The organism is Klebsiella sp. CSG-1 (assembly GCF_056521145.1).
On the sequence record NZ_JBWNLD010000005.1, the window covers coordinates 115,344 to 346,029 of the forward strand.

General features: G+C 56.7%; 194 protein-coding genes, 2 tRNA genes, 1 other RNA gene, 5 pseudogenes and 1 riboswitch (2 of these 203 only partly in view). Of the genes and pseudogenes, 97 read left to right on the forward strand and 105 right to left on the reverse strand.

The genetic code is table 11. From position 1 onward, the window contains the following. From murP to AC007G_RS13880, 7 genes are all read right to left on the reverse strand, one after another. Positions 1 to 1,054 carry the 5' portion of a PTS N-acetylmuramic acid transporter subunit IIBC gene (gene murP / locus AC007G_RS13850; protein WP_032690218.1) on the reverse strand. It extends 380 nt beyond the left edge of the window, so 1,054 of the gene's 1,434 nt are visible here — the first part of the coding sequence; its start codon is at positions 1,052 to 1,054; the stop codon falls past the left edge of the window. 24 nt (positions 1,055 to 1,078) lie between these two features. Further along, positions 1,079 to 1,981, reverse strand: coding sequence for an N-acetylmuramic acid 6-phosphate etherase (gene murQ, locus AC007G_RS13855; protein WP_032697033.1), 903 nt, complete (start codon positions 1,979 to 1,981; stop codon positions 1,079 to 1,081). 164 nt (positions 1,982 to 2,145) lie between these two features. Continuing rightward, positions 2,146 to 3,309, reverse strand: a complete 1,164-nt coding sequence (locus AC007G_RS13860; RefSeq protein WP_032690220.1) for a multidrug effflux MFS transporter — start codon at positions 3,307 to 3,309, stop codon at positions 2,146 to 2,148. A gap of 47 nt (positions 3,310 to 3,356) precedes the next feature. Next, complete coding sequence (locus tag AC007G_RS13865; RefSeq protein WP_142630240.1) at positions 3,357 to 4,721, reverse strand: efflux transporter outer membrane subunit; 1,365 nt, start codon at positions 4,719 to 4,721, stop codon at positions 3,357 to 3,359. 3 nt (positions 4,722 to 4,724) lie between these two features. Next, on the reverse strand, positions 4,725 to 7,832 hold the full coding sequence (locus AC007G_RS13870; RefSeq protein WP_142630242.1) for an efflux RND transporter permease subunit: 3,108 nt from the start codon (positions 7,830 to 7,832) through the stop codon (positions 4,725 to 4,727). Further along, positions 7,832 to 8,956, reverse strand: a complete 1,125-nt coding sequence (locus AC007G_RS13875; protein ID WP_032698520.1) for an efflux RND transporter periplasmic adaptor subunit — start codon at positions 8,954 to 8,956, stop codon at positions 7,832 to 7,834. The genes AC007G_RS13870 and AC007G_RS13875 overlap by 1 nt, the downstream gene beginning before the upstream one ends. Before the next feature lie 135 nt (positions 8,957 to 9,091). Continuing rightward, positions 9,092 to 9,661, reverse strand: coding sequence for a TetR/AcrR family transcriptional regulator (locus AC007G_RS13880; RefSeq protein ID WP_047663604.1), 570 nt, complete (start codon positions 9,659 to 9,661; stop codon positions 9,092 to 9,094). Positions 9,662 to 9,861: 200 nt separating this feature from the next. On the opposite strand from AC007G_RS13880, the gene AC007G_RS13885 reads away from it, so the two are divergent. Continuing rightward, complete coding sequence (locus tag AC007G_RS13885; protein ID WP_032690224.1) at positions 9,862 to 10,278, forward strand: GNAT family N-acetyltransferase; 417 nt, start codon at positions 9,862 to 9,864, stop codon at positions 10,276 to 10,278. A gap of 28 nt (positions 10,279 to 10,306) precedes the next feature. On the opposite strand, the gene AC007G_RS13890 is transcribed toward AC007G_RS13885, so the two are convergent. Then, positions 10,307 to 10,954, reverse strand: a complete 648-nt coding sequence (locus AC007G_RS13890; protein ID WP_032690225.1) for a TetR/AcrR family transcriptional regulator — start codon at positions 10,952 to 10,954, stop codon at positions 10,307 to 10,309. A gap of 80 nt (positions 10,955 to 11,034) precedes the next feature. Here AC007G_RS13890 and AC007G_RS13895 point away from each other — a divergent pair, with 80 nt between their 5' ends. Further along, the gene (locus tag AC007G_RS13895) at positions 11,035 to 12,528 is read left to right on the forward strand and encodes an MDR family MFS transporter (RefSeq protein ID WP_032690226.1); all 1,494 of its coding nucleotides are present in this window, start codon (positions 11,035 to 11,037) and stop codon (positions 12,526 to 12,528) included. Here the strand turns inward: AC007G_RS13895 and AC007G_RS13900 are convergent. Beyond that, positions 12,525 to 13,439 carry a LysR family transcriptional regulator gene (locus tag AC007G_RS13900; RefSeq protein ID WP_142630244.1) on the reverse strand — a complete coding sequence of 305 codons (915 nt, stop codon included), beginning with the start codon at positions 13,437 to 13,439 and terminating at the stop codon, positions 12,525 to 12,527. The genes AC007G_RS13895 and AC007G_RS13900 overlap by 4 nt on opposite strands. A gap of 102 nt (positions 13,440 to 13,541) precedes the next feature. On the opposite strand from AC007G_RS13900, the gene AC007G_RS13905 reads away from it, so the two are divergent. Together AC007G_RS13905 and AC007G_RS13910 are read left to right on the forward strand one after the other, a co-directional pair. After that, on the forward strand, positions 13,542 to 14,174 hold the full coding sequence (locus AC007G_RS13905) for a pyridoxamine 5'-phosphate oxidase family protein (protein WP_032697029.1): 633 nt from the start codon (positions 13,542 to 13,544) through the stop codon (positions 14,172 to 14,174). Beyond that, positions 14,171 to 14,641 (forward strand): nuclear transport factor 2 family protein, encoded by a 471-nt coding sequence (locus tag AC007G_RS13910; protein WP_032690229.1) that lies wholly within the window; start codon positions 14,171 to 14,173, stop codon positions 14,639 to 14,641. The genes AC007G_RS13905 and AC007G_RS13910 overlap by 4 nt, the downstream gene beginning before the upstream one ends. A gap of 17 nt (positions 14,642 to 14,658) precedes the next feature. Here the strand turns inward: AC007G_RS13910 and AC007G_RS13915 are convergent, their stop codons facing one another. Next, positions 14,659 to 15,195 carry a carboxymuconolactone decarboxylase family protein gene (locus AC007G_RS13915; protein ID WP_032697028.1) on the reverse strand — a complete coding sequence of 179 codons (537 nt, stop codon included), beginning with the start codon at positions 15,193 to 15,195 and terminating at the stop codon, positions 14,659 to 14,661. A gap of 117 nt (positions 15,196 to 15,312) precedes the next feature. Between AC007G_RS13915 and AC007G_RS13920 the strand changes: the two genes are divergently transcribed. From AC007G_RS13920 to AC007G_RS13930, 3 genes are all read left to right on the forward strand, one after another. Beyond that, the gene (locus tag AC007G_RS13920; protein ID WP_142630246.1) at positions 15,313 to 16,218 is read left to right on the forward strand and encodes an AraC family transcriptional regulator; all 906 of its coding nucleotides are present in this window, start codon (positions 15,313 to 15,315) and stop codon (positions 16,216 to 16,218) included. A gap of 307 nt (positions 16,219 to 16,525) precedes the next feature. Further along, the gene (gene nlpA, locus AC007G_RS13925; protein WP_032690232.1) at positions 16,526 to 17,335 is read left to right on the forward strand and encodes a lipoprotein NlpA; all 810 of its coding nucleotides are present in this window, start codon (positions 16,526 to 16,528) and stop codon (positions 17,333 to 17,335) included. 24 nt (positions 17,336 to 17,359) lie between these two features. After that, positions 17,360 to 18,220, forward strand: a complete 861-nt coding sequence (locus AC007G_RS13930; protein ID WP_032690233.1) for a DMT family transporter — start codon at positions 17,360 to 17,362, stop codon at positions 18,218 to 18,220. Here AC007G_RS13930 and AC007G_RS13935 read toward each other — a convergent pair. Then, positions 18,212 to 18,766, reverse strand: coding sequence for an NUDIX domain-containing protein (locus tag AC007G_RS13935; protein WP_032697025.1), 555 nt, complete (start codon positions 18,764 to 18,766; stop codon positions 18,212 to 18,214). The genes AC007G_RS13930 and AC007G_RS13935 overlap by 9 nt on opposite strands. Before the next feature lie 168 nt (positions 18,767 to 18,934). Here AC007G_RS13935 and AC007G_RS13940 point away from each other — a divergent pair, with 168 nt between their 5' ends. Together AC007G_RS13940 and AC007G_RS13945 are read left to right on the forward strand one after the other, a co-directional pair. Further along, positions 18,935 to 19,714, forward strand: coding sequence for an MBL fold metallo-hydrolase (locus AC007G_RS13940; RefSeq protein WP_032698524.1), 780 nt, complete (start codon positions 18,935 to 18,937; stop codon positions 19,712 to 19,714). A 26-nt stretch (positions 19,715 to 19,740) separates the two neighbouring features. Next, positions 19,741 to 20,694: a GlxA family transcriptional regulator gene (locus AC007G_RS13945; protein WP_142630318.1), complete on the forward strand. Its 954-nt coding sequence runs from the start codon at positions 19,741 to 19,743 to the stop codon at positions 20,692 to 20,694. Here the strand turns inward: AC007G_RS13945 and AC007G_RS13950 are convergent. From AC007G_RS13950 to AC007G_RS13960, 3 genes are all read right to left on the reverse strand, one after another. Beyond that, positions 20,691 to 21,740 carry an NAD(P)-dependent alcohol dehydrogenase gene (locus AC007G_RS13950; protein ID WP_032690237.1) on the reverse strand — a complete coding sequence of 350 codons (1,050 nt, stop codon included), beginning with the start codon at positions 21,738 to 21,740 and terminating at the stop codon, positions 20,691 to 20,693. The two genes, AC007G_RS13945 and AC007G_RS13950, sit on opposite strands and share 4 nt — an antisense overlap. Positions 21,741 to 21,953: 213 nt before the next feature. Next, positions 21,954 to 22,253, reverse strand: coding sequence for a putative quinol monooxygenase (locus AC007G_RS13955; RefSeq protein WP_032690238.1), 300 nt, complete (start codon positions 22,251 to 22,253; stop codon positions 21,954 to 21,956). A 1-nt stretch (position 22,254) separates the two neighbouring features. Then, complete coding sequence (locus AC007G_RS13960; protein ID WP_032697022.1) at positions 22,255 to 23,262, reverse strand: zinc-binding alcohol dehydrogenase family protein; 1,008 nt, start codon at positions 23,260 to 23,262, stop codon at positions 22,255 to 22,257. Between the two features lie 552 nt (positions 23,263 to 23,814). Here AC007G_RS13960 and AC007G_RS13965 point away from each other — a divergent pair. Continuing rightward, a complete protein-coding gene (locus AC007G_RS13965) occupies positions 23,815 to 25,011 on the forward strand; it encodes a hypothetical protein (protein WP_142630248.1) in 1,197 nt (398 codons plus the stop codon). Between the two features lie 201 nt (positions 25,012 to 25,212). Here AC007G_RS13965 and AC007G_RS13970 read toward each other — a convergent pair. Beyond that, positions 25,213 to 25,307 (reverse strand) — tRNA-Sec (locus AC007G_RS13970). Positions 25,308 to 25,644: 337 nt separating this feature from the next. On the opposite strand from AC007G_RS13970, the gene AC007G_RS13975 reads away from it, so the two are divergent. Beyond that, entirely contained in the window at positions 25,645 to 26,376 is a 732-nt protein-coding gene (locus AC007G_RS13975) for a MurR/RpiR family transcriptional regulator (protein WP_032697020.1), read from the forward strand. 148 nt (positions 26,377 to 26,524) lie between these two features. Here the strand turns inward: AC007G_RS13975 and AC007G_RS13980 are convergent, their stop codons facing one another. From AC007G_RS13980 to AC007G_RS13995, 4 genes and pseudogenes are all read right to left on the reverse strand, one after another. Then, positions 26,525 to 27,904: a family 4 glycosyl hydrolase gene (locus AC007G_RS13980; protein WP_032690242.1), complete on the reverse strand. Its 1,380-nt coding sequence runs from the start codon at positions 27,902 to 27,904 to the stop codon at positions 26,525 to 26,527. A gap of 13 nt (positions 27,905 to 27,917) precedes the next feature. Beyond that, positions 27,918 to 29,477 carry a PTS transporter subunit EIIC gene (locus AC007G_RS13985; RefSeq protein ID WP_046853325.1) on the reverse strand — a complete coding sequence of 520 codons (1,560 nt, stop codon included), beginning with the start codon at positions 29,475 to 29,477 and terminating at the stop codon, positions 27,918 to 27,920. Positions 29,478 to 29,717: 240 nt separating this feature from the next. Next, positions 29,718 to 31,433, reverse strand: a pseudogene (locus AC007G_RS13990) (AsmA family protein). Positions 31,434 to 31,632: 199 nt separating this feature from the next. After that, a complete protein-coding gene (locus tag AC007G_RS13995; RefSeq protein WP_032690245.1) occupies positions 31,633 to 33,024 on the reverse strand; it encodes a nucleobase:cation symporter-2 family protein in 1,392 nt (463 codons plus the stop codon). A 286-nt stretch (positions 33,025 to 33,310) separates the two neighbouring features. Between AC007G_RS13995 and gltS the strand changes: the two genes are divergently transcribed. Continuing rightward, positions 33,311 to 34,513 (forward strand): sodium/glutamate symporter, encoded by a 1,203-nt coding sequence (gltS, locus tag AC007G_RS14000; RefSeq protein ID WP_032690246.1) that lies wholly within the window; start codon positions 33,311 to 33,313, stop codon positions 34,511 to 34,513. A gap of 100 nt (positions 34,514 to 34,613) precedes the next feature. Here the strand turns inward: gltS and glpK are convergent, their stop codons facing one another. Beyond that, positions 34,614 to 36,119, reverse strand: coding sequence for a glycerol kinase GlpK (gene glpK, locus AC007G_RS14005; protein WP_004868997.1), 1,506 nt, complete (start codon positions 36,117 to 36,119; stop codon positions 34,614 to 34,616). A gap of 21 nt (positions 36,120 to 36,140) precedes the next feature. Then, a complete protein-coding gene (locus AC007G_RS14010; protein ID WP_004868993.1) occupies positions 36,141 to 36,986 on the reverse strand; it encodes an MIP/aquaporin family protein in 846 nt (281 codons plus the stop codon). 557 nt (positions 36,987 to 37,543) lie between these two features. Between AC007G_RS14010 and zapB the strand changes: the two genes are divergently transcribed. From zapB to AC007G_RS14030, 4 genes are all read left to right on the forward strand, one after another. Further along, positions 37,544 to 37,789, forward strand: a complete 246-nt coding sequence (gene zapB, locus AC007G_RS14015) for a septal ring assembly protein ZapB (RefSeq protein ID WP_086815662.1) — start codon at positions 37,544 to 37,546, stop codon at positions 37,787 to 37,789. Between the two features lie 160 nt (positions 37,790 to 37,949). Next, a complete protein-coding gene (locus AC007G_RS14020; protein WP_004868989.1) occupies positions 37,950 to 38,939 on the forward strand; it encodes a sulfate ABC transporter substrate-binding protein in 990 nt (329 codons plus the stop codon). A gap of 91 nt (positions 38,940 to 39,030) precedes the next feature. Further along, positions 39,031 to 39,786: a CDP-diacylglycerol diphosphatase gene (locus AC007G_RS14025; RefSeq protein WP_142630251.1), complete on the forward strand. Its 756-nt coding sequence runs from the start codon at positions 39,031 to 39,033 to the stop codon at positions 39,784 to 39,786. A 108-nt stretch (positions 39,787 to 39,894) separates the two neighbouring features. Then, a complete protein-coding gene (locus AC007G_RS14030; protein WP_032697017.1) occupies positions 39,895 to 41,199 on the forward strand; it encodes an SLC13 family permease in 1,305 nt (434 codons plus the stop codon). Positions 41,200 to 41,311: 112 nt separating this feature from the next. Here the strand turns inward: AC007G_RS14030 and tpiA are convergent, their stop codons facing one another. Beyond that, entirely contained in the window at positions 41,312 to 42,079 is a 768-nt protein-coding gene (gene tpiA, locus AC007G_RS14035; RefSeq protein WP_015585511.1) for a triose-phosphate isomerase, read from the reverse strand. Between the two features lie 110 nt (positions 42,080 to 42,189). Next, a complete protein-coding gene (locus tag AC007G_RS14040) occupies positions 42,190 to 42,789 on the reverse strand; it encodes a DUF1454 family protein (protein WP_032690250.1) in 600 nt (199 codons plus the stop codon). A gap of 112 nt (positions 42,790 to 42,901) precedes the next feature. On the opposite strand from AC007G_RS14040, the gene AC007G_RS14045 reads away from it, so the two are divergent. Next, complete coding sequence (locus AC007G_RS14045) at positions 42,902 to 43,330, forward strand: DUF805 domain-containing protein (RefSeq protein ID WP_032690251.1); 429 nt, start codon at positions 42,902 to 42,904, stop codon at positions 43,328 to 43,330. Here AC007G_RS14045 and fpr read toward each other — a convergent pair whose 3' ends face one another. The 7 genes from fpr to gmk form a co-directional block, all read right to left on the reverse strand. After that, positions 43,331 to 44,077, reverse strand: coding sequence for a ferredoxin--NADP(+) reductase (gene fpr, locus AC007G_RS14050; protein WP_032690252.1), 747 nt, complete (start codon positions 44,075 to 44,077; stop codon positions 43,331 to 43,333). A gap of 194 nt (positions 44,078 to 44,271) precedes the next feature. Further along, entirely contained in the window at positions 44,272 to 45,282 is a 1,011-nt protein-coding gene (glpX, locus tag AC007G_RS14055; RefSeq protein WP_004868975.1) for a class II fructose-bisphosphatase, read from the reverse strand. A 67-nt stretch (positions 45,283 to 45,349) separates the two neighbouring features. Beyond that, on the reverse strand, positions 45,350 to 47,431 hold the full coding sequence (gene recG, locus AC007G_RS14060) for an ATP-dependent DNA helicase RecG (protein ID WP_004868972.1): 2,082 nt from the start codon (positions 47,429 to 47,431) through the stop codon (positions 45,350 to 45,352). Next, a complete protein-coding gene (gene trmH, locus AC007G_RS14065) occupies positions 47,432 to 48,193 on the reverse strand; it encodes a tRNA (guanosine(18)-2'-O)-methyltransferase TrmH (RefSeq protein ID WP_032690254.1) in 762 nt (253 codons plus the stop codon). It lies immediately after the preceding gene. Positions 48,194 to 48,358: 165 nt separating this feature from the next. Next, entirely contained in the window at positions 48,359 to 50,479 is a 2,121-nt protein-coding gene (gene spoT, locus AC007G_RS14070) for a bifunctional GTP diphosphokinase/guanosine-3',5'-bis pyrophosphate 3'-pyrophosphohydrolase (RefSeq protein ID WP_032690255.1), read from the reverse strand. 18 nt (positions 50,480 to 50,497) lie between these two features. Then, positions 50,498 to 50,773, reverse strand: a complete 276-nt coding sequence (rpoZ, locus tag AC007G_RS14075; protein ID WP_004868966.1) for a DNA-directed RNA polymerase subunit omega — start codon at positions 50,771 to 50,773, stop codon at positions 50,498 to 50,500. 54 nt (positions 50,774 to 50,827) lie between these two features. Then, positions 50,828 to 51,451, reverse strand: coding sequence for a guanylate kinase (gene gmk, locus AC007G_RS14080; RefSeq protein ID WP_032690256.1), 624 nt, complete (start codon positions 51,449 to 51,451; stop codon positions 50,828 to 50,830). A 256-nt stretch (positions 51,452 to 51,707) separates the two neighbouring features. Between gmk and ligB the strand changes: the two genes are divergently transcribed. Continuing rightward, complete coding sequence (gene ligB / locus AC007G_RS14085) at positions 51,708 to 53,387, forward strand: NAD-dependent DNA ligase LigB (protein WP_142630253.1); 1,680 nt, start codon at positions 51,708 to 51,710, stop codon at positions 53,385 to 53,387. A gap of 5 nt (positions 53,388 to 53,392) precedes the next feature. Here ligB and AC007G_RS14090 read toward each other — a convergent pair whose 3' ends face one another. Together AC007G_RS14090 and AC007G_RS14095 are read right to left on the reverse strand one after the other, a co-directional pair. Continuing rightward, positions 53,393 to 54,010, reverse strand: a complete 618-nt coding sequence (locus tag AC007G_RS14090; RefSeq protein ID WP_004868959.1) for a trimeric intracellular cation channel family protein — start codon at positions 54,008 to 54,010, stop codon at positions 53,393 to 53,395. Positions 54,011 to 54,217: 207 nt separating this feature from the next. Beyond that, positions 54,218 to 55,081 carry a YicC/YloC family endoribonuclease gene (locus AC007G_RS14095; RefSeq protein ID WP_142630255.1) on the reverse strand — a complete coding sequence of 288 codons (864 nt, stop codon included), beginning with the start codon at positions 55,079 to 55,081 and terminating at the stop codon, positions 54,218 to 54,220. Positions 55,082 to 55,320: 239 nt separating this feature from the next. On the opposite strand from AC007G_RS14095, the gene rph reads away from it, so the two are divergent. Both rph and pyrE read left to right on the forward strand, forming a co-directional pair. Further along, a complete protein-coding gene (rph, locus tag AC007G_RS14100; RefSeq protein WP_032690259.1) occupies positions 55,321 to 56,037 on the forward strand; it encodes a ribonuclease PH in 717 nt (238 codons plus the stop codon). A 175-nt stretch (positions 56,038 to 56,212) separates the two neighbouring features. Then, positions 56,213 to 56,854 (forward strand): orotate phosphoribosyltransferase, encoded by a 642-nt coding sequence (pyrE, locus tag AC007G_RS14105; protein ID WP_004868953.1) that lies wholly within the window; start codon positions 56,213 to 56,215, stop codon positions 56,852 to 56,854. Between the two features lie 39 nt (positions 56,855 to 56,893). Here pyrE and slmA read toward each other — a convergent pair whose 3' ends face one another. From slmA to coaBC, 3 genes are all read right to left on the reverse strand, one after another. Then, on the reverse strand, positions 56,894 to 57,490 hold the full coding sequence (slmA, locus tag AC007G_RS14110; RefSeq protein ID WP_032690260.1) for a nucleoid occlusion factor SlmA: 597 nt from the start codon (positions 57,488 to 57,490) through the stop codon (positions 56,894 to 56,896). A gap of 125 nt (positions 57,491 to 57,615) precedes the next feature. Then, complete coding sequence (dut, locus tag AC007G_RS14115) at positions 57,616 to 58,074, reverse strand: dUTP diphosphatase (protein WP_004868951.1); 459 nt, start codon at positions 58,072 to 58,074, stop codon at positions 57,616 to 57,618. After that, the gene (coaBC, locus tag AC007G_RS14120) at positions 58,052 to 59,263 is read right to left on the reverse strand and encodes a bifunctional phosphopantothenoylcysteine decarboxylase/phosphopantothenate--cysteine ligase CoaBC (RefSeq protein WP_142630319.1); all 1,212 of its coding nucleotides are present in this window, start codon (positions 59,261 to 59,263) and stop codon (positions 58,052 to 58,054) included. Before coaBC ends, dut begins: the two co-directional genes overlap by 23 nt. A gap of 174 nt (positions 59,264 to 59,437) precedes the next feature. Here coaBC and radC point away from each other — a divergent pair, with 174 nt between their 5' ends. The 4 genes from radC (at position 59,438) to mutM (ending at position 61,700) form a co-directional block, all read left to right on the forward strand. After that, positions 59,438 to 60,103: a RadC family protein gene (radC, locus tag AC007G_RS14125; RefSeq protein WP_032690262.1), complete on the forward strand. Its 666-nt coding sequence runs from the start codon at positions 59,438 to 59,440 to the stop codon at positions 60,101 to 60,103. A gap of 216 nt (positions 60,104 to 60,319) precedes the next feature. Next, a complete protein-coding gene (gene rpmB / locus AC007G_RS14130) occupies positions 60,320 to 60,556 on the forward strand; it encodes a 50S ribosomal protein L28 (protein WP_002436699.1) in 237 nt (78 codons plus the stop codon). Between the two features lie 20 nt (positions 60,557 to 60,576). Further along, positions 60,577 to 60,744 carry a 50S ribosomal protein L33 gene (rpmG, locus tag AC007G_RS14135; protein WP_003024094.1) on the forward strand — a complete coding sequence of 56 codons (168 nt, stop codon included), beginning with the start codon at positions 60,577 to 60,579 and terminating at the stop codon, positions 60,742 to 60,744. Positions 60,745 to 60,890: 146 nt separating this feature from the next. Further along, the gene (mutM, locus tag AC007G_RS14140) at positions 60,891 to 61,700 is read left to right on the forward strand and encodes a bifunctional DNA-formamidopyrimidine glycosylase/DNA-(apurinic or apyrimidinic site) lyase (protein ID WP_046853331.1); all 810 of its coding nucleotides are present in this window, start codon (positions 60,891 to 60,893) and stop codon (positions 61,698 to 61,700) included. A 93-nt stretch (positions 61,701 to 61,793) separates the two neighbouring features. Here mutM and coaD read toward each other — a convergent pair whose 3' ends face one another. From coaD to rfaQ, 7 genes are all read right to left on the reverse strand, one after another. After that, positions 61,794 to 62,288 (reverse strand): pantetheine-phosphate adenylyltransferase, encoded by a 495-nt coding sequence (coaD, locus tag AC007G_RS14145; RefSeq protein WP_032690264.1) that lies wholly within the window; start codon positions 62,286 to 62,288, stop codon positions 61,794 to 61,796. A 2-nt stretch (positions 62,289 to 62,290) separates the two neighbouring features. Continuing rightward, positions 62,291 to 63,061 (reverse strand): glycosyltransferase family 2 protein, encoded by a 771-nt coding sequence (locus tag AC007G_RS14150; protein WP_032690265.1) that lies wholly within the window; start codon positions 63,059 to 63,061, stop codon positions 62,291 to 62,293. Next, on the reverse strand, positions 63,061 to 64,335 hold the full coding sequence (gene waaA / locus AC007G_RS14155) for a lipid IV(A) 3-deoxy-D-manno-octulosonic acid transferase (RefSeq protein WP_142630257.1): 1,275 nt from the start codon (positions 64,333 to 64,335) through the stop codon (positions 63,061 to 63,063). The genes AC007G_RS14150 and waaA overlap by 1 nt, the downstream gene beginning before the upstream one ends. A gap of 91 nt (positions 64,336 to 64,426) precedes the next feature. Continuing rightward, positions 64,427 to 65,416, reverse strand: a complete 990-nt coding sequence (locus tag AC007G_RS14160; protein WP_032690267.1) for a glycosyltransferase — start codon at positions 65,414 to 65,416, stop codon at positions 64,427 to 64,429. A 30-nt stretch (positions 65,417 to 65,446) separates the two neighbouring features. Further along, complete coding sequence (locus tag AC007G_RS14165) at positions 65,447 to 66,541, reverse strand: glycosyltransferase (protein ID WP_032697010.1); 1,095 nt, start codon at positions 66,539 to 66,541, stop codon at positions 65,447 to 65,449. 2 nt (positions 66,542 to 66,543) lie between these two features. Continuing rightward, positions 66,544 to 67,671 carry a glycosyltransferase family 4 protein gene (locus tag AC007G_RS14170; protein ID WP_032690269.1) on the reverse strand — a complete coding sequence of 376 codons (1,128 nt, stop codon included), beginning with the start codon at positions 67,669 to 67,671 and terminating at the stop codon, positions 66,544 to 66,546. After that, the gene (gene rfaQ, locus AC007G_RS14175; RefSeq protein ID WP_032698551.1) at positions 67,668 to 68,744 is read right to left on the reverse strand and encodes a putative lipopolysaccharide heptosyltransferase III; all 1,077 of its coding nucleotides are present in this window, start codon (positions 68,742 to 68,744) and stop codon (positions 67,668 to 67,670) included. Before rfaQ ends, AC007G_RS14170 begins: the two co-directional genes overlap by 4 nt. Before the next feature lie 111 nt (positions 68,745 to 68,855). On the opposite strand from rfaQ, the gene AC007G_RS14180 reads away from it, so the two are divergent. Together AC007G_RS14180 and AC007G_RS14185 are read left to right on the forward strand one after the other, a co-directional pair. Further along, entirely contained in the window at positions 68,856 to 69,818 is a 963-nt protein-coding gene (locus AC007G_RS14180) for a polysaccharide deacetylase family protein (protein WP_032690271.1), read from the forward strand. A 20-nt stretch (positions 69,819 to 69,838) separates the two neighbouring features. Then, a complete protein-coding gene (locus AC007G_RS14185; RefSeq protein WP_032690272.1) occupies positions 69,839 to 70,921 on the forward strand; it encodes a glycosyltransferase family 9 protein in 1,083 nt (360 codons plus the stop codon). A gap of 46 nt (positions 70,922 to 70,967) precedes the next feature. On the opposite strand, the gene AC007G_RS14190 is transcribed toward AC007G_RS14185, so the two are convergent. From AC007G_RS14190 to rfaD, 5 genes are read right to left on the reverse strand one after another with little or no spacing between them, the layout of a single operon-like run. Beyond that, entirely contained in the window at positions 70,968 to 72,140 is a 1,173-nt protein-coding gene (locus AC007G_RS14190; protein ID WP_046853333.1) for an O-antigen ligase family protein, read from the reverse strand. Continuing rightward, positions 72,118 to 73,026 (reverse strand): sugar glycosyltransferase, encoded by a 909-nt coding sequence (locus AC007G_RS14195; RefSeq protein ID WP_032690274.1) that lies wholly within the window; start codon positions 73,024 to 73,026, stop codon positions 72,118 to 72,120. Before AC007G_RS14195 ends, AC007G_RS14190 begins: the two co-directional genes overlap by 23 nt. After that, positions 73,026 to 73,997: a lipopolysaccharide heptosyltransferase RfaC gene (gene rfaC / locus AC007G_RS14200; RefSeq protein WP_064384825.1), complete on the reverse strand. Its 972-nt coding sequence runs from the start codon at positions 73,995 to 73,997 to the stop codon at positions 73,026 to 73,028. Before rfaC ends, AC007G_RS14195 begins: the two co-directional genes overlap by 1 nt. Before the next feature lie 3 nt (positions 73,998 to 74,000). Beyond that, on the reverse strand, positions 74,001 to 75,059 hold the full coding sequence (gene rfaF, locus AC007G_RS14205; RefSeq protein WP_032690276.1) for an ADP-heptose--LPS heptosyltransferase RfaF: 1,059 nt from the start codon (positions 75,057 to 75,059) through the stop codon (positions 74,001 to 74,003). An 8-nt stretch (positions 75,060 to 75,067) separates the two neighbouring features. Further along, the gene (gene rfaD, locus AC007G_RS14210) at positions 75,068 to 76,000 is read right to left on the reverse strand and encodes an ADP-glyceromanno-heptose 6-epimerase (protein ID WP_032690277.1); all 933 of its coding nucleotides are present in this window, start codon (positions 75,998 to 76,000) and stop codon (positions 75,068 to 75,070) included. Between the two features lie 213 nt (positions 76,001 to 76,213). On the opposite strand from rfaD, the gene kbl reads away from it, so the two are divergent. The 3 genes from kbl to AC007G_RS14225 all read left to right on the forward strand — a co-directional run bounded on the left by kbl (position 76,214) and on the right by AC007G_RS14225 (position 79,422). Continuing rightward, complete coding sequence (kbl, locus tag AC007G_RS14215) at positions 76,214 to 77,407, forward strand: glycine C-acetyltransferase (RefSeq protein WP_032690278.1); 1,194 nt, start codon at positions 76,214 to 76,216, stop codon at positions 77,405 to 77,407. Between the two features lie 9 nt (positions 77,408 to 77,416). Continuing rightward, positions 77,417 to 78,442: an L-threonine 3-dehydrogenase gene (gene tdh / locus AC007G_RS14220; protein ID WP_004868917.1), complete on the forward strand. Its 1,026-nt coding sequence runs from the start codon at positions 77,417 to 77,419 to the stop codon at positions 78,440 to 78,442. Positions 78,443 to 78,624: 182 nt separating this feature from the next. Next, a complete protein-coding gene (locus AC007G_RS14225) occupies positions 78,625 to 79,422 on the forward strand; it encodes a glycosyltransferase family 2 protein (RefSeq protein ID WP_032697000.1) in 798 nt (265 codons plus the stop codon). Here the strand turns inward: AC007G_RS14225 and AC007G_RS14230 are convergent. From AC007G_RS14230 to gpmM, 3 genes are read right to left on the reverse strand one after another with little or no spacing between them, the layout of a single operon-like run. Further along, positions 79,419 to 80,369 (reverse strand): divergent polysaccharide deacetylase family protein, encoded by a 951-nt coding sequence (locus tag AC007G_RS14230; RefSeq protein ID WP_032698555.1) that lies wholly within the window; start codon positions 80,367 to 80,369, stop codon positions 79,419 to 79,421. The genes AC007G_RS14225 and AC007G_RS14230 overlap by 4 nt on opposite strands. A gap of 3 nt (positions 80,370 to 80,372) precedes the next feature. After that, positions 80,373 to 81,644 carry a murein hydrolase activator EnvC gene (gene envC / locus AC007G_RS14235; RefSeq protein ID WP_015585524.1) on the reverse strand — a complete coding sequence of 424 codons (1,272 nt, stop codon included), beginning with the start codon at positions 81,642 to 81,644 and terminating at the stop codon, positions 80,373 to 80,375. Between the two features lie 9 nt (positions 81,645 to 81,653). Then, positions 81,654 to 83,198, reverse strand: coding sequence for a 2,3-bisphosphoglycerate-independent phosphoglycerate mutase (gene gpmM / locus AC007G_RS14240; protein ID WP_032690281.1), 1,545 nt, complete (start codon positions 83,196 to 83,198; stop codon positions 81,654 to 81,656). Between the two features lie 245 nt (positions 83,199 to 83,443). On the opposite strand from gpmM, the gene AC007G_RS14245 reads away from it, so the two are divergent. From AC007G_RS14245 to cysE, 5 genes are all read left to right on the forward strand, one after another. Continuing rightward, positions 83,444 to 83,875: a rhodanese-like domain-containing protein gene (locus tag AC007G_RS14245; protein ID WP_004868909.1), complete on the forward strand. Its 432-nt coding sequence runs from the start codon at positions 83,444 to 83,446 to the stop codon at positions 83,873 to 83,875. Positions 83,876 to 83,985: 110 nt separating this feature from the next. Then, positions 83,986 to 84,237 (forward strand): glutaredoxin 3, encoded by a 252-nt coding sequence (grxC, locus tag AC007G_RS14250; RefSeq protein ID WP_004868906.1) that lies wholly within the window; start codon positions 83,986 to 83,988, stop codon positions 84,235 to 84,237. Positions 84,238 to 84,295: 58 nt separating this feature from the next. After that, positions 84,296 to 84,763 (forward strand): protein-export chaperone SecB, encoded by a 468-nt coding sequence (gene secB / locus AC007G_RS14255; protein ID WP_004868904.1) that lies wholly within the window; start codon positions 84,296 to 84,298, stop codon positions 84,761 to 84,763. Continuing rightward, on the forward strand, positions 84,763 to 85,779 hold the full coding sequence (gene gpsA, locus AC007G_RS14260; RefSeq protein WP_032690282.1) for an NAD(P)H-dependent glycerol-3-phosphate dehydrogenase: 1,017 nt from the start codon (positions 84,763 to 84,765) through the stop codon (positions 85,777 to 85,779). Before secB ends, gpsA begins: the two co-directional genes overlap by 1 nt. An 80-nt stretch (positions 85,780 to 85,859) precedes the next feature. Continuing rightward, on the forward strand, positions 85,860 to 86,681 hold the full coding sequence (gene cysE, locus AC007G_RS14265; RefSeq protein WP_004106845.1) for a serine O-acetyltransferase: 822 nt from the start codon (positions 85,860 to 85,862) through the stop codon (positions 86,679 to 86,681). Between the two features lie 182 nt (positions 86,682 to 86,863). Here the strand turns inward: cysE and trmL are convergent, their stop codons facing one another. The 5 genes from trmL to AC007G_RS14290 form a co-directional block, all read right to left on the reverse strand. Further along, complete coding sequence (gene trmL / locus AC007G_RS14270; protein ID WP_032690283.1) at positions 86,864 to 87,337, reverse strand: tRNA (uridine(34)/cytosine(34)/5-carboxymethylaminomethyluridine(34)-2'-O)-methyltransferase TrmL; 474 nt, start codon at positions 87,335 to 87,337, stop codon at positions 86,864 to 86,866. A 93-nt stretch (positions 87,338 to 87,430) separates the two neighbouring features. After that, a complete protein-coding gene (gene lldD, locus AC007G_RS14275) occupies positions 87,431 to 88,615 on the reverse strand; it encodes an FMN-dependent L-lactate dehydrogenase LldD (protein WP_032690284.1) in 1,185 nt (394 codons plus the stop codon). Next, positions 88,615 to 89,388, reverse strand: a complete 774-nt coding sequence (lldR, locus tag AC007G_RS14280) for a transcriptional regulator LldR (RefSeq protein ID WP_032690285.1) — start codon at positions 89,386 to 89,388, stop codon at positions 88,615 to 88,617. The genes lldD and lldR overlap by 1 nt, the downstream gene beginning before the upstream one ends. Next, positions 89,385 to 91,040 (reverse strand): L-lactate permease, encoded by a 1,656-nt coding sequence (gene lldP / locus AC007G_RS14285; RefSeq protein ID WP_032690286.1) that lies wholly within the window; start codon positions 91,038 to 91,040, stop codon positions 89,385 to 89,387. Before lldP ends, lldR begins: the two co-directional genes overlap by 4 nt. Positions 91,041 to 91,580: 540 nt before the next feature. Further along, positions 91,581 to 91,943 carry a YibL family ribosome-associated protein gene (locus tag AC007G_RS14290; RefSeq protein WP_032690287.1) on the reverse strand — a complete coding sequence of 121 codons (363 nt, stop codon included), beginning with the start codon at positions 91,941 to 91,943 and terminating at the stop codon, positions 91,581 to 91,583. A gap of 275 nt (positions 91,944 to 92,218) precedes the next feature. Here AC007G_RS14290 and AC007G_RS14295 point away from each other — a divergent pair, with 275 nt between their 5' ends. Next, positions 92,219 to 92,443 carry a hypothetical protein gene (locus AC007G_RS14295; protein WP_032690288.1) on the forward strand — a complete coding sequence of 75 codons (225 nt, stop codon included), beginning with the start codon at positions 92,219 to 92,221 and terminating at the stop codon, positions 92,441 to 92,443. On the opposite strand, the gene mtlR is transcribed toward AC007G_RS14295, so the two are convergent. The 3 genes from mtlR to mtlA all read right to left on the reverse strand — a co-directional run bounded on the left by mtlR (position 92,432) and on the right by mtlA (position 96,216). Beyond that, the gene (mtlR, locus tag AC007G_RS14300; RefSeq protein WP_032690289.1) at positions 92,432 to 93,031 is read right to left on the reverse strand and encodes a mannitol operon repressor MtlR; all 600 of its coding nucleotides are present in this window, start codon (positions 93,029 to 93,031) and stop codon (positions 92,432 to 92,434) included. The two genes, AC007G_RS14295 and mtlR, sit on opposite strands and share 12 nt — an antisense overlap. Then, positions 93,028 to 94,176, reverse strand: coding sequence for a mannitol-1-phosphate 5-dehydrogenase (gene mtlD / locus AC007G_RS14305; RefSeq protein ID WP_049268357.1), 1,149 nt, complete (start codon positions 94,174 to 94,176; stop codon positions 93,028 to 93,030). The genes mtlR and mtlD overlap by 4 nt, the downstream gene beginning before the upstream one ends. A 120-nt stretch (positions 94,177 to 94,296) precedes the next feature. Next, the gene (gene mtlA / locus AC007G_RS14310; protein WP_032690291.1) at positions 94,297 to 96,216 is read right to left on the reverse strand and encodes a PTS mannitol transporter subunit IICBA; all 1,920 of its coding nucleotides are present in this window, start codon (positions 96,214 to 96,216) and stop codon (positions 94,297 to 94,299) included. Positions 96,217 to 96,880: 664 nt separating this feature from the next. On the opposite strand from mtlA, the gene AC007G_RS14315 reads away from it, so the two are divergent. The 5 genes from AC007G_RS14315 to selB all read left to right on the forward strand — a co-directional run bounded on the left by AC007G_RS14315 (position 96,881) and on the right by selB (position 102,406). Continuing rightward, on the forward strand, positions 96,881 to 97,237 hold the full coding sequence (locus AC007G_RS14315; protein ID WP_032696998.1) for a DUF3302 domain-containing protein: 357 nt from the start codon (positions 96,881 to 96,883) through the stop codon (positions 97,235 to 97,237). Between the two features lie 2 nt (positions 97,238 to 97,239). Beyond that, positions 97,240 to 98,376, forward strand: coding sequence for an HlyD family secretion protein (locus AC007G_RS14320; RefSeq protein ID WP_032690292.1), 1,137 nt, complete (start codon positions 97,240 to 97,242; stop codon positions 98,374 to 98,376). Positions 98,377 to 98,467: 91 nt separating this feature from the next. Further along, complete coding sequence (locus AC007G_RS14325) at positions 98,468 to 99,076, forward strand: glutathione S-transferase (protein WP_032696996.1); 609 nt, start codon at positions 98,468 to 98,470, stop codon at positions 99,074 to 99,076. A gap of 106 nt (positions 99,077 to 99,182) precedes the next feature. Further along, positions 99,183 to 100,571, forward strand: coding sequence for an L-seryl-tRNA(Sec) selenium transferase (selA, locus tag AC007G_RS14330; RefSeq protein WP_047663589.1), 1,389 nt, complete (start codon positions 99,183 to 99,185; stop codon positions 100,569 to 100,571). Next, on the forward strand, positions 100,568 to 102,406 hold the full coding sequence (gene selB, locus AC007G_RS14335) for a selenocysteine-specific translation elongation factor (protein WP_142630261.1): 1,839 nt from the start codon (positions 100,568 to 100,570) through the stop codon (positions 102,404 to 102,406). Before selA ends, selB begins: the two co-directional genes overlap by 4 nt. Positions 102,407 to 102,508: 102 nt before the next feature. Here selB and AC007G_RS14340 read toward each other — a convergent pair whose 3' ends face one another. Both AC007G_RS14340 and AC007G_RS14345 read right to left on the reverse strand, forming a co-directional pair. Beyond that, on the reverse strand, positions 102,509 to 104,470 hold the full coding sequence (locus AC007G_RS14340) for a glycoside hydrolase family 127 protein (protein ID WP_142630262.1): 1,962 nt from the start codon (positions 104,468 to 104,470) through the stop codon (positions 102,509 to 102,511). Positions 104,471 to 104,480: 10 nt separating this feature from the next. Next, entirely contained in the window at positions 104,481 to 105,881 is a 1,401-nt protein-coding gene (locus tag AC007G_RS14345) for an MFS transporter (RefSeq protein WP_142630264.1), read from the reverse strand. Between the two features lie 251 nt (positions 105,882 to 106,132). Between AC007G_RS14345 and AC007G_RS14350 the strand changes: the two genes are divergently transcribed. Next, on the forward strand, positions 106,133 to 106,948 hold the full coding sequence (locus tag AC007G_RS14350) for an AraC family transcriptional regulator (RefSeq protein WP_032696991.1): 816 nt from the start codon (positions 106,133 to 106,135) through the stop codon (positions 106,946 to 106,948). A 199-nt stretch (positions 106,949 to 107,147) separates the two neighbouring features. After that, positions 107,148 to 107,636 (forward strand): 4Fe-4S binding protein, encoded by a 489-nt coding sequence (locus tag AC007G_RS14355; RefSeq protein WP_032690299.1) that lies wholly within the window; start codon positions 107,148 to 107,150, stop codon positions 107,634 to 107,636. 105 nt (positions 107,637 to 107,741) lie between these two features. Here the strand turns inward: AC007G_RS14355 and avtA are convergent, their stop codons facing one another. After that, positions 107,742 to 108,998 (reverse strand): valine--pyruvate transaminase, encoded by a 1,257-nt coding sequence (avtA, locus tag AC007G_RS14360; RefSeq protein ID WP_032696989.1) that lies wholly within the window; start codon positions 108,996 to 108,998, stop codon positions 107,742 to 107,744. A 174-nt stretch (positions 108,999 to 109,172) separates the two neighbouring features. Beyond that, the gene (locus tag AC007G_RS14365; protein WP_032690301.1) at positions 109,173 to 111,206 is read right to left on the reverse strand and encodes an alpha-amylase; all 2,034 of its coding nucleotides are present in this window, start codon (positions 111,204 to 111,206) and stop codon (positions 109,173 to 109,175) included. 315 nt (positions 111,207 to 111,521) lie between these two features. Between AC007G_RS14365 and AC007G_RS14370 the strand changes: the two genes are divergently transcribed. Then, positions 111,522 to 112,340 (forward strand): protein bax, encoded by an 819-nt coding sequence (locus tag AC007G_RS14370; RefSeq protein ID WP_072000061.1) that lies wholly within the window; start codon positions 111,522 to 111,524, stop codon positions 112,338 to 112,340. Between the two features lie 55 nt (positions 112,341 to 112,395). Here the strand turns inward: AC007G_RS14370 and xylR are convergent, their stop codons facing one another. The 4 genes from xylR to xylF form a co-directional block, all read right to left on the reverse strand. Further along, a complete protein-coding gene (xylR, locus tag AC007G_RS14375; RefSeq protein ID WP_004868824.1) occupies positions 112,396 to 113,574 on the reverse strand; it encodes a D-xylose utilization transcriptional activator XylR in 1,179 nt (392 codons plus the stop codon). Positions 113,575 to 113,699: 125 nt separating this feature from the next. Next, positions 113,700 to 114,881 (reverse strand): xylose ABC transporter permease XylH, encoded by a 1,182-nt coding sequence (gene xylH / locus AC007G_RS14380; RefSeq protein WP_032696988.1) that lies wholly within the window; start codon positions 114,879 to 114,881, stop codon positions 113,700 to 113,702. After that, a complete protein-coding gene (locus AC007G_RS14385) occupies positions 114,859 to 116,400 on the reverse strand; it encodes a xylose ABC transporter ATP-binding protein (RefSeq protein ID WP_032690304.1) in 1,542 nt (513 codons plus the stop codon). Before AC007G_RS14385 ends, xylH begins: the two co-directional genes overlap by 23 nt. 64 nt (positions 116,401 to 116,464) lie before the next feature. Beyond that, a complete protein-coding gene (gene xylF / locus AC007G_RS14390) occupies positions 116,465 to 117,457 on the reverse strand; it encodes a D-xylose ABC transporter substrate-binding protein (RefSeq protein ID WP_032696987.1) in 993 nt (330 codons plus the stop codon). A gap of 374 nt (positions 117,458 to 117,831) precedes the next feature. Between xylF and xylA the strand changes: the two genes are divergently transcribed. Together xylA and xylB are read left to right on the forward strand one after the other, a co-directional pair. After that, a complete protein-coding gene (xylA, locus tag AC007G_RS14395; RefSeq protein ID WP_142630321.1) occupies positions 117,832 to 119,154 on the forward strand; it encodes a xylose isomerase in 1,323 nt (440 codons plus the stop codon). Positions 119,155 to 119,241: 87 nt separating this feature from the next. Then, positions 119,242 to 120,699, forward strand: coding sequence for a xylulokinase (gene xylB, locus AC007G_RS14400; protein ID WP_180888824.1), 1,458 nt, complete (start codon positions 119,242 to 119,244; stop codon positions 120,697 to 120,699). A 40-nt stretch (positions 120,700 to 120,739) separates the two neighbouring features. Here xylB and AC007G_RS14405 read toward each other — a convergent pair whose 3' ends face one another. After that, entirely contained in the window at positions 120,740 to 121,735 is a 996-nt protein-coding gene (locus tag AC007G_RS14405) for an acyltransferase (protein WP_479466616.1), read from the reverse strand. Positions 121,736 to 121,920: 185 nt separating this feature from the next. Between AC007G_RS14405 and AC007G_RS14410 the strand changes: the two genes are divergently transcribed. From AC007G_RS14410 to glyS, 3 genes are all read left to right on the forward strand, one after another. Next, complete coding sequence (locus AC007G_RS14410; RefSeq protein ID WP_260612538.1) at positions 121,921 to 122,220, forward strand: YsaB family lipoprotein; 300 nt, start codon at positions 121,921 to 121,923, stop codon at positions 122,218 to 122,220. 137 nt (positions 122,221 to 122,357) lie between these two features. Then, on the forward strand, positions 122,358 to 123,269 hold the full coding sequence (gene glyQ, locus AC007G_RS14415) for a glycine--tRNA ligase subunit alpha (protein WP_004126458.1): 912 nt from the start codon (positions 122,358 to 122,360) through the stop codon (positions 123,267 to 123,269). A 9-nt stretch (positions 123,270 to 123,278) separates the two neighbouring features. Next, positions 123,279 to 125,348 carry a glycine--tRNA ligase subunit beta gene (gene glyS / locus AC007G_RS14420; RefSeq protein ID WP_032696985.1) on the forward strand — a complete coding sequence of 690 codons (2,070 nt, stop codon included), beginning with the start codon at positions 123,279 to 123,281 and terminating at the stop codon, positions 125,346 to 125,348. A gap of 97 nt (positions 125,349 to 125,445) precedes the next feature. Here the strand turns inward: glyS and AC007G_RS14425 are convergent, their stop codons facing one another. After that, a complete protein-coding gene (locus AC007G_RS14425; RefSeq protein ID WP_046853345.1) occupies positions 125,446 to 125,634 on the reverse strand; it encodes a hypothetical protein in 189 nt (62 codons plus the stop codon). Positions 125,635 to 125,710: 76 nt separating this feature from the next. Then, positions 125,711 to 125,920 carry a YdgH/BhsA/McbA-like domain containing protein gene (locus AC007G_RS14430; protein WP_032690311.1) on the reverse strand — a complete coding sequence of 70 codons (210 nt, stop codon included), beginning with the start codon at positions 125,918 to 125,920 and terminating at the stop codon, positions 125,711 to 125,713. A 378-nt stretch (positions 125,921 to 126,298) separates the two neighbouring features. Here AC007G_RS14430 and AC007G_RS14435 point away from each other — a divergent pair, with 378 nt between their 5' ends. After that, positions 126,299 to 127,918, forward strand: coding sequence for an ABC-F family ATP-binding cassette domain-containing protein (locus AC007G_RS14435; protein ID WP_142630270.1), 1,620 nt, complete (start codon positions 126,299 to 126,301; stop codon positions 127,916 to 127,918). Between the two features lie 101 nt (positions 127,919 to 128,019). Here the strand turns inward: AC007G_RS14435 and cspE are convergent, their stop codons facing one another. From cspE to AC007G_RS14450, 3 genes are all read right to left on the reverse strand, one after another. Then, a complete protein-coding gene (gene cspE / locus AC007G_RS14440) occupies positions 128,020 to 128,232 on the reverse strand; it encodes a transcription antiterminator/RNA stability regulator CspE (protein ID WP_004868803.1) in 213 nt (70 codons plus the stop codon). Positions 128,233 to 128,492: 260 nt separating this feature from the next. Beyond that, positions 128,493 to 128,783 carry an HTH-type transcriptional regulator gene (locus tag AC007G_RS14445; protein ID WP_032690313.1) on the reverse strand — a complete coding sequence of 97 codons (291 nt, stop codon included), beginning with the start codon at positions 128,781 to 128,783 and terminating at the stop codon, positions 128,493 to 128,495. Positions 128,784 to 129,025: 242 nt separating this feature from the next. Further along, on the reverse strand, positions 129,026 to 130,384 hold the full coding sequence (locus tag AC007G_RS14450) for an MFS transporter (RefSeq protein ID WP_032696980.1): 1,359 nt from the start codon (positions 130,382 to 130,384) through the stop codon (positions 129,026 to 129,028). A gap of 440 nt (positions 130,385 to 130,824) precedes the next feature. On the opposite strand from AC007G_RS14450, the gene AC007G_RS14455 reads away from it, so the two are divergent. Beyond that, on the forward strand, positions 130,825 to 131,535 hold the full coding sequence (locus AC007G_RS14455; protein WP_004868792.1) for a DUF3053 domain-containing protein: 711 nt from the start codon (positions 130,825 to 130,827) through the stop codon (positions 131,533 to 131,535). 57 nt (positions 131,536 to 131,592) lie between these two features. Here the strand turns inward: AC007G_RS14455 and ghrB are convergent, their stop codons facing one another. The 6 genes from ghrB to AC007G_RS14485 form a co-directional block, all read right to left on the reverse strand. After that, positions 131,593 to 132,564 carry a glyoxylate/hydroxypyruvate reductase GhrB gene (ghrB, locus tag AC007G_RS14460; RefSeq protein ID WP_004868790.1) on the reverse strand — a complete coding sequence of 324 codons (972 nt, stop codon included), beginning with the start codon at positions 132,562 to 132,564 and terminating at the stop codon, positions 131,593 to 131,595. 24 nt (positions 132,565 to 132,588) lie between these two features. Next, complete coding sequence (locus tag AC007G_RS14465; RefSeq protein WP_004868788.1) at positions 132,589 to 133,869, reverse strand: MFS transporter; 1,281 nt, start codon at positions 133,867 to 133,869, stop codon at positions 132,589 to 132,591. 84 nt (positions 133,870 to 133,953) lie between these two features. Next, positions 133,954 to 134,892, reverse strand: coding sequence for a sugar kinase (locus AC007G_RS14470; protein WP_032698576.1), 939 nt, complete (start codon positions 134,890 to 134,892; stop codon positions 133,954 to 133,956). 3 nt (positions 134,893 to 134,895) lie between these two features. Beyond that, entirely contained in the window at positions 134,896 to 135,645 is a 750-nt protein-coding gene (locus AC007G_RS14475; protein ID WP_032696978.1) for a sugar phosphate isomerase/epimerase family protein, read from the reverse strand. A gap of 110 nt (positions 135,646 to 135,755) precedes the next feature. Then, on the reverse strand, positions 135,756 to 136,772 hold the full coding sequence (locus AC007G_RS14480) for a LacI family DNA-binding transcriptional regulator (RefSeq protein ID WP_004868782.1): 1,017 nt from the start codon (positions 136,770 to 136,772) through the stop codon (positions 135,756 to 135,758). 123 nt (positions 136,773 to 136,895) lie between these two features. Then, a complete protein-coding gene (locus AC007G_RS14485) occupies positions 136,896 to 137,558 on the reverse strand; it encodes an OmpA family lipoprotein (protein ID WP_032696977.1) in 663 nt (220 codons plus the stop codon). Between the two features lie 168 nt (positions 137,559 to 137,726). On the opposite strand from AC007G_RS14485, the gene AC007G_RS14490 reads away from it, so the two are divergent. Continuing rightward, on the forward strand, positions 137,727 to 140,057 hold the full coding sequence (locus AC007G_RS14490; RefSeq protein WP_142630274.1) for a molybdopterin guanine dinucleotide-containing S/N-oxide reductase: 2,331 nt from the start codon (positions 137,727 to 137,729) through the stop codon (positions 140,055 to 140,057). On the opposite strand, the gene AC007G_RS14495 is transcribed toward AC007G_RS14490, so the two are convergent. Together AC007G_RS14495 and tag are read right to left on the reverse strand one after the other, a co-directional pair. After that, positions 140,026 to 140,466 (reverse strand): N-acetyltransferase, encoded by a 441-nt coding sequence (locus AC007G_RS14495; protein ID WP_032698579.1) that lies wholly within the window; start codon positions 140,464 to 140,466, stop codon positions 140,026 to 140,028. The two genes, AC007G_RS14490 and AC007G_RS14495, sit on opposite strands and share 32 nt — an antisense overlap. Next, on the reverse strand, positions 140,444 to 141,025 hold the full coding sequence (gene tag, locus AC007G_RS14500) for a DNA-3-methyladenine glycosylase I (RefSeq protein ID WP_032690319.1): 582 nt from the start codon (positions 141,023 to 141,025) through the stop codon (positions 140,444 to 140,446). The genes AC007G_RS14495 and tag overlap by 23 nt, the downstream gene beginning before the upstream one ends. A gap of 264 nt (positions 141,026 to 141,289) precedes the next feature. Here tag and AC007G_RS14505 point away from each other — a divergent pair, with 264 nt between their 5' ends. The 17 genes and pseudogenes from AC007G_RS14505 to AC007G_RS14585 all read left to right on the forward strand — a co-directional run bounded on the left by AC007G_RS14505 (position 141,290) and on the right by AC007G_RS14585 (position 164,077). Beyond that, positions 141,290 to 141,898 (forward strand): autotransporter outer membrane beta-barrel domain-containing protein, encoded by a 609-nt coding sequence (locus tag AC007G_RS14505; protein WP_162180060.1) that lies wholly within the window; start codon positions 141,290 to 141,292, stop codon positions 141,896 to 141,898. A 239-nt stretch (positions 141,899 to 142,137) separates the two neighbouring features. Further along, entirely contained in the window at positions 142,138 to 143,340 is a 1,203-nt protein-coding gene (locus tag AC007G_RS14510) for an L-lactate MFS transporter (RefSeq protein ID WP_142630276.1), read from the forward strand. A gap of 363 nt (positions 143,341 to 143,703) precedes the next feature. Beyond that, positions 143,704 to 145,395: a kdo(2)-lipid A phosphoethanolamine 7''-transferase gene (eptB, locus tag AC007G_RS14515; protein WP_032690322.1), complete on the forward strand. Its 1,692-nt coding sequence runs from the start codon at positions 143,704 to 143,706 to the stop codon at positions 145,393 to 145,395. Positions 145,396 to 145,485: 90 nt separating this feature from the next. After that, positions 145,486 to 145,562 (forward strand) — tRNA-Pro (locus AC007G_RS14520). A gap of 33 nt (positions 145,563 to 145,595) precedes the next feature. Continuing rightward, positions 145,596 to 145,727, forward strand: a non-coding RNA gene (locus AC007G_RS14525) — RtT sRNA. 837 nt (positions 145,728 to 146,564) lie between these two features. After that, positions 146,565 to 148,172: a dipeptide ABC transporter periplasmic-binding protein DppA gene (gene dppA, locus AC007G_RS14530; RefSeq protein ID WP_032696973.1), complete on the forward strand. Its 1,608-nt coding sequence runs from the start codon at positions 146,565 to 146,567 to the stop codon at positions 148,170 to 148,172. Between the two features lie 108 nt (positions 148,173 to 148,280). Then, complete coding sequence (dppB, locus tag AC007G_RS14535) at positions 148,281 to 149,300, forward strand: dipeptide ABC transporter permease DppB (RefSeq protein ID WP_032690324.1); 1,020 nt, start codon at positions 148,281 to 148,283, stop codon at positions 149,298 to 149,300. Positions 149,301 to 149,309: 9 nt separating this feature from the next. Further along, entirely contained in the window at positions 149,310 to 150,212 is a 903-nt protein-coding gene (gene dppC, locus AC007G_RS14540) for a dipeptide ABC transporter permease DppC (RefSeq protein ID WP_032690325.1), read from the forward strand. A 10-nt stretch (positions 150,213 to 150,222) separates the two neighbouring features. Further along, complete coding sequence (gene dppD, locus AC007G_RS14545; RefSeq protein WP_015585548.1) at positions 150,223 to 151,206, forward strand: dipeptide ABC transporter ATP-binding protein; 984 nt, start codon at positions 150,223 to 150,225, stop codon at positions 151,204 to 151,206. Continuing rightward, positions 151,203 to 152,216: a dipeptide ABC transporter ATP-binding subunit DppF gene (gene dppF / locus AC007G_RS14550; protein ID WP_032690326.1), complete on the forward strand. Its 1,014-nt coding sequence runs from the start codon at positions 151,203 to 151,205 to the stop codon at positions 152,214 to 152,216. The genes dppD and dppF overlap by 4 nt, the downstream gene beginning before the upstream one ends. Positions 152,217 to 152,712: 496 nt before the next feature. After that, entirely contained in the window at positions 152,713 to 153,267 is a 555-nt protein-coding gene (bcsO, locus tag AC007G_RS14555) for a cellulose biosynthesis protein BcsO (RefSeq protein ID WP_142630278.1), read from the forward strand. Between the two features lies 1 nt (position 153,268). Continuing rightward, positions 153,269 to 154,061 (forward strand): annotated as a pseudogene (locus tag AC007G_RS14560) (cellulose synthase operon protein YhjQ/BcsQ). A 19-nt stretch (positions 154,062 to 154,080) separates the two neighbouring features. Continuing rightward, positions 154,081 to 156,192: a UDP-forming cellulose synthase catalytic subunit gene (gene bcsA / locus AC007G_RS14565; protein ID WP_052135774.1), complete on the forward strand. Its 2,112-nt coding sequence runs from the start codon at positions 154,081 to 154,083 to the stop codon at positions 156,190 to 156,192. Next, positions 156,189 to 158,672, forward strand: coding sequence for a cellulose biosynthesis cyclic di-GMP-binding regulatory protein BcsB (gene bcsB / locus AC007G_RS14570; protein ID WP_479466617.1), 2,484 nt, complete (start codon positions 156,189 to 156,191; stop codon positions 158,670 to 158,672). Before bcsA (AC007G_RS14565) ends, bcsB (AC007G_RS14570) begins: the two co-directional genes overlap by 4 nt. Further along, positions 158,669 to 162,597: pseudogene (locus AC007G_RS14575) on the forward strand (cellulose biosynthesis protein BcsC). The gene bcsB (AC007G_RS14570) and the pseudogene AC007G_RS14575 overlap by 4 nt, the downstream one beginning before the upstream one ends. Then, positions 162,597 to 163,073, forward strand: a complete 477-nt coding sequence (gene bcsD / locus AC007G_RS14580) for a cellulose biosynthesis protein BcsD (RefSeq protein WP_162180061.1) — start codon at positions 162,597 to 162,599, stop codon at positions 163,071 to 163,073. The pseudogene AC007G_RS14575 and the gene bcsD overlap by 1 nt, the downstream one beginning before the upstream one ends. Before the next feature lie 11 nt (positions 163,074 to 163,084). Next, the gene (locus AC007G_RS14585; protein ID WP_142630282.1) at positions 163,085 to 164,077 is read left to right on the forward strand and encodes a family 8 glycosyl hydrolase; all 993 of its coding nucleotides are present in this window, start codon (positions 163,085 to 163,087) and stop codon (positions 164,075 to 164,077) included. 62 nt (positions 164,078 to 164,139) lie between these two features. Here the strand turns inward: AC007G_RS14585 and map are convergent, their stop codons facing one another. The 5 genes from map to bcsE all read right to left on the reverse strand — a co-directional run bounded on the left by map (position 164,140) and on the right by bcsE (position 168,754). Continuing rightward, positions 164,140 to 164,919, reverse strand: a complete 780-nt coding sequence (gene map / locus AC007G_RS14590; RefSeq protein ID WP_032696968.1) for a type I methionyl aminopeptidase — start codon at positions 164,917 to 164,919, stop codon at positions 164,140 to 164,142. Beyond that, the gene (locus AC007G_RS14595) at positions 164,900 to 165,118 is read right to left on the reverse strand and encodes a ParD-like family protein (RefSeq protein ID WP_004868736.1); all 219 of its coding nucleotides are present in this window, start codon (positions 165,116 to 165,118) and stop codon (positions 164,900 to 164,902) included. Before AC007G_RS14595 ends, map begins: the two co-directional genes overlap by 20 nt. A 218-nt stretch (positions 165,119 to 165,336) precedes the next feature. Then, the gene (gene bcsG, locus AC007G_RS14600) at positions 165,337 to 167,007 is read right to left on the reverse strand and encodes a cellulose biosynthesis protein BcsG (RefSeq protein WP_032690334.1); all 1,671 of its coding nucleotides are present in this window, start codon (positions 167,005 to 167,007) and stop codon (positions 165,337 to 165,339) included. After that, positions 167,004 to 167,201, reverse strand: a complete 198-nt coding sequence (gene bcsF, locus AC007G_RS14605) for a cellulose biosynthesis protein BcsF (RefSeq protein WP_032690335.1) — start codon at positions 167,199 to 167,201, stop codon at positions 167,004 to 167,006. The genes bcsG and bcsF overlap by 4 nt, the downstream gene beginning before the upstream one ends. Beyond that, the gene (gene bcsE, locus AC007G_RS14610) at positions 167,198 to 168,754 is read right to left on the reverse strand and encodes a cellulose biosynthesis protein BcsE (RefSeq protein WP_046853355.1); all 1,557 of its coding nucleotides are present in this window, start codon (positions 168,752 to 168,754) and stop codon (positions 167,198 to 167,200) included. Before bcsE ends, bcsF begins: the two co-directional genes overlap by 4 nt. Before the next feature lie 169 nt (positions 168,755 to 168,923). Here bcsE and bcsR point away from each other — a divergent pair, with 169 nt between their 5' ends. The 9 genes and pseudogenes from bcsR to AC007G_RS14655 all read left to right on the forward strand — a co-directional run bounded on the left by bcsR (position 168,924) and on the right by AC007G_RS14655 (position 184,894). Further along, the gene (gene bcsR / locus AC007G_RS14615) at positions 168,924 to 169,112 is read left to right on the forward strand and encodes a cellulose biosynthesis protein BcsR (protein ID WP_004868728.1); all 189 of its coding nucleotides are present in this window, start codon (positions 168,924 to 168,926) and stop codon (positions 169,110 to 169,112) included. Positions 169,113 to 169,123: 11 nt separating this feature from the next. Further along, on the forward strand, positions 169,124 to 169,861 hold the full coding sequence (bcsQ, locus tag AC007G_RS14620; protein WP_032690337.1) for a cellulose biosynthesis protein BcsQ: 738 nt from the start codon (positions 169,124 to 169,126) through the stop codon (positions 169,859 to 169,861). After that, the gene (gene bcsA, locus AC007G_RS14625) at positions 169,858 to 172,476 is read left to right on the forward strand and encodes a UDP-forming cellulose synthase catalytic subunit (RefSeq protein ID WP_047663564.1); all 2,619 of its coding nucleotides are present in this window, start codon (positions 169,858 to 169,860) and stop codon (positions 172,474 to 172,476) included. The genes bcsQ and bcsA (AC007G_RS14625) overlap by 4 nt, the downstream gene beginning before the upstream one ends. A 10-nt stretch (positions 172,477 to 172,486) precedes the next feature. Further along, a complete protein-coding gene (gene bcsB, locus AC007G_RS14630) occupies positions 172,487 to 174,844 on the forward strand; it encodes a cellulose biosynthesis cyclic di-GMP-binding regulatory protein BcsB (RefSeq protein WP_142630284.1) in 2,358 nt (785 codons plus the stop codon). 3 nt (positions 174,845 to 174,847) lie between these two features. After that, positions 174,848 to 175,957, forward strand: coding sequence for a cellulose synthase complex periplasmic endoglucanase BcsZ (gene bcsZ / locus AC007G_RS14635; RefSeq protein ID WP_047663562.1), 1,110 nt, complete (start codon positions 174,848 to 174,850; stop codon positions 175,955 to 175,957). Further along, the gene (gene bcsC / locus AC007G_RS14640) at positions 175,939 to 179,418 is read left to right on the forward strand and encodes a cellulose synthase complex outer membrane protein BcsC (protein WP_142630286.1); all 3,480 of its coding nucleotides are present in this window, start codon (positions 175,939 to 175,941) and stop codon (positions 179,416 to 179,418) included. Before bcsZ ends, bcsC begins: the two co-directional genes overlap by 19 nt. Before the next feature lie 308 nt (positions 179,419 to 179,726). Beyond that, positions 179,727 to 181,736: a biofilm formation regulator HmsP gene (gene hmsP / locus AC007G_RS14645; RefSeq protein WP_047663560.1), complete on the forward strand. Its 2,010-nt coding sequence runs from the start codon at positions 179,727 to 179,729 to the stop codon at positions 181,734 to 181,736. Positions 181,737 to 181,893: 157 nt separating this feature from the next. Beyond that, positions 181,894 to 183,180, forward strand: a pseudogene (locus AC007G_RS14650) (dicarboxylate/amino acid:cation symporter). A gap of 220 nt (positions 183,181 to 183,400) precedes the next feature. Beyond that, a complete protein-coding gene (locus AC007G_RS14655) occupies positions 183,401 to 184,894 on the forward strand; it encodes a M16 family metallopeptidase (RefSeq protein WP_064385336.1) in 1,494 nt (497 codons plus the stop codon). 167 nt (positions 184,895 to 185,061) lie between these two features. Here AC007G_RS14655 and kdgK read toward each other — a convergent pair whose 3' ends face one another. Further along, positions 185,062 to 185,991 carry a 2-dehydro-3-deoxygluconokinase gene (gene kdgK / locus AC007G_RS14660; RefSeq protein WP_032697076.1) on the reverse strand — a complete coding sequence of 310 codons (930 nt, stop codon included), beginning with the start codon at positions 185,989 to 185,991 and terminating at the stop codon, positions 185,062 to 185,064. Between the two features lie 194 nt (positions 185,992 to 186,185). Here kdgK and AC007G_RS14665 point away from each other — a divergent pair, with 194 nt between their 5' ends. Further along, on the forward strand, positions 186,186 to 188,237 hold the full coding sequence (locus AC007G_RS14665) for an AsmA family protein (protein WP_032698593.1): 2,052 nt from the start codon (positions 186,186 to 186,188) through the stop codon (positions 188,235 to 188,237). Between the two features lie 47 nt (positions 188,238 to 188,284). Here the strand turns inward: AC007G_RS14665 and AC007G_RS14670 are convergent, their stop codons facing one another. From AC007G_RS14670 to AC007G_RS14680, 3 genes are all read right to left on the reverse strand, one after another. Further along, positions 188,285 to 189,607, reverse strand: a complete 1,323-nt coding sequence (locus AC007G_RS14670; RefSeq protein WP_032690344.1) for an MFS transporter — start codon at positions 189,605 to 189,607, stop codon at positions 188,285 to 188,287. 269 nt (positions 189,608 to 189,876) lie between these two features. Then, positions 189,877 to 190,908 carry an inner membrane protein YhjD gene (gene yhjD / locus AC007G_RS14675; RefSeq protein WP_032690345.1) on the reverse strand — a complete coding sequence of 344 codons (1,032 nt, stop codon included), beginning with the start codon at positions 190,906 to 190,908 and terminating at the stop codon, positions 189,877 to 189,879. 109 nt (positions 190,909 to 191,017) lie between these two features. Further along, positions 191,018 to 191,917, reverse strand: a complete 900-nt coding sequence (locus tag AC007G_RS14680; RefSeq protein ID WP_047663559.1) for a LysR family transcriptional regulator — start codon at positions 191,915 to 191,917, stop codon at positions 191,018 to 191,020. A 119-nt stretch (positions 191,918 to 192,036) separates the two neighbouring features. Here AC007G_RS14680 and AC007G_RS14685 point away from each other — a divergent pair, with 119 nt between their 5' ends. Further along, positions 192,037 to 192,795, forward strand: coding sequence for an SDR family NAD(P)-dependent oxidoreductase (locus AC007G_RS14685; RefSeq protein ID WP_032690347.1), 759 nt, complete (start codon positions 192,037 to 192,039; stop codon positions 192,793 to 192,795). Between the two features lie 42 nt (positions 192,796 to 192,837). Here AC007G_RS14685 and AC007G_RS14690 read toward each other — a convergent pair whose 3' ends face one another. The 3 genes from AC007G_RS14690 to AC007G_RS14700 form a co-directional block, all read right to left on the reverse strand. Beyond that, positions 192,838 to 193,377, reverse strand: coding sequence for a GNAT family N-acetyltransferase (locus AC007G_RS14690; RefSeq protein WP_032690348.1), 540 nt, complete (start codon positions 193,375 to 193,377; stop codon positions 192,838 to 192,840). 68 nt (positions 193,378 to 193,445) lie between these two features. Continuing rightward, positions 193,446 to 195,098: an alpha,alpha-trehalase gene (locus AC007G_RS14695; RefSeq protein ID WP_032690349.1), complete on the reverse strand. Its 1,653-nt coding sequence runs from the start codon at positions 195,096 to 195,098 to the stop codon at positions 193,446 to 193,448. A gap of 250 nt (positions 195,099 to 195,348) precedes the next feature. Next, positions 195,349 to 196,497: an iron-containing alcohol dehydrogenase gene (locus AC007G_RS14700; RefSeq protein ID WP_099001497.1), complete on the reverse strand. Its 1,149-nt coding sequence runs from the start codon at positions 196,495 to 196,497 to the stop codon at positions 195,349 to 195,351. A 122-nt stretch (positions 196,498 to 196,619) separates the two neighbouring features. Here AC007G_RS14700 and AC007G_RS14705 point away from each other — a divergent pair, with 122 nt between their 5' ends. Beyond that, positions 196,620 to 197,243, forward strand: coding sequence for a glutathione S-transferase family protein (locus tag AC007G_RS14705; RefSeq protein ID WP_032698598.1), 624 nt, complete (start codon positions 196,620 to 196,622; stop codon positions 197,241 to 197,243). A gap of 16 nt (positions 197,244 to 197,259) precedes the next feature. Here the strand turns inward: AC007G_RS14705 and AC007G_RS14710 are convergent, their stop codons facing one another. After that, complete coding sequence (locus AC007G_RS14710; protein ID WP_132467663.1) at positions 197,260 to 198,276, reverse strand: LacI family DNA-binding transcriptional regulator; 1,017 nt, start codon at positions 198,274 to 198,276, stop codon at positions 197,260 to 197,262. A gap of 180 nt (positions 198,277 to 198,456) precedes the next feature. On the opposite strand from AC007G_RS14710, the gene hisD reads away from it, so the two are divergent. From hisD to AC007G_RS14770, 12 genes and pseudogenes are all read left to right on the forward strand, one after another. Then, positions 198,457 to 199,764 carry a histidinol dehydrogenase gene (hisD, locus tag AC007G_RS14715; protein ID WP_142630288.1) on the forward strand — a complete coding sequence of 436 codons (1,308 nt, stop codon included), beginning with the start codon at positions 198,457 to 198,459 and terminating at the stop codon, positions 199,762 to 199,764. A gap of 100 nt (positions 199,765 to 199,864) precedes the next feature. Beyond that, positions 199,865 to 200,230: pseudogene (locus tag AC007G_RS14720) on the forward strand (GntP family permease); the annotation flags it as partial. Positions 200,231 to 201,478: 1,248 nt separating this feature from the next. Beyond that, a complete protein-coding gene (locus tag AC007G_RS14725; RefSeq protein ID WP_080718622.1) occupies positions 201,479 to 202,672 on the forward strand; it encodes a serine hydrolase domain-containing protein in 1,194 nt (397 codons plus the stop codon). Between the two features lie 251 nt (positions 202,673 to 202,923). Beyond that, positions 202,924 to 203,388 carry a PTS sugar transporter subunit IIA gene (locus AC007G_RS14730; RefSeq protein WP_032690355.1) on the forward strand — a complete coding sequence of 155 codons (465 nt, stop codon included), beginning with the start codon at positions 202,924 to 202,926 and terminating at the stop codon, positions 203,386 to 203,388. Positions 203,389 to 203,427: 39 nt separating this feature from the next. Then, entirely contained in the window at positions 203,428 to 203,709 is a 282-nt protein-coding gene (locus AC007G_RS14735; protein ID WP_032690356.1) for a PTS sugar transporter subunit IIB, read from the forward strand. Between the two features lie 8 nt (positions 203,710 to 203,717). Then, positions 203,718 to 205,115 (forward strand): PTS galactitol transporter subunit IIC, encoded by a 1,398-nt coding sequence (locus tag AC007G_RS14740; RefSeq protein ID WP_049267930.1) that lies wholly within the window; start codon positions 203,718 to 203,720, stop codon positions 205,113 to 205,115. A 79-nt stretch (positions 205,116 to 205,194) separates the two neighbouring features. Next, the gene (locus AC007G_RS14745) at positions 205,195 to 206,709 is read left to right on the forward strand and encodes an FGGY-family carbohydrate kinase (protein ID WP_047663557.1); all 1,515 of its coding nucleotides are present in this window, start codon (positions 205,195 to 205,197) and stop codon (positions 206,707 to 206,709) included. Further along, positions 206,706 to 207,740 (forward strand): zinc-binding dehydrogenase, encoded by a 1,035-nt coding sequence (locus AC007G_RS14750; RefSeq protein WP_032696953.1) that lies wholly within the window; start codon positions 206,706 to 206,708, stop codon positions 207,738 to 207,740. Before AC007G_RS14745 ends, AC007G_RS14750 begins: the two co-directional genes overlap by 4 nt. Positions 207,741 to 207,929: 189 nt before the next feature. Beyond that, positions 207,930 to 208,667 (forward strand): GntR family transcriptional regulator, encoded by a 738-nt coding sequence (locus AC007G_RS14755; protein ID WP_032690359.1) that lies wholly within the window; start codon positions 207,930 to 207,932, stop codon positions 208,665 to 208,667. Positions 208,668 to 208,678: 11 nt separating this feature from the next. Then, entirely contained in the window at positions 208,679 to 209,539 is an 861-nt protein-coding gene (locus AC007G_RS14760) for a class II aldolase (protein WP_032690360.1), read from the forward strand. 23 nt (positions 209,540 to 209,562) lie between these two features. Further along, entirely contained in the window at positions 209,563 to 209,832 is a 270-nt protein-coding gene (locus AC007G_RS14765) for an HPr family phosphocarrier protein (RefSeq protein ID WP_032696952.1), read from the forward strand. A 155-nt stretch (positions 209,833 to 209,987) separates the two neighbouring features. Continuing rightward, a complete protein-coding gene (locus AC007G_RS14770; RefSeq protein ID WP_073554349.1) occupies positions 209,988 to 211,043 on the forward strand; it encodes a galactitol-1-phosphate 5-dehydrogenase in 1,056 nt (351 codons plus the stop codon). Positions 211,044 to 211,096: 53 nt separating this feature from the next. Here the strand turns inward: AC007G_RS14770 and gorA are convergent, their stop codons facing one another. Continuing rightward, the gene (gorA, locus tag AC007G_RS14775) at positions 211,097 to 212,449 is read right to left on the reverse strand and encodes a glutathione-disulfide reductase (protein WP_032690363.1); all 1,353 of its coding nucleotides are present in this window, start codon (positions 212,447 to 212,449) and stop codon (positions 211,097 to 211,099) included. 97 nt (positions 212,450 to 212,546) lie between these two features. Then, positions 212,547 to 213,389 (reverse strand): 23S rRNA (adenine(2030)-N(6))-methyltransferase RlmJ, encoded by an 843-nt coding sequence (locus tag AC007G_RS14780; RefSeq protein ID WP_032690364.1) that lies wholly within the window; start codon positions 213,387 to 213,389, stop codon positions 212,547 to 212,549. 193 nt (positions 213,390 to 213,582) lie between these two features. Between AC007G_RS14780 and AC007G_RS14785 the strand changes: the two genes are divergently transcribed. From AC007G_RS14785 to rsmJ, 3 genes are all read left to right on the forward strand, one after another. Continuing rightward, positions 213,583 to 214,854, forward strand: a complete 1,272-nt coding sequence (locus AC007G_RS14785; protein WP_142630292.1) for an acid phosphatase — start codon at positions 213,583 to 213,585, stop codon at positions 214,852 to 214,854. A gap of 388 nt (positions 214,855 to 215,242) precedes the next feature. After that, positions 215,243 to 217,285: an oligopeptidase A gene (gene prlC / locus AC007G_RS14790; protein WP_032690366.1), complete on the forward strand. Its 2,043-nt coding sequence runs from the start codon at positions 215,243 to 215,245 to the stop codon at positions 217,283 to 217,285. Between the two features lie 133 nt (positions 217,286 to 217,418). After that, positions 217,419 to 218,171: a 16S rRNA (guanine(1516)-N(2))-methyltransferase RsmJ gene (gene rsmJ / locus AC007G_RS14795; RefSeq protein ID WP_032690367.1), complete on the forward strand. Its 753-nt coding sequence runs from the start codon at positions 217,419 to 217,421 to the stop codon at positions 218,169 to 218,171. A 165-nt stretch (positions 218,172 to 218,336) separates the two neighbouring features. On the opposite strand, the gene dtpB is transcribed toward rsmJ, so the two are convergent. After that, positions 218,337 to 219,809: a dipeptide/tripeptide permease DtpB gene (dtpB, locus tag AC007G_RS14800; protein WP_142630294.1), complete on the reverse strand. Its 1,473-nt coding sequence runs from the start codon at positions 219,807 to 219,809 to the stop codon at positions 218,337 to 218,339. 320 nt (positions 219,810 to 220,129) lie between these two features. Further along, positions 220,130 to 220,567, reverse strand: coding sequence for a universal stress protein UspA (gene uspA / locus AC007G_RS14805; RefSeq protein ID WP_004126268.1), 438 nt, complete (start codon positions 220,565 to 220,567; stop codon positions 220,130 to 220,132). Between the two features lie 379 nt (positions 220,568 to 220,946). Here uspA and uspB point away from each other — a divergent pair, with 379 nt between their 5' ends. Next, the gene (gene uspB, locus AC007G_RS14810) at positions 220,947 to 221,282 is read left to right on the forward strand and encodes a universal stress protein UspB (RefSeq protein WP_032696946.1); all 336 of its coding nucleotides are present in this window, start codon (positions 220,947 to 220,949) and stop codon (positions 221,280 to 221,282) included. Between the two features lie 75 nt (positions 221,283 to 221,357). Here the strand turns inward: uspB and pitA are convergent, their stop codons facing one another. After that, positions 221,358 to 222,857 carry an inorganic phosphate transporter PitA gene (gene pitA / locus AC007G_RS14815; protein ID WP_032696945.1) on the reverse strand — a complete coding sequence of 500 codons (1,500 nt, stop codon included), beginning with the start codon at positions 222,855 to 222,857 and terminating at the stop codon, positions 221,358 to 221,360. A 230-nt stretch (positions 222,858 to 223,087) separates the two neighbouring features. On the opposite strand from pitA, the gene AC007G_RS14820 reads away from it, so the two are divergent. Then, positions 223,088 to 224,281 carry a BaiN/RdsA family NAD(P)/FAD-dependent oxidoreductase gene (locus tag AC007G_RS14820; protein ID WP_049267939.1) on the forward strand — a complete coding sequence of 398 codons (1,194 nt, stop codon included), beginning with the start codon at positions 223,088 to 223,090 and terminating at the stop codon, positions 224,279 to 224,281. Between the two features lie 42 nt (positions 224,282 to 224,323). Here AC007G_RS14820 and AC007G_RS14825 read toward each other — a convergent pair whose 3' ends face one another. The 7 genes from AC007G_RS14825 to nikA all read right to left on the reverse strand — a co-directional run. Beyond that, a complete protein-coding gene (locus AC007G_RS14825) occupies positions 224,324 to 225,337 on the reverse strand; it encodes a magnesium transporter (RefSeq protein ID WP_032690372.1) in 1,014 nt (337 codons plus the stop codon). 56 nt (positions 225,338 to 225,393) lie between these two features. Further along, positions 225,394 to 225,577: riboswitch (M-box (ykoK) riboswitch) on the reverse strand. A gap of 139 nt (positions 225,578 to 225,716) precedes the next feature. Beyond that, positions 225,717 to 226,133: a nickel-responsive transcriptional regulator NikR gene (gene nikR, locus AC007G_RS14830; protein ID WP_032690373.1), complete on the reverse strand. Its 417-nt coding sequence runs from the start codon at positions 226,131 to 226,133 to the stop codon at positions 225,717 to 225,719. Continuing rightward, positions 226,121 to 226,912 (reverse strand): nickel import ATP-binding protein NikE, encoded by a 792-nt coding sequence (gene nikE, locus AC007G_RS14835; protein ID WP_142630296.1) that lies wholly within the window; start codon positions 226,910 to 226,912, stop codon positions 226,121 to 226,123. Before nikE ends, nikR begins: the two co-directional genes overlap by 13 nt. After that, complete coding sequence (gene nikD / locus AC007G_RS14840; protein WP_479466618.1) at positions 226,909 to 227,673, reverse strand: nickel import ATP-binding protein NikD; 765 nt, start codon at positions 227,671 to 227,673, stop codon at positions 226,909 to 226,911. Before nikD ends, nikE begins: the two co-directional genes overlap by 4 nt. After that, entirely contained in the window at positions 227,673 to 228,506 is an 834-nt protein-coding gene (gene nikC / locus AC007G_RS14845; RefSeq protein ID WP_136895219.1) for a nickel ABC transporter permease subunit NikC, read from the reverse strand. Before nikC ends, nikD begins: the two co-directional genes overlap by 1 nt. After that, positions 228,503 to 229,447, reverse strand: coding sequence for a nickel ABC transporter permease subunit NikB (gene nikB, locus AC007G_RS14850; protein ID WP_046853369.1), 945 nt, complete (start codon positions 229,445 to 229,447; stop codon positions 228,503 to 228,505). The genes nikC and nikB overlap by 4 nt, the downstream gene beginning before the upstream one ends. After that, positions 229,447 to 230,686, reverse strand: partial view of a nickel ABC transporter substrate-binding protein gene (gene nikA, locus AC007G_RS14855; RefSeq protein ID WP_142630298.1) — the 3' portion only. The gene runs 329 nt beyond the window's last position; 1,240 of the gene's 1,569 nt are visible here — the last part of the coding sequence; its start codon lies beyond the right edge, outside the window; its stop codon occupies positions 229,447 to 229,449. The genes nikB and nikA overlap by 1 nt, the downstream gene beginning before the upstream one ends.

Here is a 230,686-nt window from a genome sequence, read left to right on the forward strand (position 1 = left end):
CACCAACCTGCCCGGCTCCCGCCATCGCCAGGATCGGGAACAGTGAGTTAAATCCTTGCGCATCGACCAGCGCAAAATAGACCGGCACGAAGCCCTGATGGACGCCGAACATCACCGCCAGCAGGAACAGACCGGCGAGCACCGCGGAGCCAAACGGGTTGCCGTTGAGATGGAGGAACAGCCACGACATCCCGGTAAACAACCAGCCGCCGATGGGCATAATCACCGTAAAGGTCACCGCGCCCATAATCAGCAGGGTGACTGCCGAGGTCAGGATCATATCGAGGTTGGCCGGCATCACGCGGCGTACCTGCTTTTCCACCCACGCACCGAGAATCGAGGCAATCAGCACGCCGATAATGTTGCCGCGCGGGTCAATGCCGTGGCCGAAGAAGGTGGTGATCCCGGAGAAGAACCCGCTGGTGGCTTCGGGGTTGTAGCCGAGGACAAACAGCGAAGCGATAATGGCGCCGTTGACTCCGGAACCGCCAAACGCCTTCTGCGCGTTATAGCCGATCAGGATACTCAGGAAGGTGAACATCCCCTTGCTGAAGACTTTCATGTAGCCAATTAGCGCCACCAGGGAGGCGTTGGGATGGGCGTTCTCCAGCACAAACATCTGTTCTGCCAGCGTCGCGAAGCCGAGCAGCAGACCGACGGCGATAAAACCGGGAATCAGCGGGGTAAAAATAGTGGCGAATTTGGCGAGAAACTTCTGCACGCCGCTGGTTTGCTTACTTTTCAGCGCCTGTTTTTTCTCTGCCGCCACCTCCGCCAGAGACGGCGCGTCGGCCGGCGCCTCTTCCAGCAGTCCGTTCATCATTTCCGCTGCGGTTTGCGCTTTACCGGGGCCGAGCACCACCTGAAACTGCTCATCGCTGACGATAACCCCCATCACCCCTTCAATCTGGCGGATGGCGGCGCTATCGGCGAGCTGCTCATCACGTAGGGTTAAACGCAGGCGGGTCATACAGTTCCCCGCCTGGGCGACGTTTGCGGCCCCGCCAACATGGGTCAGGATCCGCGCTATCATCTCTTTATTTATTTTTGCCATTGCACGTTACCGGGTTGTCGGCGCTTAGGTGTTGCTCAGCGCCTGGCGGATAAAACCGTTATTTTGCGCCAGCAGGGACTGGGCTTCCGCAGCGTTCAGATTCGCCAGCACCATGACAATGGCGGTTTTACAGTGGCGATCGCAGGCGTCCAGCGCGGCCTGCGCGGTGGCGCGATCGCAGTCGGTTGCTTCCATAACGATCGAGACCTGGCGCTCAATCAGCTTCGCGTTGGTCGCTTCAACGTCAACCATCAGGTTGCTGTAAATCTTACCAATACGGATCATGGCACCGGTGGAGATCATGTTCAGCACCAGCTTTTGCGCGGTTCCCGCTTTCAGACGGGTAGACCCGGTGACCACTTCCGGACCCACGACCGGGGTAATGGCCACATCGGCCAGACGGGCCATTTCACCGTGCGGGTTGCAGCTGACGATGGCCACAAAGGCGTTCTGGCTGTGGGCATACTCCATGGCGCCAATGACGTACGGCGTACGTCCGCTGGCGGCCAGGCCAACCAGCACATCGCGGTTGCTGAAGTTAAGATTTTGCAGGTCCATGGCGCCCTGCGCTTTGTTATCTTCCACATTTTCCACGGCGCTGAGAATGGCTTTATGGCCGCCGGCAATCACCCCGACCACCTGCTCCGGACGGGTACCGAAAGTCGGCGGACATTCGCTGGCATCCAGGATCCCCAGGCGCCCGGAGGTCCCGGCGCCAATGTAAATCAGGCGTCCACCGGCTTGTAACGCCGCGGCCACTTTATCTACGACCTGAGCGATTTGCGGTAAATAGGGGGCGATCGCGTGGGGCACCTGCTGGTCTTCCTGGTTAATAACCGTCAGCATCTCGACGGTGGACAGGGTGTCTATATTGGCGCTATTGGCATTGCGGCGCTCGGTCAGCAGCGCGCTCAGGTCGATACTCATACACAAACCTCTTCAATCACAGTTAAGCCAGATTCTAAGGAATTAATTATTCCAATCATGTGAAGGTTATCACGATTAATACTCAACGGATAATAAGAGATTTGTAGGCAGGTCGGGAAGTGATGCAGTAACAAAATTGGAATATTTTATTACTGCATTAGCGCTTAACGGGTCGAGTGGTTTTTTTGCAGGCCGAAGAACAGGGCGATCAGATAGCTGATGGTCATGGCGAGGCTCATTTTCAACATCGTTTCACCGCCGAGTCCGGCCAGCGGCGCCGCGATGCCGCCGCAGACAAACATCAGGGTCCCCATCAGCGCCGAGGCGGTACCCGATTGCGTACTGCTGACCTCGCTCATCGCTTTTGAGCCGGCAACGGTGCTGATACCGCTCATGAACGACACGGTGAAGAACAGGCCGATTAGCGCCGGTAGCGGCAGGTGTTGCCAGGCGAGAAACAGGGTGATGACTGCGCACAGGACCGCCAGGCTCAGGCCACCGCGCAGCAGCGTATCGGCGCTATAGCGGCGCGAGAGGCGGGAGAAGATCTGCGCGGCGATAATCAGTCCAATGCCGTTTACGCCAAACAGCAGGCTGAACTGCAGGGCCGTCATGCCGTATTCGCTCTGAATCACGAACGACGACGAGCCGATGTATGAGAACAGTCCGGCCATCATAAAAGCCTGAATCAGGCAGTAGCGCATAAAGGGGCGGTTTTTCAGCACCGGGATGTCGCTCTGCTGATGCGTCGTGGCCGGATCTTTACCCGGTAGCGTTTCGCGTAGCACCGTCAGGCTCAGGAGCAGCAGTACGCCGCCGATCCCGGCCATCGTCCAGAACAAAATTCGCCAGTCGAACGCGGTAATGATGTAGCCGCCAATCACCGGCGACACCACCGGGGCGATGCCGTTGACTGTCATCAACAGGGCGAAAAACTGGGTCAGTCGGGCGCCCTGATATTTATCGCGGGCAATCGAACGGGAGAGCACTGACCCCCCCGCACCGGCGAAGCCCTGCAGAAAACGCCAGCCGATCAACAGATGAATATCGTCGGTCGCGGCGCACATCGCCGATGAGAAAATAAACAGCAGCAGCGAGAGCACCAGCGGTTTTTTACGCCCGATGCGGTCGCTGAGCGGACCAAAAAACAGCTGGCCGAGACCAAGACCAATCAGCGCTGCGGTTAGCGAGAACTGGGTCTGCGTGCCGGTGGCATTCAGCTGCCGGGTAATATCCGGCAACGCGGGCAGATAGAAATCGGTGCACAGCGGACCGATGGCGGTTAACAGGCCGAGAATTAACGCCCAGGAGAGGGAGATGCGCGGCATAAAAACTCCTTTAGCATACCGGGCGTTGTCGCCCGGTTGATATTGATTTAGCTGGCGCCGCCTCCCAGCGACTGCCAGAGCGTGATGCGGTTTTCCAGATCGGTTTGTTGCAGCGATATCAGCGTCGCCTGCGCCGACCACAGCGTGCGCTGGGCGGTCAGGACCGACAGATAATCGCCGACGCCGGTCTGATAGCGTTTCATGGCGATATCCAGCGACGTCTGCTCGGCGGCGACGTACTGGCGCTGGGCATCCAGCTGCTCGCTCAGCGTTTCCCGGCGCGCCAGCGCATCGGCCACGTCTTTAAAGGCGCTCTGGATACTCTTCTCGTAGGTGGCGATCAATCCCTTTTTCTCCGCTTCCGCGTAGCGCAGCTGGGCCAGATTGCTGCCGCCGGTAAACAGCGGCAGGCTGATCGACGGGGCGAACGACCACACCTGCATTCCGTGACTGAACAGGGAAGATAGCGCATCGCTGCCCACGCCAGCGCTGGCGGTCAGGGAGATGGTCGGGAAGAAATTGGCCCGCGCCGCGCCGATATCCGCATTGGCGCTCTTCAGGTTATGTTCCGCTTCCTGGATATCCGGGCGGCGGAGCAGCACCGACGAGGATACGCCGGCCGGTACCAGGCTAATGCTGTGGTCGCCGAGGCTTTCCAGGGTACCGGGCAGCAGGCTGTCGGGCACGGTTTCACCGGCCAGTAAATTGAGCGCGTTTTTGTCCTGCGCCACCTGGGTGCGATAGCTGGCGACGCTGGCACGCGCCTGCTGGTAAACGCTTTCGGCATCGCTGAGGTCGCCTGCGGAAGCGGTGCCTACCGCCATCTGGCGGGCAACAATTTTGCGTGAGTTCTCTGCGCTGGCCAGGGTCTGCTGGGCCAGCGCCAGATTGCTGTTATCCGCCGCGAGCGTGACCCATGCGGTGGTCAGATCGGCAATCATCGTCAGGCGCGTATTCTGCGCGGTGTATTCGCTGGCAAGCCAGGTCTCCCGTGCCGCCCGCGATAAACTCTGATTCTTACCAAACAGATCCAGCTCGAAGCTGGAGACCGCGCCGTCGGCCTCTGAGGATGAGGTGAGGCCGCTGGCGACAGTTTTACTGCGGGTATGGCTCAGTTCGGCGTCAACGGTGGGGAACAGCGATGCGCGGGTTTCGCCATACTGCGCCCGAGCGGCCTCAATGTCGGCAATCGCTTTCTGCAGATCGCGGTTGCTGGTCAGCGCCATGCTGACCACTTTTTTCAGCCGCGCATCGTTGACAACCTGCTGCCAGCTGCCGACCACCGCAGTGGCTTCACCGTGAGCGCCAGGGAGCGTCGCGGGAACCGGCGCCGCCGGGCGGCTATAGTCCGGATCGAGGGAAACACAGCCTGCGGTCAGGAGCGCAACAAAAACCAGGGTCAAACGAAACATAACTTACTCCTGAGTAGGGCGTTGGCGGGTGAACAGACGCTTCACCAGCACAAAGAACAGGGGAACGAAGAACACTGCCAGCAGCGTTGCGGTCAGGGTGCCGCCGATAATACCGGTCCCGATCGCCACGCGGCTGTTGGCCCCGGCGCCGGTCGCTACCGCCAGCGGCAGGACCCCGGCGATAAACGCCAGCGAGGTCATCACGATAGGACGCAGACGCGTTTGCGCCGCACGTAGCGCCGCGCGCGACAAGGAATAGCCCTCATCGACCGCCGCTTCGGCAAATTCAACAATCAGGATGGCGTTCTTCGACGACAGACCGATGGTGGTCAACAGTGCGACCTGGAAGTAGACATCGTTGCTCAGATCGCGCATCCACGCCGCCAGCGCCGCGCCGAGCAGGCCCAGCGGGATCACCATGATCACCGAGAAGGGGACCGACCAGCTTTCATACAGCGCGGCGAGACACAGGAACACCACCAGAATCGAGATGGCATACAGGCTCATGGCCTGCCCGCTGGCCAGCTTTTCCTGAAGCGACATGCCGCTCCATGCCCAGGTGGTGCCTGCCGGCAGGATGTTGGCCAGCGCCTCCATTTTTTCCATTGCCGCACCCGAGCTGAAGCCGGAGGCATTCTCACCCTGGATTTCGAAGGCCGTGGCGCCGTTGTAGCGCACCAGGCTTTCCGGGCCATATTGCCAATGGGTGGTGGCAAAGGCGGAGAACGGCGTCATGCTGTCATTGCTGCTGCGTACGAACCATTTACCGAGATCGGACGGCACGGCGCGGGCGTCGCTTTCTCCCTGGATGTAAACCTTCTTCACGCGTCCGCGATCGATAAAATCGTTGACGTAGGTGCCGCCCCATGCGCTGGAGAGCGTGTCGGTGACATCGCTCAGCGACAGTCCCAGGGAAACGGCTTTGTCATTGTCGATATCGACCTGCAGCTGCGGCATTTGCGGCAGGTCGTTGGCGCGGACCGACTGGAGTTCCGGACTTTGGTTGGCGGCAGCCAGCAGCTGGCTGCGCATTTTCATCAGGCTATCGCGATCGGTGCCGCCGCTGGCCATCAGTTCAAAGGTAAAGCCGTTGCTCTGCCCCAGACCGTCCACCGACGGCGGGGTCATGGCAAACAGCGAGGCGTCGCGAATACTGCTCAGATCCCGGGTGGCGCGCAGGGCAATGGCCTGGGCGGTGTTCTCGGCGCCTTTACGCTCGGACCAGTTTTTCAGCGACACGAAGGCCATCCCGGCGTTTTGTCCGCTGCCGCTGAAGTTAAAGCCATCGACGGTGAAAATAACGTTGGTATTGGCTTTTTCTTTGCTGAGGAACCAGTCGGTCACCTGGCGACGTACCTCGGCGGTACGCACGGCGGTGGCGCCCGCCGGGAGGGTGTACTGGACCATAATTTCACCCTGATCCTCTACCGGCAGGAAGCTTCCCGGCAGCTTCCACATCGCCAGCGCCATGGTGCCGCAGATCAGCACAAAGGCGCCCATCATCATGGCAGAGCGGCGTAGCCCGCCGAGCACGCGATGCTGATAGCCCTGTTCGGTACGGCCCCACAGGCGGTTAAACGCCCCGAAGAACCCTTTGGTATGCGGCTTAGAGTGGGAGAGCAGCGCGCCACACAGCGCCGGCGTTAGGGTGAGAGCCACCACCACCGACAGCATCATCGCCGAGATAATGGTCACCGAGAACTGGCGATAAATCACGCCGGTCGAGCCGCCAAAGAAGGCCATCGGTAAGAATACCGCCGACAGCACCAGCGCAATCGCGATCAGCGCCCCGGAGATTTCGCCCATCGATTTTTCGGTAGCTTCACGGGCGGGCAGGCCCTCGTCGCGCATAATACGCTCGACGTTTTCCACCACCACGATGGCGTCATCCACCAACAGGCCGATGGCCAGTACCATCGCAAACAGGGTCAGGGTGTTGATGGAGTAGCCGAACAGCGCCAGCACGCCAAAGGTCCCCAGCAGCACGACCGGCACCGCCACCGCCGGAATCAGCGTGGCGCGGAAGTTTTGCAGGAACAGGTACATCACGCAAACCACCAGAATGATGGCTTCAAACAGCGTTTGAATAACATCTTCAACCGAGATTTTGATGAACTCGGTGCTGTCTTTCGGATAGGCGATATCGTAGCCCTGCGGCATCTGCCGCTGATATTCAGCAATTTTACTTTTCACGCGCGTGGCGGTATCCAGCGCGTTGGCGCCCGGGGCCATCATCACCGCGATACCGGCGGCCGGGTGGCCGTTGAGGTTTGAGGTGGCGGTGTAATCTTCGCTGCCCATCTCAACGCGAGCGACGTCGCCCAGACGCACCACCGAACCATCTGACTTGCTCTTGACGATAATGTTTTTGAACTGATCGACGGTTTGCAGCCGCGACTGGGCGCGGACGGTGGCGGTCAGCTGCTGCGCGCTGGATGACGGCAGCGCGCCGATTTTGCCCGCGGAAATTTGCACGTTCTGCGCTTCAATCGCCGTTTGTACATCGGAAGGCATCAGCGCGTAGGAGGCCAGTTTGGTTGGATCCATCCAGATACGCATCGCGTATTCTGCGCCGAAAACGCGCAGGCTACCGACGCCCTCAACGCGCGCCAGCGGGTCCTGCATGTTACTGACCAGCCAGTCGGAGATATCGGAGCTGGTGGCTTTGTTATTTTTATCGTACACCGCGAGGATCAGCAGGAAGTTACTTTGCGATTTCACTACCGTGACGCCGGACTGCTGCACCTCGCTCGGCAGGCGTGATTCCGCCTGCTGGACTTTGTTCTGCACCTGCACCTGGGCGGTATCCGGGTCGGTCCCCTGCTCGAAGGTGACGGTAATATCTACCGAGCCGTCAGAGCTGCTGGTGGAGGTGAAATAGAGCAGGTTATCCAGCCCGGTCAGCTGCTGTTCAATGACCTGAGTGACGCTGTTTTCCAGGGTTTCCGCAGAGGCCCCGGTATAGGTGGCCGAGATTTTTACCGCCGGAGGGGCGACGTCAGGATATTGCGCCACCGGCAGCGTCTGGATGGCGAGCACCCCGGCGAGCATGATCAGAATGGCGATAACCCAGGCGAAAACCGGGCGACGCACAAAGAAGCGGGAAAACATCAGGCGTTGCCTCCGTCATTGTTGACTTCGACGGCTTTGACCTGTTGGCCAGCAGCGACTTTGCTGGTGCCTTCAACGATCAGCTTATCGCCGCTTTTCAGGCCGTTCACCACCAGCCATTTGTCGCCGTATGCGTCACCGGTTTCGACTTCCCTTTGCTCTACTTTGCTGTTGCTATCGACGACGAGCGCGGTGGCATTGCCTTTGGCATCACGGGTGATGCCTTGCTGTGGCGCCAGGATCGCATCGTCCATCACTCCTTCATCGACGTGGGCGCGCACGAACATTCCCGGTAACAAGACATGCTGCGGGTTGGGGAAGACTGCGCGCAGCGTGACCGAACCGGTGGATTCGTCCACCGCCACTTCGGTCAACGCCAGATGCCCTTTTTCGCTGTAGGTGCTGCCATCTTCCAGGGTCAGCGACACGCTAAGCGTATTGTCGTTGGTCGCCAGCGCTTGTTTGCGCAGGCGCAGCAGATCGACGCTGGAGCGGGTGAGATCGACATACATGGTGTCCAGCCCACGGATCGTCGCCAGGGCGGTATCCTGGTCGGCGGAAACCAGTGCGCCGGGGGTGACGGAAGAGATGCCGATCCGTCCGGCAATCGGCGCGGTAACGGTGGTCCAGTTCAGGTTAATCCGCGCGCTCTCCAGCGCCGCCTTTTTCGACTCCACGCTGGCTTTGTCCTGATTGCAGGTGGAGATAGCATCGTCGGCATCCTGACGGGAAACGCCGTTGTCCTTGACCAACGCCGCGTAGCGCTGGGCTTTCTGACAGTCGGATGTCACCAGCGACTGGGCCTGCTTGAGCGCGGCGGCGGCTTCGTTATAGGCTGCGCGATAGCTGGCGGGGTCGATTTGATACAGCGCCTGGCCGGCTTTTACCCTATCGCCCTCGGTGAACAGGCGTTTTTGAATGATGCCGCCCACCTGCGGACGCACTTCGGCGCTGAGTGAGGCCGTGGTACGACCGGTCAGTTCGCTGATCACGGAAACGGGCTGGCTTTTCAGCGTGACGACGCCCACTTCCGGCGTCATCTGTGGTGGGGCTGATGTTTGGGCATTATCGCATCCGCTCAGGATGAATAAGGCCGCTGCGATGGGGATTATGGTATATTTCATTATATTTTTCTCAGGATGAACGACGTCCTCCCCGCTAATTAAATAGCAGGGTTCAGGCCAGCGGGTGACGCATTTCCGATAAACGGAAACGACAAAAAGGGAATTTAAAATTCCCTGTTTATTAATTGCAGTTAATTATTTATCCATTAGCAACATAGCGGTTATTTCCCGATAAAGTTTCTCGAGGACTTCTGGTGCCACCGTTTGTGGAACAAGACGCCGGTAAATCGTCCCTTCCATCATCACCGCGGTGATCTCAACGCAGCAGCGGATGCGTTCGTCGCTCAGATGCGGGTGCGCTTTGCGTATATGCGCGCAGGCGTTGGCAAACATGCGCTTGTCGGCTTCCACCATCATGGCCGCGATTTGCGGATTGCGGGTCGCTTCGGCGGCCATTTCCAGCATCAGCGCGTCATCATCTTCATCCAGGGTCTGTCGCCAGGCGAGCAGCCGCGGAATTTGGTCCGTCTGCGTTTTTCCGTCCATCTCGGCAATACGATAATCGATGATGCGGCGGATCATTTCCGCAATAATGGCGTCTTTATTGGCGAAGTAGCGGTAGATTTGCCCGACGCTCAGCTTCGCCTCGCTGGCGATCTGCGCCATGCTGGCTCCGTGAAAACCATGACGGCGAAAGCAGTGACGTGCGGCAGCGATGATTTCATCCTGCCGGATCTTTTGCCGGGCGGCCAGGGCGTTGCTCATGGTTTTCTCCGTGGTGACATAAAGTGAGAATGATCATTCTCATTTTTCCTTCATTATACGTTTCCAGCGGATGATGGAAAGGTTTTTTTAATTAAAAATAAGCCCGGAAAATTTAGACAGGAAATAATGGAGAAAATAAGTATTTTTTGTGAAAGTAAGCGCAGAGATATCTTCATAATATTGAATTAAGGAGAATACCGATGGCATTGATTATAACGAAAAGTATTAATCCAGCGGATCAGGAGGAGTTGCTGGCAGGATTACGTGAATACAACCTGCGCTATCTGGATGCGACGCAGTTTGCTGACCTGGGCGTCTACTTCCGTGATGAGGCCGGGGTCATGTTGGGCGGTTTGATTGCCAAAAGAAAGGCCAACTGGCTCTGTATTGAGTATTTGTGGGTCAGTGAAGCTTCGCGCGGCAGCGGGCTGGGCGGCGAATTGATGCGCGCGGCGGAAAAGCAGGCGCGCGAGGAGGGCTGTCGCCATGTTCTGGTCGATACCTTCAGCTTCCAGGCCCTGCCGTTTTATCAAAAGCAGGGCTATCAGCTGCAGATGTCGCTTCCTGATTTTCCGCACGTCGGGATGGCGCGCCACTACCTGTCGAAAGCGCTGTAGCTCCGGCGGGCAGCCGATAGCGCGTGGCTTAACCGGCAATTCCCTGGCGGATCAGCGTCAGCGCGTGGCTGACAATGGTCTGTCGGGAGACGGAGGCTAAGCGTGTGTCGGTACGCAGGCGGGAGAAAGGCACCAGAACCAGGCTAATCAGGGTGGTGAACAGCAGCTCTGGCGACAGGGCCGGGTTGAGTTTACCCTCTTCCTGCCAGCGCTTCACCGTTGCCAGCATCCGGTGGTATTTATCATCGCCAAAGCGCGCGTGCATATGCTGGCGAAGTATCGGCATCTCGCCAATCACCTCCTGCATCCACAGCGGCGCAAACCAGTTGTGCTTCTCCGCCAGCGTCCCCAGTGCCTCGATCAGCAAGGTGAAAGCGGTCACCGGATCTTCCGGATGTTCGATAAAAATCTGGCCTATCTCACTGCGCAAAGGCATGAAGCGCTCTTCCAGCAACTGGTCTACTAACGCTTCCCGCGAGCTGAAATAGTAGTGCAGCATCGCCGGCGTCACGCCGGCTTCTTTGGCAATGGCATTGAGCGAAGTATGGGCGATCCCCTGACGGGCAAACAGCATCAGCGCAATATCCATAAGCTGCTCGCGACTGGCTGTGCCGGGTTTTTTACCCCGCGGGCGGCCCGGGCGGCGAGGGACATCATTGTCTTTTTGTGCGGCCATTTCTTGATCCTCTCTTGACGGGATTCATCATTTCCCTAAATATTAATTATACATTTAATTAATTTCAAGCGAGTGATGTGATGACGTCTCAAGTCGCGACCCAACCGGCACCGTCGATCCGTCTGCTGTTTAGCGCGCTGATGCTGGTTATGCTGTTGTCGGCCCTGGATCAGACCATTGTGTCGACGGCGCTACCCACGATTGTTGGTGAGCTTGGGGGGCTGGATAAGCTCTCCTGGGTGGTCACCGCCTATATTCTCAGCTCGACGATTGTCGTACCGCTGTACGGTAAATTTGGCGATCTGTTTGGCCGCAAAATTGTGCTCCAGGTTGCGATCGTGCTGTTCCTGGTCGGTTCCGCGCTGTGCGGCGTCGCGCAGAATATGACGCAGCTGGTGCTGATGCGTGGGCTACAGGGGCTGGGCGGCGGCGGCCTGATGGTGATCAGCATGGCGGCGGTGGCCGACGTGATCCCACCGGCCAACCGCGGCCGCTATCAGGGGCTGTTCGGCGGAGTATTCGGCCTGGCGACGGTGATCGGGCCGCTCATCGGTGGCTTCCTGGTCCAGCACGCTTCATGGCGCTGGATTTTCTATATCAACCTGCCGCTGGGGCTGTTTGCGCTGCTGGTGATCGGCGCGGTTTTCCACAGCAGCAATAAACGTAGCCAGCATCAGGTTGACTGGCTGGGCGCGATTTACCTGAGTATGGCGCTGCTGTGTATCATTCTCTTCACCTCTGAAGGCGGCAGCGTGCGCGCGTGGAACGACCCGCAGCTGTGGTGCATTCTCGCCTTCGGCGTGGTGGGGGTTATCGGCTTTATTTATGAAGAACGGATCGCCGCAGAACCGATTATCCCGCTCTCCCTCTTTCGCAATCGCAGCTTTCTGCTGTGCAGCCTGATTGGCTTTGTCATCGGGATGTCATTGTTTGGCTCGGTCACCTTCCTGCCGCTCTATCTGCAGGTGGTGAAGGCGGCGACGCCGACCGAAGCCGGGATGCAGCTCATTCCGTTGATGGGCGGGCTGTTGATGACGTCGATCGTCAGCGGGCGCATTATCAGCCGCACTGGCCGGTACCGCATATTCCCGATTCTTGGCACGTTGTCAGGTATGGTGGGGATGGTGCTGCTGACGCGTATTACCATTTACTCGCCGATGTGGCAGCTGTATCTGTTTACCGCCGTGCTGGGGATGGGCCTGGGACTGGTGATGCAGGTGCTGGTGCTGGCGGTACAGAACGCCATGCCGGCGCAGATGTACGGCGTGGCGACCTCTGGCGTGACGCTGTTCCGTTCGATAGGCGGTTCCATCGGGGTGGCGCTGTTCGGCGCGGTGTTCACCCACGTTCTGCAAAACAACCTGCAGCGTCTGCTGCCGGAAGGGACGGCGCTGCCGCGGGCGCTGAATCCGGCCGCGGTGCAGAACCTGCCGTCAGAGATCCGCCTCGATTATCTCGATGCCTTTGGCTCGGCGATTCATGCCGCATTCCTGATGGCAGCCTGCATCATGGCGGTCGCTTTCCTGCTCTCATGGCTGCTGAAAGAGGCGCCGCTGAAAACGGTGGCGAGCTAGCGGGTTGCCGCGATGCGCGCCAGCGCCTGGCGCAGCATCGGGGTGGCGAAATCGATAAACTTCCGCAACTTAAGAGGTGCCAGCCCGCGGGCGGTATACAGCAGGTGTACCGGCGCAGGCTCCGGTTCCATCGCTTCCAGTATCAGCGTCAGTTCACCGCACGCCAGACCATCGATGGCCTGGTAGTGCAGCAGGCGCGCCGCGCCGGCCCCCAGTCGCGCGGCGTCGGCGGCGCTTTCCGGAGTGGTCACGCAGAGCACCGGCTGGAGCACTACGTGCCGGTCTTCCGCCATCGGCGCCTTAAACCGCCAGCCGCGATAGGGCATCGGTGATTCAATGCCAATGGCCGGCAGTGTGCTCAGCTCACGCGGGCGCTGCGGGTATCCGTGCTTCTCCAGCAGCGCCGGGTGGGCGCAGGTGACAATACGCATCTCGCCCAGGCGGGTGGCAACCATTCCGCTATCAGGTAGCGTACCGATACGCACCGCGAGATCGATATGGTCGTCGACCAGGTCGGCATTACGATCGCTGAGCAGCAAACGGACGCGAATTTGCGGGTAACGGGCGAGAAAAGCGGTGACAACCGGCAAAACATGCTGTCGGCCAAACATCGTCGGTGCCGCGATCGTCAGCTCACCCTTCGGCTGCTGATATTCCCCCGCCGCCTGGCGCTCGGCCTGGTCAACCTCTTCGAGAATCCGCCGTGCTGCGGCGACATAATCGATACCGGCATCGGTCAGCGTCAGCTTGCGGGTGGTGCGGAGCAGCAGGCGCACGCCGAGCGTGGTTTCCAGCTCGGCAATATGGCGGCTGATGGTGGTCAACGGCGTATTCAGCGCCCGCGCCGCCGCCGACATGCTGCCCAGTTCAGTGACTTTTATCAGCAGCGCCATGGCGCTCAAGCGATCCATAATTATCCCGTTTTCCGGAAAGATGATTGTCAGTATCGCAGTATTATCATTTATGGCGGCAGAGTCCATGATGAGCGCAGTCACAGCGCGTTCGGAGGATCTATGCCGGGGGACTTTCTCGATATTGCCATCACGCCTGATGTGATGGACGTTCAACATGAAATGGGAAGCGATGGTCTGTGGCAGTCGCCGTATCGCCAGCGCAGGGGAGAACGTTTCGGCGCCAGCGAAGAGGAGATGATCGCCACCCGCGACAGTTTTTATCTGGCAACGCTATCGCAAACCGGCTGGCCCTACATCCAGCATCGCGGCGGGCCGCCGGGTTTTCTCCATCTGCTGGATGACGCCACCCTGGCGATGGCGGATTTTGGCGGCAACCGGCAGTACATCACCACCGGCAACCTGCGCGGCAGCGACCGGGCCTGCCTGTTTTTGATGGATTACCCGCGCCGCGCCAGGCTGAAAATCTATGCCACCGTCGAGGTGCTGGCGAAGGACGATGATCCCGGGCTGTTGGCTCGGGTCACGCCGGACAATTACCGCGCCCGGGTGGAGCGCCTGTTTCGCTTTCATCTGCAGGCGTTTGACTGGAACTGTCCGCAGCACATAACGCCGCGCTACAGCGCCCGACAGGTGGCGGAGTACAGCCAGACGCTGCAGCAGCGTATCCAGGCGCTGGAGCAGGAAAATCTGAAGCTACAACAACAGTTAACGTTAAAAGGAGAACGACCATGACCGAAGTTCGCCCGCCGCTACCGCCGTTTACCCGGGAAAGCGCGCTGCAAAAGGTTCGCGCCGCCGAAGATGGCTGGAACAGCCGCGACGCGCAAAAAGTGGCGCTGGCCTATACGGCCGACAGCCAGTGGCGCAACCGCAGTGAGTTTGTCCATGGGCGTGCGGAAATCATCGGCTTCCTGACGCGAAAATGGCAAAAGGAGCAGCAGTACCGGCTGATTAAGGAGCTGTGGGCGTGGAACGATAACCGTATTGCCGTGCGTTTCGCCTATGAATGGTGTGATGACAGCGGCAGCTGGTTCCGCTCATATGGCAATGAAAACTGGGAGTTTGATGAGCATGGCCTGATGCATACCCGCTACGCCTGCATTAACGATCTGCCGATTGCCGCGCGGGATCGCCTGTTCCATTGGCCCCAGGGGCGCCGCCCCGATGACCATCCGGGGCTGAGCGAGCTGGGGCTATAAACAGGCGATGTGACGGGTTAATCGGCTTTCGGGAAGTCGACGACCGTATCATTCACCCGGTTCACCATATTGGTGAACAGAATGGCGCTCACCGCGCTGATAATCTCAATCACCTGCTGGTCGCCGAAGCCAGCGTTACGCAGTGCGCTGACGTCGGCTTCCGGGAGCGTACCGCGAGTGCGCACCAGGGTCTGGACAAACTTGACCAGCGCATCGAGACGGGCATCATCAGTAAACTCGCCGCGGCGCAGGGCATGGATTTGCTCGCCGCTGTAACCCGCTTTTTTCGCCATTAAGGTATGCGCCGCCAGGCAGTAATCGCAGCCGGTGGCCTCGCTCACGGCCAGGTTAATCGCTTCCAGCTGTTTGGCATTCAGGCTGCTTTTACTCAGCATCGCGTTATGCGCCAACGCCTGCTGCAATGCCGCCGGTGAATGACCGCCAATGGTCAGATAGGCATTGGGCACTTTACCCATCGCTTTTTTGATCGCACCGAAAATTTCTGCGGCTTTACCGGTGACGTCTTGTTCACGAATATCAGCTAAACGGCTCATGGTGTGCTCCTGTGTTTGTGAGGGTGTGATGTGGCAATGGCGACATGTTAGGGACAGGCGGCGTGCTAGACTGAGGCTCTTCGTCTCATTTTTTTGTCTTATCGTCTCAGGAGTGGCATGGACAGTCTCAGTCATCTGTTGGCGCTGCTGGCGCCGCGCTGCGAAGTGAATCTGCACTGCCGGTTTGGCGGTCGCTGGCAGGCCGGGCATGAGCAGATGCGCAGCGGCGTGGTGCCCTGGCATTTTGTGTTGCGTGGCGAGGGGCGGCTGACGGTCGGCAGGCAAACCCGGCAGATGCGGGCGGGCGATGTCATCTTGCTCCCGCACGGCTCGCCGCATCTGATGGAAAGTCTGGTGGAGTGGGGGCAGATTCTGCCCGTCGCCCACCGCTTTAACGGGACCCTGACCGAGGTCCGAACCGCTACCGACCACGATGCGCTGGAGATGCTGTGCGGCGAATTTTACTTCGGCCCGCACGTCAGCTGGTTATTTGCGAAACCGGCTGACTTGATTCATCTGCACACCGATGAGCGGGCGGAGTGCCCGGAGCTGGAGCTGCTGCTTAACGTGCTGGTACGGGAGAGCCTGATGGCGCGCCCCGGCGGCGGGGCTATCGTGCGTAGCCTCGGCGACACGCTGCTGGTTTTGTTGCTGCGTACGCTACTGGGCAGCGAAGCGCCGCCGGAAGGGCTGCTGCGGCTGATGAGCGATGAACGGCTGATGCCCGCTGTTTTCGCGGTGCTGGAGACGCCGGAGCAGCCCTGGACGCTGGAGAGCATGGCCGCCCGCGCTTTTTTATCGCGCGCGACCTTCGCCCGGCACTTTGCCCGTGCTTATCACCTCACGCCGCAGGCCTGGCTTTCGCAGCTGCGGATGGCGATGGCTGCGCGCCTGCTGCGCGTGGAGCGGCAGACCAACCTTGATGTGATTGCCGGGCGCTGTGGGTTTCAGTCGCAGGCCTCGTTCTCGAAGGCGTTTAAAAAACTGTATGGCGTGACGCCTGGGGAGTGGCGGCGTCGGTAAGCGGCTGTGTCGTCGAGGCTGGTCGTGACGGCCGGTGCTGCAGCGGCGTAAACACAGCATTGTCGTCCGGTTTCCGGTTGTGACGCACGGGCCAGCATCCGCCGTATCATTACCAAACCGGAGGAATTATGGATTTCGCACAACAACAGCAACAGGCGACGCCTGGGCTGCTGGCGCATGAAGCCAAACACCGGTAGATGATTTTATTTCCGGTTGTTGTTTTTGCAGTTTAAAACCTGACCATAAAGTCGTTATAGTTTCGGACGAAAAATAATAACGACTTCTATGGACTGACAGGGTAAAAATGATGAAATTGCGTTTACGGACAGCCGCCGCCGTGGTGCTGGCGGGTCTGCTGCTGGCAGGCTGCGACCAGAAAGGCAGCGATGCGAAACACATTAAAGTCGGCGTCATCAACGGCGCGGAACAGGATGTAGCGGAAGTGGCTAAAAAGGTCGCCAAAGAGAAATATGGTCTGGATGTCGAGCTGGTGGGCTTTAGCGGTTCGCTTCTGCCTAACGAAGCGACGAACGCCGGCGATCTGGATGCTAACGTCTTCCAGCACCGGCCGTTCCTGGCGCAGGATAATAAAGCGCACGGCTACCATCTGGTGGCGGTCGGCAACACCTTCGTGTTTCCGATGGCGGGCTACTCACGCAAAATAAAATCAGTGGCCGATCTGCAAGACGGGGCGACTATCGCCATTCCGAACGATCCCACCAACCTGGGCCGCGCGTTACTGCTGTTGCAAAAAGAGCAGCTGATTACCCTGAAGGCAGGGACTGGCCTGCTGCCTACGGCGGTCGATATCACCGCCAACCCGCGTCACCTGAACATTATGGAGCTGGAAGGGGCGCAGCTGCCGCGCGTGCTGGACGACCCGAAAGTGGATGTGGCGATTATCAGCACCACTTATCTTCAGCAGACCGGTCTCTCGCCGGTGCATGACGGGATTTTTATTGAAGATAAAAACTCGCCGTACGTGAATATCATCGTGGCCCGCGAAGAGAATAAAGACGCGGAAAACGTGAAGGAATTTATGCAGTCCTATCAGTCGCCGGAAGTGGCAAAGGCGGCAGAGACTATCTTTAACGGTGGTGCGGTTCCCGGCTGGTAATCGTCAACACAAGGAGAGGTGAATATGGTCCGGCAGCGTCAGGCGGATTTACTGCTGGTAGCCGCTACGGTTATCGCCGCATGTGGGTGGATATTTTCTCGCGAAGCCATCGCCGGAATGCCGGTTTTCGCCTTTCTCGGGCTGCGTTTCTTTTTTGCGGCGCTGCTGCTGCTGCCGTTTTGTCGCGGCTTTCACGTTGAGAGGCGACACTGGCGGCAGATGACGATCGGCGGGCTGTGGTTTGCGCTGAACCTGTGTCTGTGGATCTACTCGGTCTCGACCACCGCCTCGCTGGGCGAGGGGGCGTTTATCATGAGCCTGTCGATGCTGTTTGTGCCGCTCACCGCATGGGTGATGATGAAAACACGCCCGGCCCGGGCATACTGGGAGTGCCTGCCGGTCGCGATCGTCGGCCTCGGGCTGCTCAGTCTGCATATGCCGATTGCCTTCCACCCTAGCCAGGGCTGGTTTCTGCTGACCGCGCTGGTGCAGTCGATCTGGTTTTGCTACACCAGCCGCTGCGCCCGCGATGTGCCCCTGATCCCGCTGACCACCGTGCAACTGGCGATTACCGGGGTCGTTGGGCTGGGGATCTCCGCCGCTGTCGAAACCTGGGACCAGCCGTTCACGCTGCCCACTTTCGGCTGGCTGCTGGCCAGTATTGTTATCGCCACCAGTCTGCGTTTCGGCCTGCAAATGAAGGGGCAGAAGTACGCGGCGGTGGCGAGCGCTGCGATTATCATGGTGCTGGAGCCGCTGTTGACGGTCATTGCCGCCGCGTTGTGGTACGGCGAACAGCTGCCGTTGCAAAAGATTATTGGCGGTATGCTGATCCTGGTGGCGCAGCTGTGGTTCCGCTGGCGGATGCTCAGACCGTTACGCTAAACCGTTATGCTGCTGCGCCATCAGATGCAGCAGCGGCACCAGCGACAGCCCGTCAGGCATCTCGCCGCGGGCGATCAGCTGGCTGATTTCGGCGAAGGTAAACCAGCCTGTTTCCATCACCTCATCCTGATCCTCATCCATTCCGACATACGTCAGATCGCGCGCAAGCCAGGTGATAAACAGCTGGTCGCTGCTGCCGTAAGAGGGGTTGTAGCGGATAATTTCGGTGGCCTGTTTCGCCTGATAGCCGGTCTCTTCCCGTAGCTCGCGCAGGGCCGCCGCGCGCGGCTCTTCCCCTTCATCAATACCGCCGGACGGAATAGCCCATACCACCTTATCGATCAGATACCGATAGTGGCGGATCAGCAGCACTTTGTCCTGCTGCATGGCGACAATCCCCACCGCCGGACGCGGGTAATGGACAGAGTAAAAATCGCGGCGCTCGGCGTCGGTGACATCGATGGCCACTTTACGCATGCTGAACCACGGAGTTTGCGCAATCACTTCGGCGTCGTGCATATCGGCGGCGCTTAGTCTCTTTTTCATCGTAGCCACTTCCTCAGAAAACCAGTGTTCAGGACACCATAGCCTGGGGCGGATGGCAACCGCAGAAAGTTGGCCCAATCTCATCGAACATTGCCCAAATGCCCATATTGCGCCAGGCTGGTGGGACGTACGATGTTCGCCAGATAACCGCGAAGAGGAGTGAACATCATGAAAATGACCCAGATCCGTAACTCAACTCAGCTTATTGAATATGCAGGGAAAAAGTTCCTGATTGACCCGATGCTGGCGGATCGTGGCGCCTGGCCGGGATTCCCGGGCACCGCCCGCGCAGCGCTGCGTAATCCGTTGGTCGGGCTACCTTTTTCCCTGAAAACTATCATTGATGTCGATGCGGCGATCGTCACCCATACGCATGATGATCATTGGGATGAGGCGGCGATCGCCGCGATCCCGAAAACGCTGCCGGTTTTTGTGCAGCATGACGGTGATGCCGGGCTGCTGCGTGGACAGGGATTTCAGGATGTCCGTCTGCTGTCGGAAGAGAGCGAGTTTGCCGGCGTCCGCTTACAGAAAACCACCTCCGGGCAGCATGGTAGCGACCGCACCTATGCCGTACCGGCTATGGCGGAGCGGCTGGGCGAAGCCTGCGGCGTGGTGTTTCGCCATCCGCAGGAGAAGACGCTGTGGCTGGTCGGCGATACCATCTGGCGTCCTGAAATTGCGGCCGACATGCTACGGCTACGTCCCGATGTCGTGGTACTGAATGCCGGGTACGCGCACGTGATTGGATTCGGGCCGATTATCATGGGCAAAGAAGATGTGCTGAAAACCCATTTCACCCTGCCAGAGGCGAAAATTGTCGCCATCCATCTTGAGGCGGTTAATCACTGCCTGCTGAGCCGCGAGGAGCTGCGCGAATACGTGGCGGATAATCAGATTGCCGATTCTGTCAGCATCCCGCAGGATGGGGAAAGTATGATCTTTTAAGCCCGCCGCGGGGAACGGAGAGGATGATGAAATTAACCGATGTCGCGATTGTTGCCGTGGACGGGTTCAGCCCTTTTCACTACTCGGTTCCCTGCATATTGTTTGGCGATAGCGTCTCGGAAACGAAACGCTTTAACCTGCAGATTTGCGCCGAACGGCCGGGATTGTTGACCGCGCGCGACGGTTTTGCGCTCAACGCCAGCGCAGATTTCACCGCCCTTGAGCAGGCCGATATCGTGGTGGTGCCTTACTGGGGAGCGGTGCATCAGCGTCCGCCCCAGTCGCTGCTGGATAGCCTGGTACGGGCAAGGGAGAACGGCGCTGAAATCGTCGGGCTGTGCCTCGGTGCCTTTGTTCTCGGCTATGCCGGGCTGCTGGACGGCAAACGGGCGGCGACCCACTGGGAGTTTGAGCAGGCATTTCAGCAGCAGTTTCCCGAGGTGCGGCTGGATATCAACGCGCTGTACGTTGATGACCAGCGGATCATTACTTCAGCGGGCACCGCGGCGGCGCTCGACTGCTGTCTGTATATCATTCGCCAGCGTTTCGGCAGCCTCGCGGCGAATCAGATCGCCCGGCGTATGATCGTGCCGCCCCATCGTGAAGGGGGCCAGGCGCAGTTTATCGCCCAGCCGGTACCGAAAAATACCCGCGACGCGCGGATTAACGGCCTGCTGGAGTATCTCCAGCAGCATATCGCCGAGCCGCACAACCTCGACTCGCTGGCGCAGGTGGTGGCGATGAGCCGCCGTACGCTGACTCGTCACTTTACCCGGGCTACCGGCATGAGCATTGCCGACTGGCTGACCATTGAACGTCTACGGCGCAGTCAGCTCCTGCTCGAGGAGGGGAATATGCCCGTCGAGCAGGTGGCGGAGAGCGTTGGATTCCGCTCCGCCGTGACCTGGCGCCAGCAGTTTAAATCCCGCTTTGGCGTCAGCCCGGCGGAGTGGCGGCGCACCTTTCGCCGCGGCATTTAGCCGGCGAGCGTCGCGCTGTCGATCACGAAGCGATATTTGACATCGCCTTTGACCATCCGCTCCCAGGCTTCGTTGATCTGATCGCCGCGAATCAGCTCAATATCGGCGACGATGCCGTGTTCGGCGCAGAAATCGAGCATCTCCTGGGTTTCCGGGATCCCGCCAATCATCGAACCGGCAATCGCACGACGGCGAAATATCAGATTAAACACTTCCGGCGAAGGATGCGGGCTGGCCGGCGCGCCGACCAGGGTCAGGGTGCCATCGCGTTTGAGCAAGGTGGTGAAGGCATCAAGGTTGTGCGGTGCCGCCACGGTGTTGAGGATGAAATCGAAGCTTTTCACGTGGGCGGCCATTTCGTCCTCGTTGCGTGAGACAACCACCTCATCCGCGCCCAGCGCTTTTGCCGCTTCCCGCTTCGATTCTGAGGTGGTAAAGGCCACCACGTGGGCGCCCATGGCGTGGGCCAACTTAATTCCCATATGTCCCAACCCGCCAATACCTACGATGCCGACTTTTTTTCCCGGCCCGACGTTCCAGTGGCGCAGCGGAGAGTACGTGGTGATCCCCGCGCAGAGCAGCGGCGCCACGGCGGCAAGTTGGGCTTTCGGATGGCGCACGTGCAGCACGTAGCGTTCGTGCACCACAATCTGCTGCGAATAACCGCCGAGAGTGTGTCCGGGCGCGTCTGCCGTGGGGCCGTTGTAGGTGAGAATCATATGGTCGCAGTAGTTTTCCAGCCCTGCTTCGCACTCTTCACACTGTTGACAGCTGTCGACCATACAACCGACGCCGACCAGATCTCCCACGTTGAATCCCGAGACCTGATTGCCGATGGCGGTCACCTGGCCGACGATTTCATGTCCCGGCACGCAAGGATAGAGCGTACCGGCCCATTCAGATCGCGCCTGATGAAGGTCGGAGTGGCAGACGCCGCAGTAATCGATGGCGATCTGTACATCGTGGGGGCCCGGGTCGCGGCGGGAGATAGCCATCGATTTCAGCGGTTGGGTGGCGGAGTACGTACCAATAGCATTGATCTGCATAGCGAAACCTCTTTCTGAATGAACGTGCTGGATGATTCGGAGGGGATGACTTGCTTTTTGGCGGCAACGGTAAGCGTAGCCTGGTCAGCGCGGGGCGTGGGGCGATTAGCTCAGAGTGTTAAACAGACAAAGGGAAAAAGACGGGATAAAAGCGGAAAGGGGCAAAAAGAGGCGGGTTCCCTGCCAGGCAGGGAACCCGCAGCGTTGAGGCGATTATTCAACCGGCGTCAGATAATCCAGGCGCAGCGGCTCAGCCAGCAGGCTGTCCATTTGCGCGATAAAGGCCTGAAAATGTGGCAGAGCGATGTGTGCCTCCAGCGCCGCCGGGTCACGCCACGACTCGCGCATGTAGAAGGTGTCCGGCGCATCGCGCAGTTGAAACAGGGCATAATCCAGATTACCCGCTTCCTGACGGGTCGGCTGTAACAGCGCTTTCAGCGCCTGCCGCAGAGCGGCCGTTTGCCCCGGTTTGGCCTTCAGAACCGCAATGACAGATACCGTGTCGTTCGTCATCCTAAAACCCTTCCAGCACGATTTTGCCAACCGCGCGTCCGGTTTCCAGCTGAGTGTGCGCTTTCTGCAGGTTGCTGGCGTTGATTGGACCGTAATGCTCGCCGAGGGTAGTTTTGAGGGTCTTATCGTCAATCAGGGCCGCCACCCGGGTCAGCAGCTGATGCTGGGCCAGCATATCCGGCGTTTCAAACATCGAACGGGTGAACATAAACTCCCAATGCAGCGAAAGGCTTTTGGCCTTCAGCGGGCGGGCGTCGAGGGTTTGCGGATCGTCAATCAACGCCAGCTTGCCTTGCGGGGCGAGAGCCGCAATCAGCTGCGCGTAATGTTGCTCAGTATTGTTGAGGCTGGCGACGTGCGTCACGGCGTTGACTCCAATCCGCGCCAGCTCTTCACTGAGCGGCTTGCTGTGATCGATAACGTGGTGCGCCCCGGCATCAAGCACCCATTTCTGGCTTTCCGGGCGCGAAGCGGTGCCGATGATCGTCATACGCGTCAGTTTGCGCGCCAGCTGCGTGAGAATGGAGCCGACGCCACCCGCCGCGCCGACAATCAGCAGCGCGTCCCCGGCGTTGCCGCCTTCCTGCACGCCAAGACGATCGAACAACAATTCCCATGCGGTGATGGCGGTCAGCGGCAGGGCGGCGGCAGAGGCGTTATCCAGCGAACGCGGCTTCAGGGCGACGATCCGTTCGTCGACGAGCTGAAACTCGCTATTACTTCCCGCGCGCCCCAGCGCACCGGCATACCAGACTTCATCGCCCGGCGCGAACAGGGTGACCGCCTCGCCGACCGATTTTACGACGCCAACCGCATCCCAGCCCAGCACGCGCGGGGTATCGCCGGTAAATCCGGCGCGCACTTTGGTATCCACCGGATTCACGGAAATCGCCTTCACTTCGATGAGCAGGTCATGCCCCGCAGCAACCGGAACCGGTAGCTCGATGGCGCTTAAAAATGGGATGTTACTGCCTTCAGTAGCGGCGCGGGTAATGGCAATCGCTTTCATACACTCTCCGGTTTTAAATGGGGTTTCTGTGGGAATCCATTAATGGTAGACCCCTGGCGGGGAGGGAAAAACGGGGCCCGGGCGATAAGAGTTATATTGAAAAGCTGAAAATCAGCTCCGGGGATAAGCGTCGCGCTATCCGACGCAGATCCCTCAGCGCGGATACGCTGACTTCGCCGGTGGCACGGCGCCAATGCAGAGACTCCCGGGAGGAATATCGCTAAACGATCGCTCCGGGGAATGTGGTTTGTACTTCGCTAATTATGTTTCATATTTGAGAATGTTTTTGTTCCTGTACCACAAATATGAATATCTTCCGCAGGGAATAATAATATTGCGTTATCGCTCAAGGTTTATGCCTTGACTCCTGGCATCCTGCGTGCGATTTTCCCTCTATCAAATAATAAACAGAGTTTCATATCTGGAACGAAAATATAAAAATCTTGCTATTTAATCGATAGTTTCACTGCTGAGACAAAAATAAATAAAAACGCCGATATTAAGCGGCGAGGCTTTTTATCGCTTATTAAAATATAAAGTGAGGGATGTGCTATGCGTAAATTAGTTCTTTCGCTGCTGCTGGTCGCCAGCGCCAACGGGCTGGCACAGGCGGACGACGGCAAGCCTTTTCCGCATATCGGCTGGCGCAGCGCGGACAATCTCGCTGGTCTGGATTTCGGCGGCGCGCTGCGGGCCAATTACCGCTATGAAGACTGGAAGGGCAGTAATTATCGTAACCCGCCGCATCTGCGTTTTGATACCTTTCGTATCGACAGCAGCGGTTTTTATAATCATTATTTCTTTGATGCCGGATTCTGGTTCCAGGATCATCGTAAATACGCCGTCGACCGCGCCTATGTAGGATATCGCGTTGATGGTAATAATAATATTCAGCTGGGCATTCCCGGCAAACCTTTCGGTTTGCAGCCCTATCCGCAATTTGGCTGGTCGTACGGCATACCGTTTTATTTAGGTTTTGGCGTCAGCGCCGGCAGCGGCATCAACTATCAATATCACGATAATAACTGGTCGCTGGATGTGGCTTATTTTCCGTGGATGGAGCCGGAGAATTTACGCTACGCGCCGGATGTCGGCGATTACGATCGTCTGAAAAACACGATTTATCCTACCCAGCATCAGCAGCATAATGAAAAGCGCGATCAGGTTAATGTGCGTATCGCGCGCAATTTTCACGGCGGCGGCTGGAGTAACGAGCTGGGCGGCTCGCTGGCGCTGGCGCGCCTGCACAACCGCGAGACTGACGACGACGGTACTTTCTGGGCGGCGGGAGTACACGGCATGCTGCATAACGGGCCGTGGCAGCTCACCTCGCAGCTGATTCGCTACCAGTACGATCCGAAGAACCCGGCGGGGGTCAGCGACGATACGATTCTGATGGGCGGCAACGGCCTGACTCCGGACTACCTGATCCCGGCTAAAGCGACCACCGCATCGCTCAACCTTGCCCGCGACGTCGATGTGAAGTGGGGGACAGTCTCGAAGCTGCGTTTCTACAATGACTACAGCGTACTGTGGAAAGACAAAAGCGGCTGGCAGGATTCGCAGATGAACACCCTCGGCGTGCAGGTCTTCGCGCTACCGGTGATGTTCTGGGTCGATCTCAGCTGGGCGAAGAACGTCAATCCGTGGGGCGGCGCGCTGAACTCTACCGGCTGGACCAGCACTCAGTCCGAGGGCAGCGGTAAATGGTATTTCCGCACTAACGTTAATATTGGTTATTACTTCTGATGAGGGGAACTGGCTTCTCAAAAGCCCCCGCTTCGCACAGCCATCCTGCTAAGAAGTCTGCCGGTTGCCAGAAGATGCAAGCAACATGAAGCCGGTTATTCCTGATGATATTCGGGGTCTGGATCAACATGAGTTGGCCTGAGGATGACACCGCGGATTGGTATGGTTTATTGCATATGGGGAAGTTCAGAGGTAGCAAACTGGCGGAAGATCACAGGAGTTGAACCTGCCCGGGACCGCTGGCGGCCCCAACTGGATTTGAAGTCCAGCCACCTCACCGGAGATGACGATCTTCCGCGCCTCGATTGCTACATGGAGGCGGGGCGCATTATAGCTACTTTCAGGCATTTACCACATACCTGAACGCACTTTTTTACTGTTAAAACTGGACTTTACAGAACAGTCTGACACAAACCCTCGTAAAATCCGCGGGTTACACTTTTATATTTTTTCTGCGAGGGCGATCTGGCAGGAAAAAACGACGCTAGAGAGATACGCGGCCGCCTCCATGCGTCTCAGTCAGCGTGGCGCATGCATGCTATGTCGCTATTCGCTCTTTCCTGCCAGTGAGTTCCCCCACAGACACCTTTGCCGTTTGGTGATAGCGTAATCTGCCGCTGAGAGGAGCCCGCAATGGACTTAGAAAATATCTTTCGTGACGTCAAGCTGAGCAAAACGGAAATGACCGTGCTGCGCTTTATCCAGAATGACCCTGAACAGTGTGTGCGGGAAGGCATCCGCAGCGTCGCTGAGCGCTGCTATAGCAACCCCTCCTCGCTGGTGCGGCTGGCGAAGAAACTGAAGTTCAGCGGCTGGCTGGAGCTGGTCTATTTTATTAAATTCAATATCACCATGCCGAAACTCGATGTCACCAACGACATCGACTATATGAGTATTCAGCCGACAGAGCGGCTGACGCCGCTGCTGGAAAGCCTGCAGCATCAGCGGATCCTGATCCACGGCAGCGGCTTTTCGCAGCTGATTGCGCAATATATTTATAATAAGTTCCTGGTGACCGGCGTGAACGCCAGCCTCGCGCTATGGCCGGATTACGAAATCCTGGAGCAAAAAAATGCGGCGAAATTCGACTCCATCTGGATCGTCTCAAAATCCGGGCGCAGCAGCTCGGCTCTGAACTGGGTGAAGGCGCTGGAAGGCAAGGCGATTAATCTGGTGTGCTTTACCGGCGATTATCAAAGTCCGCTGGCGCAGGCGGCGGATACCGCATTCATTATTCATGACCCGCAGAAGTTCGACGATGATATTTACTGGAGCAACCCGTTTTTCGGTTACTGCATACTCGGGTTTGAGCGGCTGCTGAAGATGTGGTTTATACAGACGGAGAACCCTGGAGGCGGCGTTTGACGCGCCTGTCAGGGCGATAAAATGACAACTTACGCGTTCCCGGGTTGTGGCTTAGACGCCTGACCCGGGCTACAAAACCGGCCAATCATGCCTTATCCGGTAGCCCGGATAAGGCGTTAGCCGCTATCCGGGGGATTGAGCCGGGCGTTTATTGCCAGTCGGCGAACTGCGCGTCGTCGAGATAGGCCTCGACCAGGGTTTTGGCCAGCGAAAAAGAGCCGATTAGCGGGTGTGCCATTAATGCGCGTATCGCCAGGGATTTATCGCGCTGCAAAATGGCCGCCACTGCCAGCCGCTCATACTCTTTCACGCTGGCAATCATGTTTCTCTGCGCCGTGGGCACGTGCGCTGGCGTCACCGGTTTTAAGCCATCTTTGCTCAGGTCGCAGCTGATCTCAATCACATCGTCAGGACGCAAGAAATCGAGAGTGCCGTTATTGGGTATGGAGACCACGATTCGTTTGGTGGTGCGGCTGTTGACCGCCTCCAGAATGTCCAGCGCCACCCCGGCGTAGCCGCCGGTATCCGGCTCCTCGATAAACTGGCGCAGGGTTAACGGTTCGCGGGTATGGAATTTCTCCTGCTGCGACTCGTTCTGCATATAGCTATTTTCCCGGCGCAGGTAGTGCGTCATCCACAGAGAAAATGCCGCCTGCGGATCGGCTTTCACATCAATGCCGCGCAGCGCGTCCCGCATATCGCGATTGATACGGGCAATCTGCTCGCCGCGCGTTTCGTCCGCCTCTTGAATCGCTTTTAAGGCTACCTCGCGATAATAGTAATAATAGAGGTACTCGTTGAGTAATTGCTTATCACACAGCTGAACCAGCTCCGGCGAGAAATACTGCATCGCCGTTTTACGGTATAAATCCGGGCTGGCGATCAGGCGTTCGGTCACCTCTTCCCCGCGTACGGTGATGTGGGTAAACCAGGAGAAATGGTTCAGCCCGTAGCACTCGACGCTGAGATCGCGCTCGTCGCAGCCGAGAATCTCGGGCAGTTCGCGAATCAGCTCCGACGGCGCATCGCAAATGCCATATACGCGACGTTTAAAGCCGGACTTGATGATCGCCTCGGTGACCAGCCCCGATGGGTTGGTAAAGTTAAACAGGATCGCATCCTCGGCGGCATGCTCTTCGATCAGGCGACAGTAGTTGAGGATTGCCGGGATCGAACGCATCGCCATGGCAAAGCCGCCCGCACCGGTGGTCTCCTGGCCTAAGGTATTATGCTCAAGCGCAATACGCTCATCGCGAATACGGCTCTCATCGCCGCCCACCCGCAGGGTAGTAATCACATAATTTGTGCCTTTCAGCGCGGCGACCGGATCGCTGGTCGTACTGAACGCAATATCCGGACGAATCGTATTAAACACGTAGCGGGCAATTTCACCAAACAGGGCCAGATTATCTTCCGAGCTGTCCAGAAATACCACTTCCGTTAAACCTATGCGGTGGGCGTTATAAGCCAGAGATTTCGCCAAAAATGCAGAGCGAACGCCGCCCCCGCCTAATACGGTTAATTTCATACATCACTCCCAATTAATTTTCTGCCAGCCAGCTATCAACCCGGGAACGTACCTGTCCCACTTTGACGCCATAAATAACCTGAACTTCGTTACGATTTCGTACGACGCCATTGGCACCGGTACTTTTCAATATGAGATCATCAACCAAATCCATATTTTTAATTACCACCCGCAGGCGAGTGAAACAGTTGTCGACCGAAATAATATTTTCTTTGCCGCCGAGGCCACTAATAATCTCATCGGTCACCGACTGCGGATTACCGACCTTTTTACGATAATCAGCTTTGCTGTAGAGCTTCACGTTATCGTCGTCTTCACGGCCCGGCGTTTTTAAATTCAGCTTCACTACCAGGGTGCGGAAAATAACGTAATAAACGGCGAACTGACCGATACCGATAAGAACATACCCAGGCCAGCGCGTTAATGAGACCGGCAGCGGCAGGTTATAAATCAGGAATTCGATAAGCCCGGATGCGCCCCACGGCCGAACGGTAAAGATGTCACAAATCGCCTGTGACGCGGCGGTCAGGGTGGCGTGAATCACCCAGAGCAGCGGCGACACGAACAGGAAGGTGAACTCAATCGGCTCCGTAATACCGGTGAGCATTGAGGTAATAATGGCGGGCAGCAGAATCGCTTTAGCCATCATTTTTTTCTCCGGTTTCGCCGTGTGATAAAAGGCCAGCGATGCGCCAGCGAGGCCGAAAATCGTGGTCATCCCCTGCTGTGAGAAACGGAGCGCATCGTTCATGACCGGGGTCAGATCCGGGTGGCGCATATAGGCGAGGAAAATCGCCTGGGTACCGGAAACCACCTGTCCGTCAACGTTTAGCGTACCGCCGATTTGCGTGAGCTGGAACGGCGACCAGACGAAATGGTGCAGGCCGGTGGGGATAAGGAATTTTTCAAAGAAGCCATAAACGAAAACCCCCGCCACGCCGGCGTTTTTCATAAATCCGGTTAACGCCCCGATACCGTGGGTCATAAACGGCCAGATCCAGGTGAAGGCGATGGCATAGAAAATCACCACCGGGGTCATGGCTACCAGGGTCAGCTTGGCGCCGCCGTACATGGACAGCGCGCCGGGCAGTTCGATGTTCGAGACTTTGTTATGCACCCAGGCGATGGTGCAGCCGAGGATAATGCCGAGGAACACCCCCATATCGACGACCACAAAACCGAGCAGTTGTGTCTGACCGGTGCCGTAGTATTCGCCATTAATTTTTTCGGCGATGCCGTGGATATGTTCCAGCCACGAATGGTTAGCGCCCAGAAACATAATAAAACACATCACTGAAACCAGGGCGACTTCTGTTTTTTTATCTTTCGCCAGCCCATAACTAATACCGACGCAAAAAAGTAATCCAAGATTGCCAAACAGCGGCCAGAACGTATCGCCGAGTAATTGTCCTGACTGATGTAAAAAACTGGTTTCAGAAATTAATGTAGGGTTGGTTAAGACAGAACTGAGTGCCAGAATCAGGCCAATGACGGGCAAGAACAGGACTGCACCGATCATTGCTCTGGAGAATTTTTGCATATTCTCCAGAATACGTTGACGTATTGCGGACATAGTCGTTCCTTTATTTTTATATTTACATAGGGTTTTTAATTTTTATCTCTACTTCCAGTATTTTGTTTATAGCAATTCCGATCTTTGAAAGAAACAGGTTGCGGGAAATAGGTACAGGTAGCCGCAAAATGCACACAGGTTTCGCTGACGAGAAAGGCGTGCCCGAGGGAGTGGAAGAGGGATCGATGGACGAAGACCAGAGCGGGACCCTCTCTCCGGCGGAGAGAGGGCGGAGGGCGATTACGGTGCTGGCGGGGGAGCGATCGGCTGAGCCGGCTCGCTGTTTAGCTGGCCGTTGCGCATCACTTGCGCAACCTGCTGTTTCTCCATATTCACCGCGCTGAGCTGGCCGTTAACCGTCGGTTTCAGCGGCGCATCGGCCTGCACGCTGCCGCTGGCGGTCAACTGGAAATTACCGTCGCCGGAAACCGGCAGGGCGGGCCAGCCCCAGGCCTGCAGAATATTCAGCGGTACGCCGCGACCGTTCAGACTGAGCGTGACCTGGCGCTGGGGAAGCTGCGAGACGGCCGCCGTGGCCTGCAGGATACCGCGCTCGGTAAAGGCGCTTAGCTCGGTGATGTTGAGCGTTGAGGCATTGGCGTTAAGCTTCAGCGATGGCCGGCGAACGTCGATGCGATTAAAGGTTGCGGCGGCGGCGTTCAGCGTTGCGCTGCCGCTCCACACGCCTCAGCGATGGTCTTTCACCAGCTGCAGTTCGCCGCCGTAGCCGTCAAGGGCGGTGATCTGCCATGGGAATGCGGGATCGATATCGATAACCAGATTGCGGCTGGCGCTGAATTTCTTCAGCGTCAGGTTTTCCAGCCACGTGGGCAGCGACTCCATCCACAGCTGTTTCCAGTTAGCGGGGAGGGTATATTCCAGCCCGGCAAAGGCGGTGTCGTCCAGCACCAGCGCGTTACCCGCGCGCAGCCAGTTGCCAGAAGTCCGTACCATCCCGCCTTCCCAGCGTGAGGTGAACTGGCGCAGCGCGATACCCTGTGGTGAAAATTCGGCATTGGCGATGGGATCAAGCAGATGCAGCGATCCGTTAATAAATTCGCTGGCGTTCATCGACAGGGTGCCGTCATCGCTTTGCCACCCGCCCTGGCTCAGGGTCAGGTTGCGTAGATTGAGGTCGAGATCGGTCACCGCCCAGTCTGGCCCCTGCAAACGGGCGTCGGTCATGTCGAGACGGCCAATGTGCAGTGAAGGGACGCTGGTCAGCGGGGTGAAGAATTCTGCCAGCGATTTATCGCTCTGCAGGCGAATTTCGTTGAGCTGCAGATTATCTACCAGCCAGCTGCCGTCGGCGTTGCGTTTGGCGTTGCCGGTCAGCGTCCCGCGCGCAATATCGGCGCCCAGCGTGGATAACGTTACTTCGCCATTATCAAGGCTTCCCTGGATCAGCACGTTACTGGCATCCACGCCGTTGAGGGTCAGCGAGCCTGCGCTCATCTGAATCTGTGCCTTTTTACCCAGCACATTGCCCGCTTCCGGCGCCCAGGGGCTGACGCCGCCGTCAACGCGCTGTGCGCTCAGCGCCCAGCCGGTTTCCGGGCTGTTAAACGCCATATTGCGCAACTGCAGACGGTCGGCGGCAAAGGGTAAAGAAGCGGAGGAGGGCGAGAGATTTAACGTCCCGTCGCTAAGCACAATCTCGTCGGCGTGCAGCGGATCGCTGAACTGGCGGGTGCTGAAGCCAATATCCACCGCTTTAGCGACCAGCGTCGGCGGTTTGCCGTCGCGTCCGAAAGTGACATTTTGCAGCTGCAGGTGAAGAGGGGAAGAGAAGCTGTGCTCCATCTCATCGAAGGAAACCTGCCAGCCGGTGCCATCGCTCAGCCAGGCGCTGGCCTGACGTGAACCCCAGTGGGTCTGGAGCAGGAAATAGAGGGCAATCGCCACCACCAGTAGGGCGATCGCGAGCCACAAAATCAGCTTTCCAATAAATTTCATGATCTTCCATCCTGAGAAGTGCACATAGGGCTGTTATGCACGATTTATGCGCAATCCTCAAGACAGGAGTTGTTTATTTGAATGACAGAGTGATGGGAGATACGTTTTATTCAGGCATACCCGGAGGGCGGTGTGAAGGCCTCATCCGGGATATTCCGCCGTTATCCCCGTCAGGCAATGCGCCATCGGGGATACGGGTTTAATTCTTCTCTGGCGGGAACACTAAATTCAGCACAATGGCGGTGATACCCCCGGCAGCGATGCCAGAGGAGAGCAGGTTCTTCAGCCAGTCAGGGGCGAACTGCAGAATCAGCGGCTGCTGGGAAACGCCGAGGCCCACTGCCAGCGACAGGGCGATAATCAGAATCGCGCGGCGGTTGAGCGGTTCGCGGGAGACGATGCGCACCCCGGAAGCGGCGATAGTACCGAACATCACCAGCGTTGCGCCGCCGAGTACCGGCTCCGGAATATGCTGGACAAAGCCGCTGACTGCCGGGAACAGGCCCAGTACGATCAGCATCAGCGCCACCACGAAGCCGACATAGCGGCTGGCGACGCCGGTCAACTGAATTACGCCGTTATTCTGGCCGAAGCAGGAGTTCGGGAAGGTATTAAAGACGGCGGAGACAAAGGAGTTCAGGCCGTTAGCCAGCACGCCGCCTTTCAGGCGCTTCATATACAGCGGACCGGAGACCGGCTGCTCCGACACGTCAGAGGTGGCGGTGATATCGCCGATGGTTTCCAGCGAGGTGATCATAAACACCAGCATCAGCGGCAGCAGCAGGCTCCAGTCGATGCCCAGGCCGTAGTAGAGCGGGGTCGGAACCGTAATCAGGCTATCGTTGGCAGGCGCGGTATTTGCCGGCAGCATATCCAGCAGCCAGGCCGCCAGGTAACCCGCCGCCATGGCGATAACCAGCGACGCGATGCGCAGATACGGGTTGCGCTGGCGGTTAAGAATAATGATCAGCGCCAGGACGATGCCTGCCAGCAGCAGGTTTTTCGGCGCGCCGAAGGTATGGTCGGCCATCGCCGCATAGCCGCCGCCGATGGAGGTCAGCCCGACCTGAATCAGCGACAGGCCGATAATCATCACCACCACCCCGGAGACCAGCGGGGTAATCACCCGCCGCGCCAGGTGCAGAACGCGCGAGATGACCATTTCCGTGCAGCTGGCCAGCATCAGGGTGCCGAACAGCGCGGCCATCATCGTCGGCACGTCGGCGCCGCCGGTTTTCAGCGCGGTGCCGCCCATAATCAGCGGGGCGACGAAGTTAAAGCTGGTGCCCTGAATAGAGAGCAGGCCGGAACCGACGGGTCCCCAGGCTTTAATCTGAATAATGGATGCCACGCCGGAAGCGAACAGCGACATGCTGATGATGTGCTGCGTGTCCTGAGCCGGGAGGCCCAGCGCCTGACAGATTAACAACGCCGGCGTGATGACCGCGACAAACATCGCCAGCAGATGCTGAAAGGCGGCGAACAGGGTTTGCGGCAGCGGCGGGCGGTCTTCGAGGCGGTAGATTAATTCGCTGGTTGTTTTATGCGCAACCGGTTGCGCAGCTTCTGACTCGGCGGTGTTAACGGACATCACAAACAATCCCAAGGTGGCAAAGCGGGAATTTTATCGGACTGTAGTACAAAAGCAAACGTTTGCCAGCGTTTGCTGAGAAATATTTATACAACTCAGCGGGGTCGGTTATTAATTAACATTTTGTATGCTTGATCGCATCAATATCAAAACAAAATATCTTTTCCTGTCATTTTTTGCGCGGTTCTGCTTAAAATCCCCCTCCGATTCCTCAAGATGAGAAGTAATCGACACCGGGAATACCGACGCGTGTGAATGGATCATGCGCCTTTAAGGAGCTCTTTTTATGTTTCATCTCGATACCTTATCGACGCTCGTTGCCGCAACATTGGTGCTGCTGTTGGGCAGACAACTCGTGCAGAATGTCCCCTTCCTGAAAAAATACACAATCCCTGAACCCGTCGCGGGCGGCCTGCTGGTGGCGCTGGCGCTGCTGGTGCTGAAAAAGAGCATGGGTTGGGAAATTGACTTTGATATGAGCCTGAAAGACCCGCTGATGATGGCGTTCTTTGCGACTATCGGTCTGAACGCTAACCTCTCCAGCCTGCGGGCCGGCGGCAAAGTGGTGGGCACCTTCCTGATTGTGGTGGTGGGACTGTTGCTGCTGCAAAACGCCCTCGGCATCGGGATGGCGAAGCTGTTAGGGCTGGACCCGCTGATGGGTCTGCTGGCAGGCTCAATTACCCTGTCTGGCGGCCATGGCACCGGCGCGGCGTGGAGTAAGCTGTTTGTTGAACGCTACGGCTTTGCCAACGCGACCGAAGTCGCAATGGCGTGCGCCACCTTTGGTCTGGTGCTGGGTGGTTTGATTGGCGGCCCGGTGGCGCGCTATCTGGTTAAACACTCTTCTTCACCTGACGGAACGCCGGATGATCAGCTGGCGCCTACCGCCTTCGAAAAACCGGATATGGGCCGCATGATCACCTCGCTGGTGCTGATTGAGAGCATCGCCTTAATTGCCATCTGCCTGACGGTAGGGAGGGTGGTTGCGCAACTGCTGACCGGCACCGTCTTTGAACTGCCCACTTTTGTCTGCGTACTGTTTATCGGGGTGATCCTCAGCAACGGTCTGTCGCTGTTAGGTTTCTATCGCGTGTTTGAGCGTGCGGTATCGGTGCTGGGCAACGTTAGTCTGTCGCTGTTCCTTGCCATGGCCCTGATGAGCCTGAAGCTGTGGGAACTGGCTTCGCTGGCGCTGCCGATGCTGGCGATCCTCGCGGTCCAGACGGTGGCGATGGCGCTGTATGCCGTCTTCGTGACCTATCGCATGATGGGGAAAAACTATGACGCCGCCGTGCTGGCGGCCGGGCACTGTGGTTTTGGTCTCGGGGCGACGCCGACGGCGATTGCCAATATGCAGGCAATCACCGACCGCTTTGGCCCGTCTCATATGGCGTTCCTGGTGGTGCCGATGGTCGGCGCGTTCTTTATTGATATCGTGAATGCGCTGGTGATTAAGCTGTATCTGCTGCTGCCGATATTTGGCTGATGAGTGGCCCGGTGGCGGCTTGCGCCTTACCGTGCCTACAAAATCCTGACTCTGTAGGCACGGTAAGCGTAGCGTCACCGGGACAGTCCTGTGGTCGCGGTTACTCGTGTTCTTCCCACGCCAGCGCGCGTTTCACCGCTTTTTTCCAGCCGTTGTAGCGGTAGTTACGCTCGGTGGTTTCGATACCCGGGCGGAACTCGCGCTCAATCACCGCTTTCTCCTGCAGCTCATCCAGATTTTGCCAGAAGCCAACGGCCAGACCTGCGAGGTAAGCGGCGCCCAGCGCCGTCACTTCACGCACTTCCGGGCGCTCTACGCGGGTACCCAGAATATCGGACTGGAACTGCATCAGGAAGTTGTTGGCCACGGCACCGCCGTCGACGCGCAGGGCGTGCAGACGAATCCCTGAATCTGCCTGCATCGCTTCCAGTACATCGCGTGTCTGATAGGCGATAGACTCCAGCGTGGCGCGAATAATATGGTTGGCGTTCACCCCGCGCGTCAGGCCAAAGATGGCGCCGCGCGCATACGGGTCCCAGTATGGCGCGCCGAGACCGGTAAAGGCCGGAACCACATACACGCCGTTGGTGTCTTTCACTTTAGTGGCGAAATATTCGGAATCGAAGGCGTCGTTGATAAGCTTCATTTCATCGCGCAGCCACTGAATGGAGGCGCCGGCCATGAAGACTGCGCCTTCCAGCGCATAGTTCACTTCCCCGCGTGGGCCGCAGCCGATCGTGGTCAGCAGGCCATGCGTGGAGGTTACCGCTTTTTCCCCGGTATTCATCAGCATAAAGCAGCCGGTGCCGTAGGTGTTTTTTGCCATCCCCTCTTTGACGCACAGCTGGCCGAACAGCGCCGCCTGCTGGTCACCGGCGATACCGGCGATAGGAATACGCGTGCCGCCTTTACCACCGATGTTGGTTTGACCGTATACCTCGGAAGACTTGCGCACTTCCGGCAGCATGGCGCGCGGAATATCCAGCGCCTCCAGCATCTTGTCATCCCAGTCCAGTTCGTGGATGTTGAACAGCATGGTACGCGAGGCGTTGGTGTAGTCGGTCACGTGGACGCGGCCCTGGGTCATTTTCCACACCAGCCAGGTATCCACGGTTCCGAACAGCAGTTCGCCGCGTTTTGCCCGCTCGCGGGCGCCTTCCACGTGATCGAGAATCCATTTTACTTTGGTGCCGGAGAAGTACGGGTCAACCACCAGGCCGGTGGCCTTGCGAATGTACTCTTCCATGCCGTCACGTTTGAGCTGTTCACAGATCTCTGCGGTACGACGGCACTGCCAGACGATAGCGTTATAGATCGGTTTACCGGTTTCGCGCTCCCACACAATGGCGGTTTCACGTTGGTTAGTGATCCCGATTGCGGCGATCTCGTCGGAGCTAATATCGGCTTTTGCCAGCACTTCAACCAGCGTGGAGCTTTGCGACGCCCAGATCTCCATCGGGTCATGCTCAACCCAGCCTGGATGCGGATAAATTTGTTCAAATTCTCGCTGAGAAACGCTGACGATATTGGCATCGTGATCCATCACAACGGCTCGGGAGCTGGTGGTGCCCTGGTCGAGCGCAACGATATATTTTTTGTCGGTCATAGTATGAGTCCCGTAGTCAGATTACAGCGAAGCGTTGTGTTGCGTAGTCGAGGTGCTCTCTTTCTCTTCCTCGACGCAGGTGTCGCAAGGCAGGTGGCGGCCGATCAACTTACGATAGCTGAACGCGCCCAGCGCGGCGCCCACCACCGGTGCGCACAGCGGCACCAGGAAATAAGGAATATCTTTACCGCCGGTGAAGGCGACGTCGCCCCAGCCGGCAAGCCAGGCAAACGTTTTTGGTCCGAGGTCGCGGGCCGGGTTCATGGCAAATCCGGTCAGCGGTCCCATGGATGCGCCGATAACCGCAATCAACAGGCCGATTAGTAGCGGCGCCAGCGGACCACGCGGAATCCCATTGCCGTCATCAGTCAGTGCCAGGATAACGCCCATCAGGATAGCGGTAATCACCATTTCTACCGCGAAAGCCTGCACAAAATTGATGTGTGGGTTCGGGTAAGTGGAGAAAATACCGGCCAGCTCAAGACTTTCGACGCTACCGCGCACCATATTGTGGCTGTGTTCGAAATCGAAGAAAAGATTGTAGTAAAGCCCGTAAACTAACGCCGCGGCGCAAAAGGCGCCTGCGAATTGAGAAATGATAAAAGGAACAACTTTACGCCCGTCGAAGCAGGCAAACAGCCACAATGCGATAGTGACCGCCGGGTTAAGGTGCGCACCGGATACGCCCGCGGTCAGGTAGATAGCCATGGCCACCCCCAGACCCCAGATGATGCTGATTTCCCACTGACCGAAGCTGGCTCCCGCAACTTTGAGCGCCGCGACGCACCCAACGCCGAAAAAGATCAACAACCCGGTACCGAGGAACTCTGCGATGCACTGGCCTTTTAATGTTGATGTTTGGCTCATATCGAATCCTGAAGCGAAGTGGTGATTATTGTATGTATGAAGGTCATAGACGACCACGCTGCCTTGTAGGCATAGTGTTAATTTATCGTTAACGAACAAAAACGAGAAATATCGAAATATAAATGTGTGTGCTGCGTCAAGAAAATGAGCGTTTTCGCGCCATAAACGCGTGTTGTGACACATTTGCCCCGCTTTTCCGGCGGATTTTGTTAACCCATTGATTAACAATTGCAGGATAACTTCCACAGAAACGCGCCGAATGCGCCAGGTAAAGACTGAAAAGTGTTGCAAACCGCAATCTGCGCGGGTTGTCGCTGGACAGGGAAGGCGGGGATTCATACAATCGACTGCATGACCACTGTAGTGCGCTTATTTTCGTTAAGGCGTCACCGCGTAGGTACACAACATCATTCGGGATGTGTCAAAACGGCAAGCGAATGAATCCTCGCCGCTTACTTCGGTAAGTGTTCGGGAAGCACCCGCTAACGCAGAAGCAGCTTGAAGGACGACGTGTACGGGATAGTACTCTATCAACGCCTTGCAAGTTCAGGAGAGGTATGACGATGTCATTAGAAGTGTTTGAGAAATTAGAATCAAAAGTACAGCAGGCGATTGATACCATCACTCTGTTGCAGATGGAAATCGAAGAGCTGAAAGAAAAAAACAACACGCTGGCGCAGGAAGTTCAGGGCGCACAGCACGGCCGTGAAGAGCTGGAGCGTGAAAACGGTCAGCTGAGAGAACAGCTGCAGGGCTGGCAGGATCGTCTGCAGGCGCTGCTGGGTCGCATGGAAGAAGTGTAACCCTCTCGCCCTCACCCTCTCCTCTCCTGGAGAGGGTAAGCATTCCCCTCCGCTTTACATATACTCGCAAGTTATAGCCAATCTTTTTTTATTCTTTAATCATTGTTTCGCTTTCTGGCACGCTTAACTCATCACAACACGACATAAAGAGAGCGGTGCGATGAACAAGTGGGGCGTTGGGTTAACTCTGTTGCTGGCATCCGCCAGCGTTCTGGCCAAAGACATTCAGTTATTAAACGTATCTTATGATCCAACGCGCGAGCTGTACGAACAGTACAACAAGGCATTCAGCGCGCACTGGAAACAAGAAACCGGCGACAATGTGGTGATTCGCCAGTCGCATGGCGGCTCCGGCAAACAGGCGACGTCGGTGATCAACGGTATCGAAGCCGATGTCGTGACGCTGGCGCTGGCCTACGATGTTGATGCGATCGCTGAACGCGGCCGTATCGATAAAAACTGGCTGAAACGTCTGCCGGATAACTCCGCGCCGTATACCTCCACCATCGTGTTCCTGGTGCGTAAAGGCAACCCAAAACAGATTCATGACTGGAACGACCTGATTAAACCGGGTGTGTCGGTGATTACGCCAAACCCGAAAAGCTCCGGCGGCGCACGCTGGAACTACCTGGCCGCCTGGGGCTATGCCCTGCACCAGAATCACGGCGACCAGGCAAAAGCCCAGGAGTTTGTGAAGGCGCTGTATAAGAACGTCGAAGTACTGGATTCCGGCGCGCGCGGTTCGACCAATACCTTTGTTGAACGCGGGATCGGCGATGTGCTGATTGCGTGGGAGAACGAAGCGCTGCTGGCGGCGAACGAGCTGGGCAAAGATAAGTTTGAAATTGTGACTCCGAGCGAATCGATTCTTGCTGAACCGACCGTCTCCGTGGTTGATAAAGTGGTCGATAAAAAAGGCACCCGCCAGGTGGCTGAAGCTTACCTGAAGTATCTCTACTCGCCGGAAGGCCAGGAGATTGCGGCGAAGAACTTCTACCGCCCACGTGACCCGGCAGTGGCGAAGAAATATGCCGATGAGTTCCCGAAACTGAAGCTGTTTACCATCGACCAGGAGTTTGGTGGCTGGACTAAGGCCCAGAAAGAGCACTTCTCAAACGGCGGCACTTTCGATCAAATCAGTCAGCGTTAATCGTTCCGAACGCCCGGTTAAATAGCCGGGCGTTTTTATTTAGTCATCAAACTACGCTACTCTTCCGTTTCTGGCTGGACAGGAAAAGATGATGAGAAGAGTACGATACCTTTTATGGCTGCTGCCGGTGCTTGTGCTGGCAGCGGCGGCCGGCGGCTGGTACTGGCTGCATTCCGGTAACCCTGACGCGCTGCGACAGATTGTTTTGCAGCAATGCGTTCCTAATCAACAGCAGCACCAAACTCCCTCGCCGTGTGCCGACGTTAATCTGCAGGGCGGCTACGTGCTGTTTAAAGATCGTAACGGACCCTTGCAGTATTTGCTGATGCCGACGTACCGAATTAACGGCACCGAGAGCCCGCTGCTGCTCGACCTGTTAACGCCGAACTTCTTCTGGCAGGCATGGCAGGGACGCGACATCATGAGTGAACGCCGCGGTTCGGCGATACCGGATAGCGCCGTGTCATTAGCCATTAACTCCCGTAGCGGACGCACGCAAAACCATTTCCATATTCATATCTCCTGCCTACGCGAAGATGTGCGTGCCCGGCTGGATAACGATACCGCCGCCATCAGCAGCCGATGGCTGCCGCTTCCCGGTGGTTTGCTCGGCCATGAATATCTCGCGCGGCGAGTGACTGAGTCCGAACTGGCGCAGCGTAGCCCGTTTCTGATGCTGGCGGAAGAGGTGCCGGAGGCGCGTGAACATATGGGGCGCTTTGCGCTGGCGCTGGCGAAACAGAGCGATGGCTCGCTGGTGCTGCTGGCGACCGAGCGCAACCTGCTGACCCTGAACCGTGCCTCTGCGGAAGAGATCCAGGATCATCGCTGCTCTATCCTGAAATAACCTTTATTGCTGAGCCATGCGGGTTCCCGCATGGCTGGCTATTTTTTGATAGGTTTACCTGCCTCGCCCCCGATCGTATTCTTGCTGAAAAAACGACAGGAGACAGGCATGTCGCTCTGGTTTTCTCACCCTCTGTTCCTTCCCTCGCTGATTATCGCGATAACCATTCTGCTGTGGGCGACCTCGCTGTTGCCGGAGTTTATGACCGCGCTGCTGTTTTTCGCGGCGGCGATGATCGCCAAAATTGCGCCGCCGGAAGCGATCTTTGGCGGGTTTGCCTCGTCAGCATTCTGGCTGGTATTCAGCGGCTTCGTCCTCGGGATTGCGATTCGTAAAACCGGACTGGCGGACAGAGCGGCGCGGGCGCTATCGGCGCGACTGACGGACTCCTGGCCGTTGATGGTGGGTAGCGTCGTGCTACTCAGCTATGCGCTGGCCTTCGTGATGCCGTCGAATATGGGGCGCATCGCGCTGCTGATGCCCATCGTGGCGGCGATGGCGAAGCGGGCCGGTATCGCAGACGGCACGCGGGCCTGGTATGGGCTGGCGCTGGCGGTGGGGTTTGGAACCTTTCAGCTGTCGGCGACCATTCTGCCCGCCAATGTCCCGAACCTGGTGATGAGCGGCGCCGCCGAAGGTTCGTACGGGATCCACCTTAATTACCTGCCGTACTTGCTGCTGCACACACCGGTGCTGGGCTGGCTGAAGGGGGGGATCTTAATTGCTCTGATTTGCTGGCTGTTCCCGGGCAAGCCGCATCCGCCGCGCGAACTGACGCCGCTTCCGCCGATGAGTCGGGACGAGAAGCGCCTGGCCTGGCTGCTGGCCGTAGTGCTGGTGCTGTGGGTGAGTGAAAGCTGGCACGGTATCGGGCCCGCCTGGACGGGACTGGCAGCCGCAGTCGTCACGCTGCTGCCGCGGGTTGGCTTTATCAGCGGGGAGGAGTTCTCCAGCGGGGTGAATATACGCACCTGCATTTACGTCGCCGGGATCCTCGGACTGGCGATTACCGTCACCCAAACGGGGATCGGCGAGGTGGTCGGCAATGCGCTGCTGCAGGTGATGCCGCTCGACAAAGAGAGTCCGTTCACCAGCTTCCTGGCATTAACCGGCATGACCAGCGCCCTGAACTTTATTATGACCGCTAACGGCGTCCCCGCGCTGTACACCACCTTTGCGCAGAGCTTTTCCGATGCCACCGGTTTCCCGCTGCTAAGCGTGATTATGATTCAGGTATTGGGCTATTCCACGCCGCTGCTGCCGTATCAGGCGTCGCCGATTGTCGTGGCGATGGGGCTAGGCAAAGTGCCAGCGCGGGCGGGAATGCTGCTGTGTATCGTGCTGGCGGCGGTGAGCTATTTGATTCTGCTGCCGCTGGACTATCTGTGGTATCACGCGTTGGGGAAATTGTAGCGGCATAAAAAAGCCCGGATGCGGCGCCTGCGCGCGTTGTCCGGGCTCCTCGTATTGCGCTATCCCTTCACCCCGGTAAGCGGTGCGCCGCCGGGGCCGGGATGAGTGCAGGTTACGCTTTTTTCGCTGCTTCAGCTGCTTTAACGATCACCGCGAAAGCGTCTGCTTTCAGGGAGGCGCCGCCAACCAGCGCGCCGTCGATGTCTGGCTGGGTGAACAGTTCTGCTGCGTTAGAAGCGTTAACGGAACCGCCGTACTGGATGATGACCTGCTCAGCCACTTTCGCGTCTGCTTTCGCAATGTGATCGCGAATGAATTTGTGCACGGCCTGAGCCTGTGCCGGAGTCGCTGATTTGCCGGTGCCGATTGCCCAGACAGGTTCGTAAGCGATAACCACGCCTTCGAATGCCGCAGCGCCCTGAGTTTTCAGAACGGCGTCGATCTGACGTGCGCACACTTCTTCCGTTTTGCCCGCTTCGTTTTCTGCTTCAGTTTCGCCGATGCACAGAACCGGAATCAGACCCTGTTCTTTCAGAACCGCGAATTTCTTAGCGATGAACTCGTCAGACTCGTTGTGGTAAGTACGACGCTCAGAGTGACCGATGATGATGTATTCAGCACCGACATCTTTCAGCATTTGAGCCGAGGTTTCACCGGTGAATGCGCCGGACAGGTTCAGGTCAACGTTCTGCGCGCCCAGGTGAATGTGGCTACCTTCTGCCGCATGCTTAGCCAGATCGATGTACATTTCTGGCGGAGCGATTGCAACGGCACAGCCAGAAACGCCAGCCAGTTCGGTACGCAGGTTAGCAACCAGTTCGTTTACCATATGGCGGCTGCCGTTCAGTTTCCAGTTACCCATCACTAAAGGATGTCGCATTTTAATTCTCCACGCTACGTTAAGCGAATTAAGGAATATAGCCACCCGTCAGGGCAGCATGGTCTGTCAAACAGTATAGAGATTCATCGTTGGAAAGGCTTTGCTTTTTGTCATTTATTATTGCTCTCCAGCGTTTCAGATAGCGCCAGCTTAATCGGTTCAACAGCGAAGGTCAGTCCTTTTTCACCGTTGTCTGCGACAACATAACGTATCGCGCCTTCCGTTTCAGCGAAGTAACGTTTTCCCTTGCCGGCGGCGAGCATTTTCTGCAGTTTTTGCTGGCTCTGAGCCACGCTTAAGGTGGGCGCGAATATGCGTAACACGGCGCTCATATACTCCTGCGCTTTGGCCTTCGCCGCTTTCTGCTCGGGCCCCTGAATAGGTAGCCAGGTCACCTGCATCGATTTTATTTTCAGAGTACCGCGCTCCAGCGCCGTGGAGGCGTAGAGATTTTCATTAATTTTGCTCGCCGCACGGGTCAGATTTTCCCTGTCGCGGCTGGAGGCAATGGCGCGAAATTCATTCAGCTGCAGCTTCGGATTCTGCGCATTGAATTTTTCCCGAAAGTCGCTGATAGACATATCAAAGGTAGGGGCGCCCGCCAGCAGATAAGGGGCGGTGGCGGAGGATTCGGGCACCGCGGACAACGCCTTCGGGCCGACGGATATAGCCGTCAGCCCAATAAAACATACAGTCATCCACGTCTTCATGCCGGTCTTTCCTTTTTTTGCCTGCAGACGATTAAAACGGGAACCGTCGCGCTTGTCAAAAAGTGACGGCTTCAGGGTAAACTACGCGAATGATGATGATAAGGAATGAAACATGACCCTACAGCAGTGGATGTTCTCAATTAAGGGGCGTATCGGGCGCCGTGATTTCTGGATCTGGATGGCCATCTGGGTTCTTGCCATGAGCGCGCTCTTTACCCTGGCCGGCACCCATTTGCTCAATGTGCAGACCGCCGCGTTTATCCTGGTGTGCCTGCTGTGGCCGACGGCGGCGGTGACGATCAAACGCCTGCACGATCGCGGTAAATCGGGGCTCTGGGCGCTGCTGATGATTCTGGCGTGGATGCTGCTGGCGGGGAACTGGTCGGTGCTGCCGGGCGTCTGGCAATGGGTTGTCGGGCGGTTTGTGCCGACGCTGATTATCGTCATGATGTTCATCGACCTGGGCGCATTTGTCGGCACCCAGGGCGAGAATAAATTTGGTAAAGATACGCAGGATGTTCGCTGGAAGGCGGAGCCCTGATTACCAGTATTGCTCGGCGGTCATGTGGCCCGGCCGGCGGCGCAAATGTTTGGTCATCTGCCGGGTTTCTTTCAACAGCTGCTGGGTATCACGCACCATCTGCGGGTTTCCACACAGCATCACGTGGCTGGTATCGACGTTCATCGGCAGGCCAACGGCCTCTTCCAGGGCGCCGGTGTCGATAAGAAACGGAATCCGTCCGGTCAGCGAACCGGCGGCGGTTTCACGGCTCACGACGGTCTGAATCCGCAGCTTTCCGCCATAGCGCTGTTCTAATTCGCGCATTAGCGGCAGGTAGCTTAAATCGGCCTCATAGCGCACGGCATGGACCAGCACCAGGTTTTTGAAGCGCTCAAGGTCTTTACCTTCCTGCAGAATTGACAGATACGGGCCGAGCGCGGTGCCGGTCGCCAGCATCCATAAGGTTTCGCAGTCAGGCACCTCTTCCAGAACGAAGAATCCCGCGGCTTCGCTGACCAGCTGAACGTCATCGCCCGGTTTGAGCGCCGCAAGGCGTGGACTGAGCTTACCGTCCGGGACGGTGACCAGATAGAATTCCAGATCGGGATTGCCCGGCGCGTTAACGTAGGAATAGGCGCGCTGAACGCGCTCACCGTCAATTTCCAGTCCGAGCTTGGTAAATTGCCCGGCGGTAAACGGGTGAACGGGCGCGTGGACGTACAAACTGAACAGCGTATCGGTCCAGAACTCTATTTTTTTTACTTTACCGCTAACCCAGTCCGCCATCATCTTCTCCCGTTGCGCAAAGCGTTGCCTTATCTTCGTTGCACGCGGCAAAGATTTCCAGCCTGACGGCGCCGAAAAGCTCTATTGATCAAATATTCCCGTCATACTTCAATTGCCTGTGCGTTGGCGGCATCCGTTTTCGGCCCGTCCCTGGGCCTGGCGCCAGCGTGCATTCCGCACGGGCGATCGGATGTTTACAGAATGTGCAGCTGGATATCCGGGTCTTTACGGTCGAGATAATGAATGGACTGAATACGGCGAATCGTACGGGATTTACCGCGAATCAGCAGCGTTTCGGTGGTGGCCATATTGCCCTTACGGGTAATGCCATCGAGCAGATCGCCTTTGGTAATACCGGTTGCGGAGAACACCACATTATCACTACGGGCCATTTCGTCCAGGCGCAGCACTTTGCCCGCTTCGATGCCCATCTCTTTGCAACGCGCCAGCTCGTTCTCGCCGATACGACGGTTTTCTGCGGTATCGCCTTTGACATCGTGACGAGCCAGCAGGCGACCCTGCATGTCGCCATCCAGAGCGCGGATCACCGCGGCGGAAACCACCCCTTCCGGGGCGCCGCCGATGCCATACAGGACGTCTACTTCGCTGTCCGGCATGCAGGTCAGAATCGACGCTGCCACATCGCCATCCGGAATGGCGAAGACGCGAACGCCCGACTGCTGGAGTTCGGCAATCACCGCATCATGACGCGGTTTGGCCAGAATGGTGACGGTCAGCTCGGCCAGCGGTTTATTCAGCGCCGCTGCGACATTACGCAGGTTCTCCGCCAGCGGCAGATTGAGGTCAATCGCCCCTTTTGCCCCTGGACCGACAATCAGTTTTTCCATGTACATGTCCGGTGCGTTCAGGAAGCAGCCTTTATCGCCGACCGCCATCACCGCCAGCGCATTGGCCTGGCCCATGGCCGTCATGCGCGTCCCTTCGATAGGGTCAACGGCGATATCCACCGCATCACCGTTGCCGGTGCCGACCTTCTCACCGATATACAGCATCGGCGCTTCATCGATTTCACCTTCGCCAATTACGATGGTGCCGTCGATATTAATCAGGTTGAGCATAATGCGCATGGCGTTGACGGCGGCGCCGTCGGCGGTATTTTTATCGCCGCGGCCCAGCCATTTATAGCCTGCCAGCGCGGCAGCCTCGGTGACACGCGAAAATTCGATGGCCAGTTCTCGTTTCATAATCCACTCGTTGTGAAGATAAATTGCGCGCAGCATCCTGCTCTGGCCCTGCGGGACAGAGCGGACGCTAGGCGTTGGAATAGCGTTCGGTTTCCGGCATCCAGCGTTCAATAAGCGCCTGGGCCTGCTGAGAATAACGTTCGTGAATATGACGAGCGATGCGCTGAACGTCCGGGATCATCGCCTGATCGCGCAGCAGATCGGCGACTTTAAACTCGGCGGTACCGGTTTGTCGGGTACCGAGTAGCTCGCCGGGGCCGCGGATTTCCAGGTCTTTCTGGGCAATAACGAAACCGTCGTTGCTGTCGCGCAGAACCTGCAGGCGTTTCTGCGCCGTTTTTGACAGCGGTGATTTATAGAGTAGCACGCAGTGGGAAGCGACCGCGCCGCGCCCGACGCGTCCTCTGAGCTGGTGCAACTGCGCCAGCCCCAGACGTTCCGGGTTCTCGATAATCATCAGGCTGGCATTCGGTACGTCGACCCCGACCTCAATGACCGTGGTGGCGATCAGCAGGTGCAGTTCGCCCTGCTTGAAGGCCTGCATAACCGCCTGTTTATCTGCCGGTTTCATCCGGCCATGCACGAGGCCGATATTCAGCTCCGGCAGCGCGAGCTTAAGCTCTTCCCATGTCGCTTCTGCCGCCTGCGCTTCCAGCAGATCGGACTCTTCGATCAGGGTGCAGACCCAGTAGGCCTGACGCCCTTCCTGAGTACAGGCGTTGCGAACCCTATCGATAATATCGTGGCGACGGGTATCGGGGATGGCCACCGTGGTGACCGGCGTTCGGCCCGGCGGCAATTCGTCGATAACTGAGGTATCAAGATCGGCGTAGGCGGTCATCGCCAGGGTTCGTGGAATCGGGGTGGCGGTCATGATCAGCTGATGGGGATGGAAGCCCTGCTGCTGGCCTTTTTCCCACAGCGCCAGACGCTGGTGGACGCCGAAGCGGTGCTGCTCATCAATAATCACCAGCGCCAGACCGTTGAACTGCACCTGTTCCTGAAAAATGGCGTGGGTGCCGACGATCATCTGTACCTGGCCGCTGGCGATGGCCTCCTGCTGTGCCTGGCGGGCTTTCCCTTTCTGTTTGCCGGCCAGCCAGCCCACTTCGATGCCCAGCGGCGCGAACCACTGGCGGAAGTTATTGGCGTGTTGTTCCGCCAGCAGTTCGGTTGGCGCCATCAGCGCTACCTGTTTGCCGTGAGCGATCGCCCGCAGCGCTGCGAGGGCGGCAACCAACGTTTTACCAGAGCCGACGTCGCCCTGTACCAGACGCATCATCGGCACATCGAGCGCCATATCGCGTTCAATTTCGGCGGTGACTCGCTGTTGTGCGCCGGTTGGCTTAAAGGGCAGGGAGGCCAGCAGCTGGTTTTTGAATGTGTCGTTTGCGCCGAGCGCCAGGGCATGATAACGCTGGGCGCCGGCGCGAAGCGCCAGCATGCTCAGGTTATGCGCCAGCAGTTCTTCCAGAATTAAGCGCTGTTGCGCCGGATGCTTACCGCTTTCCAGGTCACTGAGCTGCAGCGACGGCGGCGGACGGTGTAATGTGCGTAGCGCCTCCGGCAGGCTCATCATTCCCTGCGCCAGTTCGGGCGGCAACAGCTCGGCGATGGCGCAGGTATCCAGTAATTCCAGCGCCTGATCGGTGAGCTTGCGCAGCGTCGCCTGCTTGATGCCTTCGGTGGTGGGGTAAACCGGCGTCAGCGTTTCCTGTAGATCGGGTGTGCTCATGTCACCCTGCACGCGATATTCCGGGTGAATCATCTCCGCCCCGTATTTTCCCCGTTTGGCTTCTCCGTAGGCCAGCACGCGGCGGCCGGTCGCCAGGCTGTTTTTCATGGCGGCGTTGAAGTTGAAAAAGCGCATGGTGAGAATACCTGAACCGTCGCTGATCTGGCAGGTCATCATTCGGCGGCCGCCGAAGGTGATGTTGCTACTGAGAACTTCACCCTCAACGGTGGCGTAAACGCCCGGCAGCAGCTCGCCTATCTGGTAAAGATGGGTGCGGTCTTCATAGCGTAGCGGCAGGTGCAGAAGGAGATCCTGCACGGTATGCAGGCCGATTTTCGCCAGTTTGTTGCTTTGTGCCGCTCCAACGCCGGTGAGCGAATTGAGCGGGACAGCATCTAACAGGCGACCGGCCATTTACCCTTCATCCTTCAGACTGCGTCTTGTCTGGCCTGCTCCGGCACGGTTGTCCCGCGTGCTGCTGTGAGCGGAACCAGAAGCCTGCATGGTTGCCCACCACGCGTCATCGGCTTCGACTTCGCCCTGCGCATTCACGTAGGGGTAAGGCAGACCTTTTTGTTTTGCCACTCTGGCCAGTACCGGATACCCGCCTTCAAACAGCAGGCGCTGCTGTTCTTCTTCCGGCAGCATGCTGTTCTCACGCTTATACATCCCCGCATTTTGCCGTTGGCGCTGGGCTTCATACAGAATCAGAGCCGAGGCGACGGAGACATTCAACGACTGCACCATGCCAGTCATCGGAATGATGATGTCCCGATCGGCCAGCGCCAGGGCTTGCTGGGTAATTCCGGTTTTTTCCTGACCCATCAGGATGCAGGTTGGGCGGGTATAGTCGATTTCGCGGAAATCGACGGCTTTGTCAGAGAGGTGAGTGGCCAGGATCTGCATGCCCTGGCCCTTTAAATGGCTGACGGCATCGTCAATCGAGCGGTGGGTTTTAACCTGCACCCAGCTATTGCTGCCGGCGGCGGCAGAGGCCATCGTACGCATGCGGCTACTGGGCCAGATGGCGTGGACTTCATGCACGCCAACGGCGTCTGCGGTACGAATCACCGCAGAGACGTTATGAGGTTTATGGACCTGCTCCATGCAGACCGTCAGGTCAGGCTGGCGCCTGGCGAGCATCTCGCAGATACGCGCATAACGCTGTGGATTCATAAACACTTCATCCTTCAAATTGCCTCGGCGTTAGCCGTACTCATTACCCCGGCTACGTATTCCTGTACGGGCCGGGTAATTCATTCGCTCGCCGCGCGATCCGGCTGACTGCACGGCCCTTCGGGATCGGTACGGTGCAAAACGCAAATGATTTTGCGCACAAGGTTAGTTTCGGTTACGGGTGACTTTAATTACATCCGGCATAACGCGAATTTTGCGCATAATATTCGCCAGATGGACGCGATCGCGCGCCGTCAGGCGGATAAACGCGCTGTACACGCGACCATCTTTTTCTTCGGTATTCAGACTCTGAATATTGGAAGAGGCGGTGTTAATGGCCGCAGTGAGGTTCGCCAGTGCACCCTGGTGGTTAAACATATCCACCTTAATTTCGGTGATAAATTCCTGCGCGGTCTCTTTATCCCACTCGACGGCCATAAACTTCTCTGGCTCTTTCTGATAGCCACGAATGTTACGGCAGGACTCATGGTGAATGACCAGGCCTTTGCCGGGGCTGACGTGGGCGATAATCGGGTCGCCGGGAATCGGACGGCAGCACTTCGCAAAGGTAATCAGCACGCCGTCAGCGCCTTTAATCGGCAGATGACCGTGGCCTGAAGAGGCACCCTGCGCCGGTGCGGTGACGGTCTCGCCCTGTTGCAGGTTTTTGGCTACCACGACGCTCATCGCGTTGCCGAGGCCAATTTCCGCCAGCAGATCGTCAAGGCTGGCCAGCTTCATGCGTTCCAGTTCGCGCTGAATGCTCTCCTGCGGGATTTCAGCCAGTTTACGGCTGCCGCCCAGGGCATGGTTGAGCAGACGGCGGCCCAGGCTGACGGAGTCATCGCGCTTAAGGTTTTTCAACAGCTGGCGAATTTTGGCGCGCGCTTTTGAGCTGACGACAAAATTCAGCCACGCGGCATTCGGACGTGCGCCCGGTGCGGTGATAATTTCCACCGTCTGGCCGCTGGAGAGCGACTGGGACAATGGATACGGCTGGCGGTCGACGCGTGCGCCAACGCAGGCATGGCCGATATCGGTATGCACCGCGTAGGCGAAATCCACCGGCGTGGCGCCAGCGGGGAGTTCGACAATACGCCCTTCCGGGGTGAAAACGTAAATCTCATCCGGGAACAGATCGGATTTGACGCTCTCGATAAATTCAAACGAGCTGCCTGCGCTTTGCTGCAGCTCCAGCAGGCTCTGCATCCAGCGCTGCGCGCGGATTTGTGCGGTGGTGCTGCTTTCGCCGCCGTGCTCTTTATATGCCCAGTGCGCCGCAACCCCCATTTCTGCCATCTGATCCATGTCTTCGGTACGAATTTGTACTTCAACCGGGACGCCGTGAGGGCCGATCATCGAGGTGTGCAAAGATTGATAGCCGTTCGCCTTGGGAATGGCGATGTAATCTTTCATCCGGCCAGGACGAGGCTTGTAAAGGCTATGCATCTGGCCAAGCACGCGGTAGCAGGTGTCAGAATCATGCACAATCACGCGGAAGGCGTAGATATCCATAATCGAGTGAAAACGCTGCTCTTTCAGCACCATTTTGCAGTAGATGGAGTACAGATGCTTCTCGCGACCGCTGACGCGACAGGGGATTCCCGCTTCCTGTAAACGCCCTTCGATTTCAGAGAGGATCTTTTGAATCATCTCTTTACGGTTGCCGCGCGCCGCTTTGACGACTTCTTTGATGACGCGATAGCGGTTGGGATACAGCGCTTCAAAGCCCAGCTCTTCGAGCTCGGTTTTGATGTGGTGGATACCTAAACGGTGGGCCAGCGGGCTGTAGATCTCCAGCGTTTCGCGGGCAATGCGGCGGCGTTTATCCGGGCGGAGTGAGCCCAGGGTGCGCATGTTGTGCGTGCGGTCGGCAAGTTTGATCAGGATGACGCGGATGTCCTGCACCATCGCCATAATCATTTTGCGAAAGTTTTCGGCCTGCGCCTCTTTCTTATCGCGGAACTTGAGCTTATCAAGTTTCGATACCCCCTCTACCAGCTCAGCAACGCTTTTGCCAAAGAGCTGCTCCATATCCTGGTAGGTGGCAGGGGTATCTTCAATCACATCATGCAGTAGCGCAGCCATCAGCGTTTCATAGTCGAGCTTCATCTCGGCCAGAATGCAGGCTACCGCTACCGGGTGCGTGATATAGGGTTCACCGCTTGAACGTGTCTGGCCCTCGTGAGCGTCACGTGCAACGAGATATGCCTGCCGAAGACGCTTGATTTGCTCTTCCGGCAGGTAATTTTGAATCAGCTGATTCAGGCTTTCAAACAGATACAAGGGCTACCCACTGCGTGATTAACGACGACCTTCGGCAATAGCGGTAACGGCTTGTAATTCAGCGGCTTCCTGCTCTTGCTGTTCTTGACGATCGCGGACGTCGAGGATCTGGTTGTTGATCAGACCTTCTTCGATTTCGCGCAGCGCAATTACGGTAGTTTTATCGTTTTCTTCCGGTACCAGCGGATCTTTTCCGCCAACCTGCATCTGACGAGCGCGACGCGCGGCGACCAGTACCAGGTCAAAACGGTTACCAATTTTCTCTACAGCGTCCTGAACAGTTACGCGTGCCATACTTAAAATGCTCCACAGATGAAGAAATGACTGGGCATGATACTGAATGTGGGTTCAGTCTGCCAACAGTTTGGTGATTAAAGCGCCATGTCGCTGCTTTTGGCGGCTCATGCGCAGACGTTCGGCGCGAATAATGTTTTTCAGATCGCTCAGCGCGGTATCAAAATCATCATTCACAATAAGGTAATCATATTCCGCGTAATGACTCATTTCTGCAACAGCCTGAGCCATACGTTTTGCGATCACCTCTTCGCTGTCCTGGCCGCGACCACGCAGGCGACGGTCAAGCTCATCTTTTGACGGCGGCAGAATAAAGATGCTGCGCGCGCCAGGCATTTTTTGACGGATTTGCTGAGCACCCTGCCAGTCGATATCCAGGAAGACATCGACGCCGGTTGCCAGTACCTGCTCGATGGTTTCGCGCGAGGTGCCGTAATAGTTGCCAAAAACTTCCGCGTGCTCAAGAAATGCGTCTCTGCTAATCATCGCTCTGAAATCGTCGTGATTAACAAAGAAATAGTGTTCGCCGTGCACTTCACCCGGACGCGGCGCGCGCGTGGTATGTGAAACAGAGACCTGGGTGTCGTACAGCGGTTGGGTTTTCAATAAAGCCTGAATCAGGCTGGATTTACCCGCGCCACTTGGGGCGGAAACAATATAAAGCGTGCCTTGAGCCATGAGAGTCTTTTGTATGTGATTGTCGAAAGAGATACTACATACGAGCCTATTATACACGGCGCCGCACCGTGACGCAGTCCCTGTCACACTTTTTGCTTCTGTTTCTTTCATTTTGCCAGCCGTTTCCCTGATTTCGCCGTGTATTACACAGAAGACAAACAAAGTCTGGATGTCCGATCGCAGCGTGATAAATCCCTCGTCGCCGCATAAAACCGCTCTCCTGCAGAATGTTCGCCGGTAAACAGGAGGTGGAGTCATGCATAAATGGATCTGGATGATTGGCGCGTGGGCGGTGGCTGGATACGGGCAGACTGCCTGCCCTGAATGGCCGCAGGCGCAGGCCCGGCAGGAGGTACATCGTCTGAACCAGCAGGTGACGGCCTGGAACAATGCATACTGGCGACAGGGAAGCAGTGGGGTCAGTGATGAGATATACGACCAGCTTTCGGCGCGACTCATGCAGTGGCGGCGTTGTTTTTCGCTGGTGTCGCCCGCGGATAACGCTGATATGCCGCCCACAACCGGAGAGGTCGGGCATCCGGTTGCCCATACCGGCGTGCGTAAACTGGCCGATCAATCGGATGTCGCGCGGTGGATGCGCGATAAAACGGATCTCTGGGTGCAGCCGAAGGTGGACGGTGTCGCCGTGACGCTGGTGTATCGCCACGGGCGGCTGGCACAGGCCATTAGCCGTGGCGATGGTCGATCCGGGGAGGAGTGGACCGCCAGGGTGCGGCAGATTCCAGCCGTGCCGAAGGTGACGGAGGGCGAGCTGGCGAACAGCGTGCTGCAGGGAGAGCTTTTCCTGCAGCGCGACGGACATGTGCAGAAGCAGATGGGGGGAATGAATGCCCGGGCGAAAGTGGCCGGTACTCTGATGCGCCTTGATAGCTCGGCGCAGCTCGCGGAGCTGGGGATCTTTATCTGGGCATGGCCAGATGGTCCTCAGGACATGCGCCAGCGTCTGGCCCTGTTGCGCAAGAGCGGATTTCTCCATAGCGCATCTTTTACGCAGCCCGTTACGGATGCTCAGCAGGTGGCACGGTGGCGAGAGCGCTGGTTAACCTCGCCTCTGCCTTTTGCGACCGATGGCGTGGTCGTGCGTCGCGGCCACGAACCCGCCGGGCGATTGTGGTCGCCAGGGCAGGGTGAGTGGGTCGTTGCGTGGAAATATCCGCCGGCGTCGCGGTTAATGGAAGTACGCGGCATTCACTTTCGGGTCGGGCGCAGCGGCAAAATTTCCGTCGTCGCGCTGCTGGAGCCGCAGTACCTGGATGACAAACGGGTTAAGCAAGTCAGTATCGGGTCGCTTTCCCGTTGGAAGCGCCTGGATATTGGTCCCGGCGATCAGCTACAAATCAGTCTGGCGGGTCAGGGCATTCCGCGTCTCGACAGCGTCGTATGGCGATCGGCGCAGCGTACGAAACCGCAGCCACCCCCGGAACGGTTTACCCCATTAACCTGCTATTTCACCACGCCGGGGTGTGACGCGCAGTTTCTCGCAAGGCTTATCTGGCTGTCGTCAAAACCGATTCTGAATCTTGATGGCGTGGGTGAATCAGTGTGGCGCACGGTGCAACATGCGCGCCCGCTGGAGCATCTGTTCTCGTGGCTGACATTGACGCCAGCGCAGCTGCAGGGGATTCCAGGGATAACCGTCGGGCGCGGGCAGCGGCTTTGGCACCAGTTTAATCTGGCGCGCGAACAGCCCTTTCTGCGCTGGGTCCAGGCGATGGGCGTACCGATACCCCGGGTGGCGCTTGCCGGTCTGGCGAGGGAAAACTGGCAGCAGCTACGGGAACGTTCTGAAGAACAGTGGCAGCGTCTACCGGGCATGGGGGCAGAGAGAGCGAGACAGCTGGTTGCCTTTCTCCAGCACCCGGATGTTGCCGCGCTGGCGCAGTGGCTCAGCGGGCAACATATTCCCGGGTTTTGAGGAGATCAGTGGGCGTTATGGTTGTAGTGGAAGACGGGCAGCCCCAGCTTCCAGCGCAGCGCCAGCATGCGAGCGGTAAAGCCAAACAGCAAGGTGGAGATCACCACGACGTCGTGGCTGCTGACGTAATGCTGCAGGGCAATATAGAGGATAGCTGCCGCAAAAGAGATGCCGGCATACAGCTCTTTCTGGAAAACCAGCGGGATGCGCTTGCAGAACATGTCCCGCAGTACGCCGCCAAATACGCCGGTAATCACTGCGGCAATAGAGGCGATCACCGGTCCTTCTCCCATATCCAGCGCGATTTGCGCGCCGATAATCGAGAATACCACCAGGCCCAGGGCATCGAGGACCAGAAACAGGCGGCGCAGATGGGGCATGACCGGCGCAGCAATGGTCGTTAACACTGCCGCGACGGCGACGATAATGACGTATTCCGGATGTTTTACCCAGCCCAGCGGGTAGTGACCCAGCAGGATATCCCGGACTGAGCCGCCGCCCAGTGCGGTGGCGGTAGCAATGATGATGACGCCAAAAGTGTCCATCCGGCGGCGACCGGCGGCCAGAGCGCCGGTCATCGCTTCCGCGGTAATACCGATTAAATACAGAATATGAAGCAGCATAAATCCCCCACAATGATGTCGGGCAGATTAGCGATTTGTGCGTAAGATCACGATTGAGATTTTCTAAGGTGAAGCATTTACACCAGGAAAAACTAATGTGAGAGATATTTCATGAGCAGTATTGCAGGGGGATGTTGATCGAAGGATGAGAAAAAAAGATAAGTAAAAGTAATGCTGGCTCGCAACAAGACGAGCCAGCAAAAGAGATTACTCGATGTTCTGGATCTGCTCGCGCATTTGCTCGATCAGGACTTTCAGTTCGATGGCGGAATTGGTCACTTCGGCATTAATGGATTTTGATGCCAGCGTGTTCGACTCGCGGTTAAATTCCTGCATCATAAAGTCAAGACGGCGGCCAACGGCTTCTTTCTTCTTCAGGATGTTCCAGGTCTCTTTTACGTGCGCTTCCAGACGGTCCAGCTCTTCGGCGACGTCGATACGCTGTGCCATTAGCACCAGCTCTTGTTCGAGACGGTTGTTTTCCAGCTGCACTTCCGCATCTTCCAGTTTGGCCACCAGGCGTTCGCGCTGCCACTGTAAGATTTCCGGCATATGAGCGCGCACTTTGGCGACCTCAGCGGTGACGCCTTCCAGACGTTGCTCAATAAGCGCTTTCAGCGCCTTACCTTCGGTCTCGCGGGCAACGATAAAATCATCCAGCGCGCCGTTCAGGGCCGACAGAATATCAGCGGCAATCGCATCGAGATCTTGTTCCTGAGCGGCCATGACTCCAGGCCAGCGCAGAATATCAACCGGGTTGATTTCGCCTTCGTCGCTCTGCATCTTGACCCAGTTGGCGGCATTGACCAGCTGTTTTGCCAGGTTTTCGTTGAGAATCAGCTCGCCCTGGGCGCTGGGATCCTGCTCAAAACGCAAGGTACATTCAACTTTGCCACGGGTCAGGCGAGAACGAATACGCTCGCGCACGACAGGCTCCAGGCTACGGAACTGCTCCGGCAGACGGAAATAAGTTTCCAGATATCGTTGGTTTACCGAGCGCAGTTCCCATGCGGCGCTGCCCCATTCACCCTTGATTTCACGCCGGGCATAGGCGGTCATACTGCGGATCATAGACGTTCCTGTTTTTAAAGGAGAGTGAGGTGGATTATAGCTTTCAGGGCCTTATCAGGATAGGAATAAGCGAGCATTATCCGTATATACACGTTATCCTTCTGACAGCCCCTCTGTTGGCGGCATCGCTCCGCCCTGAGCGCCAGTTATCTATGCTGTCAGGGGCGCGTCACCTCATGCATCCCGCATGATTTTGTGTATAATGCGCGCCACATTCGTTTCAAGCCGGAGAGATCATTATGCGTCCAGCAGGTCGTAGCGCTAATCAGGTGCGTCCCGTCACCCTGACCCGTAACTATACAATACACGCAGAAGGCTCCGTGCTGGTCGAATTTGGTGACACTAAAGTGTTGTGCACCGCATCGATCGATGAAGGCGTGCCGCGCTTCCTGAAAGGTCAGGGCCAGGGTTGGATCACGGCGGAATATGGCATGCTGCCGCGTGCAACGCATACCCGTAACGCGCGTGAAGCCGCGAAAGGGAAACAGGGCGGCCGTACCATGGAAATCCAGCGTCTGATTGCCCGTGCCCTGCGCGCGGCGGTAGACCTGAAAGCGCTTGGCGAATTCACCATTACCCTTGATTGCGACGTTCTGCAGGCAGACGGCGGCACTCGTACCGCATCGATTACCGGCGCCTGTGTGGCACTGGCCGATGCGCTGAATAAGCTGGTCGCGGCGGGTAAACTGAAAACCAACCCGATGAAAGGGATGGTGGCGGCGGTTTCTGTCGGTATCGTCAATGGCGAAGCGCTTTGCGATCTGGAATATGTCGAGGATTCAGCGGCGGAAACCGATATGAACGTGGTGATGACCGAAGATGGTCGCATCATTGAGGTACAGGGCACCGCGGAAGGCGAGCCGTTTACCCACGAAGAGCTACTCACCTTGCTGGCGCTGGCCCGCGGGGGTATCGAATCCATTGTCGCGACGCAGAAAGCGGCGTTAGAAAATTAATTTTAAGGGCGGCTGATGAGCCGCCCTTTTTTTTACGTTTTATCCTTCATGCGGTCTTTCTCGGCTGCCACACGCGACCAGCTCACAGCGTTATCGACGTATCTGTGCCGCCTGATGACGCGTGAAGTATTTGGCGTAAACCTAAATGATGAAAAGTAAGATGAGGAGCGAATCCATGAAACCGTATCAGCGCCAGTTTATTGAGTTTGCGCTTAACAAGCAGGTACTTAAGTTTGGCGAATTTACGCTGAAATCCGGGCGTAAGAGCCCCTATTTCTTCAACGCCGGCCTGTTTAATACCGGGCGCGATCTGGCACTGTTAGGCCGTTTCTACGCCGAAGCGCTGGTCGATTCCGGAATTGATTTCGATCTGCTGTTTGGGCCGGCTTATAAAGGGATTCCTATCGCGACGACTACCGCGGTTGCGCTGGCGGAGCACCATGACCTGGATTTGCCTTACTGCTTTAACCGCAAAGAAGCAAAAACCCACGGTGAAGGGGGCAACCTGGTCGGCAGTCCCCTGCAGGGACGCGTCATGCTGGTTGACGATGTGATTACCGCAGGCACCGCGATTCGCGAGTCGATGGAAATTATCCAGGCGCACGGCGCGGAACTGGCCGGCGTGCTGATCTCTCTGGACCGTCAGGAACGCGGTCGCGGCGAAATCTCGGCGATTCAGGAGGTCGAGCGTGACTACGGCTGCAAAGTGATTTCTATCGTTACTCTGAAAGACCTGATTGCCTATCTGGAAGAGAAGCCGGAGATGGCTGAGCATCTGGCGACGGTACGTGCTTACCGCGAAGAGTTTGGCGTATAAGTCAAAAGCCCCGGAGGCGATATGCCTCCGGGATTTCCGCTACCGCAGCTGTGCGGCGACCAGCGGCCAGCGGGCGTCAAAATCATCCGTCGGACGATATTTAAACTCGCTGCGCACAAAACGCGACAGCATGCCTTCGCAAAATGCCAGTAGCTGGCTGGCCAGTAGCGCCTCATCGATGGTGTAGCCTTCACCTTCACGCATTTTCTTCTCACGCATGACCTGGCGTAGCTGAACCTCGATACGCTCAAACAGCTGGTTAATCCGCCCCTGGAGACGATCCTGTTCGAACATCAGCGCATGGCCGGTCAGAATGCGCGTCAGCCCAGGATTACGCTCACCAAACCCAAGAATCAGCAGTACAATCAGACGCAGGCGCGCTGATGTATCTTTTTCATCTTTTAAAATCAAATTGATGCGCGTAATCAGACTGTCTTCGATAAACTCGATCAGGCTATCGAACATGCGGGTTTTACTGGGGAAATGGCGGTACAACGCCGCTTCGGACACGCCGACAGACGCCGCCAGTTTCGCTGTGGTAATGCGTTGGCTACCATCGCTGGATTCAAGCATCAGGGCCAGAGACTGAAGTATTTCTTCGCGACGATTCCTTTTCGCAGTTTGTTTTTCTGCCATGTTTTAAAATACCCCTGAAAATAAGCACTTGTCAGGCAGGCATCCACAAAGTGACCGCAAACGGTCGTTTGCGGTGATGTTATTGCATTAGTGCACTTTGGGATGCGGATTCGATGTGGTCGGGCTTATGCGCGCCCTGAGTGACCAAAGCCACCTTCGCCACGTTCGGTGGCGTCAAAATCTTCCACCAGGTTAAATTCCGCCTGTACGACGGGTACAAAGACCATTTGAGCGATGCGCTCGCCAGGTTCAATCGTAAAGCTCTGCTGGCCGCGGTTCCAGACGGAAACCATCAGCTGCCCCTGGTAGTCGGAGTCGATAAGACCAACCAGGTTGCCCAGAACCACGCCGTGCTTATGACCCAGCCCGGAGCGCGGTAGAATCACCGCCGCCAGAGACGGATCGGCGATATGAATAGCCAGACCGGTCGGCAACAGCGTGGTTGCACCCGGCGCCAGCTCTACGGCGTCGTCGAGACAGGCTCGCAGGTCAAGTCCGGCGGAGCCGGAGGTGGCATAGGTCGGCAGCGGAAATTGCTGGCCAACGCGCGGGTCCAGAATCTTAACGTCGATTTTTTTCATCATAACGGGTCACGATCTCGTCGAGTAATAATTGGCCAAGGAGTTCTTTACGCTCAAGTGGTAAGCGCTTATCTCCATCCTGCCAGAAAAGGTGTAATGCGTTGCTGTCGCTGTTAAATCCTTGATCAGGCTGCGAAACATCGTTAGCGCAAATCAGGTCGAGATTTTTGCGCGCGCGTTTTTGCCTCGCGTATTCTTCCACATTATTCGTTTCGGCGGCAAACCCTACGACAAAAGGCCGATTAGCCGTGAGTGCTGCCACCCCGGCAACAATATCCGGATTTTTGACCATTTTGAGGGTGAGTTCATCACCTTGCTTTTTAATTTTTTCTTCAGCGATGGCGACGGCACGATAGTCGGCTACGGCGGCACAACCAATAAAAATCTGCTGCTGCTGAGCGCTTTGCTGGACCGCTGCTTCCATTTCCAGCGCGGTCGTTACATCGATTCGCTGGACAAACGGCGGCGTCGGTAATGCAACCGGCCCGCTCACCAGCGTGACGTTCGCCCCGCGGCTTGCGGCAGCGGCGGCAATGGCAAACCCCATCTTGCCGGAGCTGTGGTTAGTAATATAACGCACCGGATCCAGCGGTTCACGCGTGGGGCCCGCGGTAATCATGATGTTGAGATGTTGCAAATCTTTGACAGGCGAAAAATGCGCGGCGGCTAAATCAACAATCATCATCGGATCCAGCATGCGGCCAGGGCCAATGTCGCCACAGGCCTGGCTACCGCTGTCTGGGCCCCAGAGCAGTATGCCGCGTGAGGCAAGCACCTCAAGGTTATGCTGCGTAGCCGCTGCGCGGTACATTTGCTGATTCATTGCCGGGACAACGGCAACCGGAGAGGGGGTCGCGAGGCAGATAGTGGAAACCAGATCGTTGGCCATACCGGCCGCGACGCGGGCAATCAGATCGGCGGTTGCCGGGGCGAGGATAACCAGGTCCGCCCACTTGCCCAGCTCTATGTGACCCATCGCAGCTTCCGCGGCCGGATCGAGCAGACTATCGGAGACCGGATAGCCAGACACTGCCTGCAGGCTCAGTGGCGTAATGAAGGCTTTGGCGGCTTCCGTCATGGCAACACGCACATCCGCGCCACGGTCACGCAGGCGGCGCACCAGTTCCGGCGTTTTATAGGCAGCAATGCCGCCGCTCACGCCAAGAACGATCTTTTTACCAGCCAGACTCATCATGATTCTTTCCTGTTGCAGTACACCAGAATCCGCGCATATTACCACAATCCGGTCGCCGTCGCGTGACTGCCAGGAATTCACTTTGCGAGGCGCTGCGCAAGAGGTACATGCGGTAGTCGGCAGCACCGTCGGGCTGTGCCAGGATGGGGGGCACGAGAAAGGAGAGGCCCTATGGATACACCGGAACCCCTGATGCCACGGGAAAAAATGTGGCTTTACGGCATTGAAACGTTGTCGGACGTTGAGCTGCTGGCGCTGTTTTTGCGCACCGGAACGCGGGATAAAGATGTCATGACGTACTCGCATGACCTGCTACAGCGTTTTGGCTCGCTGTATGGCCTGCTGTCAGCGAATAAAGCACAGTTTGAGACGGTAGACGGGATTGGCCTGGCGAAATATGCCCAGCTAAAAGGGGTGGCTGAGCTGGCGCGGCGTTATTTTAGCCTGCGGCTGGTTGAAGAGCCTTCTCTGGTCACGCCGATGATGACGCTGGAGTTTTTGCAAAGCCATCTCTCTGATGAAGAGCGGGAGATCTTCATCGTGATCTTTTTAGATAATCAGAACCGGGTATTGAAACATAGCCGGCTTTTTTCTGGTACTCTTAGCCACGTAGAGGTGCATCCGCGAGAAATTGTACGCGAAGCCATCAAAGTGAACGCCGCTGCGGTGATCCTTGCACATAATCATCCGTCCGGTAGTCCCGAGCCGAGTAAGGCCGACAGACTGATGACCGAACGTGTGGTAAAGTGTTGTGGTTTCATGGATATACGAGTACTCGATCATCTCGTAATCGGCCGCGGTGCGTACGTATCTTTTGCCGAACGCGGCTGGATTTAGCCCCGATCACGCGATCCAGCGGGATCTTTGTCTGTTCGGGACTTGAGCACATCGCCGAGTCAGCGTATACTACGCCACCTTTGAGAATCTCGGGTTTGGCATTTGGGCCTGGCAATCGATGGTTCACTTAGAACTGCGATGACCGGGCTGTAAAGCCTGACGAGGCGCCGATACCCCATACGAAGCTCGAGCTAATTTGATTTTTGGAGAATAGACATGTCCCGAGTCTGCCAAGTTACTGGCAAGCGTCCGGTGACCGGTAACAACCGTTCCCACGCACTGAACGCGACCAAACGCCGTTTCCTGCCGAACCTGCACTCTCACCGTTTCTGGGTTGAGAGCGAAAAGCGTTTTGTCACCCTGCGTGTATCTGCTAAAGGTATGCGTGTTATTGATAAGAAAGGCATCGATACAGTTCTGTCTGAACTGCGTGCCCGTGGCGAAAAGTACTAAGTACTAAGAGGAAATAAATCATGGCTAAAGGTATTCGTGAGAAAATCAAGCTGGTTTCTTCTGCTGGTACTGGTCACTTCTATACCACCACGAAGAACAAACGTACTAAGCCGGAAAAACTGGAACTGAAAAAATTCGATCCAGTTGTCCGTCAGCACGTTTTATACAAAGAAGCTAAAATCAAATAATTTTAGTTTCCTTGTAAAGAAAACCCCGCCCCGGCGGGGTTTTTTGTTTTTGTCCGGCAGACACCGTCGGATAAACCCTCCCGGGAATTTACTTCCCTACCGTCTGTTGCTGCATCACAATACTCTGGGTTAACGGAGGAAAACGAATGCCTGAATTACCTGAGGTAGAAACCAGCCGGCGTGGCATCGAACCATTCCTGGTGGGCGCGACCATTCTGCATGCTGTTATTCGCAACGGACGTCTGCGCTGGCCGGTCAGTGAAGAAATCTATCGTTTGAGCGACATACCGGTGCTGAGCGTGCAGCGGCGTGCCAAATATCTGCTGCTCGAGCTTCCCGGCGGCTGGATTATTATCCACCTTGGGATGTCGGGAAGTCTGCGGATTCTGAGTGAAGAGCTGCCCGCAGAAAAGCACGATCACGTTGACCTGGTGATGAGTAATGGCAAGGTCCTGCGCTACACCGACCCGCGCCGCTTTGGCGCCTGGCTGTGGACCCGCACGCTGGAAGGGCATCCTGCGTTGGCGCATCTTGGTCCAGAGCCCTTAAGCGATGATTTTAATGCCGACTATTTGCAGCACAAGTGCGCGAAAAAGAAAACCGCCATTAAGCCCTGGCTGATGGATAACAAGCTGGTGGTCGGGGTAGGCAATATCTACGCCAGCGAATCGCTGTTTTCGGCCGGGATCCATCCCGATCGGCTGGCGTCTTCGCTGTCGCGCGAAGAGTGCGAACGGCTGGTAAAAGTGATTAAAGCGGTGCTGCTACGCTCGATTGAGCAGGGGGGCACGACGCTGAAGGATTTCCTGCAAAGTGATGGCAAGCCGGGCTACTTCGCTCAGGAGCTGCAGGTTTATGGCCGCAAGGGCGAACTTTGTCGCGTTTGTGGTACGCCGATTACGGCCAGCAAACATGCTCAGCGGGCAACATTTTATTGCCGCCAGTGCCAGAAGTAAGGTGCTGATGTTGCCACCATCCCGGTGACGCTTCGTTGAGCGGGCTACGAGTCTACGCGATTGCTGACGAGTAGCCCGGACGGGTGCCGGGCATCATTCTGCGGCGCAAGATGACAGCTTTTTCAGCAGCGCCTGGTGTACGTTGGCCGGCAGGAAGTGGGAAACATCGCCCTGGTGGCGGGCCACTTCCTTCACCAGCGATGAAGAGATAAACGACCACTCTTTGCAGGGCATCAGGAAGACGCTTTCCAGGGTCGGCATCAGGTGGCGGTTCATATGTGCCAGCTGCATCTCATATTCGAAATCCGCTACCGCGCGTAAACCGCGAATGAGGATATTCGCCTGCTGCGCGCGGGCAAAATTCGCCATCAGATCGCTGAAACCAACCACCTCGACGTTGACCAGATGCGCCGTTGCCTGCTCCGCCAGCGCAATACGCTCGTCGAGCGTGAACATCGGTTTTTTGCTCGGGCTGGCGGCAATGGCCAGCAGCACCTTGTCAAACATGCTGGCGGCACGCGTGACGATATCGATATGCCCGTTAGTAATGGGGTCGAAGGTGCCCGGATAGATCGCTTTTGTGCTCATAATTACACTTTCTCTGAATAGCCGCGGCTCAGCGCCCACAGCTCGGTGTATTTATTAAACGTATACTGCGCATTGACCACGGCGAGTAGCCAGCCCTGTTTACCATCCAGCACGCCGCCACGCAGCAGCAGCGTTTTCACAAAAGCTCCCAGCGTATGGCCGAAGATGCTCGCCAGAGAGGTTTTCTTCCCCTTCTGGTGACGCTCCCGTGCCCAGGCTGAGGCATAGGCCAGCTGCTTTTGCTGGAAGCCGGAGAAGTCGCGGCAGGTCAGATGCAGTAAATCGCCCGGCAGCTCGATAACCTGCGCGCCTTTGGCATCGAGCGATTCGTGCACCAGATTATTGTTATAGCGGAAACGGCTGCGTTCGTACAAACGCATGACGCGGTCGGGATACCAGCCGCTATGGCGCATAAAGCGGCCAAGGAAATAGTTACGCCGGGCGATGCTGTAGACGGCGCCGCTTTGGGGCGCCTCCAGTACGCGGCGAAGCGAGCTGGCCAGCTCCGGCGTCACGCGCTCATCGGTATCAATCATCAGCACATAGTCGCCGGTCGCGTAGTCCTGGGCGCGCTGACGCTGAATACCGTAGCCTTGCCAGTCGCTGTTGATGTAGACCGTTGCGCCGAGGCTGCGGGCCAGTTCGACGGTGTTATCGCTACTGCCAGAGTCCAGCAGCACGATTTCATCGGCCCAGTCTACCGAGGCCAGACAATCAGCCAGCAGATCCGCCGCATTTTTGGCGATCATCACGACGGACAGTCGGGTCGACATTAGTGGCTCCGCTGCGGCAGATAGGGTTGCAGTAAATGTAGCAGACGCGAGAGCGCACCCTGGTTTTGATGCAACACTTCCACCGCGTGACGGCCGTACCACAGTCGATAGTCTTCATCGGTGAGCAGATTGGCGATCTGGGTGACCAGCGAACTGACGTCGGTGACCGTAATCAGGCCATCGTCCTGCTGCAACTTGGCGCAAATATCTTTGAAGTTGAAGGTGTGCGGGCCCATCAGTACCGGGATAGCGTGTGCCGCCGGCTCCAGCGGGTTGTGACCGCCGCGCTCGACCAGACTGCCGCCAACGAAGGCGAGGTCGGCAATGCCGTACAGCAGCATCAGCTCGCCCATGGTATCGCCGATCACCACCTGGGTGCTGTTCGACGGGATTTCGCCGGTACTGCGCAGCGTGAAACTCATCCCCGCTTTCTGCACCATTTCTCGTGCATCGGCGAAGCGCTCCGGGTGACGAGGGACGAGAATCAACAGCAGGTCCGGGAAGGTATCGAGCAGCTTCCTGTGCGCCTGCAGGATAATTTGTTCTTCACCGTCATGGGTGCTGGTGGCGATCCAGACTTTGCGGTGCGGCGCCCACTGGCGGCGGAGGGTAATCGCGCGTGCCGCCAGCTCTGGCGTCACGGAAATATCAAATTTGAGGCTGCCGGTGACCGCCAGCTGGTTGCGCTTCAGACCCAGCGCCAGAAAGCGATTGCCGTCTTCTTCATTCTGCGCCGCAATCAGCGTGATGCGACTGAGCAGCCGACGCATAAATTTCCCAAGTTTCGCGTAGCCTTTGGCGGAACGCTCCGACAAACGGGCGTTAGCGATGACCAGCGGGATTTTACGTTTGTGCAGCGCGGCGACCATATTCGGCCACAGCTCGGTTTCCATCACAATAACCAGCTTCGGTTGCACCGTGTTGAGAAAGCGGTTCATGGCGCAGGGCAAATCGTAAGGCAGATAGACATGGTGAACATCTTTGCCGAAGGCGGACATGGCGCGTTCTGAGCCGGTCGGCGTCATGGTGGTGACGGTGATAGGCAGCGAGGGGTAGCGGTGGCGCAGCGCGCGCACGAGCGGGATAGCAGCAAGCGTCTCACCCACGGAAACGGAATGCAGCAGAATCCCATCCGGCGCTACCTTGTTCTGACAGAAGCCATAACGTTCAGCCCAGCGCTTTCGGTAGGCAGGGGCCTTACGGCTGCGCAGCAGCAGTCGCAGCCATACCAGCGGCTGAATAAGATAGAGTAGGGTGGTATAAAGCAATTCCAAGCGATTTATCCGATTTATGTTTTAGCGGGCAAATTCTAAGCATTTAGCCCGCGTAAAGCTATCTCTTTGGCGGAAACAACGGGATTCAGAGTCAGGCCGCGTCGCGATAGCGTTTAATGCGCAGGTAGCGTCGGCCAAGGCGCCAGCGTAAACGGAAGGTACGCGCATTTTTCCAGATCAGACGCCAGATGCCGCGGTCAAAGAATTCTTTAATGATAATATGCTTTTTTGACTCATCTTTCATGCTATCAAAGGTATGAATAATTCCCAGCCCCTCTTTGGCGATTTGCCAGCGGCAGGCGGCAATATGACGCACCTTATCGGGATAGCGTTGGTTGATGGCTTCCAGCATCTCCAGAATTTTCATGTAGTGGCGCGCCGAGCGCATCAGCGTGTCGTCGTTGTCCGGCTTGTGCGATACCGATTCCGAGTGAATATAGTAATCGTAGAACTGTTCGCTGGTGTACTGCACGCGTTCAGCCGCCAGCAGCGCTTCGGTGGTCCATGGAATGTCCTGATGACGTAATCCGGGCTCGAAGTGGAACTTGTGCTGCATGATAAATTCGCGGCGATAGATGTTCAGCCAGGTCACGTGCAGGAATTTGCGCGAATCCAACGCCTGTTTAAGCCAGACGTGGCCTGGCAGGATACCGGTCGACGGCAGACGGTCCGGTGGAAGAATCGGGTGGATATCTTTTCGGGTTTCGTAAACGTAGCGGCCGTTACAGGTGGCGACATCAAGGCGGCCCTTTTCGGCCATCTCCAGCAGCGTGCGGTACATTCCAGGATAAAGCTTATCGTCAATATCCGGGAAGGCCAGGTACTTGCCGCTTGCCACAGCCAGGCCGGTATTACGCGCAACCGAGACGCCCTGGTTTTCCTGTTCCAGCACGATAATATGCGGTAAGCGTGCTTTCCATTCGTCGATAACCGCCAGGCTACCGTCCGTCGAACCGTCGTTGACCAGGATCAGCTCATAGCTTTCCAGCTGCTGTTGTTCAATGCACTCAAAGAATTGCGCAAGGAATTTTTCGCCGTTATAAACGGCAGCCACAATGCTCAGTAAAGGCGTTTGACTCATAAATCATTCGATCCTGGTTAAATAGCGGCGTCAGCCGCGACGCAGCTGACGGTACTGCTGACAAATCGTATCCACACTGAATTTTTCCAGTGCAGAAGGTTCGATAGCGGGTGGGTTATGGTAAATGCTTTGCATCGTCCGGGCCAGCGCCGGGCTGTTCAGATCGGCCAGACCGCGGGCTAATTCGCCGGTGAGAATTTCCGTCACCCCGCCAGGACAGCGGGTGCTGGCGACCGGGGTATTGAGCAGAAGAGCCTCAACCACCACGTTACCAAAGCCTTCGCTGTCGGAGCTGAGCACCAGCATCCGCGCATGCTTAATCCACGGCAGCGGGTTTTTCTGGAAGCCTTTAAACAGGACACGATCGGCAACCTGTAGCTGCTGTGCCAACTGGCGCAGGCGCTGTTCCTGCTCCGGTTTACCCTGACCCAGCAGCACCAGCGGCGCGGTGATTCCGCTTTGCGCATAGGCTTCGATCAGGCGATCGTGACGTTTCCCCGGGTGGAACCGACCGACGTGAATAATATAATCACCCGCGGGCTGCTCGCCAGGGGCATCGGCGGCGGCGCGCAGAGCGGGAATATCGAACGGGTTATAAATAGTTTTTAACTGTGCCGGGCGAATAGCGAACTGTTCGACCAGATCCTGGCCTACCGCATCGGAGACGGTAATGACGTTGCGCCCCTGATAGACACGCTTAATCTTCTGCTGCTTCATCCAGCGATCAAATCCGCTGCGATGGCCCAGATAGGATGTGGAAAAGACGCCATGCAGGCAGAACCAGACGTTCCGGTTTTTCAGCGACCGGCTGCGGGCGACAATGCGATCGGTTTTATGCAGGTTGGAGAGCACCAGATCGAATTCGCCCTGCTGCTCGGCGTTGACTATGGCTGCATCCAGCTGGCGGGCACGGCGCGAAAGTTCGGTGATTTTGCGCCAGGGTGTCCGGCTGCGATCGCTCACAACCTGATAATCCAGCCCTTCCGGCAGCGCATAATCACAGACGTCGCGCAGGGAAAACAGCGAGACCCGTTCGCCCTGGCGCAGAAAACGCTCTGCCAGGGTCAGCACGACCTTTTCCGCTCCGCCGCCGGGCAGGCCGTCGATCACAAACAGTATACGCATCGTTATTTCACCAGATCCTGATAGAGGGAGAGCAGCTGCGTCGAGAGTCGTTCGCTGGTGCAGGTCATGATGCGTTCGCGGGCGCGTTGGCCTTCCGCAGAACCTGACGCGCGGGCAGGAAGCGCCATCACCGCCTGCTGAAGCGCCGGGATATCCAGCGCATCGCAAACATAGCCATTGCTGCCCTGAATGATAAACTCCGCGCCGCCGCAGCCGGTGGTGGTAATGACCGGCAGGCCGCAGGCCATCGCTTCGAGAATAACGTTAGGGAACGGATCGTACAGCGTCGGCAGCAGCAGGCCGTCGGCCATCTGATAGAACGGCAGGGTTTCCGACTGCATGCCGAAAAAGCGGACCCGTTCCTCGCAGTTGAGGGTTTTCGCCAGCGCCTGATAGCGATGCTGATCTTTGTCTTTACCGACGACCAGCAGATAGCGATCGGTGGGGGCGATGGCGCGGATCGCCGCATCCAGCCCCTTGCGCTCAAAGCCGGAGCCGACGTAGATCAGGCAGGTTGCCTGGAGCGGCAGATTCCATTGGTTACGTAGCGCAACAAAGGCCGCTTCCGTAGGCGGCAGAAAACGCTGGCTATCGATGGCGTTATAGATAACGTGGATTTTCTCCGCCGGCAGGCCGAAGTCTTCAATAATCTCGCGTTTTATCATTTCCGCGTTGCAGATGACGCCGCGCAGGTGCGAGTCCTGGTACATTTCGCGCTCAGCCTGCATCACATAGCGATGGTAGCGGTCGGCAAACAGCAGGCGGCTTTTCCAGCCGGGCAAAATGCGCGAGCGCTGCTGTAGCCAGCGGCGGTGCACGCCGTCTCCGGCGCGGTACAGGTCGCAGCCGGGAATGCGTTCATGACTCTGCACCAGATCGAAATGTTCGCTCTGCCACAGCTGGCGGGCGGCGTCGGCAAAACCGCGTTCGCGGCTGATCCGCCCCCACTTACGCGGGTTGCAGATATGAATATTCCAGTCGGGTTTCACCGGTCCTTGCCATTCGCGAGTAATGACGTTCAGTTCAAGATTGCTGCTATCAAGGGCTTCCAGCGCGCGGGAGACAAAGCGCTCCGCGCCGCCGTCCGGGCGATATTTCTGTCGCACCAGGGCCAGCCTGAATTTGCTCATGCCAGTACCTTTTTCGCCGCCGCGATAACCGCGTCGGTGGGAATTAAATCGAGATAACGTTCGTCTGTGCCGGTATCGATATCATCCGGGTCGGGAATAGAGCCGAAATCCCCCGCCCAGATCACCTCGCCTTTGGCCTGCCATGGACGCCAGAAGGTGAGCTTGGAGGGGCCGAACAGCGCCACCAGCGGCGTACCCAGCGCGGCGGCCATATGCATCGGTACGGAGTCGACGCCGATGAACAGGCGGCCATGGTCGATGACGGATGCCAGCTGGCGTAGCGTCAGCTGACCGGCGAGGGAGTGCAAACGCGCATTGGGGCAGCCCGCCATAATGGTTTCGATCATCTGCTTCTCTTTGATATCAGGACCGGAGGTCAGCACGACCGGATAGCCCGCGTCAGAGAGAGCGTTAATCAGGGCGCTCATCCGCTCTTCGCGCCAGCACTTAAAGAACCAGCGGGAGGTCGGCTGAATGACGATATAGTTGTCCTGAAATCCTTCCGGCAGCCGCGCACGGCTGGCGTCCCAGTCCTGCTCGCTGTAGCCCATTTTCGCCGGCGCGTCATTAATATCCAGCCCAAGCGGCGCCAGAATCGACAGATTCTGCTGCACGGTGTGCAGCTGGTTATGCTGCTGCGTTGCGGCGAGAGCGGTATGACAAAAACGCCATGCCGGGTGACGACGCTTCGGGAAGTCAAAGCCGATACGGGTTGGCGCGCCGGTCAGTTTGGTGATAATTGCGCTTGGCCACTGATCGGCAAGATTGAGCACCATATCGTAGCGCTGCTGGCGCAGCGCGCGAATCAACTGCCACTCCATCTTGAGCTGGTGGCCGGTACCCTGTTTTTTCCAGCGCCGGTCAATGGCGAAAATCTGGTTGATATCAGGATTGGCGGCGAGCATATCCCGGGTTTCTTCATAAAGCAGAACATCAACGCTGGCCGCGGGATATTGCTGTTTGAGGGCGTGAATGAGCGGCGTGATCAGCAGCATATCGCCATGATGGCGCAGCTTAATAACCAGGATTCGCGTCGGGGTCACAGGGCCGGAAGTGCGGGTTTCAGGCGTCATTCTCTGTTCTTCATTCAATATCAGGTTTCCGATTCTAGGGGATCAGACTGATTGAGAGAAGCGTTGTATTGCTCTACCATGACCCGATACGTATGCTCTGAGGACGTTTTCGTGCACAATCCCGCATTTCTCATCACGATTGATACAGAGGGCGATAACCTCTGGCAAAAACATGACAGCATTACCACCGAGAATGCGCGCTATTTACCGCGTTTTCAGCAGCTTTGCGAAAAGTATGGTTTTAAACCCGTCTATTTGACCAACTATGAAATGGCGATTGATCCCTTTTATATCGAATTCGCCAAAGATGTGATTGCCCGCGGGACGGCGGAAATCGGCATGCACCTCCACGCCTGGAACAGCCCGCCGACGGACCCGTTGACCGATGACGACTGGCGTCATAAGCCCTACCTGATTGAATATTCCGATGCGGCGATGCGCGAAAAAGTCGCTTACATGACCCATCTGCTGGAAGACACTTTCCAGACGAAAATGGTCAGCCATCGCGCCGGACGCTGGGCGTTTGATGAGCGCTACGCCCGTCTGCTGGTGGAGCATGGCTATCTGGTTGACTGCTCGGTCACGCCGCGGGTCAACTGGAAGACGGCGAAAGGCGCCCCGCAGGGGGACGGTGGGACCGATTACCGTCGTTTCCCGCAGCATGCCTATTTCCTTGATGAGAATGATATCAGTCGCGAAGGCCGCTCTTCGCTGCTGGAAGTGCCGATGAGCATTCAGTATAAGCACTCCGGCTGGATGAACAGCGTGAAGCAGGGCTACGATCGCTTGCGCGGCAAAGTGCGCTCGCCTTCCGTTCACTGGCTGCGCCCGATGGGGGGAAATGTCGACACCATGAAGAAAGTGGTGCAGCAGACATTGACTCAGGGTAATGATTACGTCGAATATATGCTGCACTCTTCTGAGTATATGCCTGGCGGCAGCCCAACATTTAAAAATAAACAGGATATCGAGCAGTTATATGTCGACCTGGAAGCATTTTTTAACTGGCTGGCGCCGCAGGTGAAGGGAATGACGTTGGCAGAATATTACCAGCGGAAACACACACAGCGATAAAAGGCACCCTAAGGTACCGTATGCGTATCCTTAAACAACTGACGCGGAAGAAGAATGCTTTCTTCCGCGACATTAAATTTAATTTAATTAATTTTCGTTATAGAAATAAAGCTGAGCGCCAGCCGTTTAATCCGGCTCAGGTGAAACGCATTTTATTACTGCGTCTGGATGACAAAGTCGGTGACATGGTGGTGACCACAGGCTGTGCCAGACTTCTTGCCGAGCGCGGCTATAAAGTCTCTGTTCTCACCGGTCCTGTCTGTATGCAAATATTAGCAGGCTCAATATTTCTTGAGAATATATATTTGTATAAACCGCGGATGTCTCTCGCTGCATTACGGGCACTTAATTTTGATGTGGTCATCGATTTTGATGATGTGAAAACCTATGAACGGTTTAAGTTTCTCTCTGATTTACGCGCGCCCTGCGTGATTGGTTTTAATAAAGAGAAATATAAGCTGTATGACCAGTCAATCGCCTTTTATGATAGCAAAAGCCATATTTCCGCCCGTTATAAACAGGTGGTTAAGCTTTTTGGCGTGAGAGATGAGCACTATCATTATCACGTTCCCGGCGATATACGCGAGCGTGAGCGAGTGGAAAAGTTACTGGCGACAGAAAGTGACAGACAGCTATGCGTCGCCATCAACCCCTTTACCGCATCAACCGATAAGGACTTCTGCCGTCATCAGGTCGCCACGCTCATTGAGCGACTCCGTCAGCTACCCTATAAAGTGAGCGTGGTGATGGTTGGCCGCAGTGAGAAAATCCGTCAGCTTGGGCTGGATATGGCGCTGTATCTGGCCGACAGCAATATCAACTCGGCAGTAGAAGTTATCCGCTGCTGCGATCTGGTGATTACCGCTGACACTTCCATTGTGCACATTGCCAGAGTGTTTGATAAGCCAATGGTGGCGGTCTATAACAAGCGCAAGCTCAAGGATACTGGCCTGCCGGGTTATACCATCTGGGCCCCGGGTTATGCTAAGGCCAGACAGATTGTCTGCGAGGAAGAGAACGTGGCGGATGTCTCGATTGACGCCATATGGCCGATGATCAAAGAACAGGCTGATAGTCTGGTGGCCACGCGCTTGCGGCAATAAAAAAGGGCCCGGACGGGCCCTTCTCTGTTACGGTTTCACGACGGCCTTACGGCCGTTTTGCCGTCAGGTTATTGCTTAACGCAATCCCGAGCGGTAGCCAGAACAGCACCCAGGTTTCTCGTGGGTTGCTGACGATAAACATCCCCTGCGACGCCATAAAAATCAATGCGTACATGAAGATCGCCAGGCCGTACCGGCTGTCGCCGCGGCGTTTGCACCATGCCCGCCATAATCCGCTGGCGATGACCGCCAGCAGCAGCAGCAGGCCAATGATGCCGCCTTTCAACAGCGAGCCGAGATAGACGCTGTGGGTGGTGGTGATGTGTTCACCGCTGTAGTTAATGAATTCGAGTCCATAATCGAACCCCCGGCCCAGCCAGGGATGGTCCGCGATTTCCGCAAGCGTATGGCGCCAGATGCTGAAACGTAGACCACTCTGCGTCCCCATCTCCTCAAAGCGGGCTAGCAGCAGGTCCCCAACCGGCGTCAGGAAGAAGACCAGCCCGAGCACCACCGCCAGCGTGGCGACGATCGCTAAATTACGGCGCGTAAATACCTGGAGATGCAGCGTGCAGCAGAAGGCCAGCGCCAGGGCGATAATCGGCCCGCGGCTCTGGGTAAAGACCATCATCACCAGCAGGATAGCGATCGGCAGATAGAGATAATGGCCGGCTTTCTCTTTCAACAGCAGGCAGCAAATTAAGATGGCGATGCCGCAGTATCCTGCCAGGTCGATAACGTTGGTCGGGCCTGGGTTTTCCGGTGAGACTTCGCGCAGGGTCAGTACCAGCGTATGGTCTATCGCCAGCGTCCAGACAGACAGCACGGTGACTCCGGCAACCACGCTGAGCAGCGCCAGATGCCGGGTGCGGGGATGGCCCAGCAGGGTGGCGAGCAGCAACAGGTAGAAGATGAGATAGGTCCCGTGAGTCAGCGGCGAGTCAATATGTTGCGGCGTATGCCCCCAGAGATTGCTGAGCGCATAGTAGACAAAGAAGAGCACCAGCAGCGCATAGGTCGGCCATTGCTGGCGGGTACTCTCCGCCAGCGCCTGGCGATGGTCTTTGTTCAGTAAAGACAGCAGGAACAGCAGAATTGACAGGTGGAGCAGGTTATTCGTCCGGGTGGAGATGCAAAAAATAGCGCTGAAAAATAAAAATAAGGGAAAGAAAAGGGAGTAACCCTGAATGGCATAGTTACTTATTTTTAAAGTACGCATCAAAAGAAACCTTTGCAAAAATCGTTTCCGGCACCGCACTCTCCTGAGAGAAATTGATGACCCGAATATGGTTTTGTTGTAGCACACAAGCGGCGTGCGAAAAGGACGGGATGACCAGGTCATCCACTTTGTTTGCCAGGTAGGAAGGCAGTTTATTCTGTTGTGTTTCGTAGAACCGCGGTTGGTGGAAATTATTCATGTCCAGCCCGCTGATAAGAATGGTGTCGAATCCCAGCCAGGCGAGGATCTGTAAGGACCAGTAGACCACGGTTCCGGCATCAAAGACCCCGTGGCGGATATCGGTGCTAAAGCAGATATCCTGACGCTCAGGGTGGAAACGCAGCGCTTCGATATGCTGATAGGTTTTCCGCATCACGCTGCTGGCGACCTTAGGCTGGTAAATTTTATAGCAGCCGTCTTCAATCAGCGCCAGGCGGCAGCGCAGATCGGCCGGATAGCGATCGTAGATTTTGGCGATCCCGTGCATGGTGGTAAACAGCACAAGATCGGGCTGGCCGATCACCGAGCGAATAATGTCGGGCTGCTTGTCGTAAAACTCCATATCGACAATGGTGTAGAACGAAAACCGCAGCGTATCAGAGAGAAACCAGGCGCCGTTGACGCCCATCACCGGCACGCTCTCCGGCAGTCGTGAAAAATCAATACCGCGGGTAGAGGGGCCGGTCGCCGTCAACAAAACCTCGCCATGCGCGCTGTTTTTTAACGCGCTCAGGCTGACCAGCGGAATGTTTTGACCTTTGTACTGCAGCGTGCGGATTTCACCGCTTTCGCCCCGGGTGATTTTGGTATACGGCCAGAGATTTTCGTTATGGCGAAAAGCACGCGGGTGCGTGTAGCGGTAAATTTGCTTGTACAGTGAACCCATTAAATCAGCCCCTGAGATTGCAGCAGCTGCGCGATGCGGGCGGCGGAAATATCCCCGGTGCTGTTGCCGCTTTCCGGACGTACGACATACTGATTTTTACCGTAACCGCCAATCAACCCCGGGTCGGTGGGGCCATATAACGTAAAATTGGGTTTATCGAGCGCGGCGGTCAGATGGCTCAGGCCGGTATCAACGGAAACCACGCCTCTGGCGCCCGCCAGAACCTGAGCGACCTGTTCCAGGCTCATGCGCGGCAGAACGTCGACAAAGTCGTGACCCTCCGCCAGCCGTTTGGCCCGCGCTTCTTCATGCGGGGCGCCCCACGGCAGCTTAATCTGCAGGCCGCTGTCGGCCAGCAGGGCGATAAGCGCCTGCCAGTGGCTTTCTGGCCAGTGTTTGTCATCGCGGGTCGTGGCATGCAGGAAGACGAGGTACGGCACAGCAGTGGCGGTTTCCGGGCGGGTAAAGTGGCGGGCGATGGCATAATCCCCCTGGCTTTCCGGTCGGGCGTAGCCCAGGCTTTTAGCGAACAGTTCGCGGGTGCGCTCAACGGCATGCTGCTGCTTCGCGATATGGTGGCGGCGATTGTAGAACAGGCTGGCCAGCGGCTCGCGAGCGGTTTGCCAGTCCATACCGTGCTTCACGCCGCGCGCCAGCCGGGTGACCAGCGCGGCGCTTTTGACCAGACCCTGGGCGTCGATAATCGCGTCATATTTCTGTGCCCGTACGGCATCGTGAAAGGCCTGGCGTTCGGCCTTCACCGGCGCGGAAAACCAGGCTTTACGCCAGCGGCGAATGGCGACGGGAATCACCCGATCCACCGCTTCATGCCAGGACGGAATCTGGGCGAACCCTTCCTCGACGACCCAGTCAAAGCGAATGCCGGGAAAAGCTTGCGCGGCATCGGTCAGCGCGGGCAGCGTATGCAGGACGTCGCCCATGGACGAGGTTTTTACGATCAATACCCGCATCCGTTACGCTTCCTCTTTATCGGTTTTTTCCTGCAGGAGCGCGTTTAGCTCTTCCTGTACGCGCTGCGGCGTAATATCGATCAGGCTCTGATGATAACCTTCCGCGGCATCGCCCTTACGGACTTTGTGGTAGCCGCTAATCAGGCGAATCACCCGTGCTTTGTGTGACAGCGGGGGAGTGAAGTCCGGGCTGCTTGGGCCATACAGCGCCACCAGCGGGCGGTCCAGCGCAGCGGCGACGTGCATCAGGCCGGAATCGTTGCTGACCACCGCTTTACAGGCGGCAAGCAGAATGACGGCCTGCTCAAGCTGGGTCTCCCCGGCCAGATTGCGACACCAGGCCTGCTGTTCGCTGCTCAGCGCGGCGATGATCTCTTTGCCCGCTTCGTTATCTTTGGCCGAACCGAACAGGACTATCTGGTAACCGTCGTCGATAAGCTGTTTCGCCAGCTCGGCGTAGTGATAGTGCGGCCAGCGTTTTGCCGGGCCAAACTCTGCGCCGGGGCAGAAGCCGATCATCGGGCGATCGGCTGAGAGATTAAACGCGCTACAGGCCTGCGATTTTTCACCTTCATGAACCTGCAGCTGCGGCCACAGCAGCGGCTGCGGCAGATCTTTGGCGCTGCGCATGACGCCCTTGTCATAGGCCAGCGCGACATAGCGTTCAACCATCAGCGGCCAGGCGTCTTTATCCAGCACTCGCGCGTCGTTCAGCAGACCGTAGCGCATCTCGCCGCGCCAGCCGGTGCGGTGCGGGATGTTGGCGAAGAAGGGGACCAGCGCCGATTTAAACGAGTTCGGTAGCACATAAGCACGATCGTAGCGACGTTCGCGCAGGCTGTGTCCGAGCTTACGGCGCTCGCCGATTGCCAGCGCGCCGTGGCCGAGCGGCATCGGGATGGCTTCGTTAACTTCCGGCATGCGCGACAGCAGCGGACGGCACCACGCAGGTGCCATCACGTCGATTATCGCCTGGGGATAGCGCGCCCTGAGCGTGCGATAGAGACTTTGCGACATCATCATGTCGCCCACCCAAGACGGGCCAACCACCAATATTTTCATGTTATGTCTTACGCGTCGCGGTTGAGCCAGGCCATATATTCCGTTACGCCTTCGGCAACGGTCTTGAACGGCTTATCGTAGCCCGCAGCGCGCAGGTTGGTCAGATCCGCCTGGGTAAATGCCTGGTAGCGGCCTTTCAGCTTCTCGGGGAACGGGATATATTCGATGCTGCCTTTCTTATGGTATGCCAGCGTGGCATCGGCTACCGCCTGGAAAGATTCCGCACGGCCGGTGCCGAGGTTGAAAATACCGGATACGCCGTTTTCCCAGAACCACAGGTTTACCGCCGCCACGTCGCCTACGTAGACGAAATCGCGTTTGAAGCCATCGCTGCCTTCGAACAGTTTTGGGCTTTCGCCGTTATTCAACTGGGTGTTGAGGTGGAAAGCCACGCTCGCCATGCTGCCTTTGTGCCCTTCGCGCGGCCCGTAGACGTTGAAATAGCGGAAGCCAACGATCTGCGAGTCGGCTTCCGGCAGGATCTGACGGACGTATTCGTCAAACAGGAATTTGGAGTAGCCGTAAACGTTCAGCGGCTGCTCATATTCACGGGATTCGATAAAGTCGCTGGTGCGGCCGCCGTAGGTTGCCGCCGACGAGGCGTACAGGAACGGAATCTGACGCTCCAGGCAGTAGTGCAGCACCTCTTTAGAGTACTGATAGTTGTTATCCATCATGTACTTGCCGTCCCACTCTGTGGTGGAAGAGCAGGCGCCTTCGTGGAATATGGCTTCAATTTCACCGAACTCTTCCCCGGCCATCACCTGAATCAGGAAGTCTTCTTTATCCATGTAATCAGCGATATCCAGGTCTACCAGGTTAGCAAACTTGGTGCCGTCTTTCAGATTATCTACGACCAAAATGTCGGTAATGCCTTTGTCATTCAGGGCCTTAACGATGTTGCTGCCGATAAACCCTGCGCCGCCGGTAACGATGATCATAACTGTAACCTTTGAAGTATGGAGTCCAGAGACAATCCGGACATGAATACTCATATCATATCACCACATGGGGCAGGCTTCAGCCATTCGCCGAAAAGCGGGGTGGTGAGCGTGATTTATGCTGCAAATAATTCATCCAGGCATGCATCATCTCGTATCAGCGTATAGCTTTGGGTAATATGTGCCAAATTTTGCCAAATCTGGAGAGTTGCAATGCGTGGTGATTTTTACGAACAGTTGACCAATAGCCTTGAGACCGCTCGTGCGGAAGGGTTATTTAAAGAAGAACGCATTATTACGTCGGCGCAGCAGGCGGATATTACCGTCGGCGGCAGCAATGTGATTAACTTCTGCGCCAATAACTATCTGGGTCTGGCTAACCATCCGCAGCTGATTGCTGCCGCGAAAGCCGGGATGGACAGCCACGGTTTTGGTATGGCTTCCGTGCGCTTTATTTGCGGGACGCAGGACAGCCACAAAGCGCTTGAGAAGAAGCTGGCTGAGTTCCTCGGCATGGAAGATGCGATTCTCTACTCCTCCTGCTTCGATGCCAACGGCGGTCTGTTTGAAACCCTGTTAGGCCCGGAAGATGCCATTATTTCCGATGCCCTGAACCACGCCTCGATCATTGACGGCGTTCGCCTGTGCAAAGCAAAACGCTACCGTTATGCCAATAACGATATGCAGGAGCTGGAAGCACGTCTGAAAGAGGCCCGTGAAGCCGGCGCACGCCACGTGCTGATCGCCACCGACGGCGTATTCTCCATGGACGGCGTGATCGCCAACCTGAAAGGCGTCTGCGACCTGGCGGATCAGTTCGATGCGCTGGTGATGGTCGACGATTCCCACGCCGTCGGCTTTGTGGGTGAAAACGGTCGCGGCTCGCATGAATACTGCGATGTGATGGGCCGTGTCGATATCATCACCGGGACATTAGGTAAAGCGCTGGGCGGCGCATCCGGCGGCTATACCGCCGCGCGTAAAGAGGTCGTTGAATGGCTGCGCCAGCGTTCGCGTCCGTATCTGTTCTCCAACTCGCTGGCCCCGGCGATTGTTGCGGCCTCTATCAAAGTGCTGGAGATGGTGGAGTCCGGTGCTGAACTGCGCGATCGCCTGTGGTCCAACGCGCGCCTGTTCCGCGAAAAAATGACCGCCGCGGGCTTTACGCTGGCCGGCGCCGACCACGCGATTATCCCGGTTATGCTGGGCGAAGCCGTGATTGCGCAAAACTTTGCGCGCGAGCTGCAAAAAGAAGGGATTTACGTCACCGGGTTCTTCTATCCGGTGGTACCAAAAGGCCAGGCGCGTATTCGCACCCAGATGTCGGCGGCGCATACCCCTGAACAAATTGAACGTGCGGTAGAAGCCTTTACCCGCATCGGTAAACAACTGGGCGTGATTGCCTGAGGGCGTGAGATGAAAGCGTTATCCAAACTGAAAGCGGAAGAAGGCATCTGGATGACCGACGTACCGGAACCGGAAGTCGGCCATAACGATCTGCTGATCAAAATCCGCAAGACCGCCATTTGCGGTACCGACGTACACATTTATAACTGGGATGAATGGTCGCAAAAAACTATCCCGGTGCCGATGGTAGTAGGGCATGAGTACGTGGGGGAAGTCGTGGGTATCGGCCAGGAAGTACGCGGCTTTAAGATTGGCGATCGCGTTTCCGGCGAAGGGCATATTACCTGCGGCCACTGCCGTAACTGCCGTGCTGGCCGTACACATCTGTGCCGTAACACGATCGGCGTAGGCGTGAACCGTCCGGGCTGTTTCGCGGAATATCTGGTCATTCCGGCTTTCAACGCCTTCAAAATCCCGGACAACATTTCTGACGATCTGGCGTCGATTTTTGACCCGTTTGGTAACGCGGTCCACACGGCGCTCTCGTTCGATCTGGTTGGTGAAGATGTGCTGGTATCCGGCGCAGGTCCGATTGGGATCATGGCGGCTGCGGTCGCGAAACACGTCGGCGCACGTAATGTGGTTATTACTGACGTGAACGAATATCGACTGGGTCTGGCGCGTAAAATGGGCGTGACGCGTGCCGTGAATGTCGCGCAAGAGAGCCTGACCGATGTGATGGCCGAACTGGGGATGACCGAAGGGTTCGACGTGGGGCTGGAAATGTCCGGTGCGCCGCCGGCATTCCGTACCATGCTGGATACCATGAACCACGGCGGCCGTATTGCGATGCTCGGTATTCCGCCGTCGGATATGTCCATCGACTGGACAAAAGTTATCTTCAAGGGGCTGTTTATCAAAGGGATTTATGGCCGGGAAATGTTCGAGACCTGGTACAAGATGGCCGCATTGATCCAGTCTGGGCTGGATTTGTCGCCGATCATTACCCACCGTTTTGGCATCGATGAGTTCCAGCAGGGCTTTGATGCGATGCGCTCCGGCCAGTCCGGAAAAGTGGTGCTGAGCTGGGATTAAATCTGATAAAACGGCAGCCCGGCTGCGGTCGGGTTTTACGCTGAGCGCCTGCGGGCGCTTTTTTTATTTAGATTTGGATAACATTTCACAGATCCTTCATCGGGAACGCACTTTTTCTAAATCGATTTTTGGCCTATTCGTTTATACAGTTCGTTTAACTACCGTTTAATTTTATAAACACCATGCTTAAACTCTCTGTATGCTTGCTGACCTGTAATTCTGCCCGTCTGCTGAGCCAGGTTTTACCTCCGCTCCTGAAGGTGGCGGATGAGTGCATTGTCGTGGATTCAGGCAGTACCGATACGACGCTGGATATCTGTCGCCAGTTTGGGCTGACGGTACATCATCACCCCTATACCGCTCACGGGGCGCAGATGAACTACGCGACGACGCTGGCCAGCTATGACTGGGTGCTGTGCATGGATAGCGATGAAATTCTCGATAATGAGGTTGTCGCTGAGATTCTGAGGCTGAAAGCCGGCGAGGATCTCGACCCTGTCTGTGCCTGGCGCCTGCCGCGTTACTGGTATGTGCTTGGCGAAGCCGTCAGGACAATTTATCCCGTCTCATCGCCGGATTATCCGGTTCGCTTATTCAATCGTACCACGGCGGCCTTTAATAACCGCCCGGTTGACGATCAGGTGGTCGGCCACGTCAGGTCCGTCAAACTCCCGGGCCGGGTGCGTCACGATACCTTTTATTCGCTGCACGAAGTCTTTAGTAAGCTCAATAGTTATACCACCCGGCTGGTGAAACATCAGAAGATCAAACCCTCGCTGGGCCGCGGGATCATCAGCGCGACTGGCGCTTTTTTTAAGTGGTATCTGTTTAGCGGGGCATGGCGGAAAGGGAAGGTGGGTGCCGTGACCGGGCTGTATGCAACCCTGTACAGTTTTATGAAGTATTTTAAAGCCTGGTATGCCTTTGAAGATAAACGGGAATCTGCCGCTGAAAAACGAACAGATTCCCGATCCGTTTAGTTCGTTGGGTTGTCCCAGCCCTGCCATTTCAGCTGGTAGTACTGCACCAGAGGGCTCTGGCTGATGCTTTCGCTCAGGATGCTGAAGAAGCGGCTGGCGTACACCGGCTCCGGCGGATGCTTCGGCTTACAGAACTTCACGCCGCGGAACGGATTACGCGGCGACGTTGGCGGCGTCGTTTTCGACGGCGGTAGCCCGCTGTCCGGCCTTGAGGTATCGACCTGCGGCTCGTTCAGCAGGTTGCTCGGACGCACCAGGGTGATATCCGGCGGCAGGTTATAGACCATTTGCTGCAGGACGCGCACCGTGGTGGGGTGCGGATGACCGATAGCAATGGCGGAACCGTTGCGGCGCGCCAGCGCGATGGCGCGGTTGAACTGCACGCGAATATCGGCTTCATTCTGCGTGTCATCGAGGAACACCTTCCGCTTGATCACCTTCACTCCGGTACCCTGCGCCGCGCGCATGGCCTGAGTATTACCGATGGTGACGCTGTCGAGGAAGTAGAGATTGTAGCGCTCCAGGGCCTGCATCACCTTTTGCATTCCGAACAGGCTGGAGGTCATCGCACTGCCCATATGGTTGTTCAGGCCCACGGCGTACGGCACTTTGCCATAGGCGTCGCGGATGATGCGCTCGATCTCGTTACTGCTCATATCCGGGCGCAGCGTATCTTTTTCCAGCGGTTGCTTGCTGAGCGGCGCCATCGGCAGGTGGATAAGCACCTCGTGACCGAGATTGTGCGCTTTGGTCGCCATTTCACGGGCGTGCGGCGCGTTGGGTAATACGGCGACGGAGATGGTCGCTGGCAGCGCCAGTACCTGATTTTCAGTCTGTGGACGATAGCCAAAGTCGTCAATAACAATGGAGAGTTTACCGGCAAATGCCGGTGATGCCATAGCCAGCGTACCGGCTACCGCGAATGCAATTCTGCGAAATTGAAGCAAAACTTATCTTCCCAACCACGGCTGTGGATTGACCGCCTGACCCTGGCGACGAATTTCGAAATAGAGCGACGGACGGCCCTGACCGCCGCTGCTGCCTACGAGAGCAATCGGCTGGCCCGCCCGGACCTGAGTGCCGACGCTGACCAGCGCGCTTTGGTTATAGCCGTAAAGGCTCATATCGCCTTTACCGTGTTCAACGACCACAACCAGGCCGTAGCCCTGTAGCCAGTCGGCGAGAATCACCCGGCCATCGGCAATTGCCTTAACCTCGGTGCCTTCAGACGCAGCGATAACCATCCCTTTCCAACGTAGTTCACCTTGCAGCTGTTCGCCATAACGATGAAGCAACGTTCCGCGAACCGGCCAGTAGGCCTGACCGCGCGGAGAGCCCAGACCACCGGTGCGGGACATCAGCGAACGCTCGCTTTCGGTTGGTTTGTAGGTGGTGCCTTTACGGGATGCATCCTGCTGACGATCGCGCACGGCCTGAGCCTCGCGAGCTTCTCGCTCTGCGCGGGCCTTCGCTGCGGCTTCTGCTTGCGCGATCCGACCGCGCAGGCGCGATTCGTTAGCCCGCATTTCGCCCAGCTGCTGCTGACCTTGCTGAATAGACGATTCAAGGCCTGAAAGGGTTTTCTTACGTTCGTTCCGCGCCTGTTCCAGCTTTGCCTGCTGTGCGCGCTGCTCGTAAACCAGCGTCTGCTGCTGGCTCTGCTTTTCTTCCAGCTCCGCCTTTTGCGCGGCGACCTCTTCGCGCGTCTGTTTCAACTGGGCGATGGTCTCCTGGCGGGCCTGGTTAAGATAACCGTAGTAGACCTGCATGCGCTGGTTACGCTGACCCTCTTCACCGCTGAGGATCATTTGCATCCCGGTATGCGGCCCCTGGCGGAACGCGGCATCAAGCTGCGCGGACAGGTTACGCTCCTGAGTGGCGCGCTGACGTTCCAGCTTTGCGATTGACGCGTTCATCTCGTCAATCTGCTTATTCAGCTGGTTCAGGGTATCCTGGGTTTCACGCAGTTTGCGGGCGGCGGCAGAGATGGCCTCTTCCTGCGCTTTTAGCTGGGCAAGCAGAGAGGCGCGTTGCTGTTGTTGTTGCTTGATCGCCCGCTGCTTTGCGGCGATATCGGCCTGAATAGATTTGAGCTGGTCGCGGTCATCCGCCTGAGCGGGTGCGGCGCACAGCAATACGCCAGCGCTGAGTGCGCTGGCGTAAAGGACGGATCGAACAGCCGTTGCGATCCATGTATTTGAATAAGTCGCCTTTCCCCTCATGGGGAAGGATTATTCCACGATGAACAGCGGCTTGCCAGTCATCTCTTGCGGGATTTCCATTCCCATCAGCGACAACATGGTTGGCGCGATATCGGAAAGCTTGCCACCTTCGGCGACTTTTACGGTTTTATCGCCAACGTAGATCAGCGGTACCGGCAGGTTGGTGTGGGCCGTATGGGCCTGGCCGGTAGCCGGATCGCGCATCTGTTCAGCGTTACCGTGATCGGCGGTAATCAGCAGCTGGCCGCCGACGGATTCTACCGCTTTGGCAACCTGATCGATGCAATTGTCCAGCGTTTCAACGGCTTTAATTGCCGCCTCCATGACGCCGGTATGACCGACCATATCGCCGTTCGGATAGTTACAGATGATGGTGTCGTACTGACCGCCCTTGATAGCAGCAACCAGTTTTTCGGTCAGCTCGGCGGAGCTCATTTCCGGCTGCAGGTCGTAGGTTGCGACTTTTGGCGAGTTGATCAGAATACGCTCTTCGCCTTTGAACGGCTCTTCAACGCCGCCGTTAAAGAAGAAGGTCACGTGCGCGTACTTCTCGGTTTCGGAGATGCGCAGCTGAGTCTTGTCGTTCTTCGCCATCCACTCGCCGAAGGTATTGGCCAGGGACGCCGGCGGGTATGCGCAGGCGACTTTGATGTCGGCGGCATATTCGGTCAGCATCACGAAGTCGAGTTTGACCTCTTTCTTACGGGCAAAACCGTCGAAATCGGCGTTGACGAAGGCACGGGTGATTTCACGGGCGCGGTCAGCACGGAAGTTCATGAAAATCAGCGCATCGCCGTCTTCCATCGCGGCATCGGCCTGGCCTGCGGCACGGATCACGGTCGCCTTCACGAACTCATCATTTTCATCGCGAGCGTAAGCGGCCTGCAGACCGGCAACGGCGGTATCGGCCTGGAACTCGCCCTGCGCCAGGGTCATCAGATCATATGCCTGCTCAACGCGGTCCCAGCGATTGTCGCGGTCCATGGCGTAGTAACGGCCAATAATGGAAGCCACGCGGCCTTTACCGAGAGCGGCAAATTTTTCTTCAAATTTCGCCAGTGATTTTTCAGCGCTGCGCGGCGGCGTGTCGCGGCCATCGAGGAAAGCGTGCAGGTAGATTTTTTCTGCCCCACGTTCAGCGGCCAGCTCTACCATCGCCATAATGTGGTCTTCGTGGCTGTGAACGCCGCCAGGGGACATCAGGCCCATAATGTGCACGGCTTTACCCGCAGCAACGGCTTTGTCGACCGCGGCGGTCAGCACCGGGTTTGCAAAGAACGTGCGTTCTTTGATTTCGACATCAAGACGGGTCAGATCCTGGTAAACGATACGACCGGCGCCGAGGTTAACGTGACCCACTTCAGAGTTGCCCATCTGGCGATCCGGCAGACCGACCTCCAGGCCAGAAGCATCAATCAGCGTATGGGGACGTTTCGCCCACAATGCGTCCATGACTGGCGTTTTCGCGCTATAAATCGCGTTATCCTGCTGGTCTTCACGATAGCCATAGCCATCCAGAATGACCAGTACCATCGGCTTTTTAGAATTCGACATTGCGACAACCTCATGCTCAAAGACAGAAAATTTGCGTAATTTTACTACAGCTGAATCGTTCAAAGCACCGTGAAAGATCAAAGAAAGAGAGCGTCGGGCCCGCATGAAAGTCGTCGGAAGGGGATTTTTTCGTGACGGGCCGCAGAAAATACATTACATCGCGCTCACTGGCTGTATTTGCCGCAATGCACAGGTATACTCCTTCCCTGGTTTTTTTATCACTTAGTCGGGAGTTGTAACCCCCCATGCAAGAAATTATGCAATTCGTCGGCCGTCACCCCGTCCTGAGCATCGCGTGGATCGCGCTGCTGGTGGCGGTGCTGTTCACCACCTTTAAGGGGCTGATGTCGAAAGTTAAAGTCATTACCCGTGGTGAAGCGACGCGTCTGATCAACAAAGAAGATGCCGTGGTTGTCGACCTGCGTCAGCGTGACGACTTCCGTAAAGGCCATATCGCGGGCTCCATCAACCTGCTGCCGACCGAAATCAAGGCAAATAACGTTGGTGAGTTGGAAAAACACAAAGCACAACCCATTATAGTGGTAGACGGTTCCGGTATGCAGGCGCAAGAGCCTGCCAGCGCGCTGAATAAAGCCGGATTCGAAAAGGTCTTTGTACTCAAAGAAGGCATCGCTGGCTGGAGCGGCGAAAACCTTCCGCTGGTACGCGGCAAATAAATTTACCCGCGTCTTTATGACGTAGCCAGGTTTCCCCCGCTGCGGCGATCCGTTGGGGGGCAGCCTTGTCTGCGGCGTAACATCCTGCGGGTAAAAACAGGAGTGAAGTCATGGCCAATATTGATATCTACACCAAAGCGACCTGTCCGTTCTGTATCCGTGCGAAAGCACTGCTGAACAGCAAAGGCGTAACGTTCAATGAACTGCCGATTGATGGCAATGCCGCGAAGCGTGAAGAGATGATTCAACGCAGTGGTCGCACGACGGTTCCGCAGATTTTTATTGATGAGCAGCACATTGGCGGCTGTGACGACTTGTATGCGCTTGATTCACGTGGTGGACTTGATCCCCTGCTGCGCTAATTTTGCGTCCACCCAGGCCGGGTAGGCGTATTTAAGGACAACACGAAAGGGTTTTACTATGTCAGAACAAAACAGCACCGAAATGACTTTCCAGATCCAGCGTATCTATACCAAGGATATTTCCTTTGAAGCGCCAAATGCGCCGCAAGTTTTCCAGAAAGACTGGCAGCCGGAAGTTAAACTTGATCTGGACACAGCTTCCAGCCAACTGGCTGAAGGCGTCTACGAAGTGGTGCTGCGCGTAACCGTAACCGCTGCGCTGGGCGAAGAAACCGCGTTCCTGTGCGAAGTACAGCAGGGCGGCATCTTCTCCATCGACGGCATTGACGGCAACCAGATGGCGCATTGCCTCGGCGCATACTGCCCGAACATTCTGTTCCCGTATGCGCGTGAGTGCATTACCAGCCTGGTGTCTCGCGGTACCTTCCCGCAACTGAACCTTGCGCCAGTGAACTTCGATGCGCTGTTCATGAACTATCTGCAGCAGCAAGCTGGCGAAGGTGCCGAACAACATCAGGATGCCTGATGAACGCACTTAATGCTGCAATGACTGTGATCGGTGCCGGCTCATACGGCACCGCTCTTGCCATCACCCTGGCAAGAAATGGCCACCATGTTGTGCTCTGGGGCCATGACCCGAAACATATCGCGACGCTGCAACATGACCGCTGCAATGCCGCTTTCCTTCCTGACGTCCCTTTCCCTGACACGCTGCATCTTGAAAGCGATCTGTCTGCCGCGCTGGCTGCCAGCCGCGACATTCTGGTTGTGGTGCCAAGCCATGTCTTTGGTGAGGTCCTGCGCCAGATTAAACCGCTGATGCGTTCGGATGCGCGCCTGGTCTGGGCGACGAAAGGCCTTGAGGCTGAAACCGGTCGTCTGCTGCAGGATGTCGCGCGCGAAGCGCTGGGCGACACAATCCCGCTGGCGGTGATTTCCGGCCCGACCTTCGCCAAAGAGCTGGCGGCAGGGCTGCCGACGGCCATTTCGCTGGCGTCCACGGAGCCGCAATTTGCCGACGACCTGCAGCGCTTGCTGCACTGCGGTAAAAGCTTCCGCGTCTATATCAACCCGGACTTTATCGGCGTGCAGCTTGGCGGGGCGGTGAAAAACGTCATCGCCATTGGCGCCGGGATGTCTGACGGTATCGGCTTTGGCGCCAATGCGCGTACGGCGCTGATAACCCGTGGTCTGGTTGAAATGTCTCGTCTCGGTACCGCGCTGGGCGCCGATCCGGAAACCTTTATGGGGATGGCGGGGCTGGGCGATCTGGTGCTGACCTGTACCGATAACCAATCGCGTAACCGCCGCTTTGGCATGATGCTCGGCCAGGGTATGGATGTGCAAAGCGCGCAGGATAAGATTGGCCAGGTGGTTGAAGGCTATCGCAATACCAAGGAAGTTCGCGTTCTGGCACAGCGTTTAGGTGTCGAAATGCCAATAACCGAGGAAATTTATCAGGTATTGTATTGCGGAAAAATTGCGCGCGAGGCAGCATTGACTTTATTGGGCCGCGCACGCAAGGACGAGCGCAGCAATTAAGCTTAAAGGAACCTTTGTCACCTCGATGACCCGGTCAGCGTAGAACTGGCCGGTCATTCTGCTATCGCCTGGAGTCAGCAATGCCGTGTGAAGAACTGGATATCGTCTGGAACAATATTAAAGCCGAAGCCCGGGCTCTGGCCGACTGTGAGCCTATGCTCGCCAGTTTTTACCACGCAACGCTACTCAAGCACGAAAATCTGGGCAGCGCCCTGAGCTATATGCTGGCGAATAAACTGGCGTCGCCGATTATGCCCGCCATTGCCATTCGTGAGGTAGTGGAAGAGGCATATGCCGCTGATCCGGAGATGATCGCCTCCGCCGCCTGCGATATTCAGGCCGTGCGTACCCGCGATCCGGCGGTCGATAAGTACTCCACGCCGCTGCTGTACCTGAAAGGTTTCCACGCGCTGCAGGCCTATCGCATTGGCCACTGGCTGTGGAATCAGGGGCGCCGGGCGCTGGCGATTTTCCTGCAAAACCAGGTTTCCGTTTCTTTCCAGGTGGATATCCATCCGGCGGCGAAAATTGGCCGTGGGATTATGCTCGATCACGCCACCGGCATTGTGGTCGGCGAAACGGCGGTGATTGAGGACGACGTGTCGATTCTGCAGTCCGTGACCCTCGGCGGTACCGGTAAAACCAGCGGCGACCGTCACCCGAAAATCCGTGAAGGCGTCATGATTGGCGCCGGTGCGAAGATCCTCGGTAATATCGAAGTTGGTCGGGGGGCGAAAATTGGCGCCGGTTCCGTGGTGCTACAGCCCGTACCGCCGCACACCACCGCAGCCGGCGTACCGGCGCGTATCGTCGGTAAGCCAGAGAGCGACAAGCCGGCGATGGATATGGATCAGCACTTTAACGGTATTCACCATACCTTCGAGTACGGCGACGGTATCTAGACTCGGGCTATCCCGATAACGCGCTGCCGACGTAGCGAGGAGCAGGCGCCTGCGCGGCTATTCTGGCATTTGCTGCCGGACTGCTTTCCCCCGGCTGGCGCTGCGCGTAGCCGGGCGACGGGCCGGTGAGATCGGGTAGCCTGGCTCAGGCGCAGCGCCTCGCAATCCGTGAATGACTCAGGCTAACTGCGTAATACCGCCCCCGGATACCCCAGCTGGCGCCAGGCCTCATACACCACCACCGACACCGCATTTGACAGGTTCATACTGCGACTGTCCGGCATCATCGGAATACGGATTTTTTGCTGTGGCGGCAGGGCATCAAGAATGCTGGCCGGCAGGCCGCGCGTTTCCGGGCCAAACATCAAGAAATCACCATCCTGATAGCTGACCGCGCTGTGAGCCGGCGTGCCCTTTGTGGTCAGGGCGAACAGGCGCTGCGGCCTGGCGCTTTCCACGAAGGCAGCATAGTCACGATGGCGCTGAACGGCGGCGAATTCATGGTAATCCAGCCCGGCGCGGCGCAGGCGCTTATCGTCCCAGGTGAAACCCATCGGCTCGATAATATGCAGATTGAAGCCGGTGTTGGCGCACAGGCGGATGATGTTCCCGGTATTTGGCGGGATCTCAGGTTCGAATAGTACAATGTTCAGCATGCTGCCCTGTCTCATTAGGCTCTTAATCGCGCGGGCAGAATAGCAGATATTTGCCCGGCCCTCATCCCCGTGGGGGAGCGCCGGGCGGGGGGATTATGCCGCGTTGCCCTGCGTCATCGCATTGAAGGTATGCAGCGCGTCGGCGTTCTGAACCAGTGAGTCGCGGCTGATTTCACCGATGGTTTTGGTTCCGGTCAGGGTCATGGCCACCTTCATCTCTTTCTCGATCAGATTCAGCAGGTTGGCTACACCCTGCTTGCCGTGGGTGGCCAGCGCGTACAGATAGGCGCGGCCCAGCAGTACGCTATCGGCGCCCAGCGCGATCATGCGCACCACATCGAGACCGTTACGAATACCGCTATCGGCGAGGATGGTGATATCGCCTTTTACCGCATCGGCGATGGCCGGCAGCGCACGGGCTGAGGAGAGAACGCCGTCGAGCTGGCGACCGCCGTGGTTGGAGACCACGATCCCGTCGGCGCCGAAGCGTACGGCGTCGCGCGCATCCTGCGGATCGAGGATCCCTTTGATCACCATCGGACCGTCCCAGAATTCGCGGATCCACTCGAGGTCTTTCCACGAAATAGACGGATCGAAGTTGTTCGCCAGCCAGCCAATGTAGTCCTCAAGACCGGTAGGCTTGCCAAGATAGGTGGAGATATTGCCAAGATCGTGAGGGCGGCCGTTTAAACCGACATCCCACGCCCACTGCGGGTGGGTCATCGCCTGCCAGTAGCGGCGCATCGCCGCATTCGGGCCACTCATTCCGGAATGGGCATCACGATAGCGAGCGCCGGGGGTGGGCATATCGACGGTAAACACCAGGGTTGAACATCCCGCCGCTTTGGCGCGCTCCAGCGCATTGCGCATAAAGCCGCGATCGCGCAGGACGTACAGCTGGAACCACATCGGGCGCTTGATGGTCGGCGCGACCTCCTCTATCGGGCAGACGGAAACGGTGGAGAGGGTAAACGGAATGCCTTTATCATCCGCGGCGCCTGCCGCCTGCACTTCACCGCGGCGAGCGTACATTCCGCACAGCCCGACCGGCGCCAGCGCCACCGGCATAGAGAGCTTTTCTTTGAACAGCGTGGTCTCCAGGCTCAGGTCCGACATATTCTTCAGCACCCGCTGGCGGAGCGCCACATCAGACAGATCTTCAACGTTGCGGCGCAGCGTGTGCTCGGCATAGGCGCCGCCGTCGATGTAGTGGAACAGGAACGGTGGCAGGATACGCTGTGCGGCTGCGCGATAGTCGCTGGCGGCTGAAATAATCATCACGGGTTCTCCCTGGCATTTTCGTTGTGGTCACCGGGCAGGCGGGTAATGCGCGCCTGGCGGGCCTGGTCTTCATCAAAGTGTTTAATCGTGGCGTGGACAAAGCCTAAGTGCGCCATCATCGCCTGCCGCGCGCCTTCGGCGTCACCGGCGAAAATGGCCTCCATCACGGCCTGATGCTGTTCAGTCAGACGGGCGAATACCGGCGGGACAAGATACATCCGCTGGCGGCTCTGTTTGACCGAGGATTGCAGGAGGTCGAAAAAGCCGCGCATGGTTTGTAGCAGCACCACATTGTGCGAGGCTTCGGCAATCGCCAGGTGAAAGCGAACGTCAGCCTGTGAGGCCAGGTCCGGGTCTTCGCTCTGGGTCGCTTCAAAGCACAGGCGAATGCGCTCTTTTTCGGCGTCAGTTGCGCGCATCGCCGCATGCCAGGCCGTGCTGGCTTCGATGGCGTGGCGCGCTTCCAGAATATCAAAACTGTAATCGGGGTCGTCGGCGAGCAGCGTTTTTAGCGGCTGAACGATATTCTGTTCCGACCACGCCTCGTGCTGCCAGCGCACGAAAGTCCCGCCGCCGCGGCGGCTGACCAGCAGGCCTTCGCTCACCAGCATCGCCAGCGCTTCGCGCAGCGAGTTGCGTGAGACGCCAAGCAGGGCGGCCAGCTGGCGCTCGGCGGGCAGTCGCATGCCCGCCTCCAGCTTCTGTTCTTCAATCAGCGCCCGCACACGACGGGCTACATCGTCTGCGAGGCGCCGGGGCATCACTATCATGGGATCATCCAGGTTAAGACATAGGCCTGTAGCGTGGTAATAACACCGACCATGCAGGTAAAGATCAGGCTGTGTTTTACGGTAAAGCGGAACAGGTCCGACTCTTTCCCCACCAGGCCTACCGCCGCACAGGCGATAGCGATGGACTGCGGCGAAATCATTTTGCCGGTGACGCCGCCGGTGGTGTTGGCCGCGACCAGCAGAATATCGGAGACGCCGATCTGCTGTGCCGCGGTCGCCTGCAGCGCGGCGAACAGCGCGTTAGACGAGGTGTCTGAACCGGTCAGGAATACCCCCAGCCAGCCGAGGAATGGCGAGAAGAAGGTAAACGCGTGGCCGGTGTGCGCCAGCGCGAGGGCCAGCGTCGACGACAGCCCGGAATAGTTAGAGATAAAGGCGAACGCCAGCACCATGCCGATGGAGTAAATCGGTAGAGCCAGTTCTTTTAACGTGCTGCCAAAGGTGATCAGCGCATCTTTTGGCTTCATACGCAGCCAGACGACGGAAAGTATAGCCGCAAACAGGATGGCGGTGCCGGTGGCAGACAGCCAGTCGAACTTATACACCGCCGCGTAAGGGGTGGCGGCGCTGACAACCGGCGGCATGCGGGCCACCATCTTATCGAGGAACGGCACGGAGATATTGATAACGAAGTCATACATCGCGCCGCCGGGAGCAAACAGGGCCTTAAACGGCGGAATACTCCACAAAGTGACGGTGGCGGTCAGGAACAGGAACGGCGACCAGGCGCGGACGACCTGCCCGGCGCTGTAATGGGTACGCGCCAGCGTTTGATCGACCTGGGCGGCGCCCATATCGCCGAAGCGGAAGATACGGACCGGCTGCCAGCGTTTGAGGAACAGGGTCAGGCAAACCAGTGACACCAGAGAGGAGATGATGTCCGGCAGTTCCGGGCCAAGGAAGTTAGAGCTGAGATACTGCGCGATGGCGAACGAGCCGCCGGCAACCATGACCGCCGGCCAGGTCTCTTTGATACCGCGCCAGCCGTCCATAATCGCCATAATCCAGAACAGGACGATAATGGTCAGGAACGGCAGTTGACGACCGACCATCTGGCCGATGGCAAAGCTGTCGATACCGGTGACCTGGCCGGCGACCAGAATCGGAATGCCCATCGCACCAAAGGCCACCGGCGCAGTGTTGACAATCAGACACAGCCCCGCGGCATACAGCGGGTTAAAGCCCAGGCCGACCAGCAGCGCGGCGGTAATCGCCACCGGGGCGCCAAAACCGGCCGCACCCTCGAGGAAAGCCCCGAAGGAGAAGCCGACAATCAGCATCTGCAAGCGCTGGTCAGGGGTAATCGAGAGAATCGACGAGCGAATAATATCGAACTGTCCGGTCTTAACCGAAATTTTATAGACGAATACCGCGGCGATAATAATCCACGCGATGGGCCACAGGCCGTAAAAGAAACCGTAGACCACGGAAGTCAGCGCGCGATCGACGGGCATCTTATAGAACAGCAGCGCGACCGACAGCGCAATGGCCACGGTCCATGTCGCCGCCAGGTACCCTTTGAGCTTGAGCTTTATCAGGGCAAAAAAGAAAAACAGAATCGGTAACGATGCGATAAGACTTGAGAGCCAGATATTACCGGCCGGATCGTAATTTTGTTGCCAGAGGTTCATGCAGGTCTCCATCGGGCCAAAAAGATGCGGTGCTGAGTCTGCGCTCCTTGCAGATCACATCTTTTGTAAAACTGGCCCAGCCAAAATTTAGTTGTAGGGTTAACGACAACGAATGGTTAACCAAATGTTATTGGCAGGCAATATATCTGTGACTAAAAATGATGGATATGTGAACCGTTGAGTGGTTTAAGAAATAATTGGTAGGGCCAATGGGGTGGGAGAATCATGGATGTGAAGGGTATGCGACTCAGCGCCTGTCCGGTCACCGACCGCCGGCGTACGCGTTCCCGTCGCCTCGGTCTGCGCAGCGCCGTCGGGAGGCCGTGGGATTCCCGGACACGGCGCCTGATACGCCTGTCCGGTCACCGACTGCCAGCGTACGCGTTCCCGTCGCCCCGGTCAGCGCAGCGCCGTCGGGAGACCGTGGGATTCCCGGACACGGCGCCTGATACACCTGTCTGGTCACCGACCGCCAGCGTACGCGTTCCCGTCGCCCCGGTCAGCGCAGCGACACCGGGGGAGGTTCTCGCGGCTAAAAGCTTAGAACTCGGTTTTAGCGAAGCCGGTCATTTCTTTGAGGTTCATTTCGCGACCGAGGGCAGTCATCGGATGAACAATCACCAGTCCGCGAACGCTTTTCTTCAGCTTGCCCATATCGGCCTGCTCTTTTTTGGTAATCGCGCGGCGATGTGGCAGGCTCATCAGCTTCTGTGCTTCTTTGCTCAGTTTCTGGCCCTGAACTTCGCGCAGGCGAATAATTTCGGCTTCGAGGGTGGCTTTTTCTTTTTCCAGCTCGGCGTATTTGTCCGCCGCTTCCACCAGCGACAGGTCTGCCTGCTGGTGGCGGATGGCGTCGAGGCGGTCGCTCAAACGCTTGATTTCATTCTTTTCGACTTCTTTCATGATGACTTAATCTATTAATAAAGGGATTTCGACAACATATAGTATGTGCTGTGACTTCTGTTGTGGGTAGTCATTTATCCAGAATCCGGCGTTTTTTCCGCGGAAGTCTCAGAGGCAATGATTTATAATTATATGAATGTTAATCATATTGTGACTAAGAGTGGCCTGTTTTTCATCTCTGTGAAGTCTGTCGTCAATACAGCACGTTTTCCTCAACCCTGACCTCGCTTTTCGCTAATCCTTTACAGGATGATCCCTGAACACAGGAGGGCGAGATGGCAAAAATCGGTGACGGCGTACCGCGTATTATCGACAAGACAGTTGATTTTATGGCTTCAAGCCAGGCTTTTATGGAGTATCTGAAAAAATCCCCGCGTTTACAGCATGTGCCACCGGAGATTCCGCAGAACAAAGAGGCGTTATTTTTGAATCGGCTGGAGTATTACCGGCAACTTTACCGGCCAACCTGCGATCAGTCCGAACCTGAATCAGAGCGTTGATTTCTGGAAGGCTTTTTTTAAGCTGATTCGGGAAATCAGCTCGGTCAGAGACAGCATCATTGTTGAACGTACCACCTGCTGGTAGCGCAGCTTCTGCATTGCCAGCAGTTCTTCGTCGCTCTCATCAAACAGCGGCGTCGGCGGTAGGGCGGTCACGCAATGCAGTTCGCCAAAAGGCCCAAGAATCTCATCATCGGTAAAATTGTACTCATTTCCGTCGTGATTCAACTCTTCACGCAGGGCCATCAGCAGCTCGGCGTCTTCGTATTCGGCGCGGCTAATCACCCCAAGGCCGTAAATCAGCTTCAGGCGTACAGAAAGGTCCCCCAGCGGCCCATCGCCATCCAGCAATGGCTCCACTGCGTATTTCACCGCGTAGTCGTCTTTACGGAACACCTGAAGCACCAGAATATTGACCGCTTCCGTGAGTAGCTCGACGGTGGCGATCAGGAAGCTTCGTACGGTTTTGCCAGCATTCAGACGCTCAAGCACGCGGTTTTCAAATGCCTGTGTTTCTTCCATTATTGCCTGCATATCTGACAGGAGTAGTAATGGGCGCGGTTCATTCCGCGCCAGGTCTTGCCTCATTTGGTGGCGTTGTAGTCGTTAACGGCCTCGGTCACCACGGCACTTGCTGCATCCAGACCAGAAATCTGTGCCAGCGCAGCCTGGGGGCCCTTGTCGTTAATCAAGGCTGCCAGCTCCTGCGCCTGCGGGTCTTCTTCGCTGCGGAAGTGCATTGCCGCCGCGATCCCTTTGACCAGATTGACGTGCGGCAGAGCATATTCCAGCGTACCAAGCAGCGGCTTAATCAAACGATCGCCCGCGCTCAGTTTACGCAGCGGCTGACGACCCACGCGCTCAACGTCATCTTTCAGGTACGGATTCTCGAAACGGCCGAGGATTTTCTGGATGTAGGCGGCGTGCTTCTGTGCATCAAAGCCGTAGCGTTTGATCAGCACCGCGCCGCTCTCTTCCATAGCCCCTTTCACCACGGCGCGAATGTTCTCATCAAGAATCGCGTCGCGGATCGTCTGGTGCCCGGCCAGTTTTCCGAGGTAGGCGGTTATAGCATGTCCGGTGTTTAAGGTGAATAGCTTACGTTCGACAAATGCCATCAGGTTGTCGGTTAATTCCATTCCCGGGATCGCCGGCAGCGTGCCTTTAAACTGAGTTTTATCGACGATCCACTCGCTGAAGGTTTCCACGGTCACTTCCAGCGGGTCATGCGTCGCAGAGGCGGACGGGGGAACAATACGGTCAACCGCGGAATCGACAAAGCCGACGTTGGCTTCTACCCAGGCTTTGTCTTCTTCCGCCAGGGCATTAAATACGTGGCCTCTGAGCTGCGTGGTTCCGCGCACCATGTTTTCACAGGCAATGATGTTTAGCGGGGCGGTTATCCCCTGCGCTTTACGCTTCGCCAGCCCTTTCGCAATAGCCGGCGCAATGCGCTCCAGCACAACCGGGCCGACGGCGGTGGTGATCAGGTCAACGCGGGCAATCAGGTCAATCACTTCCTCGCCGATGCTGCTGACGGCATTGACGCCGGAAACGGTATCGACCTGCTCGTTTTCACCGACGACGTGAACCTGATAGCTATGACGGGCATTCAGGGCATCAAGTACCACCTGATTCACATCGGCGAATGTTAAAGCGATCCCCGCGTCAGCCAGCAATTTGCCGATGAAGCCACGTCCGATATTACCTGCGCCAAAATGTAATGCATTCATAGTATTAACCTTCATTAATGTTTTTACCTGAGAGGGTTCGGGTGAGGCCTGCCCCTCACCCGAACCCTCTCTCTCCAGTCAGAGAGAGAGGGATTCGTCTCCCGGCGTGGCCGGGACCGTTTACGCTTTGTTGCCTTTCAGCAGCGCCAGCACTTCCTCAACGCTGGTGGTGTGGGTCAGGCGCTCAATCACCGACTCATCATCCAGCGCGTTAGTCAGGCTGGTAATCACATGAATGTGCTCGTTATTGCGTGCCGCGATACCGATAACCAGACGGGCTACGTCATCTTCGTCTTCGCCAAAGCGTACCCCTTCCGGATACTGGCAGAACACCACGCCGGTCTTCAGGACGCGGTCTTTAGCTTCAATCGTGCCGTGTGGTACCGCGATGGACTCGCCCAGATAGGTGGAGGTCAGTTTTTCACGATCCAGCATCGCCTGCACATATTCCGGCTCAACGTAGCCGCCTTTCACCAGCTGCTCGCCCGCAAAGCGGATCGCTTCTTCTTTCGTCGCCGCTTTGCGACCGAGGAAGATATTCTCTGCGCCAAGCTTGAACAGATTTGTGTCGGCGGTATCGAAGCTGTCTTTCAGACTGCCGCGGACTTTCTCTTCGTTGTCAGTATGGCGCTGCGCCGCAACCAGACGCTCGGTCAGGCTGGTGTACAGGCCGCTGTCGAGGAAGTTGGTCAGCGAAATGTGCTGGGCCTGCGGCACCTGGCGCATCGCACGCTCGGTCAGATCGCGGTGGGTAATCACCAGGTCGACATCCGGCGGCAGATTGTTAATCGCGCAGTTGGTGACGGAGATATTGCTCAGCCCCGCATCCTGCACTTTTTTACGCAGCACCCCGGCACCCATGGCGCTGGAACCCATGCCGGCATCGCAGGCGACGATGATTTTGCGCACGTGGCTCAGGTCGTTAGCTACGGTACCTGCAGACAGCGGGGTAGCCGCGCCTTTAGATTCGGCTTTCATATCCTGCATGCGACGAGTCGCCGCATCGATATCATCTTCCTCTTTCACTTTGCTGGTTTTCAGCAGAATGGCGGAGACCACAAAGGAGACGGCCATTGCCGCAATAATTGCCGCGATGTTAGCGAAGTACGCGCCTTTCGGCGTCATCGCCAGCACCGCAAGAATAGAACCCGGGGAAGCAGGAGAAACCAGACCGCCGTTGAGGATAGTCAGAGTGAACACGCCGGTCATACCGCCGAGAATAACGGCAAGGATCAGACGCGGATTCATCAGCACATACGGGAAGTAGATTTCGTGGATACCGCCCAGGAAGTGGATGATTGCGGCACCGCCTGCAGACTGCTTCGCATTACCGCGACCAAAGAACATGTATGCCAGCAGCACGCCCATCCCCGGACCCGGGTTGGCTTCAATCAGGAAGAAGATTGATTTGCCCAGCTCATGAGACTGCTGAATACCCAGCGGCGAGAAGATACCGTGGTTGATAGCGTTGTTCAGGAACAGGATTTTCGCCGGTTCAACGAAGATAGATGCCAGCGGCAGCATGTCATGGACAACCATGAAGTTAACGCCCGCCGCCAGAATTTTGGACAGGACTTCAACCGCCGGGCCAATGCCGAGGAATGCCAGAATCGCGAGGATCATCCCGATAATACCGGCGGAGAAGTTGTTCACCAGCATCTCGAAACCGGACTTAATCTTACCGTCTACCCAGCCATCAAAATGTTTAATCGCCCAGCCGCCCAGCGGACCTGCGATCATGGCGCCGAGGAACATCGGCATGTCCGCGCCGACGATGACGCCCATTGTGGTGATGGCACCGACGACGCCGCCACGCTCACCGCCAATTAATTTACCGCCGGTATAGCCGATAAGCAGCGGCAGCAGGTAGGTGATCATCGGGCCGACTAACTTCGCCAGCGTCTCGTTCGGTAACCACCCTGTCGGTATGAATAATGCGGTGATGATACCCCACGCGATAAACGCGCCGATGTTTGGCATCACCATATTGCTGAGGAAACGACCAAAGCTTTGCACCTTGATCTTGATATCGGATGACATAAAACACCCCTTCTTCTGTTTTGCTTATCGCGTAGGCTAAAAGCCTGAGGCTTGTTGTGAATATGGCGGCAGAGGTCGCCGGACCCTGATTGATAAAGCGAATCTGGCACTGAATGGTTAAACTGTCCAGTCGGTGGGTTTTTGTGTGATTCTGATCACATGAATATAGGTGTCTGACAGCTATTTGTAGTGATGTGCATCACAAAATTGGTGTGCAAAAAAAAGACAATGGGTCAAAATTAGCCTGATTAGGGCAATTAATGTGAATTACATCACATAATATTGTTTTTGGTTTGTCTCTATATTGTGATCATGTTCACAAAAAATAATTCGTTGAATTTTGCAGATGTGATCGCCGGCAAACTCTGCTCCCTCGCTCTGCGGCTGGCGTTGGTCCACAGACTTCACAATGAAAAAACATCATCGGCGGGCCGTATGGAAAAAAGTCAGCATGTGGCTTAAGCTCAAGTTGTAAAGATAAGTATATCGTTCTTCAGGATATATTTTGTCACGCTTAAAAACTTGCAAGGAGAATAACTAAAAACAATACTCCTCGGCCTTAAATTATAAGCGTATTTTTCTTTTACTTAAATTTCATTAATTAATTTGGTTGCTTACCATTTTATATTATTGATGAGCTGTCGTCGTGTTTAGTGAGGCACATATGTTTCTCAACTATTTTGCGTTGGGTGTATTGATCTTCGTTTTTCTGGTTCTCTTTTATGGAATCATTGCAATTCATGATATTCCCTATTTAATGGCCAAAAAACGTAATCATCCCCATGCTGATGCCATCCATACCGCCGGGTGGGTGAGCCTGTTTACGCTGCATGTTATCTGGCCATTCCTGTGGATTTGGGCCACGCTCTATCAACCTGAGCGCGGGTGGGGAATGAAATCTCATATTCCTCCAGCTGAACGCGATCCCGATATCGAAAGGCTTTCACAACGCGTTGCCGAGTTGGAAAAAAGACTGGGTGCGGTGCCATCATCCGCAGATAAAGAGACCCCGGAGCGCTAATCATGGATCTGTTAATTGTATTGACCTATGTAGCGATTGCATGGGCGGTTTTTAAGATATTTCGCATTCCGGTTAACCAGTGGACTTTAGCCACGGCGGCATTAGGCGGCATATTTCTCGTCAGCGCCCTTATTTTATTAATGAACTATAATCATCCTTATACATTTACCGCACAAAAGGCGGTTATTTCTATTCCCATTACGCCGCAGGTGACCGGTATCGTCAGTACCGTGACGGATAAAACGAATCAACGTGTTAATAAGGGTGATGTCCTGTTTACGATTGATCCCGTGCGTTATCAGGCCCGGGTGGACAGACTGCAGGCCGATCTGGTGACCGCGCTGCACAGCATCAACACTCTGAAGGCGCAGCTTTCAGAAGCGCAGGCCAACACGGTACGTGTTTCCGCCGAGCGCGATCGGCTCTACAAGGACTACCAGCGCTATCTGAAAGGCAGCCAGGCGCGGGTCAACCCGTTCTCTGAAAGCGATATCGATAACGCCCGGCAAAACTATCTGGCGCAGGATGCGTTAGTGAAAGCATCCGTTGCCGAGCAGGCGCAGATACAGAGTCAACTGGACAGCATGGTGGGGGGTGAGCAGTCGCAGGTTGTCAGTCTGCGCGCGCAGTTGACGGAGGCGAAATATAACCTCGACCAGACCGTGATTCGCGCGCCAAGCAACGGCTATGTTACCCAGGTGCTGATCCGTCCCGGCACCTATGCGGCAGCGCTGCCGCTGCGCCCGGTGATGGTCTTTATCCCGGAACAAAAACGGCAGATTGTTGCCCAGTTCCGCCAAAACTCGCTGCTGCGACTGAAGCCAGGCGATGATGCCGAAGTGGTCTTTAACGCGCTGCCGGGCCAGGTATTCCATGGCAAGCTGACCAGTATTCTTCCGGTGGTCCCGGGGGGATCTTACCAGGCGCAAGGAGCATTGCAGTCGCTGACGGTCTTACCGGGAACCGATGGCGTCCTGGCGACAATTGAGCTGGATCCCAACGCGGATGTCGACTCGCTGCCGGACGGTATTTATGCCCAGGTGGCGGTCTATTCTGACCACTTCAGCCATGTATCGGTCATGAGAAAGGTCTTGCTACGCATGACCAGCTGGATGCACTACCTCTACCTGGATCATTAATTGCGATGAAGGCAGGCTGACGTTAAGTCTGACCTGCCTTTTGCCTGCGCCTGAACCATACTTACTTTTTTGTTGGCGAAAGGAGCAGGCAATGAAACTGATCGGCAGCTACACCAGTCCCTTTGTACGTAAAATCTCCGTCATTCTGCTGGAGAAAAACCTCCCCTTCGCATTCGTCAATGAATCTCCCTACCACGACGAGAACGGCGTCGGCCAATACAATCCCTTGGGCAAGGTGCCGGTGCTGGTCACCGACGGCGGCGAATGCTGGTATGACTCTCCCATTATCGCGCAATACCTCGATCAGCTCGGCGCGGCGCCGGCAATGGTGCCATCGGACCCGAAAGCGGCGTTGAAAATGCGCCAGCTGGAGGCCCTGGCCGACGGCGTAATGGAGGCGGCGCAGGCACTGGTGCGTGAAAAGAGCCGTCCGGCGGCGCAGCAGTCAGAAAGCGAGCTGCTGCGCCAGCGGGAGAAAGTGACCCGGGGCCTCGATGCGCTGGAAGCCTATGTTGCCGATGGCAGCCTGCGTATCGATGAGGTCAATCTGGCCACGATTTCAGCGGCGTGTGCGATTGCCTATCTAAACTTTCGGCGGGTTGCGCCCGGCTGGTGTGCGACGCGGCCTCAGCTGATTAAGCTGGTCGATGCGCTTTTTCAGCGCGCCAGTTTTGCCCGTACCGAACCGCCAAGGACTTGACCCAGGCAGGTAACAGTTTCCCCCCGGAGACGTTACAATCACCGCTGATTTGTTGACTCCCTCTCCCGTCGGGAGGGGGGTAAATAACTTACCGCCAGGTCCATTCATGACTACCGATATTCGTGCGCTTTACACCCGGCTTCCGGCCACCGACCGTTTGCTTCGCGACCCCGCTTTTTCTGCTGTGCTGGCCCGCTATGGTCATGCTCAGGTGGTGACGCTGCTGCGCCAGATGCTGGAGGAGGCGCGGGAATACATTCGTCAGCAGCAGGCGCTGCCGGGCTGGTGCGATGACTGGCCGCAGGAAACCGGGCGACGGCTGGCGCAAACATTGCAAAGCGCGCTGCGCCCGGTGTTCAATCTCACCGGCACGGTGCTGCATACCAACCTGGGACGCGCAATCCAGGCAGAAACGGCGGTTGATGCCGTCGCCCAGGCGATGCGTGCGCCGGTCACGCTGGAGTACAGCCTGGATGATGCCGGACGCGGCCACCGCGATCGGGCGCTGGCGGAACTGCTGTGCCGCATCACCGGTGCAGAAGATGCCTGTATTGTCAACAATAACGCCGCGGCGGTGCTGCTGATGCTGGCGGCCACCGCCGGCGGTAAAGAGGTGGTGCTCTCGCGCGGCGAGCTGGTGGAGATCGGCGGAGCATTCCGTATTCCCGATGTGATGCGCCAGGCGGGTTGTATCCTGCATGAAGTTGGTACCACCAACCGCACCCATGCGAAAGATTATCGCCAGGCCGTGAATGACAATACCGGGCTATTGATGAAGGTCCATACCAGCAATTACAGCATCGAGGGCTTCACGGCGGCCGTCGATGAAGCCGAGCTGGCGATGATTGGCCGCGAAACGGGTATTCCGGTGGTGGCGGATTTGGGCAGCGGGTCGCTGGTTGATTTGAGCCAGTATGGCCTGCCGAAAGAGCCGATGCCGCAGGAGATGATCGCGGCGGGCGTCAGTCTGGTGAGCTTCTCCGGCGATAAGCTGCTGGGCGGCCCGCAGGCGGGGATTATCGTTGGTGAGAAGGCGATGATTGCCCGTCTGCAGCAGCACCCGCTTAAGCGCGCGCTGCGGGCGGATAAAATGACCCTTGCCGCGCTGGAAGCCACTCTGCGGCTCTATCTGCATCCGGAAACGCTGGCCGATCGGCTGCCCACGCTACGCCTGCTGACCCGCACGGCGGAGGCGATTCAGGCACAGGCGCTGCGCCTGCAGCCATTGCTGGCCGCGCATTACGCGCAGTTTGAGGTGCGGGTGGAGCCCTGTCAGTCGCAAATTGGCAGCGGTTCGCTACCGGTGGACCGTCTGCCTGGGGCGGCGCTGACCTTTACGCCGCGCGATGGTCGAGGCAGTCAGCTGGAGGCGCTGGCGGCCTGTTGGCGTGGGCTGACGATCCCGGTGATCGGACGGATTTACGATGGGCGTCTGTGGCTGGACTTGCGCTGTCTTGAAGATGAACCCCGGTTTATGGAGATGTTATTACAATGATTATTGCCACTGCCGGACATGTTGACCACGGCAAAACGACGCTGCTGCAGGCGATCACCGGCGTTAATGCCGACCGTCTGCCGGAAGAGAAATCACGCGGGATGACGATCGATCTGGGGTACGCCTACTGGCCACAGCCCGACGGTCGCGTGCTGGGGTTTATCGATGTGCCTGGCCACGAAAAGTTTTTGTCTAACATGCTGGCGGGGGTGGGCGGTATTGACCACGCGCTGCTGGTGGTGGCCTGCGATGATGGCGTGATGGCGCAGACCCGCGAGCATCTGGCCATCCTGCAGCTGACGGGAAAGCCGTCGCTGACGGTGGCGTTGACTAAGGCCGATCGCGTTGATGGGGCGCGCGTGAGCGAGGTGCGTGCCGAGGTGGCCGCGGTGCTGGCCGAATTTGGCTTTACCCACGCCACGCTGTTTGCCACGGCGGCGACGAAAAACCGGGGGGTCGACGAGCTACGCGCGCATCTGCGCCAGCTGCCTGAACGCACCCACCCACAGCATCAGCGTTTTCGCCTGGCTATCGATCGCGCCTTCACCGTAAAAGGAGCGGGCCTGGTGGTGACCGGCACCGCGCTCAGCGGCGAGGTCAACGTCGGCGATACGCTATGGCTGACCGGGGTGGATAAGCCGATGCGCGTGCGCGGGCTGCATGCGCAAAACCAGCCGGTCGACCGGGCGCGGGCCGGTCAGCGAATTGCGCTGAACATTGTCGGCGATGCGCAGAAAGAGGCGCTCAATCGCGGCGACTGGCTGCTGTCCGTTCAGCCTCCCGAAGCGTCCGGGCGGGTGATTGTTGAACTACAGTGCCATACGCCGTTGACGCAATGGCAGTCTTTGCATATCCATCATGCCGCCAGCCATATTACCGGACGCGTCTCGCTGCTGGAGGGGAATCTCGCCGAACTGGTACTCGATACTCCGCTGTGGCTGGCAGATAACGACCGCCTGGTGCTGCGCGATATCTCCGCCCGCGTTACCCTGGCGGGTGCCCGCGTGGTGACGCTAAATCCGCCGCGGCGCGGCAAACGGAAAGCGGAATATCTGCAGTGGCTCCATGCGCTAGCGGCGGCTGCGGATGATGCCCAGGCGCTGGAGACGCACCTGCAGCGCGACGCGGTACGTCTGGATGAATTTGCCTGGGCCCGTCAGCTGAACGAAAATGGCCTGGCGGCGCTGACCCGCAACGCCGGCTATCTGCAGGCCGGTTATAACCTGCTCAGCCCTGCGCTGGCGGCGCGCTGGCAGACAAAACTCCTTGATGCGCTGGCGCGCTATCACGATCAGCATCGCGACGAGCCTGGACCGGGCCGCGAACGTCTGCGGCGTATTGCGCTGCCGATGGAGGACGAAGCGCTGGTACTGCTGCTGATTGAGCAGATGCGCGCCAGTGGGACTATCGACAGCCATCACGGATGGTTGCATCTGCCGGAACACAAAGCGGGCTTTACCGAGGAGCAGCAGGCCATCTGGCTACGGGTTGCCGACCTGTTTGCCGATGAGCCATGGTGGGTGCGCGACCTGGCGAAAGAGGCGGGCGTTGAAGAGGCGCTGATGCGCGCGGTGCTGCGTCAGGCGGCGCAGCAGGGCATGATTACCGCGATCGTCAAAGATCGTTATTATCGCAACGATCGGATCGTGGCCTTTGCCAGAATGATCCGCGAGTTGGATCAGCTACGCGGTTCAACCTGCGCGGCAGATTTCCGCGATACGCTGAACGTCGGGCGTAAACTGGCGATTCAAATTCTTGAATATTTCGACCGGATTGGCTTTACCCGCCGTCGTGGTAATGACCATATTCTGCGCGATAAAGCCTTGTTTCTTTAAGTCTCTTCAGGTGACCGGGCCAGCCTGCGCTGCCCGGTCAGCGTAGCGCCGGCGCGGATGTTTAGGTTGAACTCCCTCGGGGCGCGGCACTACCTCCCGCGTTTATTCGTCCGTTTCTTTCACCCAGATGCGCATTTCTCCTTCGCCGCGATTCGCCCAGCTAAACCACGGAACAAAGGTTAAGGTCTGCGGCTGGCGCGTGGCCGGCGTGTGGTCATAACTCCACAGCGCCTGGCTTTGCGCATTCTCCGCCGTTTGCTTATAACCCGGCGCCTGAAGAAGCACCTTATGCGCAAACATACCTTTTCCTGCAAAAGCGCTGAACCGGGCGTTACGCGGCAGCTGCAGGTTATGCAACTGTTCGCCGTTGTCCGCCTGTTCCAGACAATAGACCAATGGACCTCGCTGTACGGCGACCTGGCCGGCCTGATGGCGCACCAGCGGATTACCGTAGACGCGGCGCACCGGCATCGGTAGCGTTAGCAGCAGAGTGTCGCCTTCCTGCCAGCGATGGTGGATGTGCAGATAGCCTTTGCGGACATCCCGTGAAACCGCCACGCCGTTCAGCGTCACCTGCGGGTTATCGCACCAGTCTGGCAGGCGCAGCGCGAGGGTATGCTTGACCGACATGGAGGAGTCAATGGTGATTTTTACCTGCTCCTGCCACGGATAGTTGCCGCTGATGCACAGCCGCAATGTCTTATCGCCCACCGGGATCTCTGCATGGTTGCCGATATACAGATTGATATAGAGCGCCTCTGCATGCGGCGTGTAGATGTAGTGTCCCAGCGACGTGAGTACGCGGGCGATATTCGGCGGGCAGCAGGCGCAGCCGAACCAGCGCTGACGAACAGGCTTCACGTGGTCGTAAATATGGTTAAATTTCAATGATTTTGGGTGGACCTCCAGCGGATTGACGTAGAAAAAGTGCTTACCGTCCAGCGCCATTCCGCCCAGCACGGTGTTATACAGCGCGCGCTCCATTACGTCGGCATACTGACTGTCGGCTTCCATCTCCAGCATCCGGCGGGCAAACATCATCAGGCCAATGGAGGCGCAGCTTTCGGCATACACCGTATCGTTTGGCAGGTCGTAGTCGCTGCTGAAGGCCTCTCCGCTGCTCTGCGAACCGATGCCGCCGGTGATATACAGCTGGCGCCGGGCCATGTTCTGCCACAGCCGCAGGCAGTCCCGGCGCTTGCCCTCGTCCTGGCTTAAACGGGCGAGATGGGCAACGCCGGTCATCAGGTAGACAAAGCGCACCGCATGACCGATGGCGACAGGCTGTTCAGCGATCGGTTGGTGCGCCTGGCTATAGGGCTTATCCATCACCATCCATGCCGGGCCGTAGGTATTCCAGTAGGAGGTTTTGCCGCGCTTTTCATATTCGATATCGTAAAAATGCGGCTGTGTTCCGCGCTCCTCAACGAAATAGTTCGTCAACGCCAGGTAGCGAGGTTGCTGGGTGACGTCATACAGGCGCATCAATGCCAGCTCAATTTCCGGGTGCCCGGGATAGCCGTGTAGCTGATGTTCTCCGGGGCCAAACACGCTGTCGATATGGTCCGCCAGGCGACAGACCACCTCCAGCAGGCGGCGTTTGCCGGTGGCCTGGAAGAAGGCGACGCCAGCTTCAATCATGTGCCCGGCACAGTAAAGCTCGTGGCACTCGGCGAGATTTGTCCAGCGTTGCGCTGGAGCTTTGACCGTGAAGTAGGTATTCAGGTAGCCATCTTCGCACTGGGCGTCAGCCACCAGTTCAATCACTTCATCAGCGGTCTTTTCCAGCTCGCTATCTGGCTTCTGGCACAGCGACCAGGCGACGGCTTCCAGCCATTTCGCCACGTCACTGTCCTGAAAAACCATACCGTAAAATTCGCCTTGCTGACGCCCGGCGGCGATACGGAAGTTTTCTATCGCATGGCTCGGATCGGCCTCGTCGATGCGGTCGTTAAGCGCATCCCACTGGTAGGGGATCACCACATCGCGCACCAGCTGCTGGTACTGACCGAGGAATGGATCGGTGATTTTCAGTTTGTGCAGATCGACTTCCATAACAGACATGACGGACTCCTTAGGGCTGAACGTGGCGCGTGCGCAGGTCGCTGGCAATGCGCGCCATCATCGGATTATTGAGTTTGCAGGCGCGGATCGCGAAGGCGAGCAGCAGATGGAAAAGTGCGGGCAGCAGGGTTTCCATTGTGGTGATACCGGCCAGCGATGATGCCGTCTGATTATCGGCGCCCGGCTGATAGGCCACGTAAATAAACACGAGGCTGATGATGCCGGCGCTGGAAGCCCATGCCAGCTTAATGAAGAACAGGTTAAAGGCGAAGTTCATGCCGGAAGAGCGCACGCCGGTCTTCCATTCGCCGTAGTCATCGGAGAAGGCCATCAGCGAGAAGTGCAGCGGCAAAGTGAAGCCGAGAATAATACCGTTGCCGAGGATCACTCCCAGCCACAGGGTCTGGTAGGCCGGGCCGGTGGGTAAAAACCACATCACGACGGCAAGCGCCGCTAACACCAGGTTGGTGTGGTAGTAGAGGGTGACGGTATCAAAACGGCGGGATAACAGGTTGATGATGACGGCGCCGAAAATAGAGGCAAAGGTCACCATAGTGAAAAACAGGGAGGTATAGCCAGTTGAACCGCCAAGGACGTAGGTGATGAAGTACATGTAGCCGCCGCCACGGATATTAAAAACGTTGATCAGCAGGAACGACATCACCAGCATCAGCAGCAGCTGGTCGTTTTTACGCAGACCGGCAATATGTTCGCGCAGGGTAAATTTGCCCATCACATCCAGTGAGACACGTTCGCGAACCCAGAAGAAACAGCACAGGAACATCACCACCGCAATGGCACAGAGTACGCCAACGCCATACTGATAGCCCTGAGCGGTATTTCCCTGGCCCAGCGCTTTCACCAGCCACGGTAGCCCCACGGAGACCAAAAATCCTGCCACGCCGCATAATACAAAACGCCACGCCTGGCATGAGATCACTTCACTATGACGAGTGGTCATGGTGTTGATAAGCGCGCAGTACGGCACATTGATTGCGGTATAGCTGACCGATAGCAGCAGATAGGTCCCGAATGCCCAGGCAATTTTTACTCCCATACTGGCGTCCGGTACGGTAAAGGTGAGTACGCCAACGATGCCGATAGGCACGGCTATCCACAGCTGCCAGGGACGAAAACGTCCCCAGCGACTTTGGGTGCGGTCGGCAAGAACGCCCATGATCGGGTCGGAAATGGCGTCAAAAACGCGCAGCGCGAGGAACAGCGTTCCGACCAGTGCGGGCGTCAACCCAAAAACATCGGTATAGAAAAACGTGAGAAAGTTCATTATCAGGCAGGTAATGACCGTCCCGCCGGCATCGCCCAGTCCGTAACCTATTTTTTCACGGAGGGATAATTTTTCGTTTTGTGCACGTAGTGCCAAATCGTTGGTCGTAATCGGAGCCGAAGTCATAAATAACTCCCGGAGATGATATGCGGAAAATAACCCACTTAATCGCGGGTTTTATTGTGTAATTTGCAAAGTACGGTATTTATTCTGCACGAAATACAGGTACCAACAAGGGAAGGGAAAAGTATAAAAAGATGACGATTCCGACTTCATCGTAAAAGTGTGATTTCGATCCGATATGATGCGCTTTTATCGTTAATAATCAGATATAAACAGAGTTATAAGTGGCGCAAAAAGCGAGAAATTGAATATCTATGCTTGAATTATCCATGTCTCTTCCGATTAAAGTACAAAATGGTGGGTTATTTATTTCCCGGGGTATTGGTAGCCATCCGGCGCGACGGCTTCTTTCCTGGGAGCTCATTTTTGTCGAAAAAGGGATATTAACGATTCGCGAAGAAAATCAAATATTCAGGGTGAATGCCGGAGAAAGTTTACTGCTTTGGCCGCAGCGTTCACATGTCGGTATTGACCCGTTCCCGGCGGATTTAAAATTCTACTGGTTGCATTTTGAAGTGATGCCGGATGAGGGCGATTTGACTCCCAAAGCGCCGCTGTCTATCCCACAGCACTCCCGGGTGAGTGAGCCGCAGTATATTATTTCTCTGTTCAGGCAATTCTTGCGTGAGCAGGAAAATATCCACCGTAGCACGGCACTGGAATTGATTCTGCTGCTCATTCTGCAACAAATCTCGGCAGCCGCAAGCGAGCAGACAACGGATAGTCCCGGGAATGCGCTGGCGTGGAAAGCGCAGCAAATCATTCATACCCGGTTTCATTTACCGGTTTCCGCTTCAACCTTAGCGAAAGAGCTGCACTGTAACGCCGATTATCTGGGACGCGTTTATCGTCATGTTTTTCGGCTGACGCTCACTGAAGCGCTGCACCGCCAACGGGTGAGGGCCGCGGAAAAGTTGCTCATCAGCGACTCCTTGTCGCTGACCGAAGTAGCAATGAAATGCGGCTTCAATGATGTCGGCTATTTCCGCAAAATTTTCCGTAAACATACCAGCCTGACGCCGGCGGCGTGGAAGCGTCGTTACTGTAAGGAGCATATTAACTCGGCGTAGGCGAGGCATCCCCCAGACGGGAAGCGTCTTTGCCATACGCGCTATCTTTTCCCGTCGTCATTGCTTACGGCAGGAAGACTCAGGCAAATGACTAAAATTCCCCGGCGAGAGGTAAAAAAAGGGCTGATTCCATTCAGGATCAAGGCGCGGGGACCGCGTTTTCTGGCACGCTGCTTTTTTATCCTCAATGGAGCAGCGGATGAACCGTTTTATCATCGCGGATGCACAAAAATGTATTGGCTGCCGGACCTGTGAAGTGGCCTGCGTGGTCTCGCATCAGCACGATCAAAGCTGTACCACGGTTTCTGCGCCGCAGTTTGCGCCCCGTATCCGGGTGGTGAAAAGTGACGAGCTGTCGACGGCCACGCTGTGTCGCCAGTGTGAAGATGCACCTTGTGCAAATGTCTGCCCGGTTGACGCCATTCAACGTGAAAATGCCGCCTGGTACGTTGACCAGCGTCGCTGTATCGGCTGTAAAAGCTGCATGGTCGCCTGCCCTTATGGCGCAATAACCGTCATGTTGACCGGGGAGGGCGTGCAGGCGCTGAAATGCGATTTATGCCGCCATCGCGCGGAGGGTCCTGCCTGTATTGCCGCGTGTCCGACTCAGGCGTTGCGCTGCCTGGAAGGTGCGGAGCTGGAGCGACTGAGCGCGCAGCGGCGTCGGCGAATGGCGCTGGCGATGTAGGCGTGCGAGAGGCCCGGATAGCGGCACCAATACGCCTTAGTCGGGCGATATGGCCCGCCGTCCGGCAGGCCATAAGAGGTCGGGGTTACGCTTTGTGAGCAGGCGTTACGCGTGCGCTTCGCCCCAGGCCCGCTCAATCTCTTCGGCGAGGATTTGCACCCCCGCTTCGATTTTTTGCGGATCCGGCACGTAGTTCATACGCATGCACTGGTGGGTGTGCGGCCAGGGTTTATCCAGCCCCGGGAAGAAGTAGTCGCCCGGCACCATCAATACGCCGCGTTTTTTCAGCCGCTGGTACAGCAGTTCGGTGGAGATCGGCAGATCTTTAAACCACAGCCAGAGGAAAATCGCCCCTTCAGGTTTATGAATCAGGCAGCGATCTTCCGGCAGATAGCGGCGAATAATGGCGATAGTTTCCTGTACGCGCTGGTAGTAGAACGGCTTGATGACCGTTTCTGACAGGCGCAGCAGGTCATGGCGTTTGATCATTTCGCACATCATCGCCGGCCCCATTCCGCCGGGCGCAAGGCTGATAATCCCGTTCATGTTGCTGATGGCGGTAATGATTTTCTCATTGGCCACGATGATCCCGCAGCGACTGCCCGGCAGGCCCAGCTTGGACAGGCTCATACACAGTACAATATTCGGGTTCCAGAGCGGCCTGGCGTCGCTGAAAATAATTCCCGGGAAAGGCACGCCATACGCGTTATCAATGACCAGCGGAACGCCGTGTTGGTGGGCCAGCGCATCCAGCTTGATCAGCTCTTCGTCAGTGATCACGTTACCGGTCGGGTTGGTCGGGCGAGAGACGCAAATCATCCCTGTCTCTTCCGTGACCTGCAGGTGTTCAAAATCGACGTGGTATTTAAACTGGCCTTCTGGCAGCAACTCAATATTCGGGCGGGTGGCGACAAACAGATCCTCTTCGAGACCCGAGTCGGCGTAGCCGATATATTCCGGCGTCAGCGGGAACAGGACTTTGCGGGTGGTGCCATCCGCACGGCGTCCGGCAAAGAGGTTAAACAAGTAGAAAAATGCACTCTGACTGCCATTTGTTAGCGCAATATTCTGTGGTTCAATCTCCCAGCCCAGTTCTTCGCGCAGCATCTGCGCCAGCACGGTCAGAAGCTCGCTTTTTCCCTGCGGACCGTCGTAATTACAAAGCGCATCAAGGGCTTTGCCGTTGGCGAGCATGTCAGCCAGCAGGGTCTGGAAGTATTCGTTCATTTCCGGGATCTGCGCGGGATTACCGCCGCCCAGCATGATTGCGCCCGGAGTGCGCAGGCCGTCATTGAGGTCTTCCATCAAGCGGGTGATGCCTGAATGACGGGTGAATTTGTCGCCGAAAAGTGAAAATGTCATTGCGGATAATCTATCGGTCTTCCTGGAAAGTGGGTAACCATAACGCCAGCTTCGATGCGGTGCAAATCGGCAGGAATGTCGAAGATTTCATTTTTATGCTGGATTATCGATAGATATTAGTTTTTTATTCTGTAAAGGCTCCCCGGGGAGACCGGAGAGCCATCAGAAAAGGGGTTATCGTTGGCCTGCCCATACCACCATGACTTTGTCATCGGCGTTTTCACGGACGAAACCGTAACCTTGCGGCATAGAGAGCGTGGTTTGTTTGCCCATCCCGATTGCCGGGTGGCGGGCGCGGAACTGGCCGAGCTTCTGCCAGTGGGTGACGCTGAGCGCGGCTTTACCCTCGACGTCCTGCCAGTTCATATCCGAACGTGTCCCCTGCAGCGGATCTGAGCCGGTAGGCCCGAACGGCCGCGCGGACTCATCGCCATAGAAGAGCTGTACCGCGCCTGGCGCGAGCAGCAGCAGTTCTGCCGCGGTGCTGCCGCCTTCGCGGAACAGACGCGTGTCGTGGGATGAGAGATAGCTCAGAACGTTAAACGTCTGCAGTTTATCCGCCATCTGCTGCCAGGTCAGGTCAATACTGGAGAGACAGCCTGATGCTTTCGCCGCCTGATCCTGGTAGTCGAAGTTAATCATCGCATCAAAACCGTGGCGGTAGTAATCGCTCTGCATCACCCCATGGCCCCAGGCTTCACCGGTCATCCAGAACGGCGCGTTATCCAGCGCTTTATCCGGATTGGCCTTTTTCCATTCCGCCAGCGCCGCAGTGGCCTGGGTTTTCAACTGTTGCCAGGCGGCCTGCTCGACGTGTTTGGCGGTATCGACGCGGAAACCGTCAATGCCGTAATCACGTACCCACTGACTCAACCAGTGGGTCAGATAATCGCGCGGCGTATAGCCTGGAATCACTTTTGCCGCCGTATCAGGCTTTTGTTGATAGAAATTCGGCAGCCCGGAAGGGGTGGTCGATTCGGTTTTCAGATCCGGCAGGAAGGCCAGGGACATGGTCAGATCGTCAAAGCCGGGGTTGTCGTAGTCGCCGATATCGGTACGAATCCACTTTTTCCCCCACCATTTTTCCCAGCCGGCTTTATCGCTGAAGTTGATGTAGTCGTTGAAGCTGTGCCAGGTCTGGCCCGGGCCGGGTTTCCAGTTGGTCCAGTGTTCCCCGAGCGTTTTTTTCAACTCGTCGCCCTGCAGATACAGCGAGCCGAATTTGAACTCCTGCATATCGGCGAGGGTGGCATAGCCAGTGTGGTTCATCACCACATCGAACAGGATGCGGATACCGCGCTTGTGCGCCTCATCGACAAGGCGACGCAAATCCTCCTCGGTACCCATATTGGCATCCAGCTTTGTCCAGTCCTGGGCGTAGTAGCCGTGATAGGCGTAATGCGGGAAATCGCCCTTGGTTCCGCCGCCGACCCAGCCGTGAATTTGTTCCAGCGGCGAGCTTATCCACAGCGCGTTAACGCCTAACTCTTTCAGGTAGTCGAGTTTGCTGGTCAGCCCTTGCAGGTCGCCGCCGTGGAAGGTGCCGATTTCCTGCATACCGTCTTTGTGCCGCCCATAACTGTTGTCGTTGGCCGGGTTGCCGTTGACGAAACGGTCGGTCAGCACGAAATAGACCGTGGCGTTATGCCAGTTGAAGGGGGCGTCGGCGGTGGTGTCTGCCCGCTCAAGGAGCAGTAAACCGTTGCTGTTGGGGGCCGGCTGCAGCGTAATTTTCCCGGCGCTGACCGTGGCGACATTGCCGCTGTAGAAATCACGGACTTTGCTGCCCTCGGCAAAGGTCTTGCTGACATCCAGCGTTAGCGGCTTACCATCCCATTTTGGACACTGACGCAGCTGCGGCGCGGAAGCTGTCGCCGCCTCTTTTTCCTCCAGAGAAAGCATCAGCGTCGGCGTACCGGAGCGGGTATCCACTTCAAGCGTGTAGCGACCTTCGCGGAAGACCCGCCATTGTGCCGGGGTGCCGCGGCAGGGTTCCATGGACAGCATCTGGTTGAGTTTGATGGCTCCGACGGGCTGCCAGCACTGTTGGTCAAAATTAATTTGTAGCGGACGTGTACCCTTCGCCACCTCGTTTTGACTGATAAACCTGCCGGTGCCCTCTTCGGTAAAGGCCGGGAAATCGGCGGTGGTCCAGGCGGCGAAGGCCATTCCTGGCAACAAGAGCGACGCGAGCGCAGCGAGTTTCATTCTGGAGTCCTGTGAGCGGTTTTTTGTTCAGTTTGCCCGGCAAACCGGATAATGAACTCATCCCACCTGCGCTTTTGCAGGGATGACAAAAAGGGGTGAGTGACAGAGGTCAAAAAACAGGCAAAAAATGAGACGGCGCTAGCATTTTCGCCCCCTGATGACGGCGCGGAAACCGATTTCAGATGACAGCTTTTAGGAATTGGACTATTTCTGTTAGTGCTCTCACTGGGTATTTTTGATACTATTCGCGACTCAATTAACGTTTTTTTGCGTAAAACAAGGTGTTGGAATGATTAAATCCGACCAGGAGACCTAATGATATCGATTCCCATGCGACGATATGGGGCTGCGATACTCATGTTACTTACCTGCATATTTTCAGGTAGTGTGTTGGCAACAACCCACACAGCAACAACGAGTCATAAAGCCTCACAAGTAAAGAAAAGTAGTCAAGTTAAGGTAAGCAGTAAACAAGAGTATTCTCGCAATAGTGTAAAGAGTAGTTCACTTCCTGATTTGCGAAAATACCCTTCCGGAACCCCAAGGAAAAAAGCGTTTCTCCGGACAGTAATGCCTTATATTACTAAACAAAATCAGGTGATTACTGCCGATCGTAACTGGCTTGTTGCCAAGCAATACGATTCGCGCTGGTCACCGACAGAGCGCTCGCGCCTGAAGGATATTACTGCACGCTATAAAGTGAAATGGTCTGGCAACACCCGCCATATTCCATGGAACACGCTGATGGAGCGCGTCGACATCATTCCGAACAGCATGGTGGCGACCATGGCGGCGGCGGAAAGCGGCTGGGGTACGTCCAAACTGGCGCGGATGAACAACAATCTGTTTGGTATGAAATGCGGCGGCGGAAACTGCCGTGGTGCGATGAAAGGCTACTCCCAGTTTGATTCCGTGGAGGAGTCTGTACAGGCTTACGTGACGAACCTGAACACCCATCCGGCATACAAGTCCTTCCGTAAATCCCGCGCGCAGCTGCGTAAAACGGATCAGGAAGTGACGGCCAGCACCATGATTCATAAGCTGAAGGGCTATTCGACGAAAGGGTCGAGCTACAACAACTATCTCTTCGCGATGTATCAGGACAACCAGCGGCTAATTGCTGCCCATATGTAATAGCGAATGCCCGGCGCGTAAGCCCCGGGCATTTTTCTTTTCGATCTCACTGGCTCTACATCATCACTTCACTGTGCCGATCCCGGTACTCCTTCGGCGTCACGTCGTACTCTTTCTTAAATACCGAATAGAAATATTGCAGCGATGGATAGCCGCACATTTGCGAAATTTCATTAATCGACAGCGTGGTGGAGACCAGCAGGCTGCGGGCCTTTTCGAGTTTCTCGCGGTGAATGATGGAGTGAATGGTGTCGCCGACCTCCTCCTTGAAACGCTTCTCGAGGTTAGAGCGGGAGATGCCGACGGCATCCAGCACCTGTTCGACCTTGATGCCCTTGCAGGCGTTATTGCGGATATAGTGCATCGCCTGAATCACCGACGGGTCGGTGAGCGAGCGATAGTCCGTGGAGCGCCGTTCAACGACGCGCATCGGCGGCACCAGCCGGCGCTGCAGCGGCAGCGGCTCTTTATCCAGCAGTCGATGCAGCAGCTTGGCCGCCTGGTAACCCATCTGCCGGGTCCCCTGCGCGACGGAGGAGAGCGCGACGCGTGACAGGTAGCGGGTCAGCTCTTCATTATCAATACCGATGACGCACAGCTTTTCCGGCACCGGGATATGCAGCAGCTCGCAGGCCTGAAGCACGTGACGGGCGCGGGCATCGGTCACGGCGATAATTCCGGTTTGCGGAGGGAGCGTTTGCAGCCAGTCCGCGAGGCGGTTCTGCGCGTGTTGCCAGTTTTCCGGTGCGGTCTCGAGTCCCTGATAAACCACGCCGCGATATTTCTCCTTCGCAACCAGCTGGCAAAACGCGTGTTCGCGCTCGACAGCCCAGCGTTTTCCGCTGGAGGTGGGTAGCCCGTAAAAGGCGAAGCGCTGGACGCCTTTTTCTTTCAGATGCAGGAAGGCGCTTTCGACCAGCGCGGCGTTATCCGTCGCAATATAGTGTACCGGGGGATAGCATTCGGGGCGATGGTAGGAGCCGCCGACGCCGACAATCGGGACCTCGACGTCGGCCAGCAGTCTTTCGATTTCCGGGTCGTCATAATCAGCAATCACGCCGTCGCCCAGCCACTCCCTGATATTCTCAATACGCGCCCGAAAATCCTCTTCAATGAAGATATCCCATTCCTGTTGCGATGCCTGTAAATATTCTCCTACCCCCTCGACCACCTGCCGGTCGTAGGCTTTGTTGGCATTGAATAGCAGCGTAATACGGTGGCGCTTTGCAAACATAGTCTCTTTTCCTGGTCTCTCTTTCTGGCCATACAATACCGGCCAATGCCCGAATAATGACAAGCGTCTTATGCGTAAATCTGGTGGTAGCGCATAGAATTCGGGCATTCTTCCCTTTAGCTGGCTTATGTTCTGCGCTTCGTCGCCGAATCCATCCATACTGCCAGCAGTAAAATGGCGCCTTTGACGATGTACTGCCAGAAGGTGGCGACGTCCATCATGCTCATACCATTATCCAGCGCCGACATGATAAATGCCCCCATGACGGCTCCGGCGACGCTACCTACCCCGCCGGCGAGGCTGGTGCCGCCGATGACGCAGGCGGCGATAGCATCCAGCTCGGCAATGTTACCGGCTGAAGGCGAACCGGCGCCCAGACGCGAGCTGAGGATCAGACCGGCGATGGCCACCATCAGACCATTGATGGCGAAAACGGCCAGCTTGGTGCGTTCAACGCTAATCCCGGACAGGCGTGCCGCTTCCAGATTACCGCCAATGGCATAAATTCGCCGGCCAAAGGCTGTTCGGGTGGCCATAAACATTCCCGCCAGCAGCAGAGCTGCCAGGATGAGAACCGGCGTGGGGACGCCGCGATAATCGTTTAATAGCCAGATGGCGCCGAGCACGATAACCGCAGTAATGCTCTGGCGTGCCACCGTCGAGGTTGGCGCGGGTGTGGTTAATCCCAGGGATTGACGACGCAGGCGACCGCGCCATTGCCAGACAATAAAGGCCACCATGCCGATGACGCCGATGCCGAAACCGAGGCCGTCAGGCAGATAGCTTTGTCCAATTTGCGACATGGCCGGGCTGGTGGGAGAGACGGTGGTGCCGTTGGTAATACCGATCAGAATGCCGCGGAACGCCAGCATCCCGGCGAGGGTGACGATAAACGACGGGACTTTGCGGTAGGCGACCCACCAGCCGTTCCAGGCGCCGAGTACCAGCCCCATCACCAGCGTGACCGCAATGGTCAACGGCAGCGGCCAGCCGAGCCAGACGTCAAAAATCGCCGCCGCGCCGCCGAGCAGCCCCATCATCGAGCCCACGGAAAGATCGATCTCGGCGGAAATAATGACGAAAACCATCCCGACCGCCAGGATGCCGGTAATCGCCGTCTGCCGCAGCAGGTTAGAAATGTTTCGCGCGCTTAAATAGGCTCCTTCGGTAGCCCAGGTGAAGAACAGCATAATCACCACAATCGCGGCGATCATCACGAAAACCTGTAGGTTCAGCCCTTTGAATCCAGACACACCGGCAGGGGCGGGCGGGATGATTTTTATCTCAGACGACGTGTTTTTCGACATGGTGTTCGCTCCTCAACGCGGCTTCCATCACCTGTTCCTGGGTCAGATGATGATTGACTAAATTGGCTTTCAGCTTGCCTTCATGCATCACCAGCACCCGATCGCTTAACCCGAGAACTTCCGGCAGTTCTGATGAGATGACGATGACGGCGATCCCCTGCTGCACCAGCTGATTAATCAATTTGTAGATTTCGTATTTCGCGCCGATATCGATGCCGCGAGTGGGTTCATCGAGAATCAGGATGCGCGGATTCAGCAACAGACAGCGGGCCAGAATCGCTTTCTGCTGATTGCCGCCGCTCAGGCGGCCAATGGCCAGCTCAGGCGATGACGTTTTGATTTTCAGCCGCTGGATGGATTGCTGGATGCAGTGCTGCTCCCCGGCGTCATCCAGGCTGCTTAGCCGGCCGGTAAACTGACTTAACGCCGCCAGAGTGATGTTCTTACCCACCGCCATTACCGGCACGATCCCGTCTTTTTTGCGGTCCTCAGGGACCATGGCAATACCGTGGGCGATAGCCTGCTGGCAGTGGTGGATAGCCACCGGTTGACCGTCAATGAACACTTTCCCTTCCCAGCGCCCCGGCCAGACACCAAACAGGCACTGGACGGCCTCGGTACGCCCGGCGCCGACCAGCCCGGCAATGCCGAGGATTTCACCGCGATGCAATGAAAAAGAGATATCGTTGACCCGCTTAATGTGCCGGTTGACCGGATGCCAGGCGGTTAAATGCTCGACGCGTAGAATTTCATCGCCGCAGTCGTGCGGCTCGTTCGGGTAAAGGGCGGTGAGTTCGCGGCCAACCATCATGGTTATCACATCATCTTCATTCATGCCGCTGGCGTCGCGGGTGCCGATATGCTGGCCGTCGCGAATGACGCAAATGGTGTCAGAGATGGCTTTCACCTCATTCAATTTGTGGGAAATATAAATACAGGCGATACCGTGGGCCTGCAGATCGCGAATGATATCCAGCAGAATGGCCGTTTCTTGCTCGGTTAATGAGGCGGTGGGTTCATCAAGTATTAATAAACGCACCTGCTTATTGAGCGCTTTGGCAATTTCAACCAGCTGTTGCTGCCCAAGGCCGAGATCGCCGACGCGGGTATCGGGTGAAATGGTCAAATTCACCTGCGCCAGCAGCTTCTGGCAGCGCAGAGTCATGGTTTCATAATCAAGGAGACCATAGCGGGAGATTTCCGCACCAAGAAAAATATTCTCCAGAACGCTCAGGTGTTTAACCAGCGCGAGCTCCTGGTGAATAATAGCGATACCCTTGCGTTCGGTGTCGCGAATATGATTGGGCTTAAGCGTTTCACCGGCGAAAATAATCTCACCGTCATAGCTACCGTGCGGATAAATTCCGCACAGGACTTTCATGAGCGTGGATTTACCAGAACCATTTTCGCCGCAAAGTGAGACCACTTCCCCGGCGTTAAGTCGCAGGCTGATATTATCTACCGCCTTCACGGTTCCGAAGGTTTTGGTGATATTTTTCATTTCTAGTAACCAGGACATAGATGCTCCGCATAAGCGATATCCGGCTGGACGAGAATGACGCCCCGGCGAGGGGCGTCAGGAGTTATAATTCGCTCTTTTTGTGGAAACCGTCTTTGATGACCGTCTGTTCAATATTGTCTTTATTCACTTCGATCGGGGTGAGCAGGCGGGACGGGACATCTTTAAGTCCGTTATTCAACGTGGTATCAGCATGCGGCGCTTTATCATTGCCGAGCTCGACGGCAATTTCCGCGGCGGTAGTGGCAAGGGTGGTAATCGGCTTATAGACGGTCATGGTCTGCGTGCCGGAAATAATGCGCTTGACGCCAGCAAGGTCGGCATCCTGGCCGGAAATGGCGACTTTCCCCGCCAGACCCTGCGCGCTTAATGCCTGAATCGCGCCGCCGGCGGTGGCATCGTTAGAAGCGACAACCGCGTCGATTTTGTTATTGTTAGCGGTGAGGGCGTTCTCCATAATTTTTAATGCATTTTCCGGCAGCCAGCCGTCAACCCACTGGTCGCCAACGATCTTAATTTTACCTTCGTCAATATAAGGCTTGAGGACTTTCATTTGTCCGGCACGGAACAGCTTGGCGTTATTATCCACCGGAGAACCCCCCATCAGAAAGTAATTTCCCTGAGGAGTTTTAGCCACCAGACTTTGGGCCTGCATTTCGCCCACTTTTTCATTATCAAAGGAAATATAGAAATCAATATCTGCGTTGTTGATCATGCGATCATAGGCCAGAACTTTAATGCCTTCCTGTTTGGCTTCTTTAATCACATTGCTTAAGACCTGACCGTTGTAGGGAATAATAACCAGAACATCAACGCCGCGGTTTATCATATTTTCAATTTGCGACATTTGTGTTTCTTCATTACCATTGGCGGACTGAACAAATACTTTGGCACCTAATGATTCGGCTTTGTTGACAAATATATCACGGTCTTTCTGCCAGCGCTCAAGGCGGAGATCGTCAATGGCCATACCAATCTTAACTTCTTTCGCCATCCCCGCCATACTGGTCAGCAGGAGCGAAGCACAGAGCGTGAGGCAAAGGTTCTTTATCTTCATAATAATCAGCCTTTTTTGTAAAGTGCAGGATAAGACGAACGGGGTAAAGAAACGGCCTGATACGTAGTAGATTCTTAACAGCTAAAGGAAGACTGGCAATTATCTGTGCTTATTTTGGGATTACGAAATTTAGTTTGTTTTCTGATTTATGACCGCGATCTGGTTTTTAAAAATAAATAAAATAGCTATATCATTGATATGTCATTGAAACGAAGGTGGGGAGGCCGTTAATAATATTCAGTTGTGCGATCTGGCGCACGTTTGTGGATTCTCTCAATCGCGGTGTGAAATAACGTAATTGAGGAAAGCAAAACATGAATTCTATATTGGCTTATGACTTGTTATCTGCCGCATCCCTGAATATGGAGTTCATTATGCAAACCTATTTCGATCAACTCGATCGCGTTCGTTATGAAGGCCCAAAAACCACCAACCCGCTCGCGTTCCGTCACTATAACCCGGACGAGATGGTGCTGGGCAAGCGCATGGAAGAGCATCTGCGGTTTGCCGCCTGCTACTGGCACACCTTCTGCTGGAACGGGGCAGATATGTTTGGCGTGGGCTCCTTCAATCGTCCGTGGCAGCAGCCGGGCGACGTGCTGGAAATGGCGAAACGTAAAGCCGATGTCGCCTTTGAATTTTTCCATAAGCTGAATGTACCGTACTACTGCTTCCATGATGTGGATGTCTCTCCGGAAGGGGCATCGTTGAAGGAGTATCTGGACAATTTTGCCCGGATGGTTGACGTACTGGCGGCGAAGCAAGAACAGAGCGGCGTGAAGCTGCTGTGGGGGACGGCAAACTGCTTTACCAACCCGCGTTACGGCGCAGGGGCGGCGACCAATCCGGATCCGGAGGTTTTCAGCTGGGCGGCGACTCAGGTAGTGACCGCCATGAATGCCACACACAAACTGGGCGGGGAAAACTATGTCCTGTGGGGCGGCCGCGAAGGCTACGAAACCCTGCTCAATACCGATCTGCGTCAGGAGCGTGAGCAAATTGGCCGCTTTATGCAGCTGGTGGTGGAACACAAACATAAAATCGGTTTCCAGGGCACGCTGCTGATTGAGCCAAAACCGCAGGAGCCGACCAAACATCAGTACGATTATGACGCCTCTACCGTCTATGGTTTCCTCAAGCAGTTTGGTCTCGAAAAAGAGATCAAACTGAATATCGAAGCGAACCATGCGACCCTGGCCGGACACTCTTTCCACCATGAGATTGCGACCGCCATTGCGCTGGGTCTGTTCGGCTCCGTGGATGCCAACCGCGGCGACCCGCAGTTGGGCTGGGATACCGATCAGTTCCCGAACAGCGTGGAAGAGAATGCTCTGGTGATGTATGAAATTCTTAAAGCAGGTGGCTTTACCACCGGCGGCCTGAATTTTGATGCCAAAGTTCGTCGTCAGAGCACCGATAAATACGATCTGTTCTATGGTCATATTGGGGCGATGGATACGATGGCGCTGTCGCTGAAAGTGGCGGCCCGTATGATCGAAGAGGGCGAGCTGGATAAGCGGGTCGCGAAACGCTATGCCGGCTGGAATGGCGACCTGGGTCAGCAAATCCTGAAAGGGCAGATGACGCTGACGGAGATTGCACAGTACGCGGCGCAGCATAATCTGGCTCCCCAGCATCAGAGCGGCCATCAGGAGCAGCTGGAAAACCTGGTTAACCATTATCTCTTTGATAAGTAATAAGGCTACCCGGCGCCGCCGGGTATGAGTGAGAGCACGCTTTCTTGCGCCACGGTTAGCCGTGGCGCACTGTTAAGGAGAGACCGTATGTACATCGGGATTGATTTGGGCACCTCGGGCGTCAAGGCCATTTTGCTCAATGAGCAAGGTGAGGTGCTGGCTTCGCACACTGCGCCCCTCACCGTATCGCGCCCACACCCGCTATGGTCCGAGCAAGACCCCGAGCACTGGTGGCAGGCGACGGACCGCGCAATGAAAGCGTTGGCTGAACAGCACGCGCTGCGCGATGTAAAAGCGGTGGGGATCGCCGGGCAGATGCACGGCGCAACGTTGCTGGATAAGCAACAACGCGTGCTGCGCCCGGCTATTTTGTGGAATGACGGCCGCAGCGGCGACGAGTGTGTCCAGCTGGAAAAAGCGGTAAGCCGCTCGCGGCAAATTGCCGGTAACCTGATGATGCCGGGGTTTACGGCGCCAAAATTGCTCTGGGTCCAGCACCATGAGCCTGATATCTTCCGCCAGGTGGATAAGGTGCTGTTACCGAAAGATTATCTCCGCCTGCGCATGACCGGTGAATTTGCCAGCGATATGTCGGACGCCGCCGGGACGATGTGGCTGGATGTGGCCAAACGCGACTGGAGCGATGAGCTGCTCGCCGCTTGCGGCCTGAGCCGCGATAACATGCCGGCGTTATTTGAAGGCTGTGAAGTGACGGGAACGCTGCGTCCCGCTATTGCCCAGGCGTGGAATATGCCGCAGGCGCTGGTGGTCGCTGGCGGCGGCGATAACGCTGCCGGTGCGGTAGGCGTCGGCATGGCGGATGCCGGGCAGGCGATGCTGTCCCTGGGAACCTCCGGGGTCTATTTTGCCGTCAGCAACGGGTTTCTCAGCAAACCGGAAAGCGCTGTACACAGCTTTTGCCACGCCCTGCCGGGACGCTGGCATTTGATGTCGGTGATGTTGAGCGCCGCTTCCTGCCTCGACTGGGCGGCAAAACTGACCGGCATCGGCACGGTTCCTGCGCTGCTGGCGGCGGCGGAATCGGCGCGTGAAAATGCCGATCCCATCTGGTTTTTGCCCTATCTTTCCGGCGAGCGCACGCCGCATAACAACCCTCATGCTAAAGGCGTCTTTTTTGGCCTGACGCATCAGCACGGCCCGGCAGAACTGGCGCGTGCGGTACTGGAAGGGGTGGGTTACGCATTAGCCGATGGGATGGATGTGGTGCATGCCTGCGGCGTGACGCCGGAGAGCATCACTCTGATTGGCGGCGGCGCGCGCAGCGCCTGGTGGCGGCAGATGCTGGCTGATATCAGTGGCCAGCAGCTGGATTACCGTACCGGTGGCGACGTTGGGCCTGCGCTTGGGGCCGCCCGGTTAGCGCAGCTGACGCAGCATAAAGAGGCGGCTTTTTCAGATCTGCTGCCGCAGCTGCCGCTGGAACAGGCCCATCGACCGGATGCCGGGCGTGTTGCTCACTATGCGCCGCGCCGCGAAACGTTCCGCCAGATTTATCAGCAGCTTCTGCCTCTGATGTCGTCATAAACATCCGCCCCGAATGGGGCGGGTTAACTTTTACGCCGCGCTAGCTGACCAGGCGTCGGCTATCCAGGCGCTGCACCAGCGTCGACAGCAGCAGGCTGCCCCCCAACGCTGCGCCGAATATCCAGAAGATATCCAGCAGCGGCCAGCGCGTCAGCTCCAGCCCGCTGGCCCGTAACGCATGAATAATCAGGGCATGAAATCCGTAGATCCCCAGTGAATGGCGCGCAATCAGCGTCAGGGCAGGGACCGGGCGTGTGTTAAGGGTATTCTTCACCAGCGTGAGCAGGGTTATCGCGCAGACAAACACCGCCGGGCCGCAATACAAGTACCAGGTATCGCCGAAGTCGCCGCGCCACTTCAGCTCGTGCAATGTCCCGCGGGAAATAATCCACACTGCGGTAGCGAAAAGCGCGGCGCACAGCAGCGTGAGCCACTTTTTATCGGTATCCATCATGCCGATCGCCCGCCCCAGCACGCCATACAGAACATAGTAAAACGTATCGCCGTTGATATAGAGATTGAGCGGTAGCCATTCGATGCCGCCGGCCTTGACCGACACCATGTTGGGGTTGGCCAGAAGACCAATTACCAGCATCAGAATCAACAGCATCTTGCCGCTGACCTGCTTAACCTGCAGCAACGGCGAGAGCAGGTAAATGACGATAATCGCGAAGAAAAACCACAGATGGTAGAACACCGGCTTTTGCAGCAAATGTTTCAGCGACAGCACCACGTTGATATGGGTGAACAGCGTGATGTAGAGCAGGGACAGGGCGCTGTAAAACACCACGCACAGTACGATCCGCAGAAAATGTCGCGGTTGGGCGCTGCGCTCACCGAAAAACAGATAGCCGGACATCATGAAAAACAGCGGGACGCTGACGCGAGAAGCCGAATTAAGCAGGTTGGCGATATCCCAGCCCAGCAAGCTGATGGAGTGAGGGTGGGTGATATACCAGGTTGTGCTGTGAATCATCACCACCATCAGGCATGCGATGCCGCGCAAACTTGTTATCCAGTTTATTTTTTCCTGCATCGATACCTCAGTTGCTCCTTCTTAAAGAGGGTCTGACTCCTCCTGACCGGCCATATCGCAATGGAAAATTCCGAGTTTATCGCGACGCTCTTGTAGAGATGCGGAGAGATTCGCACAATGCCCCGGTAATTTCACGTAACCTGCACGATAACAATTTGCTAACAAGGCGGTTGAGGAAAATAGTGATGAAATATTTCTTTTCTGGACTGTTATTGCTCCTGCTGGCGGGCTGCAGCCAACAGCCGCCTCAGCCGGTACAGAAAGCGCAACGTGCCCGGATTACGCCGCAAATTACCCTGAACATGGAGCAACTGTGCAAGGATCAGGCGGCAAAACGCTACAGCACGGGGGCCCGTATGGTGGACGTCAGCCACTTCGAGCAGTTCCAGGGGAGCTACGAGCTGTCGGGTCTGACATCGCAGAATGAGCGCTTTATCTGTTCTTTCGATCCAGATGGTCAGTTTTTACATCTTTCTATGCGCTAAATCGGCCCCTGATGCCGCGTGATGGCGTTAATTTCGGCAATTTTATTTAAACAGCGCCGTTTCGTACTGTATATCTCGCAGCCAGCGGGTATACTGATCCCTTCCTTTAAATCCACACGTATCCAGCACGAAATAATATGCAAAAGTTTGATACCAGGACCTTCCAGGGCCTGATCCTGACCTTACAGGATTACTGGGCTCGTCAGGGCTGCACCATTGTTCAACCACTGGACATGGAAGTTGGCGCCGGCACCTCTCATCCAATGACCTGTCTGCGTGCGCTGGGGCCTGAGCCGATGGCGACTGCCTATGTTCAGCCTTCCCGTCGCCCGACTGACGGCCGCTACGGCGAAAACCCGAACCGCTTACAGCACTACTATCAGTTCCAGGTGGTCATTAAGCCATCGCCGGACAACATTCAGGAGCTGTACCTCGGGTCTTTGAAAGAGCTGGGTATGGATCCGACGATTCACGACATCCGCTTCGTGGAAGACAACTGGGAAAACCCGACGCTGGGTGCCTGGGGTCTGGGCTGGGAAGTGTGGCTGAACGGGATGGAAGTGACGCAGTTCACCTACTTCCAGCAGGTCGGCGGTCTGGAGTGTAAGCCGGTGACCGGCGAGATCACCTACGGTCTGGAACGACTGGCGATGTACATTCAGGGCGTTGACAGCGTTTACGACCTGGTCTGGAGCGACGGTCCGCTGGGTAAAACCACCTACGGCGACGTGTTCCATCAGAACGAAGTGGAGCAGTCTACCTATAACTTTGAATACGCAGACGTCGACTTCCTGTTCTCCTGCTTCGAGCAGTATGAGAAAGAAGCGCAGCAGCTGCTGGCGCTGGAAAACCCGCTGCCGCTGCCTGCCTACGAGCGCATTCTGAAAGCCGCCCACAGCTTCAACCTGCTGGACGCGCGTAAAGCCATCTCCGTCACCGAGCGTCAGCGCTACATTCTGCGCATTCGCACCCTGACCAAAGCCGTGGCAGAAGCGTACTACGCTTCCCGTGAAGCCCTGGGCTTCCCGATGTGCAACAAGAATAAATAAGAGGCGGCCATGTCTGAAAAAACTTTCCTGGTGGAAATCGGCACCGAAGAGCTGCCACCAAAAGCCCTGCGCAGCCTGGCGGAATCTTTTGCTGCGAACTTTACCGCGGAGCTGGATAACGCTGGCCTCGCTCACGGCAACGTCGAGTGGTTCGCTGCTCCGCGCCGTCTGGCGCTGAAAGTCGCTAACCTGGCGGCGGCGCAGCCCGATCGCGAAGTTGAAAAACGCGGCCCGGCGGTTTCTGCCGCGTTCGACGCGGAAGGCAAACCGAGCAAAGCGGCCGAAGGCTGGGCGCGCGGCTGCGGCATCACCGTTGACCAGGCCGAGCGCATGGTCACCGACAAAGGCGAATGGCTGCTGTATCGCGCCCATGTCAAAGGCGAAAGCGCAGAAGCGCTGTTGCCGAACATGGTGGCCACGTCCCTGGCAAAACTGCCGATCCCGAAACTGATGCGCTGGGGCGCCTCCGACGTGCAGTTCGTGCGTCCGGTTCACACCGTGACCCTGCTGCTTGGCGATAAAGTCGTCCCGGCAACCATTCTGGGCATTGCCTCCGATCGCGTGATTCGCGGCCATCGCTTTATGGGCGAGCCGGAATTCACCATCGATAACGCCGACCAGTACCCGCAAATTCTGCTGGAGCGCGGCAAAGTTATTGCTGACTACGAGCAGCGTAAAGCCAAAATTAAAGCCGATGCCGAAGAAGCGGCGCGCAAAATTGGCGGCAACGCCGATCTGAGCGAAAGCCTGCTGGAAGAAGTGGCCTCTCTGGTTGAATGGCCGGTAGTGCTGACCGCGAAATTCGAAGAGAAATTCCTCGCGGTGCCGGCAGAAGCGCTGGTTTACACCATGAAAGGCGACCAGAAGTACTTCCCGGTCTACGGCAACGACGGCAAACTGCTGCCGAACTTTATTTTCGTTACCAACATCGAGTCGAAAGATCCGCTGCAGATTATCTCCGGGAACGAAAAAGTGGTGCGCCCGCGTCTGGCGGATGCCGAGTTCTTCTTCAACACCGACCGTAAAAAGCGTCTGGAAGATCATCTGCCGCGTCTGCAAACCGTGCTGTTCCAGCAGCAGCTGGGTACGCTGCGCGACAAGACTGACCGTATTCAGGCGCTGGCGGGCTGGATTGCTGGTCAAATTGGCGCTGACGTTAACCACGCGACGCGTGCGGGCCTGCTTTCCAAGTGTGACCTGATGACCAACATGGTGTTCGAGTTTACCGACACCCAGGGCATCATGGGCATGCACTATGCGCGTCACGATGGTGAAGCCGAAGATGTTGCGGTGGCGCTGAACGAGCAGTATCAGCCGCGCTTTGCCGGTGACGATCTGCCGTCCAACCCGGTGGCCTGTGCCGTAGCGATTGCCGATAAGATGGATACCCTCGCGGGCATCTTCGGCATCGGTCAGCATCCGAAGGGCGATAAAGACCCGTTTGCGCTGCGTCGTGCCGCGCTCGGCGTACTGCGCATCATCGTTGAGAAGAACCTGAACCTGGACCTGCAAACGCTGACCGAAGAAGCGGCGCGTCTGTATGGTGATAAGCTGACTAACGCCAACGTAGTTGATGACGTCATTGACTTCATGCTTGGTCGCTTCCGCGCCTGGTATCAGGATGAAGGCTACACGGTCGACACCATCCAGGCGGTACTGGCACGTCGTCCGACTCGTCCGGCGGATTTCGACGCGCGCATGAAAGCGGTGTCTCACTTCCGCACTCTGGAAGAAGCGGCCGCGCTGGCAGCTGCCAACAAGCGCGTATCTAATATCCTGGCGAAATCCGAAGAGACGTTGAATGATGCCGTTCACGCCTCCGTGCTAAAAGAAGCCGCAGAGATCAAGCTGGCGACCCATCTGGTCGTGCTGCGCGACAAACTGCAGCCGTTCTTCGCCGAAGGCCGTTATCAGGAAGCGCTGATCGAACTGGCTTCCCTGCGCGAACCGGTAGATGAGTTCTTCGAAAACGTGATGGTGAATGCGGAAGATAAAGAAGTCCGTATCAACCGTCTGACGCTGCTGTCGAAATTGCGTGACCTGTTCCTGCAGGTGGCGGATATTTCCCTGCTGCAATAATCGCCTGTTTTGCATAACAAAAAACCTGCCCCAGGGCAGGTTTTTTTATGGCGGTAGGCGACTCTCTCGCCCCCCTGACGCTTTTCGGCGGCCAGATTTACTGCAAATTCCCCGCGGTCAGACTCTCTTTATCAAAAGCGTGGCTGACGTTAATACGGTTCTGATGCACTGAGGTATCCATACTGGAACCGGCTTCTGGTTGCGCGGGACGCTGCTCTGCGGCGATGGCGCCGGATGACAATGAAGCGGCCAGAAACAGGGCAGCGATCACGCTGAGATTTTTCATTTTATCTTCCTTTTCATCGTGTTGTCGTTGTCGCCTGTCTGGTTAACCACCGGCGGCCCGGCAAGAGCAAATTGCGTTATTTGGTCAGTTCGGCGGTCATGTGCACGCGGTTGTTGAACTGGGCGCTGGTAATTTTATAAGAGGCACCTTGTTCTGCGGCCTGGGCGGCAATTTTTGCTTCAGCGCGATCCAGCGTGGAGGCGGTGGCGCTGACGCTCTGTGCGAAAGCACCGAAAGACATCAGAGAAAGGGCAGAAACTGCAACGAAAGTTTTGATGGATTTCATGGTCGTATTCCTTAAGTGTTTTTGTTTGGTATAGAGCGTTGTTGCTCTGATGTGATAAATAATAGGACGATTATCGATCGATTAAAATTGGAACAATTTGCGCATCTCATTCAAAAAAATAGAATGAAAATTAAGCGTGCAAAACGGGGGGATTTCGAGGCCGTTTGACGTTCCTGCTGCGGGAGAGCCGCGCAGCCCGAACGCATTTGCTGAAAAAATAATCTTGAAATGAAGGGGTGAGTATGGCTATCCTGTGCCCCGACGAACCCCTCGTCTCACAGAGAGCACACTGAAAATGGATAAACACACCTGCTGAATTCGGTCCTTGCTGGCGCACTGCGTCTGTAGGGGAAGTATGAATTTCATTCAGGAGTGCTTATGGCCCATTGTGCCCAATCCCCCTCTTTTATTTTGCATCAGGTCACCTGTCAGTTTGCGACGGGAGAAACGCTTTTTGGCCCGTTGAATATCTCGCTGGAAAATTCCCTCTGTGGCCTGGTCGGACGGAATGGCGTCGGGAAAACCCGCCTTCTGCGCCTGCTGGCCGGTATCGATGCGCCTTCTGGTGGCCATATCGAACGGCCTGTTTCTCTGGCCTGTGTTGCTCAGCAGCAGACGATAACCCCGCAGACCACGCTGGCCGCACTGCTGGGCTACGGACCACACTTTGCTGCCTTGCAGCGCCTCGGGCGCGGTGAGGCTCTGGCTGACGATGTCGATTGCCTCGAAGGTTTCTGGGATCTCCCGGATCGCCTGAGCGCAGGTTTCCGCCAGGCCGGTTTAGCGGATTTCGAGCCTGACCGACCCGCATCATCATTGAGCGGCGGGGAGCGGGTGAAGGCTCTGCTGTGCGGCGCCTTTCTCTCCGCGGCCGATTACCTGCTGCTGGATGAGCCAACCAATCACCTCGACAGGCAGGGGCGCGACTGGCTGTATCACCAGCTTGAATGCTGGTCCGGCGGAGCGTTGATAGCCAGCCACGATCGCGCGCTGTTGGCCCGCATGTCGCGCATACTCGAACTGACGCCCGGTGCGTTGCGAAGCTACGGCGGTAACTATGCCGATTACCAACAGCAGCGCGATGCGGAGCAGCAGGCGGCGCGCGCGGCGTTAGACCATGCCGCTACCGAGCGTCGTCGCACGCGTGCGCGGATGCAAAAAGAACACGATGCCAGCCAGAGACGTTCTGCTCAGACGCTGCGCGTGGTGGATACGCTGAATATCGCCTCTTTTGAACGGGTAAAATATAAAGGGGCGGCGAAGGAGCGGCCTGGCGCACTGCATCGCCAGCACCGGGAGCAAAATAGTGCGCTAAATGCCGCGGTGGTTCAGGCCCGTGAGCGGGTGGAGGAGGACGCTGCGGTGATGTTCACTCTGCCGGGAAGCCAGGTTGCCGCTGGCAAACAGGTGTTGGTCCTCGAGGCTTTGCAGCTGGCATTCTCTGCCATGCCGCCACTCGACTGGCGTCTTGACGGGCCGCTGCGCGTGGCGTTGCGTGGCCCCAACGGCTGCGGGAAAACCACGCTGCTGAAAACGTTGATCGGTCTGGAATCGCCGCTATCCGGCGAGTGTCGGGTGTCGGTGCATGCGGCCTGGCTGGATCAGCATCTCACGCAGCTGGACCTGTCGCTGTCGGTCATGGCGCACCTGAATCTTGATGATACCCCGCTGGAGGCGGGGGCATTACGCAGCCGTCTTGCCCGGCTGCAGCTGGGCGCGGATAAAATTAATCTGCCGCTGTCGGCTTTAAGCGGTGGCGAACGGCTTAAAGCCGCGCTGGCCTGCGTGCTGTGGCGGCGTGAAGCGGCGCAGCTCCTGCTGCTGGATGAGCCGACAAACCATCTTGATTTGGCTTCCGTTCGGGCCATTGAGTCGGCTTTAGCCACCTTTCCTGGCGCGATGATTGTCGTCTCTCATGATGAGGATTTTCTGCGCGGACTGCGGCTGACCCACTCTCTGACGTGGCAGGAGAATGGCTGGCATTTCTCAGCGCTTTGAAGACAAAAAACCGCCCTCTGCTGAGCGGCGGTTCTTTATTATCAGATAAAAAAAATCCCCGCCGCGAGGCAGGGATCTTAAATTCTGAGCTTAATTTAAGCTTACAGGCTGGTTACGTTGCCAGCTGCCGGGCCTTTAGCGCCGCTTTCGATGGTGAAGGAAACTTTCTGACCTTCATCCAGAGATTTGTAGCCATCGTTCATGATAGCGGAGAAGTGTACGAATACATCTTTAGAACCGTCATCAGGAGTGATGAAGCCGAAGCCTTTGTCAGCGTTGAACCATTTTACGATACCAGTCATTTTACCGGACATAGCGAAATACCTTTAAATAATAAATGAACCTTTCGGCGATACGGTCTGGACTACAGATTTGAAGCTATAAAGGGAAAGTTCACTACCGGGGTATCTATGATAACCGCTCAAGGACTACTCTATACTAATGCTCTGTGGTCTGTACATCAAACCTGCGAGCATTAACTCATTTTTGCGGTGCGATAGCAAACCTTTTTTCACAGAAATAAAAACGGTCCCGATACAGGACCGTAACCAGACCTGATTCTTATTATAGAACTTTAGTCGATAAGCTGCCTTGAAAGCTGTGGGTTTGCCTGAATCAGGCGCATTAATTTGAGCTCCGTGGATGACGGCTTCACCCGTCTCGACTCCCACTCTTGTACCATCGCCACGCTGACGCCCATGGCATTGGCAAAATCATCAATTTTCAGGCCAGTGCCTTTGCGAAGCTGTTCAAACTCGCTAAATGCGGTCTGCTTACGAGGCTGGGCGATCGTTTGAGAAATATCTTTAAAAACAATTTGTTCCAGGCTGCTAAGCAGTTCAAACACGGGATCTTTATATTCCATAGAGAACTCCTTCTGTCACACAGCAAAAGAGATATTTAGTGAAGCCTATTAAGAATAGTCAGAAAAAACGCAAAGAATAGTCACGGGAGTGATTATGTGCAGACAGCCTATCGTCTTAACGGGTATTCGGCGGTGAAAACGGCAGATAAGGTGATGATTAATCATCAGACGTGTCGCAATGGAAAACTTTTGTAAACGGCGAATAAATCCGCCAGGCCAGCGGTTGCCCGCTGGCCTGAGGGTCAGGCTTTTTGCATATTATCGGCTTTCGTCTGCGCAGATATCGGCTGGCTCTTGCTGGTTTTATATTTCACCAGCAGCGCGATGGCGGATAAAAACGCCGGGATCGACAACAAGGTAAAGATGGTCACGAAGGAGAGCTGCGCCTGCATCAGGAAGGCTCCGCTGAAGGCGCCAAGGATCCCGCCAAACCGGCCGATACCCAGCATCCAGGCAACGCCGGTCGCCCGGCCCTGGGTGGGATAAAATCCGGCGGCCAGGGCCGGCATGGATGATTGCGCGCCGTTCATAATGCTGCCGGCAATAAAGACCATCACGCCCATTAACACCAGGTTATTGGTTGAGAAGCCGACCAGAAAGACGAACACGCCGGTCAACAGCCAGCCTACGGCGACCACTTTATTGGGGTTAATTTTGTCCATCAGGGCGCCGAGGATCAGCACCCCGATGCCGCCGCCCAGCGGGAACAGCGCGGTGATAATCGACGCCTGGCTCATTGACGCGCCGGTTTCGCGAATCAGCAGCGGAAGCCAACTGGTCAATAAATAGAAAATCAGCAGCCCCAGAAAGTAGGTCATGCACAGCATCACGGTACCGACGAGATAACGGGGGGAGAAAATAACCGCAAGGGCCGATTTGTCTTTCACCTGTCCGGCTTCGCGCAGCTCGAATTCAACCTGTTCAGGCAGCGGGGCAATACGACGCAGAATGGTGGCAATACGCTGCGATGGCTGGCGCTTGACCACCAGATAGCGCGCCGATTCCGGCAGTAAGAACACCAGCGCGACGGCAAGCAGCAGAGGCATCACGCCGCCCAGTATCAGCACGCTTTGCCAGCCGTAATGCGGAATCATCCAGGCCGAGAGGAAGCCACCCAGCGAAGATCCCATCGGGAACCCGACGAACATCAGATTGACCAGCAAAGCGCGACGGCGTTCCGGCGCATACTCGCTCATCAGCGTGGCTGCGTTTGGCATGGCGGCGCCCAGCCCGAGGCCGGTCAGAAAACGCAGCAGCGTCAGTTGATTCAGGCTGGTGGCGAAGGCGGTCAACAGACTAAAGCTACCGAAAACCACAATCGACATCAGCAGAACTTTTTTTCGCCCAATGCGGTCGGCCAACGGGCCTGCGGTCAGCGCACCTACCGCCAGACCGACGAGCGCAGCGCTCATCACCGGGCCTAACGCAGATTTTTCCACGCCCCATTCCTGCACCAGGTCGGAGGCAATAAAACCGATGATGGCGGTATCAAACCCGTCCATCGCGACGGTGATAAAACACAGGGCCAGAATCATCCACTGGTACTTCGTAAACGGATGTTCGTTGATAAAAGCCTGAATATCGATAGTTGTCTTATTCATACAGCATTCCTGGCAGCCGGAGCGGGGGACGGAGCCGGGCGATTACCGCCTCCCTCGCTGTCGTTAATGTGATTTGTGCGATAATCGAACGTATCGCCGTTAATCGCTCATTTATCAAATCACTGAACCTGGCTTCAGGCAACGCAGGCGGCCCAGGAAGCGTGCGATTATCGTTCGCTTTCACGGGTTTGCCCCACAATAGTGATTTTATTTATAATAAAATCAAATTGTTATTGGTCATTTTTCTCGGCAGGGTTATGGCGTTAATTGTGATGGGCTTAACAGACGCTCGCGGTCGCCCGTCAAACGCCGCCAACGGTGCTTTTCCTGCGTAAGATTGTCAGGAAAGAGTATCCTGCAAGGCCGACCTGGACTATCCTTGTCAGCGTCTGGCACGTGTGTGTCTGTGTGCGCTTTTTTTGGCTGAAAGGAGTAAAAAAATGGCGACAGGAAAGTCCTGCTCTCGCTGGTTTGCGGCTATTGCGGCCTTATTAATGGTGGTTAGCCTGAGTGGGTGTTTTGATAAAGAAGGCGATCAGCGCAAAGCGTTTATCGACTTCCTGCAAAATACGGCAATGCGTAGCGGCGAACGTCTGCCGACGCTGACTGCCGATCAGAAAAAACAGTTCGGTCCTTTTGTTTCCGATTACGCGGTGATTTACGGCTATTCACAGCAGGTAAGTCAGGCGATGGATGCGGGTCTGCGTCCGGTCGTAGACAGCGTGAATGCGATTCGCGTCCCGCAGGATTATGTGACTCAGCGTGAACCGCTGCGCCAGGCAAACGGCGCGCTGGGCGTGCTGAGCCAGCAGCTGGAAAATGCGAAAATGCAGGCCGATGGCGCACATAGCGCGCTGAAGCAGAGTGACGATCTGAAACCGGTCTTTGACCAGGTTTACAACAAAGTCGTGACCGCACCGGCAAACGCCCTGCAGCCGCTGATTCCTGCCGCGCAGGTCTTTACTCAGCAACTGGTGCAGGTGGGTGATTTTATTGCTCAGCAAAATACTCAGGTGAGCTTCGTGGCAAACGGGATTCAGTTCCCGACCTCGCAGCAGGCCAGCCAGTACAACGCGCTGATTGGCCCGCTGGCTGCCCAGCATCAGGCTTTCAACCAGGCGTGGACGGCGGCAGTTAACGCAACGCGTTAACCGGTTCGTCAACCCGGGTCAGGCGTTGACCTCGACCCGGGTTACTTCAGCTTACCTTCACTTCACCTGCGGATTGACGCAGTTCTTTTCGACCTGACCATTCAGTGCATCAATCAAATTATCGACCGCACAAGCCGCCATATTGTAGCGGGTCTCATGAGTGGCAGAACCGATATGCGGCAGCGCGACGACGTTCGGCAGAGTGAGCAGCGGCGACTCTTTCGCCAGTGGCTCCTGCTCGAAAACGTCCAGACCGGCCGCGTGGATTTGGCCCTTCTGCAAGGCTGAGATCAGCGCCTTTTCATCGACCACCGGGCCGCGCCCTGCATTAATAAAGATGGCGGAAGGCTTCATTTTCGCGAATTTTTCCGCGTTGAACAGGTGATGAGTCTCGGCGGTCAGCGGCAGGATCAGACAGACAAAGTCGGCTTCCTGCAGCAGCGTATCCAGATCGCAGTAACGCGCGTTAAAGCGCTCTTCCGCCTGCGGGTGACGGCTGCGGGCGTTATACAGAATCGGCATGCCAAAACCGGCGTGCGCGCGCTGCGCCAGGGCCATCCCGATACGGCCCATGCCCACGATCCCCAGCGTTTTATGGTGCACATCGCTGCCGAACCAGTCCGGGCCGATGCTTTTCGTCCACTCTCCGGCTTTCACCCGGTTGGCGACTTCCACCACCCGACGGGATGTGCTGAGCACCAGCGCCATCACCGTATCGGCAACGGTTTCAGTCAGCACGGTCGGCGTATGCATCAGCAGCACCTTGCGCGCATTCAGCGCCTCAACGTCGAAGTTGTCATAGCCGACGGAAATCGTGGAGGTCGCACGAAGCCTGGGCATTTTCTCCAGTAACGCGGCATCAACTTTTTCGCTCGACCCCAGCAGACCTTCCGCCTGGGCAAAGGCTTCCGCGTGCTGCTGGACGGTGTCAGGGCTCAGGTTTTTCACCTGAGTGACGGTAAAGTGTTTTTCCAGACGTTGCTGCAAGTCGTCGGGAAGCGTTTTATAGAGAATAACGGACGGCTTCATGCGGATCTCCGTAAGTAGTAAAGGTCAGGCGTGACGAGCGCCGATGGGAAGCTTTTGATTGTTAGCAGGCTTAACAATTAAAGTAAGCCATACCGAGGCGAAAAGCGCCACTCCCATGAAAATGTATGAGGCTGATGGACTGCCGGTGGTGCCGTTCAGGTAGCCCACGAACCACGAACCAAAGAATGAACCTAAGGCCCCCATGCTGTTGATGAGCGCCATTGCGCCACCGGCGACGTTACGCGGCAGCATTTCCGGAATGATGGCGAAAAACGGACCGTAAGGGGCGTACATTGCCGCACCGGCAATCACCAGCAGGGTATAAGAGGCCCAGAAATGGTTAGCGCCGACGGCCCATGAGCCAATAAAAGCCAGTCCGCCAATCAGCAGCAGCGGCCAGACGAACAGTTTACGGTTCTGCATTTTATCGGAAGCCCAGGAGACGACGATCATCGCAATAGTCGCGGCCAGATAAGGTACCGAAGAGAGCCAGCCGACTTCCACCATCCCCATATTGACGCCGCCGCTGCGAATAATTGACGGCAGCCACAGCACAAAACCGTACACGCCGATACTCCAGGCAAAATACTGCATGCACAGCAGAATGACGTTGCGTGAGCGGAAGGCTTCGCCGTAGTTACGCACGGCTTTAATACCCTGCTGCTCGCTCTCCAGCTGCGCCTGCAGCGCGGCTTTCTCGTTTTCTGACAGCCAGTTCACCTGCGACGGTTTATCCTTGACCAGCACCCACCAGCAGAAGGCCCAGAGGACGGCCGGGACGCCTTCAATAATAAACATTTCACGCCAGCCGAAGGACTGAATCAGGTAGCCGGAGACCACCGACATCCACAGTACCGTGACCGGGTTGCCGAGGATTAAGAAGGTGTTGGCGCGTGAACGTTCTGATTTGGTAAACCAGTTACTGATGTAAATCAGCATCGCCGGCATGACCGCCGCTTCCACGACGCCGAGAATAAAACGGATCGCCGCCAGCGCTGGAATATTGTGCACCATCCCGGTCAGCGAGGCGCAGGCGCCCCACAGGATCAGACAGATGAAAATCAGCTTCCGTACGCTACGGCGTTCAGCGTAAATCGCCCCCGGGATCTGGAAGAAGAAATAGCCGAGGAAGAAAAGTGCGCCAAGAAGCGACGAGATGCCTTTGGTAATGCCTAAATCTTCCGTAATGCCCGCTGCCGAAGCAAAGCTGAAGTTTGCGCGGTCGAGATACGCCAGGCTATACGTGATAAACACGATAGGCATGATGTACCACCAGCGTTTCGTTGCATTGGTAGAGCTGTTCATAGGCTTGCCTCTAAAGTTGAGGTTCATGACGCCGCCGCCGTATGTAGGGTACAGAGGAGGCCGTTATTATGACGCCGGCCCGGGCTATTCGCCCAGCGCCTCGCGTGTGGGTAATCCTTCGCTGTCGCCCTGGACCTGAATGGCCAGCGAGCCAATTTTGTTGCCGCGGCCTATCGCCTGCTGCAGCGTTCTGCCCTCCAGCAGAGCGCTAATCACGCCGACGGCAAAACCATCGCCGGCGCCCACGGTATCCACGACGTTATCGACTTTGATGGCGGCGACTGCGCCCTGTTCGCCCGCGGCGGTTTTGAACCAGGCGCCGTCGCCGCCGGTTTTAATGATCACGGCCTGAACGCCGCGCGTGAGATAGAAATCGGCAATCCCCTCCGGGGTCCGTTGGCCGGTAAGGATCATGCCTTCTTTGAGACCCGGCAGAACCCAGTCGGCCTGAAACGCCAGCTGATTGAGTTTTTCCACCATCTCGGCTTCGCTTTTCCACAGTACCGGGCGCAGATTCGGATCGAACGAGATCGTCTTCCCCTGGGCTTTCATCGTGGTGGCCGCCTGCTCCAGCAGGGCGTATGAACTCTCCGACAGCGCAGCGGCCACGCCGCTGAGGTGCAGGTGGCGAGCGCTGGTGAAATATTCGGCGCGAAAGTCCTCGGGCGACAGATGGCTGGCGGCAGAACCCTTGCGGAAGTACTCCACAATGGGATCGGTTCCATTTTCGACTTTAGATTTCATCTGGAAGCCGGTTGCATAGCGGCTGTCTTCGCTGACGCCGCGCGCATCAATCCCTTCTTTGGCCAGCGAATGAAGCACAAAACGGCCGAAGCTGTCTTTGCCTACGCGGCTAACCCAGCCGACTTTCAGCCCCAGGCGAGCCAGGCCGGTGGCGACATTCAGCTCTGCGCCGGCTACCCGTTTCATAAAGTGTTCTACTTCGGCCAGGTCGCCGGTTTCCGTCGCGACAAACATCGCCATCGCCTCTCCGATGGTGATGACATCTAATGCGTTTTCCATGGCTTACTCCTCGCGTAACAAATTCACATAGCGACGGGTCACGGCCGTCAGATCGTGGCCCACCAGCGGAAATTCGATACCGCGCGGGGCATCGGCAGGCAGGTTGTCGAGCAGCGCCAGCCAGCGTGCCGGAGCTTCGTCTGGCGGGACGGCGCGAAAGTGCGCATGATGCGGCTCTGCGGCTTTGACATGGATATAGCTGACGGCGGGGGCCAGATGACGTGCGGCCTCTTCCGGCGAATCGCCGACCCACAGCCAGTTACCCATATCGAAGGTTAACGTAACCGGCAGCTGGTTCACCCGACAGGAGGCTTTAAAGCGCTGCATTGGCGCCAGCTGGCCGCAGTCGGTCTGGTCGTTTTCCACCACCAGCGCCATGCCGCTCTCCTGCAGGATGCGGCGCAGCGATTCCAGTTCGTTGTTATGGGTAAAATGGCCGAGCGACAGTTTTAACCACAGGGCGTTGAGGGTCTGCGCTTCGCGTAACAGCGCCGGCAGACGCGGGTTAAGGGCGCCATTCGCTTCAAACAGGGCTTCCGGCGCAGAGTAGCAGGCCAGCAGGTTGTGGCGTTCAATGGTGGCGGCCAGCGCCGGCAGCTGATTGAGCTCGTCAGCGCTGAATAACTCACGGCGGATTTCCACGCCGTCGGCGCCGGATCCGGCGATAAACGGCAGTACGGCGGACTGCCCGCCAAGTTCTTTAATGCAATCATGACCATAGGCGGCGGTCACGACAATAATTTTTCTGGCCATCTGACAAACTCCCGGTAGCGCTGTAGCAAATCACTCTATTACGCTAGATGGTACCGGTTCCAAAGGAAAGGAGAGGATGTCTAATTTATGATCACCATCACGAAGGAGGGCTATCGGGAGGTCGATCCCCGCACGATCAGTTCACCGGAGAAGACCCGCTCACAGATGGGGTCGTTAGTGCCTTCAATCCGGCGCACCACCTGCTCAACCGCGGCATAGCCAATCTGCCACGTGGGCTGTTTGAGCGTGGTAATACCCACGCCCGCCAGCTCCGCCCACTCCAGCTCGTCGAAGCCGAGCAGGCCGATGTCGCTGCCCCAAACCAGGTCGATTCGCTTGAGCGCGCGCGCAACCTGTAGCGTCAGGGCGCCGTTGGCGGAAATCAGCGCCTTGCGCATGCCGCGATGGCGGGAGTGAAACTGACGCAGCACCGTATCGAGCATGGCGCCGTCGTTCAGCGGAACTTCAGCGTTTTCTGCGACGATGCCGGCGTAGCGCTGGAGGGTGGCGCGAAACGCGCTCAGGCGTTCGCGACGGGTGTTGACCGAACCGAGCGGCTCGCTCAGGAACAGCAGGGCTTCAAACCCTTTCTCCACCAGATGTTCTGTGGCGGTCGTCGCGGCCTGAGTGTTGTCCAGACCGACGACATCGCAGGCGAAGTCCGGAATCTTGCGGTCAATGAGTACCATCGGTAGCGCCGACTGCTGCAGGCGATTCAGCCCCTCTTCGCGCATCCCAACGGCGTTGACCACGATCCCCTCTACCTGGTAGCTGCGCAGCAGGTCGAGATAGTGCAGCTCCTGGTCGAGCTCGTTATTGGTATTACACACCAGCAGTGTAAAGCCCTTTTCGCGACAGGCCGCTTCGATGCCGCTGAGGACATTGACCGAGTAAGGATTGGTGATATCGGCGATGATCAGGCCAATCAGCCGGGTTCGGCCATGTTTCAGGCCACGGGCCATCAGGCTGGGACGGTAGTTAAGTTCGGCAATCGCTTTTTCAATGCGCGCCAGCAGGTCATCGGAAAGCAGGTGCTTTTCGCCATTGAGGTAGCGTGAAATGCTGGTTTTTCCGGTCTTTGCGGCTTTCGCCACATCGCTAATGGTTGCTCGCGCCGCTTTCGCCATGATGGCTTCCTTTGCTGAAATCTGGAGAACACCTTAGCGCGAAAATCCGCTATATCAAGCATTTTGCCCGGCAAGTGGCGCTTACCGGGCGAAGGATACGGTGGTCGGGGTCGACCGCCGGACTTACTGGAGCGGGCTGAGGGTGATTTCTACGCGACGGTTTTGCGCTTTCCCTTCCGCCGTGGTGTTGCTGGCGATGGGGTTTGCCGGGCCCATGCCGCTGGTGCGAATACGGTTTGCCGCCACGCCCTGGGTGATGAGGGCGCTGGCAACGCTGTCGGCGCGCTGCTGCGACAGGCGCATATTCAGATCCTGACCGCCGGTGCTGTCGGTGTAACCTACGACGTTAACCGCGGTTTTCTCATACTCTTTCAGCACCATGGCCACGCCGGTGAGGGTGTTTGCCCCGGCCGGTTTCAGGTTGGCGCTGCTGCTGTCAAAGGTGACGTTATTTGGCATATTCAGCACGATGTTATCGCCATTTCGCGTCACGGTGACGCCCGTTCCCTGCATTTTCTCGCGCAGTTTTGCTTCCTGCACATCCATGTAATAACCGATGCCGCCGCCCAGCGCCGCCCCGGCCGCTGCGCCAATCAGCGCGCCTTTGCCGCGATCTTTTTTCGACGAGGAGAGTGCGCCGACGCCCGCGCCGACCAGCGAACCGATCCCGGCGCCAATGCCGGATTTCCCCGCTTCGCGTTCGCCGGTATACGGGTTAGTGGTACAGCCAGAAATCGCCAGGGTGCCGCTCACCACAGCCGCAATCATGAGTACGCGTTTTTTCATGTTATTTCCTTAATCCTTTTTATTCGTTGTCACAGCGCGCGTGACGGTTGATTATGACGTCCAATTACGTAGAAAATTCCCCGTACCGGCTCTCTTTTTGTAAATAACATTGAACGGTCAGTATCACAGACCGTCACAACACCTGCATTCGCTGACCAGGAGCTCGCTTTGCCAACCTCATCTGCAACCAAAACCATCTTAACCGCGGCTCACTGGGGGCCTATGCTGGTTGAAACGGATGGTGAAAATGTCCTCTCTTCCCGCGGTGCGCTGGAGACCACTTTCGCCAACTCCTTGCAAACCGCCGTGCGTGAGCAGGTCCACAGCAAAACCCGCGTCCGCTATCCGATGGTACGTAAAGGTTTCCTTGCTTCGCCGGAGAGTCCGCAGGGCGTACGCGGCCAGGACGAGTTTGTGCGGGTGAGCTGGCAGGAGGCATTGGATCTTATCCACGCACAGCATCGGCGGATTCGGGAAAACCACGGCCCGGCAGCGATTTTTGCCGGCTCCTACGGCTGGCGCTCTAACGGCGTGCTCCACAAGGCAGCGACGTTGCTGCAGCGCTACATGAGCCTCGCAGGCGGATATACCGGACATCTGGGGGATTATTCCACCGGCGCGGCGCAGGCGATCATGCCCTATGTGGTTGGCGGCAATGAGGTTTATCAGCAGCAGACCAGTTGGCCGATGGTACTGGAACATAGCGATGTGGTGGTGCTCTGGAGCGCCAACCCGCTGAATACGCTAAAAATTGCCTGGAACGCTTCCGATGAGCAGGGGATCCCGTGGTTCGATCGGTTGCGCAAAAGTGGGAAGCGGGTGATCTGTATCGATCCGATGCGATCGGAAACGGCGGAATTCTTTGGTGAGGTGGGCGAATGGATCGCTCCGCATATGGGTACGGATGTCGCGATGATGCTCGGCATTGCCCATACGCTGGTGGAGAACGGCTGGCAGGACGATGCGTTTCTCGCCCGCTGTACCAGCGGCTATGACGTTTTTGCCCGCTATCTGACCGGTGAAAGCGATGGCACGCCGAAAACCGCAGAGTGGGCGGCGGAGATCTGCGGCGTTAGCGCGGAGAAGATCCGCGAACTGGCCGCGCTATTCCATGACAATACCACCATGCTGATGTCCGGTTGGGGGATGCAGCGCCAGCAGTTTGGCGAGCAAAAACACTGGATGCTGGTGACACTTGCGGCGATGCTGGGGCAGATTGGTACTCCCGGCGGCGGTTTTGGCCTTTCCTACCACTTTGCCAACGGCGGTAACCCGACCCGTCGGGCGGCGGTACTGGCTTCGATGCAAGGCTGTGTGGCGGGCGGTACCGAGGCGGTCGAAAAAATACCGGTGGCGCGCATTGTGGAAGCGCTGGAAAATCCCGGTGCGCCGTATCAACACAACGGAATGGACCGGCATTTTCCGGATATTCGCTTCGTCTGGTGGTGTGGCGGCGCGAACTTTACCCATCATCAGGATACCAACCGCTTGATTCGGGCCTGGCAGAAGCCGGAGCTTATCGTCATTTCGGAGTGCTTCTGGACCGCTGCCGCCCGCCATGCCGATATTGTCCTGCCGGCGACAACTTCGTTTGAACGTCACGATATGACCATGACCGGCGATTACAGTAACCAGCACCTGGTGCCGATGAAGCGCGTGGTCGCGCCGCGCGATGAAGCCCGGGATGATTTTGACGTCTTTGCCGATCTCAGCGAGCGCTGGGAAGAGGGAGGGCGCGCGCGTTTTACCGAAGGGAAAACCGATCTACAGTGGCTGGAGTCCTTCTATCAGATTGCCGCGCAACGCGGGGCGAGCCAGCAGGTGACGCTGCCGCCATTTGACCAGTTCTGGCAGGCTAACCAGCTGATAGAAATGCCGGAAAACCCGGAAAATGCCCGTTTTGCGCGCTTCGCGGCATTTCGTGCCGATCCGCAGGCCAATCCGCTGAAAACCGCGAGCGGCAAAATTGAAATTCACTCTCCAACGATTGCCGGCTTTGCCTACCCCGACTGTCCACCGCACCCAATGTGGCTGGAACCGGACGAGTGGCACGGCAATGCCCGGCCTGGCCAGCTGCAGGTGCTGTCCGCTCATCCGGCGCATCGTCTGCACAGCCAGCTGAACCACACGTCGCTGCGCGAAAAGTACGCTGTCGCCGGCCGTGAGCCATTAACTCTTCATCCGCTGGACGCGCAGGCGCGCAATATTGCCGACGGCGATGTCGTGCGGGTGTGGAACGCGCGCGGCCAGGTGCTGGCCGGCGCCGTGGTGACGGAAGGTATTCGTCCAGGGGTTATCTGTTTACACGAAGGGGCCTGGCCTGATATCGACCCGCAGGCCGGTATCTGCAAAAACGGCGCGGTGAATGTTCTGACCAAAGATATTCCGACCTCGCGGCTGGGCAACGGCTGCGCCGGGAATACGGCGCTGGCGTGGCTGGAAAAATATGACGGCCCGGCGCTGACGCTTACGGCGTTTGATCCGCCGGCCAATGCATAATCCAGGTCGGTTGTAGCGTATCGTCCTGCCATGCGCAGTCTTCTATCCGGAAGCCTTGCGCATGGTAGAAATTCACCGCCTGAACGTTTTTCTGGTAAACCTCGAGACTGAGCCAGCGGTAATGCTGTTTGACCTCGTTCAGCAGCGCGCTGCCGATGCCGCGGCGGATAGCGTCCGGCGCGACAAACAGCGCACCGATAAAGCGGGACTCCATCACGCTGACAAAACCCTTTATCGTCGCGCTCTCTTCCCACACCCAGGTGCTGGCGGCAGGCAGGTAGACATCGCGTACGACGGCGACACTCTCGTGCCAGTATGTTTCGTCGATAAAGGGATGGGCATGAATCGTGCTTTCCAGCCACAGCGTGAGCAGCGGGCGGGTCTCTTTAGCGTCCCACTTGCGGATCATCATCGCCTCCCGGGTGACAGAAACAGCTCGTCACATGATCGTTGACCAGTCCGCAGGCCTGCATAAAGGAGTAGCAGATGGTGGAGCCGACAAACTTAAAACCGCGCTTTTTCAGCGCCCTGGAGAGGGCGTCGGAAGCCGGTGTGGTGGTGGGGATCTCCGCCAGCGTGGCGGCATGGGAAATCTGTGGCTGATTGTCGACGAAAGACCAGACAAAGTCGGTAAACGATTCGCCGCTCTCTTCCATGGTCAGGAAGGCGCGGGCGTTGCCAATAATGGCCTGAATTTTCCCACGATGGCGAATAATTCCGGCGTCCTGGAGCAGGCGTTCAATATCGGTCTCATTCATGGCGGCAACGCGGACCGGATCGAACTGATGAAAGGCCTGGCGGTAATTTTCCCGCTTTTTCAGCACCGTAATCCACGACAGACCGGCCTGCTGGCCCTCAAGGCAGATCATTTCGAACAGTTTGCGGGCATCTCTTTGCGCAACGCCCCACTCGTTATCATGGTACTGAATATAAAGCGGGTCCTGGCTTACCCAACCGCAACGCTGCATGTCTCTCTCCCTTTAGCAATAAAACTTACGCGTTCGCCTTGACGGCTGAAAGATAAAGATAATAGTTAATACAGGGATACCACTCTCAAATATACCCGCCATTATTCAGGTTGCATGTGCATTGGCTGCATTCGTTCGCCCAATCACATTATTCAAGGTATTCAGGGAAGCCCGTCCCATAAAAACACAGCAATAATGCCGGTTTGGCTCTTTTCTGGAGTCGCATTAATGATAATAAAGAAATGCAATGGCCTTCGGGGGATTATGCTCCCGGCGTGTGCCGTCGTCTGGGTCTCGTTTATCAGTGGCGCGAATGCCTGGCAACAGGAATATATCGCTATCGATACCAAAAGTAACACCCCTGAACGCTATACGTGGGATAGCGATCACCAACCCCGCTATGAAGATATTCTGGCGGAGCGTATGAATGCGTCCGGCGATCTTCCCGGTATTGCGCTGAATCAGGCGGTGGCGCCGCCGGATGGCGGCCGCGGGATGAGCGTGGGATGGAATTTTACGCTGGCCAACGGCGTCACTTCCGGCCCGGTGGCGAGTTTGCGTAGCGAGGTGATATCGACCGCCCCCGCGCGCCGCGCGTCAGACAACCCCTATGTGAATACGCTTGGCTGGCGTATGGATTATCAGGCGCTATGGGGCGTCCATCCGTGGGCGCAGGTGAGCTACAACCAGCCGCTCTCTTCGGATCTGATTGGCCCTAATCGCGGGCAGGATGGCGCCTGGCGCGATGTCACCTTCGGGGCGGATATGGCTCTCAATTCACACCTTGCCGCCTGGGCGGCATTATCGCAGGCGGAGAATACGCCAACGGGAGCCAACTATCTCTATGTGATGGGAGTGAGCGCTAACTTTTAGCCTTTATTTAGCATGCGTGAAACGTTCTTGTTACTTAAAAAACACAGTAATGGCGCATTGTTGTAAGATAGTAGTCACTAACTTATTTCTGCTGCTGTCATGCGCCTGCCTTTTTCAATGTCATTCATTCCGGCTCACATGCATTTCATTCCTTGCTGATGGCATTTCATGCCTTTTTTACCCTGGCGTTCAGGCGGCTTCGCTATTGTGGCGGTAGTTAATTATTCAGGATATCTGCTATGAACGCTGCAAACAGTCAATATACCCGCTGGCTTACGCTGGCCGGCACGATCGTTACACAATTCGCGCTGGGATCGGTTTATACATGGAGTTTGTTCAACAGTTCCCTTTCCGCAAAACTGGACGAACCGGTAAGCCAGGTGGCTTTCTCCTTCGGTCTGTTAAGCCTCGGTCTGGCGCTATCCTCTTCCGTCGCCGGTAAACTGCAGGAACGCTTTGGCGTCAGGCGCGTCACGATGGCGTCCGGTGTTCTGCTGGGGCTCGGCTTTTTCCTTACCGCCCACGCCAACAGCCTGATGATGCTCTGGCTGAGCGCAGGCCTGTTGGTGGGGCTGGCGGATGGCGCGGGCTATCTGCTGACGCTCTCCAACTGCGTGAAGTGGTTCCCGGAGCGTAAAGGGCTGATTTCCGCCTTTTCCATTGGTTCCTATGGCCTCGGTAGCCTCGGGTTCAAATTTATTGATAGCCACCTGCTGGCCACCGTCGGGCTGGAGAAAACCTTTATTATCTGGGGCGTCATTGTCCTGGTGATGATTGTCTTCGGCGCAACCTTAATGAAAGATGCGCCGAATCATACCGCCGCCTCGCATAATGGCGTGGTGGAGAATGACTTCACGCTGGCCGAGTCGATGCGTAAACCGCAGTACTGGATGCTCGCCGTGATGTTCCTGACGGCCTGCATGAGCGGCCTGTATGTTATTGGCGTAGCGAAAGATATCGCTCAAGGGATGGTGCATCTGGATGTCGCGACGGCGGCGAATGCGGTCACCGTTATCTCTATCGCCAACCTGAGCGGACGTCTGGTGCTGGGGATTCTGTCGGATAAAATTTCCCGTATCCGCGTCATTACTATCGGCCAGGTGGTTTCACTGGTTGGCATGGCTGCGCTGCTGTTCGCGCCGCTGAACGCGATAACCTTCTTTGCCGCGATTGCCTGCGTCGCCTTTAACTTCGGTGGAACGATTACCGTGTTCCCGTCGCTGGTCAGTGAATTTTTCGGTCTGAATAACCTGGCAAAAAACTACGGCGTCATCTATCTGGGCTTTGGTATCGGCAGCATCTGCGGCTCGCTGATTGCCTCGCTGTTCGGTGGGTTCTACGTGACCTTCTGCGTTATCTTTGCCCTGCTGATTCTCTCTCTGGCGCTTTCCACGACGATTCGCCAGCCGAAAGGTGAAGTTTACAGCGAAGCCCACGCCTGATACGCCATCTTCGCGGCGTCATACCGATATTCCTGAGCTATTTGTGCTTGTCCAACCAAATGTTTTGTAAATGTTTGGTTGGATCACACTCCCGCCTGGTACTTTTTCCTTTCTCTGTGGTCTACTTAGCGCGCTTTGTAGAGGTTTCTTATACTCTCCGTCCTTCAAACTGCCTTATTGTTGACTGCGCTCGTTCGCCTCAGTCACTTACTTGAGTAAGCTCCAGAGGATTCACGAGCCCGTCGCCGCAAGGCATCTCGAATGGGTTTGAGTAGTTAATCAACCTGAACGCACCCTATTAACCTGCCCGCTTATATCGCGTAAGTCAGGTGGTTTTATCTCTTCTTTTTCCAGGTTTCATGCATGAATTATATTAGAACGATGACACAGCAGAAAGTCAGCCTTTGGCTGGCGCTGTACATCGGCTGGTTTATGAACGTTGCTGTGCTTTTCCGTCGCCTTGATGGTTATGCGCAGGAATTTACCCTCTGGAAAGGGCTTTCCGGGATTGTGGAACTGGTTGCCACCGTGCTGGTGACGTTTTTCCTGTTACGTGTTCTGTCGCTGCTGGGGCGGCGCGTCTGGCGAATACTCGCTACGCTGGTGGTGATTTTCTCCGCTGCCGCCAGCTATTACATGACCTTCCTGAACGTGGTGATTGGTTACGGCATCATCGCGTCGGTTATGACCACGGATATCGACCTCTCTCAGGAGGTGGTGGGCTGGTATTTGATTCTGTGGCTGGCGCTGGTCAGCGCTCCACCGCTGCTGCTTATCTGGAGCAACCGCTGTCAACATACTCTGCTGCGGCAAATTCGCACGCCGGGCCAGCGGGTAAAAAATATCGCCATCGTTGCCCTTGCCGGATTAATGGTCTGGGGACCGATTCGCCTGCTCGAACTGCGGCAGAAGGACGTGGAGCGTAGCTCTGAAGTCGATATGCCGAGCTATGGCGGGGTGATTGCCAACTCGTATCTGCCGTCAAACTGGCTTTCTGCGCTGGGGCTGTACGCCTGGGCGCAGGTGGATGAGTCCTCAGATAACAAGTCGTTGATAAACCCTGCCAAAAAATTCACCTATGTGGAGCCGCAGGGCCTGGATGATACCTACGTGGTGTTCATTATCGGTGAGACCACCCGCTGGGATCATATGGGGATCCTGGGTTATGGCCGCAATACCACGCCAAAGCTGGCCCAGGAGAAAAACCTGGTCGCCTTCCGCGGGTATTCGTGCGACACCGCGACCAAGCTCTCCTTGCGCTGCATGTTTGTGCGCGAGGGCGGGGCGGAAGACAACCCGCAGCGAACGCTGAAAGAGCAAAACGTCTTTGCGGTCCTGCACCAGCTCGGCTTTACCGGCGACCTGTATGCGATGCAGAGCGAGATGTGGTTCTACAGCAATACTATGGCGAACAGCATTGCCTATCGCGAGCAGATTGGCGCGGAGCCGCGTAACCGCGGTAAGAGCGTGGACGATATGCTGCTGGTGGATGAAGTGAAGCGTTCACTGACCAAGAATAACCAGGGGAAGCACCTGATCATTCTGCATACCAAAGGGTCGCACTTTAACTATACCCAGCGTTACCCGCGCAGCTTCGCGCAGTGGCAGCCGGAGTGCGTGGGCGTGGACAGCAAATGCTCGAAAGCGGAGCTGATCAACTCTTACGATAATAGCGTGACCTATGTCGATCACTTTATCGTGAGCGTGCTGGATCAACTGCGTGATAAGAAGGCGATTGTGTTCTATGCCGCCGACCATGGGGAGTCAATCAACGAGCATGAGCACCTGCACGGTACGCCGCGTAAGATGGCGCCGCCGGAACAGTTCCGTGTGCCGATGATGGTGTGGATGTCGGATAAATATCTGGCAGCGCCGGACCATGCTGCTTCGTTTGCCCGCCTTAAAGAGCAGGCGGCGATGAAAGTCCCGCGTCGTCACGTTGAGCTGTATGACACCATCATGGGTTGTCTGGGCTACACCTCGCCGGACGGTGGGATTAATGAGAATAACAACTGGTGCCGCGTTGCCGATGCGGGGAAAACCGTGGCGAAATAGCGGGAGTGGCGAGTTTCTCGCCGCTTGAGCTATTTTTTCCAAATAAGGCATTGACGGGTGTGAGTCTCAGCAGTAAGATGCGCCCGCATTCGGTGATTGGCGCAGCCTGGTAGCGCACTTCGTTCGGGACGAAGGGGTCGGAGGTTCGAATCCTCTATCACCGACCAAATTTAAAAGCCTGCTCGATGAGCAGGCTTTTTTGCATCCGAAGCCGATGAGGATGAGAACCTCCGGGGGCAGAGGTTCGACCCGAGCGTAGCGAGGGAACGTTGCTTTAGCAACGGCCCGCAGGGCGAGCCACGCAGTGGCGAGTTATCCTCTATCACCGACCAAATTTAAAAGCCTGCTCAATGAGCAGGCTTTTTTGCATCCGGAGCCGATGAGGATAAGAGCCTCCGGGGGCCGAGGTTCGGCTATGCTGGCGGCCCAGAGCGCTCATTTGTACCTCAGCAATTTTTAGCCGGCTTAACACCGCCCTGGTGTATTGGCCTGTCTCCCCCTGCTGACAGCAAAAACAGGCCTCGTCCAGGCCACCGTAAAATGAAATCCTTTGCATCAATGACGTTGGGCTGCGGGCCGGGCGCCACGATGTCGGAGTGTGATAGTCAACCAAAGTCACAAAAAAAGCACGAATCCTTGTTTCATGTTGCCTGTTAACTATTTTGTGACATCTTCCATTGTATTTTTTTATATATCTAAGGCTCTTTTTTCGCGAAGCTTATGGATAACTGCAGCATTTTCCGCTGTGCGTTTTAACGTTCGCGCTATTAATCGCTCACATATTGGCCATATCGTAATAAATTTTCACCATTTACCAGAATTGCTTATCACTGGCTGTTACGAAGTATTAAGACATTTATGCTGCCCGCTCGCCGCTAGCATAAATTTCTCTGCTGAAAATAGCGTCTTGAAGTTTTTTTAATCTTTGCCTGCTGATTCTCACCCCGGATGTAAAACCCGGTTGGCTGTATTGACGTTTACGCATTCTGTTGACAGATTGTAGGGCATGAGGGGCATTTCATGGAGAATCCGCACTGCAACTCAGGCGTTTTTGTGAAAGGAATCCCCATCTCTCATCCAGGCCTTCGGGCACCACCGACCAGACCGGGTAAAAAATAAATAAAGGCCTGGCGGATATATGCAAACAACATCACATTTGGAGCAGAATAATGAGTATTTCCTTGAAAAAGTCAGGGATGCTGAAGCTTGGTCTGAGCCTGGTCGCCCTGACCGTTGCAGCAAGCGTTCAGGCTAAGACCCTGGTTTATTGTTCTGAAGGTTCGCCGGAAGGCTTTAACCCACAGCTATTCACTTCTGGTACAACCTATGACGCCAGCTCGGTGCCCATCTATAACCGCCTGGTTGAATTCAAAACCGGTACTACGGAAGTGATTCCGGGGCTGGCGGAAAAATGGGAAGTGAGTGAGGACGGCAAAATCTATACGTTCCACCTGCGTCAGGGCGTGAAGTGGCAGGATAATAAAGACTTTAAACCTACTCGCGACCTGAATGCCGACGACGTTGTATTCTCGTTCGATCGCCAGAAAAACGCGCAAAACCCGTACCATAAAGTGTCCGGCGGCAGCTATGAATACTTCGAAGGGATGGGCCTGCCTGACCTGATTAGCGAAGTGAAGAAAGTCGACGATAAAACCGTCCAGTTTGTGCTGACTCGCCCGGAAGCGCCGTTCCTCGCTGACCTGGCGATGGACTTCGCCTCTATTCTGTCGAAAGAGTATGCCGACAACATGCTGAAAGCCGGTTCGCCGGAAAAAGTGGACCTGAACCCAATCGGTACCGGTCCGTTCCAGCTGCTGCAGTATCAAAAAGACTCCCGTATTCTCTATAAAGCCTTCCCGGGCTACTGGGGCACCAAGCCGAAGATCGATCGCCTGGTCTTCTCCATTACGCCTGATGCTTCCGTGCGCTATGCCAAACTGCAGAAGAATGAGTGCCAGGTGATGCCGTACCCGAACCCGGCCGACATCGCGCGCATGAAAGAAGATAAGAGCATTAACCTGCTGGAACAGCCGGGCCTGAACGTCGGCTATCTCTCCTTCAACACCGAGAAGAAACCGCTGGATAACGTGAAGGTCCGCCAGGCGTTGACCTATGCGGTAAATAAAGAAGCGATTATCAAAGCCGTTTACCAGGGCGCAGGTCAGTCCGCGAAAAACCTGATTCCACCGACCATGTGGGGCTATAACGACGACGTTAAAGACTACACTTACGATCCGGAAAAAGCGAAAGCGCTGCTGAAAGAAGCCGGGATGGAAAAAGGCTTCTCCATCGATCTGTGGGCAATGCCGGTACAGCGTCCGTACAACCCGAACGCGCGCCGTATGGCTGAGATGATCCAGGCTGACTGGGCCAAAATTGGCGTCCAGGCCAAGATCGTCACCTACGAGTGGGGCGAATATCTGAAGCGTGCGAAAGCAGGCGAGCACCAGACCGTGATGATGGGCTGGACCGGCGACAACGGGGATCCGGATAACTTCTTCGCCACCCTGTTCAGCTGCGCGGCTGCAAAAGACGGCTCGAACTACTCTCGCTGGTGCTACAAACCGTTTGAAGATCTGATTCAGCCGGCACGAGCCACCGACGACCACAACAAACGTATCGAGCTCTACAAGCAGGCTCAGGTGGTGATGCATGACCAGGCTCCGGCGCTGATCGTCGCTCACTCCACCGTCTATGAGCCAGTGCGTAAAGAAGTCAAAGGCTACGTGGTCGATCCATTAGGCAAGCACCACTTCGATAACGTCTCTGTCGAATAATAAACAGTATGTTCCCCCTCTCCCCGCCTTGGGGAGAGGGAATTGACATTTGTGAGCAATACAGACGTCCGGTCACCAGGCGGGGCGTCACTATAGAGAATCCGGGTTATGTTGCAGTTCATCCTCCGACGTTTGGGACTTGTCATCCCGACCTTTATCGGTATTACCCTTCTCACCTTTGCCTTTGTGCATATGATTCCCGGTGACCCGGTGATGATTATGGCGGGCGAACGTGGTATCTCCCCTGAACGTCACGCTCAGCTGCTGGCTGAAATGGGCCTTGATAAGCCGATGTGGCAGCAGTATGCCCACTATATCTGGGGTGTATTGCATGGGGATTTAGGCATCTCGCTGAAAAGCCGTATTCCCGTGTGGCAGGAGTTCGTGCCGCGCTTTAAAGCCACGCTGGAACTGGGCGTGTGCGCGATGATTTTCGCCGTTATCGTCGGTATTCCGGTGGGCGTGCTGGCGGCGGTCAAACGCGGTTCTATCTTCGATCACACCTCCGTCGGCCTTGCGCTGACCGGCTATTCCATGCCGATCTTCTGGTGGGGAATGATGTTGATCATGCTGGTTTCGGTCCAGCTCAACCTGACGCCAGTCTCCGGACGTATCAGCGATACCGTGTTTCTTGACGATACCCTGCCGCTGACCGGTTTTATGCTCATCGATACCGCTATCTGGGGCGAGCCGGGCGATTTTATTGATGCCTTAATGCACATGATTCTGCCAGCCGTGGTGCTGGGCACCATTCCGCTGGCCGTTATCGTACGTATGACCCGCTCCTCGATGCTGGAAGTACTGGGCGAAGATTACATTCGCACCGCGCGCGCCAAGGGGCTGACCCGGATGCGCGTCATCGTGGTCCACGCGCTGCGTAACGCTATGCTGCCGGTGGTCACGGTGATTGGGCTACAGGTAGGGACGCTGCTGGCGGGCGCTATTTTGACCGAAACCATCTTCTCCTGGCCTGGTTTAGGGCGCTGGCTGATCGATGCGCTGCAACGCCGTGATTACCCGGTGGTTCAGGGTGGGGTACTGCTGGTGGCGACGATGATTATCCTCGTCAACCTGCTGGTCGATCTGCTGTACGGCGTGGTGAACCCGCGTATTCGGCATAAGAAGTAAGGGGCCATCATGTCACAAATTACTGAAAATAAAGTTGTCGCCGCACCGGTGCCAATGACCCCTTTGCAGGAGTTCTGGCACTATTTCAAACGCAATAAAGGGGCGGTTGTCGGCCTGGTGTACGTGGCGATTATGATTATCATCGCCGTGTTCGCTAACTTCCTCGCCCCCTATAACCCGGCGGATCAGTTCCGCGACGTGCTGCTGGCGCCGCCGGCCTGGCAGGACGGGGGAAGTTTTGCGCATCTGCTGGGGACCGATGACGTGGGCCGCGATATTCTGTCGCGACTGATGTACGGCGCGCGTTTATCGCTGCTGGTTGGCTGTCTGGTTGTGGTGCTGTCGCTGATTCTCGGCGTGGTACTGGGCCTGATTGCCGGCTACTTCGGCGGGGTGATTGACTCCATCATTATGCGTGTTGTCGATATTATGCTGGCGTTGCCGAGCCTGCTGCTGGCGCTGGTGCTGGTGGCTATCTTCGGCCCCTCGATCGTCAACGCTTCGCTGGCGCTCACCTTTGTCGCCCTGCCGCACTACGTGCGATTGACCCGTGCGGCGGTGCTGGTGGAAGTGAACCGCGACTACGTCACCGCTTCACGGGTGGCAGGAGCGGGGGCAATACGTCAGATGTTCATCAACATTCTTCCTAACTGCCTTGCTCCGCTGATTGTTCAGGCGTCGCTCGGTTTTTCTAACGCCATTCTCGATATGGCCGCTCTTGGCTTCCTTGGCATGGGTGCGCAGCCGCCGACACCGGAGTGGGGTACGATGCTCTCCGACGTGTTGCAGTTCGCGCAGAGTGCCTGGTGGGTCGTCACCTTCCCGGGTGTCGCGATTCTGCTGACGGTGCTGGCATTTAACCTGATGGGTGACGGTCTGCGTGACGCGCTCGATCCCAAACTGAAGCAGTAAGAGGTTCGAGATGGCGTTATTGAATGTTGATAAATTATCGGTGCACTTCGGCGACGAAGGGACACCGTTTCGCGCGGTAGACCGCGTGAGTTACAGCGTGAATCAGGGTGAAGTGGTTGGCATTGTCGGCGAGTCCGGCTCCGGTAAATCGGTCAGCTCACTGGCGATCATGGGGCTGATTGATTATCCCGGCCGGGTGATGGCGGATAAGCTGGAATTTAATGGCCGCGATCTGAAGCGTATTTCAGAAAAAGAGCGCCGCCAGCTGGTGGGGGCGGAAGTGGCGATGATCTTCCAGGACCCGATGACCAGCCTGAATCCGTGTTACACCGTCGGCTACCAGATAATGGAAGCCATTAAAGTACATCAGGGCGGAAATAAGAAAACCCGTATCCAGCGGGCGATCGATCTGCTGACGCTGGTTGGCATTCCTGACCCGGCATCGCGTCTTGATGTCTATCCGCATCAGCTTTCCGGTGGGATGAGCCAGCGCGTGATGATCGCCATGGCGATTGCCTGCCGACCAAAGCTGCTGATTGCGGATGAACCGACCACCGCGCTGGATGTGACCATCCAGGCGCAGATCATTGAGCTGCTGCTGGAGTTGCAGCAAAAAGAGAACATGGCACTGGTCCTGATCACCCACGATCTGGCGCTGGTGGCCGAGGCGGCACACAAAATTATTGTGATGTATGCCGGTCAGGTTGTGGAGACGGGCGATGCGAAGGATATCTTCCGCGCGCCGCGCCATCCGTATACTCAGGCGCTGCTGCGCGCGCTGCCGGAGTTTGCCCAGGATAAAGCGCGGCTGGCGTCGCTGCCGGGCGTAGTGCCAGGGAAATATGACCGCCCCAACGGCTGTCTGTTAAACCCGCGCTGCCCCTATGCCACGGATAAGTGCCGCAGCGAGGAGCCTGAGCTGAACCGCGTCGACGGCGCCCGTCAGTCGAAATGCCACTACCCACTGGATGATGCCGGGAGGCCTACGCTATGAGTACCCATGAGGCCACCACGCAACAGTTCTTGTTGCAGGCCATTGATCTGAAAAAATATTACCCGGTGAAGAAGGGGCTGTTTGCTCCGGAAAGGCTGGTTAAGGCGCTGGACGGGGTCTCGTTTACCCTCGAACGCGGGAAAACGCTGGCGGTGGTCGGCGAGTCCGGCTGCGGCAAATCAACGCTGGGCCGTCTGCTGACGATGATTGAGATCCCGACCGGTGGCGAGCTTTACTATCAGGGCCAGGATTTATTAAAGCCAGACGCCACGGCGCAAAAGCTGCGTCGGCAGAAAATCCAGATTGTGTTCCAGAACCCCTACGGCTCGCTGAATCCGCGTAAGAAAGTGGGGCAGATTCTGGAAGAACCGTTGCAGATCAACACCTCGCTGAGCAAAGAACAGCGCCGTGAAAAAGCGCTGGCGATGATGGCGAAGGTCGGGCTGAAAACGGAGCATTACGATCGCTATCCGCACATGTTCTCCGGCGGTCAGCGGCAGCGTATCGCGATTGCCCGTGGTCTGATGCTGGACCCGGACGTGGTGATTGCCGATGAACCCGTCTCCGCGCTGGACGTGTCGGTTCGTGCGCAGGTGCTGAACCTGATGATGGATCTGCAGCAGGATATGGGGCTGTCGTATGTGTTCATCTCCCATGACCTGTCGGTCGTGGAGCACATTGCGGATGAAGTGATGGTGATGTATCTCGGCCGCTGCGTGGAGAAAGGGTCCAAGGATCAGATCTTCAACAATCCGCAGCACCCGTATACCCAGGCCCTGCTGTCGGCCACGCCACGCCTGAACCCGGACGATCGTCGCGAACGTATTAAGCTGACCGGCGAACTGCCGAGCCCGTTGAATCCGCCGCCGGGCTGCGCTTTTAACGCCCGCTGCCGCCGTCGTTTCGGTCCGTGCACCCAGCTGCAGCCACAGTTGAAAGATTACCGGGGTCAGTTGGTCGCCTGTTTTGCCGTTGACCAGGATGAAAACCAGCAAAAACCGCTCGCCTGATGTTCCCTGCTGCTGTCGAAGGAGCCAAAACTTTCGGCAGCAGCCGCTTATTATGCCCAGAGAAGAGTCAGGCTTGAGAAAGTACCTGGCCGATATTTTTCGGCTTAAATAATTTATTTGACCTATTTATACAACGATATAAAAAGTCTAAAATATATTCCATCACGCGGCAGAGTTATTTTGTTCTGCGCATTATCTAAAGATCAATTAGAGAAAAAACGGGTTATTTTAAGGGTGCGCTGGGCTCAGCTTTGCTGGGATCATGGGACCTCCTAAAAAATGGAGCTATCATTTCTTATAATAAATGATAGGGTAACTACAAAATTATCAGTGATTTACGCCACCTTGACCAATACTCCTCTACAACGTCATTGTATTGTTGGTCATTCTGACCAACTTAAGTTGATGAAAAACAATAAAATAAACTATGCTCTAAAGGCGTAGTATCAAAATAAAAACAGCTAAAATATTATTTTTTAGAATCATGAGGTTATCCATGAACCATTATGATGATTTGCAGCGCTTCAAGGAAAAGACTCGTACGCAAAGTCTCGATTTTAAGGACCTTTCATCACACGCAGCCGCCAGGGAACAGGGCGATTGGGTTATTCTCAATCAGCTCTCGCCTGGGGAAGAAAAAGAATCCTCTCTGGCCATGGGAGGATCGGTATCGTTACCGATACCGCAGCCGGTCCCTACGGATATGTTTCATTGGGTCGAGGCACAACCCGCGCACCCGCCGCTGCCATCATCACCTGTAGCCCCGGCTCCGGTAATGCCGCCGCCTGTCTCCGTCTCAGCCCCACATGACCCCCTTTCGGTTGCAGAAAATACGCGGGTAGCGGAACCTGCGCCGGCAATGGCCGTCCCCCTTGCGCCAGCTCCAGCCGTCGCGCCAGCACCACCGGTAGCGGTTCGCCCGGCCGTGCCGTCTGTGCAGGCGGCGGAAGGCTATGCTCATTTATTTGCGGCAAAAGCCGTTGAACCGGTGGCGAAAAATAAAGATCAGCCGCTGAAATCACTTTTAGAAAGGATTGCGACATGCCGTTGATCTGCGTGTGTTCTCCCAAAGGCGGCGTAGGAAAAACGACCCTCGCGGCAAATCTGGCCTATTCATTAGCTCGCGCAGGCAGCAAAGTCCTGGCGATCGATTTTGACGTGCAAAATGCGCTGCGTCTGCATTTTGGCGTCCCTCTGAGCGATGAGCGCGGCTATGTCGCGAAAGCGCTGGAGCTTCATGACTGGAGCCAGTGCGTACTGAGCGCGGGCAGCAATATTTTTGTCCTGCCGTATGGCGATGTTAGCGAGGCGCAGCATCAGGCTTTTGACCAACACCTTGTCAGCGACGCCCATTTCCTCACCCGTGGGCTGGCGGCATTATTGAATTATCCCGGGTTGATTATCATCGCCGACCTGCCTCCCGGCCCTTCACCGGCGCTGACGGCATTAACGCCGCTGGCCGATCTGCACCTGGTGCCGCTGCTGGCGGATACCGCCTCGATGTCGACGCTGTCGCACGTGGAAAAGCAGCGTTTAACCGGCGGTAAGCTTAACCACAAACTTGGGCACTTTTTCGTGCTGAATCAGAGCGATAACCGCCGTCAGGTCAGCCGTGACGTCACTGCTCTGATGGAGGATAAACTGGGCGATCGTCTGTTGGGTATTATTCATCGCGATGAGAGCGTCGTTGAAGCGAATGCTTCCCAGAAGTCGATTCTCGACTTTAGCTCTTCCTCTGCAGCCGCCTTTGATATTGAAATCATGGCAAAAAAAATCTCTGCGCTGTTGGGTATTAAAATTGGCGACGGCACGGTGCACAGCCAGCCTCGTATGTCAGGGCTTTAACTTATTGCAGGGCTGCTGAATGAAAAAGTCTCTTTTCTGGTTGCTGGCACTGGTGCTATCGCCGATTGCCGTTCTGGTCATTATTACGCCGATGGACAGCCAAAAGCAGTATCTTTTTGGTCTGCTAAGCATCGGTATTCTGTTCTTAATGGGCTTTAGCAAAAAGCGCAGTATTTCGGTCATTATGGTCGTGACTTCGCTGCTGATGTCTACCCGCTATATGTATTTTCGCCTGACGCAGACCCTGCATTTTAACTCCACTATTGAGACGGTGCTGGGGATGGGGCTGTTTCTGGCGGAAGTCTATATCTGGGTGATGCTGCTGCTGAACTATCTGCAAACGGTCTGGCCGCTGAAGCGAGAAATCGTCCCGCTGCCGGATGATATGAGCACATGGCCGACGGTCGATATTTATATTCCCAGCTATAACGAACCGCTGGAAGTGGTGCGTGATACCGTGTTGGCTGCGCAGTGTATCGATTACCCGGCGGATAAAATGAAAATTTATCTGCTGGACGATGGCAAACGCAGCGAGTTTGCGGTGTTCGCCGCCGATGTCGGCGTTGGCTATATCACCCGTAATGATAATAAACACGCCAAAGCGGGTAACCTGAACCACGCGATGACCCTGACTCATGGGGAGCTGATTTGCGTTTTCGACTGTGACCACGTGGCGACCCGCGTGTTCCTGCAGGCGACGGTCGGCGGCTTCCTCAAAGACCCGATGCTGGCGCTGGTGCAGACCCCGCACTATTTTTATTCGCCGGACCCGTTTGAACGCAACCTCTCCGTCGGCCGCAATATCCCCAATGAAGGGATGCTGTTCTATGGTCCGATTCAGCAGGGCAACGATAACTGGAACGCGACCTTCTTCTGCGGTTCCTGCGCCGTGATTCGTCGTAAAGCGCTGGACGATATCGGTGGTTTTGCCGTAGAAACTGTGACCGAAGATGCGCACACCGCGCTTAAATTTCAGCGCCTGGGCTGGAAATCATCGTTTCTCGATATCCCACTGGCTGCGGGTTTAGCCACCGAACGTTTGGTCGTGCACGTCATTCAGCGTACCCGCTGGGCGCGTGGGATGACGCAAATTTTCCGCCTCGATAACCCGCTACTGGGCCGCGGGCTGACCTTCCAGCAGCGCCTGTGTTATCTCAGCGCCATGCTCTACTATCAGTTCGCCCTGCCACGGGTCGTGTTTGTCACCGCACCGTTAGCTTATCTGTTGTTTAACCTGAATATTATCTACTCCTCAGCGAGCCTGATTGTCTCGTATGCGCTACCGCATCTGTTCCTGGCGATTTATGTCGGCTCACGGATGAACGGTCGCTATCGCTACAGCTTCTGGGGGGAAATCTATGACATCGTGCTGGCATTCCACCTGGTGCTGCCGACGCTGGTGACGATGATCTTCCCCAAACGCGGTAAATTCAACGTGACCGACAAAGGGGGGCTGCTGGATGTGGGCTACTTCGACTTTACCGTCGTCAGGCCGCATCTGGTGGTGGCATGTTTGCTCGCGGTTGGCGTGATTGTCGGTATCGTCAGGGCCATTGGCCATGACTATTTCGGCTCGGATCCTAACGTTATCGCGCTGAACGTCGGCTGGGGGCTGTACAGCCTGATCTTCCTGCTGGCGGCGATTGCCGTTGCCCGGGAAACCCGCCAGGTGCGGAAAACGATCCGTATCGACGTCAATATTCCGGTGTTGATTCACTACGCCAGCGGCATCGTGTCGCGCAGCCACACCGCAGACCTGTCGATGGGCGGATGCCGCATCGCGGTCCCGGACGATCGTCATCTGCAGGATGAGATCGAAGAGATTGAACTGATTCTGCAATCTGGCGCGATTTGTATTCCGGCTGAACAGGTGACCGCGGACGAGAGCTTTATTCGCCTCAAGTTTGATGAAAATATTCCCCTCTCTTTGCGCCGTGAACTGGTGCGAGTGGTACTGGCGCGCGCCGATGCATGGATTAACCCGCCGCGCCCGCAGGACAACCCGTTCCGGTCATTTTTCACCATCTTACGCTGCGTGTTTGAACTGTTCTGGCTGAGCTGGAAAACACGACGCGGCCGTCGCCAGCAGAAACCTGTCGCGAGTAGCGCGCAGGAGGATGGGCAATTATGAAGCGATTAACCACGCTTGCGCTGCTGGCCGGCATGTTTTCCATACCGGTGCTGCACGGTGAAGAGGCGCCGGCCGATCGTTCTGCGCCGCTCAATTTCCCGTTACCGGGCGCGACCACGGGCGGCGTTCCCGCCGATGAATCCGCGTCGACCACCGGCGCGGATCCGTCGGCCACACCGGAGGTTCCGGTGATCCCAGAACCCTCTGCCGCGTCCGGGTCGTCGACCGCATCGACACCCACGACAGCAGAACCCGCGGCGGCGGATCCGGCCACCTCGCTTCCCGTCATGCCTCCACCGACCAATACGGCAATGCCGGATGTCGCGCCGTTAACATCGGTGGTCGGGGGCAGTCTGAATCTGGCTCAAATGGGGATGCCGGATGGCATTATCCTCAGCGGCGGTCAACAGCAGGGCGGTGCGGGTTTTACGCTGCCTTCGGACCAGGTGGTGACCCATGCAGAGCTGATGCTGGATGTTCAGGTCTCGCCGGATATGGCTGCTCGCAACGCCACGCTGCAATTGATGCTCAACGGCCAGCCTTTAGGCACGGTGCCGCTGGGCACCGACGGGGCGGACATTTCGCACTATCAGCTGGATATTCCTGCGGCGCTGATGGTCTCCAGCAACAATCTGAGCTTTAAAGTGAATGATGGCGACAACATGCAGTGCCAGCTCAATACGCATGACACGTCGGGCGTCACGATTTTACCGGCTTCGCGTTTTAACTGGGAAAGCCAGCCGCTGAATCTCAGCAATGATTTGAGTCACTTCCCGCGGCCATTCTTCGACAGCATGCAGATGACCCCGGCGGATATCGCGGTGGCCTACCCGGAGAAATCGGGAGCGGATATCTTCAGCGCCGCAGCGCTGCTCTCGTCGTGGCTGGGTATTCAGGCGGATTATCGCGGGATTGCTTTTAGCGCGCTGCGCGACCGCTTACCGGAGCGCCACGGCATTATTATCGGCCATCCGGGTGATCAGGTCGGCGGGCTGACGCTGCCGCAAACCGATAAACCGCTGCTGCAGATTGTCGATAACCCGGGTAACCCCACCTACAAACTGCTGTTGATCGTCGGGCAAAATGATGCGGCGCTGCGTGCGGCGGCCTGGCGGCTGACCCGCGGTAATATTGCCCCGCAGACCGCGAGTCTGAGCGTGGATCCGCAGGCGATCCCGATCGGCAAGCCGTACGATGCCCCGCGCTGGATCCCAACCGATCGGCCGGTAAAAATCAGCGAGCTGCTGCGAAAAGATCAGAGTATGACCGTAAACGGCGTCTGGCATGAACCGCTGCGCGTAGCTTTCCGCGCGGCGCCGGATCTCTATCTGTGGGACGGGGAAACGATTCCCTTGCAGATTGGCTACCGTTTCCCGTCGGAAAACTGGATTAATGAGGAGCAGTCGTTATTAAGCGTGACGCTCAATAACACGTTCCTGCACAACCTGCCGCTAAACAAGCAGGGGCCGCTGGAGAAATTATGGCGTTATCTGGGCGGCGATGTGCGTCAGGAGCGGTTTACCATTCCGCTGGCGCCGTATCTGATTTACGGCGATAACCAGCTGTCGCTCTATTTCAACGTGGTGCCGAAACAAAACGCCCCCTGTTCGGTGGTGCTCAATAACAATATCAAGAGCCGGATTACCGATGATTCGTGGATTGATTTGAGCAATACGCGACACTTCTCGCTGCTGCCCAATCTCTCCTATTTCGTCGGCGCTTCGTTCCCGTTCTCGCGGCTGGCGGACTATTCACAAACCACGCTGCTGCTGGCGGAAAAACCGTCGGAAACGCAGGTCGCCACGCTGTTAAACCTCGTGGCCCGCTCGGGGAATGCGACCGGCACGGCGCTGGCGAACAACCGGGTTGTTTTAGGCATCCCCAGCGGTGGAGCTGGCCTTCAGTATCTGCACGATCGCGATGTGCTGGCGGTCAGCGCCCTCGATCAGAAAACGTTTAACCAGCGCTTGTTGGAAGATTCTCCTTATTATCAGACGGATAATCAGCTGGGCGTGCGCGAGTCGGGACTGAGTTCAAAAGTACAGCGATGGCTGGCCGGCGACTGGACATCCGCCAGCCTGGATGCCGATCGCTATCTCTCCTCCAGCAGCGCCTGGCGCGGCTTTATTAGCTACCGTTCACCGTGGAACCCACGGCGGACGGTGGTGGTGGCGATGGCCAGCAACGATGATCAGCTGACGAAGCTGAAAAGCGACCTTGATTCACCGCGAATCAACGCCGGTATCCGCGGTGATACGGCGGTTATCACCAGTGATAATGGGGTTCGCAGCTTCCAGGTGAGCACGCCATACCCTGGCGGGCAGATGCCGTGGTACATGATGGCCGTTTGGTATGCCAACCAGCACTCCGGTCTGCTGGCGCTGCTGGGACTGCTGGCGACAACGATCATCGGCCTGGCGCTTACCGCCATGTTTAAACGCCATGCACGCAAGCGTCTGAGTTCGGGGGATAGCCAATGAAACGAGCCACTAAAATGAAGAGCAGGGCGACCCGCGGATTATCCACGTTTTGTCTGTCCGGCGCGCTGACCCTGGGCGCCCTCGGCGATGCCATGGCCGCGGGGAATGATGCCGCGCTGCAGGCGTTGTTTGCCCAGGCGAACTACTGGCATGAAAAATCGCACGATGAGCTGGCGATAGAGTCGCTACAGAAAGTTCTGCTGGTTGATGCCAACAACACGCAGGCCATGTATCTGATGGCGCTGTGGGCACAGCAGGGCGGCGACCTTCAGGCGGCGGCCCAGTGGCGGGCGCGCCTGGCGAAAGTGTCGCCAGAGAGCCCAAACCTGCAGGAGCTGGATAACGCTAAAAAAATGGCTCAGGTGCCGCAGGGGCAGCTGGGTCTGGCCAGACAGCAGGCGCGCAGCGGCAATATTCCGGCTGCGCTGACGACCTGGCGCAGCATGTTCAACGGCAACACGCCGCCGCCGGGGCTGGCTGGCGAGTACTACATGACCATGGCCAGCGACAAAGCGCTGTATCCTCAGGCGGTCAGCGAACTGCGTCAGTACGTGGCGCAGTATCCGCAGGAGAACGCCCCGCGCGTGGCTTTAGGCAAGGCGCTGACCTGGCGGGAAGATACCCGGCGGGAAGGGATTTCAATGCTGGAATCGATGGCCAGCGGCAGTAAAGATGCCGACAGCGGCCTGCGCCAGGCGCTGCTGTGGCTGGGGCCGCAGGAGGGCGATCGGGCGTTTTACGATACCTGGATGCAGCGTCACCCGCAGGATACCGAAGTACAGAATTACTATCGCCAGCGGATAAGCGGCCAGGCGCGTGGTCAGGGGTTCGTTAACCTCAATAGCGGTAATACCGCAGCGGCGAAGCAGCAGTTTGAACAAGTGCTGCAAACCAACCCGCAGGATGCGGACGCGCTGGCCGGGATGGGATATATCGCCCAGCGCAACGGTGACTTCCAGGCCGCATCGCAATATTTAAGCCGGGCGGCGGATCTCGGCGGTAATGATTCAGCGGCGCGCCGTCAGCAGGCGGCGGACGCGCTCTTCTATGGGCAGCTGGCGCAGGCTCAGCAGGCGTACAAGCAAGGCAATATTAGTCAGGCGCTGGCGCTCTCTGCTCCGCTGGCTCAGCAGAGCGGGACGCGTGGCTCATCGGCTAAACTGTTCCGTGCCGATGTATTGCGCCATAACAAAGATCTCCCTCAGGCCGAACAAACGCTGCGCTCGCTGCTCAGCGAGCAGCCGCAAAATGGCCCGGCGCGTGAGAACCTTTACTACATCCTGCGCGAGCAAAATAAAACGGCGGAAGCGCAGGCGATGTTACGCACGCTGCCGGAGAGTTTGCAGCAAAAGCTGCAGCCGCGCATCGTGACCGGTATGCCGGGAGATTCGCTACGTCGCCAGGCGCAGGAGCAGGTCAACAGCGGCAACGTCAGCGGCGCTATCGCGACATTGCGCCAGGGGGTCTCCCGCTACCCGGATGACGCCTGGATGCGCCTCGACTTAGCCCGGCTCCTGCAAAAATCCGGCAATGACAGCGAGGCCGCGTCAACGATGGCCGCCGCGTATCGTCCCGGCGTCAGCGGGTAAACTACAACCTGCAGCTGACCACCGCGCAAGACTATCTCGCCCAGGGCAACACGGTGGCGGCGTCCAATACCCTGAAAGCGATGTCGGCCACGCCGCCAAAATCACCGGCTGACGTGGGGAAACTGGCGCGATTGCTGGCGCAGAGCGGCGATGTTTCCACGGCGGTCACGCTGGTGCGCAACAATATCAGCGGCGGAATCACCGGGAACGCCGGCGACTATGCCGATCAGGTGGCGGTCCTCAACCAGGCGGGGCTGACCAATGAAGCGCAGACTCTGCTGTCGAACCCGCAGCTTCAGGCAAGCAGTACGCCAACGCAGCTGGCGAGCATCCGCAACGGCTACGTGATCAACGAAGCCGATCGACTGCGGGAGCAGGGCAACTATGCCGCGGCGTATGACAAGCTGATGGGGGCGATGCAAAGCGATCCGCAAAATACCGATCTGATGTTCGCGATGGCGCGTCTCTATCAAAGCGGCAAAATGAACAAAGAAGCCGGGGTGGTCTATGACTACCTGATGACCCGCGATACGCCGGATCAGGCGGCGCGCTCCGGCGCTATCGATGTTGCGCTGTCGGCCGGCGATAACGACCGGGCGGAACAGCTGGCCGGCGGATTGCGTCAGGACAATACGCCGGATCGCCTGCTGCTGCTGGCGCGCGTCGCGGAAGCGCAGGGACACCATCAGCAGGCTATGACGTATCTGCGCAGCGCGCGCGGCAAACTGCTGGGGCTGCAGAGCAGCAACAGCGCGCAAACGCCGACCGTTGGCGGTGTGCTGGCGGCGGATAACCCCTTTGTGGGCGTTTCCCGCACGCCGTCCACGACGCGAACGGCATCGGCTTACGGGCAATATATGCCGTGGCAGGTTGCCCAGGTGTCAACAGGCAGCGGAACCACGCTGCCCGGCATCCAACGTCCCGACCTGCCGGTGGAGACCGCGCAAACCCGCATGCTGCGCCAGGTCGATACCATGATGGAGTCGCTGCAGGATAAAACCGGCACCTGGCTGCAGGGGGGAATGGAGGTGCGTGGGCGCGACGGTGAATCCGGGACCAGTAAGCTGACCGAGATGAAAACGCCGCTGACCTGGTCCTCATCGCCGTTTGGCGACTCGCGTTTTGACTTTACCGTGACGCCGATTTCGCTGAATGCCGGCACCGCCAGCGGCGACGCCTGGCGGCGCTACGGCGCGAACCCGCTCTCCAATGCGGTTTCCAACATGATTTCCACTGCCACCAGCGAACAGGCGGCGATTGCGGCGATGACTGAGACGGAGCGTACGGCATACTTTGCCAGCAATCCGGGAGCCGAAGCCTTGAGTTCGCTGGGGACGCTGAATGCGGCAGACTTTAACGCCACGACCAGCAGCGGGATGGAGAATCTGGCGAAACTTGGCGCCTATGACTCCGGACAGGTCGCCAGCTATCTGGCTTCCTCCAGCCAGAAACCGAATGTCGATCAGACCAGCGGTTCGACGGATTCGCAGAAGGCAAATGGCGTCGAATTAGCCCTGGCGCTGAGCGGCGATGATTATCGCGTGGATATCGGCAGCACGCCGTTGGGTCAGGATCTCAACACCGTGGTCGGGGGCGTGAAATGGTCGCCGAAACTCACCAACTACCTGTCATTGATCTTCACCGGTGAGCGCCGTTCGCTGACCGACAGCCTGCTCTCTTACGTGGGGCTGAAAGACACCTACTCCGGGAAAACCTGGGGGCAGGTGACAAAAAATGGCGGAACCCTGCAGCTCAGCTATGACGATGGCGACGCCGGTTTTTACGTCGGCGGCGGTGGCTACAGCTACATTGGCAGCGACGTGGCCAGCAACACCAGTATCAACGCCAATGCCGGGGTTTATCTGCGACCTTACCATGATGAGTATCGCCAGCTGCAGGCCGGTTTGAGTATGAGCTACATGGATTACTCGAAGAACCTGAGCTACTTCACCTATGGTCAGGGGGGCTACTTCAGCCCGCAAAACTACGTGAGCGTTTCGCTGCCGGTTAACCTGACGGAGAAGTATGACAACTGGACCATGAAGCTTGGCGGCTCGGTGGGCTATCAATCCTATAGTCAGGATAAGAGCGCCTACTTCCCGACCAACTCCGAATGGCAGCAGACCCTGGAGACCGCGGTGGCCAATGGTTTTGCCAAAGAGGCGTACTATTCAGCGACCTCGAAAAGCGGCATTGGCTATACGCTGCGCGCCGGGGCGGATTATAAGGTGAACAAACAGATGACGCTGGGCGGCCAGATTGGCTACGACACCTTCGGTGATTACAACGAGAGTACCGCCGGTCTCTATATCCGCTATATGTTGGGAGATAACTGATCATGACGGACAAAAACAACGCGGAAGTCATGGCCTGGTTTCAACAGCAGCAAACCCCCGCGGGATGGTTTGATCTGCTGCTCATTATGATTGACGGGATGCTGAACAACGCCGGTGAGCTGGAGAGCCAGCCATTTTTACGCCAGATGGGAGAAGCGCTGGCCGATAACTATCCGCTGCCAGAGTCAGAAACAGTCGGACAGCTGGAGGCCAATATCAACCAGCTGCTCAGCCGCTTTCAGTGGGGCGTCGTCAGCGTGGAGGTGGGCGATGACGGCCTGCGCTTACGTCATCGCGCGCTGCCGGTGAGCCGTGACGATGCGCGCCGCGTACGCTGGTGCAATGCATTTTGTGCCATACTCGAGGGGCTTTATTCTCGCTGGCTACAGGGACAAGGGGGCGGTGCGCATGTGGTGTTACAGCGTGAGCGGCTGTTCTCAGTTTCCGATGTTCAGTTCCTCTACTTCCATCCATAACGGGTGAACATATGTCTTTGCGTGCTGTAATCGCAGTCATGGTGACGATGATGGTGCTGCCCCGCGCGTGGGCAGACGCCGCCTGGGAAAGCTATAAATCGCGTTTTATGATGGCGGACGGGCGCATTGTGGATACGGGCAACGGTAACGTTTCGCATACCGAAGGCCAGGGATTCGCGATGCTGCTGGCGGTCGCGAAAAACGATCGGCCGGCCTTCGACAAGCTATGGCAATGGACCGATAAAACGCTACGCAATAAAGACAACGGGCTCTTTTACTGGCGCTATAACCCCGTGGCGCCGGACCCTGTCGCCGATAAGAACGATGCCACCGACGGCGATACCCTGATTGCATGGGCGCTGCTGCGCGCACAGCAACAGTGGGGGGACAAATCCTACGGTAACGCGTCTGATGCCATTACCTCCTCGCTGCTGAAAAATACGGTGGTGACCTTTGCCGGATATCAGGTCATGATGCCGGGCGCCAAAGGGTTCAACCGCAACGACCATCTCAATCTTAACCCCTCCTACTTTATCTTCCCGGCATGGCAGGCGTTTGCCGCGCGTACGCATCTGATCGCCTGGCGTAAGCTGCAAAGCGATGGTCAGACGCTACTGGGTAAAATGGCATGGGGCAAAACCCAGCTCCCTACCGACTGGGTTGCGCTGAAAGCTGACGGTAAGATGGAGCCGGCGAAAGAGTGGCCGCCGCGGATGAGCTATGACGCGATTCGTATCCCGCTGTATCTCACCTGGGCCGATCCGCAGAGCCCTCTGCTGACGCCGTGGAAAAACTGGTTCCAGAGCTATCCGCGGCTGCAAACGCCCGCGTGGATTAACGTCAGCACCAATAACGTCTCCCCGTGGTTTATGACCGGCGGCCTGCTGGCGGTGCGCGATCTGACCATGGGCGAGACGGCGGAGGATCCGCAAATTACCGCCCAGGATGATTACTACTCCGCCAGCCTGAAACTGCTGGTCTGGCTGGCAGGGCGCGATCGGTAATGTTAGCGCCTTCGCCAGGCGCGCTCTGGCTTGCTGAAGGCGATATCGACAGCCGGAACGGCTCAGAACGGGATAATTTCGTCCTCGCGTAGAGTCAGGACTTCTACGCCGTCGGCGGTGACGGCCACGGTGTGTTCCCACTGCGCCGAGAGCTTCTTATCGCGGGTCACCACGGTCCAGCCATCCTTCTTGATTTTTGTCCGGCTATCGCCCTGGTTGACCATCGGTTCGATGGTAAAAACCATGCCCTCTCGCAGCACGGCGCCTTCACCCGGCTTGCCGTAGTGCAGCACCTGAGGCTCTTCATGCATCTCTTGCCCGACACCGTGACCGCAATACTCGCGTACGACGCTGTAGCCGTTGCTTTCAACATAGCTCTGAATCGCATGGCCGATATCACCCAGCGTGGCGCCGGGCCTGACAACCTTGATACCTTTCCACATCGCTTCATACGTTTTCTTCACCAGTCGACGGGCCAGCGGCGAAACGTCGCCGATTAAGTACATTTTGCTGGAGTCCGCAATCAGACCATCTTTTTCCAGCGTAATGTCGACGTTGACGATCGCGCCTGACTTCAGATGCTCCGTTTCTTTTGGCATACCGTGGCACACCACTTCATTCACCGAGGTATTTAAGACGAAAGGATAATCGTATTGCCCTTTGCTGGCCGGTCGGGAATGGAGCTGGTTGACGATAAACGCTTCCGCCAGGTTGTTGATCTCCATGGTGGTGATGCCGGGCTGAATATGCTTATCCAGCATGTCGAACACCGAGGCCAGCAGCGCGCCTGCCCGGCGCTGTCGGGCTAATTCGTCCGCCGTTTTAATGGGAATTGATGGCATTGATCACCTCCAGTAAACGATCGGATCCCGATTTAAGCATCATCATCTTGATTTGCTGGTGGTTAAGCTCCGGGTAGAGTTCGCTCATCATCCCAAGCCGAATCCAGTATTCCGCCTGAGCATTCACTGAGCGTGACATGGCCTTGCTGGCGTCGCGGATGTCGTCATGCAGCAGGTCGGAGATTTTTACGATTCCCATATATATGTTCCGTAATGATTCATATATATATCGTATAGCCCCAGGCGAACGCTGTCACGGCGTTTTTTGCCAGCGACGGTCGTCAGGAGTACGCCATCAGAGATAGCGACCCTGTGCGGTCGTTGGCGGTTTCACCGGGAGATTAGCGAGGAGGCGAGGGGCAGTTGACTACTGGCGCATCATGGCCGCAGGGAACGCCCCTGCGGCCATTGGCGGGGTTATTGCGGGTACGGTACCCAGCTTCCGCCGTTCAGCTGAACGTAAGGTTTCCCCTGGTACTGCAGAACGATGGCGTTGGCGTTTTCCGATACCGCGGCGCTTTGCGGCAGGTTGGCGGTGTACTGCTGCCAGTCCACGTTATCTTCGGTAAACATCTTGCCGTCCAGCGCGCGCACCACCAGCTCCGACACCGCCAGATAGCTGGTTGGCTGGTCGATAATCAGCGGAGCGCCCTGATGCGGTGCCTTCATGCCGAAAAATTTCACCGCCGTCGGTACGTTGGTAATGGACGGACTCGGGATATCACGCAGGCCGGAAACCTGCATTTTGTCGCCCTTCAGCGCGCCGCCATGCTCCGGTACGACCACGACCATCACTTTACGGCCCGATTTTTCCAGCGCGGTAAAGAAGCTGTCCAGCTCGTCGAAGAGTTTCTGCGCGCGAACTTTGTAATCCGCCGTTTTGCTCTGGCCCGGGAAGTGGTTGCCGTCGTGCAGCGGCAGAGTGTTATAGAAGGTGGCGTTGCGGGCGTTACCCTGCTTATTTTCGGTTTCCAGCCAGCGGTTGAGGGTCGCTAAGTCGTCATAGACCGGCGAGCCATCAAAAGCCTGCAGGCTGACCGGCAGCCCCGTTTGATCCATCAGCGGACTTTGCATCCCGCCTAAGCTGCGCACCTCTTTCAGGAAGTCGCCGAACAGGCCGTTGTGGCCGAGCATCAGCTGTTGGGTAAAGCCGAGTTTTGCCAGATTTTCGAACAGGTAACAGTCGCTGCCCGACGGTTGATAGAGGTTCGAATGCGACAGCTGGCCACAGCTTGCGCGCAGCAGTCGTACCGCCGCCGGGCCGCTGTAGGAGGTCGCCGAGTTAAAGTTTTTGAACACAATATCAAAATGCTTCCACAGCGGATGATCCATCAGCCCGGCGGCTTCGATATCGGACCATGATAGCGAGCAAATGTTGATAACCAGCAGGTCAAACGGCTGGGCATCGGCCGGCAGCTGATCCGGGAACGGCGTTTTGCGTTTCTGTTCTGAGGCGTAGAACGCGTTCAGCCAGTTGGTCAAATTCGCCGAGGTGGGCGGTTCGGTCTGGGCCGGAATATCGCCGCCGGCGGCCGAGGTGCTCGCCGGGGCCATCGTCGCGGTGGTAGTCTTCGCGGTGGTCGCCGCTGCCGTCGGTTGGCCCACGGGCCATAAGGTAAAGGCCGGAAGCAGTGGGCTGATCGCCAGCCACACCATAATCGCGGAGACCACCACCGTGACGCGCAGCCACTGGCTGATGAACATCCACAGTACCAGCAGCAGGAAGAAGGCGCCGACCATATTCCAGTTAATAAAGCGGGTGATCAGGTCCCAGATATAACCGGCGCTGAAGCCAGCAAGCTGTGAGCCCTGGCTGAAAATACTTTCCGGCCCCGGTAGCCAGGTATCATGCCAGAACAATCCGATGCCGATCGGAATAGCAATCCAGTGCCGCAGGCGGTGCAGTTTATATTTTGGCAGCGGGACCAGTAAAAACGCGAGAAAGACCAGGTTGAGCATGGGATGAAAATTAAGATATCCCGCCCAAAGCAGCGCAAACTTCACCAGGAAGTAAAAATTCCAACCGGCCAGGCCACGCCAGTATTGCCACAGCGGCAGCGGCGTCGCATTAGTTTTTGGATTCGTCATTTATTCAGTTTGCCTTGCTGAGTTGTTGCTTCCCGGCGTAATACGCCAGCCGGTTTGACATAACGAGGTTTAAAGAACATTAAGCGTAAGGTGGTGCGAATTCGGCGCTGATAATGGCGCGCCAGATATCCCAGCGGAAAAAACAGCAGGGCACACAGTACGATCAGCTGAAGAATATCACTGATGGACATCATGACGTTTTCTCCCTGTCGGTAGACAAACGATGCGGCTGCGGAATACGTCGCCAGCTGCGTCCGTCATGGGCCGCGTTAATGGGGGTGTTTTTCTCCATCGTAATAGGCAGCGGCGTGTTCCACTGCGCCGGCGAAATACCCCGCATCAGCCCAATTTCCGCCGTGATTTGTTTATCTTCAAACCAGACCATGCGGTTGGAAAAAATATCGCCGGTGGGCAACGGGAAAATATGGTTTAACGCGGTGTCCAGGTCGTTTACGCGACAAAACGACAGAAACAGCACTAATCGGTTGTTACCGATCGTCATGATATCGCCCATACGGTTCGGCCGGCACAGCGTCAGCGCTTGCTCGACGCGCAGCCCCGGCGCCGGGCGCAGCGCCACCATCACCCCTTTGCTGTCCGCAGGCAGCATGGTGTTGGCCATAATGTTATGTACCGCGGCGCAGAAATCTCCCCACTTTTGGTAGCCGCGTAGTTTAAGCGGCTGACTCCAGGTCAGCAGGGTGGCGAACTCTTCCGGAATATGGCGGGTGAACTTCTGTTTTTGCACGCTTTCCACTAACGTCAGGCAGCGGGAAAGCGGGGCGCTGAAGGGGATCACCATATTCGCGCCGCTGCTGAGTAGCAGTCGCTCATCGGTAGTTCGCAGGCTGGGTAGCTGTTCGCGGACGACAATTTTCAACGCGCTGCCGCGCTGCCGGCGCAGCGTGTGAATATAGCGACCCAGTTGCTCAATTTGTTCGTTCTGCGTCACGGAAAATAACAGCGTTGCCGCCTGCGCGGTGCGAGCGGCATTAAACACGCCGTCATTGGTATCAAACAGCGTCCAGTATTCAGACAGGGCAGGCGCCCCTTCCAGGACTCGCAGGTTACTCAGAACGACCTTCTCATCGCTGCGCGGCTGCACCGTGGCCTCTTCTTCTTCAGCCAGTCGCCAGCCGTCGTCATCTTGAATTACCGTCAGCTGCTGCTGGGCGCTCATTCCTTTTTCGCTGCCCCACCAGGCAATATCATACAGAAAACTATCGCCCTGATAACGAATGCTCGCCAGCCCGGAAAGCGCGCGATACTCGTGTAATAATGGCGAGAGTTGCTTGTCTATATCATTATCTGAATTAAGAATTAATAACGAACACTTATGGTATTTAGCCCATTGGTGAGATTTTTCAACCCATGCGCTTATTTTCTCACTTTTTATGTTTTTCCATGCATTTTCGGCGCACAGCAAAATAAAAAAGTAATTGGCCGGATCGATCGAGCAGAGTAAATCACGATGCATTTCTTCCAGCCCGGCCGTCAGGTCTGGCATGCTGAATAACGCCACTTTTTCCGGGCCGCGATCTTTTTTTAATGATATGATTTTATTTGGTTTCTCACCCATGACGATGGCGGCGACTTTACACTCTTTATCCTGGGCGGCCAGGGTTTGATTGAGCAGGCTTACCGCGTCAGGATAGCGATCGACGTTAAGCCACCACACGCCCCCGACGGGCATATGGCAGACCTCGTCCCATAATGATGAAATACCTAAAGTATAAACGATATTCACGTCGTTCCTCGTCAGCCCTGATTCATACTGGATCAGTTTACTAGCGAAAGCGTCAGAGTAAACCTAACATTGAATTTAAAGGGTATCAGTTTTAGCATATATAGGTGACTTGAGATTGAGCCTATTATACATCGGGTTTTATTTATGTGTTTTTTGAATGGACAGCGAAATGCCGGGAAAAGAGCCTTCAGTACCCTCAGATGCAACGCTGGGTTACACCTTTCAAAATGATTTCCTGGCGTTAAGCCGGGCATTTTCCCTGCCCGAAATTGATTACCACGACATTTCCCGGCGCGAGCAGTTAGCCGCGGCGCTGAAACGCTGGCCACTATTGGCGGAACTCGCAGAGAAAAAGTAAGGACGCCGTCGATGGCTATTCTTGGATTACAGGGTATCCGCGGTGGCGTGGGCACCACGTCGATTACCGCCGCGCTCGCCTGGGCGTTACAGCTCCTCGGGGAGACGGTTCTGGCGATCGACGCCAGCCCGGATAATATGCTGCGCTATTTTTTCAACGTTGATGCGACGCATCGCGACGGTTGGGCACGCGCGTTAATTGACGGAGGCGACTGGCGTGACGCCGGCATCCGTTATACCTCGCATATCGATATTTTGCCTTTTGGTCTGCTCTCGCCCGGTGAAAGAGAGAACGTTGATAAGCTCTATCCGCTGCTGGAATCGTTTGTCGGCATGGTGGAGAAACTGGAACAGCAGGGCGATCATCGTTGGCTGCTGCTGGATTTACCGGAAGGTTATTCCCCGCTGACTCGTTCGCTGCTTAGCGCCTGCGATCGCACGCTGGTGGTGGTGCATCCGGATGGCAACAGCCATATTCGCCTGCATCAACAGGCGCTGCCGGCGAAGGGCGATATTCTGATTAACGATCTGCGCGTCGGCAGTCAGCTACAGGAAGATTTATATCAGCTGTGGCTGGAGAGCCAGCGCCGTATTTTGCCGGTCACCGTCCATCGTGATGAGGCGATGGCGGAGTGTCTGGCGGCGAAGCAGCCGCTCGGGGAATATCGTTCTGATTCGCTGGCCGCCGAAGAGATCCTGACCCTCGCTAACTGGTGCTTGCTGCACTATTCCGGCAAGGGGACGCAATGATGCGCCTCAGTACTTTGCTCCTGGCGCCTGCGGTTGCGGAACGCCTGAGCGAACGCTACAGCGATTATCGCCAGCACGGCGCATCGTGGCTGTCCGCCTCGCTGGGCTGCCTGTGGGCGTCGCTGGTCTGGGCGCTGATGCCGCTGGAAACACCGCGCTGGCAGGCGATTCTGAACAACCATCGTGACTACTTTCCGCATATTAATCCCCATCGCCCGCGGCTGCTGGATCCGCTGCGCTATCTGCTGCAGTCCCTGTGGCTGCTGGTGACGCATGTACCCGGGGCGGATAAAAAGGCGAACTGGCGTTCGTTTGCCGCCATCAAAGGGGTTCACGGGCGCTACACCCAGTGGCTGGAGACGCTTCCCGAGCGGACGAACAGCCGTACTGCCCATCTGAATAAACACAAAGAGCTGGCGCACATCAGCCCGAAACTGCGCAAGGCGATTCTTGGCGTGGTGGTCACTTTCTCGCTGGTGCTGTCGCTGCTGTGTATTACCCAGCCGTTTAACCCGCTTTCGCAGTTTATTTTCCTGATGTTGCTGTGGGGCGTGGCGCTGCTGGTGCGCCGTATTCCCGGGCGTTTTTCGGCCCTGATGCTGATTGTCCTCTCGCTGACCGTCTCCTGCCGCTACATCTGGTGGCGCTATACCTCGACGCTGAACTGGGACGATCCCGTCAGCCTGGTGTGCGGCGTTGTGCTGCTGTTTGCTGAAACCTATGCCTGGCTGGTGTTGGTGCTGGGCTATTTCCAGGTGATATGGCCATTGAATCGCCAGCCGGTTCCGTTACCCAAAGATATGGCCGAGTGGCCGACGGTGGATATTTTCGTTCCCACCTACAATGAAGACCTTAACGTGGTGAAAAACACCATTTATGCGTCGCAAGGTATCGACTGGCCGAAAGATAAGCTCAATATCTGGATCCTCGATGACGGCGGGCGCGAAGAGTTTCGCCAGTTCGCCAAAGACGTCGGCGTGCATTACATCGCCCGTGCCACTCACGAGCATGCTAAAGCCGGGAATATCAACAACGCGCTTAAGTACGCCAAAGGCGAATTTGTGTCGATCTTCGACTGCGACCACGTGCCGACACGCTCTTTCCTGCAGATGACCATGGGGTGGTTCCTGAAAGAGAAAGCGCTGGCGATGATGCAGACGCCGCACCATTTCTTCTCGCCCGACCCGTTTGAACGCAATCTGGGACGTTTCAGGAAAACGCCAAACGAGGGGACCCTGTTTTATGGCCTGGTGCAGGATGGCAACGATATGTGGGACGCCACCTTCTTCTGCGGCTCCTGCGCGGTGATTCGGCGCGGCCCGCTGGATGAGATTGGCGGTATTGCTGTGGAAACGGTGACCGAGGATGCCCACACCTCCCTGCGTCTGCACCGTCGCGGCTACACGTCCGCCTATATGCGCATTCCGCAGGCCGCCGGCCTGGCGACCGAAAGCCTTTCAGCGCATATTGGCCAGCGTATTCGCTGGGCGCGTGGCATGGTGCAGATTTTCCGCCTCGATAACCCCTTGTTTGGTAAAGGGCTTAAGTTTGCGCAGCGGCTCTGTTACGTCAATGCGATGATGCACTTTTTATCCGGCATTCCCCGGCTGATCTTCCTCGTCGCGCCGTTGGCATTTTTACTGCTGCACGCCTATATCATCTATGCGCCGGCGCTGATGATCGCGCTCTTCGTCTTGCCGCATATGATTCATGCGAGCCTGACGAACTCGAAGATTCAGGGCAAATATCGCCACTCTTTCTGGAGCGAAATCTACGAAACCACGCTGGCCTGGTATATCGCGCCGCCGACCTTTGTCGCGCTGATTAACCCGCATAAAGGTAAGTTCAACGTGACGGCGAAAGGAGGGCTGGTGGAGGACGAATATGTCGACTGGGTCATTTCCCGTCCCTATATCTATCTGGTGCTGCTGAACCTGGTGGGCGTGGCGGCTGGGGTCTGGCGTCACTTCTATGGCCCGGAAAATGAGATCCTGACCGTTTGGGTCAGTATCGTCTGGGTGTTCTATAACCTGATTATCCTGGGCGGCGCGGTGGCGGTCTCGGTGGAAAGTAAGCAGGTCCGTCGCTCGCATCGCGTCGAAATGAGCATGCCGGCGGCAATTGCGCGCGAAGATGGCCACCTGTTCTCCTGTACCGTACATGACTATTCCGATGGCGGGCTGGGGATCAAAATTAACGGTAAGGCGCAGGTGCTGGAAGGGCAAAAGGTGAATCTGCTGCTCAAACGCGGACAGCAGGAATATGCCTTCCCGGTCAGGGTTGCGCGCGTGAACGGCAGCGAAGTCGGTTTGCAGCTGATGCCGTTGACCAATCAACAACATATTGATTTTGTACAGTGTACGTTTGCCCGTGCTGATACGTGGGCGCTTTGGCAGGATAGCTTCCCGGAAGATAAACCGATGGAAAGCCTGCTGGATATCCTGAAGCTGGGGTTCCGTGGATATCGTCACCTGGCGGAGTTCTCGCCGCCGTCGGTGAAGGTTATTTTCCGCTCGCTCACCATGCTGGTTGCCTGGATAGTCTCGTTTGTTCCCCGTCGGCCTGAGCGTGCCGCGGCGATACTCTCTGCGGAACCAGAAATGGCTCAACAATGATGATAATGCGATGAAAAGAAAACTCTCCTTGATTTGTGCAGTGGCAGTGGGCATGGCTGGTTGGTCATCCTTCGCCTCTTTTGCGGCGCCGACGACAGTCGTGGCGGCAGCGCCAGCGCCTGCGGCGACGGATCCGCTGGACGGGGGCCTGACGGCCCCGGTCATTGCCGACAGCCAGCCGACGGCAACCCTTGCCGCACCGCCAGCGCCGGCGGTCGTCATGGAGAATGTTCCGACCCGCGACGTGAAGCTCTCTTTCGCCAGTATCGCCCCGCCTCCGGGCAGCATGGTACTGCGCGGGGCGCATCCCGACGGCTCGGTAGAATTTGGTATGCGCAGCGATGAGGTTGTGACGAAAGCCCTGCTGAATCTCGACTATACGCCGTCCCCTTCACTGCTGCCGGTGCAGTCGCAGCTGAAGGTGTACCTCAATGATGAGCTGATGGGCGTCCTGCCGGTTACTAAAGAGCAGCTGGGTAAAAAAGTCAGCGCGCAGATCCCTATCGATCCTCTGTATATCACCGACTTTAACCGCGTGCGTCTGGTGTTCGTCGGCCATTATCGCGATGTGTGCGAGAACCCGGCCAGCAGTACGTTATGGCTGGACGTCGGGCGTGACAGCAACCTGGACCTGACCTATCAGGCGCTGGCGGTGCGTAACGATCTGTCCCATTTCCCGGTGCCGTTCTACGACCCCCGGGACAACCGATCGCTGACGCTGCCGATGGTTTTCGCCTCCTCGCCGGATGCGCAGCAGCAGCAGGCGGCGGCGATTGTGGCCTCCTGGTTCGGCAGTAAAGCCGGCTGGCGCGGCCAGGCGTTCCCGGTACTGTTTAACAAACTGCCGGATCGCAACGCCATCGTGTTTGCGACCAACGATAAGCGCCCGGACTTCCTGCGCGAACATCCGCCGGTGAAGGCGCCGACCATCGAAATGATCGACCATCCGGACAACCCTTACGTCAAGCTGCTGGTGGTCTTTGGCCGTGATGACAAAGATCTGCTGCTGGCCGCCAGGGGGATCGCACAGGGCAATATTCTGTTCCGCGGCAGTAGCGTCGTGGTCGACGACGTCAAAGAGCTGCAGGCGCGTAAACCCTATGATGCGCCGGACTGGGTGCGAACCGATCGTGAAGTCACCTTCGGCGAACTGAAAACCTACGAACAGCAGCTGCAGTCCAGCGGCCTGGTGCCAGATTCCATTAACGTGGCGCTGAATTTGCCGCCGGATCTCTATTTGCTGCGCGCCAACGGCATCGATATGAAGCTGAACTATCGCTACACCATGCCGCCGATCAAAGACAGTTCGCGGATGGATATCAGCCTCAATGACCAGTTCCTGCAATCCTTCAGCCTGAACAGCTCTCAGGACGTGAATAAATTAATATTGCGTCTGCCGGTGTTGCAGGGGCTGCTGGACGGTAAGACCAACGTCAGTATCCCGGCGCTGCGCCTCGGGGCGCTCAACCATCTGCGTTTTGATTTCCAGTACATGAACCCGATGCCGGGCGGCTCTATTGATAACTGTATTACCTTTCAGCCGGTGCAGAACCACGTGGTGATCGGTGACGATTCAACGATCGACTTCTCGAAGTATTACCACTTTATTGCCATGCCGGATCTGCGCGTGTTTGCCAATTCGGGCTTCCCGTATAGCCGGATGGCCGACCTTGCTGACACGCTGATTGTGGTGCCATCCGCCCCGACTGAGGGCCAGGTGGCGACGCTACTGGAATCCGTTGGCGGTATCGGCGCGCAGACTGGCCTGGCGGCTATCAATGTGCAGGTCACCGATGATGGCAACAAAATTAAGGATAAAGACGCCGACCTGCTGTTGATTGGCTCGATTCCGGCAGCGCTGAAAGATGAGACCAAAATTAGCCTGCTGGTCGATGCGACAAAGAGCTGGGTGAAGATGCCGATGCGCCATTACGATCTGCCGAGCATCTATCCGGATGATGAGGCCAGAACGCCCAATACGCGCACGGATATCACCTCCTCCGGGCCAATGGCGGCCATTATCAGCTTCCAGTCGCCGTATTACGATCAACGCAGCGTCGTGGCGCTGCTGGCGGACAGTCCGCGCGGTAACGAGCTGCTGAACGGTGCGCTAAACGACAGCGGTAAGCGGGCGGCGATGTTTGGTTCCGCGTCGGTGATTCGTGAATCCGGGGTGAACAGCCTGCGCGTGGGCGACGTCTATTATGTCGGACACCTGCCGTGGTTTGAGCGTATCTGGTTTGCGCTGTCCAGCCACCCGGTGCTGCTGGCGATTCTGGCTGCGGTGAGCATTGTGCTTCTGGCCTGGGTGCTGTGGCGCATGCTGCGTATTGTCAGCCGTCGTCGTCTCCACCTTGATGATGAGTAAGCGATGATGAACCCGATTCGCGGAGTCATCCTGGCGGTTCTGATGCTGGCGGCGGCGCAGGTGAGCGCCGCCTGCCACTGGCCGGCCTGGGAGCAATTTAAAAAAGAGTATGTGAGTAGCGAAGGGCGGGTGGTTGATCCCGCCGATTCGCGAAAAATCACCACCTCCGAAGGGCAAAGCTACGCCTTGTTCTTCGCGCTGGCGGCAAACGATCGCGACGCTTTCGGCAAGCTGTTCCAGTGGACCCAGAACAACCTGGCGGCGGGCGACCTGCGTGCGCACCTGCCGGGCTGGCTGTGGGGCAAAAAGAGCGATGAGGAGTGGACCTTGCTGGACAGCAACTCCGCGTCTGACTCCGATTTATGGATAGCCTGGTCGCTGCTGGAAGCGGGGCGGTTGTGGCAGATGCCGCAGTACACCGAGGTGGGCAAGGCGCTCTTGTCGCGTATCGCCGATGAAGAAGTGACGGATGTGCCGGGGTTCGGACCCATGGTTCTCCCCGGCAAAGTTGGCTTTGCCGACGATAAAGGCTGGCGCTTTAACCCCAGCTACCTTCCGCCACAGCTTGCCAGCTACTTCAGCCGCTTTGGCGCCCCCTGGCTGAAACTGCGCGACAGCAACCTGCGTTTTCTGCTGGAGACGGCGCCCAAAGGTTTTTCCCCTGACTGGGTGCGTTACGAAAAAGGACAAGGCTGGCAGCTGAAGGCGGACAAACCGATAATCGGCAGCTACGACGCGATCCGCGTCTATCTGTGGGTCGGGATGCTGGATGACGGGGATAAACAGAAAGCGCGACTGCTGGCTGGTTTTAAACCGATGGAAGCGCAGACGATTCGCCAGGGCGTTCCGCCGGAAAAAGCGAATATCGCAACCGGTAAAACGACCGGCAACGGCCCGGTCGGATTTTCCGCGTCGATGCTGCCGTTTTTACAAAATGACGACGCCCGGGCGATACAGCGCCAGCGCGTCGCAGACCACTATCCAGGTGCCGATGCCTACTATAGTGCGGTCCTGACTCTTTTTGGCCAGGGATGGGATCAACATCGTTTTCGTTTCACTGCGGGTGGCGAATTACGACCTGACTGGGACCAGGAATGCGTAAGTTCAGATTAAGTATTATCACGCTGTCTCTCGGGCTCGCCCTGCTGCCGGTGGCGCAGGCGGCGACAACCCCTGCCCAGGAGCATCTGCTGGAGCAGGTTCGGCTGGGCGAAGCGAGCCATCGTGAAGATCTGGTTAAGCAATCCCTCTATCGCCTCGAGCTGATTGACCCGAATAATCCGCAATTAATTGCCGCGCGAATGCGTTATCTGCTGCGCCAGGGCGACAGCGACGGCGCCAGAAAACAGCTCGACAGGCTGGCAAAACTGGCCCCCGATTCCGCAGAGCTGAAATCCTCCCGTAGCGAAATGAACCTCAACACCGGCGACGGGAGGCAGGAGCTTCAACAGGCGCGCCTGCTGGGTGTATCGGGACGTGTAGAAGAGGGCGTGGCCGCCTTTGAAAAATTGTTCGGCGGCGTGCCGCCCGATCAGACCCTCGCGATTGAATACTGGGCGCTGGTGGCGCGTCTCCCGGCGCGACATAAAGAAGCCGTCGCTCAACTGAAGAAGCTGGATGCCAGCTCTCCGGGCAATGCCGACCTGCAGGCGGCGTTGGCCAAACAGATGTTTGCTGACAATAAGCCGGCGGAAGGGTTTGCCTATTTAGAACAAATGTCGCGTTCGGCCGCCGGTCGCGGCGCTGCCGCCGATATGTGGCTCAGCGAAATCAAAGATATGCCGGTCAGCCGGGCCAGCGTGCAGGAACTGCAGCGTTTCCTGGCCCTGTTTACAACCGGTGAATCGGCAGCGAATGCCCGCGTGTTGCTGGCTCAGCAGCAGACTCAACTGCAGGATCCGACGTTTCGCGTGCGTTCTGAAGGGCTGGCGGCGGTTAAAAATGACAACCCCGCCCAGGCCGTGGCCAATTTACAGCAGGCCATACGGGCCGATGCCCGGGACAGCGATGCCGTGGGCGCCCTGGGCCAGGCCTATTCGCAGCGTGGCGACAGAGCCCGTGCCGTCGCACAGCTGAACAAAGCGATCGCGATGGATCCGAAAAGCCCGAATCGCGATAAATGGGACAGCCTGCTCCAGACGAACCGCTACTGGTTGTTGATCAAACAGGGCGATACTGCGCTGAAGGCCGGAGAGCTGGATCGGGCGCAAAACTATTATGCGCAGGCTCAGCGAGTCGACGGTACCGATAGCTATGCGGTGCTCGGGCTCGGAGATGTGGCGGCAGCGCGCAAAGATAATGCCGCAGCGGAGCGCTATTATCAGCGCACCCTGCGGATGGATCGCGGCAACAACCTGGCGGTTCGCGGGTTGGCTAATCTTTATCGTGCGCAATCGCCGGAAAAAGCCAGCGCCTATATCGCCGGTCTGTCGCCTGCCCAGCGGCGCAGCATTGATGATATCGAGCGCAGCCTGACCAATGAACGACTGGAAAAACAGGCCGCAGCGCTGGAGAGCCAAAGCAACTGGGCGCAGGCGGCGGAAGTCCAGCGTCGGCGTCTGGCGCTTGACCCGGATAGCGTGTGGATTACCTACCGTTTATCCCGCGATTTAGTCAGCGCAGGCGAACAGGCACAGGCCGATACGCTGATGCGTAATATGGTCAGCCGCAAGCCGGGGGATGCCGAGCGGGTTTATGCCTGGGGTCTCTATTTATCCGGCAATAATCAGGACGATCTGGCGCTGGCGCAGCTTGCTGCCCTGCCGCGCAGTCAGTGGACGGATAACATTCGTGAGCTGGATGCGCGCCTACAGAGCGATAAGGTGATACGTCAGGCTAACCAGCTGCGTGACAGCGGCCAGGAAGCACAGGCTATCGCCCTCATTCAACAGCAGCCGCCGTTGGTTCGCTACCAGCTTACGCTTGCGGACTGGGCGCAGCAACGCGGCGATAGCCAGACGGCGATTGCGCAGTACAACGCGGTGCTGAGTAAAGAGGCTGACAACGGTGATGCCCGTCTGGGACTGGCGGAAGTCTATCTTGCCGAAGGCGATAAAAATGCCGCGCGCGCGCAGGTCAGCCAGCTGAAAGGCGGTGAGACCGACTCCATCAATATGCAGCGGCGGGTGGCCCTGGCGAACGCAGGGTTTGGCGATACAACCCAGGCGCAGCAAATTTTTAACCGTATTATCCCGCAGGCTAAAGCGCAGCCACCGTCGATGGAAAGCGCGCTGGTGCTGCGCGATGCGGCCCGATTCCAGACCCAGAACGGCCAGCCGCAGATGGCGCTGGAGAGTTATAAAGATGCAATGGTGGCCTCCGGCGTGACCCCGGTCCGCCCGCAGGATAACGATGCCTTTACCCGTCTGACCCGTAACGACAGCGGCGATGACTGGCTGAAGCGTGGGATCCGCAGCGATGCCGCGGATCTCTATCGCCAGCAGGATCTGAATGTCACCCTGGAACATGATTTCTGGGGATCCAGCGGCACCGGCGGCTATTCCGATCTCAAAGCGCACACCACGATGCTGCATGTGGATGCGCCGCTTGCCGACGGACGCATGTTCTTCCGCACCGACCTGGTCAATATGGATGCCGGCAGCTTCTCAACGAACAGCGACGGCAGCTATTCGCCAAACTGGGGGACCTGCGGTGAAATTGCCTGCACCAGCGGTAGCAAAAACCAGACCGACGGTGGAGCCAGCGTTGCGGTGGGCTGGAAGAACGAGACCTGGAGCGCGGATATCGGTACCACCCCGATGGGCTTTAACGTGGTTGATGTGGTGGGCGGCCTGAGCTACAGCAACGATCTCGGACCGATCGGCTACACCCTCAATATGCATCGTCGGCCGGTTTCCAGCTCGCTGCTCGCCTTTGGCGGACAGAAAGACAGCAGCAGCCATACCGGGATAACCTGGGGCGGCGTCCGGGCTGACGGCGGCGGCGTGAGCATGAGCTACGATAAGGGCGAAGCCAACGGCGTCTGGTCTTCGTTGGGCGTCGATCGACTCACGGGGAAAAACGTGGCCGACAACTGGCGCGTGCGCTGGATGACCGGTTACTACTATAAAGTCATCAATGAAGATAACCGCCGCGTCACGGTGGGCCTGAACAATATGCTCTGGCATTATGACAAAGACCTGAGCGGCTATACCTTGGGCCAGGGCGGCTACTATAGCCCGCAGGAGTATATTTCGTTCGCGGTACCGGTCACCTGGCGTCAGCGTACGGAAAACTGGTCATGGGAACTGGGGGGATCCGTCTCCTGGTCGCACTCGCGTACCAAAACCATGCCGCGCTATCCGTTGCTGAATTTGATTCCCTCAGACTATCGGGCCGATGCCAGTCAGTTGACGGAACAAGGCAGCAGCAGCCAGGGCTTTGGTTATACCGCCCGGGCGCTGGTTGAGCGACGTGTCACCGGCAACTGGTTCGTGGGGGCGGCGGTGGATATTCAACAGGCGAAGGATTATACCCCGAGCCATGCGCTGCTCTACGTGCGCTATTCGGCCGCCGGCTGGCAGGGTGATATGGATATGCCGCCGCAGCCGCTGGTGCCTTACGCGGACTGGTAGCAGAATAGCCTGAATTACGCGATCGGGCGTCACTCCACCCGCCGGTTCGCGTATACTCGTCAAACTTCGCCCGTCTTTGTTAATTCTGGCCGTCTTTCCCTCGCTGGCGCTACGCTTATCGGGGCGACAGACCAATGCCGTCGCCTGGCTCCGGTAAGGGGTCAGCGGCAATCCGGGAAAATAACGCGCAGACATCACGTCACCCCTTGCGGACGCGGGCGAAGGATTTAAGTATATAATCATCCCGAAAACGACCGGTTTTGATGGAATTAAACCGGGTTGGTGTTAAGTATCAGTGGAGAACCCAGTTGCGCGTCAGCCGCTCACTTACAATTAAACAGATGGCGATGGTCGCGGGCGTGTCCATGGCGTTTGTATTGGTATTTTGTTCTATTTTGCTGTTTCACTTTGTGCAACAGAGTCGCTTCATTACGGCCACGCAATTAGAAAGTATCGCTCGTTCCGTTCGCGAACCCCTGTCGGGGGCTATTCTGAAAGCGGATATCCCTGAGGCGGAAGCCATTCTGGGGCGTATCCAGCCTGCTGGTATTGTCAGCCGGGCGGATGTGGTGTTGCCCAATCAATTTCAGGCGCTGCGGATGCGTTTTATCCCGGAGCGCCCGGTACCGGTGATGGTGACTCGCATTTTCGAACTCCCGGTACAGATCTCCCTGCCGATTTACTCCCTGGAGAGGCCAGCCAACCCGCAGCCGATAGCCTATCTGGTGCTGCAGGCCGACTCCTGGCAGACCTACAAATTCGTCATGAGCGTGCTTTCTACGTTAGTGACCGCTTACTTCTTGCTGGTGCTTATTCTGACGGTGGCGATCACATGGTGTATCAACCGTCTGATCGTCCGTCCGCTGCGTAAGCTGGCCCGTGAGCTCAATGATGTTGCGCCGCAGGACCGGCTCGGGCACCAGCTGACGCTGCCGCGTCTGCACCATGACGATGAAATAGGCCTGCTGGTGCGCAGCTATAACCGCAATCAGCAGACCCTGCTGCGCCAGCACGATGAGCTGACCTTACAGTCCACCCGTTTCCCGGTATCCGAGCTGCCGAATAAGGCTTTTTTGATGGCCCTGCTGGAGCAGACCGTCGCCCGGCCGCAAAGCTCGGCTTTGCTGGTTATCGCCTGCGAAACATTGCAGGACACCGCGGGAGTACTGAAAGAGACCCAGCGCGAGATCCTGCTGCTGACGCTGGTGGAGAAGCTGCGGGGGATTATCCCGTCGCGGATGGTGCTGGCTCAGATTAGCGGCTATGACTTCGCGATTCTGGCCCACGGAATGAGCGAGCCGTGGCACGCGGTGACATTAAGTAAGCAAGTGCTCACTGTCATAAATGAACGGCTGCCGCTACAGGGTATTCAACTGCGCCCCTGCGCCAGCGTGGGTATCGCGATGTTTAACGGCGAACTGAGCGCGGAACAGCTCTATCGTCGGGCATTTTCTGCCGCCATCGCCGCGCGGCACAAAGGTAAAAACCAGATTGAATTCTTCGATCCGGCGCAGATGGAAAAAGCCCAGCGTCGGCTGATGGAAGAGCACGACATCCTGACCGCGCTGGATAATCATCAGTTTGCTATCTGGCTTCAGCCCCAGGTTGATGCCGCCAGCGGTGAGGTCTGCGGGGCGGAAGTGCTGCTGCGGCAACGCCAGCCCGACGGTAGCTGGTCGCTCCCTGCGGATCTGATTGAACGCATTGAAGCCTGCGGGCTGATGGTGCCGGTAGGTTACTGGGTGATGGAAGAAGCCTGTCGTCAGCTGGCCGCATGGCAAAGCCTGGGCATCATGTTGCCGCTGTCGGTGAACGTTTCGCTGCTGCAGCTGCTGCACCACGATCGTGGTACCGAGATGCTGACGTTACTGGATCGCTATCGCATTGCGCCTGGGACGCTGGTGCTGGAGATTACGGAAAGCCGTCATCTGGACGACCCGCAGACGGTGGTGTCGCTGCTGCGCCCGCTACGTGAGGCCGGCGTGCGGATCGCGCTGGATGATTTCGGTATGGGCTATGCCGGGCTGCGTCAGCTCCAGCATATGAAATCGCTGCCGGTCGATATCCTGAAAATCGATAAAGCCTTTATTGATATGTTGCCCGAGGATACCAGCATGGTTCCGGCGATTATCCAGCTGGCGCGCGGCCTTAATCTGCGCATCGTGGCGGAAGGGGTAGAAAAAGAGCCGCAGTATCACTGGTTGCAGGCGGCCGGCGTGGATGTCGTTCAGGGGTTCCTGTTTGGTTGCGCTTTGTCGCAGGAGGCCTTTATGACGCAGTTCTTGCGAGGCAAGAATGAAGAGGGTGCAAGCTTGTAACGCGCGTGGTGAACTTGTGCGTGTCAGCTCAAAGTTTTTAACAATTCCGTTGCATTTTTGCGGTTAGTTATTTCTGAAATGTTTCCCTGGTGTTACTTTTAAGCCACAGACAGCCTATACCCCTTCAAGGTCTGTGGTTTTACCCAAAGGACACCCTATGAAAACCTCTCTCTTCAAAAGCCTCTATGTGCAGGTTTTGTCGGCCATTGCGATCGGTATTCTGCTGGGCCATTTCTACCCGGAACTGGGCGCGCAGATGAAACCTCTCGGCGATGCCTTCGTTAAACTGATAAAAATGGTTATCGCGCCGGTCATTTTCTGTACGGTTGTGACCGGTATTGCCGGGATGGAAAGTATGAAAGCCGTCGGCCGTACCGGTGCGGTGGCGCTACTCTATTTCGAAGTGGTCAGTACCGCGGCGCTGATTATCGGCCTGATTATTGTTAACGTGGTGCAACCCGGCGCCGGAATGAACGTCGACCCGGCGACCCTGGATGCCCATGCGGTGGCGGTCTACGCCGAGCAGGCGAAAGAACAGGGGATTGTCGCCTTCCTGCTGGATATCATCCCCGGCAGCGTCATCGGCGCCTTTGCCAGCGGCAACATCCTTCAGGTACTGATGTTTGCCGTGCTGTTTGGCTTTGCGCTGCATCGCCTCGGGAGCAAAGGCCAGCTCATTTTTAACGTCATCGAAAGTTTCTCTTAGGTGATCTTCGGCATCATCAACATGATTATGCGCCTTGCGCCAATCGGTGCTTTCGGGGCCATGGCCTTCACCATCGGGAAATACGGTGTCGGCACCCTGGTGCAACTGGGTCAGCTGATCGTCTGCTTCTATATCACCTGTATCCTGTTCGTGGTGGTGGTACTGGGTTCTATTGCCCGCGTGACCGGGTTTAGCATTTTCAAGTTCATCCGCTACATCCGTGAAGAGCTGCTGATTGTCCTTGGGACCTCTTCGTCCGAATCGGCGCTGCCGCGTATGCTGGACAAGATGGAGAAGCTGGGCTGTCGTAAATCGGTCGTGGGGCTGGTGATTCCAACCGGCTACTCCTTTAACCTCGACGGGACCTCGATCTATCTGACGATGGCGGCGGTCTTTATTGCTCAGGCGACGAACAGTCATATGGATATTTTCCATCAGATTACCCTGCTGGTCGTGCTGTTGCTCTCCTCCAAAGGAGCGGCGGGGGTGACGGGGAGCGGCTTTATCGTTCTGGCGGCAACGATTTCTGCGGTAGGGCATTTGCCGGTCGCCGGTCTGGCGCTAATCCTGGGGATTGACCGTTTTATGTCTGAAGCACGCGCGTTGACCAACCTGGTGGGTAACGGTGTGGCGACTATCGTGGTGGCAAAATGGGTGAAAGAACTGGACAGCCAGCAGCTGGATGATGTCCTGAATAACCGCGAGCCAACCAACAAATCGCACGAATTATCCTCTTAAATCCTTCTGTTAGGCCCGTTGTCCTTGCTGGACTCCGGGCTCCTGCGCATAATTAGGTATCATTCCCCGCAGCAGGGGAATGATACGAAATGATTATTTTACGTCTCCGTGCGACATTTTCATCTCCGCGTGGTCTAACCGACGTACTTCGTTCACCATATTTTTTGGCAGCCCGCGCGCGGGTTGCTTTTGTAACCAGGAATGTTCATCAGGGGTTCACATGCAGGGCACAAAAATTCGACTGTTAACGGGTGGTTTGCTGATGATGGCAGCAGCCGGTTATGTGCAAGCAGAAGCGCTCCAGCCGGACCCGGCCTGGCAACAGGGGACTCTCGCGAATGGACTTCAGTGGCAGGTTTTAGCCACGCCGCAGCGTCCTAGCGATCGTATTGAAGTCCGTCTGTTCGTAAATATTGGCTCGCTGAGTGAGAGCACTCAGCAGAGCGGCTTTAGCCACTTTATTCCTCGTCTGGCGCTGACGCAGAGCGGCAGTCTGCCGACAATGCAGGCGCGTTCGCTATGGCAACAAAGCATCGACCCCAATCGTCCGATGCCGCCCGCGATCGTCTCGTATAGCTACACCATGTTTAATCTCAGCCTGCCGAATAACCGCAATGATCTGCTGAAAGAGGCGTTGAACTGGCTGTCGGATGCCAGCGGAAAGCTGGTCGTGACGCCGGAATCGGTGAATCATGCCCTGCAGGGGGATGACATGGTGGCGACCTGGCCGCTGGACACCAAAGATGGCTGGTGGCGCTATCGTCTGAAAGGTTCCACGATGCTGGGACATGATCCGGGCACCCCGTTGAAAAAACCGGTCGATATTGCTCAGCTGAAGGCGTTCTATCAGAAATGGTATACCCCGGATGCCATGACGCTGATCGTGGTGGGTAACGTCGATAGCCGCAGCGTGGCGGAGCAGATCAACAAGACCTTCGGTGAGCTGAAAGGCAAACGCGAAACGCCGGCGGCGGTGCCGACGCTGGCGCCGCTCCCGACGACGCCGGTGAGCATCATGACCAAAACGGTGCGTCAGGATAAGCTGTCGATCATGTGGGATTCCCCGTGGCAGCCGATTCGCGACTCTGTGGCTCTGCAGCGCTACTGGCGTGACGATCTGGCGCGTGAGGCGCTGTTCTGGCATGTGCAACAGAGCCTGAGCAGGAGCAATGCCAAAGACGTTAACCTCGGCTTTGATTGTCGGGTGCTGTATCAGCGCGCGCAGTGCGCCATTAATATTGAATCACCGGGCAATAAACTCAACGCAAACCTGACCGCAGTCTCCCGCGAACTGGCGAAGGTACGCGATAACGGCTTGCCGGAAGAAGAGTTTGATGCGCTGATTGCGCAGAAAAACCTGGAGCTGCAGAAGCTGTTTGCCACCTACGCGCGCACCGATACCGACATTCTGATTAGCCAGCGTATCCGCTCGTTGCAAAACCAGGTGGTGGATATCGCGCCGGAGCAGTATCAGAAGCTGCGTCAGGAGTTTCTGGACTCTCTGACCGTGGATATGCTGAATCAGTATCTGCGCCAGCAGCTGTCGCAGGATATGGCGCTGGTACTGCAACAACCGCAGGGTGAGCCGGAATACAATATGAAGGATCTGAAGGCGACATGGGAAAGGCTGATGATGCCAGTCCCGGCTGCGGCAACCAGCGGCGGCGCGGCTGAAGCGCATAACGACGCCTCGGATATTCCTCCTGCGCAGTAAATCAGCGGCTATCTCCGGTCTGCATTGCGTGACCGGGAAGTTCCCGGGCGGCGGGGTAAACCCCTTGCCCGGGCTACAGATTACATACGGCACCGATCGTAGCCCCGCTAAACGCCGCGCGAGCGGGGTAGATGTTGGCGAACGGCGGTGCGATCGCCCGGCCGGGACTACTGCGGCATCGCGTCGCGCGGGATAATCGCCCCACGATACTGAATGACCGTGCTGGCCGTCAGGTGGCCGCGTCTGGCGGCAGACTCCGCATCGCCGCCGGTCAGGCGCACCGCTAGATAACCGGCGCTAAACGAATCGCCTGCCGCGGTGGTATCCACTACGCACTCTTTTGCCAGCTTCACGGCCGGTACGTCCAGCAGCGGCTGGCCGGCGATCGCCACCAGGCATGAATCCGCGCCCCGCTTCACCACCACCTCTTGCACGCCCGCGGCATGAGTGCGGGCAATGACTTCATCGACCGGCTTTTCACCCCATAGCGCATCTTCGTCATCCAGCGTCAGGAAGGCGATATCGGTGCAGGCCAGCATCTGTTGATAGACCTGGCGGGTCTCTTCCTGGCTGGCCCACAGGCGCGGGCGGTAGTTATTATCAAAAATGACCTTCCCGCCGTTAGCGCGACATTCGCGCAGCAGCGTCAGCAGCTTGTCGCGGCTGGTCGGGCTGAGGATGGCCAGGCTGATTCCGCTGAGATAGAGATAGTCAAAGGTGGCCAGCTCTTCACAGATTGCGGCAGCCTGCTCGCTCTCCAGCCAGAATTTTGCCGCTGCCTCGTTACGCCAGTAATAAAACGTCCGCTCGCCGGTATCGTCGGTTTCGATGTAGTACAGACCGGGTAAGCGGTCGGCCATCCGTTGAATCAGGTTGGTGTGGACCTTCTCCTGCTGCCAGGCATCCAGCATCTGCTGGCTGAATCCATCGGTACCTAGCGCGGTAACGTAGTGGACGGCGAGTGCGCTGGCATCGGTCTGGCGCGCAATATAGACGGAAGTGTTTAAGGTATCGCCGCCAAATCCGCGGTTTACCGCCGCGTTTTTCTCTGACAGCTCAATCATACATTCGCCAATGACGGCAATTTTTTTAGACATAATCATGACCTGAGATGGAATCGAATAAGCGCGAGTGTGCGCCGCGCCGTTTTTATGGTCAATTATATTAAAACAATGTTCCATTATTTTTTTGACCTGACGCGTGGAATGTGACGAAAAGCGCATTTGTCAGAGAAAGATGTGCTTTTCAACTATATTCAGAACTGACGAGACGCAAAAGGAGCGGAGAGGGGATGACCAGAACCCGTAAAACGATTGCCATTATCTCGGGAACGATACTCGTAGCGATCGTTCTGTTTTTCATCGTGCTGGCGACCTTTGACTGGAATCGCCTGAAACCGACGATCAACCAGAAGGTCTCAGCCGAGCTGAATCGACCGTTTGCGATTCGCGGCGACCTCGGCATTGTCTGGGAGCGCCAGCCAGGCGAGAGCGGCTGGCGGCGCTGGATCCCCTGGCCGCACATCCATGCCGAAGATATTGTTCTCGGCAACCCGCCGGCGATCCCTCAGGTCACCATGGTACATCTGCCGCGCGTTGAAGCCACCCTGGCGCCGCTGGCGTTGCTTACCAGAACCGTTTACCTGCCGTGGATTAAGCTGGAACAGCCCGATGCCCGCCTGATTCGGCTGTCGGAAAAAAATAATAACTGGACCTTTACCCTGGCCTCCGATGCCGCGTCCACCGAACGGCCCGCCTCTTCCGGCTGGTCTTTCCGCCTGGATAATATTCTGTTCGATCGCGGACGGATAGCCATTGATGACAAGGTGACGCGCGCGGATATCACGATCCTGGTCGATCCGCTCGGCAAGCCGCTGCCCTTCAGCGAGGTGAGCGGCGAGAAGGACAAAGAGGGGTCGGCAAAAGCCGGAGACTATATTTTTGGCCTGCAGGCCAAGGGGACCTATAACGGGCAGCCGCTCCAGGGCGACGGTAAAATCGGCGGCATGTTGGCGCTGCGCAGCGAGGGGGAGCCGTTCCCGCTGCAGGGGGACTTTCGCTCCGGCAACACCCGGGTCGCCTTTAGCGGCACGGTCAGCGATCCCCTCAATCTCGGGGGCGTGGATCTGCGTTTGAAGTTCTCCGGGGCCTCGCTGCGGGATCTGTACGAGCTGACCGGGGTGGTGCTGCCGGATACGCCGGCCTTCTCGACCGACGGCCATCTGCGCGCCACTTTTCAGGATCCGAAAGGCGCGCGTTTCGCCTATCGTGATTTTAACGGCCGTATTGGCGAGAGTGATATCCACGGTTCCTTGACCTACAGCACCGGCAAACCGCGACCGAAGCTGGAGGGCGATGTCGCTTCACGACAGCTACGGCTGGCGGATCTCGGCCCGCTCATTGGCGTGAATACAGGCACAAAAACCGCCGGAGGCGAGCAACGTAAAGGCGCAGCTTCAGCGCAGCCTGCGGGGAAAGTGTTACCGTACGATCGCTTTGATACCGATAAATGGCAGCTGATGGACGCCGATGTGCGCTTTAAAGGCGGGCGGATTGAGCACGGCGGCACTTTGCCGGTTAGCGACCTTTCCACCCATGTGATCCTGGAACGAGGTGACCTGCGCCTGCAGCCGCTGCGCTTTGGCCTGGCGAACGGCACAATTGCCGGCAGCCTCCATCTGCAGGGCAATAAGAAACCATTGCAGGGGGAAGCCAACCTGCAGGCGCGGCGTCTGAAGCTGAAGGCGCTGATGCCGAAAGTCGAAATGATGCAGAAGACGCTCGGGGAGATGAATGGCGACGTACAGCTGCGCGGGAGCGGCAATTCGGTGGCGGCGCTGCTGGGCAACAGCAACGGCAATCTGAAGCTGCTGATGAACGACGGTCTGATTAGCCGTAACCTGATGGAAATCCTCGGTCTGAACGTGGGTAACTATGTTATCGGGCAGATATTTGGCGATGATGAGGTCCGGGTGAACTGCGCGGCGGCAAATATCAATGTGACTAACGGCGTGGCGCGGCCGCAGATTTTTGCCTTTGATACCGAAAATGCGCTGATTAACGTGACCGGCACCGCCAGCTTTGCTTCGGAACAGCTCGACCTGACCATTGATCCGGAGAGTAAGGGGTTGCGTATTATTACCCTACGCTCTCCGCTGTACGTGCGCGGGACCTTTCAATCGCCGAATGCCGGGGTGAAGGCCGGGCCGTTGATCGCGCGCGGCGCGGTAGCGGCGGCGCTGGCGACATTAGTCACGCCGGCGGCGGCCCTGCTGGCGCTGGTATCGCCTGCGGAAGGGGATGCCAATCAGTGCCGGGCGATTTTATCGCAGATGAAAAAGTAAACGAATGGAAGAAGCGTGCCCGGCGCGGCGCGCCGGGCAGTAAGGGATTACAGCGACTGATGGCGCGTTTCGTGGGTCAACAGCAGCGCAATCAGCGTCAGCCCGGCCATGGCCGCGAGATAGAGGCCGACCGCCATCAGGCCGTAGTTGCCCTGTAACCAGGCGGCAATATACGGTGCGACGGAGGCGCCGAGAATCGACGAAACGTTATACGAGAACGATGCGCCGGTGTAGCGCACTTCCGTCGGAAACAGCTCCGGCAGCAGCGCACCCATCGGGCCGAAGGTCAGCCCCATCAGGCTCAGGCCCAACAGCAGGAAGGCGAAGACCAGAACCGGCTGACCGGAGCCCAGCAGCGGTTTAAAGGCGAACAGCGCGAAGAGGATAATCATCGTGGTAATCACGATCATGCTCTTACGGCGACCAAACGCGTCGGCCAGCAGACCCGCCACCGGCACCATCACGCCGAAGCCAATGACCGCCATCATCAGCATCCACAGCACTTCGTTCCGCGGCAGGCCGAGACCCACCGGCGCGGCGCCGGTACTGAACGTCATGGAATAGACGGTCATGATATAGAACAGGGTATAGGTCGCCAGCATGATAAAGGTGCCGAGCACGGTGACGCGCACATGCTTCGTCAGCAGGGTCCCCAGCGGGATTTTGACCTGTTTCTTCGCGGCGGCGATTTTGGCGAACACCGGCGTCTCGTGCAGCGACACGCGCACATACAACCCGATAATCACCAGCACGGCGGAGAAGATAAACGGTACGCGCCAGCCCCATGCCATGAACTGCTGGTCGGTCAGCAGCCACGAGAGCAGCAGGAAGGTGCCGTTGGCGAAGAAGAAGCCGATAGGCGCGCCGAGCTGCGGGAAAGAGCCGTACAGCGCGCGCTTGCGCGGCGGGGCGTTTTCGGTCGCCAGCAGCGCCGCGCCGCCCCATTCACCGCCCAGCCCCAGCCCCTGGCCGAAGCGCGCCAGCGCCAGCAGCATCGGCGCCAGAATACCAATGCTCTCGTAACCGGGCAGCAGGCCGATCACCACCGTGGAGATGCCCATGGTCAGCAGCGAAGCGACCAGGGTGACCTTACGGCCGACGCGATCGCCGAAGTGGCCGAATAGCGCAGAGCCAATCGGACGGGCAATAAAGGCAATGGCAAACGTCGCCAGCGACTGTAGCGTAGCTGCGGCCGGGTCACCCTGCGGGAAGAAAATGTGCGGGAATACGATCACCGCGGCGGTGGCATAGATATAAAAGTCGAAGAACTCAATGGCGGTACCGATGAGGGAGGCGACGACGACTTTATTGCGTGAGTTAACCGGAGCGGTTTCCTGCTGCTTGTCGAGTGTGGTGGCTGTGGCTTGCATAGATCTTTCTTATTTTTAGCGAACGAAAGGTCATATAGCCACAGCAAAAGGGACATTTCAATCTGTAACAGGGGGCGTGAGTGGTGAAAAAATGGTCAAAAAGCGGATAATTTGCGTGCCGGAAAAATAACTTCTATGAAATGCTTCACACAAATAAAATAATAGTAGATAAAACCAGTTCCGCGTTAAATAAAAGTTACATGTTGGATTTATCTGCTGAAATGATGATTCGGGCTGAATTTTGTACCTTTCTTCAGCCCGATACGGCATCAATCGTGGGCTTTGCCCGGCATACGACGGTCATCCTTGTAGTCGGCCGTGGCGATCCACGCCGCGCAGAACAGCGTCAGGCGGGCGAAGAAATAGAAGAAGGCCATCAGGCCTAATACGGAGCCAAAGGCGGCGCCGGAAGGCGATTTCACCAGCGCGGGCAGGGTCCAGGTCATGATCATTTTTATGATTTCAAAACCGATAGCTGCAATCAGGGTACCGCGAATCAGCGCCTTACGCCGCGGACGGTGGCGCGGCAGGCGCCAGAAGATCCAGAAAAACAGCAAATAGTTGGCGAAGATGGAGATAGCAAGGCCGATCAGCCGCCAGGCCGGTTTCAACCACTCAATATTATCAAGATAGAGCGCGGAGATGATCATCTGCTGCGCGGAACCGGCGACCGAGGTTATCGATAACGTCACCACCAGCGCCACCAGCAGGCCGATCAACGAGATAAAATCACGGAAGTATTTCATCCAGATCTTTTCCTGGTCCTGCGGCGCTCGCTCCCAGACGTCGCGCGACTGGGCGCGAATCGCCTCCCGCAGGTTGCCCATCCAGTTAATACCGGAATAGAGCGCAACCAGCAGACCGACCAGACCAACGGCGGTGCGTTGCTGGATGGCGGTATTAATGGTGTTTTTCAGCGTGGCGGCCAGCGTGGGGTCGCTGACATTAAGCAGGATTTTATCGAAAATGTCCTGCAGCAGCGTCGGGTGCCAGGCCAGCACAAAACCGGCGGCAGCGAAGGAGACCATCAGAATCGGGATCATCGACAGAAACGAAAAGTAGGTGATGGCCGCACCGAACTGGTTTCCCATCCTGTCGTTAAACCGTTCGGTTGCGCGCAGCAGGTGCGCAATAATCGGGTTCCTCTGAACTTTTTCTGCTGTTCCGGTGACGCTTTTTAACGCCTGATTCGCCTTCTGCGCCACGGCAGAGTCGTTGATGGCGGCCAGCGGGCTTTTACTTTTTTCCGGCGGCTGGCCCGGATCCTGGGTCGGGCGTTTCGCGTCGTTTTCCGATGTCATGAGTGATTTCTTCCTTTCTTTACAGCGAGATTCTTCAAAATTATATACGTAAAATCCTTCATAGACCTGCGAAGCGTCCGAACGACCGCCGGATAAAGGGCGGCGTCGCCTAATCGACGTACTCTTTCATCACGCTCCCCAGCCACTCCATAAACAGATGTACCCGACGGGAAAGGTTGCGTCGGTGCGGATAGATTAACGATACCGGCAGCGGTGCCGCGCGGTACTGCGGCAGGATGTCAATCAGCTCGCCGGTGCGCAGCGCTTCGCGGACGCCGGTACGCGGAACCTGGATAATCCCCAGCCCGGCCAGGCAGGCGGCCTGATAGGTTTCCGTGCTGTTAACGGTGAGCGTGCCGCCGGTCTTCACCCACTGGACAACGCCATCGCTCATCACCTCAAACCCCAGCGGGCGAGCGCCAGGGGTGCTGGCATAGTGAATAAGAGCGTGACCGGCCAGATCGTCGAGCGTGGTCGGGTAGCCGAAGCGTGATAAATACTGCGGGCTGGCGCAGTTAATTTGCGTCAGCTTACCCAGCGGACGGGCGATCAGGCCGGAGTCTTTCAGCGTGCCGACGCGCACCACGCAGTCAAACCCCTCGCGAATCACATCCACCAACCGGTCGCTACTGCTCAGCTCCAGTTCAACGCCCGGGTACTGCTGCAAAAAAGCCGGCAGGCGCGGAATGATCAGTTTCCTGGCCAGTCCAACCGGCATATCCACCCGCAGGCGGCCGCTGATGGTGGCCGGATCGTGCTGAAACATGCCGTCCAGCTCATCGAGATTGCTGAGCAGGTCCCTGGCGCGTTCGTAATAGACCATCCCGTCCTGGGTGAGCTGAACCCGACGCGTGGTGCGGTGCAGCAGGCGCACCCCCAGATGGTTTTCCAGCGCCTGAATCTGGCGCGAGACACTCCCTTTAGGCAGGTTTAAGGTTTCGGCGGCGCGGGAAAAACTCTCCAGCTCCGCGACGCGGATGAACAGCTGCATTGCGTGAATTTTATCCATACCGAAACTCTATTGTTGTTAATACTGGAACAGTAAAACGTAATTTAACGCATTTATTGTTTTACTGGCAGCTAATAAGCTCTTTAACCAGACAAACGCAACTGAGAAGGGGTTTTCTGATGGCACAACGTATCGCTTTAGTGACCGGCGGCAGCCGTGGACTGGGAAAAAATGCCGCGCTGAAGCTGGCAGAGAAGGGAACCGATATTATTCTCACCTGGCATAGCAACCCGCAGGCTGCCCAGGAAGTCGTGGATGAAATTGAGCAAAAAGGGGTGAAAGCTGCGGCATTGGCGTTGAACGTCGGTGATACGGCGAGCTTTGACACTTTCGCTCAGAATGTGGCTCAACTGCTGCAACAGCGCTGGCAGCGCGATACCTTTGATTATTTATTAAACAATGCCGGGATCGGTTTAAACGTCCCCTTTGCTGAGACCAGCGAAGCACAATTTGATGAGCTGATGAATATCCAGTTTAAGGGGCCGTTCTTCCTGACCCAGCGCCTGCTGCCACTTCTGGCGGATAAGGGACGTATCCTCAACGTGTCGAGCGGGCTGGCCCGCTTCGCGCTGCCGGGCTATGCCGCCTATGCGGCGATGAAAGGGGCGATGGAAGTGCTGACCCGCTACCAGGCGAAGGAGCTGGGAGGGCGCGGGATTTCGGTCAACATTATCGCGCCAGGCGCGATAGAAACCGATTTTGGCGGTGGAATAGTGCGGGATAATGCTCAGGTTAATCAGCATATTGCGGCGCAAACGGCGCTGGGTCGGGTAGGGCTGCCAGATGACATCGGCGATGCAATCGCGGCATTGTTGAGCGATGACCTGAGATGGATGAACGCACAGCGCGTGGAAGTTTCCGGCGGCATGTTCCTGTAATCGTAACCGCCTCTCCGTCTGCGGAGAGGCGCAGCGTTCAGCTTATATTTTCAGCGTGTGATAATCGCGACGCAGCAGGCCAAACAGCCAGTCATTATGCCAGCGTCCGTTCAGCCAGTAGCATTCGCGCAGCTCACCCTCCTGCAGAAAGCCGGTTTTCTGCAGCAGATTTCGCGAGGCTATGTTGCCGGCGGTAACCGTGGCGGTCAGACGCCGTACGCCTCCGGCGCTGAAGGCAAAATCACAGAGCGCACGCAGGGATTCATAGCCATAGCCGCGCCCCTGCGCGGCCGGGGTAAATAAAAAGCCCACTTCAGCGCAACCGCCTTCATGATGCCGGTAGCCGGTCAGACCCAGCGGTATACGGGTCTCCCTGTCGCGCACCACCAGGCACAGCCACTGTTTTGCCCCTGGCGACCACGGTGAAATACGCGAATCGAAGGCCTCGCGTATTTCAGACAGCGGGCGTGAATCGGCTATATACAGCATCGCCTGCGGATCTCTCTGCAGAGCGAGAAAAAAAGACCAGTCCTCCTGCTTCAGCTGTGAACAGTGCAGCCGTGGCGTAAGCAATTCGGTCATGAAAACAATTCCTGCAAAGTGCGATGCTATGACCATAGCAGGACATGAATTGTCGGAACAGCACCTGGTTATAAGGGTTCTCCGTACAGCCCTATCAGCCGACGCGCCACGCCGTTCGTCCAGCCGAAGCCATCCTGTAACGGATATTCGCCGCCGCCGCCTTCGTGGGCAACGCCGCCGGCGATGTGGTACTTCTCAATCAGCTTATGGTGCTGCTTATAGAAATGGTTCACCGTTTGCAGCCAGCTGTGGGCAATTTCGTCGCCGAGCGGGTCCTGGCCGTACAGTTTAAATCCCTGTATCGCCATCCACTGTAGCGGCGCCCAGCCGTTGGGCTTATCCCACTGTTCGCCGCTGTCATATTCGGTGGCCATGATGCCGCCGGGAGTCAGCAGGCGGGCGCGGACCGCATCGGCGAGCCGCTCGGCCTGTTGGTGCGTAGCCATGCCGACATACAGCGCTACGATGCTGGCGGCGGAGAAGAGCGCCTGCTGTTCGCGTCGCCAGTCGTAATCCCGAAAACAGCCGCCCTCTTCATCCCATAAATAGCGGTTTACCGCGGACCGGCGATCGCTGGCTTTCTGGCGAAAAGCCGTTTCCGTTTCCCGGTCGCCTTTCAGGCCGGATAGATTGGCAATGGTGTTTTCCAGTTTGAATAAAAAGGCGTTTAAATCGATCGGAATAAACTGGGTCGTACGGATGCTTGCCAGCCGGGTGATATCGCGCAGCCAGCGGCTGGAATAGTCCCAGCCGGAGGCCGCCCCGGCGCGCAGGTCCCGGTAGACTTCGTTGGCCGGGCGGCCGGAGTGGCGCGCCGTTTCCACATCTTCCCGCCACGATTCATCCCGCGGGGTATCGCGGTCGTCCCAGTAGCGATTGAGTAACGATCCGTCCGGCATGCGCACCGTGTGGCGATAGGCCTGGTTCGGGATCAGCGATTCGGCGCCATCCATCCAGAACTGATACTCCAGTTTCAGATGGTCGAGATAGCGCCGCGCGCCGCGCACGCCATCCTCCTCAAACAGCTCAACCATCAGGGCAAACACCGGCGGCTGCGAGCGGCTGAGGTAGTAGGTACGGTTGCCGTTGGGGATATGACCGTAGGTTTCAATCATCCACGCGAAGTTGTCCGCCATACATTTCAGCAGGTCTTCGCGGCCGCTTTCCGCCAGCCCCAGCATAGTAAAGTAGGAGTCCCAGTAGTAGGTTTCGCTAAAGCGCCCGCCGGGCACGATATAAGACTGTGGTAGCGCCAGCAGCGATGACCAGGGAATATGATCCTGCGGCTCGCGGGTGAGAACGGGCCAGAGGTTATCGATATGCTCTTTCAGCGATCGCCGGGGATCGGACACGTAGTCGTCAGTGCGGTTGTCCGGCATCCAGAAGTGCTCTTCAACAAACTGGCGCAGGTCGAATCCAGGCTGGTGCTTCACCCGCCGGTAGTGGATCAAGATATCCAGCGGATCTTGCTTTGGCGCGCAGTCGGGGAAGGTTTTGCTGTCGGCAAAGATGCGTGATTTCTGCACATGCGTAAAGAGTTCCAGATAGCGGTCGGCAGGCGTCAGGGCATCAGAGGCCGGCAGGCCTTCGATGATCTCCGGCTCCGGTTCGGCATCGAACATTTCATCCAGTTTTAACTCATACGGATCGGCTTCGTAGCACAGATCGCGCTCGATCTTCGGTTTATCGCCATTCTCGTTGCGTAATGTCTGGCTGGACATAGTGATACGGACCTCCGGATCGCGTCAGTTCAGGGCGCCGGGCCTCTCCCGGCCTGACTATTAAGCTTAGTCATTCGCTTCGGTGTCTGGAAATAAAAGTGTGCGTCAGGTCACGTTTTTTAGCGATAAGTTTAGGTAGAGATGTGGCTAATTTATTGATTTTTTTATATCAAATTGCTCCGGGTCGAAGGGGGGAATTCGGAGCAATCGTTTTGCAACAAAATCTAATTATGCCGGATAAAACGGGGCGTCACTCCCACGCCGCTTCCAGCATCTCCAGCAGCTGCTCGCTATCCAGCTGCACCGGATTCGCTTTCATGGATGAGGAGCTGCTGGCCGCCAGCGCCGCAGGCTCCAGGGCCTCGTGAGGTACGCCCAGTTCGCGCAGATTCCCCAGCCCGGCGCCGCGGCTCCATTCGCGCAGGCTATCCCAGGCCGTCTCCGGCTCGACGTCCAGCCCGTCGGCCAGCCACTGGCGGACTTCGTCAAAGCGTTCGCGGATAGCCCTGTTGCTGACCTGCGACTCATTGAGCGCCAGGCCGTAAGGCAGCAGGCTGCCGCAGAGTGCGCCGTGGGAAGCATGGCTCAGTCCCCCCAGCGGGCCGGCCAGCCCATGAATGACGCCAAGACCAGCATTCGCCAGCGCCAGGCCGCCGCACAGGCTGACCCAGGCCATCTCATCGCGGCTGTCCGGGCACTCTTTTTCCATCAGCGTGCGGAGCGCTTTGATTCCGCGCGGAATAGCGGCCCGGCACAGCGCATCGGTAAAAGGATTGGCGCGGGTACAGAGCCAGGGCTCAATGAGCTGGGTAATCGCGTCAAGGCCGGAGCCGAGCGTCACCGCGCGCGGGGCGTTATCGGTCAGCGCCGGGTCGACGATGGCCAGGTCCGGCAGCATCCGATCGTCGCGCAGGCTGACTTTTCGCCGCTGCTGAGGGACGTTAATCACCGCATTTTTCGTCACTTCTGCCCCGGTACCGGCGGTAGTCGGGATAGCGACAAACGGCAGCGGATGCCCTTCTAATACCCGGCCGTTGCCCACCACTTCCAGATACTCCATCACCGGGCCCGAGGCCGGCACCAGCGCAGCAATCGCTTTTCCTGCGTCGATAACCGCGCCGCCGCCGAGGCTGACCACCGCCCCGATGCCATTTTCCCGCGCCAGACGCACCCCCTGTTCAATATCTTCCAGCGTCGGCTCATGGGCTACGGATAGCGTCATCGCTTCAAGATGATGGGCGCGCAGCTCGGTGAGTAAAAAACCGGCCCGCTGCGCGCTGGCGCCGTGGACCAGCAGTACCTTCGCGGTACGCTGGGCCAGCCAGGGGGCAGCGCTACGGGCAAGGCCGCGGCCAAAACGGATATTGCCGGGCGTGAAAACAGTAAACGGAGTCAGCATGGCGGGTTCCCTGTGTCAGCAAAAAAGACTGAAATCAACTATACACATTATCCGGCAGGCTGCCTCTTTGTCGCCGGATAGAGTAGGGTGGAAGTCACGTTCCTTCGCTTAAGGATGTCACGATGCTAAAAATACTGGGCAAACGCTCATCAATTAACGTTCGTAAAGTGTTATGGACCTGCGATGAAGTCGGTCTGACCTATCAGCAGGAGGATTACGGCAGCGGTTTCCAGCCGGTCGATAGCGCCGAGTTTCGCGCCCTGAACCCAAACGGCCTGGTGCCGGTGCTGCTCGACGATGACTTCGTGCTATGGGAGTCAAACAGCATCTGCCGCTATTTGACGCGCAAAGCCGGACGCGAGGATCTGCTACCGGTGACCCCTCAGGGCGCAGCGGATGTTGAGCGCTGGATGGACTGGCAGGCCACGGAGTTTAACAATGCCTGGCGCTATGCATTTATGGGTCTGGTGCGCAAAGACCCGCGTTTTCAGGATCCGGCGGCGATTAAGGAGAGCATCGCTACGTGGACCCGCTGTGTTCACATCGTTGAATCACAGCTGCAGCGCACCGGCGCATGGATCGCCGGCCCGCAGTTTACGCTGGCGGACATCGTACTGGGTCTGTCGGTACATCGCTGGAAAATGACCCCTTTTGCCCATCCGGAGCTGCCGGCGGTTGAGCGCTGGTATATGATGCTCAATCAGCGGCCGGCGTTTATGCGCCACGGCAATAACGGTACGGCGTGACGGTCGACTCCCGGCGTTAACGCCGCGGCCGGGTACTGCCCCTGATAATGAGCTTGCCTTTCAACACGTGCTGCACGGGGGCCGCCTCCGCACTATCCAACTGCGTCTTTAATACCGCGATCGCCGCTTCCACCATCTCCGAGAGCGGCTGCACCCAGGTGGTGAGATCGATCAGCGGCCAGCTGGCCATCGCGATATCGTCAAAGCCGACGACCGAAATATCGTGGCCGGCCCGCATACCCATTTCGCCCACCACGACGTTTAATGCCGCGATCGCCATCATGTCATTGGCGCAAAATAGCGCATCCGGCGGGTCTGGCAGGGCCATCAGTCTGCGGGTGGCGTTCATCGCTTCTTCAATCGACCACATCCCGCTATCGCGCAACGGGGGCCTGGCCCCGCGCATATCCAGCCGGTGGCGAAAGCCGGTTTCCCGGTCGCGGCTGGTGGATGAGGTATCTCTCCCGGCAATAAACGCCAGCTGCCGGTGGCCGGCATCCAGCAGAAAATCGGCAATCGCCGCGCCGCCGGCGAGGTTGTCGCTGGTGACGCTGGAGACGGACTGGCTGTCATTTTTACGATTGAGCAGCAAAACCGGGAGCCCGAGGTGCTGGCACTCCTGGGCGAAGTGGGAAGAGAGGCTGCTGGAAACCAGCACCAGCGCTTCGACGCGATGGCGCAGGATCTCCTCCATGATCGGCGTGGTATCGTCATCGCGATACATGGAAAACAGCAGTACCCGATATCCCATCAGATTAAGCTTATGCGAAAGCTCATCGAGGACGGCCGAGTAGAACGGATTGACCAGTCCAGGTACCACAATGCCTATCAGATTGGAGCGGCGGGTGATCAGCGATTGCGCGATAAAGCTCGGCCGATAGCCGAGCTCTGCGGCGACTTTGCGCACTTTCTCCCGGGTGGCGGGCGATATTTTCGCCCCGTCGGTAAAGGCTCTGGAAACTGCAGATTGCGAGACACCCGCCGCTTTCGCAACGTCATAACTTGTCACCGCTCGTTTGATTGAACCTGCCATTCCTTTGTCTCCCGCTAACGAATGCCTCGTCATTATGCGTGAATCTGCTCCGCTGTCACTCATTTTGCGATCTGCGTTGCATTCGAATGCATTGATCCTTTTCATCACATCTTATTCACGCCAGGATACAAATGAATTCGAATGCATTAGCATTTTATTAACATCATAGTGAGGCAAATTATGGCGACCTGGATCAAACGCGGGGCTGAATCTGAAGCGGTAAAAACGCACGATCGTTCCGTTCGTGAAGCGGTGGAAAAAATTCTGGCGGACATTGAAGCGCGCGGAGACGCCGCGGTACGCGAGCTGTCGATTAAGTTCGACAAGCTCGACAGAGAGGACTTCCGTCTCAGCCAGCAGGAGATTGACGACTGTTATGCCCAGCTCTCCGCACGCGATATTGCGGACATCCGTTTTGCTCAGGAGCAGGTGCGCAACTTTGCTCAGCATCAGCGTGACAGCATGAAAGATATTGAGGTGGAGACCTTATCGGGCGTTATTCTGGGCCATAAAAATATTCCGGTCAGCGCGGCGGGCTGCTACGTTCCGGGCGGCAAGTACCCGCTGCTGGCCTCGGCGCATATGTCGATCATTACGGCTAAAGTGGCCGGCGTGCCGCGCATCGTCACCTGCGCGCCGCCGTTTAACGGTAAACCGGCTCCGGCCATTGTGGTGGCGCAGCATATGGCGGGTGCGGATGAAATTTACTGTCTGGGTGGTATTCAGGCAGTGGCGGCGATGGCGGTCGGCACTGAGAGCATTGCTCCGGTCGATATGCTGGTGGGGCCGGGAAATGCGTTTGTTGCCGAAGCCAAGCGACAGCTGTTCGGCCGCGTCGGTATCGACCTGTTTGCCGGGCCAACCGAAACCCTGGTGATTGCCGATGAGAGCGTGGATGGCGAAATCTGCGCCACCGACCTGCTGGGCCAGGCCGAGCATGGCCTGGATTCACCGGCTATTCTGCTGACCACTTCCGGGAAGCTGGCGCGCGAAACCCTGGCGGAGATTGAGCGTTTGCTGGCGGTGCTGCCGACGGCGCAAATCGCTCGTCAATCGTGGGATAAATTTGGCGAGGTTATCGTCGCCCAGGACAAGGAAGAGATGCTGAAGATTGCCAATGAGCTGGCCTTCGAACATGTGCAGGTCATGACGGAAGATCCTGACTGGTTCCTCGCCAATATGCAGAACTTCGGCGCGCTGTTCCTTGGCCCGCGTACCAACGTGGCCTATGGCGATAAGGTTATCGGGACTAACCATACGCTGCCTACGCGCAAAGCGGCGCGCTATACCGGGGGGCTGTGGGTCGGCAAATTCATCAAAACCTGCACTTATCAAAAGGTACTGACCGATAGCGCTTCCGCGCAGATTGGCGAGTACTGCTCGCGTCTGTGCGCGCTGGAAGGGTTCTCCGGACACGGCGAGCAGGCCAACGTTCGCGTACGTCGCTATGGCCATAAAGATGTGCCTTACGCCGGTATCCCCGAGTGAGCATTCAGCACTGAAGCGGAGGGCAGGATAAGCCCCTCTGGATAACATCGGCCGCCATATAACTCGGAGAAAAGTGGCGGCCACGCTGATGGATAGCCCTATGGACGTATTGATTGCCTTACTGGCGTTAGGAGTATTGATGTTAGCCGCCTATCGTGGCTACAGCGTGATCCTCTTTGCTCCCCTGGCCGCACTTGGCGCCGTTTTGTCAACTCAACCGGCGGCGGTTGCGCCTGTTTTCAGCGATATCTTCATGGATAAGCTGGTTGGGTTTGTGAAGCTCTATTTCCCGGTGTTTTTGCTCGGGGCGGTTTTCGGCAAGCTGATTGAGTTTTCCGGCTTTTCCCGCTCGATTGTCAGCGCCGTGACCCGCTTAATGGGCCAGAACAAGGCGATGCCGGTGATTATCCTGGTGTGCGCTCTGCTGACCTACGGCGGCGTTTCGCTGTTTGTGGTGGTCTTCGCGGTCTATCCGTTTGCCGCTGAAATGTTCCGTCAGAGCCAGATCCCTAAACGCCTGATGCCGGCCACCATTGCGCTGGGGGCCTTTACCTTCACCATGGATGCCCTGCCGGGTTCGCCGCAGATCCAGAACATCATCCCGACCACCTTTTATGGCACCACCTCCTGGGCCGCGCCGTGGCTGGGGATTCTCGGATCGGCCTTCGTGGCGATCGGCGGCTGGCTCTATCTCGAAGCGATGCGGCGTAAAGCGCAGCGTAACGGGGAAGGCTACGGCACAAATTTAGTGAATGAGCCGGAAACCCCGGCGGACCTCAATTTGCCGCATCCGTTTATCGCGCTGTTGCCGCTGATGGTGGTCGGTATCGCCAACCTGATTTTTACCTGGCTTATTCCTCTGACCTACGGCGGCCATTTCCTGATTGACCTGCCGGGGCTGAAAGCGCCGCTGGAAAGCGATGTCAAAAAGATGGTCGCCATCTGGGCGGTCATGGCGGCGCTGTTGTGCGGTATTGTCACCATCTTTTTGTTTGCCTGGCGCAGCCTGAAAGGCAAGCTGGCGGATGGCAGTAAGGTGGCGGTCGGCGGCGCGATGCTCGCGTCGTTGAATACCGCATCGGAGTACGGTTTTGGCGGCGTCATCGCTGCGCTGCCGGGGTTTGTCCAGGTGGCCGATGCGCTGAAAGCTATCCCTAACCCGCTCATTAATCAGGCGATCACCATCAATATTCTCTCCGGGATCACCGGCTCGTCCTCGGGCGGCATGAGTATTGCGCTGGCGGCGATGGCCGATCGCTTTATTGAGGCGGCCCATGCGGCGGGGATCCCGCTGGAGGTGATGCACCGCGTCGCGTCGATGGCGGCGGGGGGAATGGATACGCTGCCGCACAACGGGGCGATCATCACGCTGCTGGCGGTGACGGGGTTAACTCATCGTCAGGCCTATAAACCGATACTCGGGATTACGCTGTTTAAGATTCTCGGGGCGTTTTTCATTATTGGCGTTTATTACGCGACGGGACTGGTGTAACGAGACCAATCAGAGCAGACCGTCTGGCAGCGTGTCAGACGGTCGTTCAGACGTTTTTCAGCCTGTTCGCTTTGCAATGACCGTTGACTGTCGTTACGATCCCTGACTCTTTATTCTCCCCTTGATTTCAGTACGGCAGGAAGGTGTGGTTTGAACAGGCAGTTGAGCCCTGTGCTATTGGCGTCGCTGCTGCTTGTAGGATGCTCCGGAACGCTTTCACAAATGAGCGTCCCCTCAGATGAAACCAGCCTGGTCGGGCAAAATAGCCATGTTCTGCCCATCGATGCGTTCGTCAGCCGCTATATGCAACGCAAGCAGGTCAGCGGCGTGGTGGTGGCGATCATTCATCACAACGGTCCGGCGGAGTTCCACTGCTATGGTGTGACCGATGCCAAAAACCGTTATCCCATTACCCCGGATACGCTCTTTGCGCTGGGTTCGCTGAGTAAAGGCACCACCGCCGAGGTGATAACCCTGCTGGTCAACGAGGGGCGATTGCACTGGGACGATACGCTACTGACGTTGTTACCGCCGGGTACGCCGCTGAGTGATGACGCGAAAAAAATCACCTTGTTGCAGCTGGTGACGCACACTTCGGGCCTGCCGCGCCAGCCGATGAACCTGCTGTCGCTTGAGCATTTGCTGGTTTATCTGAGTGATGGCGAAAATTTCTATCACGAACTGGATAATGAGCGGGTACTGAGTTACCTGAGCACCTTTAACGCGCCGCTGAGCCATGAACCGGAATACTCCAATCTGGGCTACGCAATTCTGGGTTATATCCTTACCTATCAGACCGGCGAATCCGTTGCGGCGCTGGCCTCAAGGATGATTTTCCAGCCGCTGGCGATGAGAAATAGCAGCTATCTTCCGCAGACCCTGCGCGAATATCCCCGACGGGCCCTCGGCCATGCCGGCGACCAGCCGAAGTTTAAACCTCGCGGCGCGCTCACGCCGGACTGGCAGTTCAGCAACAATATGGTCGGAGCGGCGAACCTGTACAGCGATGCTCGCGATCTGATCGAATACGCCCGCGCCCATTTTTCTCCGACCCAACATGCCGCGCTGGATAAGGCTTTTGCCGACGTCAGCGTTGATTACTATCCGCGGGAAAAAGAGGCGGCCAATATCGCCTGGGTGACCGATACCCTCGCAGGGCAAAGAATCACCTATCAGGTGGGTTATATCGGTGGCTATTCCAGCTATATCGGTTTTGATAAGGCTAATCAGAATGCGGTGGTGGTGCTGCAAAACAGCTTTAACTGGAGTAACTACATCGGCCACGCTATTTTGCAAAATCGGCTATCAGCACCGTCGGTAAGTCCCCCTCTGTCTGGCGAACAGGTCAACCCCTGTAGCGGATATGACAGCGTATACCAACGTCCCCCGTTGTCTGAGCGGTCCTCACACCTGTAGGCGCGTCCCGTCACTCTCCTGAAGACTGAGTAAATGTATTTATATCTACATGATAAATAATGTTTTTATTTTTACTCTGTCTTCTTGAATATCTTTTGTGTGATGCATAGCACAAAAAAAAGCCAGCGCTATTGAAGCAAGTTCGTACCAGGTATAGCTTTAAATAACTTGAACATGGTTGTACATAGACAACCATGACTGACAGTAGATATGTTACACGCAAATCTCTCACCGGGACCCGAGGTGTTTTTATGTCCATTGCAACCAGTCTTGATAACGATTTTATATTGCTAAACCACCCTGGGGGTGAGCGTGAAACGTTGTTTGGCGAGGTAGGTAACCTGCTCTATAGGCATGGCTTTGTCGAAAGTACTTATCTTTCTGCCTTAATCAGCAGGGAAGAAAATAATCCGACGGCGATGCAACTGGAGAGAATTGGTGTCGCGATTCCTCATGTGGATGTTGAGCATATTAAAGAGGAAAAACTGGTTGTAGTGACCTGCCCGGAAGGGATTGAATTTAAGCAGGCAGAAGATCCCGATGAAGTTATGTCGGTACAGGTTATATTTTTCCTGCTGTTAAAAGAAAAAGATGCGCATATTGATTTTCTCATGAAAATGATCGGCTTGTTCAGACAAACTGACAAGATGGATGCGATTTTAAAAGCCAGTTCACCTTCAGTGGTGAAGACACTCCTCGAAGAAGTCATTAATTAAAATAGCAACTACACCTGATAAATGTACCCGGAGATTACGATGAACAAGAAAATTATTTTTGCATGTACCAGTGGTATCGCTACTTCCGCCGTAGCAACAGAGAAAGTTGTTCAGTATTGTAAAAGCCAAGGTATTAATGTTGACCCCATTCAGTCAAATATCGGAACTATTGGTAAACAGGACGGTATGGCTGATTTAATTATTGTTACTTCAGCGGTAAAAACCGAACTGACCACCCCGGTTTTGAATGGCCTTCCACTTCTGACCGGTTTTGGTGAAGAAGAGTTACTGGAAAAAATCGTAGCCATCCTTAAAAAATAAAGGTGAGCATGATGGATAAAGTATTTTCCGCAGTCCAGTTTATTCTGGGGCTCGGTCCGACGATCATGTTGCCGATAATTATTTTTATTATGGCAATGTGCCTGCAGACCGGTTTTAGCCGGGCATTACGCTCGGCCCTGACAATCGGTATGGGCTTCATCGGCATCTTCCTGGTCTTTGGTTTACTGGTCGATAGCCTTGGCCCGGCGGCGAAAGAGATGGTTAGCCACACCGGCATTGATTTACCGGTCGTTGATCTGGGCTGGACACCGCTTGCGGCTATTGCCTGGGCTTCACAGGTCGCGCCGTTTGTCGTGCCGATGACCATCGGTATCAACGTACTTATGTTAACCCTGAACTGGACTAAAACGGTCGATATTGATGTCTGGAATTTCTGGCACTTCTCTATGGTCGGCGCCATGGTATATGGAGTTACCGGCAGCTTCTTCTTCGGGTTACTGATTGCCGGCGTGACGGCGGCTATCACCTTTGTGATGGCGGACTGGTGCGCGCCGATGATCCAGAAATACTTCAATCTACCTGGGATTTCACTGCCCACATTGTCGTCCGTCATCTTCTTCCCGATCGGCGTGCTGGGAAATATGGTGCTTGATAAAATCCCTGGTATTAACAAGCTGAATGCTGATCCGGAACAAATCCAGAAACGATTTGGTGTTTTCGGCGAGCCGATGATGTTAGGGGTGATTCTGGGGGCAGGTATTGGTCTGCTGGCAGAATACGACCTGAAAGGTGTGTTGAACCTGGCTATGAGCCTTGGGGCAGTCATGCTGATTATGCCGCGGATGGTAAAACTGTTGATGGAAGGGCTGTTGCCATTATCAGATGCCGTCAGAAGTTTCCTGCGTAAGCGTTATCCAGACCGTCACGATCTTTATATTGGTCTCGACATTGCGGTCGCCGTGGGTCACCCATCCGTGCTGTCGACCGCTCTGTTACTGATTCCGGTTGGGGTGCTCCTTGCCGTTATTCTGCCAGGCAACAGACTGTTACCGTTGGGCGATCTGGCTAATATTTGGGTACCAATATCGATGGTTGTACTGGCCTGTCGTGGGAATATTGTCAGAGCATTTATTATCGGTATTCCTTGTCTTGCTGTGAACCTGTATGTGGCATCAGCGGCGGCGCCGATTCTGACTAAAATTGCCCGAGATATGAATTTCCCCATCAAAACCGATGGTGAAATATCAAGTCTGCTTGATGGCGGTAACCCTTATCGGTTCTGGGCGGTGAAAGTCTTTGAAGGTAATGGAATTGCTTTGGCTCTTATCCCGGTCATATTCCTGTTATGTCTGTGGCTCTATCGTGTAACGAAAAAACAGCTTCAGGCAGAAGAGGCGGCTGAAAATACAGAAGTCTCGACGAGTGATATTCCGCTAGCGAAATAATCCTGCTGATTCTGAGGCAGAGATGTTCTGCCTCAGAATAAAAACAAACTATGTCCCTTGCAAAAAGAAGGGGAGAGTAATGTATACGATCGGAATCGATGTTGGTACGACAAATTGTAAGGTGTGTTTGTTTCAGGTTCCTTCGCTTGATTTAATTGAACAGTATAGTTTCAGAACCGCCAAACTTATTGATGGCGATAATACCGATTTTGACGTCCGCCTGATATGGGAGGGTATTGTCCATGGCCTGAAAACGATAACTGGTAATCGACCCGATGTGACAGATATCCGCGCCGTTGCTGTTGCCAGCGTTGGGGAAGCCGGCGTGTTGCTCGATGAGTATGATAATATTATTGGGCCATCTTTAACCTGGTATGATACCCGGCCAAAACGGCAGCTGGAGAGTATTATTTCGGCTGTGGATGTTGAAAGTATATATGAAATAACCGGTATCCCGGCGCATTCAAATTACAGTATTAATAAAATTAGATGGTTGCATGACAATATTAAAAATGCCGCAGATGGAACAAAGTGGTTGTGTCTTGCCGAATATATTGCCTTTAAATTGTCAGGCATAAAACGCTCGGAGTACTCCCTGGCCTCGCGGACCATGGCATTGAATATCACGGAGAGAGGTTGGGACGAAAAGATGCTGGCCGCGGCCAAACTTTCCCCATCCCTGTTTAGCCCGCTGGTTCATGCCGGAACGTCGATAGGCCATATCACCCCAGAGGTTGCCGGCCTCACCGGGCTGGCGGACGATGTGCAGGTTGCCATTGCCGGGCATGATCATATGTGTGGTTCTGTCGCCGTCGGCTTGAATAACGAAAACCAAATATTGAATTCTACTGGCACCACGGAAGGATTGTTGGTGGTGACCGAGGCCGTCAACAACAGCAGAAGCTTTTTCCGTGCCAGGGTCTCTAACGGGGTCCATGTTTTGCCGGGGCTTCATTCTCTGTATGCCTCGCTGCCTTCGGCTGGCTACGCCATTGAATGGTTCAGAAACCTGTTTGAACTCGATATGCCTGCGTTTCTGCGCATGGTGGATACGCTGAGAAATGAAAAAGATCGGGTTGTTGCAGGCTCACTGGACGGCATTTTTATTCCTCATTTGCGGGGTAGCGGGCCGCCGGACAGGAATACCTGGTCCAGGGCGTTGATTTATGGACTTGATGATAAATCCCGGCCTGAAGACGTTCTGCGCTTCGTTTTCCAGGGCTTGTGTTTTGAACTGAAAAATCTTCTCGATTTGTATGAAACCCTGACAGGGCGCCACTACCCGGTCGTCAACGTCATTGGTGCGGCGTGTAAAAACCCCTACTGGCTACAGCTGAAAGCAAACATTCTGAACAGGGAAATTGTCGCCTGTAATGTCGATGAGGCCGTGAGCAAAGGGGCGGCAATGCTGGCGGCAAAAGCCGTTGGAGTGGATATGGATAACTGTGCCCTTACCGCGCCGGCAGAGCTGAAAAATTATCGGCCAGAGCCTGAGGTTGTCGCACATTATCAGCAAATTTTTAGTCAGGTGTATAAACCGCTTTATGAATCCAAGATGCGTGCTGAGCATCTTTGTTATGGAGTTAGCCAATGAAAGCCAGCGTCTACTACAGCAAAAATGATATTCGATATGAAGATATCGCGGTGCCTGAAATAGGCGATGGCGATATGCTCATTAAAATGCACTCCTGCGGTCTGTGCGGCACTGATATTCATAAGGCGCAGCACCAGACCGTAACGGGGCCTGTTATTCTCGGCCATGAAGTCTCTGGCGAAGTTGTGAAGGTTGGGAAAAACGTGACCCGCTACCGCGTGGGAGAACGCGTGGTAACCGCTATTCACGTTCCTTGTTTTAACTGCCACTACTGCGACAGAGGATATTTTACCCTCTGCGATCAATTTAAAAAAACCAATCTTGAGCCCGGTGGTTTCAGTGAGTTCATTCGTATCCCTCAGCTACACGTTGAGCATCTGACGCATCGAATTGTGGAGCAACTCGACTGGGATCGTGCGGCGATGATCGAACCGGTGGCCTGTTGTTTACATGGTCTGAAATCAGCAAATATCCATGCAAAAGATACGGTGCTGGTATTGGGTTCCGGCACCATTGGCCTGGTCAGCGCACAGCTTGCCGCGCTGAAGGGGGCATCAACCGTCATCGTTTCCGACCTTTCGCGCTTTAAACGTGAACTGGCGTTGAAAATCGGCGTAACCCATGCGATCGACCCGGCGAATGAAGATCTTGAAACGCGGGTAGCTGAAATAACCGATGGGAAAGGGCCCGACGTGGTGATTATTGCGGCCGGCGTGTCGTCATTAGTTTCTCAGGCGGTGAACGTGGTGCGGCGGGGAGGTCGGGTCGTTGTATTCTCGCCATTTGATAAAAACCCGGTGGTGGAAATTGATGCCGGACGCCTGTTCCGGGATGAAATATCCATCGTTGGTACATACTCTCTCACCCCTTACGACATGAAAGAAGCGATTGAGATCGTTGAAAAAGACAAAATCAATACCAGAGAGATGATCACGCATACCTGGCCTCTTTCTCGTCTTGAAGAAGCAATTGAGTTTGCGGCAAATCCTGAAAACGACGTACTGAAAATAATTATTAAATCTGAGGGTTAAGCGGGGGAGCCCCTTCCCGCTCAACGGTCGGGAGGGGGCCGATATGCCACGTAACGCTTTGTTACAGGGAGAACAGGGGGTTGGGCTGAAACTGTGAAGTTGATCATATAGTTAGATTTTTAAAAAACTCTGTATTATCGTAACTTGTTCATACTTGTATACAGATGATCTACACAGGAGAAGCACAACATGAGCACCATACTGAAAGATTCAGAAATTCCGTTGTATATGCAGGTTTCTGAATGGATCCGCGAAAACATCTATAAAGGGGAGCTGGGCAAAGGCGATCGTATTCCTTCTGAGAACCAGATTATGGAAATACTGCAGGTCAGCCGGGGCACCGTAAAGAAAGCGGTCACCATGCTGGTCAATGAAGGTTTGCTGGTCCAGGTTCAGGGGAAGGGGACATTTGTAAAAAAAGAAAATATTTCTTATGCCCTTGGCGAAGGTTTATTGTCTTTTGCTGAATCACTTGAAAGTCAGCATTTGTCATTTACTACTGAAGTTATTACTTCATATATTGAGAAAGCGTCGAAAAGTGTTGCCGAGAAATTAAGAATTGAGCCTGGCGCGCCTATTCTTTACCTTAAACGTGTACGTAGCGTGGAAGGCGAGAGAGTGATGCTGATTGAAAACAGAATCAACATTGCACTCTGCCCTGGAATTACTGATGTTGACTTTAATAAACAAAATTTGTTTCCAACGGTTGAAGAGTTATCTGGTCAAAAAATTGTCTATTCGGAAAGCCGTTATGCAGCAAAAATTGTTGGTAGCGAACGTGGTCATTATTTAGAAGTCAATGAAGATGCCCCCGTTTTGCACCTCGAACAACTTGTTTTCCTTGAAAACAAAATGCCATTTGATTTAGGAAACGTCTGGTTAAAATCAGATAAATATTATTTAGGTACTATTCTTCAACGAAGATAGAGGATAATGCTATGCCATTAGTTAACGGTAAAATCTTGCTGGATCGTATCCGCGAGAAACGTGTACTTGCCGGTGCATTCAATACCACGAATCTGGAAACCACCATCTCGATTCTCAATGCTATTGAGCGCTCAGGGTTACCAAACTTCATCCAGATTGCACCGACCAATGCGCAATTATCAGGCTATGACTATATTTATGAAATCGTTAAACGTCATGCTGATAAAATGGATGTGCCGGTTAGCCTGCACCTCGATCATGGTAAAACTTTTGATGATGTCAAACAGGCCGTACGGGCGGGTTTTACCTCCGTTATGATTGATGGCGCAGCATTTTCCTTCGAAGAAAACATTGCGTTCACCGCCGCTGCCGTTGATTTCTGTAAATCATATGGCGTTCCGGTTGAGGCTGAGCTGGGGGCGATTTTAGGTAAAGAAGACGATCATGTCAGCGAAGCCGACTGCAAAACGGAACCAGAAAAGGTACGGACATTTGTTGAACAGACCGGCTGCGATATGCTGGCTATCTCCATTGGCAACGTCCACGGTCTTGATGATGTCCCGCGTATTGATATTCCGCTGCTGCAGAGAATTGCTGAAGTCTCGCCGGTCCCTCTGGTCATTCACGGCGGTTCAGGAATTGACGAAGATATCCTGCGTAGTTTTGTGAACTATAACGTGGTCAAGGTGAATATTGCCAGCGATTTACGTAAAGCCTTTATTACCTCCGTTGGCAAAGCTTATCAACAGAACAATAACGAAGCCAATCTGGCACGAGTTATGGCATCGGCAAAACAAGCCGTTGAAGATGATGTCTACTCTAAGATTCTTATGATGAATAAAGGGCATCAGTTTCTACGCCAGGCATCCTGAAAATTATTAGAGCTAAGTGAATTATGATTAGACAAAGCGTCAGAGTCGTCAACAGTACCGGACTTCACGCCAGGCCAGCGGCCACTCTTGCCCGGATCGTGAAGAAATATACCTCATCATTAACGCTGGTCAATGAAGGGCGAGAGATTCAGATAAAAGGCATGATGAGTATTCTTGGTGCTGGCGTAAAGGGTAATACCATGATTGATATTATCTGCAATGGCGAGGATGAACATGAGTTAATGAGTGAATTAAAAACTGCTTTCGCTGCGGGCTTTGGCGAAAAAGAGTAATTCACGAAATAAATTATGCCCCTGTATTTTGGGTGAGATTCACATCAGCAACAGAGGCTCGCTTATGCTGCCTCAACGGCTTTCTGTTGTCGTTTCTCACCCAATGGCTCACTCGCTTTATGACTCTCATTCACTTTTTATCCGGGAGTGATGATATGAAAGCATTAAATCTTTATTCGCGACAGGATGTGAGATATGAAGAGACGATCCAACCCGACATTGAAAATGATGACGATGTTTTAATTAAGGTCCAGGTTGCGGGCATCTGCGGCTCCGATATTTCTCGTTTTGGCAAACTGGGATCTTATAACCCTGGGCTGACCTGGGGGCACGAATTCTCTGGTGAAGTGGTGAAAACCGGTCCTGCTGTGAAGGAAGTGAAAAATGGCGATCGCGTGACGGCCTGTAATTGCTTCCCCTGTTTTCAATGCAAATATTGCCAACAAGGGCGCTATTCGCAGTGCATCGATCTCAACGTTCTCGGGGGACATAAAAACGGCGCTTTTGCTGAATATATTGTGGTGCCGTCGCGTAATGTTTTACTTCTGCCTGCGACCATGGATTTTGCGACGGCAAGCTTTATTGAACCTTCCAGCGTAGTGGTACACGCTCTACGCCAGGTCGATATGAAAGTTGGCTGCCGGGTGGCGGTGGTTGGCTGCGGTACCATCGGGCTGCTGGCAGTACAGTGGGCCCAGGTCTGTGGTGCCGGGGAAGTATTTGCTTTTGATACCGATCGAAAGAAGCTCGATATCGCCAAAGAGACCGGGGCCAGAGATGTTTTCTCGGTCGAGGATGAAGGCTATCTGTCCCGTTTTCATGAGCTCACAGAAAGCTCCGGCGTAGATATCGTTATTGAGTCTTCAGGGCATCCCGCGGGGATTGCCAGCGCAATGCTTCTGGCGGCGAAAGGTGGGGCCGTGGTCCTCCTGGGTATTCCTTATGGCGACGTCGCTTTCCCCCGGCTTAACTTTGAGAAAATTATCCGCAATGAAATTAAAGTGCTGGGTTCGTGGAATTCTATTTCAGCGCCTTTTCCAGGCCCGGAGTGGGAAACATCGATTAAGTACCTCAGTTCAGGCGTCATTGATGTTCAGCCTTTAATCACTAAACGCGTCGCGCTTAAAGATGTTCCGGCTATTTTTCCCGGGTTATATCAGCGGGAAACGTTTTTTGTAAAAGTCCTGATTGAGATAGGCGATAGCGCCTGAAGGTATCACGCAATGAGGTTTAAAAGCCCCGTGAGAACACGGGGCTGAGAGGATTAACGCATGGTTACGAACTCTTCCGCGGCCGTCGGGTGAATCGCCACGGTATTGTCGAAGTCCTGCTTGGTGGCGCCCATTTTCAGCGCCACCGCAAAGCCCTGCAGCATTTCATCCATGCCGAAGCCGATACCGTGAATGCCGACAATCTTCTCTTCCGGGCCGACGCATACCAGCTTCATGCGGCACGGCTGGCGGTGCGAGGTCACGGCGGTATACATGGCGGTGAAAGCGGATTTATAGACCTTCACGGCGTCATCGCCATACTGCTCGCGCGCCTGCGGCTCGGTTAAACCGACGGTGCCGATCGGCGGATGGCTGAAGACCACGGTCGGGATATTGCTGTAATCCAGATGCTCTTCCGGCTTGTTGTTGAACAGGCGTTCAGACAGACGACGACCCGCCGCTACCGCCACCGGCGTCAGCTCCACCGCCCCGGTGTTATCGCCCACGGCATAGATCCCCGGCACGTTGGTGTTCTGGAATTTATCCACCACGATATAGCCTTTGTCGTTGGTTTTTACGCCAGCGGCTGCGAGGTTGAAATTATCGGTCTCCGGCTCACGCCCAATGGCCCAGATCAGGCAATCCACGGTCTGACTCCGGCCATCTTCCAGCTGAAGCGTCAGGCTGCCGTCCGCGTTTTTCACTACCGCTTGCGGAATGGCGTGAGTGTGCAGCTGCGGCCCTTCGCTGTTCATCACTTCGACCAGGGTATCGACGATCAGCGGATCGAAGCTGCGCAGAGGCGCATGTTTACGCACGAACAGGTGCGTTTCGGCGCCGAGGCCGTTAATGACGCCAGCCAGCTCAACGGCAATATAGCCTGCGCCCACCACGGCGACGCGCTTCGGCAGGGCCGGCAGCTCGAAGAAGCCGTTAGAGTCGATGCCGTACTCAACGCCCGGAATAGACGGATGGCTCGGACGGCCGCCGGTGGCGATCAGGATATGATCGGCGGTGATCGTTTCGCCATTCACTTCCACGGTTTTAGCATCCACAAAACGGGCGAAGCCTTTGATGACATCAACCTTGTTTTTGCCTAACACGTTGTCGTAGGAGGTGTGGATACGGTCGATATACGCGCTGCGGCTGGCCACCAGTTTGTCCCAGTCGAAGTGGTTAATCGTGGTATCGAAACCGTAGTCCGGGCCATACAGATGAATCGCTTCGCGAATCTGCGCCGCATGCCACATGATTTTCTTCGGTACGCAGCCGACGTTGACGCAGGTGCCGCCCAGATCTTTAGCTTCAATCAGCGCGCACTTCTGGCCATACATTGCCGCACGGTTGATGGAGGCGATGCCGCCACTGCCGCCGCCGATAGCGATGTAATCATAATGTTTGCTCATAGCCTGTATCCTTAGAAGACCTATCCTGGTAGGCCCTTAATCGTTGAATGACCGCGATTGTAGCGCGAGGCGTAAAAGGTTCCACCGATGGCTGTGATTACTCCGGTACGATCCAGCCAACGGTGGCATGTCCGATGCCGGTCGGCGAGAGTTTCTTATGCAACCACGGCAGGACGTTGTTCATCTGCTGTTCCAGCTTCCACGGTGGGTTAATGACGATCATCCCGGAAGCGGTCATGCCGCGCTGGTCGCTGTCAGGACGCACGGCAAGTTCAATCTGCATGATTTTGCGAATGCCGGTCGCTTCCAGATCTTTGATCATGCGCTTAATCTGCGCGCGCAGCACCACCGGATACCACAGCGCATAGGTGCCGGTGGCAAAGCGTTTGTAGCCTTCGTGGATACCGGCCACGACCGCCTGGTAGTCGCTTTTAATCTCGTACGGCGGATCGATAAGAATCAGGCCGCGACGGGACACCGGCGGCAGCTTCGCTTTCAGCTGCAGGTAGCCATCGGCTTTTTCCACGCGGGCACGGGCATCTTTTTGAAATTCCGAACGCAGCAGCGGAAAATCGCTCGGGTGCAGTTCGGTCATTTGCAGGCTGTCCTGCTCGCGCAGCAGCTGGCGGGCGATCAGCGGAGAACCCGGGTAGTAGCGCAGCTGGCCGCTACGGTTGAAATGCTGGATGACGGATATGTAGGCTTCCATCTCGGCCGGCAGGTCGTCCTGCTGCCAGATACGGGAAATGCCTTCCAGGTATTCACCCGTACGTTCGGCGTGCTCGCCGCTCAGCTGATAGCGGCCCGCGCCGGCGTGAGTGTCCAGATAGAGAAACGGTTTTTCTTTCTCTTTCAGCGATTCAATGATCAGACTCTGAACGGTGTGTTTAAGGACGTCGGCGTGGTTGCCTGCGTGAAAGCTGTGGCGATAACTGAGCATGGATGCAGAGATTCCGGGAATTAAACAAGATGACCGATAGTTTACCGCAGATCCGTACAGATTACCGCTGTAGCGCCGCGCTGTTTCAATGGGGTCAAAAGCGTTGCAAAACATGACTGCGTCATAAAAATGTCAAATATCAGCGCTAGCGTCGCGTGAAGGCAAGGTAATTGTTTGAATAAAAGGAAAAATAATGAAATTGCAAATCACACTCCTGACCTCAGCGTTGATCCTGGCGCTGCCGGCTCTGGCGAAAGAGGTTCCGCTGAACCAGGCGGCAGCGATCGCCGGTAGCGTGACGCCAGCGGCGGCCAGCCAGGCGTTTGACGATCTTGAAGGTCAGACGCTGGCGCAGCTGCGCGCTGCGCTGAAGGGCGATGCCGCCACGCTCACCCGCGGTCAGCTCGCGCACGCAAAACAGAATAAAACCCAGGCGAATAAGGCCTGGCTGAAGGCCAGCGGCTACGATTTCCAGGAGAAAGCGAATCAGCAGGCGGGTATCGCGCTGCTTGCCGCCTTCAGCACGCTCCCGGATTCGGTGGTGAAGGATAACCTGGCTACGGTGACCGCAATTAATCGCGATGCGACGCAGGCGACCCGCCATCAGGCGCTGGCAGATGCGGAAGGGATTAGCTATCTCTATTTCCTCAGCGATGCGCTGGGTCCGCGGCTCGGCAAAGCCTTCCTCACGGCCTACGACAAAGGTGAGCTGGGTAAAGCGGCGGCGCTGATTAAGGCCAGTGAAGTCAGTACGGGGGCGGCGAAAAAGCATTATAACAATCCGCGCCCGTTCCTGATCCAGGGCAATACCATTCATCTGGTGCCGGACGATGTGGTGATAAAGGACAACCAGCCTTACACCGCCGACGGAGGTTCCTTCCCCAGCGGACACACCAACACCGGCTACACCGATGCGCTGCTGATGGCGGAAATGATCCCGGAGCGCTTTGATGCGCTGGTGACCCGCGGCGCGCGCTACGGCTATTCCCGCATCGTGCTTGGCGTACATTACCCGCTGGATGTGATGGGTTCGCGGATGGTGGCGCAGCGTAATGTCGCGCATTACCTCAACGACGCGAAGTATCGTGCGTTGTTCAATGAAGCGCGCGATCAGCTGCGGACGGCGCTGGAAAAAGAGTGCGCGACCTCACTGGCCGAGTGCGCGAAGCCGGCCGGAAAAGATGATCCGTACCGCGACCCGGCGATGAACGCATTTTACGCGTTCACCATGACCTACAACCTGCCCCAGCAGAAGGGGGAGAAATCAGCTCTGACGGTGCCGGAAGGCGCAGAGGTTCTGCTGGAGACCGCGCTGCCGCATCTGTCCGCCGCCCAGCGCCGGGCGCTGATGGTGAAAACCGCGCTTCCGGCGGGTTATCCGCTGTCGGGCGAGACCGCCGACCAGCAGTTCTGGCAGCGGGTGAATCTGCCGGCGGCATATCAGATGGCGCAGAAAGCACATTAATCCAGCTTCCCGGTTTGCAGGATGACAATGTCCCCGGCCCATATAGCCGGGGAAAACCGGCGCGAGTCAGACCAGCACTGAGCGCAGCGCTGTTTTGCTTGTCATTTTGAAGCGGGGCGACGCCCACAACGATTTATGTTTGAATGCCCCCTGGCGGCCCGAATGGGGAGCGAAGCAAATCAACTCTTCACCTGCTACGTGTCCGCTCCTGTTGCTCCGCGCTGGCCGGGTGCAAACTGCCTGCGCCAATAATGCCGACTTATTGCAGCAATACCCGGCGCCTGGCACGGTGTGACATTGAAATTCCCGTCACGATCCCCCATTCTAGATCTCATGCTAAAGCGCCGGAACGCGCGCTTCATTCACCCTTTTCAACAGGACTGCGCATATGACCAATCCATTATTGACGCCTTTTTCATTGCCGCCTTTTTCTGCGATCAAGCCGGAACACGTCGTCCCTGCGGTGACCAAAGCGCTGGCCGACTGTCGGGCCGCGGTAGAAAGCGTGGTCGCGCAAGGCGCGCCATACAGCTGGGAAACGCTCTGCCAGCCGCTGGCTGAAGTGGATGATGTGCTGGGACGCATCTTCTCGCCAGTCAGCCATCTGAACTCGGTCAAGAACAGCCCTGAGCTGCGTGAAGCCTATGAACAAACGCTGCCGCTGTTGTCGGAATACAGCACCTGGGTAGGTCAACATGAAGGGTTGTATCAAGCGTATCGCGATCTGCGTGACGGCGACCATTACGCCACGCTGAATACCGCGCAGAAAAAAGCGGTGGATAACGCGCTGCGCGATTTTGAACTGTCGGGGATCGGCCTGGCGAAAGAGCAGCAGAAACGCTACGGCGAAATTGCCGCACGCCTGTCTGAGCTCGGCAACCAGTACAGCAACAACGTGCTCGACGCCACCATGGGCTGGAGCAAGCTGGTGACCGACGTCGCTGAGCTGTCCGGGATGCCGGAAAGCGCGCTGGCGGCAGCCCAGGCTCAGGCTCAGGCGAAAGAGCAGGAAGGTTATCTGCTGACGTTGGACATTCCGAGCTATCTGCCGGTGATGACCTACTGCGACAACCAGGCGCTGCGTGAAGAGCTGTATCGCGCCTACTCCACCCGCGCGTCAGACCAGGGGCCGAATGCCGGCAAATGGGACAACAGCCCGGTGATGGCGGAAATTCTCGCGCTGCGCCACGAGCTGGCCCAGCTGCTGGGCTTTGACAGCTATGCCGCCAAATCGCTGTCGACCAAAATGGCGGAGAACCCGCAGCAGGTGCTCGACTTCCTGACCGACCTGGCGAAACGCGCTCGTCCGCAGGGTGAGAAAGAGCTGGCTCAGCTGCGCGCCTTCGCAAAAGCGGAGTTCGGCGTCGACGAGCTGCAGCCGTGGGATATCGCTTACTACAGTGAAAAACAGAAGCAGCATCTCTACAGCATCAGCGATGAGCAGCTGCGCCCTTACTTCCCGGAAAACAAAGCCGTTAACGGCCTGTTTGAAGTGGTGAACCGCATTTACGGGATTACCGCCAAAGAGCGCACCGATGTGGACGTCTGGCACCCGGAAGTGCGTTTCTTTGAACTGTATGATGAGAACCACGAACTGCGCGGCAGCTTCTATCTCGATCTGTATGCTCGCGAGCACAAACGCGGCGGAGCGTGGATGGACGACTGCGTCGGGCAGATGCGCAAGCTTGACGGTTCGCTGCAAAAGCCGGTTGCCTACCTGACCTGCAACTTTAACCGCCCGGTGAACGGCAAACCGGCGCTGTTTACCCATGATGAAGTGATCACGCTGTTCCACGAATTTGGTCACGGTCTGCACCATATGTTGACCCGTATCGATACCGCCGGCGTCTCCGGCATCAGCGGGGTGCCGTGGGATGCGGTCGAGCTGCCGAGCCAGTTTATGGAAAACTGGTGCTGGGAGCCGGAAGCGCTGGCGTTTATCTCCGGCCACTATGAAACCGGTGAACCGCTGCCGCAGGAGCTGCTGGAAAAAATGCTGGCGGCGAAAAACTATCAGGCCGCGTTATTCATTCTGCGTCAGCTGGAGTTCGGCCTGTTCGACTTCCGTCTGCATGCGGAGTACAAACCGGAGCAAGGGGCGAAAATCCTCGAAACGCTGGCGGAAATCAAAAAGCAGGTCGCCGTGGTGCCTGGGCCGTCCTGGGGGCGCTTCCCACATGCCTTCAGCCATATTTTTGCCGGGGGCTATGCGGCAGGCTACTACAGCTATCTGTGGGCCGATGTCCTGGCGGCGGATGCCTTCTCGCGCTTTGAAGAAGAGGGGATTTTCAATCGTGAAACCGGCCAGTCGTTCCTCGATAACATTCTGAGCCGCGGCGGTTCCGAAGAGCCGATGGTGCTGTTCAAACGCTTCCGCGGGCGCGAACCGCAGCTCGACGCGATGCTGGAACATTACGGGATTAAGGGCTAATTTCCCGTCATTCTTCAGGCTGCCTCTTTGGCAACTGCACTCACTCACCCTGGCCGCATACTCTCTGTACGTGGCCAGGGATTGGTTCTTTTGTTGTCTTGAGGCAACGCGAATTCTTTAGGGTAAAGTGGACGTGAAAATCTGCTTAATTGATGAAACGGGCGCCGGAGACGGCGCCTTATCTGTTCTTGTCGCTCGCTGGGGCCTGACGCAGGACGATGACAATCCGATGGCGCTGGTGATGACCCGCGAACATCTGGAGCTGCGTAAGCGCGACGAGCCGAAGCTCGGCGGGATCTTCGTTGATTTCGTCGGCGGGGCGATGGCCCACCGACGTAAATTTGGCGGCGGTCGCGGCGAGGCGGTGGCGAAAGCGGTTGGCGTCAAAGGCGACTACGTGCCGGATGTGGTGGATGCGACGGCAGGGCTGGGGCGCGATGCCTTCGTGCTGGCCTCGGTGGGCTGCCGTGTGCGCATGCTGGAACGTAACCCGGTAGTGGCGGCCCTGCTTGATGATGGGCTGGCTCGCGGCTACGCCGATCCGGAAATCGGCCCGTGGCTTCGGCAGCGTTTGCAGCTGATTCATGCCTCCAGCCTGACGGCGCTGACGGACATTACGCCGCGCCCGCAGGTGGTCTATCTTGACCCGATGTTCCCGCATAAGCAGAAAAGTGCGCTGGTAAAGAAAGAGATGCGCGTGTTTCAGTCGCTGGTGGGGCCGGATCTGGATGCCGACGGCCTGCTGGAACCCGCGCGTCATCTGGCGACCAAACGGGTGGTGGTGAAACGTCCGGATTACGCCCCGCCGCTGGCGGATGTCACCACGCCGAACGCTGTGGTCACCAAAGGACACCGCTTCGATATTTACGCCGGGACGCCCGAGTAGCGTTTCACTGCTGCGGACTATCCCGGATAGCAGCCGCAAGCCTTATCCGGGATGTATGTCCAACGACCTGAAGCGCCGGACGAGTTTGTCATTGAAGTGCGAGACTGGATTGCCGCGCGGAAAGGAACACCCCAGCGGCGCCAGCCGCTGAGGTGAAACAGGTTGTTATTTGTCGCTCGACGGCGTGTTAATCATCCTGTTGAGCCACGGTACCAGCAGCGCCATCACCATGGTTACACCCAGCGTCACCAGGCCAATTTTGCTAAACACGCTGGTATAAACCGGCAGAGTTTGCAGCGGGTCGGTGATATTTTCCGGCACGGCGGTGAAAGTGGCGACGTATCCGCCCATCAGGAAGGCCGCCGCCTGAGTCAGAAACCACATTCCCAGAATAAAGCCCATCAGATGCTGTGGCACCAGCGCGGCGACCATCGCCAGCCCCAATGCGCTGATCAGCAGCTCCCCCAGACTCTGGAACAGATAAACCAGCACGATAAACCACGGCGACGTCAGCCCCTGTGCATCGGCAAACCAGATTCCCGCGGCGGCGGCGGTCAGGAAGCCCAGCGAACATAAAAACATGCCGAGGGTAAATTTCATCGGCATGGTGAGATCTTTGCCTTTGTTGCCAAGGTGGGTATAAATCGCCGCCAGCACCGGACTGGCCACCACCACCCAGAACGGGTTCAGTGCCTGGAAGCTGACCGGGTTAATGGTCATGCCGAGGATATCGTGGTGAACGTTATTGATGGCGAAGAAGTTCAGCGAGGTCGGCATCTGCGCGTACAGAATGTAGAACAGCACCGCTTCCAGCATCAGGATAAAGGCGACAAACATTTTGTTGCGCCCGGTTTTATCCAGCCTGAAGGCCTCGCGAAAGAAGAAAATAATGACGATGATAGAGAGGACAATCAGCACCAGGTTAGCGATTTTGACGTTATGCATCAGCCAGGCGCAAAGGAACACCATCGCCACCGTACCGACCAGCACGTACAGCAGGTTGCGCACAATAAGCGGCCGATGGTCCGGCTCCGACCCGATATCTTTCACCATCCCGCGGCAGGCGAAATAGACCAGCAGGGCGATAATCAGCCCCGAGCCGCACAGGTTATAGGTCACGGCATAGCCAAATTTTTCCGCGATCACCGGCGCCAGAGAGAGCGACAGCAGCGAGCCGATATTAATCGACATATAAAACAGGGTGAATGCGCCATCGAGACGAGCATCTTTGGGGGGATAGCACTTTGACAGCAGGCTGGCGGGATTGGCTTTAAATAGCCCGTTCCCGACGGCAATCGTCCCGAGGGCGATAAAAATCAGGTCCGGTTTAAGCAGCGACAGCCCGGTCATGAAGTAGCCCAGCGCCAGCACCACGGCTCCAAGAACCAGCGTGCGTTTGGTGCCGAGCAGGTGGTCGCCAACATAGCCGCCGATGGAGATCAGCCCGTAAACCAGCGCGGCAAAGGCGCCAAAGGTAATAAACGCTTGTTCCTGAGAAAATCCAAGTTGTTTAACAAAAAAGACCGCCAGGATCCCCTGAACGCCGTAATAACCAAATCGCTCCCATAATTCCACAAAAAAAATCATGAAGAACGGACGAGGTTGCTGCAACAGCCCCGTAGGTGCAGTAGTTTTCATATTCCTTCGCCTTGTAGTGCAATCCCAAAAAAGTATGAACGCGTATGCCAGAACGCGCTGAAAAAGTATGGTGAAGCGCAATGATGCGGCTATTGGCTTTGACGGTAGATTATTATATAGATTATTTTTCTAATAACTGGTTGATCACACTAATCAATAATAAATACTCGGTTTGATATCCTGGTAGTAAAGGTGGGTAAGTAATATTTGAATCGGCCAATGGAGGCAGGCAAGGGGCGCGGGCAAATATGCCCTTCGTGAAAAACAACAACGCCCGCAAAGGCGGGCGCTGGCATTCTGATGGTTAACCGCGCGAACGGTTATTCGTCTTCTTCATCGCGCAGCGGCACAATCAGCATATCGACGTGAACGGTGTTGATGAGCTGACGTGCGGAAGACATCAGCTTGCTCCAGAAATCCTGATGGTGACCGCAGACCACCAGGTCCATATCGTATTTTTTAATCGCATCAACCAGCACCTGGCCGAGATCGCCGCTGCCGCTCAGGGTTTCGGTAATGGGGTAACCCGCATTGGTGGACAGCTCGCTCAGCGCGTGGTGCGTCTCTTCGGAAATACGTTTCTGCATATCGCCCAGATTGACATCGATCAGACCGGTGTACAGGTCGGAGTAATTAACATCCACGTGAATCAGAGAGACTTTGGCATTATAAGGACGCGCCATAGAAACGGCTTTCTCCACCAGAACTTTGCTTTCCGGGGAGAGGTCTACTGCAATAAGAATATGTTTGTAAGCCATAGTGTTACTCCTTCCATAAGTTGTCGATGACCATTGGATCAGACAGCTGGTGCTGCCGCTTCGCCCGCGTCCTGCGTGCTAATCCGCGGGGGTTCAGCCCTTTAAGGACTTAATTGTAGAAGATATTTCTACCTTATAGCGCCCCTCGCGCTCCGTCAATGCACCTGGTTCACCAAAAGTTAAACAAATATATTCATCTTACGTATTGATAACGATTAACCTTGTGGTAAAAAAATTGACTGATCTCCTACACTATTTAATGAGCCGATCGGATAAATAAACGTGATCGGAATCGCACTCTCGTATTGTATGTTGGGTTGGGTATTGGGAAGCGCTAGCTCCGGAGATGTCTCCGAGGGCGGGTCGCCGGGGAGGACGTATGATCAGCACTATTGCGCTGTTTTGGGCCCTGTGTATCGTTTGTGTGGTGAATATGGCACGCTACTTCTCATCATTGCGTGCATTATTGGTTGTGCTACGTGGTTGCGATCCCTTGCTTTATCAATATGTTGATGGCGGAGGCTTTTTTACTTCGCATGGGCAGCCGGGCAAACAGGTGCGCCTGGTGTGGTATATCTATGCCCAACGTTATCGCGATCATCACGATGAGGAGTTTATTCGTCGCTGCGAGCGGGTACGGCGGCAGTTTATTCTGACCAGCGCCCTGTGCGGTCTGGTGGTGGTGAGTCTGATCGCGTTACTGATCTGGCACTAGCCGGATGTCAGGTAAAAAAAACGGGCCAGTTTCCTGACCCGTTTATGTTTGCTCGCTCAGCGCTAATAACCGGACTTAGATAAGCTTGAGGGCTATCCAGTACAGTCCGCCTGACAACAGAATCGCTGCCGGCAAGGTCAGCACCCACGCCATCAGAATACTGGTGACGGTCTTTCTCTGCAGGCCGCCGCCATCGACGAGCATCGTCCCCGCTACGGAGGAGGAGAGCACGTGGGTGGTGGAAACCGGCATACCGGTGTAACTCGCCAGACCAATCGAAACCGCAGCGGTCATCTGGGCTGACATACCTTGCGCGTAGGTCATACCTTTCTTACCGATCTTCTCGCCGATAGTGGTCGCCACGCGACGCCAGCCGATCATGGTGCCGATACCCAGCGCCAGCGCCACGGCCATAATGATCCAGATTGGCGCGTACTCGATGGTGCTCAGCATATCGGTTTTCAGTTTCTTCAGCAGGCGCTGATCGTCAGCATTCACTTCCGGCAACTTCGCGACTTTATCGGTCGTGTCGGAAATGCACAGCATGATGCGACGCAGCTGACTACGCTGATCAATGGAGAGCGAGTCATAGCTTTCAATACCGGTCAGCGCCGTCTTCACGCGATTCAGTGCGTTGATGGTATTCGCCGGATGGCAATGGAACTCGCCGCCGCTGGCGGCCGTCCCGGCCTCCGGAGACGGAATCAGCTGATCAACGCCGGTGGCCTTTTTCAACAGCTCAGGGCGCTGTTCGAAGAAGGTTTCCACGTTGTTCACCGCATCGCGGGTCCGGGTTATTTCATAGCCGGAGGCATTCATGTTAACCACGAAACCTGCCGGCGCCACGCCGATCAGCACCAGCATGACCAGACCAATGCCTTTCTGGCCGTCGTTCGCACCGTGTGAGAACGATACGCCAATGGCGGACAGAATCAGAGCAATACGGGTCCAGAATGGCGGCTTTTTCTTACCGTCTTTCTTTTCACGTTCTGCAGGCGTCAGGTGAATACGGGCACGTTTTTTGGTACCGCTCCAGTAACGACGCAAAATGAAAATCAGGCCGCCAGCAACCACCAGACCGACAATCGGTGAGATGATAAGTGAGCCAAAAATACCGATGACTTTCGGGATATTCAACGCATCGACCACGGACGTGCCGGTCATCAGCGCATTGGTTAAACCAATACCGATGATAGCGCCGATCAACGTGTGCGAACTGGAGGCCGGGAGGCCAAAATACCAGGTACCGAGGTTCCAGATAATCGCTGCCAGCAGCATAGAAAACACCATGGCGAGGCCATGTGCGGAACCCATGTTAAGCAGCAGGTCGGTCGGCAGCATATGCACGATGGCATAAGCGACGCTTAGACCACCCAACAGAACGCCGAAGAAGTTGAAGAGGGCCGCCATCGCAACAGCAAGTTGTGACCGCATTGCGCGTGTGTAAATCACAGTAGCAACAGCGTTTGCGGTATCATGAAAACCGTTAATCGCTTCGTAAAACAGCACGAAAGCTAAAGCAAGCAATAGTAATAGCCCGGTATGTAAATCCAGACCGGCAAATAAATGTAGCATAGGACGTTACGCCATTTTGAGGACATGAACGCGGCGCATTATCAGTGACTTTAGCGGCGCGGGCAAAGTGAAATATAGACTTTTTTTGATTTTCTTCCTGTCTGGATTTTACCTGCTTGAGAGTAATCCTATATCTTTCAATGATGTACATGAATACATCGATTTTCGTGCTGGTGCGACCAGCGTGAAAAATTTACAATTCCCGACAATCGGGATATGAGGAAAGTTGCGTGGAAAGGTTTGATGCCATTGTAATTGGCGCCGGAGCGGCGGGAATGTTTTGTGCAGCGCAGGCGGGCCAGGCGGGGCTGCGCGTGCTGTTGCTGGATAATGGCAAAAAGCCAGGCCGTAAAATCCTGATGTCCGGCGGCGGCCGCTGCAACTTTACCAATATGTATATTGAGCCGGCAGCGTATCTCAGCCTGAACCCGCATTTTTGCAAATCTGCGCTGGCGCGTTATAGCCAATGGGATTTTATCGAACTGGTGGGCAAATACGGCATTGCCTGGCATGAGAAGACCCTCGGCCAGCTGTTTTGTGATGATTCCGCTGAGCAAATCGTCAACCTGCTGCTGGCGGAATGTGAAAAGGGCGGCGTGCAAATTCGCCTGCGTAGCGAAATTATCAGCGTCGAACGCGATGATGAAGGCTACAGACTGCAACTTAATGGCGACGAGGTGGCGGCGAAAAAACTGGTGGTCGCCTCCGGCGGCCTGTCGATGCCCGGGCTGGGGGCGTCGCCGTTTGGCTATAAACTTGCCGAGCAGTTTGGTCTCAAGGTGCTGCCGACCCGTGCGGGCCTGGTGCCCTTTACGCTGCATAAACCGCTGCTTGAGCAGTTGCAGGTGCTCTCGGGCGTTTCGGTGCCATCAACCATTACCGCACAGGACGGTACGCTGTTCCGCGAGAATCTGCTGTTTACCCACCGCGGGCTCTCCGGGCCGGCGGTGCTGCAGATTTCCAGCTACTGGCAGCCGGGCGAGTTTGTCACCATCAACCTGCTGCCTGATTGCCATCTTGATGAGTTCCTTAACGAGCAGCGTAGCGAACATCCGAATCAAAGCCTGAAAAACACCCTCGCCATGCAGCTGCCGAAGCGGCTGGTGGAGTGCCTGCAGCAGCTGGGGCAAATTCCGGACGTCACGCTAAAACAGCTCAACGTGCGCGAGCAGGAAATGCTGGTGGAGACGCTGACCGCCTGGCGCGTGCAGCCCAACGGCACCGAGGGTTATCGCACGGCGGAGGTGACCCTCGGCGGCGTCGATACGCACGAACTGTCGTCGCGGACCATGGAAGCTCGCAAGGTGCCGGGGCTCTATTTTATCGGTGAAGTGATGGATGTGACCGGCTGGCTGGGGGGGTACAACTTCCAGTGGGCATGGTCTTCCGCCTGGGCCTGCGCCCAGGCGCTGGTCGAAGCGTAAGACAGGGGCAGCCTCCTGTTACGGGAAGCTGCCCCCGATTTATCAGCTCAGACCAAGAAAGTGCTGGGCGATTTTGAAGTAGATAATCAGCCCGGTGCCATCAATCAGCGTGGCGATAAACGGCGCGGAGACGACCGCCGGGTCGATGCCCACGCGCTTAAGCGTCAGAGGGATCACTGACGATACCACCGCGCTCCACAGCGTAATACATACCAGCGTCAGGCTGACAATCAGGGTGATCTCCATGCCAATGCCCATCATCCAGGCGCGCAGGCAGCCCGCCAGACCGAGAGTGATGGCAATCAGCAGCGACGTCGTCATCTCTTTACGAATCACCCGGCCCATATCGCGCAGGCGGACTTCCCCGAGCGCCATGGAACGGACCAGCGTGGAGGTGATCTGCGTACCGCTGTTACCGCCGGTACCGATCAGCAGCGGAATAAAGAAGGCCAGCGCAATGGCCGATTCCAGCGCCTCTTCAAAATGTTGAATGACGCTGCTGGTGTAGGCTTCCGCGACGAACAGCAGCAATAACCACACCGAACGTTTTTTCCACAGCGTCCACGGGCTGATCTCCAGATAGGGCTTATCCAGCGGGAGCGTTGCGCCCTGGCGATGCACATCTTCGGTGACGTCGTCTTCCAGCAGATGGGCAATCTCTTTCTCCATCAGGCAGCCGACCAGTTCGCCTTTTTCAACCACCGGCACCAGGTCGAGTCCGCGTTCGCTCAGTTCGGCGACCACCTCCTGACGCTCATCATCGGGCTTCACGCGAAACAGGCAGCTGTCCATCAGATAGCGAATGGATTGCGCCGTATCGCTCTCCTGAAGCAGCTTTTTAATCGATAAACTGCCGCGCAGCTTCTTTCCGGCCACCACAAAGACCTGGCCTGGAATATCATCGCTGGTGAGCTGCGAGACAAAGAGCTCCCGCGCTTCATAGACGCTGAGGTGCTCGGGCAGAGTGATAAAATCGGTACGCATGTACTGGGCGATCGCATCGCCGTCGAAGGCGGAAGTGGCCAGATGCGCGGCGCAGTGTTGCATTGAAGACATGGTGTAATTCCCTATAAAAAATCACTCATAGGGGCGAACAAGACAGGATGAGCACAGGCAGATCCCTACGTCCTGGTTTTAGCACTGCACAACGTATCTGTCCGGCATGAATGCCGTCAGAAGTTACCTTGGCAACACCTTGATTCGATGGATGCCTGTATTTCCCTGAGTGGTCTCTCTCGATACCAGCAGGGCGGTAACTTGTATTTGTGCAGGAGCCTCGCCATAACGAGATCGTTAAATGAGCGGCCATTATAGGCAGGTAGAAAAGTGGTGAAAGCATATAATTTACGTGGTTTATCAACTGTTGATAAACCACGTTAAATTGGTCGGTTTTCAGGGCGATACGTCGAATTGCGTTTCCGCCATCATCGGCGGGTCAGTCGTGCGGACCCTCGTCTTGCGCGGTTAAGCAGTGCAGATGCCCGTGACGTACGCCGCGCTGGGCAATCACCTCATCGGCAAAATGCCGCACCTCGCCCATTTCACCTTTAAGGACGGCAATCTCCAGACAGTCGTCATGGCTGATATGTACATGCAGCGTCGCAACGGACAGGTCATGATGGTGATGCTGCGTGGCGATCAGTCGGCTTGCCAGCTCGCGCTTTTCATGTTCATAGACATAGGAAAGCACCGCGTAACCGCGCTGTTCGGGCCGCTGCGCATGCTCATGCATCAACGAATTGCGCAAGATATCGCGCACCGCCTCCGAACGGTTGTGATAGCCGCGCTGGGCGCTCAGCGCGTCCAGGGTCGCCAGAAGATCGTCATCAAGAGTCAGGGTTACGCGCTGCATGGTCGTTTCTCTATGGCAAGGGAAGGTGGAAAAGCAGGGAGGACCGCACGTTGAAGTGTCCGTCCTGCCATTGACTGAAGGTGCAGCGGCGTGTTGACCGCCGTGGTCTCAAGAATCTGCCCGCTTTCCATCACCATCACCCGCTGGCAAAAGCGCTCTACCAGCCGCAGATCGTGGGTGATAAACAGGCAGGCGGTAGAAAACTGTACCTGCAGACGCTTCAGCAGCGCAACGATCTCCGCCTGCAAAACGAGGTCAAGATTCGAGACGGCCTCATCGAGGATCAGTAAGGGGGGACGCACAACCAGCGCCCGCGCCAGGCAGACCCGCTGCAGCTGCCCGCCGCTGAGCTGGTGCGGGCGTTTGTCGAGCAGGTGTGGAGAAAGGTCCACCGCCTGCATCATCGCGTCGACCCGCTCCTGGCGCTCATCGCGCGCGAAGCGAAACAGATGGCGCAGCGGCTCGCTGATGATCTCATTCACCGTTTTTCGCGGGTTCACCGCGCTTTGAGCATCCTGGAAAACCAGCTGGATATCACGACGAAACGCCCGTTGCGCGTCGCCTTTTAGCGTATGAATCGGCGTCCCGCGCCAGGTTATCTCGCCGTGATCCGGTGTCTCAAGGCCGACCAGCATCCGCGCCAGGGTGCTTTTACCGCAGCCGCTGCGTCCAAGCAGCGCCACCGTTTCACCCGCCTGGACGTTCAGGCTGACGTCGCGCAGCACGCCCGGATGGTGCGGGTAATCGTGGCTGACGTCGGTAACATTCAGTAGGTTCATCCTGCAAACTCCATTCCGTACAGCGCCAGGTGCGCCGCCAGCAGCCGTTGACTCACCGGATGCCGGGGGGCGCTGAACAGGGTATTGACGTCGCAATGCTCGACGATGCGCCCGCGGTCCATCACCGCGACCTCGTGCGCCAGCCGCGCCACCACGCCCATGTCGTGAGTCACCAGCAGCAGTCCCTGGCCGCGGCTGGAGACAATCTCTTCCAGCAGATCCAGAATGCGCCCCTGCGCCACGGCATCGAGGTCGGTGGTGGGTTCATCGGCGAAGATAAAGGGGGCTTTACTCAGCAGGGCGAGGGCGATCATCATTCGCTGCAACATCCCGCCGCTCATCTCGAAGGGATAGCGTTTCAGCAGCTGAGACGGGTTTTCCAGACCGACGGCGGTCATGGCGGCAATAAGCGCCGCATCATCCGCAGGCTGGCCGGTGGCGCGGCAGGTTTCCCGCGCGTGAGTCGCCATCGTATACAGCGGATTAAAGGCGCTGCGCGGATTCTGCATAATGGTGGCAATGGTTCCGCCCCGTAGCTGTTCGCCGTGCACCGGAATGCCGTCCAGCAGCAGACGCCCGGCGGTTTGCCGGACGCCGGGGGGCAGAACGCCAAGCGCGGCGGCACAGGTCAGCGATTTTCCGCAACCGCTGCTGCCCAGCAGGGCCAGCACCTGCCCGCGACGCAGGGTCAGCGACAGCTCCGTCACCAGCGGGCGGCCGGTGCACAGGGTAAAGTGTTCTAACTGGATCTTTTGCGGCATCAGTGGCTGTGCTCCGCGATCAGGTGAGGATCGAGACGATCGCGCAGCGCGTCGCCCACCAGGTTAAAGGCCATCACGCTGATAAACAGCGCCAGGCCGGGCCACAGCATCTGTAGCGGCTGGGTCCAGATAAACTGCCGCGCATCGTTAATCATTACCCCCCATTCCGCCGTGGGTGCGCTGACGCCAAGGCCGAGGAACGACATCCCGGCGACGTGCAGCATCATATGACCGATATCGAGGGTAGCGAGGACCAGCAGCGACGGCACCACCGCACCGGCCAGGTGATCGAGGAAAAGCCGCCAGCGATTTGCGCCGCTCAGCCGCGCGGCGAGAATAAACTCGCGCTGGCGCAGGGACACCACCAGGCTACGAACCATGCGCGCGTACCACGCCCAGTGCGACAGGGCGATGGCGATAATCACGTTGCTCAACCCGGTCCCCAGCACGCCGACCATAAAGAACGACAGAATGGAGGTAGGAAAGGTCATAAACATATCGGCCACCCGCATGGTGAGCTGATCGACGCGCCCGCCCATCAGGCCGGCACAGCCGCCAACGAGGAGCCCCAGTGCCAGAACCAGCAGTAAACAGGCCATCACCGCCCCCAGCGACACCCGGGTCGCCGCCAGCAGACGGGAGAAAATATCGCGGCCAAGATGGTCGGTTCCCAGCCAGTGCTGGCCGTCTGGCGACAGCAGACGGGAAGGTAAATCAATGGCCTGCGGATCATACGGTAGCCACCACTGGCTGGTGAGCGCCACCAGCGTCAGCAGGACGATGATGACCAGCGCCGCGCGCACCGAACCGCGCGCTGAGAAGAAAAAGCTCATGAGTGCGCTCCTTCATGACGACGAATGCGCGGGTCCAGCGCGGCATTTACCAGATCGACCGCCAGATTACACAGGGCGAATACCACCACCATGATAAGCGTAAAGCATTGAATCACCGGATAATCACGGTTAAAAATGGCCGAAACGGCATAGCGCCCGATGCCCGGCCAGGCAAAGATATTTTCGATGATCATCGTCCCGCCGATCAGTTCGCCAATGTGCATTCCCACGGCGGTAATCATCGGTAGCGAGGCGTTGCGCAGAATATGGCGACGTTCGATTTGCCTGGCATTCAGGCCGCGCAGGCGAGCCCAGGTGACATGGCGCTGTCCGGCGACTTCCAGCATGCTGGCGCGCAGGAGGCGGGCGTTAATCGCCAGCGACATAAACGCAATCGACACGGCCGGCAGGATGATATGCTGCCAGCCGCCGTAGCCCAGAGCCGGCAGCCACTGTAAATAGACCGAGAAGAAGAGCACCAGTAAAAAGGCGAGCCAGAAGTTTGGCATCGACACGCCGAGAAAGGCGATGATCCGCACGATGAAATCCGGCAAATTCTCGCGGTGACGCGCGGCCCAGATGCCCAGCGGTACCGAGGTCAGCAGGATCAGCACCAGCGCCGCGCCCGCCAGCTGCAGCGTGGCGGGCAGGAAGCGCAGCACATCGTCAAGCACCGGGCGCTGGGTGGCAAATGATACGCCAAAATCGAGATGCAGCGCCCGCCACAGCCAGCGGCCGTACTGGACGACGAGCGGTTGATCCAACCCGAGCATCGCCCGCGTAGAGGCCACCATATCCGGCGTGGGCGGCAGGTTTGAAAGCCGCAGATAGTCGAGCGCCGGGTCACCGGTGCCGAGGCGCAGCATCAGGAAGATAATCACCGAGGCGGCAAAAATCATCGGAATCAGCAGCAGAATGCGGCGCAGCAGATAACGTTGCATCAGGGATTCACCGGCTGGATCTGTTCGAACGGAATTTCAGCGGTAACCGGTGCGTAAGGAATCGCTCCCAGCTCGGGTTTCGCCACCACCATCATTGAGATATAGCTGACGGGCAGATAGACCGCGTCGTTGTGCAGACGAGTCAGAATATCGCGATACAGCGCCTGACGTTGCGCATCGTTGCTGGTGGTCAGAACCTGCCCAATCTCTTTATCAATCAGTGATTTGTCCGCTAGCCCTTGCTGCGCCTGGTAATCAGCGTGCGAGGGGACGCGCATTGAGCTCATAAAAGCATGCGGGTCATACGGCGCGCCCCAGGTACGGTTAAAGATCATGCCAAAGCGGCCGTCGCGCTGGCGGGCGTAAATGCTGCTCTCCTCTTCACCGATCAGCGCCACATCCACCCCGACCTGGCGCATATCCGCCTGGATTATCTCCGCCATCGACTTACTCAGGGCATCGGTACCGATAAACGACAGTTCTATGTGCAGCGGCTGGCCGTTCTTCTCGCGAATCGCTTTGCCCGCGGGCCGGATCCAACCGGCGTTCTCCAGCAGGGCGTTGGCCTGCTGCGGGTCGTAGTGGCGCGGTTTCAGACCAATGTTGGCGTACGGTACGGAAGGGGCGAAAAGCGTGTCGGCCACCTGCTGCGTACCGTACAGCGCATTGTCGATCAGCGATTTTTTGTTCACCGCATAATTCAGCGCTTCACGCACCGCCAGTTCATTGGTGGGGGCTCTGGCGGAGTTAAGCGCCAGCATCACCGTTTCCACAGGTTGAGAGAGCTGGGTACGCCAGGCCGGGTTATGGCTGAAACGGGCGAAGGTATCCAGCGGCAGCAGGCCCTCGTTACCGTAAAGCAGATCGATATCGCCGGTTTCAAAGGCCACGGCGCGGGTCATCGGATCCGGAATCACTTTCACGGTCACCTGGCGGATCGCCGGTTTGTCACCCCAGTAGCGGTCGTTACGTACCAGCACATCATACTGGTTGAGTTTCGAAGTTTTCAGTACCCAGGGGCCGGTACCGATGGGCGCTTTGATACCGTGTTGCGTTCCCCCTTCCACAAACTGCGAAGGGGCGATAAAACGGAACGGGCGCGGCAGAGCCAGCTCCTGCAAGAAAGGGTAGTAGGCGCTTTTGAGCGTAATCTGCAGCTGCGTATCGCCGAGCGCCCGCACGTCGGTAATCTGATTGGTGAGCTCCAGCCAGGCATGGCGCTGCCGGTTAGCCAGCACC

Excerpts from the sequence above, each read along its gene's own strand:
- bcsA (WP_052135774.1), top strand. The coding sequence starts at position 154,081 with ATGAAAAAGTCTCTTTTCTGGTTGCTGGCACTGGTGCTATCGCCGATT.
- AC007G_RS14710 (WP_132467663.1), bottom strand. The coding sequence starts at position 198,276 with ATGGCAGGTTCAATCAAACGAGCGGTGACAAGTTATGACGTTGCGAAA.
- hisD (WP_142630288.1), top strand. The coding sequence starts at position 198,457 with ATGGCGACCTGGATCAAACGCGGGGCTGAATCTGAAGCGGTAAAAACG.
- AC007G_RS14700 (WP_099001497.1), bottom strand. The coding sequence starts at position 196,497 with ATGCTGACTCCGTTTACTGTTTTCACGCCCGGCAATATCCGTTTTGGC.
- AC007G_RS13985 (WP_046853325.1), bottom strand. The coding sequence starts at position 29,477 with ATGTCCGCAATACGTCAACGTATTCTGGAGAATATGCAAAAATTCTCC.
- AC007G_RS14690 (WP_032690348.1), bottom strand. The coding sequence starts at position 193,377 with ATGACCGAATTGCTTACGCCACGGCTGCACTGTTCACAGCTGAAGCAG.
- AC007G_RS14370 (WP_072000061.1), top strand. The coding sequence starts at position 111,522 with ATGATATCGATTCCCATGCGACGATATGGGGCTGCGATACTCATGTTA.
- AC007G_RS14755 (WP_032690359.1), top strand. The coding sequence starts at position 207,930 with ATGAGCACCATACTGAAAGATTCAGAAATTCCGTTGTATATGCAGGTT.
- AC007G_RS14340 (WP_142630262.1), bottom strand. The coding sequence starts at position 104,470 with ATGTCTGTTATGGAAGTCGATCTGCACAAACTGAAAATCACCGATCCA.
- AC007G_RS14245 (WP_004868909.1), top strand. The coding sequence starts at position 83,444 with ATGCAAGAAATTATGCAATTCGTCGGCCGTCACCCCGTCCTGAGCATC.
- AC007G_RS14585 (WP_142630282.1), top strand. The coding sequence starts at position 163,085 with ATGTCTTTGCGTGCTGTAATCGCAGTCATGGTGACGATGATGGTGCTG.
- cysE (WP_004106845.1), top strand. The coding sequence starts at position 85,860 with ATGCCGTGTGAAGAACTGGATATCGTCTGGAACAATATTAAAGCCGAA.
- mutM (WP_046853331.1), top strand. The coding sequence starts at position 60,891 with ATGCCTGAATTACCTGAGGTAGAAACCAGCCGGCGTGGCATCGAACCA.
- AC007G_RS14480 (WP_004868782.1), bottom strand. The coding sequence starts at position 136,772 with ATGGCGAAAGCGGCGCGAGCAACCATTAGCGATGTGGCGAAAGCCGCA.
- coaD (WP_032690264.1), bottom strand. The coding sequence starts at position 62,288 with ATGAGCACAAAAGCGATCTATCCGGGCACCTTCGACCCCATTACTAAC.
- zapB (WP_086815662.1), top strand. The coding sequence starts at position 37,544 with ATGACGATGTCATTAGAAGTGTTTGAGAAATTAGAATCAAAAGTACAG.
- AC007G_RS14030 (WP_032697017.1), top strand. The coding sequence starts at position 39,895 with ATGTCGCTCTGGTTTTCTCACCCTCTGTTCCTTCCCTCGCTGATTATC.
- AC007G_RS13895 (WP_032690226.1), top strand. The coding sequence starts at position 11,035 with ATGACGTCTCAAGTCGCGACCCAACCGGCACCGTCGATCCGTCTGCTG.
- coaBC (WP_142630319.1), bottom strand. The coding sequence starts at position 59,263 with ATGAGTCTGGCTGGTAAAAAGATCGTTCTTGGCGTGAGCGGCGGCATT.
- AC007G_RS14695 (WP_032690349.1), bottom strand. The coding sequence starts at position 195,098 with ATGTCCAGCCAGACATTACGCAACGAGAATGGCGATAAACCGAAGATC.
- bcsF (WP_032690335.1), bottom strand. The coding sequence starts at position 167,201 with ATGATGTCCATCAGTGATATTCTTCAGCTGATCGTACTGTGTGCCCTG.
- AC007G_RS13920 (WP_142630246.1), top strand. The coding sequence starts at position 15,313 with ATGGACAGTCTCAGTCATCTGTTGGCGCTGCTGGCGCCGCGCTGCGAA.
- trmH (WP_032690254.1), bottom strand. The coding sequence starts at position 48,193 with ATGAATCCACAGCGTTATGCGCGTATCTGCGAGATGCTCGCCAGGCGC.
- xylH (WP_032696988.1), bottom strand. The coding sequence starts at position 114,881 with ATGTCGAAAAACACGTCGTCTGAGATAAAAATCATCCCGCCCGCCCCT.
- AC007G_RS14045 (WP_032690251.1), top strand. The coding sequence starts at position 42,902 with ATGACCCTACAGCAGTGGATGTTCTCAATTAAGGGGCGTATCGGGCGC.
- dppA (WP_032696973.1), top strand. The coding sequence starts at position 146,565 with ATGAGTATTTCCTTGAAAAAGTCAGGGATGCTGAAGCTTGGTCTGAGC.
- AC007G_RS14770 (WP_073554349.1), top strand. The coding sequence starts at position 209,988 with ATGAAAGCATTAAATCTTTATTCGCGACAGGATGTGAGATATGAAGAG.
- rfaD (WP_032690277.1), bottom strand. The coding sequence starts at position 76,000 with ATGATCATCGTTACCGGCGGCGCAGGGTTTATCGGCAGCAACATCGTT.
- AC007G_RS13930 (WP_032690233.1), top strand. The coding sequence starts at position 17,360 with ATGGTCCGGCAGCGTCAGGCGGATTTACTGCTGGTAGCCGCTACGGTT.
- AC007G_RS14705 (WP_032698598.1), top strand. The coding sequence starts at position 196,620 with ATGCTAAAAATACTGGGCAAACGCTCATCAATTAACGTTCGTAAAGTG.
- nikD (WP_479466618.1), bottom strand. The coding sequence starts at position 227,673 with ATGCCGCAAAAGATCCAGTTAGAACACTTTACCCTGTGCACCGGCCGC.
- AC007G_RS14680 (WP_047663559.1), bottom strand. The coding sequence starts at position 191,917 with ATGGATAAAATTCACGCAATGCAGCTGTTCATCCGCGTCGCGGAGCTG.
- bcsC (WP_142630286.1), top strand. The coding sequence starts at position 175,939 with ATGCGTAAGTTCAGATTAAGTATTATCACGCTGTCTCTCGGGCTCGCC.
- AC007G_RS14780 (WP_032690364.1), bottom strand. The coding sequence starts at position 213,389 with ATGCTCAGTTATCGCCACAGCTTTCACGCAGGCAACCACGCCGACGTC.
- pyrE (WP_004868953.1), top strand. The coding sequence starts at position 56,213 with ATGAAACCGTATCAGCGCCAGTTTATTGAGTTTGCGCTTAACAAGCAG.
- AC007G_RS14385 (WP_032690304.1), bottom strand. The coding sequence starts at position 116,400 with ATGTCCTGGTTACTAGAAATGAAAAATATCACCAAAACCTTCGGAACC.
- AC007G_RS14290 (WP_032690287.1), bottom strand. The coding sequence starts at position 91,943 with ATGAAAGAAGTCGAAAAGAATGAAATCAAGCGTTTGAGCGACCGCCTC.
- glyS (WP_032696985.1), top strand. The coding sequence starts at position 123,279 with ATGTCTGAAAAAACTTTCCTGGTGGAAATCGGCACCGAAGAGCTGCCA.
- AC007G_RS13980 (WP_032690242.1), bottom strand. The coding sequence starts at position 27,904 with ATGAAATTAACCGTATTAGGCGGGGGCGGCGTTCGCTCTGCATTTTTG.
- AC007G_RS13965 (WP_142630248.1), top strand. The coding sequence starts at position 23,815 with ATGCGTAAATTAGTTCTTTCGCTGCTGCTGGTCGCCAGCGCCAACGGG.
- secB (WP_004868904.1), top strand. The coding sequence starts at position 84,296 with ATGTCAGAACAAAACAGCACCGAAATGACTTTCCAGATCCAGCGTATC.
- bcsG (WP_032690334.1), bottom strand. The coding sequence starts at position 167,007 with ATGACGAATCCAAAAACTAATGCGACGCCGCTGCCGCTGTGGCAATAC.
- mtlA (WP_032690291.1), bottom strand. The coding sequence starts at position 96,216 with ATGTCATCCGATATCAAGATCAAGGTGCAAAGCTTTGGTCGTTTCCTC.
- AC007G_RS14020 (WP_004868989.1), top strand. The coding sequence starts at position 37,950 with ATGAACAAGTGGGGCGTTGGGTTAACTCTGTTGCTGGCATCCGCCAGC.
- AC007G_RS14670 (WP_032690344.1), bottom strand. The coding sequence starts at position 189,607 with ATGCAAGCCACAGCCACCACACTCGACAAGCAGCAGGAAACCGCTCCG.
- AC007G_RS14095 (WP_142630255.1), bottom strand. The coding sequence starts at position 55,081 with ATGATCCGCAGTATGACCGCCTATGCCCGGCGTGAAATCAAGGGTGAA.
- gltS (WP_032690246.1), top strand. The coding sequence starts at position 33,311 with ATGTTTCATCTCGATACCTTATCGACGCTCGTTGCCGCAACATTGGTG.
- AC007G_RS14485 (WP_032696977.1), bottom strand. The coding sequence starts at position 137,558 with ATGAAAAAACGCGTACTCATGATTGCGGCTGTGGTGAGCGGCACCCTG.
- AC007G_RS14170 (WP_032690269.1), bottom strand. The coding sequence starts at position 67,671 with ATGAGCAAATTCAGGCTGGCCCTGGTGCGACAGAAATATCGCCCGGAC.
- AC007G_RS14325 (WP_032696996.1), top strand. The coding sequence starts at position 98,468 with ATGAAACTGATCGGCAGCTACACCAGTCCCTTTGTACGTAAAATCTCC.
- AC007G_RS13960 (WP_032697022.1), bottom strand. The coding sequence starts at position 23,262 with ATGAAAGCGATTGCCATTACCCGCGCCGCTACTGAAGGCAGTAACATC.
- AC007G_RS14345 (WP_142630264.1), bottom strand. The coding sequence starts at position 105,881 with ATGACTTCGGCTCCGATTACGACCAACGATTTGGCACTACGTGCACAA.
- avtA (WP_032696989.1), bottom strand. The coding sequence starts at position 108,998 with ATGACATTTTCACTTTTCGGCGACAAATTCACCCGTCATTCAGGCATC.
- AC007G_RS14455 (WP_004868792.1), top strand. The coding sequence starts at position 130,825 with ATGGCGACAGGAAAGTCCTGCTCTCGCTGGTTTGCGGCTATTGCGGCC.
- AC007G_RS13905 (WP_032697029.1), top strand. The coding sequence starts at position 13,542 with ATGCCGGGGGACTTTCTCGATATTGCCATCACGCCTGATGTGATGGAC.
- AC007G_RS14225 (WP_032697000.1), top strand. The coding sequence starts at position 78,625 with ATGCTTAAACTCTCTGTATGCTTGCTGACCTGTAATTCTGCCCGTCTG.
- glpX (WP_004868975.1), bottom strand. The coding sequence starts at position 45,282 with ATGAAACGAGAACTGGCCATCGAATTTTCGCGTGTCACCGAGGCTGCC.
- AC007G_RS14785 (WP_142630292.1), top strand. The coding sequence starts at position 213,583 with ATGAAATTGCAAATCACACTCCTGACCTCAGCGTTGATCCTGGCGCTG.
- dppC (WP_032690325.1), top strand. The coding sequence starts at position 149,310 with ATGTCACAAATTACTGAAAATAAAGTTGTCGCCGCACCGGTGCCAATG.
- AC007G_RS14505 (WP_162180060.1), top strand. The coding sequence starts at position 141,290 with ATGCTCCCGGCGTGTGCCGTCGTCTGGGTCTCGTTTATCAGTGGCGCG.
- radC (WP_032690262.1), top strand. The coding sequence starts at position 59,438 with ATGGATACACCGGAACCCCTGATGCCACGGGAAAAAATGTGGCTTTAC.
- AC007G_RS14295 (WP_032690288.1), top strand. The coding sequence starts at position 92,219 with ATGGCAAAAATCGGTGACGGCGTACCGCGTATTATCGACAAGACAGTT.
- bcsB (WP_142630284.1), top strand. The coding sequence starts at position 172,487 with ATGAAAAGAAAACTCTCCTTGATTTGTGCAGTGGCAGTGGGCATGGCT.
- AC007G_RS13880 (WP_047663604.1), bottom strand. The coding sequence starts at position 9,661 with ATGAGCAACGCCCTGGCCGCCCGGCAAAAGATCCGGCAGGATGAAATC.
- xylF (WP_032696987.1), bottom strand. The coding sequence starts at position 117,457 with ATGAAGATAAAGAACCTTTGCCTCACGCTCTGTGCTTCGCTCCTGCTG.
- uspA (WP_004126268.1), bottom strand. The coding sequence starts at position 220,567 with ATGGCTTACAAACATATTCTTATTGCAGTAGACCTCTCCCCGGAAAGC.
- AC007G_RS14465 (WP_004868788.1), bottom strand. The coding sequence starts at position 133,869 with ATGAACAGCTCTACCAATGCAACGAAACGCTGGTGGTACATCATGCCT.
- mtlR (WP_032690289.1), bottom strand. The coding sequence starts at position 93,031 with ATGAGGCAAGACCTGGCGCGGAATGAACCGCGCCCATTACTACTCCTG.
- AC007G_RS14445 (WP_032690313.1), bottom strand. The coding sequence starts at position 128,783 with ATGGAATATAAAGATCCCGTGTTTGAACTGCTTAGCAGCCTGGAACAA.
- AC007G_RS13910 (WP_032690229.1), top strand. The coding sequence starts at position 14,171 with ATGACCGAAGTTCGCCCGCCGCTACCGCCGTTTACCCGGGAAAGCGCG.
- AC007G_RS14740 (WP_049267930.1), top strand. The coding sequence starts at position 203,718 with ATGATGGATAAAGTATTTTCCGCAGTCCAGTTTATTCTGGGGCTCGGT.
- AC007G_RS14010 (WP_004868993.1), bottom strand. The coding sequence starts at position 36,986 with ATGAGCCAAACATCAACATTAAAAGGCCAGTGCATCGCAGAGTTCCTC.
- AC007G_RS13955 (WP_032690238.1), bottom strand. The coding sequence starts at position 22,253 with ATGACGAACGACACGGTATCTGTCATTGCGGTTCTGAAGGCCAAACCG.
- rfaF (WP_032690276.1), bottom strand. The coding sequence starts at position 75,059 with ATGAAAATATTGGTGGTTGGCCCGTCTTGGGTGGGCGACATGATGATG.
- AC007G_RS14090 (WP_004868959.1), bottom strand. The coding sequence starts at position 54,010 with ATGCTGCTTCATATTCTGTATTTAATCGGTATTACCGCGGAAGCGATG.
- AC007G_RS13865 (WP_142630240.1), bottom strand. The coding sequence starts at position 4,721 with ATGTTTCGTTTGACCCTGGTTTTTGTTGCGCTCCTGACCGCAGGCTGT.
- bcsQ (WP_032690337.1), top strand. The coding sequence starts at position 169,124 with ATGGCTATTCTTGGATTACAGGGTATCCGCGGTGGCGTGGGCACCACG.
- bcsO (WP_142630278.1), top strand. The coding sequence starts at position 152,713 with ATGAACCATTATGATGATTTGCAGCGCTTCAAGGAAAAGACTCGTACG.
- ligB (WP_142630253.1), top strand. The coding sequence starts at position 51,708 with ATGCATAAATGGATCTGGATGATTGGCGCGTGGGCGGTGGCTGGATAC.
- bcsZ (WP_047663562.1), top strand. The coding sequence starts at position 174,848 with ATGATGAACCCGATTCGCGGAGTCATCCTGGCGGTTCTGATGCTGGCG.
- AC007G_RS14315 (WP_032696998.1), top strand. The coding sequence starts at position 96,881 with ATGTTTCTCAACTATTTTGCGTTGGGTGTATTGATCTTCGTTTTTCTG.
- AC007G_RS14410 (WP_260612538.1), top strand. The coding sequence starts at position 121,921 with ATGAAATATTTCTTTTCTGGACTGTTATTGCTCCTGCTGGCGGGCTGC.
- rpmB (WP_002436699.1), top strand. The coding sequence starts at position 60,320 with ATGTCCCGAGTCTGCCAAGTTACTGGCAAGCGTCCGGTGACCGGTAAC.
- AC007G_RS14735 (WP_032690356.1), top strand. The coding sequence starts at position 203,428 with ATGAACAAGAAAATTATTTTTGCATGTACCAGTGGTATCGCTACTTCC.
- AC007G_RS13890 (WP_032690225.1), bottom strand. The coding sequence starts at position 10,954 with ATGGCCGCACAAAAAGACAATGATGTCCCTCGCCGCCCGGGCCGCCCG.
- AC007G_RS14765 (WP_032696952.1), top strand. The coding sequence starts at position 209,563 with ATGATTAGACAAAGCGTCAGAGTCGTCAACAGTACCGGACTTCACGCC.
- gpsA (WP_032690282.1), top strand. The coding sequence starts at position 84,763 with ATGAACGCACTTAATGCTGCAATGACTGTGATCGGTGCCGGCTCATAC.
- AC007G_RS14040 (WP_032690250.1), bottom strand. The coding sequence starts at position 42,789 with ATGAAGACGTGGATGACTGTATGTTTTATTGGGCTGACGGCTATATCC.
- AC007G_RS13885 (WP_032690224.1), top strand. The coding sequence starts at position 9,862 with ATGGCATTGATTATAACGAAAAGTATTAATCCAGCGGATCAGGAGGAG.
- dppD (WP_015585548.1), top strand. The coding sequence starts at position 150,223 with ATGGCGTTATTGAATGTTGATAAATTATCGGTGCACTTCGGCGACGAA.
- AC007G_RS14165 (WP_032697010.1), bottom strand. The coding sequence starts at position 66,541 with ATGCGTATACTGTTTGTGATCGACGGCCTGCCCGGCGGCGGAGCGGAA.
- dut (WP_004868951.1), bottom strand. The coding sequence starts at position 58,074 with ATGATGAAAAAAATCGACGTTAAGATTCTGGACCCGCGCGTTGGCCAG.
- AC007G_RS14320 (WP_032690292.1), top strand. The coding sequence starts at position 97,240 with ATGGATCTGTTAATTGTATTGACCTATGTAGCGATTGCATGGGCGGTT.
- kdgK (WP_032697076.1), bottom strand. The coding sequence starts at position 185,991 with ATGTCTAAAAAAATTGCCGTCATTGGCGAATGTATGATTGAGCTGTCA.
- AC007G_RS14355 (WP_032690299.1), top strand. The coding sequence starts at position 107,148 with ATGAACCGTTTTATCATCGCGGATGCACAAAAATGTATTGGCTGCCGG.
- AC007G_RS14685 (WP_032690347.1), top strand. The coding sequence starts at position 192,037 with ATGGCACAACGTATCGCTTTAGTGACCGGCGGCAGCCGTGGACTGGGA.
- tdh (WP_004868917.1), top strand. The coding sequence starts at position 77,417 with ATGAAAGCGTTATCCAAACTGAAAGCGGAAGAAGGCATCTGGATGACC.
- gpmM (WP_032690281.1), bottom strand. The coding sequence starts at position 83,198 with ATGTCGAATTCTAAAAAGCCGATGGTACTGGTCATTCTGGATGGCTAT.
- nikC (WP_136895219.1), bottom strand. The coding sequence starts at position 228,506 with ATGAGCTTTTTCTTCTCAGCGCGCGGTTCGGTGCGCGCGGCGCTGGTC.
- AC007G_RS14350 (WP_032696991.1), top strand. The coding sequence starts at position 106,133 with ATGCTTGAATTATCCATGTCTCTTCCGATTAAAGTACAAAATGGTGGG.
- AC007G_RS13940 (WP_032698524.1), top strand. The coding sequence starts at position 18,935 with ATGAAAATGACCCAGATCCGTAACTCAACTCAGCTTATTGAATATGCA.
- AC007G_RS14595 (WP_004868736.1), bottom strand. The coding sequence starts at position 165,118 with ATGGGAATCGTAAAAATCTCCGACCTGCTGCATGACGACATCCGCGAC.
- AC007G_RS14760 (WP_032690360.1), top strand. The coding sequence starts at position 208,679 with ATGCCATTAGTTAACGGTAAAATCTTGCTGGATCGTATCCGCGAGAAA.
- kbl (WP_032690278.1), top strand. The coding sequence starts at position 76,214 with ATGCGTGGTGATTTTTACGAACAGTTGACCAATAGCCTTGAGACCGCT.
- tpiA (WP_015585511.1), bottom strand. The coding sequence starts at position 42,079 with ATGCGACATCCTTTAGTGATGGGTAACTGGAAACTGAACGGCAGCCGC.
- cspE (WP_004868803.1), bottom strand. The coding sequence starts at position 128,232 with ATGTCCGGTAAAATGACTGGTATCGTAAAATGGTTCAACGCTGACAAA.
- AC007G_RS14435 (WP_142630270.1), top strand. The coding sequence starts at position 126,299 with ATGGCCCATTGTGCCCAATCCCCCTCTTTTATTTTGCATCAGGTCACC.
- nikR (WP_032690373.1), bottom strand. The coding sequence starts at position 226,133 with ATGCAGCGCGTAACCCTGACTCTTGATGACGATCTTCTGGCGACCCTG.
- selA (WP_047663589.1), top strand. The coding sequence starts at position 99,183 with ATGACTACCGATATTCGTGCGCTTTACACCCGGCTTCCGGCCACCGAC.
- AC007G_RS13975 (WP_032697020.1), top strand. The coding sequence starts at position 25,645 with ATGGACTTAGAAAATATCTTTCGTGACGTCAAGCTGAGCAAAACGGAA.
- mtlD (WP_049268357.1), bottom strand. The coding sequence starts at position 94,176 with ATGAATGCATTACATTTTGGCGCAGGTAATATCGGACGTGGCTTCATC.
- xylR (WP_004868824.1), bottom strand. The coding sequence starts at position 113,574 with ATGTTTGCAAAGCGCCACCGTATTACGCTGCTATTCAATGCCAACAAA.
- glyQ (WP_004126458.1), top strand. The coding sequence starts at position 122,358 with ATGCAAAAGTTTGATACCAGGACCTTCCAGGGCCTGATCCTGACCTTA.
- AC007G_RS14425 (WP_046853345.1), bottom strand. The coding sequence starts at position 125,634 with ATGAAAAATCTCAGCGTGATCGCTGCCCTGTTTCTGGCCGCTTCATTG.
- gmk (WP_032690256.1), bottom strand. The coding sequence starts at position 51,451 with ATGGCTCAAGGCACGCTTTATATTGTTTCCGCCCCAAGTGGCGCGGGT.
- envC (WP_015585524.1), bottom strand. The coding sequence starts at position 81,644 with ATGAGGGGAAAGGCGACTTATTCAAATACATGGATCGCAACGGCTGTT.
- AC007G_RS14195 (WP_032690274.1), bottom strand. The coding sequence starts at position 73,026 with ATGGGTTCACTGTACAAGCAAATTTACCGCTACACGCACCCGCGTGCT.
- selB (WP_142630261.1), top strand. The coding sequence starts at position 100,568 with ATGATTATTGCCACTGCCGGACATGTTGACCACGGCAAAACGACGCTG.
- AC007G_RS14725 (WP_080718622.1), top strand. The coding sequence starts at position 201,479 with ATGAGCGTCCCCTCAGATGAAACCAGCCTGGTCGGGCAAAATAGCCAT.
- AC007G_RS14185 (WP_032690272.1), top strand. The coding sequence starts at position 69,839 with ATGCGTATCCTTAAACAACTGACGCGGAAGAAGAATGCTTTCTTCCGC.
- nikB (WP_046853369.1), bottom strand. The coding sequence starts at position 229,447 with ATGCAACGTTATCTGCTGCGCCGCATTCTGCTGCTGATTCCGATGATT.
- AC007G_RS14510 (WP_142630276.1), top strand. The coding sequence starts at position 142,138 with ATGAACGCTGCAAACAGTCAATATACCCGCTGGCTTACGCTGGCCGGC.
- glpK (WP_004868997.1), bottom strand. The coding sequence starts at position 36,119 with ATGACCGACAAAAAATATATCGTTGCGCTCGACCAGGGCACCACCAGC.
- bcsB (WP_479466617.1), top strand. The coding sequence starts at position 156,189 with ATGAAGCGATTAACCACGCTTGCGCTGCTGGCCGGCATGTTTTCCATA.
- lldR (WP_032690285.1), bottom strand. The coding sequence starts at position 89,388 with ATGATAGTGATGCCCCGGCGCCTCGCAGACGATGTAGCCCGTCGTGTG.
- AC007G_RS13860 (WP_032690220.1), bottom strand. The coding sequence starts at position 3,309 with ATGCCGCGCATCTCCCTCTCCTGGGCGTTAATTCTCGGCCTGTTAACC.
- rpmG (WP_003024094.1), top strand. The coding sequence starts at position 60,577 with ATGGCTAAAGGTATTCGTGAGAAAATCAAGCTGGTTTCTTCTGCTGGT.
- dppF (WP_032690326.1), top strand. The coding sequence starts at position 151,203 with ATGAGTACCCATGAGGCCACCACGCAACAGTTCTTGTTGCAGGCCATT.
- AC007G_RS13875 (WP_032698520.1), bottom strand. The coding sequence starts at position 8,956 with ATGAAATATACCATAATCCCCATCGCAGCGGCCTTATTCATCCTGAGC.
- grxC (WP_004868906.1), top strand. The coding sequence starts at position 83,986 with ATGGCCAATATTGATATCTACACCAAAGCGACCTGTCCGTTCTGTATC.
- AC007G_RS14745 (WP_047663557.1), top strand. The coding sequence starts at position 205,195 with ATGTATACGATCGGAATCGATGTTGGTACGACAAATTGTAAGGTGTGT.
- tag (WP_032690319.1), bottom strand. The coding sequence starts at position 141,025 with ATGCAGCGTTGCGGTTGGGTAAGCCAGGACCCGCTTTATATTCAGTAC.
- uspB (WP_032696946.1), top strand. The coding sequence starts at position 220,947 with ATGATCAGCACTATTGCGCTGTTTTGGGCCCTGTGTATCGTTTGTGTG.
- AC007G_RS13995 (WP_032690245.1), bottom strand. The coding sequence starts at position 33,024 with ATGTCCGTTAACACCGCCGAGTCAGAAGCTGCGCAACCGGTTGCGCAT.
- AC007G_RS14475 (WP_032696978.1), bottom strand. The coding sequence starts at position 135,645 with ATGGCCAGAAAAATTATTGTCGTGACCGCCGCCTATGGTCATGATTGC.
- xylA (WP_142630321.1), top strand. The coding sequence starts at position 117,832 with ATGCAAACCTATTTCGATCAACTCGATCGCGTTCGTTATGAAGGCCCA.
- AC007G_RS14750 (WP_032696953.1), top strand. The coding sequence starts at position 206,706 with ATGAAAGCCAGCGTCTACTACAGCAAAAATGATATTCGATATGAAGAT.
- AC007G_RS14365 (WP_032690301.1), bottom strand. The coding sequence starts at position 111,206 with ATGAAACTCGCTGCGCTCGCGTCGCTCTTGTTGCCAGGAATGGCCTTC.
- yhjD (WP_032690345.1), bottom strand. The coding sequence starts at position 190,908 with ATGACATCGGAAAACGACGCGAAACGCCCGACCCAGGATCCGGGCCAG.
- eptB (WP_032690322.1), top strand. The coding sequence starts at position 143,704 with ATGAATTATATTAGAACGATGACACAGCAGAAAGTCAGCCTTTGGCTG.
- rph (WP_032690259.1), top strand. The coding sequence starts at position 55,321 with ATGCGTCCAGCAGGTCGTAGCGCTAATCAGGTGCGTCCCGTCACCCTG.
- fpr (WP_032690252.1), bottom strand. The coding sequence starts at position 44,077 with ATGGCGGACTGGGTTAGCGGTAAAGTAAAAAAAATAGAGTTCTGGACC.
- AC007G_RS14450 (WP_032696980.1), bottom strand. The coding sequence starts at position 130,384 with ATGAATAAGACAACTATCGATATTCAGGCTTTTATCAACGAACATCCG.
- dtpB (WP_142630294.1), bottom strand. The coding sequence starts at position 219,809 with ATGAAAACTACTGCACCTACGGGGCTGTTGCAGCAACCTCGTCCGTTC.
- AC007G_RS14495 (WP_032698579.1), bottom strand. The coding sequence starts at position 140,466 with ATGATCCGCAAGTGGGACGCTAAAGAGACCCGCCCGCTGCTCACGCTG.
- xylB (WP_180888824.1), top strand. The coding sequence starts at position 119,242 with ATGTACATCGGGATTGATTTGGGCACCTCGGGCGTCAAGGCCATTTTG.
- AC007G_RS13900 (WP_142630244.1), bottom strand. The coding sequence starts at position 13,439 with ATGGATCGCTTGAGCGCCATGGCGCTGCTGATAAAAGTCACTGAACTG.
- AC007G_RS13915 (WP_032697028.1), bottom strand. The coding sequence starts at position 15,195 with ATGAGCCGTTTAGCTGATATTCGTGAACAAGACGTCACCGGTAAAGCC.
- dppB (WP_032690324.1), top strand. The coding sequence starts at position 148,281 with ATGTTGCAGTTCATCCTCCGACGTTTGGGACTTGTCATCCCGACCTTT.
- map (WP_032696968.1), bottom strand. The coding sequence starts at position 164,919 with ATGCCATCAATTCCCATTAAAACGGCGGACGAATTAGCCCGACAGCGC.
- AC007G_RS14665 (WP_032698593.1), top strand. The coding sequence starts at position 186,186 with ATGACCAGAACCCGTAAAACGATTGCCATTATCTCGGGAACGATACTC.
- AC007G_RS14655 (WP_064385336.1), top strand. The coding sequence starts at position 183,401 with ATGCAGGGCACAAAAATTCGACTGTTAACGGGTGGTTTGCTGATGATG.
- AC007G_RS14160 (WP_032690267.1), bottom strand. The coding sequence starts at position 65,416 with ATGAGTCAAACGCCTTTACTGAGCATTGTGGCTGCCGTTTATAACGGC.
- prlC (WP_032690366.1), top strand. The coding sequence starts at position 215,243 with ATGACCAATCCATTATTGACGCCTTTTTCATTGCCGCCTTTTTCTGCG.
- rpoZ (WP_004868966.1), bottom strand. The coding sequence starts at position 50,773 with ATGGCACGCGTAACTGTTCAGGACGCTGTAGAGAAAATTGGTAACCGT.
- rfaQ (WP_032698551.1), bottom strand. The coding sequence starts at position 68,744 with ATGACGCCTGAAACCCGCACTTCCGGCCCTGTGACCCCGACGCGAATC.
- AC007G_RS14730 (WP_032690355.1), top strand. The coding sequence starts at position 202,924 with ATGTCCATTGCAACCAGTCTTGATAACGATTTTATATTGCTAAACCAC.
- AC007G_RS13935 (WP_032697025.1), bottom strand. The coding sequence starts at position 18,766 with ATGAAAAAGAGACTAAGCGCCGCCGATATGCACGACGCCGAAGTGATT.
- AC007G_RS14405 (WP_479466616.1), bottom strand. The coding sequence starts at position 121,735 with ATGCAGGAAAAAATAAACTGGATAACAAGTTTGCGCGGCATCGCATGC.
- AC007G_RS14190 (WP_046853333.1), bottom strand. The coding sequence starts at position 72,140 with ATGCGTACTTTAAAAATAAGTAACTATGCCATTCAGGGTTACTCCCTT.
- bcsA (WP_047663564.1), top strand. The coding sequence starts at position 169,858 with ATGATGCGCCTCAGTACTTTGCTCCTGGCGCCTGCGGTTGCGGAACGC.
- recG (WP_004868972.1), bottom strand. The coding sequence starts at position 47,431 with ATGGCCGGTCGCCTGTTAGATGCTGTCCCGCTCAATTCGCTCACCGGC.
- lldP (WP_032690286.1), bottom strand. The coding sequence starts at position 91,040 with ATGAACCTCTGGCAACAAAATTACGATCCGGCCGGTAATATCTGGCTC.
- pitA (WP_032696945.1), bottom strand. The coding sequence starts at position 222,857 with ATGCTACATTTATTTGCCGGTCTGGATTTACATACCGGGCTATTACTA.
- nlpA (WP_032690232.1), top strand. The coding sequence starts at position 16,526 with ATGAAATTGCGTTTACGGACAGCCGCCGCCGTGGTGCTGGCGGGTCTG.
- slmA (WP_032690260.1), bottom strand. The coding sequence starts at position 57,490 with ATGGCAGAAAAACAAACTGCGAAAAGGAATCGTCGCGAAGAAATACTT.
- murQ (WP_032697033.1), bottom strand. The coding sequence starts at position 1,981 with ATGAGTATCGACCTGAGCGCGCTGCTGACCGAGCGCCGCAATGCCAAT.
- ghrB (WP_004868790.1), bottom strand. The coding sequence starts at position 132,564 with ATGAAGCCGTCCGTTATTCTCTATAAAACGCTTCCCGACGACTTGCAG.
- AC007G_RS13870 (WP_142630242.1), bottom strand. The coding sequence starts at position 7,832 with ATGTTTTCCCGCTTCTTTGTGCGTCGCCCGGTTTTCGCCTGGGTTATC.
- lldD (WP_032690284.1), bottom strand. The coding sequence starts at position 88,615 with ATGATTATTTCAGCCGCCAGCGACTATCGCGCAGCCGCACAGCGTATC.
- nikE (WP_142630296.1), bottom strand. The coding sequence starts at position 226,912 with ATGAACCTACTGAATGTTACCGACGTCAGCCACGATTACCCGCACCAT.
- rfaC (WP_064384825.1), bottom strand. The coding sequence starts at position 73,997 with ATGCGGGTATTGATCGTAAAAACCTCGTCCATGGGCGACGTCCTGCAT.
- AC007G_RS14430 (WP_032690311.1), bottom strand. The coding sequence starts at position 125,920 with ATGAAATCCATCAAAACTTTCGTTGCAGTTTCTGCCCTTTCTCTGATG.
- trmL (WP_032690283.1), bottom strand. The coding sequence starts at position 87,337 with ATGCTGAACATTGTACTATTCGAACCTGAGATCCCGCCAAATACCGGG.
- AC007G_RS14825 (WP_032690372.1), bottom strand. The coding sequence starts at position 225,337 with ATGTCTTCAATGCAACACTGCGCCGCGCATCTGGCCACTTCCGCCTTC.
- AC007G_RS13945 (WP_142630318.1), top strand. The coding sequence starts at position 19,741 with ATGAAATTAACCGATGTCGCGATTGTTGCCGTGGACGGGTTCAGCCCT.
- gorA (WP_032690363.1), bottom strand. The coding sequence starts at position 212,449 with ATGAGCAAACATTATGATTACATCGCTATCGGCGGCGGCAGTGGCGGC.
- AC007G_RS14025 (WP_142630251.1), top strand. The coding sequence starts at position 39,031 with ATGAGAAGAGTACGATACCTTTTATGGCTGCTGCCGGTGCTTGTGCTG.
- AC007G_RS14470 (WP_032698576.1), bottom strand. The coding sequence starts at position 134,892 with ATGGAAAACGCATTAGATGTCATCACCATCGGAGAGGCGATGGCGATG.
- AC007G_RS13950 (WP_032690237.1), bottom strand. The coding sequence starts at position 21,740 with ATGCAGATCAATGCTATTGGTACGTACTCCGCCACCCAACCGCTGAAA.
- bcsR (WP_004868728.1), top strand. The coding sequence starts at position 168,924 with ATGCCGGGAAAAGAGCCTTCAGTACCCTCAGATGCAACGCTGGGTTAC.
- AC007G_RS14150 (WP_032690265.1), bottom strand. The coding sequence starts at position 63,061 with ATGTCGACCCGACTGTCCGTCGTGATGATCGCCAAAAATGCGGCGGAT.